This is a genomic window from Allobosea sp., from assembly GCF_051860145.1.
Classification (GTDB): domain Bacteria; phylum Pseudomonadota; class Alphaproteobacteria; order Rhizobiales; family Beijerinckiaceae; genus Allobosea.
The window spans coordinates 56,190-285,359 of record NZ_JBHYEM010000002.1; the positions used below are offsets into that span (position 1 = coordinate 56,190).

At 66.4% G+C, this 229,170-nt stretch carries 199 protein-coding genes, 2 tRNA genes and 1 pseudogene (2 of these 202 running past the window's edge); 96 read left to right on the forward strand and 106 right to left on the reverse strand.

The window, feature by feature from the left end; all coding sequences use genetic code 11:
• The 5 genes in view from ACTIF2_RS03560 to ACTIF2_RS03580 are tightly spaced (at most 18 nt apart) and all read right to left on the reverse strand, a layout consistent with a single transcriptional unit that may run on beyond the window.
• Window positions 1-1,375: the 5' portion of a dipeptide ABC transporter ATP-binding protein gene (locus ACTIF2_RS03560; protein WP_439495661.1), read on the reverse strand. Its footprint begins 245 nt before the window's first position; only the first 1,375 of its 1,620 coding nucleotides appear in the window; its start codon is at window positions 1,373-1,375; its stop codon lies beyond the left edge, outside the window.
• A gap of 7 nt (window positions 1,376-1,382) precedes the next feature.
• Window positions 1,383-2,207 (reverse strand): ABC transporter permease, encoded by an 825-nt coding sequence (locus ACTIF2_RS03565; protein WP_439495662.1) that lies wholly within the window; start codon window positions 2,205-2,207, stop codon window positions 1,383-1,385.
• Window positions 2,200-3,147, reverse strand: a complete 948-nt coding sequence (locus ACTIF2_RS03570; RefSeq protein ID WP_439495663.1) for an ABC transporter permease — start codon at window positions 3,145-3,147, stop codon at window positions 2,200-2,202. Before ACTIF2_RS03570 ends, ACTIF2_RS03565 begins: the two co-directional genes overlap by 8 nt.
• A gap of 18 nt (window positions 3,148-3,165) precedes the next feature.
• Window positions 3,166-4,719 carry an ABC transporter substrate-binding protein gene (locus tag ACTIF2_RS03575; protein WP_439495664.1) on the reverse strand — a complete coding sequence of 518 codons (1,554 nt, stop codon included), beginning with the start codon at window positions 4,717-4,719 and terminating at the stop codon, window positions 3,166-3,168.
• A 12-nt stretch (window positions 4,720-4,731) separates the two neighbouring features.
• Window positions 4,732-6,051: a M20 family metallopeptidase gene (locus tag ACTIF2_RS03580; RefSeq protein WP_439495665.1), complete on the reverse strand. Its 1,320-nt coding sequence runs from the start codon at window positions 6,049-6,051 to the stop codon at window positions 4,732-4,734.
• A gap of 129 nt (window positions 6,052-6,180) precedes the next feature.
• Here ACTIF2_RS03580 and ACTIF2_RS03585 point away from each other — a divergent pair, with 129 nt between their 5' ends.
• The gene (locus tag ACTIF2_RS03585; RefSeq protein WP_439495666.1) at window positions 6,181-6,996 is read left to right on the forward strand and encodes a GntR family transcriptional regulator; all 816 of its coding nucleotides are present in this window, start codon (window positions 6,181-6,183) and stop codon (window positions 6,994-6,996) included.
• An 86-nt stretch (window positions 6,997-7,082) separates the two neighbouring features.
• Here ACTIF2_RS03585 and ACTIF2_RS03590 read toward each other — a convergent pair whose 3' ends face one another.
• From ACTIF2_RS03590 to ACTIF2_RS03610, 5 genes are all read right to left on the reverse strand, one after another.
• Complete coding sequence (locus tag ACTIF2_RS03590) at window positions 7,083-8,405, reverse strand: MFS transporter (RefSeq protein ID WP_439495667.1); 1,323 nt, start codon at window positions 8,403-8,405, stop codon at window positions 7,083-7,085.
• A gap of 54 nt (window positions 8,406-8,459) precedes the next feature.
• Entirely contained in the window at window positions 8,460-9,527 is a 1,068-nt protein-coding gene (locus tag ACTIF2_RS03595; protein WP_439495668.1) for an Ldh family oxidoreductase, read from the reverse strand.
• 40 nt (window positions 9,528-9,567) lie between these two features.
• Entirely contained in the window at window positions 9,568-10,299 is a 732-nt protein-coding gene (locus tag ACTIF2_RS03600) for an SDR family oxidoreductase (RefSeq protein WP_439495669.1), read from the reverse strand.
• A gap of 1 nt (window position 10,300) precedes the next feature.
• Window positions 10,301-11,431, reverse strand: a complete 1,131-nt coding sequence (locus ACTIF2_RS03605; protein WP_439495670.1) for a mandelate racemase/muconate lactonizing enzyme family protein — start codon at window positions 11,429-11,431, stop codon at window positions 10,301-10,303.
• 83 nt (window positions 11,432-11,514) lie between these two features.
• Window positions 11,515-12,204: a GntR family transcriptional regulator gene (locus ACTIF2_RS03610; RefSeq protein WP_439495671.1), complete on the reverse strand. Its 690-nt coding sequence runs from the start codon at window positions 12,202-12,204 to the stop codon at window positions 11,515-11,517.
• Window positions 12,205-12,393: 189 nt separating this feature from the next.
• Here ACTIF2_RS03610 and ACTIF2_RS03615 point away from each other — a divergent pair, with 189 nt between their 5' ends.
• From ACTIF2_RS03615 to fhuF, 6 genes are all read left to right on the forward strand, one after another.
• On the forward strand, window positions 12,394-12,924 hold the full coding sequence (locus ACTIF2_RS03615; protein WP_439495672.1) for an RNA polymerase sigma factor: 531 nt from the start codon (window positions 12,394-12,396) through the stop codon (window positions 12,922-12,924).
• 104 nt (window positions 12,925-13,028) lie between these two features.
• The gene (locus ACTIF2_RS03620) at window positions 13,029-13,964 is read left to right on the forward strand and encodes a FecR family protein (RefSeq protein WP_439495673.1); all 936 of its coding nucleotides are present in this window, start codon (window positions 13,029-13,031) and stop codon (window positions 13,962-13,964) included.
• A gap of 161 nt (window positions 13,965-14,125) precedes the next feature.
• Complete coding sequence (locus ACTIF2_RS03625; RefSeq protein ID WP_439495674.1) at window positions 14,126-16,534, forward strand: TonB-dependent siderophore receptor; 2,409 nt, start codon at window positions 14,126-14,128, stop codon at window positions 16,532-16,534.
• Between the two features lie 7 nt (window positions 16,535-16,541).
• Window positions 16,542-17,429: an ABC transporter substrate-binding protein gene (locus ACTIF2_RS03630; protein WP_439495675.1), complete on the forward strand. Its 888-nt coding sequence runs from the start codon at window positions 16,542-16,544 to the stop codon at window positions 17,427-17,429.
• A complete protein-coding gene (fhuB, locus tag ACTIF2_RS03635; protein ID WP_439495676.1) occupies window positions 17,422-19,401 on the forward strand; it encodes a Fe(3+)-hydroxamate ABC transporter permease FhuB in 1,980 nt (659 codons plus the stop codon). Before ACTIF2_RS03630 ends, fhuB begins: the two co-directional genes overlap by 8 nt.
• Window positions 19,398-20,123: a siderophore-iron reductase FhuF gene (gene fhuF, locus ACTIF2_RS03640; RefSeq protein ID WP_439495677.1), complete on the forward strand. Its 726-nt coding sequence runs from the start codon at window positions 19,398-19,400 to the stop codon at window positions 20,121-20,123. Before fhuB ends, fhuF begins: the two co-directional genes overlap by 4 nt.
• A 22-nt stretch (window positions 20,124-20,145) precedes the next feature.
• Here the strand turns inward: fhuF and kdgD are convergent, their stop codons facing one another.
• Together kdgD and ACTIF2_RS03650 are read right to left on the reverse strand one after the other, a co-directional pair.
• On the reverse strand, window positions 20,146-21,096 hold the full coding sequence (kdgD, locus tag ACTIF2_RS03645; protein ID WP_439495678.1) for a 5-dehydro-4-deoxyglucarate dehydratase: 951 nt from the start codon (window positions 21,094-21,096) through the stop codon (window positions 20,146-20,148).
• 96 nt (window positions 21,097-21,192) lie between these two features.
• A complete protein-coding gene (locus ACTIF2_RS03650; protein WP_439495679.1) occupies window positions 21,193-22,098 on the reverse strand; it encodes a LysR family transcriptional regulator in 906 nt (301 codons plus the stop codon).
• Window positions 22,099-22,360: 262 nt separating this feature from the next.
• On the opposite strand from ACTIF2_RS03650, the gene ACTIF2_RS03655 reads away from it, so the two are divergent.
• From ACTIF2_RS03655 to ACTIF2_RS03665, 3 genes are read left to right on the forward strand one after another with little or no spacing between them, the layout of a single operon-like run.
• On the forward strand, window positions 22,361-23,350 hold the full coding sequence (locus ACTIF2_RS03655; RefSeq protein WP_439495680.1) for a Bug family tripartite tricarboxylate transporter substrate binding protein: 990 nt from the start codon (window positions 22,361-22,363) through the stop codon (window positions 23,348-23,350).
• A 14-nt stretch (window positions 23,351-23,364) separates the two neighbouring features.
• The gene (locus ACTIF2_RS03660) at window positions 23,365-23,814 is read left to right on the forward strand and encodes a tripartite tricarboxylate transporter TctB family protein (RefSeq protein ID WP_439495681.1); all 450 of its coding nucleotides are present in this window, start codon (window positions 23,365-23,367) and stop codon (window positions 23,812-23,814) included.
• A gap of 13 nt (window positions 23,815-23,827) precedes the next feature.
• A complete protein-coding gene (locus ACTIF2_RS03665) occupies window positions 23,828-25,333 on the forward strand; it encodes a tripartite tricarboxylate transporter permease (protein WP_439495682.1) in 1,506 nt (501 codons plus the stop codon).
• Window positions 25,334-25,382: 49 nt separating this feature from the next.
• Here the strand turns inward: ACTIF2_RS03665 and ACTIF2_RS03670 are convergent, their stop codons facing one another.
• From ACTIF2_RS03670 to ACTIF2_RS03690, 5 genes are all read right to left on the reverse strand, one after another.
• Entirely contained in the window at window positions 25,383-25,691 is a 309-nt protein-coding gene (locus ACTIF2_RS03670) for a hypothetical protein (protein WP_439495683.1), read from the reverse strand.
• 116 nt (window positions 25,692-25,807) lie between these two features.
• Window positions 25,808-26,854: a calcium-binding protein gene (locus ACTIF2_RS03675; RefSeq protein ID WP_439495684.1), complete on the reverse strand. Its 1,047-nt coding sequence runs from the start codon at window positions 26,852-26,854 to the stop codon at window positions 25,808-25,810.
• A gap of 411 nt (window positions 26,855-27,265) precedes the next feature.
• Entirely contained in the window at window positions 27,266-28,177 is a 912-nt protein-coding gene (locus ACTIF2_RS03680; protein WP_439495685.1) for an ABC transporter permease, read from the reverse strand.
• Window positions 28,174-29,142, reverse strand: coding sequence for an ABC transporter permease (locus ACTIF2_RS03685; protein WP_439495686.1), 969 nt, complete (start codon window positions 29,140-29,142; stop codon window positions 28,174-28,176). The genes ACTIF2_RS03680 and ACTIF2_RS03685 overlap by 4 nt, the downstream gene beginning before the upstream one ends.
• 83 nt (window positions 29,143-29,225) lie before the next feature.
• Entirely contained in the window at window positions 29,226-30,773 is a 1,548-nt protein-coding gene (locus ACTIF2_RS03690) for an AMP-binding protein (RefSeq protein WP_439495687.1), read from the reverse strand.
• 138 nt (window positions 30,774-30,911) lie between these two features.
• Here ACTIF2_RS03690 and ACTIF2_RS03695 point away from each other — a divergent pair, with 138 nt between their 5' ends.
• The 13 genes from ACTIF2_RS03695 to argE all read left to right on the forward strand — a co-directional run bounded on the left by ACTIF2_RS03695 (window position 30,912) and on the right by argE (window position 46,578).
• A complete protein-coding gene (locus tag ACTIF2_RS03695; protein ID WP_439495688.1) occupies window positions 30,912-31,688 on the forward strand; it encodes an enoyl-CoA hydratase/isomerase family protein in 777 nt (258 codons plus the stop codon).
• Between the two features lie 26 nt (window positions 31,689-31,714).
• Window positions 31,715-33,241 (forward strand): AMP-binding protein, encoded by a 1,527-nt coding sequence (locus ACTIF2_RS03700; RefSeq protein WP_439495689.1) that lies wholly within the window; start codon window positions 31,715-31,717, stop codon window positions 33,239-33,241.
• 56 nt (window positions 33,242-33,297) lie between these two features.
• The gene (locus ACTIF2_RS03705; RefSeq protein ID WP_439495690.1) at window positions 33,298-34,131 is read left to right on the forward strand and encodes an IclR family transcriptional regulator; all 834 of its coding nucleotides are present in this window, start codon (window positions 33,298-33,300) and stop codon (window positions 34,129-34,131) included.
• Between the two features lie 196 nt (window positions 34,132-34,327).
• Window positions 34,328-35,917, forward strand: coding sequence for an ABC transporter substrate-binding protein (locus ACTIF2_RS03710; RefSeq protein WP_439495691.1), 1,590 nt, complete (start codon window positions 34,328-34,330; stop codon window positions 35,915-35,917).
• Window positions 35,918-36,356: 439 nt separating this feature from the next.
• On the forward strand, window positions 36,357-37,130 hold the full coding sequence (locus tag ACTIF2_RS03715) for a helix-turn-helix transcriptional regulator (RefSeq protein WP_439495692.1): 774 nt from the start codon (window positions 36,357-36,359) through the stop codon (window positions 37,128-37,130).
• Window positions 37,131-37,293: 163 nt separating this feature from the next.
• Window positions 37,294-39,468 (forward strand): TonB-dependent siderophore receptor, encoded by a 2,175-nt coding sequence (locus ACTIF2_RS03720; protein ID WP_439495693.1) that lies wholly within the window; start codon window positions 37,294-37,296, stop codon window positions 39,466-39,468.
• A 19-nt stretch (window positions 39,469-39,487) separates the two neighbouring features.
• A complete protein-coding gene (locus ACTIF2_RS03725) occupies window positions 39,488-40,324 on the forward strand; it encodes an alpha/beta hydrolase (RefSeq protein ID WP_439495694.1) in 837 nt (278 codons plus the stop codon).
• Entirely contained in the window at window positions 40,321-41,454 is a 1,134-nt protein-coding gene (locus ACTIF2_RS03730; RefSeq protein ID WP_439495695.1) for an ABC transporter substrate-binding protein, read from the forward strand. The genes ACTIF2_RS03725 and ACTIF2_RS03730 overlap by 4 nt, the downstream gene beginning before the upstream one ends.
• Window positions 41,455-41,469: 15 nt before the next feature.
• On the forward strand, window positions 41,470-42,576 hold the full coding sequence (locus ACTIF2_RS03735) for a DUF2218 domain-containing protein (RefSeq protein WP_439495696.1): 1,107 nt from the start codon (window positions 41,470-41,472) through the stop codon (window positions 42,574-42,576).
• Window positions 42,577-42,782: 206 nt separating this feature from the next.
• Window positions 42,783-43,613 (forward strand): AraC family transcriptional regulator, encoded by an 831-nt coding sequence (locus ACTIF2_RS03740; protein WP_439495697.1) that lies wholly within the window; start codon window positions 42,783-42,785, stop codon window positions 43,611-43,613.
• A gap of 95 nt (window positions 43,614-43,708) precedes the next feature.
• Complete coding sequence (locus ACTIF2_RS03745) at window positions 43,709-44,434, forward strand: alanyl-tRNA editing protein (protein ID WP_439495698.1); 726 nt, start codon at window positions 43,709-43,711, stop codon at window positions 44,432-44,434.
• Between the two features lie 10 nt (window positions 44,435-44,444).
• Window positions 44,445-45,380 carry a DMT family transporter gene (locus ACTIF2_RS03750; RefSeq protein WP_439495699.1) on the forward strand — a complete coding sequence of 312 codons (936 nt, stop codon included), beginning with the start codon at window positions 44,445-44,447 and terminating at the stop codon, window positions 45,378-45,380.
• An 88-nt stretch (window positions 45,381-45,468) separates the two neighbouring features.
• On the forward strand, window positions 45,469-46,578 hold the full coding sequence (gene argE, locus ACTIF2_RS03755; RefSeq protein ID WP_439495700.1) for an acetylornithine deacetylase: 1,110 nt from the start codon (window positions 45,469-45,471) through the stop codon (window positions 46,576-46,578).
• 114 nt (window positions 46,579-46,692) lie between these two features.
• Here the strand turns inward: argE and ACTIF2_RS03760 are convergent, their stop codons facing one another.
• On the reverse strand, window positions 46,693-47,634 hold the full coding sequence (locus tag ACTIF2_RS03760) for a hydrogen peroxide-inducible genes activator (RefSeq protein ID WP_439495701.1): 942 nt from the start codon (window positions 47,632-47,634) through the stop codon (window positions 46,693-46,695).
• 98 nt (window positions 47,635-47,732) lie between these two features.
• Here ACTIF2_RS03760 and katG point away from each other — a divergent pair, with 98 nt between their 5' ends.
• Both katG and ACTIF2_RS03770 read left to right on the forward strand, forming a co-directional pair.
• Complete coding sequence (gene katG / locus ACTIF2_RS03765) at window positions 47,733-49,910, forward strand: catalase/peroxidase HPI (protein WP_439495702.1); 2,178 nt, start codon at window positions 47,733-47,735, stop codon at window positions 49,908-49,910.
• 320 nt (window positions 49,911-50,230) lie between these two features.
• Window positions 50,231-51,760, forward strand: coding sequence for a calcium-binding protein (locus tag ACTIF2_RS03770; RefSeq protein WP_439495703.1), 1,530 nt, complete (start codon window positions 50,231-50,233; stop codon window positions 51,758-51,760).
• Window positions 51,761-51,798: 38 nt separating this feature from the next.
• Here the strand turns inward: ACTIF2_RS03770 and ACTIF2_RS03775 are convergent, their stop codons facing one another.
• The 6 genes from ACTIF2_RS03775 to ACTIF2_RS03800 all read right to left on the reverse strand — a co-directional run bounded on the left by ACTIF2_RS03775 (window position 51,799) and on the right by ACTIF2_RS03800 (window position 58,968).
• Entirely contained in the window at window positions 51,799-52,764 is a 966-nt protein-coding gene (locus ACTIF2_RS03775; protein ID WP_439495704.1) for an oligopeptide/dipeptide ABC transporter ATP-binding protein, read from the reverse strand.
• Entirely contained in the window at window positions 52,761-53,780 is a 1,020-nt protein-coding gene (locus ACTIF2_RS03780; protein ID WP_439495705.1) for an ABC transporter ATP-binding protein, read from the reverse strand. Before ACTIF2_RS03780 ends, ACTIF2_RS03775 begins: the two co-directional genes overlap by 4 nt.
• Entirely contained in the window at window positions 53,777-54,655 is an 879-nt protein-coding gene (locus tag ACTIF2_RS03785) for an ABC transporter permease (RefSeq protein ID WP_439495706.1), read from the reverse strand. The genes ACTIF2_RS03780 and ACTIF2_RS03785 overlap by 4 nt, the downstream gene beginning before the upstream one ends.
• Window positions 54,652-55,569: an ABC transporter permease gene (locus ACTIF2_RS03790; RefSeq protein WP_439495707.1), complete on the reverse strand. Its 918-nt coding sequence runs from the start codon at window positions 55,567-55,569 to the stop codon at window positions 54,652-54,654. The genes ACTIF2_RS03785 and ACTIF2_RS03790 overlap by 4 nt, the downstream gene beginning before the upstream one ends.
• Window positions 55,570-55,605: 36 nt before the next feature.
• Window positions 55,606-57,159, reverse strand: coding sequence for an ABC transporter substrate-binding protein (locus ACTIF2_RS03795; protein WP_439495708.1), 1,554 nt, complete (start codon window positions 57,157-57,159; stop codon window positions 55,606-55,608).
• Between the two features lie 84 nt (window positions 57,160-57,243).
• Window positions 57,244-58,968 carry a CocE/NonD family hydrolase gene (locus tag ACTIF2_RS03800; RefSeq protein WP_439496064.1) on the reverse strand — a complete coding sequence of 575 codons (1,725 nt, stop codon included), beginning with the start codon at window positions 58,966-58,968 and terminating at the stop codon, window positions 57,244-57,246.
• 226 nt (window positions 58,969-59,194) lie between these two features.
• Here ACTIF2_RS03800 and ACTIF2_RS03805 point away from each other — a divergent pair, with 226 nt between their 5' ends.
• Window positions 59,195-60,130 (forward strand): LysR family transcriptional regulator, encoded by a 936-nt coding sequence (locus ACTIF2_RS03805; protein WP_439495709.1) that lies wholly within the window; start codon window positions 59,195-59,197, stop codon window positions 60,128-60,130.
• 135 nt (window positions 60,131-60,265) lie between these two features.
• Here the strand turns inward: ACTIF2_RS03805 and ACTIF2_RS03810 are convergent, their stop codons facing one another.
• Window positions 60,266-61,285, reverse strand: coding sequence for a GlxA family transcriptional regulator (locus ACTIF2_RS03810; RefSeq protein ID WP_439495710.1), 1,020 nt, complete (start codon window positions 61,283-61,285; stop codon window positions 60,266-60,268).
• Between the two features lie 105 nt (window positions 61,286-61,390).
• Here ACTIF2_RS03810 and ACTIF2_RS03815 point away from each other — a divergent pair, with 105 nt between their 5' ends.
• The 5 genes and pseudogenes from ACTIF2_RS03815 to ACTIF2_RS03835 all read left to right on the forward strand — a co-directional run bounded on the left by ACTIF2_RS03815 (window position 61,391) and on the right by ACTIF2_RS03835 (window position 66,184).
• On the forward strand, window positions 61,391-62,434 hold the full coding sequence (locus ACTIF2_RS03815) for an ABC transporter substrate-binding protein (RefSeq protein WP_439495711.1): 1,044 nt from the start codon (window positions 61,391-61,393) through the stop codon (window positions 62,432-62,434).
• Window positions 62,435-62,465: 31 nt separating this feature from the next.
• A pseudogene (locus tag ACTIF2_RS03820) lies at window positions 62,466-63,470 on the forward strand (ABC transporter ATP-binding protein); the annotation flags it as partial.
• Window positions 63,471-63,777: 307 nt separating this feature from the next.
• Window positions 63,778-64,350 carry an ABC transporter permease gene (locus ACTIF2_RS03825; RefSeq protein ID WP_439495712.1) on the forward strand — a complete coding sequence of 191 codons (573 nt, stop codon included), beginning with the start codon at window positions 63,778-63,780 and terminating at the stop codon, window positions 64,348-64,350.
• A gap of 1 nt (window position 64,351) precedes the next feature.
• Window positions 64,352-65,137 (forward strand): ABC transporter permease, encoded by a 786-nt coding sequence (locus ACTIF2_RS03830; protein ID WP_439495713.1) that lies wholly within the window; start codon window positions 64,352-64,354, stop codon window positions 65,135-65,137.
• Between the two features lie 33 nt (window positions 65,138-65,170).
• Window positions 65,171-66,184 (forward strand): proline racemase family protein, encoded by a 1,014-nt coding sequence (locus tag ACTIF2_RS03835; RefSeq protein WP_439495714.1) that lies wholly within the window; start codon window positions 65,171-65,173, stop codon window positions 66,182-66,184.
• A 176-nt stretch (window positions 66,185-66,360) separates the two neighbouring features.
• On the opposite strand, the gene ACTIF2_RS03840 is transcribed toward ACTIF2_RS03835, so the two are convergent.
• Window positions 66,361-71,595: an autotransporter-associated beta strand repeat-containing protein gene (locus ACTIF2_RS03840; protein WP_439495715.1), complete on the reverse strand. Its 5,235-nt coding sequence runs from the start codon at window positions 71,593-71,595 to the stop codon at window positions 66,361-66,363.
• A 479-nt stretch (window positions 71,596-72,074) separates the two neighbouring features.
• Between ACTIF2_RS03840 and ACTIF2_RS03845 the strand changes: the two genes are divergently transcribed.
• Together ACTIF2_RS03845 and ACTIF2_RS03850 are read left to right on the forward strand one after the other, a co-directional pair.
• Window positions 72,075-73,523 (forward strand): sensor histidine kinase, encoded by a 1,449-nt coding sequence (locus ACTIF2_RS03845; protein WP_439495716.1) that lies wholly within the window; start codon window positions 72,075-72,077, stop codon window positions 73,521-73,523.
• Window positions 73,520-74,215, forward strand: a complete 696-nt coding sequence (locus ACTIF2_RS03850) for a response regulator transcription factor (RefSeq protein WP_439495717.1) — start codon at window positions 73,520-73,522, stop codon at window positions 74,213-74,215. The genes ACTIF2_RS03845 and ACTIF2_RS03850 overlap by 4 nt, the downstream gene beginning before the upstream one ends.
• A gap of 70 nt (window positions 74,216-74,285) precedes the next feature.
• Here the strand turns inward: ACTIF2_RS03850 and ACTIF2_RS03855 are convergent, their stop codons facing one another.
• The 5 genes from ACTIF2_RS03855 to ACTIF2_RS03875 form a co-directional block, all read right to left on the reverse strand.
• Window positions 74,286-74,960 carry an RraA family protein gene (locus ACTIF2_RS03855; RefSeq protein WP_439495718.1) on the reverse strand — a complete coding sequence of 225 codons (675 nt, stop codon included), beginning with the start codon at window positions 74,958-74,960 and terminating at the stop codon, window positions 74,286-74,288.
• Window positions 74,961-75,042: 82 nt separating this feature from the next.
• Window positions 75,043-76,557: a tripartite tricarboxylate transporter permease gene (locus tag ACTIF2_RS03860; RefSeq protein ID WP_439495719.1), complete on the reverse strand. Its 1,515-nt coding sequence runs from the start codon at window positions 76,555-76,557 to the stop codon at window positions 75,043-75,045.
• Window positions 76,558-76,560: 3 nt separating this feature from the next.
• Entirely contained in the window at window positions 76,561-77,016 is a 456-nt protein-coding gene (locus ACTIF2_RS03865) for a tripartite tricarboxylate transporter TctB family protein (RefSeq protein ID WP_439495720.1), read from the reverse strand.
• A gap of 194 nt (window positions 77,017-77,210) precedes the next feature.
• Window positions 77,211-78,179, reverse strand: a complete 969-nt coding sequence (locus ACTIF2_RS03870; RefSeq protein WP_439495721.1) for a Bug family tripartite tricarboxylate transporter substrate binding protein — start codon at window positions 78,177-78,179, stop codon at window positions 77,211-77,213.
• Between the two features lie 50 nt (window positions 78,180-78,229).
• The gene (locus ACTIF2_RS03875; protein WP_439495722.1) at window positions 78,230-79,231 is read right to left on the reverse strand and encodes a hydroxyacid dehydrogenase; all 1,002 of its coding nucleotides are present in this window, start codon (window positions 79,229-79,231) and stop codon (window positions 78,230-78,232) included.
• 128 nt (window positions 79,232-79,359) lie between these two features.
• Here ACTIF2_RS03875 and ACTIF2_RS03880 point away from each other — a divergent pair, with 128 nt between their 5' ends.
• Window positions 79,360-80,250: a LysR family transcriptional regulator gene (locus tag ACTIF2_RS03880; RefSeq protein WP_439495723.1), complete on the forward strand. Its 891-nt coding sequence runs from the start codon at window positions 79,360-79,362 to the stop codon at window positions 80,248-80,250.
• Window positions 80,251-80,564: 314 nt separating this feature from the next.
• On the opposite strand, the gene ACTIF2_RS03885 is transcribed toward ACTIF2_RS03880, so the two are convergent.
• The 4 genes from ACTIF2_RS03885 to ACTIF2_RS03900 all read right to left on the reverse strand — a co-directional run bounded on the left by ACTIF2_RS03885 (window position 80,565) and on the right by ACTIF2_RS03900 (window position 85,062).
• A complete protein-coding gene (locus ACTIF2_RS03885) occupies window positions 80,565-81,206 on the reverse strand; it encodes a glutathione S-transferase family protein (protein WP_439495724.1) in 642 nt (213 codons plus the stop codon).
• Window positions 81,207-81,272: 66 nt separating this feature from the next.
• On the reverse strand, window positions 81,273-83,048 hold the full coding sequence (locus ACTIF2_RS03890) for a monovalent cation:proton antiporter-2 (CPA2) family protein (RefSeq protein ID WP_439495725.1): 1,776 nt from the start codon (window positions 83,046-83,048) through the stop codon (window positions 81,273-81,275).
• Complete coding sequence (locus ACTIF2_RS03895) at window positions 83,048-84,100, reverse strand: Atu2307/SP_0267 family LLM class monooxygenase (RefSeq protein WP_439495726.1); 1,053 nt, start codon at window positions 84,098-84,100, stop codon at window positions 83,048-83,050. The genes ACTIF2_RS03890 and ACTIF2_RS03895 overlap by 1 nt, the downstream gene beginning before the upstream one ends.
• Window positions 84,101-84,408: 308 nt before the next feature.
• Window positions 84,409-85,062: a hydrolase gene (locus ACTIF2_RS03900; RefSeq protein ID WP_439495727.1), complete on the reverse strand. Its 654-nt coding sequence runs from the start codon at window positions 85,060-85,062 to the stop codon at window positions 84,409-84,411.
• 142 nt (window positions 85,063-85,204) lie between these two features.
• Between ACTIF2_RS03900 and ACTIF2_RS03905 the strand changes: the two genes are divergently transcribed.
• Window positions 85,205-86,098, forward strand: a complete 894-nt coding sequence (locus ACTIF2_RS03905) for a LysR family transcriptional regulator (RefSeq protein ID WP_439495728.1) — start codon at window positions 85,205-85,207, stop codon at window positions 86,096-86,098.
• Window positions 86,099-86,423: 325 nt separating this feature from the next.
• Here the strand turns inward: ACTIF2_RS03905 and ACTIF2_RS03910 are convergent, their stop codons facing one another.
• Window positions 86,424-87,107, reverse strand: coding sequence for a Crp/Fnr family transcriptional regulator (locus ACTIF2_RS03910; protein WP_439495729.1), 684 nt, complete (start codon window positions 87,105-87,107; stop codon window positions 86,424-86,426).
• A gap of 438 nt (window positions 87,108-87,545) precedes the next feature.
• Between ACTIF2_RS03910 and ACTIF2_RS03915 the strand changes: the two genes are divergently transcribed.
• From ACTIF2_RS03915 to ACTIF2_RS03925, 3 genes are read left to right on the forward strand one after another with little or no spacing between them, the layout of a single operon-like run.
• The gene (locus ACTIF2_RS03915; RefSeq protein ID WP_439495730.1) at window positions 87,546-89,489 is read left to right on the forward strand and encodes an adenylate/guanylate cyclase domain-containing protein; all 1,944 of its coding nucleotides are present in this window, start codon (window positions 87,546-87,548) and stop codon (window positions 89,487-89,489) included.
• Between the two features lie 49 nt (window positions 89,490-89,538).
• Window positions 89,539-90,570: a phosphatase PAP2 family protein gene (locus ACTIF2_RS03920; RefSeq protein WP_439495731.1), complete on the forward strand. Its 1,032-nt coding sequence runs from the start codon at window positions 89,539-89,541 to the stop codon at window positions 90,568-90,570.
• Window positions 90,567-91,595: a G1 family glutamic endopeptidase gene (locus tag ACTIF2_RS03925; protein ID WP_439495732.1), complete on the forward strand. Its 1,029-nt coding sequence runs from the start codon at window positions 90,567-90,569 to the stop codon at window positions 91,593-91,595. The genes ACTIF2_RS03920 and ACTIF2_RS03925 overlap by 4 nt, the downstream gene beginning before the upstream one ends.
• 20 nt (window positions 91,596-91,615) lie before the next feature.
• Here the strand turns inward: ACTIF2_RS03925 and ACTIF2_RS03930 are convergent, their stop codons facing one another.
• Entirely contained in the window at window positions 91,616-94,708 is a 3,093-nt protein-coding gene (locus tag ACTIF2_RS03930; RefSeq protein WP_439495733.1) for a cyclic nucleotide-binding domain-containing protein, read from the reverse strand.
• A gap of 403 nt (window positions 94,709-95,111) precedes the next feature.
• On the opposite strand from ACTIF2_RS03930, the gene ACTIF2_RS03935 reads away from it, so the two are divergent.
• From ACTIF2_RS03935 to ACTIF2_RS03955, 5 genes are all read left to right on the forward strand, one after another.
• The gene (locus ACTIF2_RS03935) at window positions 95,112-96,707 is read left to right on the forward strand and encodes an SUMF1/EgtB/PvdO family nonheme iron enzyme (RefSeq protein ID WP_439495734.1); all 1,596 of its coding nucleotides are present in this window, start codon (window positions 95,112-95,114) and stop codon (window positions 96,705-96,707) included.
• A 12-nt stretch (window positions 96,708-96,719) separates the two neighbouring features.
• The gene (locus tag ACTIF2_RS03940) at window positions 96,720-97,229 is read left to right on the forward strand and encodes a DUF4399 domain-containing protein (protein WP_439495735.1); all 510 of its coding nucleotides are present in this window, start codon (window positions 96,720-96,722) and stop codon (window positions 97,227-97,229) included.
• A gap of 181 nt (window positions 97,230-97,410) precedes the next feature.
• On the forward strand, window positions 97,411-98,742 hold the full coding sequence (locus ACTIF2_RS03945; protein WP_439495736.1) for an extracellular solute-binding protein: 1,332 nt from the start codon (window positions 97,411-97,413) through the stop codon (window positions 98,740-98,742).
• A gap of 10 nt (window positions 98,743-98,752) precedes the next feature.
• The gene (locus ACTIF2_RS03950; protein WP_439495737.1) at window positions 98,753-99,703 is read left to right on the forward strand and encodes a carbohydrate ABC transporter permease; all 951 of its coding nucleotides are present in this window, start codon (window positions 98,753-98,755) and stop codon (window positions 99,701-99,703) included.
• Window positions 99,700-100,524, forward strand: a complete 825-nt coding sequence (locus ACTIF2_RS03955) for a carbohydrate ABC transporter permease (protein ID WP_439495738.1) — start codon at window positions 99,700-99,702, stop codon at window positions 100,522-100,524. The genes ACTIF2_RS03950 and ACTIF2_RS03955 overlap by 4 nt, the downstream gene beginning before the upstream one ends.
• Window positions 100,525-100,535: 11 nt before the next feature.
• Here the strand turns inward: ACTIF2_RS03955 and ACTIF2_RS03960 are convergent, their stop codons facing one another.
• Window positions 100,536-101,141: a hypothetical protein gene (locus ACTIF2_RS03960; RefSeq protein WP_439495739.1), complete on the reverse strand. Its 606-nt coding sequence runs from the start codon at window positions 101,139-101,141 to the stop codon at window positions 100,536-100,538.
• A 276-nt stretch (window positions 101,142-101,417) separates the two neighbouring features.
• On the opposite strand from ACTIF2_RS03960, the gene ACTIF2_RS03965 reads away from it, so the two are divergent.
• The 3 genes from ACTIF2_RS03965 to ACTIF2_RS03975 are packed head-to-tail and all read left to right on the forward strand — an operon-like array spanning window position 101,418 to window position 104,937.
• Entirely contained in the window at window positions 101,418-102,065 is a 648-nt protein-coding gene (locus ACTIF2_RS03965; RefSeq protein ID WP_439495740.1) for a cupin domain-containing protein, read from the forward strand.
• Between the two features lie 3 nt (window positions 102,066-102,068).
• Window positions 102,069-103,139 (forward strand): Gfo/Idh/MocA family protein, encoded by a 1,071-nt coding sequence (locus ACTIF2_RS03970; RefSeq protein WP_439495741.1) that lies wholly within the window; start codon window positions 102,069-102,071, stop codon window positions 103,137-103,139.
• 19 nt (window positions 103,140-103,158) lie between these two features.
• Window positions 103,159-104,937 carry a phosphoenolpyruvate hydrolase family protein gene (locus ACTIF2_RS03975; protein ID WP_439495742.1) on the forward strand — a complete coding sequence of 593 codons (1,779 nt, stop codon included), beginning with the start codon at window positions 103,159-103,161 and terminating at the stop codon, window positions 104,935-104,937.
• 98 nt (window positions 104,938-105,035) lie between these two features.
• Here ACTIF2_RS03975 and ACTIF2_RS03980 read toward each other — a convergent pair whose 3' ends face one another.
• From ACTIF2_RS03980 to ACTIF2_RS04010, 7 genes are all read right to left on the reverse strand, one after another.
• A complete protein-coding gene (locus ACTIF2_RS03980; RefSeq protein ID WP_439495743.1) occupies window positions 105,036-105,479 on the reverse strand; it encodes an SRPBCC family protein in 444 nt (147 codons plus the stop codon).
• A 21-nt stretch (window positions 105,480-105,500) separates the two neighbouring features.
• Complete coding sequence (locus ACTIF2_RS03985) at window positions 105,501-106,340, reverse strand: phosphoenolpyruvate hydrolase family protein (RefSeq protein ID WP_439495744.1); 840 nt, start codon at window positions 106,338-106,340, stop codon at window positions 105,501-105,503.
• A gap of 3 nt (window positions 106,341-106,343) precedes the next feature.
• Window positions 106,344-107,552, reverse strand: a complete 1,209-nt coding sequence (locus tag ACTIF2_RS03990; RefSeq protein WP_439495745.1) for a Tm-1-like ATP-binding domain-containing protein — start codon at window positions 107,550-107,552, stop codon at window positions 106,344-106,346.
• A gap of 10 nt (window positions 107,553-107,562) precedes the next feature.
• On the reverse strand, window positions 107,563-108,285 hold the full coding sequence (locus tag ACTIF2_RS03995) for a ThuA domain-containing protein (RefSeq protein WP_439495746.1): 723 nt from the start codon (window positions 108,283-108,285) through the stop codon (window positions 107,563-107,565).
• 31 nt (window positions 108,286-108,316) lie between these two features.
• Window positions 108,317-109,165: a carbohydrate ABC transporter permease gene (locus ACTIF2_RS04000; RefSeq protein WP_439495747.1), complete on the reverse strand. Its 849-nt coding sequence runs from the start codon at window positions 109,163-109,165 to the stop codon at window positions 108,317-108,319.
• The gene (locus tag ACTIF2_RS04005) at window positions 109,162-110,046 is read right to left on the reverse strand and encodes a carbohydrate ABC transporter permease (RefSeq protein WP_439495748.1); all 885 of its coding nucleotides are present in this window, start codon (window positions 110,044-110,046) and stop codon (window positions 109,162-109,164) included. The genes ACTIF2_RS04000 and ACTIF2_RS04005 overlap by 4 nt, the downstream gene beginning before the upstream one ends.
• 66 nt (window positions 110,047-110,112) lie before the next feature.
• Window positions 110,113-111,342 (reverse strand): ABC transporter substrate-binding protein, encoded by a 1,230-nt coding sequence (locus ACTIF2_RS04010; protein ID WP_439495749.1) that lies wholly within the window; start codon window positions 111,340-111,342, stop codon window positions 110,113-110,115.
• Window positions 111,343-111,820: 478 nt separating this feature from the next.
• Here ACTIF2_RS04010 and ACTIF2_RS04015 point away from each other — a divergent pair, with 478 nt between their 5' ends.
• From ACTIF2_RS04015 to ACTIF2_RS04030, 4 genes are all read left to right on the forward strand, one after another.
• On the forward strand, window positions 111,821-113,149 hold the full coding sequence (locus tag ACTIF2_RS04015; RefSeq protein WP_439495750.1) for an ABC transporter substrate-binding protein: 1,329 nt from the start codon (window positions 111,821-111,823) through the stop codon (window positions 113,147-113,149).
• Between the two features lie 137 nt (window positions 113,150-113,286).
• On the forward strand, window positions 113,287-114,996 hold the full coding sequence (locus ACTIF2_RS04020; RefSeq protein ID WP_439495751.1) for an ABC transporter permease: 1,710 nt from the start codon (window positions 113,287-113,289) through the stop codon (window positions 114,994-114,996).
• Window positions 114,993-116,117: an ABC transporter ATP-binding protein gene (locus tag ACTIF2_RS04025; RefSeq protein ID WP_439495752.1), complete on the forward strand. Its 1,125-nt coding sequence runs from the start codon at window positions 114,993-114,995 to the stop codon at window positions 116,115-116,117. The genes ACTIF2_RS04020 and ACTIF2_RS04025 overlap by 4 nt, the downstream gene beginning before the upstream one ends.
• A gap of 285 nt (window positions 116,118-116,402) precedes the next feature.
• Entirely contained in the window at window positions 116,403-117,350 is a 948-nt protein-coding gene (locus tag ACTIF2_RS04030; RefSeq protein WP_439495753.1) for a GlxA family transcriptional regulator, read from the forward strand.
• Here the strand turns inward: ACTIF2_RS04030 and ACTIF2_RS04035 are convergent.
• The 7 genes from ACTIF2_RS04035 to ACTIF2_RS04065 form a co-directional block, all read right to left on the reverse strand.
• A complete protein-coding gene (locus tag ACTIF2_RS04035) occupies window positions 117,298-118,740 on the reverse strand; it encodes an MmgE/PrpD family protein (RefSeq protein ID WP_439495754.1) in 1,443 nt (480 codons plus the stop codon). The two genes, ACTIF2_RS04030 and ACTIF2_RS04035, sit on opposite strands and share 53 nt — an antisense overlap.
• Before the next feature lie 13 nt (window positions 118,741-118,753).
• Complete coding sequence (locus tag ACTIF2_RS04040; protein ID WP_439495755.1) at window positions 118,754-119,689, reverse strand: glycine betaine ABC transporter substrate-binding protein; 936 nt, start codon at window positions 119,687-119,689, stop codon at window positions 118,754-118,756.
• 414 nt (window positions 119,690-120,103) lie between these two features.
• Window positions 120,104-121,612, reverse strand: coding sequence for an argininosuccinate lyase (gene argH / locus ACTIF2_RS04045; RefSeq protein WP_439495756.1), 1,509 nt, complete (start codon window positions 121,610-121,612; stop codon window positions 120,104-120,106).
• Window positions 121,609-122,730 (reverse strand): mandelate racemase/muconate lactonizing enzyme family protein, encoded by a 1,122-nt coding sequence (locus ACTIF2_RS04050; RefSeq protein WP_439495757.1) that lies wholly within the window; start codon window positions 122,728-122,730, stop codon window positions 121,609-121,611. The genes argH and ACTIF2_RS04050 overlap by 4 nt, the downstream gene beginning before the upstream one ends.
• 6 nt (window positions 122,731-122,736) lie before the next feature.
• Window positions 122,737-123,807, reverse strand: a complete 1,071-nt coding sequence (locus ACTIF2_RS04055) for an ABC transporter substrate-binding protein (RefSeq protein ID WP_439495758.1) — start codon at window positions 123,805-123,807, stop codon at window positions 122,737-122,739.
• Window positions 123,808-123,840: 33 nt separating this feature from the next.
• Window positions 123,841-125,610: an ABC transporter permease subunit gene (locus tag ACTIF2_RS04060; protein ID WP_439495759.1), complete on the reverse strand. Its 1,770-nt coding sequence runs from the start codon at window positions 125,608-125,610 to the stop codon at window positions 123,841-123,843.
• Window positions 125,607-126,716 (reverse strand): ABC transporter ATP-binding protein, encoded by a 1,110-nt coding sequence (locus tag ACTIF2_RS04065; RefSeq protein ID WP_439495760.1) that lies wholly within the window; start codon window positions 126,714-126,716, stop codon window positions 125,607-125,609. Before ACTIF2_RS04065 ends, ACTIF2_RS04060 begins: the two co-directional genes overlap by 4 nt.
• Window positions 126,717-126,774: 58 nt before the next feature.
• Here ACTIF2_RS04065 and ACTIF2_RS04070 point away from each other — a divergent pair, with 58 nt between their 5' ends.
• Window positions 126,775-127,674 carry a LysR family transcriptional regulator gene (locus ACTIF2_RS04070; RefSeq protein WP_439495761.1) on the forward strand — a complete coding sequence of 300 codons (900 nt, stop codon included), beginning with the start codon at window positions 126,775-126,777 and terminating at the stop codon, window positions 127,672-127,674.
• 120 nt (window positions 127,675-127,794) lie between these two features.
• Here the strand turns inward: ACTIF2_RS04070 and ACTIF2_RS04075 are convergent, their stop codons facing one another.
• The 12 genes from ACTIF2_RS04075 to ACTIF2_RS04130 all read right to left on the reverse strand — a co-directional run bounded on the left by ACTIF2_RS04075 (window position 127,795) and on the right by ACTIF2_RS04130 (window position 142,563).
• Window positions 127,795-128,952, reverse strand: coding sequence for an alpha-hydroxy acid oxidase (locus ACTIF2_RS04075; protein ID WP_439495762.1), 1,158 nt, complete (start codon window positions 128,950-128,952; stop codon window positions 127,795-127,797).
• Between the two features lie 106 nt (window positions 128,953-129,058).
• Complete coding sequence (locus ACTIF2_RS04080) at window positions 129,059-130,426, reverse strand: FAD-binding oxidoreductase (RefSeq protein ID WP_439495763.1); 1,368 nt, start codon at window positions 130,424-130,426, stop codon at window positions 129,059-129,061.
• 74 nt (window positions 130,427-130,500) lie between these two features.
• Window positions 130,501-131,553 (reverse strand): ABC transporter ATP-binding protein, encoded by a 1,053-nt coding sequence (locus ACTIF2_RS04085; protein ID WP_439495764.1) that lies wholly within the window; start codon window positions 131,551-131,553, stop codon window positions 130,501-130,503.
• Between the two features lie 35 nt (window positions 131,554-131,588).
• A complete protein-coding gene (locus tag ACTIF2_RS04090; protein ID WP_439495765.1) occupies window positions 131,589-132,359 on the reverse strand; it encodes an SDR family NAD(P)-dependent oxidoreductase in 771 nt (256 codons plus the stop codon).
• 13 nt (window positions 132,360-132,372) lie between these two features.
• Window positions 132,373-133,950, reverse strand: coding sequence for an AMP-binding protein (locus tag ACTIF2_RS04095; protein WP_439495766.1), 1,578 nt, complete (start codon window positions 133,948-133,950; stop codon window positions 132,373-132,375).
• A 10-nt stretch (window positions 133,951-133,960) separates the two neighbouring features.
• A complete protein-coding gene (locus ACTIF2_RS04100) occupies window positions 133,961-135,034 on the reverse strand; it encodes a hypothetical protein (protein ID WP_439495767.1) in 1,074 nt (357 codons plus the stop codon).
• A 28-nt stretch (window positions 135,035-135,062) separates the two neighbouring features.
• Window positions 135,063-135,881: an ABC transporter permease gene (locus ACTIF2_RS04105; protein WP_439495768.1), complete on the reverse strand. Its 819-nt coding sequence runs from the start codon at window positions 135,879-135,881 to the stop codon at window positions 135,063-135,065.
• A 4-nt stretch (window positions 135,882-135,885) separates the two neighbouring features.
• The gene (locus ACTIF2_RS04110; RefSeq protein ID WP_439495769.1) at window positions 135,886-136,722 is read right to left on the reverse strand and encodes an ABC transporter permease; all 837 of its coding nucleotides are present in this window, start codon (window positions 136,720-136,722) and stop codon (window positions 135,886-135,888) included.
• 40 nt (window positions 136,723-136,762) lie between these two features.
• Window positions 136,763-137,845 (reverse strand): ABC transporter substrate-binding protein, encoded by a 1,083-nt coding sequence (locus ACTIF2_RS04115; RefSeq protein WP_439495770.1) that lies wholly within the window; start codon window positions 137,843-137,845, stop codon window positions 136,763-136,765.
• 43 nt (window positions 137,846-137,888) lie between these two features.
• Entirely contained in the window at window positions 137,889-138,818 is a 930-nt protein-coding gene (dapA, locus tag ACTIF2_RS04120; RefSeq protein WP_439495771.1) for a 4-hydroxy-tetrahydrodipicolinate synthase, read from the reverse strand.
• The gene (locus ACTIF2_RS04125) at window positions 138,815-140,545 is read right to left on the reverse strand and encodes a hydantoinase B/oxoprolinase family protein (protein WP_439495772.1); all 1,731 of its coding nucleotides are present in this window, start codon (window positions 140,543-140,545) and stop codon (window positions 138,815-138,817) included. The genes dapA and ACTIF2_RS04125 overlap by 4 nt, the downstream gene beginning before the upstream one ends.
• The gene (locus ACTIF2_RS04130) at window positions 140,542-142,563 is read right to left on the reverse strand and encodes a hydantoinase/oxoprolinase family protein (RefSeq protein WP_439495773.1); all 2,022 of its coding nucleotides are present in this window, start codon (window positions 142,561-142,563) and stop codon (window positions 140,542-140,544) included. The genes ACTIF2_RS04125 and ACTIF2_RS04130 overlap by 4 nt, the downstream gene beginning before the upstream one ends.
• Before the next feature lie 102 nt (window positions 142,564-142,665).
• Between ACTIF2_RS04130 and ACTIF2_RS04135 the strand changes: the two genes are divergently transcribed.
• Entirely contained in the window at window positions 142,666-143,388 is a 723-nt protein-coding gene (locus ACTIF2_RS04135) for a GntR family transcriptional regulator (protein ID WP_439495774.1), read from the forward strand.
• A gap of 14 nt (window positions 143,389-143,402) precedes the next feature.
• Here ACTIF2_RS04135 and ACTIF2_RS04140 read toward each other — a convergent pair whose 3' ends face one another.
• The 10 genes from ACTIF2_RS04140 to ACTIF2_RS04185 form a co-directional block, all read right to left on the reverse strand.
• A complete protein-coding gene (locus ACTIF2_RS04140; RefSeq protein WP_439495775.1) occupies window positions 143,403-143,786 on the reverse strand; it encodes an MFS transporter in 384 nt (127 codons plus the stop codon).
• Window positions 143,787-143,949: 163 nt separating this feature from the next.
• The gene (locus tag ACTIF2_RS04145) at window positions 143,950-144,954 is read right to left on the reverse strand and encodes an Ldh family oxidoreductase (protein WP_439495776.1); all 1,005 of its coding nucleotides are present in this window, start codon (window positions 144,952-144,954) and stop codon (window positions 143,950-143,952) included.
• Window positions 144,951-146,702 (reverse strand): hydantoinase B/oxoprolinase family protein, encoded by a 1,752-nt coding sequence (locus tag ACTIF2_RS04150; RefSeq protein WP_439495777.1) that lies wholly within the window; start codon window positions 146,700-146,702, stop codon window positions 144,951-144,953. The genes ACTIF2_RS04145 and ACTIF2_RS04150 overlap by 4 nt, the downstream gene beginning before the upstream one ends.
• Before the next feature lie 21 nt (window positions 146,703-146,723).
• Window positions 146,724-148,814 carry a hydantoinase/oxoprolinase family protein gene (locus tag ACTIF2_RS04155; protein WP_439495778.1) on the reverse strand — a complete coding sequence of 697 codons (2,091 nt, stop codon included), beginning with the start codon at window positions 148,812-148,814 and terminating at the stop codon, window positions 146,724-146,726.
• Between the two features lie 20 nt (window positions 148,815-148,834).
• The gene (locus tag ACTIF2_RS04160; protein WP_439495779.1) at window positions 148,835-150,058 is read right to left on the reverse strand and encodes an NAD(P)/FAD-dependent oxidoreductase; all 1,224 of its coding nucleotides are present in this window, start codon (window positions 150,056-150,058) and stop codon (window positions 148,835-148,837) included.
• Window positions 150,059-150,111: 53 nt separating this feature from the next.
• Window positions 150,112-150,906 carry an ABC transporter permease gene (locus ACTIF2_RS04165; RefSeq protein ID WP_439495780.1) on the reverse strand — a complete coding sequence of 265 codons (795 nt, stop codon included), beginning with the start codon at window positions 150,904-150,906 and terminating at the stop codon, window positions 150,112-150,114.
• 9 nt (window positions 150,907-150,915) lie between these two features.
• Window positions 150,916-151,791 carry an ABC transporter permease gene (locus ACTIF2_RS04170; RefSeq protein ID WP_439495781.1) on the reverse strand — a complete coding sequence of 292 codons (876 nt, stop codon included), beginning with the start codon at window positions 151,789-151,791 and terminating at the stop codon, window positions 150,916-150,918.
• Entirely contained in the window at window positions 151,788-152,879 is a 1,092-nt protein-coding gene (locus ACTIF2_RS04175; protein WP_439495782.1) for an ABC transporter ATP-binding protein, read from the reverse strand. Before ACTIF2_RS04175 ends, ACTIF2_RS04170 begins: the two co-directional genes overlap by 4 nt.
• 27 nt (window positions 152,880-152,906) lie before the next feature.
• Window positions 152,907-153,944 carry an extracellular solute-binding protein gene (locus tag ACTIF2_RS04180; RefSeq protein WP_439495783.1) on the reverse strand — a complete coding sequence of 346 codons (1,038 nt, stop codon included), beginning with the start codon at window positions 153,942-153,944 and terminating at the stop codon, window positions 152,907-152,909.
• Between the two features lie 119 nt (window positions 153,945-154,063).
• Complete coding sequence (locus ACTIF2_RS04185; protein ID WP_439495784.1) at window positions 154,064-154,969, reverse strand: LysR family transcriptional regulator; 906 nt, start codon at window positions 154,967-154,969, stop codon at window positions 154,064-154,066.
• 514 nt (window positions 154,970-155,483) lie between these two features.
• Between ACTIF2_RS04185 and ACTIF2_RS04190 the strand changes: the two genes are divergently transcribed.
• The 9 genes from ACTIF2_RS04190 (at window position 155,484) to ACTIF2_RS04230 (ending at window position 164,083) form a co-directional block, all read left to right on the forward strand.
• Window positions 155,484-156,146, forward strand: coding sequence for a GntR family transcriptional regulator (locus ACTIF2_RS04190; RefSeq protein ID WP_439495785.1), 663 nt, complete (start codon window positions 155,484-155,486; stop codon window positions 156,144-156,146).
• A 151-nt stretch (window positions 156,147-156,297) separates the two neighbouring features.
• A complete protein-coding gene (locus ACTIF2_RS04195; RefSeq protein WP_439495786.1) occupies window positions 156,298-157,449 on the forward strand; it encodes a M24 family metallopeptidase in 1,152 nt (383 codons plus the stop codon).
• A 61-nt stretch (window positions 157,450-157,510) separates the two neighbouring features.
• A complete protein-coding gene (locus ACTIF2_RS04200; protein ID WP_439495787.1) occupies window positions 157,511-158,596 on the forward strand; it encodes an ABC transporter substrate-binding protein in 1,086 nt (361 codons plus the stop codon).
• Window positions 158,533-159,780, forward strand: coding sequence for an ABC transporter ATP-binding protein (locus tag ACTIF2_RS04205; RefSeq protein WP_439495788.1), 1,248 nt, complete (start codon window positions 158,533-158,535; stop codon window positions 159,778-159,780). The genes ACTIF2_RS04200 and ACTIF2_RS04205 overlap by 64 nt, the downstream gene beginning before the upstream one ends.
• Window positions 159,773-160,645, forward strand: a complete 873-nt coding sequence (locus ACTIF2_RS04210; RefSeq protein ID WP_439495789.1) for an ABC transporter permease — start codon at window positions 159,773-159,775, stop codon at window positions 160,643-160,645. Before ACTIF2_RS04205 ends, ACTIF2_RS04210 begins: the two co-directional genes overlap by 8 nt.
• The gene (locus ACTIF2_RS04215; protein WP_439495790.1) at window positions 160,642-161,454 is read left to right on the forward strand and encodes an ABC transporter permease; all 813 of its coding nucleotides are present in this window, start codon (window positions 160,642-160,644) and stop codon (window positions 161,452-161,454) included. The genes ACTIF2_RS04210 and ACTIF2_RS04215 overlap by 4 nt, the downstream gene beginning before the upstream one ends.
• 91 nt (window positions 161,455-161,545) lie before the next feature.
• Window positions 161,546-162,304 (forward strand): LamB/YcsF family protein, encoded by a 759-nt coding sequence (locus ACTIF2_RS04220; protein WP_439495791.1) that lies wholly within the window; start codon window positions 161,546-161,548, stop codon window positions 162,302-162,304.
• Window positions 162,305-162,356: 52 nt separating this feature from the next.
• The gene (gene pxpB / locus ACTIF2_RS04225; RefSeq protein WP_439495792.1) at window positions 162,357-163,079 is read left to right on the forward strand and encodes a 5-oxoprolinase subunit PxpB; all 723 of its coding nucleotides are present in this window, start codon (window positions 162,357-162,359) and stop codon (window positions 163,077-163,079) included.
• Entirely contained in the window at window positions 163,079-164,083 is a 1,005-nt protein-coding gene (locus ACTIF2_RS04230; RefSeq protein WP_439495793.1) for a 5-oxoprolinase subunit C family protein, read from the forward strand. Before pxpB ends, ACTIF2_RS04230 begins: the two co-directional genes overlap by 1 nt.
• 480 nt (window positions 164,084-164,563) lie before the next feature.
• Here ACTIF2_RS04230 and ACTIF2_RS04235 read toward each other — a convergent pair whose 3' ends face one another.
• From ACTIF2_RS04235 to ACTIF2_RS04280, 10 genes are all read right to left on the reverse strand, one after another.
• Window positions 164,564-164,959: a hypothetical protein gene (locus ACTIF2_RS04235; RefSeq protein ID WP_439495794.1), complete on the reverse strand. Its 396-nt coding sequence runs from the start codon at window positions 164,957-164,959 to the stop codon at window positions 164,564-164,566.
• A 2-nt stretch (window positions 164,960-164,961) separates the two neighbouring features.
• Window positions 164,962-168,297, reverse strand: a complete 3,336-nt coding sequence (locus ACTIF2_RS04240; RefSeq protein WP_439495795.1) for a DUF4781 domain-containing protein — start codon at window positions 168,295-168,297, stop codon at window positions 164,962-164,964.
• A gap of 83 nt (window positions 168,298-168,380) precedes the next feature.
• Complete coding sequence (locus ACTIF2_RS04245) at window positions 168,381-169,133, reverse strand: tetratricopeptide repeat protein (RefSeq protein ID WP_439495796.1); 753 nt, start codon at window positions 169,131-169,133, stop codon at window positions 168,381-168,383.
• A gap of 65 nt (window positions 169,134-169,198) precedes the next feature.
• Window positions 169,199-171,319: a type III secretion system export apparatus subunit SctV gene (sctV, locus tag ACTIF2_RS04250; RefSeq protein WP_439495797.1), complete on the reverse strand. Its 2,121-nt coding sequence runs from the start codon at window positions 171,317-171,319 to the stop codon at window positions 169,199-169,201.
• Window positions 171,316-171,759 (reverse strand): hypothetical protein, encoded by a 444-nt coding sequence (locus ACTIF2_RS04255; RefSeq protein WP_439495798.1) that lies wholly within the window; start codon window positions 171,757-171,759, stop codon window positions 171,316-171,318. The genes sctV and ACTIF2_RS04255 overlap by 4 nt, the downstream gene beginning before the upstream one ends.
• A 2-nt stretch (window positions 171,760-171,761) precedes the next feature.
• Window positions 171,762-172,298 (reverse strand): hypothetical protein, encoded by a 537-nt coding sequence (locus ACTIF2_RS04260; protein ID WP_439495799.1) that lies wholly within the window; start codon window positions 172,296-172,298, stop codon window positions 171,762-171,764.
• 22 nt (window positions 172,299-172,320) lie between these two features.
• Entirely contained in the window at window positions 172,321-173,217 is an 897-nt protein-coding gene (locus ACTIF2_RS04265) for a SctD/MshK family protein (protein WP_439495800.1), read from the reverse strand.
• 141 nt (window positions 173,218-173,358) lie between these two features.
• A complete protein-coding gene (locus ACTIF2_RS04270) occupies window positions 173,359-173,601 on the reverse strand; it encodes a nodulation protein NopA (RefSeq protein WP_439495801.1) in 243 nt (80 codons plus the stop codon).
• Between the two features lie 68 nt (window positions 173,602-173,669).
• Complete coding sequence (locus ACTIF2_RS04275) at window positions 173,670-173,894, reverse strand: dsRNA-binding motif domain-containing protein (RefSeq protein ID WP_439495802.1); 225 nt, start codon at window positions 173,892-173,894, stop codon at window positions 173,670-173,672.
• Between the two features lie 171 nt (window positions 173,895-174,065).
• The gene (locus ACTIF2_RS04280) at window positions 174,066-174,767 is read right to left on the reverse strand and encodes a nodulation protein NolW (protein ID WP_439495803.1); all 702 of its coding nucleotides are present in this window, start codon (window positions 174,765-174,767) and stop codon (window positions 174,066-174,068) included.
• 194 nt (window positions 174,768-174,961) lie between these two features.
• Between ACTIF2_RS04280 and ACTIF2_RS04285 the strand changes: the two genes are divergently transcribed.
• The 11 genes from ACTIF2_RS04285 to ACTIF2_RS04335 all read left to right on the forward strand — a co-directional run bounded on the left by ACTIF2_RS04285 (window position 174,962) and on the right by ACTIF2_RS04335 (window position 183,414).
• Window positions 174,962-175,456: a nodulation protein NolB gene (locus ACTIF2_RS04285; protein ID WP_439495804.1), complete on the forward strand. Its 495-nt coding sequence runs from the start codon at window positions 174,962-174,964 to the stop codon at window positions 175,454-175,456.
• Window positions 175,457-175,533: 77 nt separating this feature from the next.
• The gene (gene sctJ, locus ACTIF2_RS04290; RefSeq protein WP_439495805.1) at window positions 175,534-176,388 is read left to right on the forward strand and encodes a type III secretion system inner membrane ring lipoprotein SctJ; all 855 of its coding nucleotides are present in this window, start codon (window positions 175,534-175,536) and stop codon (window positions 176,386-176,388) included.
• A 20-nt stretch (window positions 176,389-176,408) separates the two neighbouring features.
• The gene (locus ACTIF2_RS04295) at window positions 176,409-177,017 is read left to right on the forward strand and encodes a nodulation protein NolU (RefSeq protein WP_439495806.1); all 609 of its coding nucleotides are present in this window, start codon (window positions 176,409-176,411) and stop codon (window positions 177,015-177,017) included.
• Window positions 177,014-177,631 (forward strand): type III secretion system stator protein SctL, encoded by a 618-nt coding sequence (gene sctL, locus ACTIF2_RS04300; RefSeq protein ID WP_439495807.1) that lies wholly within the window; start codon window positions 177,014-177,016, stop codon window positions 177,629-177,631. Before ACTIF2_RS04295 ends, sctL begins: the two co-directional genes overlap by 4 nt.
• Window positions 177,628-178,986 (forward strand): type III secretion system ATPase SctN, encoded by a 1,359-nt coding sequence (sctN, locus tag ACTIF2_RS04305; protein ID WP_439495808.1) that lies wholly within the window; start codon window positions 177,628-177,630, stop codon window positions 178,984-178,986. Before sctL ends, sctN begins: the two co-directional genes overlap by 4 nt.
• A gap of 29 nt (window positions 178,987-179,015) precedes the next feature.
• Window positions 179,016-179,495 carry a hypothetical protein gene (locus tag ACTIF2_RS04310; RefSeq protein WP_439495809.1) on the forward strand — a complete coding sequence of 160 codons (480 nt, stop codon included), beginning with the start codon at window positions 179,016-179,018 and terminating at the stop codon, window positions 179,493-179,495.
• Complete coding sequence (sctQ, locus tag ACTIF2_RS04315; protein ID WP_439495810.1) at window positions 179,492-180,601, forward strand: type III secretion system cytoplasmic ring protein SctQ; 1,110 nt, start codon at window positions 179,492-179,494, stop codon at window positions 180,599-180,601. Before ACTIF2_RS04310 ends, sctQ begins: the two co-directional genes overlap by 4 nt.
• Window positions 180,594-181,259, forward strand: a complete 666-nt coding sequence (gene sctR, locus ACTIF2_RS04320) for a type III secretion system export apparatus subunit SctR (protein ID WP_439495811.1) — start codon at window positions 180,594-180,596, stop codon at window positions 181,257-181,259. Before sctQ ends, sctR begins: the two co-directional genes overlap by 8 nt.
• 13 nt (window positions 181,260-181,272) lie before the next feature.
• Window positions 181,273-181,548, forward strand: a complete 276-nt coding sequence (locus ACTIF2_RS04325; protein ID WP_439495812.1) for an EscS/YscS/HrcS family type III secretion system export apparatus protein — start codon at window positions 181,273-181,275, stop codon at window positions 181,546-181,548.
• Between the two features lie 7 nt (window positions 181,549-181,555).
• Entirely contained in the window at window positions 181,556-182,377 is an 822-nt protein-coding gene (gene sctT, locus ACTIF2_RS04330) for a type III secretion system export apparatus subunit SctT (RefSeq protein ID WP_439495813.1), read from the forward strand.
• Window positions 182,374-183,414 carry an EscU/YscU/HrcU family type III secretion system export apparatus switch protein gene (locus ACTIF2_RS04335; protein ID WP_439495814.1) on the forward strand — a complete coding sequence of 347 codons (1,041 nt, stop codon included), beginning with the start codon at window positions 182,374-182,376 and terminating at the stop codon, window positions 183,412-183,414. Before sctT ends, ACTIF2_RS04335 begins: the two co-directional genes overlap by 4 nt.
• Window positions 183,415-183,417: 3 nt before the next feature.
• Here ACTIF2_RS04335 and ACTIF2_RS04340 read toward each other — a convergent pair whose 3' ends face one another.
• From ACTIF2_RS04340 to ACTIF2_RS04350, 3 genes are all read right to left on the reverse strand, one after another.
• The gene (locus tag ACTIF2_RS04340) at window positions 183,418-184,053 is read right to left on the reverse strand and encodes a CpaD family pilus assembly lipoprotein (protein WP_439495815.1); all 636 of its coding nucleotides are present in this window, start codon (window positions 184,051-184,053) and stop codon (window positions 183,418-183,420) included.
• 8 nt (window positions 184,054-184,061) lie between these two features.
• The gene (locus tag ACTIF2_RS04345) at window positions 184,062-185,483 is read right to left on the reverse strand and encodes a type II and III secretion system protein family protein (protein WP_439496065.1); all 1,422 of its coding nucleotides are present in this window, start codon (window positions 185,481-185,483) and stop codon (window positions 184,062-184,064) included.
• Between the two features lie 114 nt (window positions 185,484-185,597).
• The gene (locus ACTIF2_RS04350) at window positions 185,598-186,281 is read right to left on the reverse strand and encodes a response regulator (RefSeq protein ID WP_439495816.1); all 684 of its coding nucleotides are present in this window, start codon (window positions 186,279-186,281) and stop codon (window positions 185,598-185,600) included.
• 384 nt (window positions 186,282-186,665) lie between these two features.
• Between ACTIF2_RS04350 and ACTIF2_RS04355 the strand changes: the two genes are divergently transcribed.
• The 6 genes from ACTIF2_RS04355 to ACTIF2_RS04380 all read left to right on the forward strand — a co-directional run bounded on the left by ACTIF2_RS04355 (window position 186,666) and on the right by ACTIF2_RS04380 (window position 194,389).
• Window positions 186,666-187,763 (forward strand): DUF1521 domain-containing protein, encoded by a 1,098-nt coding sequence (locus ACTIF2_RS04355; protein WP_439495817.1) that lies wholly within the window; start codon window positions 186,666-186,668, stop codon window positions 187,761-187,763.
• Window positions 187,764-187,996: 233 nt separating this feature from the next.
• Window positions 187,997-191,134: a DUF6973 domain-containing protein gene (locus ACTIF2_RS04360; RefSeq protein ID WP_439495818.1), complete on the forward strand. Its 3,138-nt coding sequence runs from the start codon at window positions 187,997-187,999 to the stop codon at window positions 191,132-191,134.
• Between the two features lie 95 nt (window positions 191,135-191,229).
• Window positions 191,230-191,589, forward strand: a complete 360-nt coding sequence (locus ACTIF2_RS04365) for a hypothetical protein (RefSeq protein WP_439495819.1) — start codon at window positions 191,230-191,232, stop codon at window positions 191,587-191,589.
• Window positions 191,590-192,017: 428 nt separating this feature from the next.
• Entirely contained in the window at window positions 192,018-192,413 is a 396-nt protein-coding gene (locus ACTIF2_RS04370) for a DUF3489 domain-containing protein (RefSeq protein ID WP_439495820.1), read from the forward strand.
• A 1-nt stretch (window position 192,414) separates the two neighbouring features.
• On the forward strand, window positions 192,415-192,894 hold the full coding sequence (locus ACTIF2_RS04375; protein ID WP_439495821.1) for a DUF2924 domain-containing protein: 480 nt from the start codon (window positions 192,415-192,417) through the stop codon (window positions 192,892-192,894).
• Window positions 192,887-194,389 (forward strand): recombinase family protein, encoded by a 1,503-nt coding sequence (locus ACTIF2_RS04380; RefSeq protein ID WP_439495822.1) that lies wholly within the window; start codon window positions 192,887-192,889, stop codon window positions 194,387-194,389. The genes ACTIF2_RS04375 and ACTIF2_RS04380 overlap by 8 nt, the downstream gene beginning before the upstream one ends.
• A gap of 222 nt (window positions 194,390-194,611) precedes the next feature.
• On the opposite strand, the gene ACTIF2_RS04385 is transcribed toward ACTIF2_RS04380, so the two are convergent.
• Window positions 194,612-194,686: transfer RNA gene (locus tag ACTIF2_RS04385), tRNA-Gln, on the reverse strand.
• 169 nt (window positions 194,687-194,855) lie between these two features.
• Between ACTIF2_RS04385 and ACTIF2_RS04390 the strand changes: the two genes are divergently transcribed.
• Window positions 194,856-194,932 (forward strand) — tRNA-Pro (locus ACTIF2_RS04390).
• A 641-nt stretch (window positions 194,933-195,573) separates the two neighbouring features.
• Complete coding sequence (locus tag ACTIF2_RS04395) at window positions 195,574-195,711, forward strand: hypothetical protein (protein WP_439495823.1); 138 nt, start codon at window positions 195,574-195,576, stop codon at window positions 195,709-195,711.
• A gap of 85 nt (window positions 195,712-195,796) precedes the next feature.
• Here ACTIF2_RS04395 and ACTIF2_RS04400 read toward each other — a convergent pair whose 3' ends face one another.
• A complete protein-coding gene (locus ACTIF2_RS04400) occupies window positions 195,797-196,423 on the reverse strand; it encodes a biotin transporter BioY (protein WP_439495824.1) in 627 nt (208 codons plus the stop codon).
• Between the two features lie 137 nt (window positions 196,424-196,560).
• Between ACTIF2_RS04400 and ACTIF2_RS04405 the strand changes: the two genes are divergently transcribed.
• The gene (locus ACTIF2_RS04405; protein ID WP_439495825.1) at window positions 196,561-197,475 is read left to right on the forward strand and encodes an MBL fold metallo-hydrolase; all 915 of its coding nucleotides are present in this window, start codon (window positions 196,561-196,563) and stop codon (window positions 197,473-197,475) included.
• Between the two features lie 4 nt (window positions 197,476-197,479).
• Here the strand turns inward: ACTIF2_RS04405 and ACTIF2_RS04410 are convergent, their stop codons facing one another.
• Entirely contained in the window at window positions 197,480-198,256 is a 777-nt protein-coding gene (locus tag ACTIF2_RS04410; RefSeq protein ID WP_439495826.1) for a DUF1499 domain-containing protein, read from the reverse strand.
• Window positions 198,257-198,445: 189 nt separating this feature from the next.
• Complete coding sequence (locus ACTIF2_RS04415; protein WP_439495827.1) at window positions 198,446-200,077, reverse strand: long-chain-fatty-acid--CoA ligase; 1,632 nt, start codon at window positions 200,075-200,077, stop codon at window positions 198,446-198,448.
• 222 nt (window positions 200,078-200,299) lie between these two features.
• On the opposite strand from ACTIF2_RS04415, the gene ACTIF2_RS04420 reads away from it, so the two are divergent.
• From ACTIF2_RS04420 to ACTIF2_RS04435, 4 genes are all read left to right on the forward strand, one after another.
• Window positions 200,300-200,701 (forward strand): MarR family winged helix-turn-helix transcriptional regulator, encoded by a 402-nt coding sequence (locus ACTIF2_RS04420; protein WP_439496066.1) that lies wholly within the window; start codon window positions 200,300-200,302, stop codon window positions 200,699-200,701.
• A 7-nt stretch (window positions 200,702-200,708) separates the two neighbouring features.
• A complete protein-coding gene (locus ACTIF2_RS04425; protein WP_439495828.1) occupies window positions 200,709-201,560 on the forward strand; it encodes a patatin-like phospholipase family protein in 852 nt (283 codons plus the stop codon).
• Between the two features lie 37 nt (window positions 201,561-201,597).
• Window positions 201,598-203,058, forward strand: a complete 1,461-nt coding sequence (locus ACTIF2_RS04430) for an amidase family protein (RefSeq protein WP_439495829.1) — start codon at window positions 201,598-201,600, stop codon at window positions 203,056-203,058.
• A gap of 127 nt (window positions 203,059-203,185) precedes the next feature.
• Complete coding sequence (locus ACTIF2_RS04435; RefSeq protein ID WP_439495830.1) at window positions 203,186-204,565, forward strand: aspartate aminotransferase family protein; 1,380 nt, start codon at window positions 203,186-203,188, stop codon at window positions 204,563-204,565.
• Window positions 204,566-205,142: 577 nt separating this feature from the next.
• On the opposite strand, the gene ACTIF2_RS04440 is transcribed toward ACTIF2_RS04435, so the two are convergent.
• Complete coding sequence (locus ACTIF2_RS04440; protein WP_439495831.1) at window positions 205,143-205,739, reverse strand: L,D-transpeptidase; 597 nt, start codon at window positions 205,737-205,739, stop codon at window positions 205,143-205,145.
• Between the two features lie 244 nt (window positions 205,740-205,983).
• Between ACTIF2_RS04440 and ACTIF2_RS04445 the strand changes: the two genes are divergently transcribed.
• Window positions 205,984-206,913 carry a histone deacetylase family protein gene (locus ACTIF2_RS04445; protein ID WP_439495832.1) on the forward strand — a complete coding sequence of 310 codons (930 nt, stop codon included), beginning with the start codon at window positions 205,984-205,986 and terminating at the stop codon, window positions 206,911-206,913.
• Between the two features lie 97 nt (window positions 206,914-207,010).
• Here the strand turns inward: ACTIF2_RS04445 and ribB are convergent, their stop codons facing one another.
• From ribB to ACTIF2_RS04470, 5 genes are all read right to left on the reverse strand, one after another.
• Window positions 207,011-208,288, reverse strand: coding sequence for a 3,4-dihydroxy-2-butanone-4-phosphate synthase (gene ribB, locus ACTIF2_RS04450; protein WP_439495833.1), 1,278 nt, complete (start codon window positions 208,286-208,288; stop codon window positions 207,011-207,013).
• A gap of 142 nt (window positions 208,289-208,430) precedes the next feature.
• A complete protein-coding gene (gene aroC, locus ACTIF2_RS04455; RefSeq protein ID WP_439495834.1) occupies window positions 208,431-209,549 on the reverse strand; it encodes a chorismate synthase in 1,119 nt (372 codons plus the stop codon).
• A gap of 70 nt (window positions 209,550-209,619) precedes the next feature.
• Window positions 209,620-210,015, reverse strand: a complete 396-nt coding sequence (locus ACTIF2_RS04460; protein ID WP_439495835.1) for a hypothetical protein — start codon at window positions 210,013-210,015, stop codon at window positions 209,620-209,622.
• Window positions 210,016-210,098: 83 nt separating this feature from the next.
• Window positions 210,099-214,112, reverse strand: coding sequence for a Pls/PosA family non-ribosomal peptide synthetase (locus tag ACTIF2_RS04465; protein WP_439495836.1), 4,014 nt, complete (start codon window positions 214,110-214,112; stop codon window positions 210,099-210,101).
• A 234-nt stretch (window positions 214,113-214,346) separates the two neighbouring features.
• Window positions 214,347-214,943, reverse strand: coding sequence for a histidine phosphatase family protein (locus tag ACTIF2_RS04470; RefSeq protein ID WP_439495837.1), 597 nt, complete (start codon window positions 214,941-214,943; stop codon window positions 214,347-214,349).
• A 138-nt stretch (window positions 214,944-215,081) separates the two neighbouring features.
• On the opposite strand from ACTIF2_RS04470, the gene folP reads away from it, so the two are divergent.
• Genes folP through folK form a run of 3 tightly spaced genes read left to right on the forward strand, consistent with a single transcriptional unit; the run spans window position 215,082 to window position 216,794 of the window.
• Entirely contained in the window at window positions 215,082-215,912 is an 831-nt protein-coding gene (gene folP, locus ACTIF2_RS04475) for a dihydropteroate synthase (RefSeq protein WP_439495838.1), read from the forward strand.
• Window positions 215,909-216,283, forward strand: coding sequence for a dihydroneopterin aldolase (gene folB, locus ACTIF2_RS04480; RefSeq protein WP_439495839.1), 375 nt, complete (start codon window positions 215,909-215,911; stop codon window positions 216,281-216,283). Before folP ends, folB begins: the two co-directional genes overlap by 4 nt.
• Complete coding sequence (folK, locus tag ACTIF2_RS04485) at window positions 216,264-216,794, forward strand: 2-amino-4-hydroxy-6-hydroxymethyldihydropteridine diphosphokinase (RefSeq protein WP_439496067.1); 531 nt, start codon at window positions 216,264-216,266, stop codon at window positions 216,792-216,794. Before folB ends, folK begins: the two co-directional genes overlap by 20 nt.
• 28 nt (window positions 216,795-216,822) lie before the next feature.
• Here folK and fabI read toward each other — a convergent pair whose 3' ends face one another.
• From fabI to ACTIF2_RS04500, 3 genes are all read right to left on the reverse strand, one after another.
• On the reverse strand, window positions 216,823-217,662 hold the full coding sequence (gene fabI / locus ACTIF2_RS04490) for an enoyl-ACP reductase FabI (protein WP_439495840.1): 840 nt from the start codon (window positions 217,660-217,662) through the stop codon (window positions 216,823-216,825).
• A 78-nt stretch (window positions 217,663-217,740) separates the two neighbouring features.
• On the reverse strand, window positions 217,741-218,652 hold the full coding sequence (locus tag ACTIF2_RS04495) for a DnaJ C-terminal domain-containing protein (protein WP_439495841.1): 912 nt from the start codon (window positions 218,650-218,652) through the stop codon (window positions 217,741-217,743).
• A 137-nt stretch (window positions 218,653-218,789) separates the two neighbouring features.
• The gene (locus ACTIF2_RS04500) at window positions 218,790-219,254 is read right to left on the reverse strand and encodes an RT0821/Lpp0805 family surface protein (protein WP_439495842.1); all 465 of its coding nucleotides are present in this window, start codon (window positions 219,252-219,254) and stop codon (window positions 218,790-218,792) included.
• Between the two features lie 127 nt (window positions 219,255-219,381).
• Between ACTIF2_RS04500 and pdxH the strand changes: the two genes are divergently transcribed.
• The 6 genes from pdxH to ACTIF2_RS04530 all read left to right on the forward strand — a co-directional run bounded on the left by pdxH (window position 219,382) and on the right by ACTIF2_RS04530 (window position 222,865).
• Window positions 219,382-219,996 (forward strand): pyridoxamine 5'-phosphate oxidase, encoded by a 615-nt coding sequence (pdxH, locus tag ACTIF2_RS04505; protein WP_439495843.1) that lies wholly within the window; start codon window positions 219,382-219,384, stop codon window positions 219,994-219,996.
• 66 nt (window positions 219,997-220,062) lie between these two features.
• Entirely contained in the window at window positions 220,063-220,785 is a 723-nt protein-coding gene (locus ACTIF2_RS04510; protein WP_439496068.1) for an SDR family NAD(P)-dependent oxidoreductase, read from the forward strand.
• Complete coding sequence (locus ACTIF2_RS04515; RefSeq protein ID WP_439495844.1) at window positions 220,782-221,264, forward strand: NUDIX hydrolase; 483 nt, start codon at window positions 220,782-220,784, stop codon at window positions 221,262-221,264. The genes ACTIF2_RS04510 and ACTIF2_RS04515 overlap by 4 nt, the downstream gene beginning before the upstream one ends.
• Window positions 221,261-221,716 carry a TIGR02301 family protein gene (locus ACTIF2_RS04520; RefSeq protein ID WP_439495845.1) on the forward strand — a complete coding sequence of 152 codons (456 nt, stop codon included), beginning with the start codon at window positions 221,261-221,263 and terminating at the stop codon, window positions 221,714-221,716. Before ACTIF2_RS04515 ends, ACTIF2_RS04520 begins: the two co-directional genes overlap by 4 nt.
• A 185-nt stretch (window positions 221,717-221,901) precedes the next feature.
• Window positions 221,902-222,171 carry a hypothetical protein gene (locus ACTIF2_RS04525; RefSeq protein WP_439495846.1) on the forward strand — a complete coding sequence of 90 codons (270 nt, stop codon included), beginning with the start codon at window positions 221,902-221,904 and terminating at the stop codon, window positions 222,169-222,171.
• Window positions 222,172-222,184: 13 nt separating this feature from the next.
• Window positions 222,185-222,865, forward strand: a complete 681-nt coding sequence (locus tag ACTIF2_RS04530) for a hypothetical protein (RefSeq protein WP_439495847.1) — start codon at window positions 222,185-222,187, stop codon at window positions 222,863-222,865.
• Between the two features lie 9 nt (window positions 222,866-222,874).
• Here the strand turns inward: ACTIF2_RS04530 and ACTIF2_RS04535 are convergent, their stop codons facing one another.
• From ACTIF2_RS04535 to ACTIF2_RS04560, 6 genes are all read right to left on the reverse strand, one after another.
• Window positions 222,875-224,158 (reverse strand): RNA polymerase sigma factor, encoded by a 1,284-nt coding sequence (locus ACTIF2_RS04535; RefSeq protein WP_439495848.1) that lies wholly within the window; start codon window positions 224,156-224,158, stop codon window positions 222,875-222,877.
• A 65-nt stretch (window positions 224,159-224,223) separates the two neighbouring features.
• Window positions 224,224-224,649: a YciI family protein gene (locus tag ACTIF2_RS04540; RefSeq protein WP_439495849.1), complete on the reverse strand. Its 426-nt coding sequence runs from the start codon at window positions 224,647-224,649 to the stop codon at window positions 224,224-224,226.
• An 82-nt stretch (window positions 224,650-224,731) separates the two neighbouring features.
• Window positions 224,732-225,154, reverse strand: a complete 423-nt coding sequence (locus ACTIF2_RS04545; protein WP_439495850.1) for a YciI family protein — start codon at window positions 225,152-225,154, stop codon at window positions 224,732-224,734.
• Between the two features lie 110 nt (window positions 225,155-225,264).
• The gene (locus ACTIF2_RS04550) at window positions 225,265-225,927 is read right to left on the reverse strand and encodes a dihydrofolate reductase family protein (protein WP_439495851.1); all 663 of its coding nucleotides are present in this window, start codon (window positions 225,925-225,927) and stop codon (window positions 225,265-225,267) included.
• A 152-nt stretch (window positions 225,928-226,079) separates the two neighbouring features.
• Window positions 226,080-227,498: a pyridoxal phosphate-dependent decarboxylase family protein gene (locus tag ACTIF2_RS04555; protein WP_439495852.1), complete on the reverse strand. Its 1,419-nt coding sequence runs from the start codon at window positions 227,496-227,498 to the stop codon at window positions 226,080-226,082.
• 59 nt (window positions 227,499-227,557) lie between these two features.
• Window positions 227,558-228,895: a dihydroorotase gene (locus ACTIF2_RS04560; protein WP_439495853.1), complete on the reverse strand. Its 1,338-nt coding sequence runs from the start codon at window positions 228,893-228,895 to the stop codon at window positions 227,558-227,560.
• 117 nt (window positions 228,896-229,012) lie between these two features.
• On the opposite strand from ACTIF2_RS04560, the gene ygfZ reads away from it, so the two are divergent.
• A protein-coding gene (ygfZ, locus tag ACTIF2_RS04565; RefSeq protein ID WP_439495854.1) for a CAF17-like 4Fe-4S cluster assembly/insertion protein YgfZ crosses the window boundary here: on the forward strand, window positions 229,013-229,170 show its beginning. Its footprint extends 727 nt past the window's final position; 158 of the gene's 885 nt are visible here — the first part of the coding sequence; the start codon lies at window positions 229,013-229,015; the stop codon falls past the right edge of the window.

Below are 229,170 nucleotides of genomic sequence, written 5' to 3' on the forward strand. Positions count from 1 at the left end.
GGGCCGAGGTGATCTCGTCGCAGATCACGAGTTTCGGCTTCGAGGCGAAGGCGCGCGCGATCGCGACGCGCTGCTTCTCCCCGCCTGAAAGCTGGTGCGGATAGCGCTCGGCGTAAGCAGCCGGCAGGCGCACCTGCTCGAGCAGCTCTCCGATCGCCGCGGCGTCCTTGCGCGTGCCGGCCTCGCCATAGAGCTCGAGCGGGCGCGAGAGGATCTCGCGGATGCGCTGGCGCGGATTGAGCGAGGAATCCGGGTGCTGGAAGATGATCTGGACGTCGCGGCGATAGGCCCGGTCCATGTCCTTCAGGCCGGTGATCCTGCGCCCGGCGAAGCGGATCTCGCCCTCGAACGGGTTCAGCCCGGTCATCGCCCTCGCGAGGGTCGACTTGCCCGAGCCGGATTCGCCGACGATGCCAAGGATCTCGCCCGGCATGACCGAGAGGCTGACCTCGCGATTGCCGGTGAACTGCGTGTTCGCCCGCCCGAGCAGCCCGGACAGGAACGGCTTGCGGCCGTAATGCACGCTGACCTTCTCGACCTCGACCAGCGGCGCGCCCGCCTCGGGCGCGCTGCCCTCGACGAGGCGATGGTCGGGCCGGGGCACGGCCGCCAGCAGCTTCTGCGTATAGGCGTCCTGGGGCCTAGCGAAGACCTCGCCGACCGCGCCCTGCTCCACGATCCGGCCGCGATGGATCACCGCGACGCGTGAGGCGATCTGCGAGACCAGCGCGAGATCATGCGAGATATAGAGCGAGGCGACGCCGGTCTCGGCCTGGAGCTCGGCGAAGAGGTCGAGGATCTGGCGGGCCGTGATTACGTCCAGCGCCGTCGTCGGCTCGTCGAAGATGATGCATTCCGGCTGGCAGGCGAAGGCGGTGGCGATCACGACGCGCTGCTTCTCGCCGCCGGAAGCCTCATGCGGATAGCGCCGCATCATCTCGGCCGGCAGCTTCAGCCCGACGCGGGCGAGCATGGCCTCGCCCTCGGCCCAGGCCTGGCGGTGTGTCAGGCCGCGATGGCGCACCAGCACCTCCGCGAGCTGCTCGCCGAGCGGCAGCGTCGGGTTCAGCGATGTGCTCGGGTCCTGGAAGACCATGCCGATGCGCCGCCCGCGCATGGCCTCGACCTCGCCTTCGCTGGCAGTGATCAGATCCTGCCCGGTGAGCCGGATCGCGCCAGCCTCGCGCACGCTTTCCGGCAGATAGCGCATGACGGCCCAGGCCAGCGAGGTCTTGCCGGAGCCGGATTCGCCGACGAGCCCCAGCACCTCGCCCTTCGCGATCGAAAGCGTGACCTCGTCGAGCGCGCGGCTGAAGCCGGCCGGCGTCGCGTAGTCCAGGCTGTAGCCGGCAATGTCGAGGATCGGTGTCGTCATCGCTGCCTCACGTCCGCGGGTTGAGCGCATCGCGCAGGCCGTCGCCGAGCAGGTTGAAGCCGATCGCGACGAGCGCCACCGCCAGGCTCGGCCACAGGATCATCCAGGGGCTGAGATGCATGAAGCGGCGCGCTTCGGAGACCATCAGCCCCCATTCGGAGGCCGGCGGCTGCGCGCCGAGCCCGAGGAAGGAGAGCGTCGCGAACAGCATCACCGCGAAGGCGACGCGGATCGTCATCTCGACGATGATCGGGGCGATCACATTGGGCAGCATCTCGCGCCAGACGATGAAGCTCGCGCTCTCGCCGCGCGCGATCGCAGCATTGACGTAATCCTGCTTGCGCACGGCGAGCGCGACCGAGCGCGTCACCCGCGCCATGCCGGGTGCGAAGGCGATGGCGATCGCCAGCAATGCGTTGAGGCTGCTCTTGCCGAGCAGGTTCACGATCAGCAGCGCCAGCAGCAGGCTGGGAATCGACATGATCGCATCGACGGTGCGCATGATCCCTTCGTCGCTGCGGCCGCCCAGGAAGGCGGAGACCGTGCCGATCAGCGCGCCGGCGAGCGTGCCGAGCGCGGTCGCGAACACGGCCATGACGACGGTCGCGCGCGCGCCATGCAGCAGGCGGCTGAGGATGTCGCGGCCATACTGGTCGGTGCCGAGCCAGAACTGCGCGCTCGGCGGCTTGTAGCGCTGCAGCGGCGCCATCGTCTCGGGATTGAACGGCGCGAGCCAGGGCCCGATCAGGACGACGAACACGATCAGCGCGACGAGGCCCAGGCCGAGCGCGCCTTGCGGCGAGCGCAGCATCCGCTTGAGGATTTCAATCATACTGGATCCTCCGGTCGAGCCAGGCATAGGCGATGTCGGCCAGGAAGTTCGCGATGGCGTAGGTCGCGGCCATGATCAGCGCGCCGGCCTGGATCGAGGGCAGGTCGCGGCTCTGGATCGCGACGATGAGCTGGCGCCCGATCCCCGGCAGGGCAAAGATCTCCTCGACGACGATGACGCCGCCGAGCAGGTAGCCGACATCGAGCGCGACGATGGTGATGGTCGGCAGCAGCGCATTGCGCAGCGCGTGCTTGTAGAGGACCGTGCGCTTCGAGAGGCCCTTCAGACGCGCCGCCCGGATGTAGTCGGTGTGCAGCACGTCGACGAGCTCGGAGCGCACCATGCGCGAGACATGCGCGATCAGGATCACCGAGACGGTGAGGACCGGCAGGGCAAGATGCTTCAGCCCGCGCACCGGGTCTTCGGTGAGCGGGACATAGCCCGTCGCCGGCAGCCATTGCAGCCAGTCCGCCAGCACGAGCACCACCAGCGTCGCGGTGACGAATTCCGGCACCGAGACGCCGATATAGGAGATGAAGCTGACCCCGAGATCCGCCGCCCGCCCACGCCGTACGGCCGCGATGATGCCCAGCGGCACGGCGAGCGCCAGCATCAGCAGGATCGAGAACAGGGCGAGCAGGAGCGAGCGCCCGAGCGCCTCGATCATCACCGGCGCCACCGGCTGGCCGGTGCGCATCGACAGGCCGAAATCGCCCTGGACGACCCCCGCCAGCCAATGCCCGTATTGCAGCCAGATCGGGTCGTTCAGCCCCATCTTGGTCCGCAGCGCCGCCAGCGCTTCGGGCGTCGCGTTCTCGCCCAGCATCATCACCGCCGCGTCGGCGGGCAGGATCTGAGTGATCGCGAAGACGATCAGCGACACCACGAACAGGGTGTAGCCGATCAGCGCGACGCGCTTGAGGATATAGGCTGGCGACACGCTCTGGCCCGCCCGCGCTCAGCCGCGCTTCGGCGCATTGGCGCCGAGCGAGACATGATCGAGCCGGAACACCGCTCCGCGCGGATGCAGCGCATAGCCCTGCACCCATTCGCGCTGCGCGGCGAGCAGATCGAAGAAGGCCGGGATGATCGAGGGCACTTCGGCATGCATCAGCTTCTGCGCGTCGGCATAGAGCGCCCGGCGCTTCGCCTCGTCAGTCGTGGCGCGGGCCTCGAAGACGAGCTTGTCGAAGGCGGCGTTGTTCCAGCGCGTCTCGTTCCAGGCGGCGTTGGAGGTGTAGAGCAGCGAGAAGATCGCGTCCGCCGTCGCCTGCATGTTGTAGAAGCCGACATAGAACGAGCCCTTCTTCCAGACCTGATCGAGATAGGTCGCGTGCGGCATCGTCTCGACATTGATCCGGAAGCCGGCGGGCTTGGCCATCTCGCGCAGCGCCACCGCGAGCTGGGTGCGCTGGCCCGGCCGGTCGGAGGCGATCAGCGTGGCGTCGAGCCCGTTCGGATAGCCTGCTTCCGTCAGCAGGGCCTTGGCCTTGGCGATATCCGCCGCCTTCGCAGGCTGCTCCGCATAGAAGCGATAGGCCGGGTTGAGCGGCGTGTCGTTGCCCGGCGAACCGAAGCCTTCCGTCACGAAATCGACCATCGCGGCGCGGTCGACGGTCAATGCCAGGGCCTGGCGCACGCGCACATCGTTGAACGGCTTCTGGTCGCAGCCGAAATTGACGTTGCAGAACTGGCCGGAGGCGACGCGCAGCGCCTTGATGCCCGAGGCCTTCTGCAGGCGGCCGAACTCGGTCGGCGGCGTGGTCGAGATCAGGTCGGTATCGCCCGAGATCAGGGCCGAGGCTTCGGCGCTGACATCGGGGTAGACCACGACCTCGATCCTATCGAGATAGGGCCGCTCCTTGTCATAGAAGGCGTCGTTGCGGGCAACGACGATCAGCCGCTCCGGCTCGAAGGAGACGAGCTTGAACGGGCCGGTGCCGACGGCCTCGCGGTCGAGCTTGCCGAGCCCGGCCTTGATCACCGCCGCAGGGATGATCTTGGCGTTGGTATAGGCGAGCGTCACCGGCAGGTCGGCGAAGGGCGCCGACAGGGTGAAGACGACGGTGGTCTCGTCCTTGGCGGCGACCTTCGCGATCGGACCGACATTCTGCCGCGCGGGCGAAGCGGTCTTGGCGTCGAGGATGGCCTCGAAGGTGGCGACGACGTCGGCCGCCGTGCAGGGGCTGCCGTCATGGAAGCTGACGCCCTTGCGCAGCACGAAGGTCCACTCGAGCAGATCGGCCGAGTTCGTCCAGGACTCGGCGAGGTCGGGCTCCGCGCTCATATCGACCTTGAGCCGCGTCAGGCCGGAATAGAGCAGCTCCGCCACGAGATATTCGGGGTTCACCCGCGTCACCAGCGGGTTCAGCTTCGAGACGGCCTGGTCGACGCTGACCCGCAAGGTGCCGCCACGGCGGGGCGCCTGGCCGAAAGCCGGCAGGCCGGTCATGGCTAGCCCGCTCAGAGCGGCGGAGGCGGCAAGAAAATCGCGACGATGGATGGTCGGCATGGCGGCGCTCCTTCAGGTTCGGGGCGGGAGGGTTTCGGGAATGAGCTCTGGCCGGAAATCGGCGGCGAGATAGGACAGCACCGCCTGCGCCAGCGAGACGGTGTCGGGAATCGTGGTGTGTTCGCCCGGCGCATGGATGTTGCGGCTCGGCCGCCCGAGGCCGCCGAGCAGGATCTCCTGCATGCCGGTGCGCTGGACCCAGCCGAAGTCGGAGCAGCTCGCGGCGCCCCATTTGCGAAAATCGCCCAGCGCATAGCCGAAGCCCTTGCCGACGGCCGCCTGCCAGCGCGGCCAATGCGGCCCGGTCGGATCGGCTGTCGGGGCGAGATGGCCCACCAGCGCGGTCTCGACGCTGAGGCCAGGAGACAGGGAGATCGACCGGCGGACCGTCTCCTCGATTTCCGCCAGCACGGTCTCGAATTGTTCTTCCGGAGCGTAGCGGCGGTTCAGGGTGATCTCGACCAATGCCGGCACCTGCCCGCCGGCCGTCCCGCCCTGGATCGTCGCGATATTGAGCTGCGCCGCGAGCGGCGGCTTGCCCGGCGGCGGCGGAAGCGCCGAGACCCGTGTGGCGATGCGAGCCTTGAGCGCAGCCAGCGCATTCAGCAGCGGCAACGCGCCCTCGATCGCGTTGGCCCCGCTGCCCATACGATTGCCCTCGCCCGCATGCACGGCCTGGCCATGGACGCGCACGAGAAGGTTGAACAGGCCGAAGCAGCCCGCCCAGATCCGCGGCTCGGCGCTGCCGTTGAAGTTGAGGATATGGCCTTCAAGGCGTCCCTGCTCGGCGAGATAACGGATGCCCGGATAGAGGCCGCCCTCCTCGTCTGTGCAAAAGAGCAGCATCGGATCATAGGCGAGCTCGACCCCGCAGGCCTGCGCGGCCCGCAGCGCCAGGAGGATGGCGGCGATGCAGCCTTTCATGTCCGCGGCGCCCAGCCCGATCAGCCTGTCGCCCTCGCGCGTCAGGCGCAGCGGATCATGCTGCCAGCCCGGCGCGGCGGGCACGGTGTCGACATGGAAATAGAGCCCGCAGACGGGTTTGCCGCTGCGCCGCGTCGCGACGAGATTGGTGCGCCGGCCGCTGGCCGGGCCGTTCGGCACCTGCCACAAGGCGTCCGGCACCACCACGCGCTCATGCGCGAAGCCGAGGGCTGAGACCATCTCCTCCATCAGCCCGGCGAAATCATCGTAGCCGAGGCCGGGCGGGAAGGTCGTGTCGACCGAAATCATCCGGCCGAGATCGGCGACGGCCGTCTCGACCTCGCCGGCAATGAACGCCAGCGCCTGCTCGACAGGCGGCACCTGTTCGCGATGCGTGACGACGCTCATCAACCAGCCAAGACGGCGCTTGTCGCGCTGCGCCGTGATCTGCGATGGACAAGACCCGCAGGCGGGAGCGGCGTTGGCATTGCAGGCACCCCTCTTTCATATAAACTATATAGAAATAGGAATGAACATATGCCGGCTGTCAACGCCAAAAAAGCGACGCCTCCTGCCGCCAAACCCGGCACGCAGCGGAAAGATCCGCTTCCGGCCATTCCGAACCTGACAGCCAGCGACGCAGCGCCGCTCTATGAAAAGGTGAAGCGCCACATGTCGGAAGCGATCCTGGTCGGCGAATGGCAGCCCGGCATGGTGCTGCCGAACGAGACCGCGCTCGCGCAGAGCTTCGGCATCGCGGTCGGCACGATGCGGCGCGCCATGAGCGATCTCGTTGCGGAAGGTCTATTGTCGCGCCGGCGCAAGACCGGCACGGTGGTGACCGGCCGCAGCCCGCATCACAGCCTGCGTTTCTTCTTCCAGTATTTTCGGCTGCACCGGGCCGATGGCAGCCTCGTGCGCTCGCAGGTGCAGATGCTGAGCGTCGGGATCGCCCCGGCCACGGCCGAGGAAGCCGCAGCGCTGCAGATCGAGCCGGAAGCCGCCGTCATGAGGCTGCATCGGATCCGGCATGCCGATGGCCGCCCGGTGATGCATGACCGTCTCGTCATCGCGGCGGCGCGCCTGCCCGACTGGCCGCTCGATCCGGCCGCCCTGCCGGCCTTGCTCTATCTCTACCTGCTGGAGCGCTACGGCATCCGCATCTCGGCCGTGCGCGAGACGATCACCGCCGATCTCGCCAGTGATGAGGATATCGCGCTGCTCGACCTCGACGGGCGGGAAGCCGTGCTGACGATCGACGAGACCGCCTATGATCAGGCCGGAACGCCGACCATCCTTGGTTATCATCGCGCCACAACGCGCGCCCACGCCTATATCAACGAAGTCCGGTAGACCGCCCGGTTCGCGGGAGTCTACCGAACCATTGGCGCAGGACGCAGGAACGCTCCCTGGCGCTTTTCCCGATCTGGGAAGTGCCGCTAGTCGGTTCCGCGCTCGTATGACCGGGCCCGGATGGCGATGACCGCGAAGGCGGTCACCGCGCAGCAGACCATCAGATAGGCCACGACCCAGGTCGGCTTGCCGCCGCCGGCCGAGACCAGCGCGGCGGCGATGAACGGCGTCGGGCCGGCGATCAGCATGCCGTTGAGCTCACGGGTCATGGCGATGCCGGAGAAGCGGTAGCGCGTCGGGAAGAGGTTCGCCAAGAAGGCGCCCTGCGCAGCCGCGAGGCCGCCGAAGCCGATGCCGTAGCCGATGCTGAGCGCCAGCGTGGCGAGGACGACGTTCTTCGTGTCGAGCAGCGCGAACATCGGGAAGGCGTAGAGGAACACGAAGATCGCGCCGAAGAGATAGACCTTGGCGTGGCCGATGCGGTCGGCGAGAGCGCCCAGCGGCGGCGTCATGACGATGCCGGTTAGCGTCGCGATGATCACCGCCGTCAGCGAGTCGGTGCGGCTCATGCCGAGCGTGTTGGTCATGTAGCTGAGGCTGAAGGCGCTCAGGATATAGGCATTGGCGTTGTGGCCGGTGACGGACAGGAAGCCGAAGAGCAGCTCGCGGGGACTGTTGCGAACGAGTTCGCCCAGGGGGACCTTGGCTTCGACGCGCTTCTCGGCGGCACGCTCCATCGCCGCGACATATTCCGGCGTCTCGTCCAGGTTCTTGCGGATGTAGAGGGCGACGAAGAAGAGCAGCGCCGAGACCAGGAACGGCACGCGCCAGGCCCAGCCGAACAGCGTCTCCTCCGGCAGATAGGAGACGATCAGGAACATCAGCGTCGCGAGCATGATGCCGACGACCGTCGCGGCCTGGAGATAGGCCGTGTAATAGGCCTTGCGCTCGGGCGGGACATATTCGGCGACGAGCGTCACCGCCCCGGCATATTCGGCCCCGGCGCCGAAGCCTTGCAGCAGCCGCAGCAGGACGAGCAGGACGGGCGCCCAGATGCCGATCTGGTCATAGGTCGGCAGCAAGCCCATCGCGACGGTGGACGCGCCCATCAGCGCGATGGTGAAGATCAGCGCCGGCTTGCGCCCGAAGCGGTCGCCCATATGCGAGATCAGGACGCCGCCGAGCGGCCGGCTGAAGAAGCCGACCGCAAAGGTCGCGAAGGCCGCGAGCACACCCGCCGAGGCAGAGAATTGCGGAAAGAAGAGCTTGTTGATGATCAGGCCCGCCGCGGCTCCGTAAAGCGCGTAATCGAACCACTCGATGACCGTGCCGATCGTCGCGGCGCTGACGGCGCGCCGGATATTGGCCTGTTCGGCCGGTGATTTATCGATCGCAATGGATGCAGACATGGGCTTCCTCGCTGATGCTGTTCTTGTTGGTGGATGAGCGGCTTTGCCGCGGTGTCAGCAGATCGCAGGCATCGGAACGCCGAGCCGGCGGGCGTTCTCCGCCAGGCAGCCGGCGATGGCGTCCGACAGGACGACGCCGTCCCGCAGCTGCGTCTCGCGCCGCGCCAGCGCACGGGCGCCGGGAAGCTCGACCCGCTCGAAACCCCGCCGCGTCTGCGATCCCTCGCAAAGCGCGACCAGGGCCTCGACCTGCCGGCGGAAAGCCTCGGCGCCGCCAAAGGCGGCCGGGTCGATGATGAGGACGAGGACCGCGGCGCTCCAGCCGTCGCCGGCATCGGCGCGGCCGCGGCCGGTCAGGCAGCCCGTCAGCAATTCGACGATGAGGCCGAGCGAGAAGCCCTTATGCCCCGCTTCCAGCCCGCCCAGAGGCAGGATCGTGCCGGGCGGATCCGTGGCGATGATCGCGGGATCCGTCGACGGCCGGCCGAGATGGTCCATCAGGAACGGATGCGGCAGGGCCTCGCCGCGCTGGCGATAGGCTGCGACGCCGCCATTGGTCATCAGGGCGGTCGACATGTCGACCATGATCGGGCCGTTCGGCGCCGGTGCCCCGAACGCGATCGGATTCGAGGTCAGCACTGGCGTAACACCACCGAAGGGGGCGACGCTGCGATGGCCCGGATCGGTCAAGGTCAGCAGCATCATATAGCCCGCATCGACCGCGGGCTTCAGATATGCCCCAAGGCAGGCCGTGTGGTGGCTGCGCTGGATCGCGACCGCGCCCATGCCGAAGCGGCTCGCGCGGGCCATCGCCTCCTCCACCGCGCGGCGCAGCAGCCACGGGCCGGGCAGCTTGTGCCCGTCCCAGGTGAGGCAGGCGCCGAGATCGTTCACCACCTTCGGCTCGCCGGATACCGCCATGCCGCCGGCCTCGATCTCGCGCAGGTAGAGCGGAAGCAGCGTGAGACCATGCGTGGATTTGCCGAGGCAATCGCCCTCCACCAGCACCGCCGCGACATCCGCCGCCCTGTCGGGAGGCAGGCCGGCGCGCTCGAACAGGGCCCGGGCACAGGCTTCGAGATCGTCGGCGCGGTAGCGCGCGCCCGCCTCGTTGCGGCTCATGGGCATCTCCTCCCGTTGCATGGATCTCGTCGCCTCCCGGTCAGATCGCCCAGCCGCCGTCGATGACGTGGGCTTGGCCCGTGGTGTAGGTGGCGCAGGCGAGATAGACCGCGAGATCGGCGATTTCCTCGGGCGTGCCGATCCGGCCGATCGGCTGGCGCGCCACGAACGCGGCACGCGCCGTGTCGTAATCGCCCTGCGCGCTCAGGCGCTGCTGCAGCGACGGGCTTTCCACCGTCCCCGGGCAGATCGCATTGCAGCGGATGCCTTGGGCGACATAGTCGGCGGCGATCGACTTGGTCAGGCCGAGCACGGCGGCCTTGGTCACGCCATAGGCGAAGCGGTTCGGCACGCCCTTCACGCTCGACGCGACGGAGGACATGTTGATGATGCAGCCGTTCCGGCGCTCCAGCATGCCGGGCAGCACGGCCTTGATCGTGCGCACCATGGCCTTGACGTTGAGGTCGTAGGCGAAGTCGAGATCGGCCTCGCTCGCCTCCAGCACGGTGCCGCTCTGGACCACGCCGGCGCAGTTGAACAGCACGTCCACCCGGCCGATCTCGGCGAAGAAGGCAGAGACGGCGGCCGCGTCGAGCACGTCGAGCTTGCGTCGGCGTAGCTTTGAGCCCGCCTCGATCTCGGCGAGCTTCGCCTCGTTGATATCCGTCGCCCAGACCTCGGCACCCAGACTGTCGAAGGCCTCGACTGTGGCCCGGCCGATCCCCTGCGCCGCCGCCGTGATGACGACGGCTTGCCCTGCGAGCGCGCTCATCTCAGTGCCCTGCCTTCAGGGCCGGCGCGGCGCCGTGGCTGGCGCGGTGGACGATGCTGCGCTCGAGCGCGGACCAGTCCCAAGCGATGCCGAGGCCGGGTTCGTCGGACGGGATCGCCTTGCCGTTCTCGATGCGGATCGGCGAGCTCGTGACGAGGTCGAGTTGCGGGATGTATTCGAGCCAGCGGCTGTTGGGGACCGCGCAGCACAGCCCGAGATGGATCTCCATCAGGAAATGCGGGCAGACCGGCACATTGAAGGCCTCGGCCATATGGGCGACCTTGAGCCAGGGCGTGATGCCGCCGATGCGGCCGACATCGACCTGGACGATCGAGCAGGCGCCGGCCTCGAGGTAATCCTTGAACTGCGAGAGTGAGTACATCGACTCGCCGACCGCGATCGGCACCGTCGTCGATTCCGCCAGCCGCCGATGCGCGCCGACATCGTCGGCATGGATCGGCTCCTCGAACCAGGCCACGTCGAGCTTCTCGTAATGGCGCGCGCGGCGGATCGCTTCGTCCAGCGACAGCCCCTGATTGGCGTCGGTCATGATCTCCCAGCCGAAACCGACCTTGTCGCGCACCGCCGAGAGACGCCGCACGTCCTCCGCGACATGCGGCCGGCCGACCTTGATCTTGGTGCCGCCGAAGCCCGTCTCCTTGGCCTTGACCGCCTCGTCGATCAGCTCGGCATCGTCCATGTGAAGCCAGCCGCCCTCGGTGTAGTAGAGGTCGATGCCGTCCTTGGCGCCGCCGGCGAGACGGTGCAGCGGCAGGCCGGTCTTTCGGGCGCGCAGATCCCACAAAGCCGTGTCGATCGCCGCCAGCGCGATCGAGGTGATGGCGCCGACCGTGGTGGCGTGGACGCGGTAGAACAGTGCGCGCCAGATCGCCTCGATCGCCTCGGCCTCGCGGCCGATCAGGACCGGCGCCAGATGATCGTCGATCAGCTTGCAGACGGACGAGCCGCCGGTGCCGATCGTGTAGCTGTAGCCCGTGCCGGTGACGCCATCGGCATCCGTGATGCGCACCATCGGCGTTTCCTGGAGCTCGAAGCTCTGGACGGCGTCGGTGCGCTTCACCTTGGGCTTGAGGTCCGCCTGCAGGACCTCAACGGATACGATCTTGGCCATGTCATCGCTCTTCTGATGCTGAAAATGGATTGGTGTGCGCCTGCCTGGGCCCGCCATCTCGGCCGGACCCTGCGGCACGTGGTTCAGGCGGCTCCCGAGTCCGGCTCCTCGGTCCGCCAGCCGTCATAGCGCTCCCAGGAGGCGACGAGATGGGCCTCGAGAGCCGCGCCGGCAGCGTCGGGATCGCCGGCGACGATCGCATCGAGGATCGCGCGATGCTCGGCGATCAACGGCTCGATGAACTGGGGAACGCGGCTGAAGAGCCGGGCATGATGCAGATGCGGCCGCAGGCCTCGGACGCTCTGAGCGAGGATCTCGTTACCCGAGGCATCCAGCATTGCCTCGTGGAAGATCTCGTCGGCGCGGCTGAGCGGTATGAAATCGCGGGCTTGCGTACCGAAGGTCTCGCCCTCCATCGACTGCAGGCTTTCGGTCATGCGGGCGAGCGCTTCGGGCGAGCGCCGCCGCGCCAGCTCTCGCGCAGCCGCACCCTCGGCGATGATCCGGAAGTCGCGCAGCTGTTCGAACCAGTGCCGGCTCGGCACGGGGGTCACCGAAAAACCTGCGAACGACGTCGCCGTCACCAGGCCTACGGCCGACAGGCGCGTCAGAGCCTCGCGGATCGGTGACGAACTGACGCTGAACTCCCGCGAGAGCGCATCGATGTTGAGACGCTCGCCCGGCGCATAGGCGCGATCGAGAATCCGTTCCTGCAGGATGGATGTGACCTGGTCGGTCAGCGCAACGCGCGCAACCAGCGGCTTCGTGGCCATTCTTGAAACTCCCTGCCGCAACCTTGCATCGAAATCACCGAGCGTCAATCATCGATCGTGCATGATCGATGATTGTGGAAACCCGTCGATGACGCGGCTGAACAGCGCCTCATTAGAATTCATCTAAATCATTGAGATTGAAGCTCAATTTTCTTTTGGCTATAGCAGGCCGCCGCACCGATGCGGCAAGTGCTCCGGTTCGCGTTCCGCATGACCGATATCGCCTCGCCTCCCCTGTCTCGCCTGTTCGAGAGCCATTACGGCGAACTGCGCGCCTTCGCGCTGCGCAAGCTGAACGACATCGCGGCCGCCGATGACGTCGTGCAGGAAGCCTGCCTGCGGCTGGCGGGCCTCGACGGCCAGGCGATCGAGAACCCGCGCGCCTTCCTCTACCGCGTCGTCGGCAATCTCATCATCGATCACACGCGCCGCGAGCGGGTGCGGTCGCGCTATCACGACGCCGACCGGGACGGGCTCGAGGTGCGCGACGAGCGCGCCGATGCCGAGCGCCAGCTTCTCGCCAGGCAGCGGCTGCGGCTGGTCACGCAGGCGATTGCCGAGCTGCCGCCGAAATGCCGCGAGTGCTTCGTCCTGCGCCGCTTCGAAGAGCTCGACCAGAGCGAGATCGCGGAGCGCATGGGCATCAGCCGCAACATGGTCGAGAAGCACCTGCGCCACGCCGTCACCCATTGCGCCAGGCGTTTGCGGGACGGCGACTGATCGCTGCCGCGACCTCCTGTCCCTGGCTCGTCATGCGTCATATAGGTGCAGGCCGGGCGCGGAGCGATCACCGCGCCGGCAGCCTAAAGGCACTCGACGCGACGATGCAGGACGAGCGGGACACCATCCTCGACCAGGCCGCCGAATGGTATATGCGGCGCGACGCCGGCGGGTTCACCGCCGCCGAAGGCCTGCGCCTGCGAACCTGGCTCGCGGCCGATCCGCGCCACCGCGAGGCCTTCGACGAGATCGAGGTGACCTGGTCCCTGATGGGGCACGCAGCCTTCGACGATAGGCCGCGCGCCGCGCCGGCACCGCCCGCGTGGCGTCGGCAGCTGATGGTCGCAACGGCGATCGCCGCGTCGATCGTCCTCGGCATCGGCTATCTTTTCGACATCCCGACCAGGCTTCGGGCGGACGCCTATACGGCGACCGGCGAGACCCGCCTCGTCAGGCTCGATGACGGCTCGACCGTGATGCTGGACACCGCCTCGGCGATCGCCGTCGACTATACGCAGCAGGCCCGGCGCATCCGGCTGCTGGGCGGCGAAGCGGTCTTCACCGTCGCACCGGATACCGGGCGCCCCTTCCTGGTCGAGTCGCAGAATGGCGAGAGCCGGGCGCTGGGCACCGCCTTCGCCGTGCGCGACGACGGCGCGGGCGCGACCGTCACCGTGCTCGAAAGCAAGGTCGGTGTCGCGCTGCCTGATCGGCAGGCCGAGATCCGGCTCACACCGGGCCAGCAGGTCAGCTACACCAGCCTCGGCCTCGGGCCGGTCGAGCAGGTCGATGCCGACGTCGAGACGGCCTGGCGGCGCGGCAAGCTGATCTTCGTCGACAAGCCGCTCGGCAGCGTCGTCGATGCGCTCAACCGCTATCATCGCGGCCGCATCCAGATCACCGACGCGGCGATTCGCAGCCGGCCGGTCAGCGGCGTCTTCGAGATCGGCGATCCGCTGCGCGTCCTCGACGCGCTCGAAGCCTCGCTCGACCTGCGCTCGACCCGGCTGACGAGCTATCTCGTGCTGCTGCATCGCTGAAAAAACCTCCACTCGCGACCTCCTCTTTTCCGCGGCCCATCCGTCTCAGGTTCTGAAGGGCTCGCATGGCAGAGCGCATTGCGCCGCAGCGAGCCGTCTTGAACAGGCCGGGGGTTGGTATGAGCGTTGTCGCGTCAGTGAAGTGCGGCCGGGATTGGCGGGTGCGGCGGCAGGCCATGGCCCTGGCGCTGCTGGCCTCGACGGCGCTCGTAGGACCGCTTGCCGGAACCGCTTCGGCGCAGGCGCCCGCCCCGGCCGCCGCCCGCAGCTACGCCATCCCGGCCGGCTCCTTGGCGCAGGCGCTCAACCGCTTCGCCGATATCGCGCAGCTCCAACTCGTCTATGATGCCGCGACCACCCGCAACCTGCGCAGCGGCGGCCTCAACGGCTCGTTCTCGCGCGAGCAGGGGCTGGCGCGGCTGCTCGCCGGGACCGGCCTGAGCTATCGCTTCACCAACGCCTCGACCGTGACGATCAGCGCGCCGGCAGCGGCGGGCGCGAGCCCGGGCGCGCTCCCGGCCGGCGCAATCACGCTCGACACCATCGACGTCAATGGCGAGACCGCCTGGGGGCCGGTCAACGGCTATGTCGCCAGCCGCAGCGCCAGCGGCAGCAAGACCGACACGCCGCTGATCGAGACCCCGCAATCGATCTCGATCGTCACCCGCGAGCAGATCCGCAACACCGGCGCGCGATCCGTCGCGGACTCGCTGAGCTACACCTCCGGCGTCACGACGCAATCGCCGATCTTCACCCGCATCGCGGACGATTTCATGGTGCGCGGCTTCAACGTCGCCACCGGCAACACCGGCAATCTGCGCGACGGGATGAAGCTGCAGTCCAACGTCTATGATGGCGGCCAGGAGCCCTACGGGCTCGAGCGCGTCGAAGTGCTGAAGGGCGCAGCCTCGGTGCTCTACGGCCAGCTCGGCCCCGGCGGCGTCATCAACGCCGTCAGCAAGCGCCCGACGCCGACGCGCTTCGGCGAGGTCAATCTCGAATATGGCAGCTACAATCGGCGCCAGATCTCGGCCGATCTCGGCGGCCCGCTGACGGCGGACGGGCAGTTCTCCTACCGGCTCACCGGCCTGCTGCGAAAGTCGGACACGCAGGTCGACCATGTCGAGGACGACAAGATCTATATCGCACCGGCCCTGACCTGGACGCCGAGCGCGGCAACCTCGCTGACCCTGCTCGGCTATTATCAGCAGGTCCGGACGCGCTTCGCGCCGCCGATGCCCTACGCCAACACCCGCAACAATCAGATCCCGCGCAACCTTTTCATCGGCGAGCCGGCCTATGACCGCTTCGACGGCGACCAATATGCGCTCGGCTATCTGTTCGAGCATAATTTCACCGACACGCTGAAGCTCAGGCACAATCTGCGCTACTTCCACGCCGATCTGTCCTGGGACTATCTGACCTTCGGTGGTCTCGCCGCCAACGGGCGCACGCTCAATCGCGGCGTCAGCGACCGCGAAGAGACCTCGACCGGCTTCACCACCGACACCTCGCTGGAAGCCAAGTTCGACACCGGCCCGGTCAAGCACACGCTGATCGCCGGGCTGGACACCTACCGGCGTACCTACGACTCGCACAGGCGCAACGGGACCGCCGGCCCGCTGCTCGACATCTACGCGCCGGTCTACGGCACCACTTATCCGACGCTGGGCGCGGTCGACAACGGCACCGACAATCTCAGCAACCAGTACGGCATCTATCTGCAGGACCAGATCAAGATCGCCGACAAATGGGTGCTGGTGCTCGGCGGGCGGCATGACTGGGCGAGGACCAGCATCCGCAGATACGCCAATAATGCGCTGGCGAAGTTCGACGACAGCGCCTTCACCGGTCGCGCCGGCCTCGTCTACCTCTTCGACAACGGTTTTGCTCCTTATGTCAGCTACAGCCAGTCCTTCGAGCCGCAAATCCAGACCGATCGCCTCGGCAACGCCTTCAAGCCGACCGAGGGCGAGCAATACGAGGCCGGCATCCGCTACCAGCCGCCGGGCACGAACCTGCTGTTCAGCGCCGCGGTCTACGACCTCAGGCAGAAGAATGCGCTGACGCCGGATCCGGCGGCGCCGTTCGCCTTCTCGGTCCAGACAGGTGAGGTACGCTCGCGCGGCGTCGAGCTCGAGGCCAAGGCCAGCCTCGACCGGCTGAACCTCGTCGCGGCCTATTCCTACACCGACGCGCGCACGACCAAGAGCAACGATCCCTCCGCTCTCGGCCAGCGTGTCGAGCTCGTGCCTTACCATTCCGTCGCGCTCTGGGCCGATTACGATCTCTCGGATCTCGGCCTGAAGGGTCTCAGGCTCGGCGGCGGCGTGCGCTATCTGAGCGGCACGAACCTGATCGGCTTCGCCTATGACGTGCCCGGCCGCACCGTCGTCGACGCCATGATGAGCTACGATTTCGAGGCGATCACGCCGTCGCTCAAGGGCATGACCTTGCAGGTCTCGGCCAAGAACCTGCTCGACAAGCAGTACATCACCTGCGCCGGCGCGACCGGCTGCCGCTACGGCGATCCGCGCACCGTCACCGCCTCGCTCAGCTATCGCTGGTGAACGCCGCGTGCTTTCCCGGCGCGCGCTCCTGTCGGCCGGCGCGACGGCGCTCCTCCCCGCCGGCGCCTTTGCACGCGAGCGCAGTCCGCGCATCGTCTCGATGGACCTGTCCTTCACCGAGATGCTGCTCTCGCTCGGCCTGCGGCCTGCGGCCATCGCCAACGTGCCGCTCTACCAGCGGCTGGTCAGCGTCCCGCCCGCGCCGCCGGACGCGGTCGATCTCGGGCCGCTGACCGAGCCGAACCTCGAATTGCTGCAATATCTCAAGCCCGACCTCATCCTCGCCGCCTCCTGGCAGGCCTCGGCGCTGGCGCCGCTCGAACGGATCGCGCCGGTGACCTGGCTGCCGACCTTCGCGCGCGGGCAGGGGCCGCTCGACTTCACACGCGACCTCCTCGCCCGGATCGCCGGGCTCGCCCGCCGCGAAGTCGAAGCGGCGGCGCTGCAGCGCGAGGCGGATGCCGCGCTGGCCGAGGCCGCGCAGCGCCTGCGCGCGCATGCCGACCATCCGGTCTATCTCCTGCGCTTTGCCGAGGACGGGCGGCGCACCGCGATCTTCGGCGCCGCCAGCATGGTCGGCGACGTGCTCCTCAGCCTCGGTCTGCGCAACGCCTTCACCGCGCGCGCCAATATCTGGGGCACGGCTTCGATCGGGATCGAGCGGCTCGTCGAGGTGCCCGACGCGGTGATCGTCCATTTCGAGCGTGGCGCCGAGACCGCGCGCGCCATGAAGCGGCTGGCGCAGAGCCCGATCTGGAACGCCTTGCCGGCGGTGCGGGCCGGGCGCGTCCTCGGCATGCCGGTCATCTATCCCAATGGCGGCACGGTCTCGGCCACGCGCTTCGCCAGGCAGCTCGCCGATGTCCTCGCCGGCGTGGAACCGAAGCATGGCTGAGGAGATCGCGCAGAGGCGGCCGCTGCTGCTCGCGGCCGCGCTGGCCGTGCTCGCCTGCGGCCTGTTCTGGGTCTCGCTCGCCGGCGCGGTGCCGGCGGGCCAGCTCTGGACGGCGCTCTGGTCTCCAGCGCCGGAGGATCTGCGCCAGCTCTTCGTGCATCACAGCCTGCTGCCGCGCCTGGCGATCGGGCTGCTCTGCGGCGGCGCGCTCGGACTGGCCGGGACGCTGTTCCAGCAGGTGCTGCGAAATCCGCTGGCCGAGCCCGGCACGCTCGGCGTCTTTGCCGGCGCCAAGCTTGCGCTTGCCGCCGTGACGCTCTGGAGCCCCGACCTCTTCGCCTTCGGCTTCGAGGCGGTGGCGCTCGCCGGCGGCGGAGCGGCGATGCTGCTCGTGCTGATCCTCGCCTGGCGCCAGCGTTTCGACCCGCTGGCGCTGATCCTCTCCGGCCTCGTCGTCACGATCTATCTCGGCGGCATCAACGCCATGCTGGCGCTGTTCCATCAGGAGGCCTTGCGCGATCTCTTCGTCTGGCAGGCCGGCTCGCTGAATCAGAACAACTGGCTCGCGGTCCAGACGCTGTTGCCGCCGCTGACGATCGCCGCCGTTCTGGCCGCCCTGCTCGTGCGGCCGCTCGAGGTGATGGCGCTCCAGGACGATGTCGCGCGCGCCATGGGCCTGAAGCTGCCGCTGATGCGGCTTGCCGCCCTCGGGGTCGCCGTCCTGTTCTCGGCGCTCGTCGTCGCCCATATCGGCGTGGTCGGCTTCATCGGCCTTGCCGGACCGTTGCTCGCCCGTCTCGGTGGAGCGCGACGGCTGCGCAGCCGCCTTGTCTGGGGCGCCGTCCTGGGCGCGCTGCTGCTGAGCGTCGCCGATCAGGCGGTACAGGCGCTCGGCCCGACGCTGGACCTGCCGACCGGCACGCTGACCTCCCTGCTCGGCGCCGGGCTCCTGCTCTGGATGCTGCCGCGCCTGCGCGCCGGCCACGACCCGCGTGCCCGCAACGAGATCGCACCCGGGCGACTGATGCGGCCATGGCTGGTCATTCTTTGCGCGCTGCCGCTGCTGGCGCTCGCCGTCTGGATCGCGCTCTCCTTCGCGCGCGTGCCGCAGGGCTGGCATTGGAGCAGCCTCAGCGAGCTGCCGGCCTATTGGCCATGGCGCGGCGCCCGCGTCGGCGGCGCGCTTGCGGCCGGCGCGCTGTTCGGCATCGCCGGCACCTTGCTGCAGCGGCTGACAGGCAACGCCATGGCGAGCCCGGAGCTGCTCGGCATCTCGTCGGGCGCCGCGCTCGGCCTGATCGCCGTGCTGTTCGCCGCCGCGCAGCCCGGACCCCCGCTCGCGCTCACGGCAGCGACCGCGGGCGCGCTCGCAGTGCTGATGCTGATGCTCTGGCTCGGCCGGCGCTCGACGCTCTCGCCCGAACATGTCCTGCTGACCGGCGTCGCGCTGAGCACCCTGGTCTCGGCCCTGACGGCGACCCTGCTCGCGACCGGCGACCCGCGCATGATCGTGGTGCTCAACTGGATGGCCGGCTCGACCTATCGCGTCACGGCGCAGGAGGCGGCGATCGCCTGCGTGATGGCCGCGGCGCTGATCGCCGTCTCGCCCCTGATGATGCGCTGGCTGACCATCCTGCCGCTCGGGCATACAGCGTCGCGCGCTGTCGGCGTGCCGCTCGCGGCCTCGCGGCTCGCCATCCTGCTCGCGACCGCGGCAGCGACCGCCACCGGCACGCTGATCGTCGGGCCCTTGAGCTTCGTCGGGCTGATGGCGCCGCACGCCGTCCGCCTCATCGGCTTTCGCCAGGCTTTGCCGCAGCTCTGCGCGGCAGCGATCCTGGGCGCGCTACTGATGGTCCTCGCCGATCTCGCCGGGCGCATCGTCGCTTTTCCCTGGCAGATTCCGGCGGGGCTGGTGGCGACATTCCTGGGCGGCAGCTATTTCATCCTCCTCATGATGAGGCAGCGATGATTCCGGCTTTTGCGCCGCTATTCGCAGGCGAGCTCGCGATCTACGGCGATCGCTTCGTGCTGAGCGCGGACGAGCCGCCACCCTCGCCGGGCCGTGACCTCGTCGATGCCGAACGCCTGCCGCAGCTGCTCGCTGCCTTCACCGCGGCGCGCTATCCGGATGGCGATCGCCGCGCCGTCGCCTCGCTCTGGGCCAAGCATCATTTCGCGACGTTGCTGCCGCCTGCCCTGGCGCTCGCGCTCATCGCCGAGCAGGAGATCGACCTCGATTTCGACGCCATCGGCTGCACCTTCGCCGGCGATGGCATCACCACGCGGATCCACCTGCGCGACGCCGGCCGGCCGGCCGCGCCGGCAGACGCCCTTGCCCGTTTCCTGCCTCTGATCGACGGCCATCTCGAACCGCTGATCGCGGCGCTCGCAGCCGTCAGCGGCGCGAGCCGCAAGGTGCTCTGGAGCAATGCCGGCAACATGTTCGATTTCATCACCAGGCGGGTCGAGCGCGCGATCGGCCCCCGCGCGCCGGTCGGCGAGGCGCTGGCGCTGATGGCGAGCCGGCGCTTGCCCGACGGCCGGCCGAACCCGCTCTTCGACCCCGTCCGCTACCACGACCAGGCGACGGGGAGCGGGAGGCTGCGGCGCGTCTGCTGCATCCGCTACCTCATCCCCGATCTCGGCTATTGCTCGACCTGCCCCCTGCCCGCCGCCAGACCGTCGCCCTGACGCCGGGCCGGGGCCACCGCGCTCAGGCCGCCGCCAGTTCGCGCGCGGCGAATTCGCCCTGGTCGAGCCGGGCGACGAGCGCGGCGAGCTCGGCCGTCTCGCTCTCGGTCAGATCGGTCAGCGGGCTGCGCACCGGGCCGGAATCGCGGCCGATGACCTTCATTCCCGCCTTGATCATCGAGACGGCATAGCCGCGCTTGCGGTTGCGGATCGCGATCAGCGGCAGGATGAAGTCGCGCAGGCCCGCCTGCACCGTCTCCCGGTCGCGGCGGCGCACGGCGGCGTAGAACTTGGTCGAGAACTGCGGAACGAAATTGAAGACCGCCGAGGAATAGGTGGTGACGCCCATCTCGAGATAGGGCAGCGCGAAGGTTTCCGCGGTGGGCAGGCCGCCGATATAGGTCAGCCGGTCGCCCATGCGCAGATGGATGCGCGTCATCAGCTCGATATCGCCGATGCCGTCCTTGTAGCCGACGAGATTCGGGTTGCGCTCGCAGAGCCTGGCCAGCGTCTCCTCGGTGACGATGGCGTTGTCGCGGTTATAGACGATGACGCCGAGCTTCGTCGCCTTGCAGACCGCCTCGATATGGGCGGCGAGCCCGTCCTGCTCCGAGAAGACGAGATAGGGCGGCAGTAGCAGGATGCCGTCGGCGCCCGCCTGCTCGACCCCGGCCGCGAGCTCCGTCGCGATCTGCGTGCCATGGCCGACGCCCGCGAGTACCGGCACGCGGCCCTTGGTCTCGGCAACCGCCGTCGCCACGACGTTCACTACCTCCGCCGGCGAGAGCGAGAAGAACTCGCCCGTCCCGCCCGCAGCGAACAGCCCGGCGACGTCATAGCCGCAGAGCCAGTCGAGATTGGAGCGATAGCGCGTCTCGTCGAAGCCGTTGCTCGCCGTGAAGGGCGTGATGGGAAAAGACAGCAGGCCGTTGCCGATATGCCGGGCCATCTCCTGCGGGGTCATCTTGCTCATGCTCGGCTCCTTCACTGAATTCAGTCGCAGGAGTAGATCAAGAACGATGCCGATGGAGACCAATCACTGTATCGGTCGATGCATTGATTGGATCGCTCAGCCGGGTTTTGCCTGGTCCTGGGCCAGCCCCTTGGCCAGGGCGGCGACGATCGGCAGGAGCGGATTGTCGTTGTCGTCGCGGCTGACGAAGAAGAGCTCCGCCGGCCGCTGCCGCGGCAGGTCGACGGGTCGCAGCGCGACGCCGCTGAAATGCAGGTTCACCGCCGCCTCCGGAACGAGTGCGACGCCGACGCCGGAATGGACCATCGCGAGGATCGAGTGGATCTGGGCGAGATGCTGGACATAGTTCGGCACGAGACCGGCCCGGGAGAAGAGCTCGACCAGCAGATCGTGGAAATAACGCGCCTCATAGGGCGCGTACATGATGAAGGGTTCGCTCGCGAGATCCGCGATCGCGATCCTCTCGCAGCGCGCCAGCACGTGCCCGGTGTTCACCGCCGCGATCAGCGGCTCCGCGGTCACGCGAAAGGCGCTGAGGCCCGTGCGCGGAATCGGCGGCCGCAGCAGGCCGACATCGATCTCGCCCGAATCCAGCCGCTTGAGCTGATCTCCGCTGACCATTTCCTTCAGCGAGACCTCGACATCGGGCAGCTCGCGGCGACACGCCGCGACGAGTTCCGGCACATAGGAATAGGCCGAGGTCGCCGTGAAACCGATATTGATCGAGCCCGCCTTGCCGTTCGCCACGCGCTTGGCGAGCAGGGCGGCGCTCTCGGCGAGCTTCAGCAGGCGGCGGGCCTCGGCGAGGAAGCTCTGGCCGGCGGGCGTCAGCTTCACCGTGCGGTTGCTGCGCTCCAGCAGGATGACGTCGAGCACCCGCTCGAGGATCTGGATCTGCCGGCTGAGCGGCGGCTGCGTCATGTTCAGGCGCGCCGCCGCACGGCCGAAATGCAGTTCCTCCGCAACGGCGACGAAACAGCGAAGCTGGCTCAGCTCGAACATGCTCCGCTCCCCTGCGGCTGCCCGCGCCGCGTCCCGGCCCAGGCTCGTTGCCTGTTCTGGCCGCTAATCCCGGCCGTTTCAATGTGGCGGGCGCCCGTCGCGCTCGATCCAAAAATGATATCGCCCCATTGCCAATCTAACTCATTGGCGCATCGTGCCTGACTTATCCTCCGCGGGAGAAGGCAGCCTCCAAGACTGCCTGCGAGTTCGCAACCCGGCCGCCCATGCCCAGGACCGCACCCCACCCGGAGGAATCACGAGCATGTCCAGATCACCGTCCCGCCTGTCCGCCATCGCCGTGAAGGGCCTTGCCCTCGCGGCGCTCGCCGGCATCGCCTTCGCTCCCCGCCCCGCCGCGGCCCAGAATTTCGAGCGGCCCGTCCGGCTCGTCGTGCCCTTCGCGCCGGGCGGAACCTCCGACATCCTGGCGCGCCTGATCGGACCCAAGCTCTCGGCCGCCATCGGCCAGCCCGTCGTCATCGAGAACAAGCCCGGCGCCGCCGGCAATCTCGGTGCCGACACGGTCGCGAAGGCGCAGCCCGACGGCCACACCCTGCTGCTGATGGATGTCGGCTCGCTCGCGACCGCACCGAGCCTGTTCTCCGACCTGACCTACGATCCCGCCAAGGACCTGGCCCCGGTCTCGATGGTGATGTTCGGCCCCTATGTCCTGGCGGTGCATGAATCGATCCCGGCCAAGACGGCGCAGGAGCTGATCGCCTACGCCAAGGCCAATCCGAACAAGCTCGCCATCGCCAATTCCGGTGTCGGCGCGGCCAACCACATCACCGCCGTGTCGATGGCGAAGGAACTCGGCATCCAGTGGAAGAACGTGCCCTATAAGGGTGGCGCGGCCGCCTCGCGGGCCGTGGTCTCGGGCGAGAGCGGCGTCATCATCAACGGCTCGACCGCGACGCTGCCCTTCGTCGCCAACAAGCAGCTCGTCGGGCTCGCCGTCACGGGCGAGGAGCGCGTCGCCGGTCTGCCGACCTTCAAGGAGGCCGGGCTGCCCGGAGGCGACGCCGGTACCTGGCAGGGCATCCTGACCACCGCCGGCTCGCCGCCCGCCATCGTCACCCGCCTCAATGTGGAGATCGGCAAGATCCTCGAAACGCCGGAGATCAAGGCCAAGATCGCCGAGCAGGGCGGCGTCGTGCGCGCCGGCCCGCCGGCCGAGTTCGCGACCTGGCTGAAGGATGCGACCACGCGCTGGGGCGGGATCATCCGCGAAGCCGGCATCAAGGGCAGCTAGAACGGAGCCGGCCGATGACGCGCTCCCGGATCGACTGGCAGGATCTGCTCTTCGGCCTCTTCCTCGTCGCGGTCGCGGCGGCGACGCTCGTCGCGACCCGCAAGCTCAATGTCGGCAACGCCGCCGACATGGGGCCAGGCTACATGCCCCGCGTCGTCTCGTTCGGCCTGCTCGCCTTCGGCCTGTTCTTCTGCGTTCGCGGCGTTCGGCGGGCCGGCATGGCGATCGAGGCCGTGCAGATCCGCCCTCTCCTGGCCGTGCTGGGCGCCGTCGGCATCTTCGCGCTGACGGCGGAGCGGCTGGGGCTCGCGATCGCGTCGGTCGTCACCGTCATCGTCGCCGGCTTCGCCACCCGGGACGGGCGCCTTCGCGAGACGGTTCCCTTCGCGCTGGCGCTTTCGATCGCGTCCGTCCTTCTCTTCATCAAGGTCCTGGCGCTGCCGGTGCCCGTCTGGCCGCGCTGAAGGCTCTCCTCGCATGGAACTCTTCGACAACCTGCTGATGGGGCTCACGACGGCCCTTCAGCTCAACAATCTCGGCCTGTGCCTGCTCGGCGTGGTGATCGGCACCGCGATCGGCGTGCTGCCCGGCATCGGCCCGATCCCGACGGTCGCGCTGCTGTTGCCCTTCACCTTCGGGCTCTCGCCCGACGGCGCCATGATCATGCTGGCCGGCATCTTCTACGGCGCGCAATATGGCGGCTCGACCACCGCGATCCTCGTCAACGTGCCCGGCGAGACCTCTTCGGTCGTGACCTGCATCGATGGCCACGAGATGGCCAAGCAGGGCAAGGCCGGCACGGCGCTCGCGATCGCGGCGATCGCCTCCTTCTTCGCCGGCACGCTGGCGACCGTCGTCATCGCGCTGCTGAGCGTGCCGCTCTCGGTCCTGGCGCTGAAATTCACCGCGGTCGAGTATTTCAGCCTGCTCGTGCTCGGCCTGATCGCCGCCGTGGTGCTGGCGCATGGCTCCGTCGCAAAATCGCTGGCGATGGTGCTGCTCGGCCTCCTGCTCGGCCTCATCGGCATCGATGTCTCGTCCGGTGCGGCCCGCATGACCTTCGGCATCCCCGAGCTCTCGGACGGGCTCGATTTCGTGCCGGTCGCCATGGGCCTTTTCGGCCTCGGCGAGATCATCGCCAATCTGGAGCGCCCCGCCGAGCGGCGCGTGGTGAGCCAGGCGATACGCGACCTGATCCCGAGCCGGGCCGACCTGCGGGCGGCCTTCCCGGCCATGGTCCGCGGCACTGCGCTCGGCTCGGTCCTCGGCGTGCTCCCGGGCGGTGGCGCAGCGCTTCCGCCCTTCTCCTCCTACGCGCTCGAAAAGAAGATCGCCAAGGACCCTTCGCGCTTCGGCAAGGGCGCGATCGAAGGCGTGGCCGGCCCAGAAGCCGCCAACAATGCCGGCGCGCAGACCTCGTTCATCCCGCTGCTGACGCTCGGCATCCCGGCCAACGCGCTGATGGCGCTGATGATCGGCGCGCTGATGATGCAAGGCATCCAGCCCGGCCCGCAGATCATGACCGAGCAGCCCAAGCTCGTCTGGGGCGTGATCGCCTCGATGTGGGTCGGCAACCTGATGCTGCTGGTGATCAACCTGCCGCTGGTCGGCCTGTGGGTCTCGATGCTGAAGATCCCCTATCGCCTGCTGTTTCCGGCGATCGTGCTGTTCTGCTGCATCGGCACCTATGGCATCGCCAACAGCCTGTTCAATGTCTGGCTGATGCTGGGCTGCGCCGGCATCGGCTATTTCTTCATCAAGGTCGGGGTGGAGCCTGCGCCGCTGCTGCTGGGACTGGTGCTGGGGCCGCAGCTCGAGGAGAATTTCCGCCGCGCCATGCTGCTCTCGGAGGGCGACTTCTCGGTCTTCCTGTCGCGCCCGATCAGCGCCGTGCTGCTCGGCATCGTCGCCCTGCTGCTGCTGGCGCTCCTGTCGCCTACGATCCTGCGCAGCCGGAAGGCAGCGCTGGCCGAAGCAAACTGAGCGCCTTCATCGAAGCCGCTCTGCGCGCTCCGCGCCGCCGCGCCGGAGCTCATCGTTTCTGCCGCCAGGCGCGAAAGCGCGACCAGCCATCGACACAGGCATGGGCGAACCACGCCATCGGCTTCTGCAGGAATGGAATATCGGCCGCGATGAACATCAGGCCGAGCGGAAGCATCCAGAGCCCGAGGAAGGGCAGGATCGAGAACACGCCGCCAACGATCAGCAGCAGGCCGACCGGAATCCGGATCCAGCGCGACAAGGGATGACGCAGCCAGCGCATCGCCGACGCGACGCCAGCCGGCACCTCCTGCTCGATCCGCTTGAACGCCGATCGCAGCGCGCGCTTCCCCTCAGCCATCCCTCGCTCTCACCTCCAGCCTGTCCAAACGAGCAACGCGTTCAATCGTATTTCGTTCGTGCTGTGCCGAATGCAAGCGGCCGGCGCCACCCTGGCGATGGCGCCGGCTGGGTCAACTAGGCGAAGAACAGGGACGCCTGAACGTCGGCAATTTGCAGCGAGTCATAGGCCAGCACTTTGAAGGAGTAGAAGCCCGAGCCAACGGCGACATAGCCGATCACTTCTTGGTAGCTCACCTTTTCAAGATAGACCCGCCCACGATACTCCTCCGGGAGAATTATGTAGTCTCGAACCCCACCGGCATTGAACCCGCCGATAAAATCGTAATCGCCAGCATATACATCAAGACTAAGATTGAAATAGTCTAGGTCGGAGCTATCGAAATCTCCGTAAAAAGTGTCGTTACCCATATAGCCACTGAGCGCGTCGGAGCCGTTGCCCCCGTAGACAAGGTCATTCCCCAGGCCGCCAAACAGCGTATCGTTGCCGTTCCCGCCATCGATATAGTCCCTGCCGCTGCCCGTAGCGATCAGATCGTTGCCAGCGTCGCCCTTGGCACTGATCGCATTCATGAGCCCGGAGTAGATGGTGTCGTTGCCCGAGCCGGCGCTTACGGTGTCAAAACCCAGATCAGCCCAGATCAGATCGTCGCCCGCGCCACTAAAGAGTCGGTCGTTACCTTCGCCACCAACTAGCGTATCATTGCCATCCCCAGCCATTATAAAGTCGTCGCCACGCCCTCCTTCAAGGTAATCGTCGCCCATCCCGCCATCCAATTGATCATTTCCCAACCCACCGAAGAGTTGATCTTTGCCAGCTCCCCCGTACATCTCGTCGTTGCCATTCCCTCCATCAACCAAATCGTCGCCACCAAGGCCGGTGATCCAATCGTCGCCATCCTCACCGTACAAGCTGTCATTGAACACAATGGACTCAAAAAGGCCGCCAAGCTTATCGTTGCCAGCGCCGCCGTACATGTAACCGCCGCTGCCATCAGACATGAAGCGCAAGGAATCATCACCCTCGCCGCCGTACATATGCGCCGGACCGACACCTTCAAAATAGAGGTGATCATCACCATCCAGACCATATTGGATGTTGTCGAACGCAGATAACTGACCGCCGTTATCATCATTCCCAAGAGTTCCGATGAATGTGCCCAAAATTTCCTCCTCCACGTTTTCTATGCTGCGACGCACGCTGTGGGTGCGGCCTAGGCGGCATGGGATGCCCAGTCAATTCGTCGAAAGCAGTTTGCGCGTTTAGAAATGATCTCTACCCGCTCCGGTCACGCCGGTTGGGTCGCCTTGAGCTAACGGCCCCCGACAGTTCGAGTGATTGCCGAAGGTTGGCTCAAAGGGCGGGGCAACCTGCAAAACGTCCCACACATCTCTGCTGAATCATCTACCAACAAGTCTTACCCCGTTGCTTAGACGCTTCATCGAGCGGCTCGCCTGGACGACGGTTCAGCACCGAACATGTTTGCCATCCGCCTTGATTATTTCGCCGCAGCCTGCTCAAGCCAATCCGCGCTCGGCGCGCCTATTAGCGCGAAAGCCCGCTAAACACCGTCCTCAGGTCCCTCTCCGCGGGTTCAGCACATCCCGCAGCTGATCGCCGACGAGGTTGATCGCGACCACCGTGAACAGCAGGGCGAGGCCGGGATAGAAGCTGATCCAGAACTTGCCGGAGAGCATGTACTGGTAGCCGTTGGCGATCAGCATGCCGAGGCTCGGCTCGGTGACCGGAACGCCGAGCCCCAGGAAGGAAAGCGTCGCCTCCAGCGCGATGGCGCGCGCCACCTGGACGGTGGCGATCACCATCAGCGGCGTCAGGCAGTTCGGCAGCAGGTGCCGCAGCAGGATGCGCCAGGGCGAGGCGCCCATCGCCCTTGCCGCCTCGATATACTCCTTGCGGCTCTCGATCAGCGCGCTGGCGCGGGCCGTGCGCGCATAGGCCGCCCATTCGACGATGACGAGCGCGAGCACGACGTTGAGCACGCCCTTGCCGAGGAAGGCGAGGATCATCAACGCGATCAGGATCGCCGGAAAGGAGAGCTGCAGGTCGACCAGGCGCATCAGGGCGCTCTCGATCCGTCCGCCGGCGTAGGCGGCGAAGAGGCCGAGCAGGGCGCCGACCGCAGCCGCGGCAACTGCGGAGGTCACGCCGACGAATAGCGAGATACGCAGCCCGTAGAGAATGGCCGAGAGCATGTCACGGCCCTGGTCGTCTGTCCCCAGCCAGAATGTCATGCCGGTCGCTGCGGTGGAGCCGGGCGGCAGGCGCCCGTCCAGGATGTCGAGCTGGGTCAGGTCGTAGGGATTCTGCGGCGCGATCCAGGGCGCGAGCAGCGCGAGCAGGACGACCACCGCAAGCAGCGCCAGGCCGATCACGGCGGTGCGCGAGGCGGTGAAGGCTCGCGCGAAGCGGCCGAAATTCGACACGCGCGGCGGGACGGCCTGGTCGAGTGAAGCTGGCGCGTTCATCGGCTCGTCCGCACGCGCGGGTCGAGCACCGCGTAGAGGCAATCGACCACGAGGTTGATGACGACGAAGAGCAGCACGATGATCATCAGATAGGCGACGATCATCGGCCGATCGAGGACATGGATGCTGTCGATGATCAGCTTGCCCATGCCCGGCCAGGAGAAGATCGTCTCGGTGACGACGGAAAAGGCGATCACCGACCCGAATTCGAGCCCGACGATGGTGACGACCGGGATCATGATGTTCTTCAGCAGATGCCTGGTCACCACCGCGCGCTCGGAAAGCCCCTTGGCGCGGGCGGTGCGGATATAGTCCTGCGGGAGGATCTCGCGGGTCTCCGCCCGGACGAGGCGCATCACCAGCGAGATCTTGAACAGCGCCAGGTTCAGCGCCGGCAGGATCATGTGCCGAAGCCCGTCCAGGGTCAGGAACGACCACTGGATGCCGAAGAGCGCGCGCGTCTCGCCGCGCCCGCCGGAGGGCAGCCAGCCGAGCTGCACGGCAAAGACCATGATCAGCAGCAGCCCCACCCAGAACCCCGGCAGCGAGAAGCCTAGGATCGAGCCGGTCATGATCGCCTTGGAGACCAGCGAGTGCGGCTTCACCCCGGCGAAGAGGCCGAGCGGAATGCCGATCACGATCGCCAGCAGCATCGCCGCGATCGCGAGTTCGAGCGTCGCCGGCATGCGCTGCAGGATGATCTGCAGCGCGGGCTCGTTATAGACGAAGCTGCGCCCGAGATCGCCGTGGATCGCGCCGTTCAGGAAGGAGAGGTACTGGACCCAGAGCGGACGATCGAGGCCGAAGGCGGCGATGGTGCGCAGCCTCTCGCCCTGGTCGGCATCCTGCGAGATCAGCGTCTCGACCGGATCGCCGATGACGCTGACGCCGATGAAGACGATCACCGTCATGGCGATCACCACGAAGACCGCCTGGAGCACGCGTCGCAGCAGCCAGGCGCTCATGATTTGCGCTCGCCCATCTCACGCATCCCGGTCGTGCTGCCATTCATTTGATCGCGCCGTCCGCTCATCTGCAGGCTGGGCCGCTATTTGCCGATCCGGTGCCCGGAGCGCTCGAGATCGAAGGAGGCCTCGGTGCTGCGGCTGAGATCGCTCTTCTTGATCCGCTGCGTCGGCGTCTTCGGGAACTCGTCGATCCCCTCGATATAGCGCGGAATCTGGAAATACGGCATCCGGTCCTCGCACCAGCGGATCAAGGCCAGCGGATCGGGGGTTCGCCCGCCGGCCGCGCGGATGAACAGCTTGAGATCGTCGTCGCCCAATTCGCTCGGCACGCCGATCAGCGCGCATTCCTCGATGTCGTCATGGGTGAGGATGATGCGCTCGACCTCCCAGGCCGAGATGTTGACGCCGCGCCGGCGCACGCTGTCCTTCTTGCGTCCGGCATAGAACAGGAAGCCGTCCTCGTCGCGCCTTGCGAGGTCGCCGGTCGAGAACCAGCCGTCCCTGACCAGCGCGGCGCTCGCCTCCTCCATCCGGAAATAGCCCTTGAAGGCGAGTTCGGCCTCGAGCGGCCTGACGACGATCTCGCCCGCTTCGCCGACCGGCACCTCCTGCCCGTCCTCGCCGAGCAGCTTCACGTCGTAGAACGGCAGGGCGCGCCCGCAGGAACCGAGCCGGCCTTCCGGGTTGATGGTGACGAAGGTCGTCATCTCGGAGAGCCCGTAGCCCTCGCGCAGCACCACGCCGAAGCGCTCCTCAAAAGCCCGCCAGACATCGATCGGGCAGCCGCCGCCCCAGGCCATGCGGACCTTGTGCTGCCGGTCGAGGGGGCTTGCCGGCTGTTTCAGCAGCAGCGGCAGCACGCCGCCGAGATAGTGGATATGCGTGACATCGTAGCGGCGAACCTGATCCCAGAATTGGGACGCGCTGAACTTCTCGACCATGGCGAGCGTGATCGGCTCCATCAGCGCCGCGATCAGCACGGCGACGCCGGCCCCATGATGCAGCGGCTCCCAGAGCAGGAAGACGTCGCCGGCCCTGGCGCCGGTCAGCGCCAGCGTCCCCATCGGCCCGGCACGCAGGCTGCGGTCGCTCTTCAGCACGCCCTTCGGCTCGCCGGTGGTGCCCGAACTCGGCGTGATGGCGATGATGTCGTCGGCCAGGACATCGACGGCGGGCCGATCGGGCGAAGCTTCATCGATCAACCGGGAAAACGCTCCCGGCTCGTCGCCCCCGCGCCAGACCAGCGCGAGCTCCGGCAACCGCGCCGTGATCGGCGCGAGCACCTCGGCATGGCTGCGATCGGCAATGAGCGCATGCGGCGCGAAGCGATCAAAGACGAAGTCGAGCGAGGCGCCCTTGAGATGGACATTGACCGGGATGCGGACGAGCCCGGCCTTGGCCAGCGCGAAGATGGTGACGATGTGGTCGGGATGGCTCGGCAGCATCACGGCGACCCGGTCGCCCTTGCGCAAACCCGCCGCCAGCAGCGCGTTCGCCAGCCGGTTGATGCGATCATTGAGCGCGCCGACGGACCAGTCGCGCTCCCCGAAGCGGCAATAGACATGTTCGGGATCCGCGGCAGCGCGCTTGTCCCAGAGCTGCCCGATCGTGACGGCATCGGTCTGCATGGCGGATCCCGGAGTGCTCGCCCGGTCGAGCGCATGGGGCTCGGCCGAAGCGATATTGAATTACAATAACAATGATTGAATATTGATATTCGGATCGGGTATGTGTCAAGCCAGAGCGAGCGAGGCACGGAGGGGCAGATGTCCGACATCGAATTGGAGCGGCGCGGCGCGGTCGCGATCGTCGCGATCAACCGCCCGGCCAAACGCAATGCGCTGAACGGCGAAGCCTGGCGCGCGCTTGGCGCGACCTTCACCGGTCTGCAAGGCGATGATGCGCTGCGCGCGATCATCCTGACCGGCCGTGGCGGCGCATTCTGCGCCGGCGACGAGATCGGCGCCTTTGCCGCCGTGCGCGACGATCCTCAGGCGCGCCAGGTCTATTGGGACGGCATCATGGCCTGCTACGCAGCGGTGTCGGCGGCGCGCGTGCCGGTGATCGCAGCCGTCAGCGGACCCTGCGTCGGCGGCGGCTGCACGCTGGCGCTGCGCGCGGATTTCCGGATCGCCGACGCGACGGCACGTTTCGGCGTGCCTCCGGCCAAGCTCGGCCTGGTCTATCCAGCCGACAGCACGCAGCTCCTCGCAGCGTCTGCCGGCCTCTCGATGGCGCGGCACATGCTCTATACCGGCGCGCTGATCGGGGCCGAAGCGGCGCTGTCCTGCGGGCTCGTTTCGGAGGTCGTCGAGGACGGTGTCGTCGAGGCGGCGCTGCGCTTCGCCGAGCCGATGCTCGCCAATGCTCCGCTCTCGATCCGTGCCGCCAAGCTCGCCTGCGACGCGATCCAGCTCGGCCGCCTGGCCGAGGTCGCTGCCGATGTCGCGGCGCTGTCGGACGCGGCCGATCGCAGCGAGGACTATCGCGAAGGGACCCGCGCCTTCGCCGAGAAGCGCAAGCCGGTCTTCACCGGGCGCTGAACGGGCCCACCGACAGGACGACGACGATGACCGAGATCACCGTGCCAACCGATGCGAACGTGTTCGGCGCCCTGTTCGGCCGGGATCACGATCCGGGGCGTGTCTTCATGGAAACTGCCGCCGGGCGGCGGCTTCGCTTCGGTGAGGCGGCGGAGATCACCGCCCGCTACGCCGGCCTGCTGGCCGGGCTTGGCGTCACGAAAGGCCGCCTCGTTGCGGGCGTCCTGGAGAAATCGCCCGAGGGCATCCTGCTCTACCTCGCCGTTTGCAGGCTCGGAGCCGTCTATCTGCCCGTCCATATCGGCCTGACCGATGCCGAAATCGGTCATATCATTCGGGACGCCGAGCCGGCGGTGGTGGTCTGCGATCCGTCGCGGCGCGATTGCGTCAGCTCGTCCGGAACGCACCACGTGCTGACGCTCGACGCAGAGGGCGCAGGCACGCTGACCGACGAGAGCCAGGGCAGGCAGGGGCTGGACGAACTCACGGCCGTCTCGCCTTCCGACGCGAACGCCATGGTCTACACCTCGGGCACGACCGGGCGACCGAAGGGCGCGCTGCTCTCTGCCGGCAGCGTGATCTGGAACGCGCGCGCGCTCGCCGCCTGCTGGCGGATCAGTCCGGACGACACCCTGCTCCACGCCAATCCCATGGCCTATGGGCTCTTCGGCACGACGACGCCGGCGCTCGCCGGCGGCGCCGCGATGATCCTGCTGCCGAAATTCGAGACGGAGGCGGTGCTGGCCGCCCTGCCCCACGCGACGATCTTCGCCGGTGTCCCGACCTATTACAGCCGCCTCATGGCCGACCCACGCTTCGACCGGCAGCTCTGCACCGGGATGCGCCTCTTCGTCACCGGCTCAGCGCCGATGCGGGCCGATGCCTTCGAAGCCTTCGCCAGCCGCACCGGCCACCGCCTCCTCGACCGCTACGGGCTGACCGAGGCATTGATCGCCACCTCGAACCGGGTCGAGGATCATCGCCGCCCCGACACGTCGGGCCTGCCGCTGCCGGGCTCGCGGCTTCGCATCGTCGACAATGATGGGCAGGAGGTGCCGGCTGGAACGGTCGGTATGATCGAATTGCAGCAGCCTCATCCTTTCCTCGGCTATTGGCGCGACGACGCGAAGACGGCGGCCGCCTTCCGCGACGGCTGGTTCGTGACGGGCGATTTCGGCCGCATCGACGAGGCCGGCTATGTCAGCGTGCTCGGCCGGGGTGCCGATCTCATCATCACCGGCGGCCTCAACGTCTATCCCAAGGAAGTCGAGGCCGCGCTCAACGCCTTCGACGCGGTCGCCGAAAGCGCGGTGATCGGCGTTTCGCATCCCGATTTCGGCGAGGCCGTCGTCGCCGTGGTGCAGCTGGCGAAAGGCCACGCGGCCTTCGATCCGCAGGAAGCGATCGCGGCGCTCCGGTCCTCGCTGGCCGGCTACAAGGTGCCCAAGCGCATCGAGCTGGTCGACGAGATGCCGCGCAATACCCTCGGCAAGATCCAGAAGAACCTCCTCAAGCAGCGCTTCGCCACGGCGTTCGACCCGGGCACGGGTTGAGGCGCCGAACGAAGCTGCTACAGCTGGATCAGCCCTGCGAAAGGTCTCCACACGCCATGGTGTCGTCGACGTCGAAATCCGCGCCAGCCCCGTCCCTCGCCGACCGCGGCGAAGCGGCGCCGGAGATCGACGAGCGCCTCTTCGTCGCCTCCGTAGCCAAGGCGATGAAGGTCCTGGAGGCCTTCGACAAGACGGCCGCGACCCTGAGCCTCTCGGACATCGCGATCCGCACCGGACTCGGCCGCAGCGCCTCGCAGCGCTTCATCTATACGCTCGAGCGTCTCGGCTATCTTGATCGCGACGCCCAGACGAAGCGCTATGGCCTGTCGCGAAAAGTCTTCCGTTTCGCGCAGAACGCCACCTCGTCGAACCAGGGCCTTGAGGCGGCCTATCCGCAAATGCGCATCCTGAGCGAGAAGACCCGGGAAACGATCTCCTGGGTCGAGGTCGACGGGGCGGACATCGTCATCATCGCGACGGTGCCGAGCACACATATCTCGTCGGTCAACCTCCCCATCGGCACCCGGTTTCCGGCGCTCTCATCCTCGTCGGGCCAGATGCTCCTGGCCCATTCCGCGCCGAGCCATGTCGAGAAGGTCTGGAAGGCATCCGCCCCCTCCGTCTCCCAGCGCACCAGGGCGCGCGACGCTGCCGAGATGATGCGCATTCTCGAAGCGGCGAAGGCGGTCGGCTTCTCGGTCACCGAGAAGAACATGGAACAGGGCAGCATCTCGGTCTCCGCGCCGGTTCATGACCGCGCCGGCCGCGCGATCGGCTCGATCAACCTATCAACCCTGACGACGCGCTACAGCCGCGAGACCGCGATCGCGGAACTCGCGCCGCTCGTGCTCGAAGCCGCGACGAGAGCGACGGAAACGCTCGTCTCCTGAGTCGAGGCCATCGCCGCCCTTCATCCATAGAATGCGCTGACAGCCCGGAAACGGGCCGTTTCCGTCTGAAAGCAGCAAGCTCCGGAGCCCTTGACGCCGGCCCATCACCCGCGCCGATCGCCTCCGCTCGCTTGACAGCCCTACGAAATCGTCTTCAAATATCAGTTATTATATACCAATAATAAGGGGATCGGATATGACTGCCACCCTCACCTCGCCGGTAAAGCGCCTCGCGCTCGCATCGACCTTCCTTCTCTGCCTGGGCGCCTCGCCCGCCTTCGCCGAAAAGCTGGCCATGGGGATCGGCGGAGCGGTCAATTCGCTCGACCCGCATTTCTACAGCACGACGCCCAACAACCTGGTCGCCTTCCACATGTTCGACCGGCTGGTGCATCGCAGCCCGGAGGGCAAGCTCACGCCCGGCCTCGCCACGGAATGGCGCGCGATCTCGCCAACGGTGTGGGAGTTCAAGCTGCGCGAAGGCGTGACCTGGCATGACGGCAAGCCCTTCACGGCCGATGACGTCGCCTTCACCCTGAAGCGCGCCATCGACGTCCCGAACAATCTCGGCGGCTTCGCCGGCATCATCCGGCCGATCAAGAATGCCGAGGTCGTCAGCCCGAGCGTGATCCGCCTCACCACCGCGACGCCGGTGCCGAACCTGCCGAGCGACCTCACCCGCCTCGCCATCGTCTCCCGCCATGCCGGGGCGGATGCGACCACGGCCGACTATAACAGCGGCAAGGCGGCGATCGGCACCGGCCCGTTCAAGCTGGTGAGCTATACGCCCGGCGAGCGCGTCGAATTCGCCCGCAACGACAGCTGGTGGGGCGAGAAGCCGGCCTGGACGAGCCTGACGATCCGGCTGATCCCGAACACCGCCGCACGCACGGCGGCCCTGCTGTCCGGCGATCTCGACCTGATCGACACGCCATCCGCCAGCGATCTGCCGCGGCTCGAGAAATCGAAGGACATCCGCGTCGCCTCGGTCGCCGGCATGCGCGTCAACTACGTCGTCCCGATGATCAAGCCGGCCGAGGATGCGCCGCCGATAACGGACAAGAAGGGCGCTAAGCTCGATCCGTCGCCGCTGACCAGCCAGAAGGTCCGCGAGGCGCTCTCGGTCGCGATCAACCGCACCGGCATCACCGAGCGGATCATGCTGGGCACCGCCAATCCCACCGGCCAATGGCTGCCGCCCGGCATCATGGGATATGACCCCAAGACCCCGGTCCCGGCCTATGATCCGGAGAAGGCCAAGCGCCTTCTGGCCGCGGCCGGCTTCCCCAACGGCTTCAAGATCACGCTCTCGACCTCGAACGACCGGGTGCCCTACAGCGTCGAGGTCGCGCAGGCGATCGCGCAGATGTGGAGCCGGATCGGCGTCGACACCGCGATCGACGCCATCCCTTTCAGCGTCTACTCGTCGCGGGGCGCCAAGAGCCAGTTCACCGCCTATCTCGGGAGCTGGAGCAACAACTCCATGGAAGGCACCGGCCTGCTCCGGGATCTCGTCGGCACGCGCAACAAGGAGACCGGCTGGGGCCTCTATAACTGGGCGCAGTACTCCAATCCGAAGCTCGACGCGGTCAATGCCGCCGCGATCGCCGAGATCGACGACGCCAAGCGCGAGGCGCTCGTGCTCGATGCGGTCAAGCTGGTCTCCACCGACGTCGCCATCATCCCGCTCTACCACTTCAAGAACATCTGGGCGACGCGCGGCAAGATGCTCTATCAGCCACGCATCGACGAGCTCACATTGGCGGTCGATGTGCATCCGAAATAGCGCTTTTCGGCCTGCACCGGGGCGAAACCGGGCATGCGGACGGAAGGCGCATGCCCGATTATCTATGCTCCGATCCGGGATCGGGAATTATCTACCGCCCTAACAAGCTGACAGGTTTGCAAGTCGGCATCGATTGCGACGGACCCGGCCTCATTTTGAGTAAATAGAGCAATCAAATCACTATCTCATCGCCGCTTTCCGAGGATTTATTCTTTTAACAACTGAGGTCAAATACCTAATCGCACGCCACTTGACTGAGCAGCGCTGTTTAGAATTGGTATAAAACTCCCTGCGTATGGTGTATTGGCCAGAAACAGGATAATTTGCATCGTTTTCATTTGAGGACTCGATGCAGGCTCAAACGGCCACGCCCTATTCTCCGGTCACCGGGCTGGATCTGTTTTCGCGCCAGCTCTCGCTGTCCGCGGGGCGTTTCCGCGTGACGGAGGGCGAGCGCATCGTGGGGCCGATGCGGCGCGGTTTGAAGATCGCCGTCATGTTCGATGGACGGCAAATGCTCGAACTGGACGACCGGCCGGCCGTCATGATCGGCGGGCCTGCTCTCCTGGTAGCCGCCAATCTGGGGGACCATGTCCAGCAGCGAACCGGCATCGCCGGAGGAAGTGTCCGCTGCACGCTGATGCAGTTCGATCTCGACTTCGTCGAGCGGGAATTCACCGCCCCGATCGAAGCGCTTCTCTCCCTTGCCGGGACAGCCGATGCCGGTATCTGGGTGCGCCCCGCGGACGCGAACCTGCGCGCGCTTGCGACCCAGATCGCCGAATGCCCCGTGGCGGAGCCGCTCCGGCGGCTCTATCTCAGCGGCAAGGCGCTCGAACTTGCCGCCGTCGCGCTGAACGAGATCATCGGCGTCACGCCGTTGCGGCCTCCGCGTCTTCCAGCCCGAACACGTGAACAGGTTCGTGCGGCGCGGGACATGCTGCTCGAGGCGATGCATGACCCGCCCAGCCTTGCAGAGCTTGCGCGCCTGACCGGGCTCAACGCGACCAAGCTCACCTCCGCTTTCCGGGCGGAATTCGGGGCCAGCGTCTTCGCCTACCTGCAGGAACATCGCCTGCAACTGGCCCACAGGCTGATCGACAGCGGCGAGACGACAGTGGCCGAGGCGGCATATCGCGTGGGCTACACGCCGGCCCATTTCTCCGGCCTGTTCCGCAAGCGCTTCGGTATCTCACCCAGCGCCCTGAGGTGAATTCGGCTTGTTTTCGGAAGACTTGCCCGCATTCGACGCATTTGAAACTGCAACGAAAGAAATACTGCCGCGATCAAAAGCCGACATCGTTGCCCGGACGAGCACGTTCTTGAAAGAACCTGACCGACAGGTCGCGGCAGGCGACCGCTGGGGTCGAGGGGCCATGAACGAGATCGGTATCGGCAGTCGCCTGGCCCATATGGCAGGTGTGGCGGTTGGAGCGCTCGCCTGCGCCTGGGCCGGAAGCGCCTCGGCGCAGGATGCCGGCGCGATCAAGCTCGACACGATCCAGGTCGAGGGCGAGCGTGCAGGCGGCCCGGTCAACGGCTATGTGGCGCGGCGAAGCGACTCTGCAACCAAGACCGACACGCCCCTGATCGAGACCCCGCAATCGGTGACGGTCATCACCCGCGACCAGATGGACGACCAGGGAGCCCAGAGCGTCAGCCAGGCCTTGCGCTACACCGCCGGTGTCCTGGCCGAGACGCGGCTTTCGGCCGGGCGCTACGACAGCGCCTTCGTTCGCGGCTTCGGCGGGAGCGGCGGAAACGCCGGTTTCATCAACTATCTCGACGGCCTGCGCTATCAGCGCGGCGTCAATTTCCTGGTGCCGTCCTACGAGCCCTGGGGGCTGGAGCGCGTCGAAGTGCTGCGCGGACCCGCCTCGGTCATTTTCGGGCAGGTCAAGCCGGGCGGCATCGTCAACATGGTCAGCAAGCGGCCCAGGGACGAGCGCCACGGCGAGGTCCAGCTCCAGTTCGGCAGCTTCGAACGCGCCCAGATGGCCTTCGATTTCGGCGGCCCCGTCGACCCGGAGAAGACCTGGCTCTATCGCGTCGTCGGGCTGGGCCGGGCAGCGGATACGCAGGTCGACTACACCCGCGAGGAGCGCATCTTCATCGCGCCCTCCGTCACCTACCAGCCCAACGGCGCGACGAGTTTCACGCTGATGGCGTCCTTCCAGCGCGATCCGGAAACGGGCTTCTACGGCTTCATCCCCGCGATCGGCACGGCCCTGCCGAGCCGCAACGGGCGCATCCGCAGCAATTTCTTCCCCGGCGAGCCGAATTTCGAGGGCTATAGCCGCAACCAAGCGAATCTGGGATACGCCTTCGAGCACCGCTTCAACGACGTCTTCACCGTCCGCCAGAACGTTCGCCTCTCGGACCTCGAGTCACGGTTCCGCACCGTCGCCGTCGGCAGCATTGCCGCCGATCAGAAGACGCTGATGCGCCGGGTGACCATGTCGAACGAGAAGGCCCGCACGGCCGGCATCGACAACCAGCTTCAGGCGGATTTCCGCACCGGGCCGCTGACGCACAAGCTGCTCTTCGGCGTCGACGGCTACTGGACGGACGGCACCGCCTTTACCGGCGCCGGCGGCACCGTTCAGCCGCTCGACTACACCAACCCGGTCTATGGGCGCCTGCCCTTCGCGCTGCCGGCCTTGCCCGGCGTGAAGCAGGCGACGGCGCAATACGGCATCTATGCTCAGGACCAGATCAAGCTCGACCGCCTGTCGCTGCTGGTCGGCGGCCGGTTCGACCGGGCCGAGGCCCGCACCCGGGCACTGACCAACGGCGTGCTCACCAAGCAGGACGACACCGCACGCACCGGCCGCGTCGCGCTCATGTACAATTTCGACAATGGTTTTGCGCCCTATGCGAGCTACTCCACCTCGTTCGAGCCGCAGGCCGGCACTGCGTTCGGCGGCGCGCCGTTCAAGCCGACCGAAGGGGAGCAATACGAAGCAGGCTTCAAGTACGAGCCGCCCGGCTACAACGCGTTCCTGCAGGCGGCGGTCTATCAGCTGACGCAGAGCAACGTTCCGACGGCCGATCCGAACAATGTCGGCTTCCAGATCCAGACGGGCGAGGTTCGCGCCCGCGGCGTCGAGATCGAAGCCCGCGCCACGGTCTTCGACAGCCTCGATCTCATCGCGGCCTATGCCTATACCGATGCCGAGGTGACGAAGAGCAACGGCGCCGACCTCCACAAGCGGCCGACCGTGGTGCCGCGCCATATCGCTTCGCTCTGGGCGCATTATACCTTCAAGACCGGCCTGTTCTCCGGGTTCGGCCTCGGAGCGGGCGTCCGCTATGTCGGCAAGGGCGCGGGCGACCCGGGCAACACCTTCTTCACCTCGGACTACACGCTCGTCGATGCCGCGATCAGCTATGATTTCGGCATGGCGAACGCCTCGTTAAAGGGCTGGAAGCTGCAGGTGAACGCCCAGAACCTCTTCGACAAGGAATACATTGCCGGCTGCTATGCCGCGACCCAGTGCTCCTTCGGCCTGCGCCGCACGGTCCTCGCGACCCTGTCCTATCGCTGGTGAGATGACCGGATTGAACGCAATGAGCTCGGATTCCGTGGCGCCCGGGGCCCCATTGCCGGGCTTGCCTCGGGCCGGTCAGTTCGACTTCGCCGCACGCGATGGCCAGACCTATCGGCTGCTCGTGGACATTCCCGATGCGCAGCCGCCGGCCTGTGGCTTTCCGCTGGTGGTCCTGCTCGACGGGCACGCGCTTTTCGCCACGGCGGCCATGGCGGTTCGGCTGCAGGCGGGCCGCCCGGAGGTGACGGGTGTCGGGCCTGCCGTCGTCCTTGGCATCGGCTACCTGTCCGAGGCGCCCTTCGACGCCGAGCGGCGCCAGCAGGATCTCCTGCCTGTCGCAGGACGATCCGCGCGGTTTCTCGATACCATCGCCGACGAGATCCTTCCCGCCATCGAACGGCTGGCTCCGCTCGATCCCGCGCGCCGCACGCTGATCGGCCACTCCTATGGCGGGCTCTTCGTCCTCCACGCGCTCTTCACGCGCGCCGGCCTGTTCCAGGCCCATGTCGCCAGCAGCCCGTCGATCTGGTGGGACGACCGCGCCATCCTCGGGGCCGAGGAGGCCTTTCGGAACGGCGCCGGCGATTCTGCGGCGCGCCTGCTGATCACGGTCGGCGCACAGGAGCAGGACGGAGCGGTCCGGGCGAGCCCATGGCGTGCCGAGCGGCTTGCAATGGCACGGATGCGCGACAATGCGGCCGAGATGGCGGGGCGCCTCTCGGCGTCGGGCCGGGTCTCCTGCACCTTCACCGTCTTCCCGGACGAGAACCACGTTTCCGTCATTCCGCCGATGCTGTCGCGCGCCGTTTCCTTCGGGCTTGCCGGGACCGCCGCGCAAGGGACAGCGACGGCATGAACGCGTCTGCACTCAAGCATGTGATCGTGGTCGCACTGGTGGCGGTGGCATGGCTTGGCCTTGCCACCGTGGCGAGCGCCGAATCCGTGACAGTGACGGACGTCCTCGGCCGCAGCGTCTCCCTGCCTGCACCGGCCAGGCGGATCGTGCTGGCGCAAGGGCGCCAGCTCAATGCGCTCGGCTTCATCCATCCCGATCCCGTCAGCATCCTGGCCGGCTGGGGAGCGGACCAGAAGCGGCAGAGCCCCGACACCTATGCCCGCTACCGCGCCCGCTTCCCGACCATCGAGGCCGTGCCGACGGTCGGTGACGGCGCGACGCCGGAGGGCTTTTCCTTCGAGCAGGCGGTGGCGCTTGCGCCCGATCTCGTCATCTTGAGCCGCTCGCTCGCGGGCGCGCGCCGGGGACCGGGCGACCTCGTCGAGCGCTTCGAGAGCGCCGGAATTCCGGTCGCGGTCGTCGATTTCTTTCTGAGCCCGCTCTCGGACACGGTGCCGAGCCTGCGCGCGCTCGGCCGCCTGCTCGGCCGCTCGGACGAAGCAGAGCGCTTCATCGCGTTTTACGAGCAACATCTGCGACGCGTCGCGAGCCGGGTGCAGGGTGCGCAGCGCCCGAACGTGTTCATCCACGCCCATGCCGGCGGCTTCGCCTGTTGCATGACGCCCGGGAAGGGCACGTTCAACGATTTCATCACGGCCGCCGGCGGGCGCAACATCGCGGCGGCGCTGCTTCCGGGCGAAACCGGCCAGATCAGCCTCGAGCAGCTGATCGGCAGCGATCCGGATGTCTATATCGCGACAGGCGGGACGCATCTGGCAAGGAACGGCGGCCTCGTGCTGGGACTTGGCGTCGATCGACAGGTCGCGTCCGACAGCTTCGCCCGCCTTCGGACCGTGCCCGGGCTCGCGGAGCTGACCGCCCTGCGACAGGGGCGCGCCTTCGGCCTCTGGCACCTGTTCAACGACACGCCGCTGCATGTCGTCGCGATCGAGCGGATCGCCAAATGGCTTCATCCCGAGCGCTTCGCGGATATCGACCCCGCCGCCACCCTGGTGGAGGCCGCCCGATTCTCGGCCATCCCGCTGGATGGCACGCTCTGGATCGAGCCCGCCGACCGCAGCACTCCCTGAACTCAGGACATCCTCATGTTCTCGACCTCCCTGCGGCTGACGCTCGCCCGGCCCGAAGATGCGCTCGGCCTGCTCTGCAGCCATCTCGCCGAACATGAAGCGGTCGTGACCCGGCTGGACGACCGGACGCGGATCTCCCTTGGCAAGAGCGAAGCCTGGTTGACGGTACGGGACGAGACGGTCGACATCGTCATCGAGGCGCCGGGTCTCGCCGAACTGAAAGAGATGAAATGGGCCATTGCCAGTCATCTCGCCGAATTCGCGCCGCCGGGCGCGACAACCGGCCTGCGCTGGAGCGGTGACGCCAGCGGGCCGTCGCTGCCGCCCGATTTCCGCGTTCTGACCGTTATCGGCACGGAGCAGATCACCCCGCATATGCGGCGCATCCGCTTCCGTGGCGAGGATCTGGCGCGCTTCGACACCATGGAGGCGCTGCATGTGCGCCTCTTCATTCCGCCGGCCGGCCTCGCCGATCCGGCCTGGCCGCTGCTCGGCGATGACGGAATCCTCCGGCAACCGCCGCCGGAACGGCGCCCGGCGATCCGCAAATACACGATCCGCGAGATCGATGCCGCGGCCGGGACGCTGGCGATCGATTTCGTGGTGCATGACGATGCCGGACCGGGCTCGGCCTTCGCCCTCCGCGCCGGCACCGGCGACGTCCTCGGCATGGCGGGTCCCGGCGGCCGGGGCCTGAAGCAGGCCGACCGCTACCTCTTCCTGGCAGACGAAACCGGGCTTCCGGCGGTCGCGCGCATGCTGGAAAGCCTGCCGCGAACCGCCCGCGGCCTCGCCATCATCGAGATCGCCGATCCAGGCGAGCAGCAACCTTTGGACGCGCCCGACGGAGTTGCCATCCGCTGGCTCCACCGCGACGGGGCGGCGCCTGGCGGCGCGACGCTGTTGCCGGATGCGTTCGCCGCGCTCGACTGGCCGCCAGAGGGCGAGCGGCTCTATCTCTGGGCGGCGCTGGAATATGCGGCGTTCCGCCAGATACGCTCTGCCGCGCGCGAGCGTTTGCGCCCCGGGCAGGACGAGCATCTGATCGTCAGCTACTGGCGTTCCGGCATGGCCGAAGAACAGCATGCCGCCCAAAAGAAGCTGGCAGCGGGGGCGACGTGACTGCGCGCGAGAGGCGCATTCATGTGGGCGCTCCCCATTGACCGCGCCATAGGATCGCTGTGGAGTCTCGCCGCTGATCCTGTCGAATATGATATCGACATCCGGCACCTCCTGGGCGAATCCCGCCGTCTCGAAAACTGGCCGCACGGTTGCGATCTTGCTGCTGTCGACGCACGATTGCGGTTGCCCTGACTACGGATCGCAACTTGGCTCGCGTCGATCTCCGCAACTCCTCTCGCTACTGGCGCGACCCTTGGGTTCCGGGCCTGAGCTGTCTCGTCGCCGATTTCACCAGCCATGATTATGCGCCCCACAGCCACGAGGCCTTCGTCGTCGCCGTCACCGAAGCTGGCGGCGCGGAATTCAAGAGCCGGGGGCGGACCGACGAGGCCAAGACCTCGACCTTGCTGGTGTTCAATCCCGACGAGCCCCATTCGGGGCGGATGGGCTGGAGCCGGCGCTGGCTCTACCGTGGGCTCTATCTGACCTCGCCGGCCATCGAGACGCTGAAGACCGCGCTCGGCCTCGAAACGACGGCCTATTTCACGCGCAACAGCTTCCACGATCCCGATCTGATCGACGCCTTCCTCGGCCTGCACCGCATTCTCGACGAAGGGAACGACCCTCTCGAGGAGCGCGAGCTTCTCTTGCGCAGCTTCGGAACACTGATCCGGCGCCATGCCGCCGGCGAACCAGGTCTTGCTCAGCCGCGGCGCGACCAGGCCAAGGCGGCCCGCATCCGCGAGATCATGCGGGAGCGTCACGCGGAGGAGCTCACGCTGGAGCAAATGGGGGCGGAAGTCGGGCTGACACCGTTCCAGCTGATCGCCCTGTTCAAGCGCAGCACGGGGCTCACCCCGCATGCCTATCTCACGCAACTGCGCCTCAGGGCGGCGATCGCGGCGCTCGGCCGCGGCGCGACGATCGCCACTGCGGCGCTCGATGCCGGCTTCTACGACCAGAGCGCGCTGACGCGGCATTTCAAGCGCGCCTATGGCATCACGCCGCTGCAATGGGTCCGCGCCGCGGCCGGCTGACCGCATTCTCAATTTCCGCCAATAGCCGCGCGCCGCGCCGCGCCAGACTCGCCTGCACGCACGTGCCCCGCCGGGGCTGTAGCAAGGTGAGATGCATGTCCCGTTATTTCTGCCTCGACCATCCGGACGTCCTGACGCTGGCGACTGAGGTTGTGGAGGCGCGGCCGGGCCGGGTCGTTCTCGCCGAAAGCCCGTTCTATCCCGGCGGCGGCGGCCAGTTGCCCGATCGCGGCACGCTGGCCTGGGCCGGCGGCGAAGTCGCGGTCTCCGGCTTTGAAAGCGAGGGCGGCCGCCTCTGGCATCTGCTCGCCGAACCGCTCGAACTGCCGCCGGCTCCCGTCGAGGCGCGGGTCGATGGCGCATTCCGGCGGCTGATGCGCGCGCTGCATACCGATCTGCACATCGTCAACGCCGTGGTCTTCCAGGACTTCGACGGCGCGCTCGTCACCGGCGTGCAGATGAACGAGGACGGCACCGCGCGCATCGATTTCGACCTGCCCGACGCGGATAACGAGCGCCTGCGCGCGATCGAAGGCACGGTCAACGATCTGATCCGGCAGGATCTGGCGGTGTGCCAGAGCCATGTTCCGGAGGCCGCGGTCTTCGCCGAGCCGGGGTTGGTCCGCTCGCGCTCCGTCACCCCGCCGCCGACCTCGGACGGCCAGGTCCGTATCGTCGAGATCGTCGGGCTCGATCGGCAGGCCTGCGGCGGCACGCATCTCGCCTCGACAGGGGCCTCGCCACCGATCCGCATCCTCAAGATCGACAACAAGGGCCGGCACAATCGCCGGCTGCGCATCGGCCTCGCCGGCGGCATGTGAGGTCGCAGCGATGGTCATCTTCAGGCGCCTCTGGGCGCAGCCATTGCTGCTCCTGCCGCTGCCGCCGTTGTTCTGGGCCGGCAATCTCGTGCTCGGCCGGGCTCTCGCCGGCTCCTTTCCCCCGGTTTCGCTTGCGGTCGGCCGCTGGGTCATCGCGCTCGCTTGCCTGCTTCCCTTCGTTCTCGGGGGCATCGTCGCGCAGCGACAGGCGCTGATCCGCGCCCGCGGTCTCATCTTCGCATGCGGCGCCTTCGGCATCGCCGGCTACAATGCGCTGGGCTATCTGGCCCTGCAGAGCGCGCCGGCGGCGAGCGTCGCCTTCCTCAATTCGACCCTGCCGCTGATGGTGCCGCTCGCCGCCTTCGCGCTCGGCGTCGAGCGTGTCTCGGCCCGCACCCTTCTCGGCATCGCCATCTCCTTCGTCGGCGTGACCTGGATCGTCGCGCGCGGCGAGCTGTCGACGCTGTCGCAGTTGAGCATCTCCGGCGGCGAGCCGCTGGTGCTGATCGCGGTCGCGAACTACGCGCTCTATTCGGTGCTGCTGCGCCGCAAGCCCGCCGATCTCGATCCGCTCGTCTTCCTCGCCGCGACGATGGCGGCGGGACTGCTGGTGCTGTTGCCGTTCTGGGTCTGGGAGCTCGCGCGCGGCGCGACGATCCCGACCTCGCCCGGCCCGATCGCGGCGGTGCTCTATATCGGCGTCTTCGCCTCGCTGCTCGCCTTCATCATCTGGAATCGCTGCGTCAGCGCGCTCGGGCCGAGCGTGACGGGCGCCTCCTTCCATCTCGTCGCCCTGTTCACCGCCGCGCTCGCCTTCCTGCTCCTCGGCGAACCCGTGCGGCCGTTCCACATCCTCGGCGCAGCGCTGATTCTCGGCGGCTTCGGCCTCGCCGCGGCCGGCGGCCCTGCCTCCCCGTCGCGACTGCCCGGAGAAGCCAGATCATGACCATGTTTTCGCGGGAGGCCTCAGCCCATCGCGAGCAGCCGATGTCGGTCTCGGATGAGCCAGCGGGGCACATGCGGCGTGAGCGGCGATGAGCACGACAATCGCCCTGCTCGAGGAACTCGTCGGTTTCGACACGACCTCGAGCCAGTCGAACCTGGCGCTCGTCGAACGCGTCGCCGACCGGCTCGAGGGCCTCGGCGCCCGCGTCCGGCTGAGTCATGACGACGGCCGGAGCAAGGCCAATATCCTCGCCAGTTTCGGGCCGCAGGCGCCAGGCGGCGTCATCCTCTCGGGTCATACCGATGTCGTGCCGGTCGACGATCAGAACTGGTCGTCCGACCCGTTCCGCCTGACCGAGCGCGATGGCAAGCTCTACGGTCGCGGCGCCGTCGATATGAAGGGCTTCGTCGCGGCCTGCCTCGCCGCCGCGAACGGCTTTGCCGTCGCGGACCTTGTCCGACCGATCCACATCGCCCTGTCCTATGACGAGGAGGTCGGCTGCCTCGGCGTGCCGCGCCTGATCGACGATCTGCTCGCGCATGAGGAGAAGCCGGCCCTCGCCATCATCGGCGAGCCGACCGGGATGCGTCTTGGCGACCGCCATCGCGGCTTTCTCGGCTTTCGCACGCGCTTCGAGGGCAAGGCCGCGCATTCGAGCGATCCGAGCGCCGGCGCGAGCGCGATCTATCCCGCCGCTGATTTCGTGGGCTTCCTGAAATCGGTCGGGCACCGCGCCGGAGCCGGGATTGACCAGGCGACGGTCAATATCGGCCGGATCGAGGGCGGCTCGGCGATCAACATCGTGCCGTCTGCCTGCGAGGTGCTGTGGGAGTTTCGGCCGGTGACGCCGCAGGATGCCGACGAGACGGAGCTATTGATCGCTGCCTATCTGGCCCGCGCAATGCCGCCGGAGGTCCGCCAGTCGACGCGGCGGCATGTCCATGTTCCGCCTCTGTCGGCCACCGGCGAGGAGCCGGCGCTGGTCCTGGCCGCCGCACTTGGCGGCATCGGCCCGCCTTTCGCGATGCCCTTCGGCACGGAGGCGGGCTTCTTCCAGGCAGCCGGCATGTCAGCGGTGGTGTGCGGGCCGGGATCGATTGCGCAGGCGCACCTGCCCGACGAATGGATCGAGCGCTCCCAACTCGACGCCGCCGACGCCTTCCTCGCCCGCCTCGCGGGCTGGGCGAGCCGCCGATAATCCTGAAAGGCGACGGCCTGGCAGGGTGGGAGAGCCGTCGACTTCGCCTTCAGGCGATGCCGGGCCGGACTGTCCGCAGGCCCATCCCGCTCGCGGTATCGGCCAGAGACTTCGTCAGGTCCGCAAGCTCCGCCTGGAGGTCGATATACGAGTCTGCCGCAACACGCCGGCTGACTGGCGAACCACCTCGGATATCTGAAGCAGTTGCTTGGCCAGCGGGCTCGTCTTGCGCCAGACCATGCCGATGGTTCGTGACGGTTCAGGCGCCCTGAAGCGCGCGACGGAGACCGAGGCCGACCGTGTCTCGACCGCCACTGCCATTTCTGGAATCAGGGTGACGCCGAGGCCGGCATCGACCATCTGGACCAGCGTGGAGAGGGAGCTCGCATCCAACAGGTCGCGCGGCTGCATGGCGCGCTGTTTCGTATTGCAGAACGAGAGGGCTTGATCGCGAAAGCAGTGGCCCTCCTCCAGAAGCAGCAACCGCATTTCGCGAAGCGCCTCGCGATCGGGGACCGGCTTTCCCTCGTCCTCACGCGGCCGGACGAGAACGAAGCTTTCCGTGAAGAGGGTGACTTCGTTCAACGAAGGCTCCGAGACCGGCAAGGCGACGATCGCCATGTCGAGGCGCCCTTCGTTCAGCTCCTGAACCAGCTTCGGCGTCAGCGTCTCGCGCACATGCAGGTCGAGGCCGCCATGCAGCCGGGTCAGCTCGCCGATGAGGCCGGGCAAGAGATAGGGCGCGATCGTCGGAATCACGCCGACGCGCAGCCGCGAGACCAGCCCGCCTTGCGAGGCGCGCGCATAACCTTCCAGCTCGTCGAGCGAGCGCAGGATGTCCCTGGCTCGTTGCGCAATCTCCTCGCCGAAGCTGGTGAGGCGGACCTGACGCCTGTCCCTCTCGAACAGCTCGGCGCCGAGCTCCTCCTCGAAGGCCTTGATCTGCATCGACAAGGCCGGCTGCGAGATCGAGCAGGCCTCGGCCGCGCGGCCGAAATGACCATGCCGGGCCAGAGCCTCGAAATAGCGGAGCTGTTTGAAGGTCAGGTTTGTCATCAGCTCAGCTTATCGTTGCGATCAGAAAATCGGAATTAATATAATGAAAGGCCTTTGCTAAGAGCACAGGATCAGCCCAGCCAAGCTCGGAGAGAACCATGAACGCGAAGACTGAGGACAGCACGGGCAAATGCCCCGTCGCCCATGGCGGTGGCGCCCGGCAGAATCGCGACTGGTGGCCGAGCCAGCTACCTGTCGACCTCCTGAACCAGCATTCGGCCAAGTCCGATCCGCTCGGCCAGACCTTCAGCTATCGCAAGGCGTTCGAGAAGCTCCACTACGAGGCGCTGAAGAACGATCTGCGCAAGCTGATGACCGATTCGCAGGACTGGTGGCCGGCCGATTTCGGCCATTACGGCCCGCAATTCGTCCGCATGTCCTGGCACGCGGCCGGCACCTATCGCCTTGCTGACGGACGCGGCGGCGGCGGACGTGGCCAGCAGCGCTTCGCTCCGCTCAACAGCTGGCCGGACAATGTCAACATCGACAAGTCGCGGCGCCTGCTCTGGCCGATCAAGCAGAAATACGGACAGCAGATCTCCTGGGCCGACCTCTTGATCCTCACCGGCAACGTCGCCCTGGAAACCATGGGCTTCAGGACCTTCGGCTTTGCCGGTGGCCGCGAGGATAGCTGGGAGCCCGATCACGATGTGAGTTGGGGCACCGAGACCGCCTGGCTGACCCACCGCCCGCTCGACAAGTTCGACGCGCCGCTGAGCGCCACCGAGATGGGCCTGATCTATGTCAATCCGGAAGGGCCCGGCGCCAATGGCGATCCGCTCTCGGCCGCGCATTTCATCCGCGAGACCTTCGCCCGCATGGCGATGAACGATGAGGAGACCGTCGCGTTGATCGGCGGCGGCCACACCTTCGGCAAGACCCATGGCGCTGCGCCCGAATCCCACAAGGGGGCGGATCCGGAGGCAGCCGAACTGGAGGCGCAGGGCCTTGGCTGGGCCAGCAATTTCGGCACTGGCCACGGTGCCGACGCGGTCGGCAGCGGCATCGAGGTCACCTGGACGCAGACGCCGGTGCAGTGGAGCAACTTCTTCTTCGAGAACCTGTTCAAGTTCGAATGGGTGCAGACCCGCAGCCCGGGCGGCGCGATCCAGTGGGAGGCGAAGGACGCCGAGGCCGTCATTCCCGACGCCTTCGATCCGTCGAAGAAGCGCAAGCCGACCATGCTGACGACCGATCTGTCGCTGCGCGTCGACCCCGCCTACGAGAAAATCTCGCGTCGCTTCCTCGAGAACCCGCAGGCCTTTGCCGAAGCCTTCGCGCGCGCCTGGTTCAAGCTGACGCATCGCGATCTCGGCCCGCGCTCCCGCTATCTCGGCCCGGAAGTGCCGAAGGAGGAGCTGATCTGGCAGGACGTGGTGCCGGCCGTCGACCATCCGTTGGTCAATGAAGCGGACATCGCTGTGCTCAAGGAGAAGATCAGGGCCTCTGGCCTGACCGTCTCCGAATTGGTCGGCACCGCCTGGGCCTCCGCCTCGACCTTCCGCGGCGGCGACAAGCGCGGCGGCGCCAATGGCGCGCGCATCCGCCTTAGCCCCCAGAAGGACTGGGCGATCAACCAGCCTGCCCAGCTCGCCAGGGTGATCGAGGTCCTCGACGGCATCCGGCGCCAGTTCAACAAGGAAGCGGACGGCGACCAGAAGGTCTCGCTGGCCGACCTCATCGTGCTGGCCGGCAATGTCGGCGTCGAGCAGGCGGCGAAGGCTGCCGGCCATGACGTCAGCGTGCCGTTCACGCCGGGCCGCACCGACGCCAGGCAGGAGCAGACCGACATCCACTCCTTCGACGTGATGGAGCCGGTCGTCGACGGCTTCCGCAACTACCAGAAGGCCGGCGCCAAGGTACCGGCCGAGGTGGCCCTGATCGACAAGGCGCAGTTGCTGACCCTGACCGCGCCCGAGCTGACGGTGCTGGTCGGCGGCCTGCGCGCGATCGACATCAACGCCGACGGCTCGACCCACGGCATCCTCACCAACCGGCCGGGCGTGCTGACGAACGACTATTTCGTCAACCTGCTCGACATGGGCACGCAGTGGAAGGCAGCCTCCGAGGCCAAGGACGTCTTCGAGGGAACGGATCGCAAGACCGGCGCGCAGAAATGGACCGGCACGCGTGCCGACCTCGTCTTCGGCTCGAACTCGATCCTGCGCGCTCTCGCCGAGGTTTATGCCAGCGCGGATGCGAAGGAGAAGTTCGTGAAGGACTTCGTCGCGGCCTGGACCAAGGTGACCAACCTCGATCGCTTCGACCTCGTCTGATCCGGATAAAGAACGCTCGGCCGCCACCCCGGTGCCGGCCGAGCGCCAAATCCGGACTTTGAACGCCTGCCGGAAAGCCGATACCCGCCGGGCCTCCGCCACTTTGGCCGGCCGCCCAGCTGCGCTCTTCAGTAGCAACAGGCGCCTTTTTTGTTCGATAAATGTTTCAATTATCGAGCCATTTTAAATATAAACTTCCCCTCCGCCAAAGCGATGATTGTCACAAAGCACGTAAAGAACCGTGCTATTCGTCAATCTTGTCTAGAGAAACCTAGATTATCTATCGCGATGCCTCGGTTTTAGCCGGAGAGGACGGGTTCATGGCCACGATCGTCGGGACGGATGGATCTGATACGCTGCGCGGGACGGACGAGGCGGACCGCATCTTGGGCCTTGCCGGGGATGACGATATCGACGGCGGCGCCGGGGACGACATCGTCGATGCCGGAGCGGGCAACGACATCGTCAGAAGCACAAGCGGCTATGACCATCTCGATGGCGGCGATGGTTTCGACCGGCTGATCCTCGTCGGGACGGGCGGAGAGGTTTCGGGCGGTGCCTTGTATGACGGGCTCATTGTCGATCTCTCCTCGACGACGGAGGACGTGACCTTCGACGGTGCGAGCGGCCATGGCATGATCGGCACTGACCCCGCGACCGCTCAGCACATCGTCTTCAGGGAGATCGAGTGGGTCGATCTCACGACCGGCAGCGGCAACGATACGGTGATCGCCGGCGACCTCAATCCTCTCATTGCCAGAACCGGCGCGGGCGACGATCGCATCGAGGGCGGGGCCAACACCGATTACGTGGAGGCCGGTGCCGGCGACGACCATGTGCAGGGCGGGGCCGGCAGCAATACCCTCAGCGGCGGAGCCGGCAACGACTGGATCCTGGGCGGCGCCGACTATGACATCATCACGGGCGACGACGGCGACGACATGCTGTTCGGCGGCGACGGCTTCGACTCCGTCCAGGGAGGGGCCGGCAACGACCTCCTGGATGGCGGCGCCGGCAACGACACGATGGACGGCGGCGCGGGCGACGATGTCATCAGGGGCGGAGCCGGCGACGACACCATCGCAAGCTGGGAGGGCCGCGACGTCATCAACGGCGGCGCCGGCAACGACCGGATCACGCACCTCACGATCTACGCTGAGGATCCCGGGGCTGCGACGATCAATGGCGGCGCGGGGGATGACTGGATTCGGGCGGATGCCATGGATACCGTCAATGGCGGGGAAGGCAACGACCGCCTCCTGTTCGGCATATACGACCTGCCCAGCCCGCTCGAGTTCGACGCGGCACAGGGCTTTATCCCGGGCGGACCGGCTTACGTCAGCATCGAGAGCTTCGAGCTGCAGGGCAGCGCCTATGACGACACCCTGCGCGGCGGTGAGGGCAATGATCGGTTCTCCGTTTCCGGCGGCAACGATCTCGCGGAAGGACGGGGAGGCGACGACGAATTGTTCGGCGGCGCAGGCGACGACCGCCTGCTCGGCGGCGCGGGAAGCGACCGGCTGGAAGGCCAGGACGGAGCCGATTATCTGAGCGGCGGCGATGGCGCCGACATCTTCCATTGGTCCGTCAACTATGTCAGCAGCGACAGCGTCGACCGCATCGCCGATTTCGACGCCGCGGGAGGCGATGTCATCAGCTTCCTGATCGACGCCAATGGCGATCTCGCCTCGATCCGCGATTACGGGGATTTCCTGGCAGCGTCGCAGGACACCGAGGCAGGCGTCACGGTCACGCTCGAGGGGTTCGGCCATGCGGGCGTCCTGATCGAGGGCGTTTCCCTCGCTGATTTCTCGGCTGCCAACCTGTCCTTCGCAGCCATCGACTTCTGAAACGCGCGGCGTGGCTCGGTCTCTGAAGTCATCCGGCTCTAGCTGCCTTCGCCTCCCAGCGGATGATGACAGCGATACGTGCTGCGGTTGCGACCGGTAGTCTCCGGCATTTCCGCAAGACAGATATCGCTGGCGCGTGGGCAGCGCGGATGGAACGGGCACCCCGGCGGCGGCTCCACCGGGTTCGGCGGCTCGGCGATCGCTTCGGACCAGGACGGACGGCGCCCCGGCGTCGGCGGCAGCACGGCGTCGAGCAGCGAGCGCGTGTAGGGATGGCGCGGATTGTCGAAGATGTCCTCGGTCGAGCCGGTTTCGACGATGGTGCCGAGATACATGACCGCGACCCGCTCTGCCATATGGTAGACGACCGCGAGGTTGTGGCTGATCAGCACGACGGTGAGCCCGAGCTTCTTCTGCAGGGCGCCGATCAGATTGATGATCTGCGATTGCACCGAGACGTCGAGCGCCGAGGTCGGCTCGTCGCAAATGAGGATCCGCGGCTGCGCGATCAGGGCGCGCGCGATCGCGACGCGCTGGCGCTGCCCGCCCGAGATCTGGCTCGGATAGGCGTTGACCAGATGCGCAGGCAGGCCGACCGCCTGCATCATCTCCACGACCGCAGCCTGCCGGCTGCGACCGTTGCCCTCGCCACGCACCGCGAGCGGGGCTGCGATGATGCTGCCTAGCGTCTGGCGCGGATTGAGCGAGGAGTACGGATCCTGGAAGACGGGCTGGATCAGCCCGGCGCGCGCTATGCGCCCGTAAGCGGTGATCGGCTTGCCGGCGATGGCGACGGTGCCGCTCGTCGGCTCCTCGATGCCGAGCATCAGCCGCGACAGCGTGGTCTTGCCGCAGCCGGATTCGCCCACGATCGCCACGACCTCGCCCTGCCCGACCTCGAGATCGATGCCGCGCAGCGCCCGCAGCGTGCGCCGCTCGCCATGCACGGCGACGGCATAATCGCGCGTCGCGCCGACGATGCTGAGGGCTGGTTGCGTGCTCACGACAGCACCTCGCTCAGCGCCTCATAGCCGGGCTCCGCCGCCCGCTCCGCGAGCGGCCGGACGCAGCGCATCGCTCGGCCGCCCGCCAGCGGCACGAGCGGCACCGGGACGGCGCAGGCGGGGCGGGCATAGGGGCAGCGCTCCATGAACAGGCAGGTCTCCACCGTTCCGGTCGGAGGCGGCACGATGCCGGGGATCGAGCCGAGGAGTGCGCCGCGCGCGGTGCGTCCCGGCGTCGGGATCGCCTGCAGCAGGCCCTCGGTATAGGGGTGCGCCGGCGCGGTGAGCACCGAGGCGGTGTCCCCGGCCTCGACCACCTGGCCCGCATACATCACGGCGACGCGGTGGGCCATGGTCGCGACGACGCCGAGATCATGCGTGATCAGGATGATGCCGACCCCGGTCTCGTCCTGCAGGCGCGCGAGCAGGCCGAGTATCTGTGCCTGCGTCGTCACGTCGAGGGCTGTCGTCGGCTCGTCGGCGATGATCAGGTCGGGATCGCAGGAGAGCGCCATCGCGATCATCACGCGCTGGCGCAGCCCGCCCGAGAGCTGGTGCGGATAATGCTCGAGCCGCGCCGCCGGCGACGGGATGCCGACCCGCGCGAGCAGCGACACCGCCCGCTCCCGCGCCTGCCGGCCGGTGATGCTCAGATGCGTGCGCATCACCTCCGTCATCTGGCTGCCGATCGTGTAGCAGGGGTCGAGCGAGGTCATCGGATCCTGGAAGATCATCGCGATGCGCGGCCCGCGCAACTGCCGCCACTCGGCTTCGCTCAGGTCGATCAGCGAGCGCTCGGCGAAGGCCAGCCGCTTGGCGCTGACCTTGCCGGGCTTCGGCACGAGGCCCATCAGCGAGAGCGCGGTCAGGCTCTTGCCGCAGCCGGATTCGCCGACGATCGCCAGGGTCTCGCCGCGCGCGACCGAGAGGTCGATGCCGCGCACCGGCTGGAGCACGCGCCCCTGCGCCGTCGGGATCGTGATCCTGAGGTCCTGGAGCTCGATCAACGCGCTCATGCCCGGCCCTCCGGCGCGACGATGTCGCGCAGCGCGTCACCGAGCAGGTTGATCGCCAGCACGAGCGTCACCAGCGCGACGCCCGGGATCGCGATCAGCCAGGGCCGGAACAGCAGCTGGTTCTTCGTCTCCGCCACCATCAGCCCCCAGGAGGCCAGCGGCGGCTTCACGCCGAGGCCGAGGAAGGAGAGCGCCGCCTCGAGCAGCACCGCATGCGCGACCTCGACCGTCGCGACGACGATCAGCGGCCCGATGATGTTGGGCAGGATCTCGACCAGGAGGATGCGCGGCGTCGAGGAGCCGATCGCCCGCGCCGCGATGACGAAGTCGCTATGGGCGAGCCGCTGCGTCGCGCTGCGGGTCACGACCGCGAACCTGTCCCAGAGCAGGAGGCCGATCACCAGGACCAGGATCGTCAGCGAGCTGCCGACGACGGCGACCACGACGAGGGCGACGAGGACGACCGGCAGCGTCAGCCGGATCGTGATCAGGAAGTTGATGACGAGATCGACCCTCCCGCCGAAATAGCCGGCGACCATGCCCATCGCCGTGCCGATCAGGCCGGAGACGATGACGGTGGCGAAGCCGATGAAGAGCGAGACGCGGGCCCCGTCGACGAGGCGCGCCAAGAGGTCGCGCCCGAGCTGGTCGGTGCCGAGCGGATGCAGCCAGCTGCCGCGCGCGTCCCAGACCGGCGGCACGAGCCGGTTGCCGAGGTTCTGCGCGACCGGGTCGTGCGTGAAGAGCGGCCCGAGCAGGGCAAAGAGCAGGATCAGCAGGATCGCTCCGCCGCCGAACCAGAAGCTGCCATGCCTGAGGAGGCGCCGCATGGCGAGCCGGCGCGGGCTCATCGGGATGAGGGCGGCCGCCGTCATGAGATCCGGATCCTCGGGTCGATCAGGGCGTTCAGCAGGTCGGCGAGCAGCGTCAGCAGCGCGTAGATCAGCGCGATCAGCAGCAGGATCGATTGGATCACCTCGATGTCGGAGCGCTGGATCGACTGCCAGGCGAGGAGCCCCAGGCCCTTCAGCGAGAACACGCTCTCGACGACGATCGAGCCGCCGAGCATGAAGCCGAGCTGGACGGCGGCCAGCGAGACGACGGGAATGATGGCGCTGCGCAGCGCATGGCGCAGCACGACCCGCCAGGCCGCGAGCCCGTAGGCGCGGGCCGTGCGCACATGGTCGGATTGCATGACGTCGATCATGCCCGAGCGCGTCAACCGCATCAGGGCCGGCGCGGCGTAGTAGCCGAGCGTCACCGCCGGCAGCACGAAATGCAGCCAGGTCGTCGAGCCGGAAATCGGCAGCCAGCGCAGCTGCACGCCGAAGATGTAGACGAGCAGCAGCGCGAACAGGAAGGAGGGCAGCGCCTGACCTGCGACCGCGAGACCGAGCGCGAAGCGGTCGAGCGCCGTGTCGCGATAGAGGCCGGCGAGGATGCCGAGCGGGATCGAGAGCAGAAGCGCGAAGGCGAGCGCCGAGAGGCCGAGCGTCGCCGTCACCGGCGCATGCTCCGCCAGCACCGTGACGACGCTCTGGCGCAGGTAGAACGAGCGGCCGAACTCGCCCGACAGGATCTTGCCGAGCCAGGCGAAGTACTGGACATGGAGCGGCTGGTCGAAGCCGTAGAGCCGGCGGATCGATTCCACATCCGCCGGGGTCGCCCCCTCGCCCGCCATCGCCGCGGCGGGATCGCCGGAGAGATGGACGAGCGAGAAGGCGAGCACCGAGGTGCAGGCGATCACCAGCAGGGTGACGAGCAGTCGCCGCGCGAGAAAGCGTAACATTGTCTTCGTTTCAGGCTGCGGCGACCGCGTTCATGCTCACTTCTTCCAGCGCGCCAGATAGAAGTGGGCGAGCTCGTCCGGCGTCACCGGCATGTCGAGCTCGGCGTTGAAGGCATAGGTGCGGCCGTAGCTGAACAGCGGCACCATATAGGCCTGCTCGTTGATGCGGGCGAGCGCCTTGCCGTAGAGTTCCTTGCGCTTCTCGGGATCGACCGAGCTGTCAGCCTGCTGCAGCCAGTCGCGCACCTGCTCGTCGCGGGCATAGTCGTCGATGCTGAACTTGAAGTAGTTGCTGACCGAGGCCGAGGCATCGAGCACGCCCTGGGAGCCCCAGCTCAGATGCGCGAGCTCGGCCTTACCCTCCTGCAGGACGGGCCGCAGCGCGCGCCATTGCAGGTAGCGCAGGTCGGTGCGGATGCCGACGGCGCGCAGATAGTTCATCACCGCTTCGGTATAGGGGCGATCGCGATAGGCGTAGATCGCGATCTCGAAGCCGTTGGAATGCCCGGCCTCCTTCAGCAGCGCCTTGGCCTTCGCCGGGTCATAAGCGTATTCGTCGATCTTGGCGTCGCAGCCGAACTGGCGCGAGTCGCACATCAGGCGCAGCACTTCCGAGCCCTCGCCGACGAGGTCGCGCGAGAGCGCCGCGCGGTCGATGGCGTGGAACATCGCGCGGCGCACCCGCACGTCCTTCATCGGGTTGTCGCCTGAGCGGCCGGCGGCATCGAGCGAGAGGAAGGACATGCGCGTCGTCGGCGCGGCCTTCACCGTCACGTTCGGCATCGTGGCGAGCTGTTTGGCGTTCTCGGACGGCACGCCCCAGATCCAGTCGAGCCCGCCGGTGACGAGCTCGGCGAGCTGGGTGTCGGCGTCGGAGACGGTCTTGAAGACCAGCGTCTTGATCGACGGCTTGCCCTTCGGGCTCTCGGCGAAATAGGCGTCGTTCCGGACCAGCGTCACCGACTGGCCGGACTTGAACTCCTTGAGGTTGTAGGGGCCGATGCAGACCGGCTGGACGGCGCCCCAGTCGCGGCGCGGCTTGCCGCCGGTGGTGACGGTCGGCGCCTTGTCGTAATGCCCTTCCGGATAGACCGGGGTGATGCCCGAGAAGTACTCGATCGCGGCCGGGGTCGGCGCCTTGCCCTTGAAGATCACGGTCTCGGCGTCCGGCGCCTCGACATTCTCGATCCAGTCGACCAGCAGCCGCGTGACGACGCCGCTGTCGGGCTGGCGCGCATGGTTGTAGGTGTAGGCGACGTCGGCCGCCGTCAGCTCCTTGCCGTTGCTGAACTTCAGGCCCTTGCGCAGCTTGAACTCGAGCGTCTTGTCGTCGATCCAGCGATAGCCGGTGCTGAGCAGCGGCTTGTACTCGCCCGAGACCGGATTGCGCCACATCAGCGTGTCGCACATCTGCTGCGCGATGATCACGACCTCGCGCAGGTTCTGGTAGTAGAGATCGACGGTGTCGACCTCGCTCGTCGATGCGAAGACCAGCGTGTCGTCGGCCTTGCCGGCCTGGGCGGCGCCTGCCCCCAGACCGAAGCTCGCCGCGACGGTGAGGACCGCCGCGAGCCCGCGAGATTTCAACATTCTTCCCCTCCCCTTATTCCCAAAGCATTGCTCGGCGGCGGCCGGGCTTCTCCTTCGCCCGCCGTCGCCGTCTCGAACGGGCGCTCAGCCGGCAGCCCGAACAGGCAGCCTGATCGCGGAGGCCAGCCCCTCCCCGCGATGCAGGGTCAGCAGCGGCGGGCGGCCATGCGGGACCTGCCCGCAATGGTCGACATCCGCGCCGGCGATGGCAAGGCGGACGCGGCTGCCCGCCTTGAAGGTCCACGAGGTTGGCAGCATAGCGAAATGCAGGCGCTGCGGCTCGCCGATCGGCATCGGCGCGGCATCGGCCCGCGTGAAGGTCCGGAACGGCCATGTCGTGCGGTGCTCGGGCGGGCAGGCGCTCTCCTTGCGGTGCAGGGCTCGCAGCAGCCCCTCGGTGACGTAGCGCACGGTGCCGTCGGCCTCGACCTCCGAGAGATAGACGAAGATCGCCGCATCCGGCTCGCTCGAGGCGACATGCAGGTCGGCGATCACGTGGCCGGAGACCTGCCAGTCGCGGTCGAGCGGGCCTGAGTCGTAGCGTAGCATGGCTTCGTCGCGGCCCTGCCAGTCGACATAGTAGTCGCGGCTGTCGATCGCCGCGATGCGCTCGTAGCGGGTCTGGCCGCCGGTGCCCTTGCTGAAATCGACCTGGTAGTCGTCCGCCCCCGCACTCCCCGCCTCCGGCGACAGCCGCGATCCGGCATCGAGATAAAGCGCCTCGCCCGACTCAACCGGCGGCCATGACGCGGCCTCCTGCCACGCTTCCTCGTGCATGGTGTAATAGTGGACCGGGGCCTCCCTTCGCAGGCCGGTGTCCCGCCCCATCAGGTATTCGTCGAAGAAGCGCAGCACCTCGCCGACGATCGGGAAGTCCGGCTCCTCCTTCGGCCGCCAGGGCGAGCAGTCGATGCGGGCACCGTGATCCCACGGGCCGAGCAGGAGATGGCGCTTCTCGTTCGGCAGCGTCAGGAAGCGGCTGATCGAGCCGTTGGCGTAGCCGGCGCCGTCCATCCAGCCGGAGACGGAATAGACCGCAACGTCCGGGTCGATGCCTTCGTAATAGCCATAGGGGCTGAACTTCGCCGAGGTGAATCCGGGATCATAGGGCAGCGTGTCGCCCTTGAATTTGAACTCGGTGATGAAGTCCGGCATGTGGAAATTGCCGATATGCTCGCTGATCGCCTGCCGGCAGAGCGAGCCGTCCGCGTCCTCGTCGACGGGCTGCGGCCCGGCATAGTTCGGATTGGCGTAATAGGAGACGTTCTTCAGGAGGTCGCGGCGATCGTGGTCCATCGCGATCATCAGGTCGTCATAGACCCGCGCCAGCTCCTTCAGCAGGATGCCGCCAGGATAATAGTGATCCGAATAGGTGTCCCAGACCGCGAAGAGCGGTGCGATCGCCTTGACCGCCTTGTGCCCGGTGCTCGCCAGGAAATCGGAGGCCGCGCCGAGATAGGAGACGCCGGTGGCACCGATCGTCCCGTTCGACCACGGCTGCGCCACGATCCAGTCGGCGATGGCGCGGCAGTCCTCGCGCTCGCGGGGCGAGCGGAAGCTGTCGCGCGTGCCGAAGCTCGCGCCGGTGCCGCGCACGTCAATGACGACGAGCGCGTAACCGGCGGGCACGAAGCTGTCACGGTAGCGGAAGGACCCCGGCGTCACCTCGTCGGGCTTCGTCGCATCGGCGAGCGCGAAGCGACGGTAATAGGGCGTGAAGATCGTGATCGCCGGAAAGGGTCCTTCGGCGTCACCGTCGAGCCCCTGCGGGAGATACACGTCGACCGCCAACCGGCAGCCGTCGGGCATTGTCACATAATGTGATCTCGGCTTCTTCGAAACGCTGAAAGGCCGATCGCGGCCTCTCAGATACTCCTGCGGCGAAACCCTCCAGGCCGCGCTTTCCGTACCCGCCACGCTTCTGCGCCCCCACGCCGTCGATCATTCCCTAGCGAAACGGTCGCAAGGCTCGACATATGCGTCAAATGCGTAATAATGACAAAATCATGCCTTTCTCGCATATGACATAATTCCAGTGCCGACCCTGCGAGGACTGGAGGCGCTGCGCGCCTTCGTCGAGACCGGTACCGTCTCGCGCGCGGCACAGCGCCTCGGACGGACCCAGCCGCAGGTCGGGCGGCTGCTCACGGCGCTGGAGGACGAGCTCGGCTTCCAGCTCTTCGATCGGCAGCACAAGCGATTGAGCCTGACGGCGGAAGGACGTGAATTCTACAAGCATGGCGAACGCTTGCTGCAAGGGCATGACGGACTCGAGCGTTTCGCCGCCCAATTGCGCCGTGGCGACCGGCATCATGTCCGGGTCTTCGCCGCCCCCCATGTAACCCAGGCGATCGTCATTGATGCTGTCTCCGATCTCTCCCGACGCCATCCAAGCTTCGCGGCGAGTGTCAATTCGCGCGTGCGTATCGATATCGACAGCTGGCTTGGCCAGGAGCATTTCGACCTCGGCATCACCGTGCTGCCCGTGAGCCATGCCGGTTTCGAAACCGAGGAATTCATCCGTGTCGAGGCGGTGGCCGCCATGGCTCCCGACCACCCGCTGGCCGTACGGGAGGTGGTCACCGTAAAAGATCTCGCTGCAACGAGCTTCATTGCAACGCACCGGCGCTCCCTCGTGCAGCAGCAGATTGAGCGGCAGGCGGTCGAGGCAGGCGTAGTGCTTTCATCGCGTTTCGAAACGCAGAGCGGCATGATCGCTTGCCAGCTTGCCGAGCGAGGACTGGGCTGCTGCGTGGCGGACCCGTTCGTCGCACGTTCCAGCGGCACGCCCGCCCTGGTGTTCCGCCCCTTCAAACCGGCGATCGATCTGCCTTACGCCTTCGTCTTTCCAGCCTGGCAGAGCCGATCGCGGCTCACGCGCGAGCTGGCCGCCGAGATCAGCGGTTGCGCGCGGACGCTCTGGAGCGTGATCGCTCGATCTTTCGGAGAGCCCGGCTCCACGATCCCGTAAGAGCGCAGAGCAGGCGAGACATTGACTTCAATTGGAATCGCTTTGCGGTTCCGATGAAGTCTCAATCCGTCTCGCATCACTACGTTAGAGCCGGACCGATGCGAAAAACCGGTTCCCACTGTTTCGCATCCGGCTCTAAGCATTCTGGCGCAAAGATCGCGGCGTTTCTCCGAATGCCGCCTTGAAGTCCCGCGACAGGTGGGCGCTGTCGGCAAAACCCGCACCCATGGCGATATCGGTGAGCGAGCTTTTGCTGTTCAGGATCAGCCACCTTGCATATTCCAGCCGGAGCTTGCGCTGGAACGCCGCCGGGCTCTGGCCGAGTGAGGCGCCGAACAGGCGCTCGAGCTGGCGTGGGCTGACGCCGACATAGCGCGCGATGGCGGCGATTGGCGGTGGATTGTCGAGCCGCTGCTCGATGAACTGCGCCGCCTGCTGCACCCGGATGTCGAGATGGGGGCTGATCTCGGCATAGAAATGCGGCTGTGGCATCTCGGCCGGCCGCATGTCCTGCAGCATCATGTGGCGCATCGCCTGCTGGGCCTTGTCCCGGCCGCAATGCCGCGCGACGAGATAAAGGCCGAGATCGATCGCGGCCGTCGATCCGGCGCAGGTGATCAGGTCGCCCTCGTCGATGAAGAGCCGCTCGACGCCCGCCGAAACCTTGGGAAACCGCTCCTTGAAGGCGTCGAGCACGTTCCAATGCACGCAGACCCGGCGCGGGCCGACCAGACCTGCCCTGGCGATCGCGAAGGTGCCTGTGCAGATGCCGAGCAGGCGCACATTGGAGGCTGCTGCGCGCCGCAGATAGCCGAGCAGGGTCTCCGGCAGGGCGTCGTTGAGATAGTCGTTGCCGCCGCAGACGGCGACATAGTCGAAGCCGGCCGGATCGAGCAGGGCCGCGTTCGGCGAGACCGATACACCGCAGCTCGAACGCCGCGGCGCTCCGTCGAGGCTCATCACGGTCCAGCTCGCATGCAGCTGGCGACTGCGCCCGCCATGGTCCGCCGCCAGCCGCAGCACGTCGATCAATCCGGAGAAGGCGGCGAGCGTGAACTGGTCGAGCAGGACAAAGCCGATCCGCAGTCGCGGAACGGGAACTGACGCGGAATGCGGCCGATCGCCTGCTGATTGATGCAACTGCGCGGTGCTCATGTCGTGATTATTCAAATTTTGGGCCGGCGAATTCTAGTGGCTTTGGTATGCCGCCGGCAACATGTTCGCAGAAGCGCGAAGACGCCCATGCAGAGGAGAACGACGATGAACCGAACCGCCCGGCTGGCCACGGCCATGCTCGCCACCACCCTGCTCACCGCCCCAGTGCTGGCCCAGCAACCCTCGTCGATCACGGTCGCCTGGTATGGCGGCAACTGGGGCGACGCCTTCAAAGCCTGCGTCGCCGAACCTTTCACCAAGGCGACCGGCATTGCAGTGAATGCCGAGATCGGCACTTCGACCGTCACTCTGGCGAAGCTGCAGCAGCAGAAGGCCAATCCCACCATCGACGTCGCCTGGATGGATGGCGGCATCAGCGAGCTCGCGCTCGCCGCGGAGGTGACCGACAATCTCGACGCGGCTGCGATCCCGAATCTCGCCAACACGCTGCCGGAGGCGGTCTACAAGAGCGGCGCGACGACCTATGCGGTCGGCACCGGCTACTACTCGCTCGGGCTCACCTACAACACGCAGAAGGTCAAGACGGCTCCGACATCCTGGAACGACCTCTGGAAGGAGGAGTTCGAGGACGCCGTCACCATCCCCTCGCCGTCGAATTCCTCCGGCGTACCCTTCGTCATGTTCCTGTCGAAGATCTGGGGCGGGCCGGCGGGCGACCTCGCCCCGACCTTCAAGAAGATCAAGGAGCTGAAGGCCGCCCTGTTCTTCGATTCCTCCGGCGCCGCGACCAATGCCTATCAGAGCGGCGAGGCGATCATCGGCGCGCATTTCAACGTCGGCGCCTGGGACCTCGCCGACAAGGGCCTGCCGATCGGCTTCGTCGTGCCCAAGGAAGGCGCCTGGGCCACCGACGCCCGGCTCCATCTGGTGAAGGGCACGCCGAAGAAGGGGGCCGCAGCCAAGTTCATCAACCAGGCGCTGACGCCGGAAGCGTCCGGCTGCCTGGCCGAGAAGCTCTATCTCGGTCCCTCGGTGAAGAACGTCGCGGTCAAGCCCGAGACCGCGCGCAAGCTGCCCTGGGGCGAGACCGGCTCGGTCAAGAACCTGCAGCTCTTCGACTGGGCGGAGATCAACGCGCTGCGCTCGCAGGTCGTCGACGCCTGGAACCGCGAGATCGCCCGCAAGTGAGCGAACGGCCACGAGCATCGCGAGCCGCCCGATGAGCACCCCCATCCTCGCCATTGACGGCCTGTCCAAGCATTTCGGCGGACAGGCGGCCCTCACGGCGATCGACCTCGCCGTCGAGCAGGGCGAGTTCATCGCTCTGCTGGGACCATCGGGCTGCGGCAAGACCACGCTGCTGCGCTGCATCGCCGGCTTCCTGACGCCGGAGACCGGCACGGTCAGGCTCGCGGGCGAGGATGTGACGCGGCTGCCGCCCTATCGGCGCCCGCTCAACACGGTGTTCCAGAACTACGCCCTCTTCCCACATATGAGCGTGGCGGAGAACGTGGCCTATGGGCCGCGCCGGCAGGGCACGCCAAAGGACGAGGCAGCGAAGCGCGCGGGCGAGGCTCTGGAGCTCGTCGGCCTCTCCGGCCTCAGTGAGCGTCTGCCGGCCCAGCTTTCCGGCGGCCAGCAGCAGCGCGTGGCGCTGGCGCGGGCCATCGTCAACCGGCCAAAGCTGCTGCTGCTCGACGAGCCGTTGAGCGCGCTCGACCTCAAGCTGCGCCGGAAGGTCCAGGGCGAGCTCAAGCAAATCCAGCACCGGCTCGGCATCGCCTTCCTGTTCGTGACGCACGACCAGGACGAGGCGATGAGCATGGCGGACCGGATCGTGCTGATGAACCGCGGCCGCATCGAGCAGATCGGCCGTGGCCAGGACATCTATGCCCGCCCAGTGACCCGCTTCGCCGCCGACTTCATCGGCGACGCCAACCTGCTCGAGGTCGAGCGGCGCAGCGACGGAAGCCTGTCCCTGCTGGACGGCGCGATCGTCCTTCCCACCTCGGCCGCGCCGCAAGGCGCGCTCACCGGCGTGCTGCGGCCCGAGGACATCCTCGTTGCGCCGGAGCCCGTCGCCGACCGCCTGGCCCTGCCGGCCGTCCTCTCCGACATCGTCCATGTCGGCAGCCACGCCCACGTCACGCTGACTGCCGGCGGCACCGTCCTGACGGCGCGGCTCGCGCCGTCAGGACTGGCGGGCCTGACAACCGGTCAGAGCGTCTTCGCGAACATCGCCGTCGCGAATCTGCGCCGGAGGCCGCGCCGTGAACCGGACCTGGCGCCCCGTCCTGATGCTGTGCGGGCTGCCGGCCGCGTTCTTCGCCGCCTTCTTCCTGGCGCCGATGCTCGTGGTGCTGATCGCGAGCCTGACCACGCCCGACGGCAGCCCGACATTCGCTCATTACCTGCGCATCCTGGCGGACAGCTATCACTGGGACGTGCTGTGGGTGACGTTCCGGATCGGTGCGCTGACCACGCTCGTCTCCGTCCTGATCGGCTATCCGCTCGCCTGGTATCTCGTCCGCATGGTGCGCTGGCGGCCGTGGCGCCGGTTCTGCGTGATCCTGCTCGTCGTGCCGCTCTTCACCAGCAATATCGTGCGCTCCTTCGGCTGGATGGTGCTGCTCGGCCGCAACGGCCTCGTCAATGACGGCCTGATCGGGCTCGGCCTGATCGAGCGGCCGATGCGCTTCCTCGGCACCGAGCTCGGCATCCTGATCGGGCTGGTCTATATCCTCCTGCCCTTCATCGTGCTGGCGGTCGGCAATGCGCTCGCCAAGGTCGACCCGGCGCTCGAGCATGCCTCCGCCGATCTCGGCGCGACGCCTGCCGGCACCTTCTGGACGATCATCTTCCCGCTCAGCCTGCCCGGGCTGATGGCCGGCGCCGTGATGGTCTTCATGCTGGCGGTCAGCGCCTATGTCACGCCGGCGCTCTTGAGCGGCGGGCGGATCACTGTCTTCTCGATGCTGATCTTCCAGCAATACAGCTCGGTCTTCGATTTCCATTATGGCGGCGCGCTCAGCATCACCATGCTGGTGCTGACGCTGGCGCTCGTGGTCGCGGCCGGGCGCCTCAGTGAGCCGAGGAGAGCCTGACATGGTCTCAGCTCTCGTCAGGATCGTCTCCTTCGCGGCGCTCGCCTATCTCGCGCTGCCGCTCGTCGTGCTTATCGGCGCCTCGCTGACCACGACCGCCTTCCTCGCCTTCCCGCCACAGGGGATCACGCTCGCCTGGTACGGCAAGATGCTGGGCGATCCGTCCTATGTCTCCGCCTTCATGACCAGCACCCTGCTTGCGGTCGCAGCGACCGTCGTCGCGGTGGTGCTGGCGGTGCCGGCGGCGATCGCGATCGCCCGCTATCGCTTCGCCGGCAGACGTCTGCTGTCCGAGACGCTGATGTCGCCGCTGATCCTGCCGCATGTCGTGCTCGGCGCGGCGCTGCTGCAATATGGTAGCGCGATCGGCCTCGTGCGCAGCTTTCCGGCGCTGCTCGTCGGGCATGTCGTGATCATCATGCCCTTCGTCCTGCGCGCCGTGCTGCCGCAATTGACCGATGAGCAGCGCAGCCTCGAGGACGCGTCAGCCGATCTCGGGGCGAGGCCGCTGACGACCTTCTTCCTGGTGACGCTGCCGCAGATCCGCAGCGGGCTCGTCAGCGGCGCGATCTTCGCCTTCATCGCCTCCTGGATCAATGTCGAGCTCAGCATCTTCAACACCACGGCCGAGCTGACCACCATCCCGGTCAAACTGTTCAACTACGTCCAGTACACGATCGACCCGACCATCGCTGCGGTCTCCGGGCTGACGATCATCGTCGCCGCCGTCGTGATCGTCCTGCTCGACCTCACCATCGGCCTCGATGTGCTCTCCGAGCGCCGCTGAACCTCTCTCAATCGTTGTCCCAAGGAGCCGCACATGCGCCAGCAGAATGTCTTCGACGTCGTCTACACCCATACCGAGGGCGAGCCCCTCTGCATCATCCATAGCGGGATTCCGTACCCGGCCGGCTCCAGCATCCTGGAGAAGCGCCGCTTCCTCGAGGAGAACTACGACTGGCTGCGCTGCGCGCTGATGCGCGAGCCGCGCGGGCACAAGGACATGTTCGGCGTGTTCCTGACACCGCCGTCGAGCCCGGACTACGATGCCGGCCTGATCTATATCGACGGCACGCAGTATTCCCATATGTGCGGCCACGGCACGATCGCGGTCGGCATGGCGATGGTCGCGCTCGGGCTCGTCCGGCGCGGCGCGAACGGCCGCACCACGATCCGCTTCGAGACCACTGCCGGCCTGGTCACGGCCGAGGTCGCCAATGACGGTCCCGAGGTGCTCTGGACCCGCTTCGAGAACGTGCCGGCCTATGTCGCGGCGCAGAACGTGCCCTTCGACCTGCCGGGTATCGGCTCGCTCAAGGCCGACATCGTCTGGGGCGGCAACTATTTCGGGATCATCGACCTGCGCGGCACCTCGCTCCGGATTTCGCCGGAGAACGGCTCGGAGCTCTCCCGGCTCGGCATCATCGCTCGCGAGCAGCTCCGCCAGAAGGTCGCGATCCAGCACCCGGCTTCGGCGCATATCAACAACTTCAACTTCGTCACCTTCTGGCACGAGCCGACGATCGAGGGCGCCTTCTACAAGAACGTCCACGTCTTCTCGGCCGGCCAGCTCGACCGCTCGCCCGGCGGCACCGGCACCAGCGCGATGATGGCGATGTACGAGGCGCGCGGCCTGATGAAGCTGCAGCAGCCGATCCGCTCCGAGGGCCTGCTCGGCTCCGGCACCTTCGAGGGCTGCCTGATCGGCGAGACGAGCTTGAACGGCACCCGCGCGGTGCGCCCGACCGTGAAGGGCACTGCGGGCCTGCTCGGCACGGCGCGCTGGACGATCAACCGCGACGATCCGGTCGACGCCGGCTTCCTGGTTGCCTGATCGATGACAATGCCGGGCAGCCACGCTGGCTGGCCCGGCACTCGCATCGTCGCTGGCCCAAGCGACGTCGGCCTCCAACGTCCTGAGGTCGACATATTGCCGCCCCATGCGCCGATTGCGGCCGCCCAGGGCCGGGGCAACTATCCCGCGCCTTTGCTGCGGGTCACCGTCCACTTTCAGAAGCTGACCCTGAGCTGGGCTGACCCACCGAGGCGGCTGCTGTTGGCGGAGATCTCGCCGTCGAGGTTGAGGCCGAGCGAGACGCGCTCGCTGAGCCTGGCCATGACGCCTGCACTGAGAAGCGCGCTGTTGCGGTCTACCTCGGCGCCGGTCGCGGTGAACCTTGCGCCTGGTAGCCCGACCAGGCTCGCGGTGAGATCGCTGTCACGCCGGAAATAATGCGCCCAGGCCGCCCGGACATAGCCCGTGACCGGTACGCCGCCGAGCAAGGTGTCCGCATCGAGCTGCAGGCCGAGCTCGCTGCGGGCGGTGATGTCGCTGCGCTTGTTGAGCGCGAGCGCCCCGGCATTGGCGCCCGCCCAGTTCGCCTCGATCACGGCCGGGCTGCGCGCCCGCGTCGCCTGGACCGCCGCCAGCGGCGACACCGTCAGCCCGTTCCAGTCGAGCAGCGCCGCGCTCGCCTGCAGCCGCCCGCTCCAGGCCGTCGTCGCATATGAGGAGGACAGGCTCGAGCCCAGAGCCGGAATGCCGCGGCTGACATCGTTCTCCAGCCGCGCATAGCTCACCGCCCCGCTGAGTTTGACCGGCCCGAACTGCGTCACCCCGTAGAGGCCGGCCTGGAGCACGTCGGCATCGATCTTGCCGAGCAGGCCCGGCAGCGAGGCCCGAGACCGGCCGCCCGAGACCGCCACACCTGCTACCGTCCCCGGCAGCAACCGGAGATCGATGCCCGTCGCCAGATGCGCGTCGTCGATCGTGCGCTTGGCCGAGCCGATATGGCCATTGCCGTCGGTGCGGCCATAGGAGCCATAGGCCGAGCCCCAGACCGAATAGAACGGCATGTCGAGACGCGAGGGGGCGACGGGCTCACCGGAGCCCTTGCGCACGAGGCCGGAAAAGGCGGCCGTGCCCGGCCCGGCGGCACCGGCGCCGAGCCGCCCGGCAGCCGTCGGATCCAGCATCGTGCGCAGGAACTGGTCGGAGGCGACATTCGCCATCGCCGGCGCAGCGGTATGGACCTCGCCCGAGAGGCTGTTCACCGCAGCCGGGATCGAGGCTGCCGGCAGGTTGTAGATCCCGAACAGCGAGGACGGATCGCCGCCATTCTCCACGGCCCGGTCGATGGCCCTGCCGATGACATAGGCATTGCGCGGGGAGGTCACGCCAAGCTCGGGCGAGCCGGGCGGCTTGGGGTCTACGGGGGGTGTCAGCGGCTTTGGCGTCAGCGTCAGCAGCACGTCGTTGGCCGTGTAGCTCACCGTCGTGGTCACGCCGTCGCCGAAGGTCCCGGCCGGGTCGATCGAGCCGAATGTGCCTGACCGCCCGCCCTGCGCCGAGAGCAGCGTATAGGCGCTGTTGAAGCCATAGGCGCCCCCCAGCGGCAGGAGCCGCAGCGTCCCGGCGAGCGCGGCCGTTCCGGTGACGTTGACCCGGTCCGCATTCCCACCCTGCACCTCGGCGAGATAGGTCGAGCCGGAGTTGAAGGTCAGGGTGCCGTTGACCGTGAGCGTGCCCGGCGAGTTGCCGGGCGAGAGCGTGCCGTTCACCGTGGTCGAGGGCAGCTGGCCGGAGCCGGCCAGGGTCGCGCCGGCAGCGACCGTCAGGCCGGAGGAGGATGCGATCGAGCCGTCGACGATCAGCGCGCCGGCGTTCAGCTGCGTCGCGCCGGTATAGCGGCTGACCCCTGAGAGCACGAGCGTTCCGGCGCCGACCTTGGTCAGGCCGGTGCCGGCGCCGTCGATCAGGGCCGAGCCGATCGTCGTGGTGACGCCGGCTGAGGTGTTGATCGTGCCGCCGCCGGCGACGCCGAAGCGCAGCGCGTCGCCGCTCAGTACATAGCCGTCGCTGTTGAACTGCAGCGTGTCGAAATCCTGCGTGCCCGCGACCGTGACCGGTCCCGCCATGCCCTGGAAGACGCCGACCGAGCCGAGCCAGGGCGCGTTGATCCCGGCGTTGCCGGGAACCCCCGTCCAGTTGGTGTTGCCGGCATTCCAGGTCCCGGCCCCGCCATCGACCGTGCCGTTGCCGGCCAGGTCGGCGCCGTCCCAGAAATGCAGGCTCTGGCCCGCGCCGACGACGGCAAGGTTGACCTGCGTCGGTGTGCCGGAGGGAGCATTGTAGACCTTGCCGGTCGCGCCGGTGACGGACGGCGCCGACAGCGCCAGCATGTCGAAGCTGCCGCTGATCGTGCCACCGCGGGTGACGTCGAACAGCCGGTAATAGCCTGCGGAGGCGACATTCGCGGTCAACGTGCCGCCGAGCTGCAGGTTGCCGGCCGGGCCTGCGCCATTGACGATGATGCGGTCGTTCGTGGCGCCGCCGACCACGCCCGGCGTATTCAGCTCGAACACCGTGTTCGAGCCGCTGTTCAGCGTTAGCGACCCGACCGTCAGCGTGCCGGGGCTGTTGCCGGCCGAGAGAGTGCCGCCCGAGCCAACCGTCACCGCCCCGGCGATCGTGCCGGAGCCACCGAGCGTCGCGCCGCTGCCGACCGAGACCGTGGAGGAGGCGATCGAGCCGTTCACGATCAGCGAGCCGGCCTTGACCAGCGTCGCGCCCGAATAGGTGTTGGTGCCCGACAGCGCCAGGGTCCCCGCGCCGGTCTTGATCAAGGAGCCGCCGGCTCCGCTGATGACGCCACTGACCTCGGTCGACAGGCCGTTGCTGCCCACCGTCAACTCTAAGCTGCGGAGACTGTAGGAGCCTGCTCCCTCGATCGAGCCCGCCGAGACCCGGCCGTCCCCGAGCGGCCCCGTGCCGTTGAACGAGGTTGAACCAGCAGCCGCGGTGATCAGCCGCGCGTCGCCGGCCGTGCTGGTGCCGTAAAAATCCAGAGATGCATTGTTGATGATCGTGGCGCTGCCGGCCGTGCTGAGGTCGAGGAAGTTCACGCTTGAACCGGCATTATTGGTGATCATGGCGCTGCCGGCCGTGCTGGTGCCGGCAAAATTTACAGATGCATTGTTGGTGATCGTGGCGCTGCCGGCCGTGCTGCCGTCGAGGAAAGCCAGGCCGGCATTGTTGTTGATCGCGGCGCTGCCGGCCGTGCTGCTGTCGAAGAAACGCAGGAATGAACCGGCATTGTTGATGAGCGTGGCGTGGCCCGCGGTGCTGCTGTCGCTGAAGTGCGTGGCACTTCCTGCGTTGGTGATGACGGCATGACCTGCCGTCGCATTGTGCCCGAAATAAATCTGGCGGCCATTGGCAATCCTGGCATTGCCTGCATTTGAATCGTCATTGAAAGAGACCACACCGCTATTGTCGATCGTCGCGTCGCCGGCGGATGAGCCGTCGGCAAAGGTCAGATAGCTGTTCGCATTGGCAATTCTGATCGACGATGTCCCGGCGCTGGCCGAAGTCCCAAAAATCATGCTGGCAGAGCCGGCGCCGGCGGCATCGATGGTGACCGGCCCCGCGCCGAGCGCACCCGTGGCCGAGACGACCAAAGCCCCCTCCGAAACCGTCGTGCCGCCGCTGTAGTCGTTGACGTGATTCAGGCTCAGAGCGCCGACGCCGGTCTTGCTCAGGCGGCCGGGCCCCGTGACGCGTTCCGTGAGGATGAACACGCCGTCGGCGGCGGCGATATCGAAGCCACCGCCGCCAACGCCCAGGACGATGTTGCGTGTCGTGAATGCCCCTGCCGCGGTCACCTGCAGCGTGCCGCCGTTGAGAGTAAGCGTGCCCGCCCTGTCACCGAGGCTGGCGTCGGACGACACCGACAGCGTGCCCTGGGTCACGGTCCAGGGCGTCGTCGCCGTTGTGCTGCCGCTCAGCACCCATGTGCCCGCGCCCGTCTTCTCGAAAGCCGTGAAACCGGTATAGGTCGAGGTTAGATCGACGACGTTGAAGCTGTTGGAACCGGTGCCTCCGAGCGCGAACACATTGTTCGTGCCGCCCGCCGCGACGACGACATTGCCGATGATGTTCGATCCGGCCTGCACCTCGAAGCGGTTGTCGCTGCCGAAGAGCTCGACCGCATTGGCGCGCACGCCGTCGCCGGAAAGCCCACCCGAGATCGATCCGGAATTGATGATCGATATGCCGCCGCTCGCCGCGCCGACGATGCCGACGCCGCCGGGACCAAAATTGCTGCCGACTGCGACCGTGCCGCCAGTACCGCCTGAAATCGTCCCGGCATTGTCCAGGCTCGCGGTCTGGCCATCCCGGAACACCACGCCGGCGCCACCGACGCCTGCAGCATAAACCGGGTTGGTCGATGTCTGGTTGCCGCCAGCGCCGCCCGAGATGACGCCGGTCGTTGTGTTGGCAACAGTCCCGCCCCAGGCTACCAGGCCCGCCCCGCCCGATCTTCGACCGGCCACTGTATAGCCCGCATTTGCGTCGCCGCTGCTGCCGCCGGTGATCGTGGCCCGGTTGTCGATGGCGCCCTGATTGCTCAGAACGCCTGCACCGCCATGGCCGGTAAACTGGCCCGACCCGCCGGCCCCGCCCGTGATGGTGCCGGCCTGATGGGACAAAGTGCCGCCATTGTACAGGAACAGCCCGGCGGCGCCGTTCCCGGCAAAGGTGCCACCACCACCGCCCTGCCCGCCGGTAATGGCGCTGACGCCACCCGCTCCGGGTCCGACGGTGACCGTGCCGCCGTCGAGCAGCACCAGTCCGGCGCCGCCGCCACCGCCGCCCGCGCCGCCCGCGCCGCCCGTGATGGCGAACCCGTTCGTGTCCAGCATGACGCCGGCGCCTGTCAGGACAAGGCCGCCAGCACCGCCGCCGGCACTGCCATCCCCGGCCAGGCTGCCAACCGGACGGTTCCCGCCAGCCATTCCAACTCCGCCGGCAAAACCCGAGCCAAGCTGGAAGGGAGATGTCGTGTTGAGGACAGTGCCGACGCCTCCGGCTCCGCCCGCTCCGCCATCGCCGGGGAACGCGTTGTCGGGGCTGCCCTCGCCACCGCCACCGCCACCGCCAGCCGCGAGATCATTGGGCGTTCCGGGTGCCCCCCCCGCGCCGCCAACTCCCCCAATGCCATTGGGTCCCGCTTCGCCCGCAGAGGCTGAGCCGCCGGGAACCTGTGCGGCCGAGCCGCCATTCGCGTCCCACGCAGCTGCGCCGCCGCCGCCTGCGATCCCGCCACCGCCACCGCCCAGTGCGGTGCCACCACCAGTGCCGCCACCCTGAGTGATCTGCTGCGCAGCAGCCGGGTGGGGCAACAGCAACAGCCCCGCGCCAAGCGACAATCCGAGCGAAAGGCAGGTCCAGGAGGTCGTCATGCGCAGGTTTTTCCGCCGCCGCGAAACGGGACTGGCATATGTGCCGATGTCTCCACCGGCGTCGGCCAGGACGGCGTTCGATCCCGCCTGGGACGCCATCGGCGCCGTGGCGCAGCGAGATGCAAGCGGGCGCGTCAGCGAACCGCGGCTGCAAACCGTCATCAAAACCCCCTCATGCCGCGCAAGCGGGTCAAGACCCGTTTGCCCCCCATCTCGCGACATTTTCCGCGACGTCGCGTCCCGCGCTGCGCGCCCGGCGCTGCAGGGCTCTTTTCATCATCCGCCCCGGCAAATAGCGAAGCAGACTCGTTTCAGATTAGAATCACGATTCCGGCAAGGCCACCGTTGAATTCAACTCAATTCTGACGGAATCTATCAAAAATAAGTCCACCCTCGCGGTGGCGAAGTCCTGGAAAAGCATAAGTTTTTAGATATCGTCGAGTATTGGCAAGGGGAGCGATTCATGGGCCCGCGTCGAGGTGCTTGATCTCAAGACGGTTCTGGTTGTCGCGCTGGCGACGGCCAGTTTGCAGGCTGTCGCCTGGATCTTTGTGTGGCGGGCGTGGCGCAACCTCTACGAGCTCAAATTCCTTGCCGCAGGCTTCGGGGCCATTGCCGCGGGCCTTCTCCTGATGATCGTTCGCGGTGCGGAGCCGGCGGCTTCGGCCATCGTGTTGCACAACACGGTCATCAAGCTGGGGCTCGTCCTGCTCGCCGAGGGGCTCGCGCGCTTCCTCGGGCAGCCGCGCTACACATGGATCGGTGTCTCGCTCCTCGTCTTCCAGATCGTCGTCTGGAGCGCGGCCGTCGCGATCGACCCCGACAACATCGCGATCCGCATTCACAGCTCGACCGTCTTCACCGTAATCATGATGTCGGTGATGTGCCTGGGCCTCGCGCGCGACAGGACGCAGCCGCCGCTGCTGCGCTGGATCACCATCGGCCTTCTCGCCGAGTATATGGCGGCCAGCATCCTGCAGAGCGCGATCGAGTATCGGCTGCCGGCCGATTTCGACAGCGGCCCGATCCTGGCCGACCGCAACGCCTGGTACCTGTTGCAGGGCACGCTTTTCCTGATCGCGTTCTTCGCCTGCCTCCTCTTCATGGTCAGTTCGCGGCTCTCGGCCGACCTGCGCAGGAAGCACGATGCCCTGTTGCGGGAAGTGGAGGAGCGGCGAAAGCTCGAAAGCCGGCTGAATGCCAGCCTCGAGGCCGAGCGCGCCTTGCGTGACGAGCAGGCGGACTTCATGCGCGTCGTCAGCCACGAGTTCCGCACGCCGCTCGCGATCATCCGCAACGCCGCCGACATGATCGGCCTCGTCGGCGACACCTCCCCCGCCGCGACCCGGGAGCGGCTCTCCGGCATCGGCGAGGCGCTCAACCGCCTCTTCTCCCTCATCGACCGGTTCATGGCGGATGATCGGGAGAACGGCTTTCAGCCCGAGCCGATACAGCTCGGCGCCCTGATCGGGGATGCGCGGCTGCATTTCGAGATGACGACGCGTGGCGACCGTCTGCATTTCAGCGTGGCGGACGAAGCGGTCTCTCTCCATGCCGATCCGGAAATGCTCGGAACGGTCATCATCAACCTGATCGACAACGCCCTGAAATACGCGCCGAACGACCGGTCGATCCGCATCGAAGCATGGGCGGAAGACGGCTCCGTGGTGATCCAGGTCCGCGATCGGGGCATCGGCATTCCCGGCGCCGAACTGAGCAAGATCGGGCGCCGGTTCTTTCGAGCCTCCAATGCCAAGGCGAGCACGGGGACCGGCCTCGGGCTCTACGCGGCGCGGAAGTTTCTGGCTTATCACGGCGGAACATTGCGGCTCGTTCCCAATGACGCAGAGGGGACGACGGCCATCCTGCGCCTGCCTTCGTCGCGTGAGGCATCCGGCGCCGATGTGCCAGAGGAGGCGACGACGTGACTCACGTTCTGATCGTCGAGGACGAAACCAGGCTGCGCAAGGATCTGGTCGATTTTCTGGGCTTGTGCGGATTCACGGCCAGCGGGGTCGCAACGGCGCACGAGCTGCGTCAGGCGCTCGCGGACGGCAGTTCGCCTGACGTCGTCATCCTCGATGTCGGCCTGCCGGACGGCAATGGCTTCGAGCTCGCGAGCCGGATTCGCGAAACCCGCCACTGCGGCATCATCATGCTGACGGCGCTCGGCGACAGCGACGACCGCATCCGGGGCTTCGAGAGCGGGGCCGACATCTATCTCGTCAAGCACAGCACGCTGCGCGAGATCGAAGCGGCGATCCGCAGCCTGCTGCGGCGAAACGGAGCCCTGCCCGGCACCACGAACGGCAACGGCGATCAATGGGTGCTGGATGGCACGAACTGGCTGCTGATCGCGCCCAATCATCGCTCGATCAAGCTGACCGCGACCGAGTTCGCCTTCATGAGCGTGCTGTGCGGACGCGGCGGTGACATCTGTCAACGCGAGGACCTGATGGAGACGCTCGCCCGGCCCCGAGCAAATTTCGGCAACCGCCACCTCGATGCCATCGTCAGCCGGCTGCGTCGGAAAATCGAGGAGCGCACCAGCCTGCCGGCGCCTATCAAGGTCGTCTACGGCGTCGGCTACACCTTTACGGCTACCGCTGCCGTGCAATGAGCATCCGGTGACCAACCACATAGGCCAGGGCAGGCGTTGAACGATTCGAGACCACCGGTCACGGGGCCCGTCATGCTTCGATGGCGCATCCCAGGCGCGCGAGCGTGGCATCGACCCAACTGCGGTCGTCCCGGCCTTCGTTGATCGCCTGCATCTTCTTTTCCTCGGCGGCCTGCTTCTTGTGCGCGGCGGCATAGATGGCTTCGGCGTGCTCGAAGGGAACGCAGAGAACGCCATCGTCATCGCCGATGACCAGATCGCCCGGCTCGATCACCATGCCCTGGATCGAGACCGGAACGTTGATCTCGCCGGGCCCATCCTTGTAGGGACCGCGATGGCTGATGCCTGCCGCATAGATCGGCAGGTCGTTCTCGCGGATCCAGACGGAGTCGCGCACCGCCCCGTGGAGGACGATCCCGGCGATGCCGCGCCTCCGGGCATGGGCGATCATGAGTTCTCCGATCAGCGAATTGGTGAGGTCGCCGCCGCCGTCTACGACGACGACATCACCGGGAACGGCGAGGTCGAGCGCCTTGTGGATCATCAGGTTGTCGCCCGGGCGCGTCTTCACTGTCAGCGCCGCGCCGGCCATCACGCCGCCGCGGTGAAGCGGCCGGAGCGAGGCGCCGCCGGCCGTCATGCGCGACATCGAATCGCTGACATTGGCGACCGGAAGCGTGCGGAAGCGCTCGACAAGGTCGGAGTCGACCCGGCGGCGCCGCTTGAGAATGCGAAAACCGATCATGGGATATCCTTTGGTGGCTGTGCCCGGCTGATGAAACGGGGCCGCGGCACAGGAGCTGAGAGAGTGCTTCGGAGCGGGGGCGTCAGGTCGCGCTCGCTTCCTCCTGATCGACGCGGGACTTGCCGCGTCGGATGGCAGGCAGGGCCATGCTGATCAGGAGCAGTAGCGAGATGGTCAGGAAGGTCAGGCTGATCGGGCTGCGCACGAAGATCGTGAGATCGCCTTCCGACAGGAGGAGCGCCCGGCGGACGTTCTCCTCCATCATCGGGCCCAGCACATAGCCGAGCACCAGCGGCGCGGGCGGGCATTTGAGCTTCGCCAGCACATAGCCGAGCAGGCCGATCGCCGCGCACAGATAGACGTCGATCGCGCTGTTGTTGAGGCTGTAGTTTCCGAGCGCGCAGAACATGACGATCGCCGGAAACAGCCAGCGATAGGGTATGCTGAGCAGGCGCACCCACAAGCCGACGAGCGGCAGGTTCAGCGCGACGAGCAGGGCGTTGCCGATGAACATGCTGGCGATGACGCCCCAGAACAGCTCGGGATTGCGTGTCATCACCGAGGGGCCGGGCTGCACGCCGTTCATGATGAGCGCACCGAGGATCAGGGCCATGGTCGCGCTGCCGGGAATGCCGAGCGTCAGGGTCGGGATGAAGGCCGTCTGCGCAGCCGCGTTGTTGGCCGCCTCGGGCGCGGCGACGCCTTCTATCGCACCCTGGCCGAAGCGGGACGGATCCTTGGCGAGCTTCTTCTCGAGCATGTAGGACGAGAAGGACGAGATCGACGGGCCGGTGCCCGGCAGGATACCGAAAAAGGAGCCGATGGCCGTACCGCGCAGCGTCGGCAGGAACGAGGCTTTCAGGTCGCTCCAGCTCGGCATCAGGCCGCCGACGTTCCTGGTGAAGACCTCGCGCGTTTCCTTCTGCTCCAGATTGAGGACGACCTCGGAGATCGCGAAGACGCCAACGGCGAGCACGGTGAAGCCGATGCCGTCCGCGAGCTCGGGCAAGCCGAAGGTGTAGCGTTCGGCACCCGAGTTCACGTCGGTGCCGACCAGGCCGATCAGCAGGCCGACCACGACCATGGCGAGCGCTTTGACCATGTCGCCATGGCTCAGCACCGAGGCCGCGACCAAACCGAGCACCATCAGGGCGAAATAGTCCTCGGCGCCGAAGCGCAACGCCCAGCCGGCGAGCGGCACACCGAGCGCGACGATCAACAAGGTGCCGATGCAGCCTGCGACGAAGGAGGAGAGCGCGGCGATCGCGAGTGCGGCTCCGGCCCGGCCCTGACGCGCCATCTGGTAGCCGTCCAGACAGGTGACTGCGGACGAGGTCTCGCCGGGCAGGTTGACGAGGATCGCCGTGGTCGAACCGCCATATTGCGCGCCGTAATAGATGCCGGAGAGCATGATGACGGCAGAGACCGGTGGGAGCCCGAAGGTCATCGGGAGCAGCATCGATATCGTCACCAGCGGGCCGACGCCCGGCAACACGCCGATCAGCGTGCCCAGCAGCACGCCGAGGAAGCAATAGGCGAGGTTCTGCAGCGACATCGCGACGCCGAAGCCCAACGCGAAATGATCGAGGATCTCCATGGCTCAGAGGTTCCACGCGAAGAGGCTGTAGGGCAGCTTCAGGCCCCAGACGAAGACTGCGGCGGCGAAGACCGACATCACCGCGGTCAGGATGAGCACCTCCAACGCCTTGAACTCATGGCCGGCGCGCGCCGAGACGAAGAACAGGGCGGCGAGCGCCGGCACGAGGCCGAGCCGCTCGATCAGGAAGCCGAAAAGCAGGAGCGAGGCGGTCAGCAGGGCGAGCGGCAGCCAGGCCCATCCGCCATCGACAGGCGCGCAGCTGCGCAGCCCCTTGATGAAGGTGAGGATGCCGAACCCGATCAGGACGAGGCTGAGGATGCGCGGGAAATAGCCCGGCCCCATATCGATGGTGGTGCCGAACTTGTAGCCGAGCGCGATCGTGAAGCCGAGCGCGCCAAGTCCCATGAACAGCAGGCCGGCCAAGACGTCCTGGTTATTGAAGATGCTGGTTCTCATGGCAGATGTCCAAAGTGATGTCGGGCGGCGCAGCGTGGCTTCCGTCCAGGAACAACGTCTCAGGATTGATGGGCGCACTGTGCCGGCGGCTGCAATCAGGCGGTTCGGCACAGCTTCGCGAGCCTCTTGCGAGGCGATCGCCGAGCCGGGACGCTTCCGCACACGGCCTCGGCATCCCGGCAGACGTCATCGACTCAGTCGGCGACCTTCACATCGGCCGCCTTGATGACCTGCGTCCATTTCGGCACGTCGGACTTGATCAGCGCGCCGAATTGCTCGCTGCTCCCGCCGAGTGCCTCGGCGCCGGCTGCGCGCAGCTTGCCCTGGGTGTCCGGCATCTTCAGCACGTTGTTGAGCTCGGTGTTGAGGCGCGCGACGACCGGCGCCGGCGTGCCCGCGGGCGCCGCCAAACCCCACCAGGTCACGGCCTCGGAATTCTTGACGCCCTTCTCCTCGAAGGTCGGAACGTCCGGCAGGTCGGCATCGCGCTTGGTCGCGAACACAGCGATCGGGCGCAGCGTGCCCTCCTTGATCTGCGCCATGGCGGACGGCACCGACGAGATGTAGATCTCGACGCGCCCGCCCAGCAGATCCGGCAGGGCCTGCGCCGCGCCCTTGTAGGGGACGTGCCGGAACTTGACGCCGGCGAGTTGCTGCAGGAGTTCGCCGGCCAGATGCGAGCTCGTCCCGACGCCGGGCGAGGCGAAGGTCAGCTTGCCGTCCTTGGCCTTCGCGGCGGCGACGAGATCCTCGACCGTCTTAAGGGGCGAGTCCTTGGCGACGACGAGGACCTGCGGCGCGGAAGCGACGAGACCGATCGGCGCGAAATCCTTGATCGGATCGTAGTTGGCCTTGCCGAGGATCGGGTTGATGACGAGGTTGGCATTTTGCGCCAGGACGATCGTGTAACCGTCCGCGGGCGCCTTGCCGGCGAGGCTCAGGCCGACGCTGCCGCCGCTGCCCGGCTTGTTGTCGACCACCAGGGTCCAGCCGGTGGCCTCGCCGAGCTTCTGGGCGATGACGCGTGCGACGACGTCGGTCCCGCCGCCCGGCGGAAACGGCACGACCAGGCGGATCGGCTTCTCAGGATATTGCTGCGCCTGCGCCACCGTTGCGAGCGCTGACAAAGCCAGCGCCGCGAGCGTCTTGTAGACAGTCCTCATGATCTCTCCTCCCGTTTGTTTATGGTTGTCCGGCTTATGGCCCGGATCATTCATGCGGCGAGTTCGGCTAACCTCGCGAGGCTGCCCGCATCTGGCTCGGCGCCGTCCAGCACCGCAATGACATGCCGGGCGGCGATCTCGGCCATCGCTTTGGCCGATCCCGCAGTCACCCCTGCGATATGCGGGGTCCCGATCAGATTGGGCAGCGCCCAGAGGGGGCTGCCCTGGGCTGGTGGCTCGACCGCAAAGCTGTCGAGGGCAGCTCCCGCGATCTGACCCTCCAGCAGTGCGGCGCACAGGGCCGCCTCATTGATCAGGGCGCCCCGCGCCGTGTTGACGACGAAGGAGGTCGGCTTCATCAGGCCGAAGCGGCGCGCATCCAGGAGATCGCGCGTGGCGTTGGTCAGCGGGCAATGCAGGCTGACGATGTCGGCCTCCCCGATCAGGCGATCGAGGTCGCGTTCGCAGCCCTCCCCGAACTGCGCGATCGCCTCGCGGGCATGGGGGTCGTGCATGATGACGGACATGCCGAGCCCGCTCGCCATCCGGGCAACATGCTGACCGATCGAGCCGAAGCCGACGAGGCCGATCACCGTGCCGGCGATGTCACGCCCGATGAAGCTCGGCTTTGGCCAGGTGCCAGCCTTCACCGCACCGTCGAGGCGGGGTATTTCCTTCAGCAGCGTCAGGGCCAGCGCGATCGTGTGTTCGGCGACGGCGCGCGAATTCGAGCCCATGGCGCGGATGACGGGGATGTTGCGCGAGGCAGCCGCCTGCAGGTCGATGTTGTCGACACCGACACCGTGCTTGGCAATGACCCGCAGATGAGGCGAGGCCGCGATGATCGCCTCGTCCACACGCCCCTGGCGGACGATCAATGCATCGACCTGCAGTTCGGCAGCGCGTTGCGCCACCTGCTCGCAGGGAGCGTAGGCCGGAGAGAAGAAGACATCCACGTCATGGGCGTTGAGCAGATGGATGGCGCTTTCAGCCAGCCGGTCATGCGTGACGAGCACGCGCCTGCCACGAGTGGCGGCACTGGTATCGGTCATCGGTGCGTTTCCTTACGGCAGCTTCACATCCCGCCTTGCAGCGGGTCGGGCGCCTTTCGGGAACACTATTGACCAACGAGGCGTCGCTCGTATGCTGAAATAATGGCATATATCAATGATCATTTATCATGAAGCATCCGATCGATGGCATCGAGGCGTTCATCCAGATCGCGGAGCTCGGGAGCTTCAACAAGGCGGCGGAAAAGCTGCACGTCACGCAGACAGGGTTGACGCGGCGGATTCAGCGGCTCGAAGCCCATGTCGGCCTCAGGCTGATCGACCGCACCACCCGCACCGTCGCGCTGACGAGCATCGGTCGCGAATTCCTGCCGGAGGCCAAGCGCATGGTCGACGCCGTCGACCGTTCATTTGAGCGGCTGAAGACCATGTCGCGCTTCTCGACCGGCGACATCACGATCGCTTCGGTCCCGTCACTGATGTACGGACGCCTGCCCCGCATCCTGCGGAGCTATGCCACGCAGCATCCGAGCAACCGTGTCGAGATTCTCGACCGGACCAGCATGCTCGTCATCGAAGCGGTGCGTCGGCGTCAGGCCGAGTTCGGACTGCACGTCCAGCCTCCCAACCAGCCGGACCTTCACAACGAGATCATGGTCCGCGATCCCTTCGTCGTCTACTGCCGGAACGATCACCCGCTTGCGGGGCGCCCGGCCATCGCCTGGGCGGATCTGGCCGGCCATGACCTGATCACGCTGGGCGGCAGCAGCGGCAACCGGCTGCTCATGGAAGCGCAATTGTCGCGCTCTGGGATCGAGGTCAAAACCAAGTTTGTGGTCGAGTATTTTTCGAGCGCCATTGGGCTGGCCTCCGAAGGGTTGGGCATCGCTATCCTCGTGGCCTCCCTCGTCGAGAACCTGCGTCCCGACCTCGCCCAGATTCCGCTGGTGGACCCAATCGTCGATCGCCCCGTCTCGCTGATCCGCCGGCGTGGCGAAACACTGACCCCTGCCGCCCAGGCGCTTTACAACCTGATCGCGCGTGATCTCGGTCCATTGTGACGTGCATGAGGGTGCCCGGAAGCGGGCGTTCTCGGCGTCAGGAAAGGGCCAAAATTTGTCGACTTGGTCCCCGACAAAATGCTCCGGGGCTCGCGTGCTCGCCACGAAGACAGGTGACGAGTTTCGCACCGTCGACGCCAGGAACCGGAACGAGGACGGACGGGCCCGGCCGTGAGGCGCAGGCCGCCAGGGCGAGCACCAGCGCTGCGATCAGCGCCGCCGCCATGTACCGCACGGATTGCTGTCGATCCGTCATCGTCGTCGCTCCCCGTCCCGGCGATCAGCGTCCCTGGCGCACCATGAACCAGCGATCGTCAGTCCCCTCGCTTCTCGTGGCCAGCGGCTTGCTCGCGCGCCAGCACTCTCTGTACCGCCGGATCGGCTGCGATCCTGTCAAGCAAAGCCTGGACGTTGGGGTACTCGTTCAGCCGGTTGGGCAGCAGCTTCGTTGCCCACCGCATCATTGGAAACGCATACGCATCGATGACCGAGCGTCCGCCCTCTAGGATGTATTCGCGTCCATCGAGATGCCGGTCCAGGATGGCAAATTGCTTCGCCACCAGTTCCTGCCCCGCTTCCGTCACGGCCTTGCGCGCGACATCGCTCGTCTCGGTCGTGTAACGGGAGGGCATGAAGATCGGCCAGAAGGCGGCGTGAACGTCCGACGTGAAGAAAGCGGACCAGCGATGCGCTTCGGCTTTGGCGCGCAGCCCGTTGCCGCCCGCAAGCATGGCCTCGGGGTGTTTGTGCGCCAGATAGTCCAGGATGGCGCCGGCTTGCGTCAGAAGCCAGCCGTCATCCTCGCGAAGGGTCGGCACTGCGCCAGCGGGGTTCACCGCAAGCAGTTCCTGGGAGCCGTATTGCACCCTGACCGCTTCATACGGCCTACCGATCCATTCGAGTGTGATGTGAGGAGCCAGCGAGCAGGCACCGAGTGCATAGTAAAGCGTAGGCATTGATGTTGTTGATCTCCTTGCTCTTGCTGCGAGCGCCGTCAGCGCCATGGCGGGCCGACACGTTCCTTAGCTGTGAGGGCCACTCTGACCCGGCGTTCCACTCAGCGTTTCCGGGAGGGGCTGGAGGAGCAACCTGTCGCGGCCCGACATGGCGTCTCCCTGCACCTGTTCGGCGAGCCGCTCGGTGTCGCGCCGGCGGATGTCCTCGGCGGCTTCCTCGATGTCGACATCGGCAAAGCCCAGCGCCCGCAGGCCCTCCGCCCCCATCAGATAGGCGGATTCGACCGTCTCGCGGATCTGATAGTCGACACCGGCGCGGATCAGATCCACGGCATGTCCGCGGTCATAGCTTCGCACCAGGAGCCTGGCCTGAGGAAACTCGTGCTGCGCCAGTTCCACGATCTGCAGCGCGGCCTTGGGATCGTCGACGCAGATCATGATCGCATCGGCCACTCCGGCGCCGGAGTGGCGCAGGACGTCGAGCCGGGCGCCGTCGCCGAAATAGACCTTGAAGCCATATCGTTCCGCATCGCGGATCCGGTCGGGCTCGTTGTCGATCACGGACAGGTCGACGCCTTTCGACAGCAGCGCCTGCGAGGCGATCTGGCCGAAGCGGCCGAAGCCGATGAGGAGGATCCGGCCCTTCAGATCGTGGGCGGGATCGACGCCGTCCATCGATGCGTCCGCACGAAGCAGCTTGTTCGTCGCGATCATGAGCAGCGGGGTCAGGGCCATGGACAGGATCACGACGGTGGAGAACAGCGCGTTCTCCCGCGCATCGATCACGCCGCCCGACGTCGCCGCGGCGTAGAGCACGAAGGCGAACTCGCCGCCCTGCAGGAACATCGAGGTTCGGTGCAATGCCCGGTGGTTGGAGCCGCCGAACAGCCGGGCGACCGCATAGACCACGACGCCCTTCGCGACCGTGAAGGCGGCCAGCATGGCCAGTAGAAGCCGCCATTCGGCCGCGACGACGGAAAGGTCGAGCGACATGCCCACGGCCAGGAAGAACAGCCCCATGAGCAGGCCACGAAACGGCTCGATGTCGCTCTCGATCTGGTGCCGGTAGCTCGAACTCGACAGCATCACCCCGGCGAGGAAAGCGCCCATCGCCATCGACAGCCCGGCGACCTCCATGAGCAGAGCCGTGCCGAGGACCACCAGCAGCGCGCCCGCCGTCAGGACCTCGCGCGTCCGCGCCCGCGCCAGCAGGGCGAAGAGCGGGTTCAGAGCCCAGCGCGACACCGCCAGGAGCACAGACAGGGCTGCCGCCGCCGCCAGAATGCCGGTCCATCCCGCCTCTCCTTGCGAGAGAGGCGACAGAAGGGCGACCACCGCCAGAAGCGGCACGATCATCAGATCCTCGAACAGGAGGATCGCGACCGACTTCTGCCCCTCCGCGCTCGAGATCTCGCCGCGGTCCTGCAGCACCGACATGATGACGGCGGTCGAGGACAGGACGAAGCCCGCCCCGGCGATGAAAGCGACCGGACCGGACAGCCCGAATACCGCCGCGCCCGTCAGCGAAAGCGCAGCGATCGCCCCGGCGACCTGGGCAAGGCCCAGCCCGAAGATCTGGCCGCGCATCGCCCAGAGCTTGGGCGGGCGCAGTTCCAGTCCGATCACGAACAGGAACATCACCACGCCCAGCTCCGAGAAATGCAGGATGGACTGGGCGTCGGTGAACAGGCCGAGCACCGATGGCCCCACCAGCATACCGGCGGCGAAGTAACCGAGGACCGAGCCGAGGCCGAGCCGCCGGAACAGTGGCACTGCAACTACCGCCGCTCCCATGAGAACGATCGCAGGAGCGATCGTCTGCCCCAAACCAGCTTCAGCCATCAGGTCGCCTTTTCGGTTTCGTGGGTGGCCGCCCTGACGATCGGCGCGACCTCGGTGCCGAGAAGTTCGATCGAACGCTTCATCGCGGCCGTTTCGAGCGAGGCGGTGCTCATCTGGAAGGTGATGCGCGAGACGCCGCCGAGTGTCTCGCTCGCCTGAAGCATCTTCGCCGCGACCGTCGCCGGATCGCCGATCAGGAACGCGCCTTCCGGGCTGGCCATTGCGTCGAACTGCTGGCGCGACGGCGGCGGCCAGCCGCGCTCGCGGCCGATCTTTTCCGTCAGATGCGCCCAGCCGGGGAAGAATGCCTCCCGGGCCGCCATGTCGGTCTCGCCGACGAAGCCCATCGCGTGGACGCCCACCTTGAGCGTTTCGAGGCTGTGCCCGGCGCTCAGGCCGGTTTCCCGATAGAGATCGACGAGCGGACGGAAGCGCTCGAAGGTGCCACCGATGATCGCCACCATCAGCGGCACGCCGAGCGTGCCGGCGCGCGCGAAGGATTGCGGCGTGCCGCCAACGCCGATCCAGAGCGGCAGGCGCGGCTGATGCGGACGCGGATAGACACCCTGACCTTCCAGCGCCGCGCGGAAGCGCCCCTTCCAGATCGGATAGGTCGTCTCGTTCAGCTTCAGGAGCAGGCCGAGCTTCTCGGCGAAGAGCTCGTCATAGTCCCGGGGGTCCATACCGAACAGCGGATAGGCTTCGCCGAACGAGCCACGGCCGACGATGATCTCGACCCGCCCCCTGGCGATCAGGTCCAGCGTCGCGAACTCCTGAAAGATCCGTACCGGGTCGGCGGCGCTCAGCACCGTCACCGCGCTCGTCAGTCGGATCTGGCTGGTGCGGGCCGCAGCTGCGGCCAGAATGATCGCCGGCGCGGAATCGAGAAACTCGGCGCGATGGTGCTCTCCGATGCCAAAGACATCGAGCCCGGCCCGGTCGGCGACCTCGACCTCTTCGAGGAGATCGGCCATGCGATCGGTTGCGGAGGGAAGCTTGCCCGTCGCCGGATCGGGGAGGATCGCTGCAAAACTGTCGATACCGATTTCCATGAATGGTCCTTGCAAATTCGTGTGGCGGCGCGGGAGGAGAGCGGCGATCCGGGCAACCGCTTCTGCAGCCAGGGTAACGCTCGATCGTCAGGGTCGGCGCGCGCCCGATATCCGTGGCGAGCTGGGCTTCTGCTGGAACAGGTAGCGCTGCCGCCACGAAAGCGATGGTCCACTTCCGCGCCGACAGATGTCGCAGGCGTCCGCGAAAGCAGGGGCTCGACGGCGGCGCCTGCAAAGGGGATGGCGAGCCGCGACACCAGGTCCGTCGTCTCGCAACGCATCTCGCCGCGTCTCGCCATCCGGCCTGGTCAGCCAGCGGCGCTCGGGGCCGGCGTGTTGAGCAGCTGCTGCTCCCACAGGTACGCCATGCCGCTACCGGCCATGTGATCCTTGAGGAGCTCGACCAATGCAGGGAGGGTCTCTGCCCTCGTGTAGTCGCGCTGCCATTCGCACGCGAGCGCCATCCACGTCATCATGTTGCAGCCCGCCGCGATCATGCGCTGGATCGCCACCTCATGGGCTTCAACGGACACGCCGCCGCAGGCGTCCGTAATGACTGTCACGTCCCAGCCTTCGCCGGCAGCCTGAATCGCCGGCATTGCCACGCAGATCTCCGTGAACAGACCGGCGATGATCAGCTGCTTGCGACCGGTCTTCTTGACCGCGTCGACGACCTTCTGGTCTTCCCAGGTGTTGATGAGCATCCGGTCGATCACTTCCTGGCCGGGGAAGACATCGGTGATCTGCGGGAAGATGAGACCGCCCCGGTCGGCCAGCACGCTCGTGAGGATGGTCGGGACGCTGAATGCCTTGGCGGCTTTCGCCAGGCCCGTAGCATTGTTGACCGCCATATGCGGGTCGTGACTGTTCAGGTTGGTGAGCTGATAGGGCTGATGGTCGATCAGAACGAGAACCGAATCCTCAGGACGAAGGAGCGACTTCAGGCCGTTGCGAAAGGTCATGGCTATCCTTTTCTGATGTCGTCAGTGAACGTGAGCGTGTTCCGAGGTGATCCCGGGCACGCCGCCTTGTTCTGACGTTCCTTTAAACGTTACGATAGTGCCGCCGGGCGCGAAGCTGTGTCGCGCAATGGGGAACGCCGACGTGGAAATCGAGGATCTGCAGACATTCGTCGAGGTCGCGGACGCTGGGGGCGTTTCGGCTGCCGCGCGCCGGCTTGGCATCTCCAAATCCATCGTCAGCCGACGGCTGATCCGCCTGGAAGCAGATGTCGGCGTGCAGCTTGTCGCGCGAACCACCCGCGGCGCCGCGCTGACGGAAGCCGGGGCGTTGTTCCGAGACTATGCAGCCAGAGCTTGCCTCGAGATCGACATGGCCAGGGAAACGATCGTGCCGGACGGCGACCTCCGCGGCCGTCTGCGGATCGCAATGCCGCTCACATTCGGCCCGACGCATTTTACGCCCATGCTCGCGGAGATGTCGCGACGGCACCCGCAACTCCACATCCATGCTTCCTATAGCGATCGCTTCGTCGATCTCGTCGCCGAGGGCTTCGATTGCGCGATCCGGGTCGGCACCCTTCGGGATTCCAATCTGGTCGCCAGGCGCGTCGGGCCGATCCTGGGAACGCTGGTCGCGAGCCCGGACTATATCAAGGCCCATGGCTCACCTGAGAAGCCGGAGGACCTCCTTTCCCATCAGGTCCTTATGCAAGGAACCGAAAGCTGGCGGTTCATGGACGGCGACGAGATCGTCACGGTGCAGCCCCGAGGACATTTCAAGGCCGATAACGGCACGGCGCTCGCCGTCGCCGCTGCGGCGGGACTAGGCATCGCCCGCCTTCCCGACTGCATCATCCACGAGCATGTGGCCTCCGGTGCGCTTGTTCCGGTCATGCCTCGCTATCCACTGCCCCAGGCAGGCGCGTATGTCGTGCGCCCGCCGGGCCAGCATCCCGAACGGAAGATCCGGGTCCTCACCGAGTTGCTGATCGAGTTATTCGAACACGATCCGCGCTTTGGGGGAGTGCGTCGCTAGAGCAGGATGCGAAAAAGTGGGAACCGGCTTTTCGCATCGATCCTGCTCTAACTTGTTGGTGAGAGACGGATTCAGCTTTCAGGTGGGATCGCTGCGCGATTCCATCTGAAAGCATCCGGCTCTAGCAGGTAAACCGCGGAGAACCCGCAAAGGTCCGCCTGTACGCGTCGGTCGTGCTGCAGCCGTGTCCTGATCGCCCAGATGTGGCGCGGCTTCAGGGGAGGCTTGGGGCCTATGATACGCCCGGCATTCCAGGCCGGACGTGGGCGTCGCCGCGGCTCGAAGCCTGTTTCAAGCCCCGGCACGGCGCTTTTGCGCGTGCCATTCAGCTTCTCCCGATCTTTGCCAGTCGCCGGAAACCGTCCATGTCATGAATGACCAGGCGCCCGCGCCCGAGGGACAGAACCCCGGTGCGCTTCCAGCTTTGAAGCTGACGGTTCACCGTTTCCCGCGTGACGCCTGCGAGCGACGCCAACTCCTCCTGCGACGCGTGCACCTCGGTCCCATAATCGATGGCCAGCATCAGGATGCGCCTTGCCAACCGCGTCGGCGCGGGCAGGAACTTCGTCTCCTCCATGCGATCGATGACGTCGCGCAGCCGGGAGCAAAGAAGCTCGATCAGTTGCAGCGCGATCGAAGGCTCGCATGCGAGCAGGCCAAGGAAGTCGCGCCGCGGCAGGAAGAAGAGGTCGGTGTCCTCCATCGCAACCGCGTCTGCCGTTCGCGAGCGGCCGTCGAGCAGAGCGATCTCGCCGAAAACGTCACCGCCTCCGAGGACGTTCATCGTCATTTGCTGCCCGAGTTCGTCGGTCGTTCCAATCCGGATCAGCCCGCGCCGGATGGCATAAAGCCCGTCGCTCGGATCCCCTTTCAGGAACAGGACGTCTCGCGCGGCAAGGTGCTGCTGCCGGCAGATGCCCGCGATCTTGTCCAGGGTGCCCTGGACCAACCCTGAAAAGAACGGGTTCGCCGACAGGAGGCTCGCAATGCGATGAGGGTCCTCGTTCATTCCGAGACCTCGACGACCGGCTCTGCGACGCAGCCAGAGCTTATGTGATCCAGCGCACAGAACGCGAGGCGGGAACGGCTCAGAAATTCGTCCCGATCAGCCGCCGCGACCGCCACCCGCGGTCATGGCGGGAACCGATCCAGGAGGGGAGTTCATCGTGTACAACGCTTTTGACCATCATCACGCGCCGTTGAACCTAGCATCTCTGGAGCCGCTGCGCGACACGTCGCAGGCCGTCCGGACGCCGGGATGCCCATTCCTCGGGCGGCTGTCACGCCAAAGTCGGCGCCTATGGCGGTGGCTGATGCCGGCCCGCGACAATCGCCCGACAGGCATCCATCCGGGACATCTCGACGATCATACCTTGAGCGACATCGGGCTGACGCGCATCGACATAATCTATCGGAGCCCAAGATAGCCGGCCGGAGCTATCCCGGCTTGTCTCGGCGCGCAGGCGCCGGGCAAACCGGGACCGGGATTGGCCGGAGCAGCCTGCGTTTCCGCGCCAAGGTCCAGCCACAGCGCATAGAGGTGGACCGAGCACAGCTCTCATGTCAGCATTCGACGAAGCTTGACTCATCGCTGGCAGTCCCGGCCGCCACGGATCGGTCCGGACGTGAGAGCTTCGTAGCGAAGATGCAACGTCATCTGACCGCCATCCTCTCGGCCGACGTCGTCGGCTACATGCGCATGAGCGAGACGGCCGAGGAAGCGACGCATAGTCGCCTGATGAGTCTGCGCGCCAGCCTGATCGACCCCTGCGTGCGCGAGCATGGCGGGCGCATCGTCAAGAACATGGGCGATGGGTTTCTGGCCACATTCGACAATGCGCCCGCGGCAACGAATTGCGCTCTTTCGCTGCAGCGCGCCCTTGCGACAGCCACGGCGGACCAGCCCACGGCCCTCCGTATCGCGTTTCGCATGGGCATTCACCTCGCCAGCGTCATTCTCGAGAACGACGATATCTTCGGCGACGGCGTCAATATCGCCGCCCGGCTTCAATCCTATGCCGAGCAGGGGAGCGTCATCATATCCCAGGCGGTCTTCGAGACGCTCGACGACGCAACAAAGGCGCTGGGCTTCGATCTGGGCGAGATATTCCTGCGAAATCACGAAAGCCCGGTGCGCGTGTTTGACCTTCGACCCGCCCCAGGGGTCAAGCAGACGCGCAAGATCGGCGAAAGCCCGATCGGCATCGACGAAAGAGCGTCGATCGCCGTCCTTCCTTTCCGCATGAACAGCCCGAAATCCTACCTCGCGGACGGCGTCGTCGACTCGATCATACAGTCGCTGTCTGGGCTCAAGGAGCTCTTCGTCATCTCGCGCGGATCGACCTTGGAATACGGCCGGCGGCGGGTCGACCCGGTGGCGATCGGGCGCAAGCTCGGCGTTCGCTACGTGATGGATGGCGCGGTCGCGCTCTCCGAGGGGCATGTCCGCATCAGCACCGAGCTCATCGCCAACGAAAACGGTGCGGTCGTCAGTGCCGACCATTATGACGGCAAGATGGGTGAGCTGTTCGAGTTGCAAGACCGCATCTCCCTGAAGCTCGTCAGGACGATCGCGCCCCATATCCGCGAACGGGAGCTGCGGCGGGCTTTGCGCAAGCACCCCCAGAACATGACGAGCTATGACCTGCTGCTCCAGGCCCTCGACCTGCTCTACAAAATGGATGCCGATAGTTTCGCCCGCGCCAGGGGGCTTCTCCAGCAAGCGATGGTGCTGGATCCGTCCTATGCGCCCCCCTTCACCTATGCCGCGCTGTGGCACGTCTTCCGCGTCGGCGAGCTCGGATCGCCCGACCCGGATGCCGATGGCCAGGCCGCGGCCGACTGCGCGCTGGCGGCGATCGAGCGCGATGGCAACGACGCCCTGGCTCTCGCGATCTACGGCCACGTCCAGGCCTTCCTGCTGCATGATCCCGTCACCGCGCAGCGCTTCCTCGATCGGGCGATCGAAGCCGGGCCAAGCGTCGCCATGGCCTGGACGATGAGCAGCGCGACGCGTGGTTTCGTCGGCAACGGTCCCTTGGCGGTGCTGCATGGCGACAAGGGGCAGCGCCTGGCGCCGGCCGACCCCTACCGGTTCTGGCATGAGGGCATCCTGGCCCAGGCACATTACATCGATGGCGACTACGATCAGGCTGTCGGCTGGGCCCGCAGCGCAGTCGCCCATAACCCTTCAATTCGCTTTACATTGCGGACGCTTGCCGCCAGCCTTGCCGCTGCAGGGCAACTGACGGCGGCTGCGAGCGCGGCCGACCGCCTCCTGCTGGTCCAGCCGGACTTCCGGCTGACCTCCTACGCGCCGCGCTGCCCGTTCGTGCCGCCAATCCTGGAGCAATGGATCGGGCACCTGCGGAAGGCGGGACTGCCTGACTGAGCCGAGGCCTGACGACTTTGCCGTAGCAGCAACTGTGCGGGGGCGAACCATGACCGGCAACACGGGAAACACCGGAAATACCGGCAACACTGGAAACGCGGGCATCAGCGGAGACGTGGGAGGCGGCTGGTTCGTGCCGGACAGGGCCGATTTCCCTTTTGTCACGGAGACCTATCCCATCGGCCCGAATGCGGTGGGGCGCCTCAGCGGTCTATCTCGGACGGTGCATATCCGCGATGAATCCACCGGCTCCAGTCGAAGGATCAGATTCCGGAGCGCCGATGATGACGATGCTCCATCGGTCGAGTTCGACGACAACAACTGGGCCGCCCGCTGGTATGCATTCCAGATTCTGGCCCGCTTCGCCAAGAATTGGGAGCCTAGCGCGGTCCGTGACGACCTTGCCGATATCCTCCTCGATCTCAACAAATACGCCGACCCCAACGACCCGAGCTCGGGAACGAAGCAAGCGCTCGAGATCGATATCCTCTGCGCGATGGCCCGGGATGAGCGAGCATCCGCGCTCGGCGAGATCCTGAGCCAGGATGTCGAGTTCATCACGACATTCATGGAATTGCTGGCCATGACGCCCGGCTCGCACCCGCGCACCTTCCGCGTCCTGCACATCGCCAGCCTGGTCGGCTCCTTCGCCGCATTGCATTTCAAGCATGAGTTCAACCGGCCGCGCCCATCCTGGCAGTGTCCGGCACTCTTGCCGCCGGTGCCGGTTCCCGGCCACTCGGCCTATCCGAGCGGGCACGCGACCCAGGCTCATCTGATCGCGTTGTGCATGCGGCACGTGCTGACGCTGGTCGATCCTCCCCTGCCCCAGGACGATACCGACGCCCTGGGGGAGGCAATGAGCGCCCTGGCGCGCCGCGTCGCGCGCAATCGTGAAATCGCGGGCCTTCACTACCCGAGCGATTCCGCTGCAGGAGAAGTCCTGGCGAGCGCTGTTTTCGACATCTTGGCCGAGTCCGATTCACAAAACCCGGGCGGCTATGTGATCAGGCCGTTCGGGCGCGCTGTCATCGCCGCAGCAAAAAGGGAATGGACGCCCGACAGGGTTTTCCCGCTATGACCGGCTTCGGCAAGACCCAAGGCGGCGATAGGGAGACGCAAAGACAAAGGCGGATCCAGGCCTTTGGCCTCCCGCCCGACGATTTCGACCCTTCGGCCGCGTCCGAGAGCGAGCTGATCAGATTCGGCCTGCCCACCCTCGACGCGAGGACCTCCAACCCGCTGGCCACCGCCTTTCGCCACACGTTCCTGCAACAGCCGGCCGATGGTCGTCGGCTACGCTTCATATCGGCTCTGCCGGCGGCCGGCGTCGCGCCGGTGGCCCCGCTGATCCCGCTCGCGGCGATCGCGGCCCAGCCGGTGCAGAAGAGCGTCAACTGGTCCGGCGGCTATGTCGCATCGCGCGGCGGCCACAGCTTCGTCTCGGTCATGGCGAACTGGACGGTTCCCTCGGTATCGATTCCTCCCGGCGGAACCGAGCCGGACTATCGCAGCTCGACCTGGATCGGGCTCGATGGCCAGAAATTCTATCTGGACTCCTCGCTGCCGCAGATCGGCACGAGCCAGCGCTGCAGGCCCGGCGCCGCCGGAGGGGCGGAGTACGCTGCCTGGTTCCAGTGGTGGGCTCGCGACCGGGGGACGCAGGAGGAGAGCCTGCTTTTGCCGGTTTCTCCCGGCGACGAGATAAGCGCCATCATCAGGGCATCGGGCGAGACCGCGGTCATCTGCAACATGAAGAATGTGACCAAGGGCATCATGCTGGAGGCCTTCACGGCTTTTGCGCCAGGGCCCTGTCGCATCAGCGGTGCCACGGCCGAATGGATCATGGAGCGGCCCAGCCCGCCTGAATCAGACGGGTGGAAGGCCTATGATCTTCCCGCCTACGCGTCTTTCGCGTTTACCGATTGCATTGCCGAGGCGCGCGGCGCCGCAAGCCCGGAGCTGTATGATCACGGCCTGGAGACGGCGCGGCTGATCCGGATGTATGAGATCACCGCCAGCCCGAGGCGCGTCCGCACGATCTCCACCGCTCGCCGCATCCTTGATCCTGCGAAGAAGCTGGAACTGGCCTATGTCGCGCCATGACCCGACCGAGCCGGTTCCGGTCAAGGCACGGGGGCGCCGCCATCCCGGTCACGCTGGCTTGCCGCCGCCGCGTTGTCCTGAAGGCGCTTGACCATCAGGCGCGTGACCGACAGTGCCATCTGCGGGAATTCTGCGAGAAGCGCCAGGAAGACGTCCTTGCGCAGCTTCAGCGCCTCGACCGCGGAGGTTGCGACGATCGTTGCCGAGCGGGGATCGCCGGTGACGAGGCCCATTTCGCCAACGATTGAATTCTGGCCGACGCCCGACATCCGCATGGGGCCATGCTCGTCGGTCTCGACCATCACATCGGCCGTGCCCGAGAGCAGCACATAGGCCGCATCCGATTCATCGCCCTGTCGGAACAGCACGTCGCCTTCGGCGAAGACAATGCGTTCGCTGGTGAAGGCGAGGAGCTTGAGGCGAACCATATCGAGATCGCCGAAGATGGGCACTGACCGGAGGATCCGGATTTCATTGCTGTCGGTCGCCGCGCGGTCCGCCTCGGGCTCGATCGGCGCAGCCGGGTCCGGCGTCATTGCGGCGCCCCCCTTGTCCCGCGAAGCGGCCCGCCTGGCCCCGTCGAAGGCAATGTGCAGATCATAGCCGTCGTCGGGGCGGAGGTCGCGCCCTGCGACGATCAGTGTCCTGCCATTCATCGCGGCTCGGATGCGAGCCAGGATCTGCCGCGCCTCGGTCTGGCCGAAGGCGCCGAACGCATTGTTGAGAACGAGCAGTTGCGGCTGCTTGATGAGGCAACGCGCAAGCGCGATCTGAGCCTTCATGGCGGGGAAAAGCAGCCGCCCCGCATAGCCGACAGGCTGTTCGAGACCCAGCCGATAGACGGCGTCATCCAGGCCAAGCTCCGTCAGCGTTTCGCGAATGAGCTCGTCGGCGGCGCCATGCAGCACCAGCCCGAACAGGAGATTGTCACGCAGTGGCGCCGCCGGGCAGTAACGCTGCGGGTCGTAGAACGCGAACGAGTGCGCTGGATCCGACGAGGCGTGTTCACGAAACGCGGATCGGGCCGCCAGGATGCGCGCCTCGACATCCTTGTCCAGCAACCCGAGGCGGTGTCGGGGCTCGGCATAGAGAAGCGCCAGCCCGACGAGCCGCGTGTGGTCGGCCTCATTATCCGTGCCGGCCTCCACCCGGCCAAGCAGCTCCCGGTAGGTCTGGAAGCTCTCGGCAGCCATGAAGGAATACTGCTCGAAAAGCACATGGCCAGGGGGGAGATCGTGGAAGATTTCCAGCATCGTCGCGGCGATCCGCCGCCCGATCTCGACGAGAGTTCCGGTCAGGGCGAGTTCGGCGAGAACGCGCCGGATCAGGACATGGCTGGCCAGCTGCTCGCCGGCCAATGCGCGCCCGACCGGCACACCGAAGATGATATTCTCGCCGATCGTGGCGTTATGCGCGTAACGACTCGGATCGTAGGATTCGATCATGGCCCCGGCACTGCGTTCGGCAAGCCTGGCACGGACCCGGGCGCGAATATCCGAGATCCGCCGCACGATATCGGATGAGCTTTCAGGGTCGAGCTTGCCGGAAAGCCCGAACCGGAACACCGGGTCGGCAAGCCCTGCAACATGCAGCACGTCGACCAGCTTCAGTTCGAGTTCGGCCTCGTCCGCGGCGTGCGCCAGGCGATGGTCGATCGTCCAGCCGGCCGGGTTTATGTCGCCGGGCTCTATCCGGCGCAGGCCGTAAAGAATGTTGTCGCGCAGGGACCCATCGAGAAGCACGGGCTCGGGGCCGACATAGCCAATCGCACGAGCACGCTCTTCGGGCGGCAGCGCTGATATGGGCAGATCAGCGATGGTCAGCGAACCATCACTGGCGCTGAGTCCGCCGCCCAGCAATTGCGCCAGGACACCCGCACCCTCGCTTGCCCCACCCGACAGCGCGATGTGCCGTTGCAGCGGCAGCGACACCGAGACCTCGTCGAGAACGCGATCCCCGGCCGGATTCACGACCGTCAGCCTGCGCGCCACGATCTGGCCTATGACGGGCAAACCCGTCGCGTCGCCCGGTCGTCCGGCGACCGAGTTTTCGGCAGAACCATCGATGTTCAACCCGAAATGCTCGACCACCTGCTGGAACTTGGTCTCGACATCCAGCCGCTGCTGATCCCAATCGATCAGCTCTTTCACCGGAGATGGCAGATCGCGATAGGCGGCGATGACGGCAACCAGCTGGCCGAGCTCGAGACGGCCCGTGAGAGCGAAATAGCCTCCGATGGTGTAGAACAGGAACGGCGTGGTCTGCGCCAGCATGTTGTTCAGCATCTTGACCGCAAACTTGCGTTCGTAGAGCCGGTAGCGAATGCCGAAGAGCAGCTCCAGCCGCTGGGCGACCTGGCTCTTCTCGACGGCGTATGTCGCATGGTTGGAGATTTCGGCGATGGTCTCGACCGCCTCTCCGACCTTGCCGGCGAAAGCGCGCGACGCGATCTGGCGCTCCTTGCCGAGCCGGATCTGCTCACGCCGCAAGCGTGGGATGACGGCGCCCTGGATCAGGATCATCCCCAGCGCGATCAGGCCGAGCAGGAGGTTCTGCACGAGAATGTAGACCAGGGCGGTCAGCGCCTGGCCGGCAAGAAAAATCGGCTGCACAAAGGCATCGCCGACGAAGCCGCCAATCGGCTCGACCTCATCCTTGATCATCGTCGCGGCCTCGGACGGCTTGAGCCGCTGGAGCGCTTCGGGCTTCGCGCTCAGCACCGCCGAGAACAGGTTGAGGCGCAGGCGTTGCAGCAATCGTTCGCCCAACGCCCCCTTGCGCATGTTGATGACGTATTTGAATCCGCCATTGATGATGACGAGCAGTAGAAAGAGCCCGGACAGCGCAAATAGATAAGCCAGCCTGTCGAGCCATACCCCGTCGAACGCGATATACGTGCCGCCAAATCGTTCCGGCAGGTTCAGTGCAATGTGAAATATCCTGGCGGTCTCCCGACCTTCCGCGAAGGCTCGCCCTTGGAGGGCGTCCGAGATGATGTATCGCGGCAAGTCGAGCGAAAAATAGTAAAATGGAAACGATAGTATAGCTACGCAGATAATCTTGATCTGCTCGCCCCGGCTGTATCTCCAGACATAATCGAAGAAGCCGGTCATCGCCGCCGCTGCTTTGAAAATTTACGGAATTCGGTGAAAAAGCCGATTCTGTAGCACTATGCGCTTCAGCCGCCCTGTTCATGCCCCCACGTACATTCATTCGTCCCGGTCACGAATGCTGCGAGAACGCGCCGCGATTTCGTAGGCAATTCTGCGCGATCCTTAACGGCTCCATGATATCAGATCGGAAAGGCACGCGTCAGCGGCGATCGCGAAAGCGCCGGCCAGCATCGCGACAATGTGCAGGCTGGACCGATCCGGACCGCATGAGAGGCCACTTTCTCCAGGTACGTGAAGCGCCGGTACCGGAACTTGTGCTCGCGGATCAGCGGAAAATTCGACGCTTCGAGCGCTAGCTGATATAAAATCGGCTGGGCTGACTGAACATCTATTGGTGGTTGTGATGCGCGAAGAGTTTTCAACTCATCCGCACGCTCATCGTAAGCTCGCGGCTATCCTCGCAGCGGACATTGCTGGCTACAGCCAGATGATGGGTCGCGACGAGGAAGGAACAGTTCGTCGGCTGAAGCACGTTCGCCGCGAGATCGTCGACCCCACACTTGAAGAGCACTATGGCAGGCTCATAAAGAACACTGGCGATGGCTTCGTCGCCATGTTCGATAGTCCGCTCGAAGCTGTAAGATGCGCGATCGTCATTCAGCAATCTGTTGCGGCAAGAAACACCGGTCTTCCGCTGGACTACTGGCTGCAATACCGGATCGGGGTCAATCTAGGTGACGTGATCGTCGAGCAGGACGATGTATTTGGCGATGGCGTCAACGTTGCCGCCCGCCTGGAGGCTCTGGCAACACCCGGCGGGGTCTATATTTCAGGCGGCGTTTACGAACAGATCAAGAACAAACTGGTCTGCGGATATCAGTCGCTCGGCGACGAAAAGCTGAAGAACATCACCGATCCTGTTCGCATCTATCGTGTGCTTCCTGATCCGGCTTCAGTCACTCATGCGACGCGAAAGAGACCGCGTTTTCTGGTCCCAGCGGGGATCGCAGCAGCTTTTGCGCTGGCTGCCGCCGGCCTCTACTCCATCGGGCCCTGGCCGGACGGCGGAGCGCCGGGGCTGGTATCTGTCGAACGGCTCCGGCAATGGGTGCCCGCCGCGTTTACTTCAGTGGCGAACCGTCCTGCGCCTGCTCCGCGAATTGAACCGCCAGCAAGCAGCAACGCGGACACGGTCAAGTCTTTCGCACCGTCGGCCGATACCGCAACGGGTGTCGCGGCTTCGGGCGCACAGGTCGCGATTTCCACTCCGAACCCTCCTGCCACAGGGACGATCCAAACCACCTCCGGCTTCCGCGATTGCGAGACCTGCCCCGAGATGATCCGCATACCCGGCGGGGCTTTTCGGATGGGCAGCGACGAAGACGCCTCCGAGCAACCGATCCGGACCGTGACCGTCGCACCGTTCGCGATCGGCTTGTCCCCCGTCTCCGTCGCCGAGTGGAACCGATGCGCCGCGGCAAAGGGCTGTAACGTGACGCTCGAGGGAAGCGACACAGCCCCAGCCCGCAATCTGAGCTGGCTCGATGCCAAGCAATATGTGGACTGGCTCGCGCAGGCGACCGGCAAACCTTACCGTTTGCCGAGCGAAGCGGAGTGGGAATACGCCGCCAGAGCGGGGACTTCGACCCGCTTCTGGTGGGGGCGCGAGCTCGAGCCCGGCAAGGCCAATTGCAAGGACTGCGGCCTAACCCAGGACCCGAAAGCTCCGATGCCCGTCGGCAGTTTTGCACGCAATGCATTCGGTGGCGCGGATTTCGGAGGCGGGGTCGCGCAGTGGGTCGCCGATTGCTGGCTGCCCAACTACCGCGATGCGCCGCTGGATGGCTCCCCTCGAACGGCTGAAAATTGCCGTTCGAACGTGTTGAGAGGTGGCTCCTGGCGAAGCAACGCCGCCGCCATCAGGCCAGCGAGCCGGACCCATTACGATACGGGCGTCCGTTACCCGGCACACGGATTCAGGATTGCTCGCTCGCTCTGACAGGAGAGTGCCATGGTCCGACCAGCCAGCTGCACCTTGTTTGCCTTTGCCGTAGTCAGCCTTTCCCCTCCAGTAGCCTTAGCGCAGACAGCGCCAGCCCCAAGACCTTCCGCATCGCAACGAGCACCTGCTCCGGATGCGCGCCTGTACATCATCTACCCTTGGAACGGAGCGCAGATCCGCGGCGAATTCTGGGTGCGGTTCGGCCTGCGAAACATGGGCGTGACGCAGGCCGGCAGCTCCGCACCGAATGCCGGACATCATCATCTCCTGGTCGATGTCACGGACGCGATCGATCCCGAAGAGCCGATTCCGACGGACAACAAGCATCTTCACTTCGGTGCGGGTCAGACGGAGGCGAGGCTCGAGCTGCCGCCTGGAAAACACACCCTCCAATTGGTGCTCGGTGACTCAGAACACAGGCCATTCAAGCCGATGCTCATCTCCAACAAGGTGACCATCACTGTGTTGCCAGCGGCGCCGGCGAAAACCTCGAAGAAAAGCAGGGGGAGGAGTGGTTAGGGCGAATGGCCCGCGCCGAGGCGCCACGACGGCCCCCGAACACTGTTTGAAAGCAAACTTGCTCTTTGGCGGCGGGCCGGAGCGATCTGTCCGAAGTTACCCACAATTACTCAGCGTGCCCCGACAAGCCGATTGAGGCCCCATAGTCGATCTGCTGTCCTGCTCCCAACAAAGAAAACACATGGGAGGATCGACAATGATGGGGCTTTCGCGCCGCCAGTTCACGCTGGGCGCTCTCGCCGCCGGCGCCTCGCACACCGCGCTCGTGCAACACTGTGCCGCTCAGGCCGCGGCTGCCGCAGCGACCCGCAACCTGCCCAGGACCCATGCCGGCAAGACGGTGAAGGTGGTCTGGGGCAACACGCCGGCCTATGTCGCGTCTGCCGAGGTGGCGAAGGAATTCACGGCCGCCAGCGGCATCCAGGTCGAGTTCTCGGCCCTGCCGACGGCTGAGCGCTACCAGAAGATGGTGCTGGACACGACGACCAACACCAACTCCTTCGATGTCTACCTCGTCGCCTATCAGTGGAAGGAGCAGGTCGCGCCATTCGTGATCGACCATGCCGACCTCGACAAGGACGTCGCCGGCATTCCCGCGATGAACTGGGACGACTATGCCCCGCGCGCGCTCGCGGCCTATTCCAAGGTCGGCGACAAGCTCGCGACCATCCCGATCAACGGCGACACCTCCTTCACGGTCTGGAACAAGGATGCCTTCACCAAGGCCGGGCTCGACCCGGAGCAGGGGCCGGCGACCTGGAAGCAGCTCGTCGAGAACGGCGTCAAGCTGAAGCAGGGCGACCAGTACGGCTACAACATGCCGGCCGGCAAGACGATCCAGACCGGCTGCGTCTGGATCACGCTGTTCCACAGCTTCGGCGGACAGTATTTCGATGCCGCCGGCAAGCCGCTGCTCGACAGCAAGGCGAGCGTCGAGGCCTTCCGGTTCATGAAGGAGCAACTCGGTCCGGTCAGCCCTCCCGGCAACCTGACCTGGGATTTCCCCGAGATGATCGCGAGCGTCTCCTCGGCGCAGGCGGCGCAGGGCTATATGTGGGCCGGCGGCGTCGGCTCGCTCTACGATCCGACCAAGTCGAAGATCGCCAAGTCGATCGGCTACGCGCCGACGCCCGAGACCGTGCTGCTCGGCGGCTGGGGCCTCTCGGTCGGCGCGAAGTCGCGCAATCTCGATGCGGCGAAGCTCTTCGTCGGCTGGTTCACCTCGCCCGAAATCGTCAAGCAGACCGCTTTGGTCGGCCTCTCGCCGACGCGTCGCTCGGCCCTGCTCGATCCTGAGACCAATGCCCGCTACCCGTTCTTCCCCACGGTGCTCAAGGCGATGGAGGGCAATGTCGCGACCTATGCGCCGATCAAGGATGCCGAGCAGGTCAACATCCAGATCTATGACGAGGCCAATGCCGTCTGCTCGGGCACCAAGACCCCGGAACAGGGTGCCGCCGCCCTGCAGGAGCGCGTGACCACATTGCTCAAGCGCCGTGGCTACATCCAGTGAGCGGCAGGCCGTGACCAGCTCGCACGTGCTGGCGGCCGGACAGCAGAACGCGCCGGCCGCAATCCGCAAGACGCAGACCCATCGCCGGGCAACGGTGCCGCTCGAGCCCTACTGGTTCATGGCGCCGGCGGTGATCATGCTTGCGACCGTCTATCTCGGGCCGATGATCTACGCGGTCATGACCAGCACGACCCATTGGGTGCTGACCGAGCCCGGCAGCGAGACCATCCGCGCCGGGCTGGAGAACTACAAGGACGTGCTCGGGGCCCCATCCTTCTGGCAGGCCGTCAAGATCACGCTGCTTTACACGCTGACCTCGGTCACGCTCAGCCTGACGCTCGGAACGCTGCTGGCCTTGCTGCTCGACAACGAGCTGCATTTCGCCTCGTTCTTCCGCTCGATCATGCTGATCCCGATGGTGATCACGCCAGCGGTGATCGCGATCTTCTGGAAGCTGCTCTACGAGCAGGAACAGGGCGTGCTCAACTCGCTGCTGGTTGCCATGGGCTTCGCAAAGGTCGCCTGGCTCGGGCTCGACCATGCCTTCTTCGCCATGGTGATCATGGATTCCTGGCAGAACACGCCGTTCTTCATGCTGGTGATCCTGGCCGGACTGCAATCGGTCGACAGCAATTTGATGGATGCGGCGCGCGTCGACGGCGCCAACGTCTTCCAGCGCTTCCGCTATGTCACCCTGCCCCATCTCGTGCCGTACATGCTGATCGCGGCGGCCTTCCGCGGCATCGCCACGATGAACGATTTCGACAAGATCTGGCTGCTGACCCAGGGCGGGCCGGGCGAGGCGACGACGACGATCACCGTCTACACCTACAAGATCGCCTTCTCCTCCTTCGACATGGGCCGCACCACCGCGATCGCCATGATCTTCGTCGTCATCGTGCTGGTCGCCAGTTCGCCGCTGCTGCGGCACCTGTTCCGGACGGCGCGGAGGCCGGCATGACGCTCACGCTCTCCCATTCCACGAAGCGCTTGCTGCTCAGCCTGCTCTGCCTTTGCCTCGGCATCATCTACCTCTTCCCCTATGCCTGGATGGTGCTGACCGGCTTCCGCTCGGCCGTCGACACGCTGTCGCTGCGCTTCATCTTCGAGCCGACGCTGGAAGGCTTCCGCAGCGTGCTCGGCGACAGCATCTTCCGCGCCTACATGCTGAACAGCATCATCGTCTCGACGCTGACGACAGCGGTGGTGCTGACCGTCGCGGCACCGGCCGCCTTCGCGCTGGCGCATCTGCCGATCCGGGGCACCGGCTTCCTGCTCTTCGTGCTGATCGTGCGCATGGTGCCGGGCATCGCCATCCTGATCCCGATCTATCTTGTCGCCTCGCGGTTGGGCGTGCTCGACACCCATGGCGTGCTGATCGTGCTTTACGCCACCTTCAACCTTCCCTTCGCGATCTGGCTGCTGCGCGGCTTCTTCTGCGACGTGCCGGGCGAGATCCGCGAGGCGGCGATCATCGACGGCTGCTCGGAGCGCCAGGTCTTCCTCAAGATCATGCTGCCCCTGACCTCGAGCGGCATCGTCGCGACCGGCGTCTTCGTCTTCATCGCCGCCTGGAACGAGTTCCTGTTCGCCCTGGCGCTGACCAACAGCTTCGCCTCGACGGCGCCGCTCGCCATGGTCGCCTTCCGCAGCGAATACGGCGTGCAATGGCCCTCGATCGGCGCCGCCGCCTTCATCATCTCGACACCGGTCGTGCTGTTCGCGGTGGTGATGCAGCGTTTCCTGGTGCGCGGGCTGACCATGGGCTCGGTCAAGGGCTGAAGCCCAGGCTGTCAGGCCTCGTCGATCACCAGCGGCTGGCCCGGCCCCTGATGGCGCAGGATGAAATCGAACGGTGCTGTCTTCTCGGGTGCCAGGTCGATCTCCGAACGGGCGCAGAGCGCCGTGCCGAAACCGGCACTTCGCGCCTGCGCCAGGAAGGCGATCTCGCTCTCCAGGGTGAAGGAGAGCCGGCCGAAGGTCAGCGCGGTCGCGCCATCGAAGAAGCTGATGCTGGGCAGGTTGATCAGCCTGCTGACGCCCTTGTCGCGCAGGGGGCCGAATATCTGCGGGCCGGAGCGCAACCGATCGAGCGCGAAGACGCCGACATAGCAGCGCTCGCGCTGATCCGCCGGAGCCTTGAGTGCCCAGTCGCCGTCGACAAAGGCGTTGCAGTCATGGATCGGCAGCGCCGACAGCCACAGGCCAGCCGCAGGGTCGAGCCCCGCCAGCCAGGGACAGACCAGGACCAGCTCGTCCGCTGCAACGCCCTCCCAGTCCCGCTCCGAGCCTGTGACGATGCGGAACGGTCGCGACGGCTCTCCCGCCCCGATCGGTAGCCCCACCGTGCCCGGCACGCGCCGAAGCGATTGCGGCTTTGCATAGGTTGAATCGATCACGGCGCTCCTCCTTGGCGAAGGTTGCAGGCTCGCCTGCCCCGCGCCAGTCCCGGATGTCCTTGCCGGCTCCCGGCTTTCCCAATTCTACCCACCATTCCCGGTTTTATCCTATCCGCCCGATGGCGGCTCGGTCATTCTAGCCATGAAGATTCACTTCGGCCGCTCAAGGCTGCAGGCAGGGTCTTCGCCGGGAGGTTGCCAGGACGGGCTTGCGCGAGCGCGGCGATTTGCTGCCCTGCACCTCCGGTCGTCGTTTTTTTTCATGCCCAGTCCGAGGTGCCGATCTTGTCGCTCTTCCGCAGCCTTGAAGCGCCACCGGCCTGGTGTACGCTTCGCTCCTTCGAAATCATCGACCTTCCCGAGAACCAGACGACCTCCCGAAATCGGACGACCGCCAAGGAGCGCCTGCTCTGCACCGGCGGTACTGCTCAGATCATGGGGCCGGATGGCTCCGTCATCCTGAAGGAAGGTCAGTTTCTCGATATCCATGACAAGCCCGACTTCGGCGCCTGGAGCGTGACCGGCCATGGCGCCAAGACGCAGCTCGTGCGGCTGTGCGGCAGCTGGGGCAAGGATATCTCCGGCTGCGGCATCTTTCGTGTCGCCGACGAGCCGGAAGCGACCAATAACGGCGACCCGGTCTCCTACCCAAAGGCGACCCGCGTCGATTCGCACTACCATGATTGCGACGAGTACTGGCTCGTCCTCGAAGGCCGCGGCACCGTCGTCGTCGGCGACCGCTTCTTCGACAGCGGCCCCGGCGACTGCGTCGCTCTCGGCATGGGCCACCATCACGACATGGCGAGCGTCTCGGAGCCGGTGAAGGCCGTCTATTTCGAGACCTCGCTCGAGGGCCGCAAACGCGTCGGCCATCTCTGGAACCATACCCACGGCCCCGCCCAGCCCCAGCCCGAGAGAATCTGAACCATGACGAAAAAGGTCATCCATGTCGGCGTCGGCACCTTCGGCCGGCGCTGGTGCACCGAGTTCCTCGCCTCCAACATCGCCGACGGCACGATCGAGGTGGTGGCGCTGGTCGATATCGATCCGAAGGCACTCGAATTCGGCCGCAAGGCGCTGAAGCTGCCGGAAGCCGCCTGCTATACCGATCCCAAGGCCGCCTTCGCCGCCCACAAGGTCGATTTCTGCACGATCGTGGTGCCGCCGGGCTATCATGAGGCGGTGATCGACGTCGCTCTGGCGCATAATGTCGACATCCTCTGCGAGAAGCCGATCGCCGACACGATGGCCGCCAGCGCCCGCATCGCCCGCAAGGTCCGCGCCGCCGGGCGCAAGATGGCGGTGACGATGAGCCACCGCTTCGACCAGGACAAGACGACGCTGCGCCAGGTCATCCGCTCGGGCCAGCTCGGCCGGGTCAACAATGTCAGCTGCCGCTACTTCGCCGACATGCGCGAGCATCTCGCCTGGGGCGCCCTTTTCCGCCACACCATGCAGGACCCGCTGATGATCGAGGGCGCGGTCCACCATCTCGACCTCGTCGCCGATTTCGCCGGCGCGCAGTGCCAGACGCTGACCGCCTCGACCTGGAAGCCCGACTGGGCGAAATATGCCGGCGACACCGACGGCATCGTCATGATGACCTTCCAGAACGGCGTGCGCGGCCTCTACGAGGGCTCGTCTTCGGCTGCCGTCGGCCTCAACGATTGGATGAAGGAATATGTCCGGGTCGATTGCGAGTTCGGCACGGCGATCCTGAACAACCGCGAGATCGAGATCTTCTCGCGCAGCCAGCTCGTGCGCCAGCGCTGCCGCGAGGGCCAGGGCCAGAAGATCCAGCTCATCACTCAGCCGAAATGGCTGAACAACTGGCTGATCGAGAAATTCTGCACCTGGCTTGACGGCGGCGCCGAGATGGAGACCCATGTCGAGGCGAACCTCCACGCGGCAGCTCTGATCTTCGCGGGGATCGAGAGCGCGCGCAGCGGCAAGACCATCGATGTCCAGGACTATATCCGCTCCTTCGACGGATCGTAACGCCGGGGCCCCGGCTCGGATGGGGCCGGATATTTCAGGTGCCCAGCGGGAGCAGCCGCGCTTCATGGTCGGTGCCGCGATCGGCACCGGCATGGCGGCCCAGTCGGCGACGCGCGGCGGCGCCGATTTCCTGATCGCGCTCAGCGCCGGCAGGATGCGCTGCATCGGCGAGCCTTCGGTCGCCGCCATGCTGCCCTTGCGCGACAGCAACGAGTTCGTGCTGAGCTTCGCGCGCTCCGAGATCCTGCCGCGCGCCACCGTGCCGGTCTATTTCGGCGCGGCGAGCTTCGATCCGCGGCTCGACCTTGCCGAACTCGTCGAGCGCATCGCCAAGGCCGGCTTCGCCGGCATCGCCAATTTTCCGACCTCGATCCTGATCGACGGCCAGTATCGGGCCTTCCTGGAGCGCAGCGGCGTCGGCTTCGGCCGCGAGCTCGAATTGCTGCAGGTGGCGCGCGAGCACGGGCTCTCGACGCTTGCCTATACCCACACCGCTGAAGAGGCGGCGGAAGCCGCCAGGCAAGGCGCCGACATCGTCAATATCGATCTCGGCTGGAATGTCGGCGGCGTGCTCGGCGCAGTCTCGCATCTGCGCGTCGAGGATGCCGGCCTCATGGCCAATGCCATCGCCCAGCAGGTCCGCGCCGTCTCGCGCAAGGCGCGCTGCCTGGTCGAAGGCGGGCCGATCGTCAGCCCGAAGCAGCTGGAGGAGCTCTGCCAGATCGCCCGGGTCGACGGCTATATCGGCGGCTCGACCATCGACCGGGTGCCTTCGGAAAGCGCCATCGAGGTCGTCACCGCGGCCTTCAAGGCGATCGGCATGGCGCGCCAGCAGCCCGATGGGCTCGACAGCCGCTTCAACCCGCGGCGCTTCCCGCGCCCACTCTGGGGTCATTCGCAAGCGGCCGAGACCGCGCGCGCCCTGTTCAACCGGCTGGCCGCGACCGACGACCCCGTCGTCATCGCCGGTGAGGCCGGCACCGGCCGGCGCGAGATCGCCCGCGCCCTGCATCGCTTCGGGCCGCGCCAGGCGCGCGACATGGTCAGCCTGCCCTGCGCCAACCAAGGCGCCGAGCGGCTCAAGCTCGACCTGTTCGGCTGCATGGCCGGGATGCACCCGAGCGCCGTCAAGCACCGGCTCGGCTGGCTCGAGATCGTCCATTCCTCCTCGCTGCTCCTCGACGATGCCGACGAGATGCCGCTCGAGGTCCAGCGGTCACTGTTGGACGCGGTCGAGGCCGGCTCGTTCTGGCGCCATGGCAGCGAGACGCCGTCGCCGCTCAACGTCCGCCTCCTCGCGATTGCCGGCGAGGACCTGCGCCATCTGCCGGCCGACAGGATCGATCCGCGCTTCGCCGAATGGCTCGGCTGCTTCACCATCGTGCTGCCGCCGCTGCGCGAGCGCAGCGAGGACCTGCCCTCGCTGATCGACGAATCGCTGCGCATGATCGGATTGCGCCGGCAGAACGAGCCCAAAAGCCTCGACCCCGCAGCCTTCCGCGCGCTTGCCGCCCATCACTGGCCCGGCAACCTGCGCGAGCTCGATTCGGTCCTGGAGCAGGCCGTGCTGGCCTGTTCCGGCGGCGTCATCCTGGAGCAGCATTTGCCGCCGCTTGGGGCCGAGGCCGCTTCCTCGCCGCGGAATTTCAGTTCGGAGAAGGAGTGGATCTTGCACGGGCTGAAGCGCAACCGCTTCCGCCGCAGCCAGACGGCCGACTACCTCGGCATCTCGCGCAAGACCCTCTACAACAAGATGCGCATCTACGGGCTGCAATCGGCGGCCGGGCCGGAGGAATAGCCTTGGGTCATGGGCTCGCGCAACGTCGCCGTCATCCCGGAGCTACGCGGCTAGCGCCGCTTGTCCGGGATGACGGCACTTAAATTGGCTGCGCGGGATCACCCCCGCGCCTTCACTGCCTTCTCGAGCGCGATGATACCCTCGGCGAAGGTGTTGCGGCCGACCTTCTCCTTGATGTCCGCCTCGTCCGCCGCCGAAACGTCGAACTCCGCCATCCACTCGACGAATGTCCGGTTGCCCTCGGTGACCGGCTTGACACCGAAGGTCGCGACATAGTTCTCGATCGGCATCGGCGAGACGAGGATATTGTAGGTGAAACGGCGCTCCAGATCGCTGAAGGAGAGCAGCCGCTCGCGCAGATGCCCGCCATTGGTCAGCGTGAAATTGCGCACGCAGCCGACCCGGTCGCTCGGCAGACCGTCCTCGACATCGCTCTGGGCGATCAGCGGATGCCACTCGCCATGGCCGTTGAAATCGCGGGCATAGGCCCAGACCTTGTCGACCGGCGCATCGATGATCCCGCTGACATAGACTTTCGCCATTTCCATTTCCTCCTGTCGTCTCTATTCGGCGGCCTTCGCGATCGCCTTGAAGCTGCGGGTCTGGGCCGTCAGCGAGGCTTCTGTCGGCAGCCGCTCCATCGAGCTGGCGCCGTAGAAGCCATGGCAGTGACGGCATTGCGAAAGGATGTAGCGCGCGTCGTCGGGCGAGGAGATCGGCCCGCCATGGCAGAGGATGATGATGTCCTCGCGCACGGCGCGCGCCGCCGCCGCGATGGCGTCGATCCTCGGCACGCAATCGGCGAGGCTGAAAGCCGTCTCGGCCCCGATCGAGCCACCCACGGTCAGGCCCATATGGGCGACGAGAATATCGGCCCCGGCCTGGGTCATCGCGGCCGCCTCGGCTTCGTTGAAGACATAGGGCGTGGTCAGCATATCCTTCGAGTGCGCCAGGCGGATCAATTCGACCTCGTGCGCGTAGCCCATGCCGGTCTCCTCCAGATTGGCCCGGAAGACGCCGTCGATCAGCCCGACCGTCGGAAAATTCTGCACGCCGGAGAAGCCCATGCGCTTCAGTTCGTCGAGGAAGCTGTCGAACAGGCAGAACGGGTCGGTGCCGTTCACCCCGGCCAGGACCGGTGTGCGCTTCACCACCGGCAGCACCTCGCGCGCCATGTCGACGACGATCTCGTTGGCATTGCCATAGGCGAGCACGCCGGCGAGAGAGCCCCTGCCCGCCATGCGGTAGCGGCCGGAATTGTAGATGACGATGAGGTCGATTCCGCCCTCCTCCTCGCACTTGGCCGAAAGCCCGGTGCCGGCGCCGCCGCCGACGATCTTCTCGCCGCGGCGAACCATGTCTTGGAAGCGGTCGACCAGTTGCTGTCTCTGGAATGGGGGCATGGCTCAGGCCTCTGCTAGGGCTTCGTGCATCTGGGCGACGAGGGCGTCGGCGAATGCAGGGTCGTTGATGGCGTAAGGCAGGCGCAGCAGCGTGCGGCGCGGGCCCGGTTTGAGCGTGCGCTCCAATGCGTCGAACAATGCCGCATCGGCGGCTGGATCGTGGAAGGCCTGCCCCGGCAGATCGAGCAGCGAGACGCCGCCCTCCGGGATCAGGAAGCGCACCGGACCGTTGCAGCGATTGAGCCGCTCACCAAGCCAAGCGCCCATGCGGGCATTCTCCTCAGCCGTGGTCCGCATCAGCGTCACTTGCGGGTTGTGACGGTAGAACAGGCGGCCGGCATAGCGCGTGGGCACAGTCTCCGGCGGCCCGAAATTGACCATGTCGAGCGCCCCGCAACTGCCGACATAGGGTGTGCCCGTGCGGGCGAAGGCGCCGAGACGGTCCTCCGTGCAGGGGAAGATCCCACCCATCAGCAGGTCGCAGAGCTCGGTCGTGGTCGCATCGATCGCAGCATGGATCAGGCCGGAATCGACGAGCTTCTCCAGCGACTGGCCGCCTGTGCCGGTGGCATGGAAGACCAAGCATTCGAACCTGTCGGAGAGCTTGGCCACCGTTTGGTTCACGCAGGGCGTGGTGACGCCGAACATGGTGAGGCCGATCGAGGGCTTGTCGTCTGCCGCAGGGGCGATCGTCGCGGCACCTTTCACCATGCCGGCGACGGCATGCGCGGCATTGGCGATGACCAGCCGCGAGATCCGGTTCAGCCCGGCGATGTCGGTGACCGAATACATCATCGCGATATCGGTTGGTCCGACATAGCCGGCGACATTGCCGGAGCCGACCGTCGAGACCAGCAGCTTCGGCACGCCGACCGGCAGCGCCCGCATCGCCGGCGCGACCAGCGCCGTGCCGCCCGAGCCGCCGAGCCCGAGCACGCCGGCAACGTCATCCTGTGCCGCAAGGAAGCAGGCGAAGGCCTCGGTCATCGCCGCGATCGCCGTACCGCGGTCACCGGTGAAGACAGCCTTCTCGCCATCGGGGTGATGCACGGCAACTTCGGTGGCAGCGATATCGGCGGCATGGCCATGCGGCTGCGTCGAGAGATCGACGATCACAGCCTGCTCGCCCATGGCGCGGATCGCGTCGCGGGCATAGGCCAGCTCGGTGCTCTTGGTGTCGAGCGTGCCGGCGATATAGATGCGCTTGCCCATCGCACTGCCCTCAGATCGGCTCGAGCGACGGCATGATGCGCCGGTTCTGGAAGGGTTCGGCCTCCATCGCCACCGGCGCCGCCCAGCGCGCGGCGTTGGCTATGACCTTGCGGATCGTCGCGTCGTGATAGGTCGGGAAGGTTTCGTGGCCGGGGCGGAAATAGAAGATCCGGCCGCGTCCGCGCCGATAGCCACAGCCGCTGCGGAAGACCTCGCCGCCCTTGAACCAGCTCAGGAAGACGAGCTCGTCCGGCGGCGGCACCTCGAAGGGCTCGCCATACATCTCCTCGCGCCCGAGCTCGAAGAAGGGCGGGATGCCGGCGGCGACGGGATGGGCGGGATCGACCACCCAGAGCCGTTCCAGCTCGCCCTCGGCGCGCCAGCGCAAGGTGCAGGGCGTGCCCATCAGCCGCTTGAACACTTTTGAGAAATGCCCGGAATGCAGCACGACGAGCCCCATCCCGGCATTGACGCGCTCGCAGACCGCTTCGGCCAGCGCATCCGAGACCTCGTCATGATGGCGATGGCCCCACCAGACCAGCACATCGGTCTCGGCCAGACGCTTGGGGGAAAGCCCCTGCTCCGGCTCGTCCAGCGTCGCAGTCCGCACCCCTGCGATGCCGTTCTCGGCAAGACCGGCAGCGATCGCGCCATGAATGCCGTCTGGATAGATCTCGGCGACGGCCGGGTTCGATCTCTCGTGCCGGAACTCGTTCCACACCGTCACGCGCATCGTTCGAGCCTCCCAAACACATCTGCCCGGATCATTTGAGAGCTCCCGCCGTAAGGCCGGAGACGATGCGGCGCTGCATGGCAAGGAAGATCGCCAGAATCGGCAGGACGAAGATCGAGGAGAAGGCCATGACCCGGTGCCAGTCGGCATATTCGGCGCCGACGAAGCTGTAGATCCCGACGGTCGCCGGCTGCAGCTCCTGCTGGCTGAGCAGGGTCAGGCCGTAGACGAACTGGCCATAGGCCTGGACGAAGCAGAGCGTGCCGACGACGATCAGCGGCACCCGCATCAGCGGCAGCACGACGAGCCGGAATGTCTGCAGCCTGGTGCAGCCATCGACGAAGGAGGCCTCCTCCAGCTCGAAGGGCACCTGCCGGAACATCGGCCGCAGGATCACAAGCGCGAAAGCGAGCGTCTTCGAGGTCGTCGCCAGGATCACGGCGGCGAAGGTGTTGAGCAGGTCGAGCGAGCGGAAGATGATGAACATCGGCGTCGCCAGCAGCGCCTCCGGGAAGACCTGGAGCAGCAGCACGACCACGATCGCGACGTCGACCAGGCGGTTGCGCAGCCGGCTCATCGCATAGGCGCCCATCGCGCCGAGAATGAGCGTCAGCACGGTCACCGGGACCGCGATGGTCAGGCTGTTGCGCAGGTAGCGCAGCACGTTCTCGCGGACGAAGACGTATTCGAAGGCGGCGAGCGACGGCGCCCGCGGCACGAAGGTCGGCGGGTTGGCGAAGATCTCGGCCGAGTCCTTCAGGCCGGAGATCAGCATCCAGTAGATCGGGAACAGGTAGACGCAGACGCCGAGCGCGGCGACGGCCGTGACCGGCCAGCCACCGAAGGGCAGCACGCCGAGCTGGCGGAGCCTGACGCTCACGACGCCGTCTCCTGCTTCAGCGTGCGGACGTAAAGCAGCGCCACGCCGAAGACGATCAGGAAGGCGAAGGAGCCCATGGCCGAGCCGGTGCCGAAATCGAACTGCTTGAACGAGAACTGATACGAGAGCAGCGGCAGCACGTTCGAGGCGTCGAGCGGCCCGCCTTGTGTCATCGCGAAGATCAGGTCGAAGGCCCGCATCGTATAGATCGTCACCAGGCAGGCGACGGCGAGCAGCGCCGGCTTCAGCGCCGGCAAGGTGATGTACCAGAAGCGCGCCGCGCTGCCGGCGCCGTCGAGCGAGGCGGCCTCGTAGTGCTCCTTCGGGATCGTGGTCAGCGCAGCGGCGATCAGGATCATGCTGAAGGGCATGCCGAACCAGATATTGGCGAGGGTCACCGAGGTCAGCGCCACCGCCGGGTCGGAAAGCCAATGGATCGGCGAGCCGATCAGATGCAGGGCCGAGAGCACGGAGTTGGCGACGCCGTACTCGGTTGCGAAGATCCATTTCCAGAGCGCGCCGACAACCAGCGCCGGCAGCATCCAGGAGCAGAGCAGAAGGCCGCGCATAAAACCCGCTCCCGGAAAATCCTGGGCAAAGAACAGCGCCACGGCGAGACCGATCCCGACCTGGGCCACGACGTTGCAGCCGACGAAAAGCAAGGTGTTGACCAGCACCTTCCGGAACGACTCGTCGGCGATGACGGCGCGGTAATTGTCGAGCCCGACGAAGGGGCGGATGAATTCGGTGATGTTGCCGAGATTCACCTCCTGCACGCTCATCATCAGGTTGTAGGCGATCGGGAAACCGACGAAGCCGATGAGATAGAGGATCGGCAGCGCCAGGAAGACATAGAGCAGCGCTGAGGGAGATCCCGGCATGGGCTGTTTTCGCTCCGAACTCGGCTTGGACAGGCGGGAGCGGCACCGGCCGCTCCCCGTTCTCGATCACAACGGCGTTTTGGCCAGGATCGGCTTGATCTTCCGCGCCGCGTCGGCAAGCGCGGCTGCCGCGGGCTTGGTGCCGGTCACAGCCTCCTGCATCGCGATCTGGATCGCGCGCGAGATCTCCGGCCATTGCGGATGCGGACCACGGGCGCGGGCGCTCTCGAGCTGCTTGCGGTAGATGCCATAGGCCTGCGGCCAGAGCGGGTCGGAGACGGTGACGTCGGTGCGCGGCGCCAGCCGGCCGGTCTTCCAGCCCTCGTTCAGGATCTTCGGATCCGACATGAACTCGATGAAGCGGAAGGCCCCGTCGGCCTGCTTCGCGCCCTTGGGCACGACCCAGTCATAGCCGCCGAGCGCCGAAGCGGCGATGTCCTTGCCGGCCTTCATCGGCAGCAGCGCCAGGCGCCACTCGAACTTCGCCTCCTTCTGCAGGCGCGGCAGCTCCCATGGCCCGCACATCACCATCGCGGCGTTGCCGGCCATGAAGGTGTTGGTCACCTCGTATTGGCGCTGGTTGATGACATCGCGCGAGGCGATGCCGTCCTTGACCATGTTCGCCCAGAATTCGAGCGCCTCGGTCGCCTCCGGCGCATCGAGCTTGTCGACGGCGCCGCCGGCCTGGTGCAGGAAGGGCAGGAACTGGAACACGCCCTCCTCGGCCTGGACAGCGCTGAAGCCGAAGCCGTAGACGTTCTTGGCCGGGTCCTTCAGCGCCTTGGCGGCATCGAGCAATTCGGTCCAGGTCTTGGGCGGCTTGTCCGGATCGAGCCCTTTCGCCTTGAACATGTCGGCATTGTAGCAGAGCGCCAGGGTGTTGGCGTCGCGCGGCACGGCGAAGACGCGCTGCTTCCAGAGGCCCGAGGCCCATGGTCCCTTGAAATAGAGATCCGGCTTGACGATCGCGGATTTCGCCACGCGATCGGTCAGGTCGGTCAAAGTGCCCTGCGCCGAGAAACTGACGACCACCGGGTTGTCGAGCGTCACCAGATCAGGCACCGAGCCCGAGGCGATCGCCTTGATGAGCTCGGAATCCATTTGCGGCCCGGGCACGATGCGCGGGTCGATGCGGTATTCGCTCTGCGACTCGTTGAAGGCCTTGATGCCGCCATAGATCATGTCGGTCTCAAGGGTGAACGGGTGCCACAGGCTGATCGTCTTCGGTTGGGCGATCGCCGAACCGGTGAGAGCGCAGAAGATCGCGGCGACGAATAATCCTGACCTTGTCAGCACGATATCCTCCCTGGAGAGCTTTTCTGATTTTTGCGCTTGGGACGACTTCACCGGGGCGGGTCGGCTGGCGCAATCCCGTCCACTTCAGCCAATGTGTAAAACTGGGCAACGAGAAGGATCCTCGTTGTCAGCTTCAAATGGCAGGCCGATCGCCATCGCCGGCCACGCGCGTTATGCGATCTGTATCTCGTCACGTCCCCGGGGAGCTTGATGTCATCGCTGCGAGTGGTGCCGAGGTGAAGCGACCTGATCAGGCGTCATTCCCAATCGCACCTCACGGCGGATGCCAATCCGGACTGACATTAGCCGGCTGTCCGGAGGCAGACATCTGAGCCTACGGCCGCTGCCCGCGGCAAAGAGCGGGATGACATGCCTGCGCTTTTTGTGACAGTTTTGCGACGACGGCAATCCGGATTCCCGGCCTTGCCCTCTGCTGACCTCGACGTCGGCGGGTGAAGAACCATCAAGGGAGGACTGAATGTTTACACGCAGGATCGCGCTCGTCTCGGCGCTGGGGTTGGCCCTGGCGGCCTCGGCCGTTCACGCACAAGCGCCGTCGGGCAAGGTCACGGTCGTGACCTCGTTCTCGAAGGATGTCACCGACCCGATCAAGAAGGCCTTCGAGAAGGCCGTGCCGGGCGTGACGCTGGAGGTCCAGAACCGCAACACAAATGCCGGCGTGAAATATCTCGAGGAGACCAAGGCCAATAACCAGGTCGACCTGTTCTGGGCCTCGGCGCCCGACGCCTTCGAGGTGCTGAAGGGCAAGAAGCTGCTCTTAGCCTACAAGACGAAGGCGACCGGCATCCCGGACAAGATCGGCTCCTACCCGATCAACGATCCCGACGGCTTCTATTTCGGCTTCGCCGCCTCGGGCTACGGCATCATGTGGAACGAGCGCTACGCCAAGGCCAACAAGCTTCCCGATCCGAAGGACTGGCAGGACCTCGCCAAGCCGATCTTCTACGACCATGTCTCGATCGCCTCGCCCGCCCGCTCCGGCACGACGCATCTGACCATCGAGACCATCCTGCAGGGCGAGGGCTGGGAGAAGGGCTGGCGCACCATCAAGGAGATGGCCGGCAATTTCCGCTCGATCACCGAGCGCTCCTTCGGCGTGCCGGAGGCTGTGAATTCCGGCCAGGTCGGCGTCGGCATCGTCATCGACTTCTTCGCCTTCTCGGCCCAGGCCTCGGGCTTCCCGGTCAAGTTCGTCTATCCGACCGTGACCACCGTCGTGCCGGCCAATGTCGGCATCATCGCCAATGCCCCGAACAAGGCGGCGGCCGAGGCCTTCATCGAGTTCCTGCTTTCGCCGACCGGCCAGGAGGTGCTGCTCGATCCCGGCATCCGCCGCCTGCCGGTCAATCCGGCCGTCTATGCCAAGGCCGGCGCCGACTATCCCAACCCCTTCACCGATCCGCGCTTCCAGAAGATGATCGGCTTCGACGTCGACAAGTCGGAGACCCGCACCTCGGTCGTCGACACGCTGTTCGACCAGCTGATCTCCTTCCAGCTCGACGCGCTGAAGGGCGTCACCAAGACCTTGCACGAGGTCGATGCGGCGCTGGCCAAGAAGCCCAACGCCCAAGCCAAGGCGCTCGCCGACGAAGCCCGCACCCTGATCGCCGCCCTGCCGGTGACCGAAGCGCAGGCCGCGAGCCCCGAACTCCGCGGCGCCTTCACCGGCGGCAAGGAGAAGGGCGCGCGCCAGGCCGAGCTCGAGAGCCAGTGGGCGAGCTTCGCTCGCGACAACTACGCCAAGGCCAAGGCCAAGGCGGAAGAGGCGCTGAAGGCGGCGAAGTAGCAGAGGCGTCATTCTCGGGCGGCGCACATGCGCCGACCCGGGAATCTCATGCCGGATATGGCTCCATTGAAGCAACGCCACCCGTCCGGAGATGCCCGGGTCAAGCCCGGGCATGACGCCCTTTCGCAAGGCTCATCATGACCGCCGTCCCCACCACCCCGTCCCGTGCCCGCGCGCTCGTAGCCACGCCCGGCCAGATCGCGCTGGCGCTCGCCATCGCCGCCTTCCTTTTCGTCTTCCTGGTGCTGCCGGTGGCGACGGTGATCTATGTCGCCTTCACCGAGAAGGGCACCTCGACCTTCACCCTGGTCAACTTCTACGACTTCTTCCGCACCGAGCTGTTCATGCGCTCGCTGTGGAACTCCTTCTACGTCTCGGCGATGTCGGTGGTCTGGGCCTCGGTCTTCGCCCTGCCGCTGGCCTATCTCACCACGCGCTTCGTCTTTCGCGGTGCGGCGGTGGTCCAGACGCTGGGCTTCCTGCCGCTCATCATGCCGCCCTTCGTCGGCGCGGTCGCGATGCAGCTCTTCTTCGGCCGCAATGGCTCGGTCAACCTGCTGCTCGACGAGTGGTTCGGCTTCAAGATCGACTTCATGGAGGGGCTGAACGGCGTCATCTTCGTCCAGTCGGTCCACTACTTCCCCTTCATCCTGATCAACCTCTCGGCGGCTTTGCGCAATATCGACCGCGCCATGGAAGAGGCCGCGCAGAATCTCGGCTCATCCGGCTTCCGGCTGTTCCGGCGCATCGTCTTCCCGCTCGCCATGCCGGGTTATCTCGCCGGCGCCTCGCTCGTCTTCGTCAAGGTCTTCGACGATCTCGCGACGCCGCTCCTGCTCAACGTCAAGGACATGCTGGCGCCGCAGGCCTATCTGCGGGTGACCTCGATCGGCATCGCCGACCCGATGGGCTATGTCATCTCGGTCGTGCTGATCATCGCCTCCGTGGCGGCGATGTGGCTCTCGGCCCTGGCGCTGAAGGGCCGCGACTACGCCACCACACAGCGCGGCGGCGGCGGGCTCGCCCGGCGCGTCATGCGCCCGCACGAGGCGGTGCTGGGCTACGGCGTCGTCATCCTGATCCTGGCGCTGGTGCTCGCCCCGCATCTGGGCCTGCTGCTGCTCTCCTTCGCGACGATCTGGTCGTTCTCGCCCCTGCCCGACGCCTACACGGTCGCGCATTATGCCCGCGTCTTCGGCGAGAGCTCGCTCTACATCAAGAACACCTTGATCTACGCCACCATCGCCGGCGGCATCGACGTCGTGCTCGGCGTCGCCATCGCCTATCTCGTGCTGCGCACCAAGCTCATCGGGCGCGAATGGCTCGACTGGATGGCGTCGGCTGCGCTCGCCATTCCCGGCGTCGTGCTCGGCATCGGCTATCTCAGGACCTTCTACGGCATCACCTTGCCGGACGGGACGCCGCTCGCCGCGCTCTGGATCACCATCGTGCTGGCGCTGGCGATCCGCCGTCTGCCCTATGCCTTGCGCGCCTGCTATGCGGCGCTCCAGCAAATCTCGGTCTCGCTCGAGGAGGCGGCCGAAAACCTCGGCGCCACCAAGGCCCGGACCGTGCGCCGCATCGTCGTGCCGCTGATGGCAGGCGGCATCCTCGCCGGCTTCGTCACTTCGTTCGCCACTGCGGCGGTCGAGCTCTCGGCGACGCTGATGCTGGTGCAGTCGAACTCCGACGCACCGCTGGCCTACGGGCTCTACGTCTTCATGCAGTCCGCCGCCGGGAGGGGGCCGGGCGCGGCGCTCGGTGTCGTCGCCGTGCTGCTCGTCGCCGCCTGCACCTTTCTCTCGCACGTCATCATCGAACGCAGCCAGAAGGCCAAGGGCGTATGAACACGCAAATTCAGTCTGCGACCGTGGCCGCCCCAGTTCCGCTCGCCACGCCGGCCGTCTCGGTCGCCATCGAGAGCGTCAACCTCTCCTACGGCGACAACCACGTGCTCAAGAACGTGAACCTCGCCATCGAGCCCGGCGAGTTCTTCGCCTTCCTCGGGCCCTCGGGCTGCGGCAAGACCACGCTGCTCAGGCTGATCGCCGGCTTCAACCAGGCCGATACGGGCCGCGTGCTGATCGGCGGCAAGGACATCTCGGCGCTGCCGCCCTGGAAGCGCGATGTCGGCATGGTCTTCCAGTCCTACGCGCTCTGGCCGCATATGACGGTTCGCAAGAACGTCGCCTTCGGCCTCGAGGAGCGCGGCGTGGCGCGTGCCGAAATCGAGCGGCGCGTCGGCGTCGCGCTCGATCTCGTCGGGCTCGGCCATCTCGGCGACCGGCGGCCCTCGCAGCTTTCCGGCGGACAGCAGCAGCGCGTCGCAGTGGCGCGCACTGTCGCGGTCGAACCCAAGGTCCTGCTCCTCGACGAGCCGCTCTCCAATCTCGACGCCAAGCTGCGCGTCCAGGTCCGGCGCGAATTGCGCGACCTGCAGCAGCGGCTGGGCCTGACCACGATCTTCGTCACCCATGACCAGGAAGAGGCGAACACGATCTGCGACCGTATCGCCGTGATGAACGAAGGCATCGTCCAGCAGGTCGGCACGCCGATGGAGCTCTATGAGCGCCCGGCCAACCTCTTCGTCGCGAATTTCCTCGGCACCGCCAATATCCTGGCCGGCGAAGTCATAGGCTCGGGTTCGGAACGCCATTTCGCCATCGACGGCGGGATCAGGGTGCCGATAGCACCCGGTGCGACCATCCCTGCTGGCGCAAGGCTGGTCTTTCGCCCGCAGCATGCAGGGTTGACCGGCCCGGAAGCCTCTTCAGCCGACGGCCTGGCTTTGCCTTGCATCATCGCTCATCGCGAGTTCCTGGGAGCGAGCGTCCGCTATGGCGTGCGATTCGGCACGACGGAGATCGGCGTCGATGTACCCTTCCAATCCGGCGCGGAACTCTTCGAGATCGGGGACCATGCGAAGCTCACCTTGCCGGAACGCTTGCTGCTCTGGCTTGCCGCTTAATCGACCTGCCAGTAGCAGACCTTGGCGAGCCCCCAAAAGACCCCGAATAGGCCTCGAACGCTCGACTGCATTGCGCCAAGAGCAGACTCTGGGCGATCGCCCGAAAGCGGACCTCCAGGCACCGCAGCGGCACGGGTTACCGCCATCGCGGAAGCGGCCGCGGCTACCGACCTCGTCTGCTTTCATTTCGGCAGCCGCCATCGAATCGCGGTATCGCGTCACAGCTGGGTCCCAGGCTGAAGGCATCGCGCCTTGATCGAATGTTCAAGACCTGACGAGGCGAACGTGGATACGCTCCGCTTCGGCTTCCTGCTGGCTCCTCGGTTCTCGATGATGAGCCTCAGTTCGGCCATCGAGCCGATCCGTGTGGCGAACCGGCTTTTGTCCCGCCGCGGGTTCGACTGGCGGACCTGCAGCACGGATGGCAAGCCCGTCGCCGCCTCGAACGACCTCGTCATAGAGGCCGAGCCGGTCGCGAGCGTGATCGAGCAGGTCGACGCGCTGGTTCTTTGTGCGGGCACGCACCTCGATGCGTCGTCCGAGGCTCCGCTCATCCGCGCCGTGAGATCCGCGGCGAGGCGGAAGCGGACGATCGGCGGACTCTCCACCGCAACGCACATCCTGGCCCGCGCCGGGGTCCTCGGCGGCTATCGTTGCACGATCCATTGGGAAAACCTGCCCGCGCTGCGCGAGGAGTTTCCCGATCTCCTGGTGACCGAAGCCCTCTACGAGATCGATCGCGACCGTTTCACCTCATCCGGGGGGACGACCGCTCTCGACATGATGCTTCACATCATCGGGTTGCGGCACGGAGCCGACATCGCCCACGAGGTCGCGGCACAGTTCCAGCACGGCAAGATCCGAGCCCATGACGAACGACAGAGCGGCTGGCAGCAGCGCAACGTCGCATTGCTGCCGCCCATCCTGCGGCGGGCCACGTCGATTATGCAGTCCAACATCGAGGAGCCCATCGCCATCCGTGACATCGCGGTGCGCGTCGGCATCAGCCAGCGGCAAATGGAGCGGCTTTTCGCAAACCAGTTCTCACTGCATCCCAAGCAATATTATCTCATGCTGCAGGCGGAGCGGGGCCGGGAGCTGTTGACCTATACCGAGAAGACGATGATCGAGATCGCCGTCGCGACGGGGTTCGGATCGGTGTCTCAGTTCTCGAAATGGTTCAAGCACTTCCACGGGCAGCTGCCGTCCCGCTACCGCAACGGGCGGACGTGACCCTGGAAGCCGAGGCGGCCCGAGCCGCGACCGGATCGGCGCGTATCGACGCGAGTAGGTCCGCGACCGTGGCGCCGTTCTCGCCGAATTCGGAAAGGAACTCGAAGCAGGCACGACTCCGCTGCTCGCCCCATGAGGGAGACACGTAGAGCAGGAATTTGCGTTGGAGCTCGGCTTCCGAAAGAGGGCATTCGGGGTTTCCCCGCGGCTCTCTCGGAGCTGACGAGAAGGACGAACCATCCCGCATGCGGATTTCGACGCGGGCAAATCGACGGGCTGGAAACGCCTTCGAATACTCGACATCCTCGACATATCGAACGCGCTCGGTCAGCCGCTGAACGACTGGATTGCCGAGCGCCCGATCGGCGATGTGCTCCGGCAGCACATCGCCATGGGCGAGTGCAACAGCCGTCGGGAATGACGTGCCGTATTGCGCCTCGTCGGTCGTCCTGGGCACGCCCTGGAAGAGCCGCGTCGCTTCGTGGAAGGTATGTACGATCACGTTTTCGACGTCATCGATCCGGATCTCGTGTCGAGCCTGCAATTCCCGGACACCATCGATCCCCGGATGCGCCCAGCGGCAGACGGGATAGGGTTTCGTGTATTGCTCGAAGATCCGCCAGTGCTCACCGAGATCGCTCCAGACCTCATCAAGCTCGGCCGATACGATCGAGAGCGCAGGTGCGCCGGAAAAACCGGCCGCCGCCAGATAGGCGGCGGAGACGCCTGCCATGGCCCCCCATCCGGAACCGTCCTTGACCATCGTCGGATAATCGACGTCCCGCATCAGCTGGCTGCGCGGGCCATGATACTCGGCGATGCCGAGAGCGTGGCGGAAGCGCTCCGTATCGAGGCCCAGGAGGTGGCCAGTGAGGGCAGCGCAGGTCAGAGCGTTCCACGCGCCGGAGGAGTGATACTCCGCGGCACTCCGATGCAGCGCGATGCCTGCTCTGGTGCCGATCTCGTAGCCGGCGACGAGAAGGCGAAGGAGAAGCGACCCCTCGCAATCCGGCCTTGTCGCCTCCGTGACGGCAAGCAGCGTCGGAAGCACGGCGCACCCGACATGGCCTTTGGTGAGCGAGTGACCGTCATGGGAATCGACCGAGTCGATGATCATTCCGCCTGCGAGCGCGGCGCCCACCGGGTTTGTGACGGATCCGCCCGTGATGGGACGGCATGCGGGACCATCCGGGACTCGGGCAGCGTGGAAGTCGTGGACATAGTCGTTGAGAATGCCGGCGAGTGGCGTCTGCGATCCCGCAACGGCCGTGGCGACCAGGTCGATGAGACACCAGCGCGCCTTTGCCATGAGGTCGGGGGAAAGCTCAGTTCTCGCGATCTCCTCGATGAACGACCGGATATCCGTGTCTCGGCCCGTCAGCCTAGCCATGGCCTGCCTCCCGTCACCGCACGAGGCCTGACGACTTCAGGAACTCGCTGGCGACGGCTGGGATGGTCTTCTTGTCGACGTCGACCATCGCGTTCAGCTTCGCCATTCCAGCCTCGTCCAGCCGGCTCGAAATGTCCTTGAGCAGGGCCCTGATCTGCGGGTGCGCCGCCAGGATCTCCTTCGTGACGACGGGCGTCATCACCTGTGGGATGTGATATTGCCGGTCGTCCTCCAGAAGCACGAAATCGAAGGCGGGAATACGTCCGTCGGTGGAGAAGACGAGGCCGACATCCACCTGGCCGTCGCGCACCGCCTGGTAGATGAGGCCTGAGTCCATGCGTACGATGTCCTCGCGCGGGAAGGCGAAGCCATACGCCTCCTGCATCGGCATCAGGCCGTCCTTGCGACTGTAGAATTCGGCGTTGCAGCCGAACGTGACCTTCTTGCCGGCTTTGATCGCTGCGGCGAGGTCGCTCGTGGTGCGAAGCCCCATCGACTTGGCCGTCTCGCGGCGCATCGCAAGAGCATAGGTGTCGTTGACGTCCGAGCTATCGAGCCAAACCAGCCCATTCGGACCGTCGAGCTCGTTGAGCTTGGCGAGCATTCCTGCGCGCGGGATGCCCGGGGTCTTGTGGAAATTCACCAGCGCGGGGCCGGTATACTCCCAATAGAGGTCGATCTGCCGCGAGACGATCGCCTGGCGGACGACGCTGCTTCCCATTCCCGAGGTGAGCTTGGCCGGTATGCCCTTCGCGTCGAGATATTGTTGCGTAATCTCGCCGATCAAAATATTCTCGGTGAACCCCTTGGATCCAACCTTTACGTCCGCACCGGCAGCGGGGAACGCAAATAGCGCCAGCGCAGAGGCGAATGCAATTGTACGGCGTAAAAACATCAAGGCCCCCTTGGTCTTCTTTCGCGATGCAATACCTTCGGCCGTGATCTCCACCTTTTGCTGGAAGGCAAAGTATCAGCAGCGGCTCCGGCAGAACTTCTACGTATCAGCGTAAATCCAATCGCCTGCGATCCTGACCGAGAAAATCGTCATCAAGAGTCAGGAAATCGACAACGCCGCTTGCCGCGCCAGCCGCCGTCAAATGCCCTCATTCGAGGCTGCCCTAGGCTAGGGGCTCCGGGATTCGGCCCACGGTCAAAACCTGCAAATCTGCAGCGCTGTGTGAGTCAGCTTGTGATGGGCGCCAAGCCCGGCCTGGCCTTGTTACTGTCAGGCACAATGCGCTTCGCCAGCCCTGCACTGGCGGGGCTTTCAAGGAGCTTCATCGCCCCCTCAAGGGCCGATGAAGCCAGATTGCATGTTCAAAAGCCGGCCGCCTGAGCTGATCGGCAGCTGGCGAGTTCGGGACTACAACCAAGCGGCTTCCGCCTCGGAAAGAACCTCCGAGGCCCGCTCGACTATCGCTCGGCGCGCCTTCTGCTCCCCGAGAAGGGCGGTGTTTTTTTCCCGAGCTGCGAACGCAAGTCCTTCGACCTCGCTCGCTGCGGTGCCGCCGAGTGACGTCCGCGATGCAACGAACCCGCGCGCCTCCAGCACCCCTCGAATGATGCCATCAGACAGGCCCACCGGTTCAAGGTGCACGTTTCGGCAGGCGACATCGAGCATTTCGCCCGTAACGCCGGCGGTGGAGATGCCGTCTTCCAGCGCATTGCGCACGAGACGGGCCACCACATGGTGAGCCTGCCTGAACGACAACTCCGTGCGCGCTACGATTTCATCCGCGAGACCCGTCGCCGTCGCCCAGCTGTTGGAGGCGACGTGCTCCATCCGGGCGGTATGAACCGCCAAGCTGGAGATTACGCCGGTCATCAGCTCGAGGGAGCCTCGTGTGGCCTTGAATGCAGCATCGAGCTGAGGGACTTCTCTCATCACGACATCGCCGGTGCCCTCCGAGCGAAAGGTCGCGAGCGCGCTCGAAAGCCATATCACCGCCTCGCCGGCCGCAAACTTCACGGCCTCCAATGCGGTCGGATTCTTCTTCTGGGGGAAAATGCTGCTCGTACCGCAGAACTCGTCCGCGCACTCTACGAAGCCGAATTCGGCCGATGACCAGATATGGAGATCGGTCGCCAGATCGTTCAACGTGGCCATCACGAACGACAGGCCGCCAATGAGGTCGGCGGCATAATAGGCCTCCCGCGCCAGCTTCGCATTCACCAGGACATCGCTGAAACCGAGCAGTTCCGCAACGCGGTGCCGGTCGATCGGCCAGCTCGTGCCTGCAAGGCCCGCCGCGCCGAGCGGGCAACGGTCCAGGCGGCGATAGGCATCCTCGAGGCGTTCGAAATCGTCCTGAAGCTTCGCGACGAAGGACAGCAGGTAATGCCCGAACACCGTCGGGTGAGCGTGTTGGAGACAGGTATAGCCCGGCATGACGCTCAGTTGATGCCGCGACGCCAAACTCGCCAAGGCGTCCGCCAAGGACAGGATGCCATCGAAGACGTCCAGCAGCTGACGGCGCTTGTAAAGGCGTCGCACGGTAGGGCCCTGGTCCAGGCGGCTGCGACCCGTATGCAGCCGCCCCGCGAAATCCTCACCTATGCGGGCCGCGAGAAAATGCTCGATCTGAAACACGAAGCCGCCGCGGGCCACGTCGAACGGCAAGGCATCCGGCCCCAGGCGCTCGATCTCGATGAGCGAGGACAGGATGGCGGAGGCCGCCTTCGGAGATAGAATTCCCTGCTCGGCGAGCATGACGGCATGCGCTCGATCAACCCGAAGATACTCGGCGAATTGGCGTTTCTCGCGCTCGAGATGCGGAGCTTCGTAGATCGCCATCAGGGCTTGGGCCGGAGCCGCGCTGAGCCGTGCGTCGGCAGGTCCGGCAGCCGCTTCGATCGATGTGACCTTGGTCATTGCCAGCCCTCGATCGCATAGGCCTCGACCACCGCGGGGTCGAATTCGAGGCCGAGCCCCGGGGTCTCGGGCGCCGTCAGAATCCCGTCCCTCGGCTCAGGCCGGTTGCGATACAGGTTGGCCCAGATCGGATCCCTATTGGGGTCGGGATAGCATTCGACGAAGGTTCGGTTCGGGATCGCCGCCATCATGTGCAGGCTGATATGCGGCTCTCCAACCTGCGCCATGCGGACATCCGAGAAGGCGGCCATGGCGGCAAGCTTGATCCAGCCGGTGATGCCGCCGCCGCGGTTGTAAGTGACGTTGAGAACGTCGACCGCGCGCTCTTCGATGAGCCGGACAGCATCGAAAATCGACGGTTCAGATTGTCCTGCACCGGTGTTGATGCCGGTCTTCAGGCGCACATCCGACAGGCCGCGGGCCACGTTGCGCGGATGGACCGGCTCCTCCAGCCAGGCCGGTTCATAAGGTACGATCAAACGCGCAAACCTGACCGCGTCCTCGGTCGTCCAGGCCATGTTCGAGTCGACGACGATGGCAAAACCCCTACCCGCCGCCTCGCGGGCCACGCGGACGCGCTCGACGTCCTCCTCGATCGACAGGGCGCCGACCTTGAACTTGATGCCGGCCAGCCCGCGCTCACGATAGAACGCGATTTCCCTGCGAATGCCGTCGGCGTCGCGGCTTGTCTCGTAATAGCCGCCAATGCCGATCATCGGTACATGCGGATCATATCCCCCGAGCAGCTTCCAGACCGGGACACCGAGCAACTTGCCCCTGAGATCCCACAGGGCAGCATCCACGGTCGCGATCGCGAGCATCAGCGACGGCCGGTCGATATAGGCCTTGTCGAACGCAACCATGCCCCGCCACAGCTGCTCACCACGCAACGGGTCGGCGCCGATCAGCAGCTCTCTGAAGGGGCCGAGCACCGTCTGCTTGAGATAGTCGGAATAGTGCGATTCGTTTCCGACGCAGGCTTCCCCGATCGTCCCGTCATCGGCCTTGATCCGACACAGGAGAGCCGTTCGCGAATCGAGCTGGTAGGTGCCGCCGCTGAACGTCGAGGGAAGCTGCGCCGAGATCTGGCGCAGCTCCAGGGAGGTGATGGAAGCCATAAAGGTTCAGCCTTGCAGGAGCCATTCGTTGAAACGGCGATCGGACATCGCCTTGTTCTTCCCCCAGAAGGCGTCGTCGATCCGGGCGGTCTGGCGCAGGTTCTCCGGGAAGGTCGGAAGCTTCTCGGCCACTGCCTTGTCGATGAACTTGTAGGCCTCGGGATTGGTCGGCCCGTTCGGCAGCAGCCGGGTGACCGCCGCTTGCCGGTCCGGCCGGGCGCAGAAGCTGACGAACTGCCGGGCGAGGTCGCCCTTCGGCGTGCCCTTGGGAATGGCCCAGCCGGACAGACTGTAAAAGCCGCCGTTCCAGTTGATCGCCACCGGCGCGCCGGCATCGGCTGCGGTCTGGGCGCGGGCGTTGAAGGTCGGACAGATGTCGACCTCGCCGGACTGAAGGAGCTGGGTGCTCTGCGGCGAGGAATCCCACCAGACCTGCACCTGCTTCTTCACCTCGTCGAGCTTCGCGAAGGCTCGATCCCAGCCACCCGGAGCCTCGAGGGCACGATAGATCTCGGGACCGCCGGGCACGCCGGCGGCGCGCATCGCGATCTCGACCATGTCGCGAGCGAGCTTGCGCATGCCGCGCCGCCCCGGGAAACCCGAGACGTCCCAGATATCGGCGAAGGAATTCAGGCCTTTGGGGAACCTGTCGGTCCTGTAGGCCAGTACGAAGGTCACCACGTTGTCGGCCATGTAGAACGTGTTCTTCATGTCGGCGGGGATAGCCGCCATGGCGTCGCCGGACAGATCCAGAGGGTCGAGCAGGGATTGCTTTTCGAGCAGTTCGGCGACGTCCGAGGTGATGCCGCCGCTGATGTCCCATGAATAGTTGCGGGTATCGACCTGAGCCTTGAACTCGGCAGCCGGGTTCGAGCGCCTGACCACGGAGGTCACCGCGATCCCCGTCTCCTGGGTGAACGGGCGGTAATAGGCTTCCGCGAAAGCCGTCGAATAGACGCCGCCGGGATCGGAGACCACGAGGGAGCGCGACTGGCCGCGGGCGATGTTCGGTGCGGCCAGAAGCGCCGCAGTGCCGGCGAGGACAGATCGGCGGGTGGGACTGACGAAATCACGCATGGCACGCTCCACGGCTGAGGTTATCGAGGCGGATCAGATCGCCTTCCGGCGCCGGGAAAGCATTTCCCCGAGCAGGATGACGCCGACGACGAAGACGAGCATCACGGTCGAGACGGCTGCCAAGGTCGGGCTGACATTGAGGAGCGCATCCGCCCACATCTGACGCGGCAAAGTGGTGGACACGCCGCTGCTGATGAAGAGCGCGACCGTCAGCTCATCGAAGGATTTGACGAAAGCGAACAGGAAGGCGGTCATCATGCCGGTCCGGATGATGGGGTAGGTAATCCGCCGGAAGGCCGTGAACTTGCTTGCGCCGAGCGTCCATGCGGCCTGGTCGAGCCGGACGTCATAGTTGCGCAGCACCGCCATCACGGTGATCACGACATAGGGCAGCGAGAACACCGTATGGCCGAGCACGAGGCCGAATGACGTGCCGACGAGGCCGATCCGCGAGAAGGCGTAGTACAAGGCGAGCGCGACGATGATGTGCGGCATCACCATCGGCAGGAGCAGGAAAGCCATCACGGCCGTCTTGGCCGGCAGCGGGCGACGAGCGAGGACGAACGCCGCAGGAGTGCCGAGCGCCACCGACAGGACCGCGGTCGCCAGCCCCACCGCGATCGAGCGCCAGGTCGCGGCCTGCCACAGCGGCGATTCCAGATAGGCCTGATACCATTGCAGCGAGAAGCCGCGCGGCGGCCACTCGAAGAAGGAGCTGCCCGAAAACGAGATCGGAACCAACACGAACGAGGGCGCCGCCAGGAAGAAGATGACGGCGAGGCCGACGAACCAGAGAACGGGGCGGCCCGCCGAACGCGGTGGTCCCTCACGGTGCGGACGCAGGCGGTCGAGGGCCTCGCCCGCGAATGCGCAGGTCCAGCTCACAACCGCGAGCGCCTTGCGGCCGATCGCTCCCGCGACGCGCGCCAGGCCGCCGCGTCCGTTGTCTCGCGCGCCACCGACCTCGCCCGTGAGGACCGACATGCCGAGCACGCGGTCGAAGAGCCAGAACACGGCGATCGATGCCACCAGCAGGAGCACCGCCACCGCGCCGGCGAAGCCCCAGTCCAGCGCTTCGTCGATCTGAGTGATGATGATCTGGGCGATCATCGTCTCGCGCCGACTGCCCAGCAGCGTGGGCGTGACGAAGAAACCGAGCGCGGTGATGAAGACCAGCAGCCCGGCGGCGGCGACCCCCGGCAGCGACTGCGGGAAATAGATGCGCCAGAAGACGTGCGAACCCCGGGCGCCAAGTGTCGCCGCGGCCCGGCTGGTGTTGGGCTCGATGTTCTGCATCACCGAGAGCATCGTGAGAACCGCGAGCGGCATCAGCGCGTGGGCCATGCCGACGATGACGCTGCTGAAATTGTAGATCAGCTCGAGCGGCGGCAGGCCGAGGGCATCGAGCCCCTGATTGATCATGCCGCGCCGCCCGAGGATGACCATGAAGGCGAAGGCCCGGACCAGGACGCTGGTCCAGAACGGCATGAGCACGCAGATCAGCAGCAGCGAGCGGGTGGAGGATTTCGACGTGGCGAGCAGATAGGCCACCGGATAGCCGGCGATCAGGCAGGCGACGGTCGTCCAGGCGGCGATCCTGAAGGTATTGCCGAGCACCTGCAGGTAGAGCGCGCTTTCGCCGAGGCGAGCGTAGTGCTCGAAGGAGGGCTGGCCCTGTCCGTCCAGGCCGCTGAGCCAGAGCAGCTGGGTGACCGGCAGCAGGAAGACGAGGCCGAGCAGCAGGAGCGCCGGGGCCAGCGGCCAGAAGCTCGGCCCGAAGAGCCGTGTCGACAGCGCCTTCATGCCGCACCGCCCAGCAGGACGGTCCGCTCCGCGGACCAGCCGAGGCGGATGCAATCGCCCACGCGGGCAGTGGGCGGCCCGTCGGTGAGGCGCGTCGCGACGATCGTCTGGCCGTCCGCCAAGGCCGCGTGGTAGCGCGTCACTGCACCGCTCATGACGACATGCTCCAGCACGGCGGAAACCGAATTGTCGCTCGTTTCCTGCGCCTTCAGAGGACGCAGGTGCTCGGGGCGGACCATGAAATGGCCGGCCGCGGTCGAGGCGGCTTCGGTCGCGCGGTAGTGCAACGGTGCGCCATCCGGGCAGCAAGGCGTCCCGTCGCCGCCTCGCTTCAGCGCGAAGACATTGGCTCCGCCGAGGAAATCGGCCGCGAAGACTGTTCGCGGCTCGAAATAGAGCTCGGCTGGGGTGCCGAGCTGCTCGATGCCGCCGTCGTGCATCAGGCAGATGCGATCGGACATGGCCATCGCCTCCTCCTGGTCATGGGTGACGTAGAGGATGGTGGTTCCCAATTCCGAATGCAGGCGCTTGATTTCGACCTGCATCTGGTCCCGCAACTTCTTGTCGAGCGCGCCCAGCGGCTCGTCCATCAGGATCACCGAAGGCTGGTAGACGGCGCAGCGTGCCAGTGCGATGCGCTGCTGCTGGCCGCCGGACAGTTCGCGGGGCAGGCGCTCCGCCACATGCGGCAGGCGGACGATCTCGAGCATGCGCGCGACGCGTGTGGAGATCTCCCGTTCGGGAACGCGCCGCATCCGCAGCGGAAAGGCGATGTTCTCGAAGACGCTGAGATGCGGAAACAGCGCATAGTTCTGGAAGACCAGGCCAATGTCGCGCTTATGCACGGGAGCATAGGTCTGGTTGACGCCACCAAACGAAATCTCGCCGGCATCGGGCACGACCAGACCGGCCAGAATCGTCAACAGAGTGGTCTTGCCCGAGCCGGACGGGCCTAGGAGCGTGAGGAACTCTCCGCTCTCGACGTCGAGAGACGTCTCGCGCAGCGCGTGCACTGGACCATATGATTTGCGAACCCGGTCGATGACGAGTTTGGCGGCCGGCAATGCTCTGCTCCCCTTGTTTGGGCAGATACTGTTAGTCGGCATCACTCATGTCCAATTAAATCGATATTCACATAGTGATAAGTCATGCTAATGAGGCAGCATGGATTTAAGGCAGTTCGAGACCTTCGTTTCCATCGCCACGCTGCGGAGTTTCCGGGCCGCGGCGAACCGGCTCAATGTGACGCAACCCGCTGTTTCGCTGAGGCTATCGGCGCTGGAGCAGGAACTCGGCGTCAAGCTCATCGAGCGCAGCGGCTCGACGGTCCGTCCGACGGCGAAGGGCCTCGAGCTTCTGGCCTATGCCGAGCAGGTTCTCGACGGCGTCAACCGCTTCAAGTCGACGGCGAAGTCGTCGGGGGAACCGCAAACGGTACGGCTGGGAGCCACAAGCACGATCGTTCACGCCTGGCTGACCGATCTTCTGCGGCTGCTTCGGGCGGAATTCCCGAACCTCGTCGTCGAGATGACCATCGATACGTCGCCGCGATTGAGGGCAAGCCTCGTCGGCGGAGAACTGGACGTCGCGATCCTGATGGGCGCGGTCCATGAAGCGGGCGTCAGGCAAGTCCCCCTTGGGACCTATCGAACCGCGTGGATAGCGAATCGCGAACTCGCGGCCCAAGTCGCTGGGCGCGATCTGGTCCTGCGGGAGATCGCCCAGCACTGGGTGGTCACGCACGCTCGCGATTCCGCGACATATGCGTCGATAGAAGAGTTGTTCCGCACTAACGGGCTGTATCGCAAGCAGATCAGTTCAAGCAATTCCGTCGAGGCGATCATCAGGCTGGCTCGAAGCGGTCTGGCGATAGGCGCACTCAGCGAAGCATGCATCAGCCCCGATGACCCCGAGCTCCAGCTCCTCCCCTGCGAGTTCGAGCTGCCGAGCTACGAATTTTCAGCGTCTTATCATCTCGATACGATGAGTCGAATGGGGATGATCGTCGCTGAGCTCTCGCGACAATGCGCTGCTGCTCATGTTGCTGGATTGAAACGCGCTTGAGCAACGAGCTCATCAGATCTGCTTGTATGGTGGCGCCATCGTCAAGGCAGTCCAGCGCCACGAGAGGCGACATCGGCCAGCTGCCAGAAGCGGCGCCAGCAGCATGGGCTCGCTGACGCGCTAGTCGCTTGAATCAATCCATTGCGCCTCACGCAAGGCTGCAAGATTGCGCATGCCCGCGAAAGCCATAAACGTCCGCAATTCGTCGATCAGCAGCTTGGCCGCACGAGGAACGCCGGCTTCGCCCGATGTTGCCAGCGCCCACAGGAAAGCCCTGCCGGCCAGCACGGCGTCCGCCCCTGCCCCGATGAGCTTGGCGATATCGCTGCCGTGCCTGATCCCGCTGTCGGCCAGGACAAGGGCCCTGCCCCCGATCGCGCTGCGAATAGCCGGCAACACCGAAAGCGGATGCGCGAGACTGTCCAGATTGCGGCCGCCATGCGAGGAGATCACCACGCCTTGCGCGCCCAGGGATACGGCAAGCTCGGCGTCGTCGGGATGCTGGATGCCCTTGACGATCAGATGGCCTGGCCAGCGGTCCCGGATGGCCGATATCAGATCGCGTTCGAAATTGGTCGTGAGCGCGAAACGTGGATCGCTGACCGAACGCGTGATCGCGGTTCGAACCTCGCCCGGATAGTTGTCGAAAGAGGGCAAGCCGCGCGTTATCCAATAGCGCCCCATGACGCCGAGGCTCCAGCCCGGATGGCGCATCAGGTCCAGGCCGAGCCTGAGGCTGGGCTTCAGTGGGATCGTGAAACCGTTGCGCTGGTTGTGGACCTTCTTTGGCGAGCCGGGCGTATCGACCGTGACCAGCAACGTTCCAATGCCGAGAGCGCGGACCCGGTCGATCAGACGAAGCGTTTCCGTGCGATCGCGCCAAGGATAGAGCTGGAACCAGAGTTCGGTCTGCGGCGATCTCGCGACGATCTCCTCGATCCGCGTCGATGCCTGCGTCGCCGCGCAGTACGGCAGCCCGGCCTGTGCGGCTCCGCGCGCGATCTCGATTTCGCCGTCATAGCGAACCAGCCCGGCGAGAGCCGTCGGCGCGATGATGAGCGGGTGCGCGCGGCGCGTCCCCACTATGTCGACGCCGAGGTCCGGATTCGACACGTCGCAAAGCGCCCTTTGCACGATCCTGCGCCGATCGAAGGCCTTTCTCAGGCCGACGATCGCCGTCTCGGCCTCGGTGCCGCGATCGATGTAGTCGAAGATAGCACGCGGCAGGCGGCGGCGCGCCGAAGCACGCATTTCGGAGAAGTCGAGAAAGTCGCTCATCGGTCGATCCGGCGGGTCTGCACCCAATGGCGGCATGTCGGAGCGGCTCCCGCGCGAGCCCGGATGAAGGCCCGTCCTGCCGCCGGCTCGCGAAGACCCGCCACGGTCAAGCGGCGGCGGGTGGCGCAGGCGGCAGGACCCGGCCCGGGTTCATGATCCCGAGCGGATCGAGCGTCCGTTTCATAGCCTGCATCAGCGCGAGCTCCGACGGCGGCTTGTAGCGCTCCATCTCGGCGATATGGATCGAGCCGATGCCGTGCTCGGCGCTGAAGGTGCCGCCCAGTTCGGCGGCGATGTCGTAGATCAGGTGATTGACGGCAGCTGTGCAAGCCGGCTTGTCGGCGGTCGCGGCCCAGTCGCCATGGCTGAACATCGCGATGTAATGCAGGTTTCCATCGCCGAGATGCCCGACGACGACCGGTGTCGCATTGACAAACCGGGTTGCGAGCGCAGCCTCCGCGAGCCTGACGAATTGCGGAATGCGCGCCGGCGGCACGGCGATGTCGTGCGTGATGCCCATCCCTTCCTTGACGTTGGCTTCGGTCACGTGGTGGCGAATGTGCCAGAGTTGCTGCCGCTGCCGCTCGCTCGTCGCGATGGTGGCGTCCAGGACCCTTCCGGCGGCCAGCGGAGCCTCCAGCAGGTCGGTGAGGCGGTCGGACATCGCGGCCGCATCGTCCGCGCCGGCCATCTCCGTCAGAACGTACCACGGCGCCTGTGTCGGCAGCGGCCTCGCGGTATCGGGAATATGCCGGATCACCAGCTCCAGTTCGCTGGACGAGATGAGCTCCATGGCCGAGACCAAGCCCGGAAACCCGCTTTGCAGGTCCGAGGCGAGGCTCGCCGCATCCTCGATGCTCGGTACCGCGATGAGCGCCGTGACGTTGTGCTGCGGCAGCGGGAAAAGCTTCAGCACGGCTGCGGTGATGATCCCCAGAGTGCCTTCCGATCCGATGAACAGGTTCTTCAGATCATAGCCGCTGTTGTTCTTCCGCAGCGCGCGCAGTCCGTTCCAGATGGTGCCGTCGGGCATGACGGCTTCGATGCCGAGAACGAGGTCGCGCATGTTCCCGTAGCGCAGGACGGCGGTGCCCCCGGCATTGGTCGCGAGATTGCCGCCGATCTGGCAAGAGCCTTCTGCCCCGAGGCTCATGGGAAAGAGCCGGTCTACCGCCCGCGCGGCCTCCTGCACCTGGGCCAGCACGCAGCCGGCCTCGACGAGCATTGAGTTGTCGCGGGCGTCGACCGAGAGGATGCGGTTCATCCGGCGCAGGTTGAGCACGATCCCGCCGCCGGCGGCGTCGGGCACGGAGCCGCCGCAGACGCTGGTGTTGCCCCCCTGCGGGTAGATTGGCACGCGGTGGTGCGCGCAAAGCTTGACGATCTGCGCGACCGCCGCCGTCGACGCGGGAAACGCGACGGCGAGCGCCTTGCCGAAATGTCGTTTGCGCCAATCGACGAGATGCGCCTCCATCTCGGCCGGCACGTCCGTGATCGCCGTATCTGGAACGGTGCGCAGCTCGCTCAGGAACGTCTCGGACATCGCGCTCAACCGTTCAGCATGATCACGTCACCGGCATCCCAGGTGACATGCAGCCGGTCGCCCGGCTTGACGCGCAGCGCTGCGCGTTCCGAAATGCTCTTGGCGACAAAGCTTGTTCCGCCGGCGGTGCGGACGCTCACGCGCGTCATGCCGCCGACGAAGGAGACATGGTCGATCTCGCCCGACAGCACGTTGACCCGGTCGGGTGGCAGTTGCCCCTCATCGACGATCCGCAGCTTCTCCGGCCTGACCAGAACCTTGCTGCCCGGGCCGGCATCGGCGCCCGGCCAGAACAGCGTTCCGTCCGAGGCCCGAAGGACCCCGCCCTCTCCCCGCACGACGTCGAACAGGTTGGATTCGCCGATGAATTGTGCCGCGAACATGTTGGCCGGCGCGAAATAGAGCTCTTCCGGCGAGCCGGTTTGCGAGACGTTGCCGGTCTCCATGAGGCAGACCGTGTCGGAGAGGTTGAGCGCTTCCTCCTGATCATGCGTCACGTAGACGATGGTCGTGCCGAGCTCGGTATGGAGGCGCTTGATCTCCTCCTGCATCTGGTCGCGCATGTTCTTGTCGAGCGCGCCGAGCGGTTCGTCCATCAGGATGATCTTCGGTGAGTAGACGATGCAGCGGGCAATGCCGACACGCTGCTGCTGGCCGCCGGACAGCTGGCGCGGCTTGCGCGCCTCGAAGCCGGTCAGGCCGACCCGGGCCAGCACGTCCCGGACCTTCTCGGCGATCTGCGCTTTCGGCAGCCCCCTGATCTTCAGCGGATAGGCGACGTTGTCGAAGACGCTCATGTGGGGCATCAGCGCATAGTTCTGAAAGACCATGCCGATGCCGCGCTCGCGGGCTGGAACGTCGGTGACGTCCCGGCCGTCGATGTCGATCCGACCCGACGTCGCCGCGACGGCGCCGGAGATCAGGTTGAGGATCGTGCTCTTGCCCGATCCGCTGGGGCCGAGAAGCGTCAGGAACTCGCCGCGGCGCACGGAAAGGTCCGTGCGATGCAGGGCCGTGAAGCCGCCATAGATCTTGCCGACGCCTTCGAGGCGGATCATCGGGGTCGCATTGGACTCTTGCGAGGTCCCGGCCGTCATGCCGACACCGGCACGGTATAGGCCAGCGGCAGCCGCCCGCCATCGGCATAGATGGTCTGTCCGGTCATGTAGCTCGACGCATCGCTCGCCAGGAACACCGCTATCCTGGCGATCTCGTCGGGCTGGCCGAGGCGCCCCATCGGCGTGCGCGAGAGGATGTTCTTCAGCGCGCCGGGATCGGTGTTGACGATCTGGGCAAGCAGCTCGGTCTCGACGCTGCCGGGACCGATGCCATTGACGCGGATGCCGTGCTTGGCGAGGCCGAGTGCCATGACTGCGGTCAATTGGTTCAGCCCGCCCTTGCTGACGGCATAGGGCACGATATGGGGGCTGCAGACCACCGCATTGATCGAGCTCATATTGATGATCACGCCCTTGCGGCCCTGTGCCACCATCTTGCGTGCCGTAGCCTGCCCGACCAGGAAGCCACCCTTGAGGTTGACCCGCAGCACGCGGTCGAAATCCTCCTCGGTGATGTCGAGGATCTCGGCGTTCTGGTTGATGCCGGCATTGCTGACGGCGATGTCGATGCCGCCGAACCAGTCGCAGGCCGTTTCGACCAGCCGCGTGACATGCTCCGCGTTGCCGACATCGCAGTGGCTGTAGCGGCAGCGCTCGCCCAGTTCCGCGGCGAGCTGGGCGCCACGCTGGTCCTGTACATCGGCAATGACCACATTGGCGCCCTGCGCGATGAATTCCCGCGCGATCGCGGCGCCGATGCCCTGGGCGGCGCCTGTGACGATCGCTGTCTTGCTGTTGAGCTGCATCTTGTCCTCGGCTTCAAACTTTCGCGACAGCGCGCTCGCGGTCGAAGCAGCCGTCGTCGATCGCCTTCGACAGGAACTGCTTCTGGATGCGCTGGGTCGGCGTCTTGCGGAACTCGTCGACGAAGGCGACGAAACGCGGAATCTGGAAGGCCGCCATCCTGGGCTCGCACCAACGCAACAGCTCCGCCGCATCGAGCCGCTCATCGGGCTTGAGCTTGACGAAGAGCTTCAGATCCTCGTCGGCGAATTCGTTGGTCACGCCGATCAGGGCGCTCTCCTCGACCGCCGGATGGTCGTTGATCACCCGCTCGACCTCCCAGGCGGAGATGTTCTCGCCGCGACGGCGCAGGCTGTCCTTCTTGCGCCCCAGGAAGAAGATGAAGCCGTCCTCGTCACGCCAGGCGAGGTCGCCGGTGTAGAGCCAGCCGTCGCGGATCGTCTTGGCCGTGGTCTCGGGATCCTTGTGGTAGCGGGCGACCATGGTGCCGCGCTCATTCTCGGCGACGCGGATCTCGCCGACGTCGCGCGGCGCGGTGACATTACCGCTGTCGTCGACGATCTCGACCTCGAAGAAGTCGACAGCCTTGCCGATCGAACCCAGCTTGCCCTCGGTGTTGATCACGCTGAAGCTCGAGGTCTCGGTCATGCCGTAGCCCTCGCGGATCTCGACGCCGAAGCGCTCCTCGAATTCGCGCCAGATGCCAACCGGGCAGCCGCCGCCCCAGGCGATCTTCGCACCGTGATTGCGGTCGTCCGGCGAAGGCGGCTGCTTCAGCAGAAGCTGCAGCACGCCGCCGACGAAATGGATATGGGTCGCGCCATAGGCGCGCACCTCGCCCCAGAAACGCGTCGCGCTGAAGCGCGGGACGAAGCCGAGCGTCACCGGCACCATCAGCGAGAGCACCAGCACCTCGCTGCCGAAGACATGATAGATCGGGTCCCAGAAGTGAAGGATGCTGCCAGGCTGGATGTTGCCGATCCAGATCGAGCCGAGCGCCGAGGCCCGCAGCATCCGGTCTGTCATCTCGACGCCCTTGGCTGGGCCGGTCGTGCCCGAGGTGTAGAGGATGATGCGCAGGTCGTCGTCGCGAAGCGGCACGACGGGGTCGCTGTCGACCGGATGGGACAGGACGCTCTCGATCGGGGTCGAGCTGCGCCCATCCTGCGGCGCGCGACCCCGCCAGACCTGGCGGATCGAGCCCCGCTCGGCAAGGATCGGATCGAGCGCCTCGGCGAAGTCGGCGTCGGCCACGATCAGGCTCGGAGCGGAATGGTCGATGATGTAGGCCAGCCCCTGGCCCTTGAGATTGACGTTGATCGGCACCTGGACCGCGCCGAGCTTCATCAGGGCGAAGAAGATCGCGACATAGTCGAGATGGTGGCCGAGCATGACCGCGGCATGGGTGCCCTTGCCGACCCCGAGCGCCGCCAGCCCATGGGCTGCGCGATTGACGCGGGCGTTCAGCGCCGCGCAAGTGATCTCGGTGTCATCCTGACGGCAGAAGACATGGTCGGGCCGCTCGCGCGCGCAGCGTTCGAGGAGGAGCGGGACGGTCTCCTCGTCGGAGAACCAGTTGGTCTGCTTGCGCATCGTTATCGCCTCACCAGAGCCAGCGCTTCTCGTCCGACAGCGTCCAGCTTTCCGTCTGGCTGGCGGGGTCGAAGCTGCGGGCGATCGCAACATGGCCGTTGCGCAGGCGCGTCATCATCGCGAACAGCGCGAAAACTGACTGCCGCAACCCGTCATCCGCCTCATGCGCGAAGGGCAGGAAGCCGCGCAGGCGCAGGACCGTGCGGTTGGCACCCGACGTCTCGACCGCACATTCGTTGCGGAACGCGCGCAGGATCGCGGCGAAGCTGCGGGCGATCGCTTCGGGCGTCGAGCCTTCCTCGCCGCTCGCCTTGGCAAGATCGGGGCCGAACTGCACCGCGAGCAGCCGCATCCCGGCCGCGACGAGGCCTTGCGCCGCAGGGGCGCCGAACAGCCGGTGCATGATCTCGATCACGTGCTGGACGTAATCGACGCCGTAGCTGTAGCTGCCCTTCAGCCAGCGCGCCTCCGGCCAGATCGCGGGATCGAGCTTCGGAGCCTTGTCGGCGTCGAATTCGGGCGTCGTCTCGACATGCTCGACCCGGAACCGTTCCTCCGGCGCGAGGTCGTGGTCGTATTCCTGGAAATAGCCTTCGTCGTAGGGATGCCCTTCGGCGACGAATTTGGTGGCGACCCAGCCGAGACGCGGACAGCCGAGAAGCTGACCGTTGCGCGGATGCCAGGTCGAAAGGATCGTGCGGCGCACCGAGGTCGGGACCGTCAACGCAGCGATGCCCGGATAGGTGCCCCAGGGCGAGAGATAGCGGATCCAGACCTTCTTCGGGCTTTCCTCGATCAGCTGCATGTTCAGCCCGCCGATCGAATTGGAGAAGTAGTGATACTTCGCCGCCGCCAAAGCCGGCGGATCGTTCTCGATGCCAAGCTTGACCAGCGCCGCGCGGAAGCGGACCTTCTGCTCGGACGAGAGCAGCGCGGCCCAGATGTCGTTCAGGGCCTTCTCGCCGCGCTCGCGATAGCAGATCGCCGTCAGGCCGGAGACGACGATCCAGGCGAATTTGTTGGCGAGCGCCACGCGGGCGCGCAGCGCCGCGATGTCTTCCTCGCCGCGAGACGATACTGTCATGGAATGGTCCTCGATGGGCATGGCGCGCTCAGCGCCCGGGCTCGTCGCGGCGATGCAGCGCCGCAGTCAGCATGCAAACGACGAAGGAGAGTGCCGTCAGCATGGTCGAGACGGCGGCGATGACGGGCGATATCTCCCATTGGATGCTGGAATACATCTTCACAGGCAGGGTCGTGGTCGTGGCCGAAACCAGGAACCAGGAGATGACGACCTCGTCGAAGGAGATGAGGAAGGCGAAGAGCCCGCCCGCCAGGATCGAGGGCATCAGCTGCGGCAGCACCACGGTCGCGAACATGCGGTAGCGGCCGGCGCCCATCAGCGTGGCGCCGAATTCGAGATTGGGGTCGAGCTTCTGCACGCCGGCCGCGACCATCACGATCACGAAGGGCGTGACGTAGATCGTGTGGCCGAGCACGAGCGCCAGCGTCGTGCCGGTGACGCGCAGATAGGAGAAGTAAAGATAGAGGCCGAGCGCCATCACGATCGCGGGGATGACGAGAGGGCTCATCATCAGCAGCGTGATCACCTTCTTGCCCGGGAACTCGTAGCGCACGATGCCGTAGGCCGCCGGCACGGCCGTCACCAGGGCGAGGACCGTGGTCATCAGCGCGATCTTGGCGCTCTGGAGCAGTGGCCCCGTCCAGGCGGAGGTCGAGAAGAAGATCTGGTACAGCTCGAACGAGAATTCGCGCGGCGGAAAGCGGAGCTCGTGCTGCGTCCCGAACGAGACCGGGATGACGATCAGGCTCGGCAGCAGCAGGAAGGCGTAGACCAGCACGGCCAGGAGCGTGCCGAAGCGGCGATAGCGGCGCTTCAACGGGTCCTTGAGGTCGAAGGCGTCCGACATCGCGTCACACCTTTCCGGCGAGCTGGTTGCGCCGCATCCACAGCGCGGGCCCCGAGAGCAGCACGACCATGCCGAGCAGCAGCACGCCGATCGCGGCAGCCATGTTCCAGTCCAGCGTCTCGCGTGTGTAGAAATCGACGAGGTTGGCCAGCATCACATCCTGCCGGCCACCGAGCAGGGCGGGAATGACGAAGAAGCCGAGCGACATCACCGCCACGCTGGAGACGCCGGCGATCACGCCCGGCAGGCTGAGCGGCAGGGTGATGGTGAAGAACACCCGCATCGGGCGGGCGCTCATGATGTCGGCAGCGCGGTAAAGCGCGGGATCGATCGCCAGCAGGCTCGCCAGCACCGGGAACACGATGAAGGGCGTGAGATAATTCGTCATGCCGACCATGACGCCGACCCGGTTCAGGATCATCGGCAGCGCCACCTGCGTCCCTGAAATCCAGCTCAGCGCCAGGTTGATGACCCCCTCTCGCCCGAGGATCACGGTGAAGGCGTAACTCTTGACGAGAATGCTCGTCCAGAACGGCAGCAGGACCAGCACCATGTAGACGGCGCGGCGGCGCGGCGGCTGGCGTGCCAGGTGCAGGGCCACGACATAGCCCAGCACCAGACTGATCAGCGACGCGAAGATGCTGATCTCGAGCGTCGTGTAGAGCGAGCGCTGGAACAGGCGGCTCGTCAGCAGGTTCTCGAACGCCTCCAGGGAGAGCCTGGCGCCACCCAGGCTCGTCCAGAGGATGAACAGGAGCGGCACGGCCGCGATCGCCAGCGACACGATGGCCGCCGGCAGCACGAAGGTGGCCGCCCCCCTGGAGGCATCCGAATGCGTCATCAGCTTCGATCCGCTGCTCTATTCGACACGGTGCGCGTGCTCAGGTGAGCACCCACTCCTTGAAACGGCGGCTCAGCTTCTCGAAGTTCTCCGACCACCACTGCTCGTTCATGACGAGGTTCTGGTCGGATTCCATGTTCGGCAGCCATTTGCGCGTCTCGGACGAGAGCATCGGCAGCGCCTTCTTGCTGACCGGCGTATTGCCGAGCAGCTCCATCACCGCGGCCTGCGCCTTCGGCTGCAGGGCGTAGGAGACGAACTTCAGCGCGTTTTCCTTGTTCGGCGCATTCTTGAGCACGGCGAGATATTCGAGCCCGTTCAAGGTCTGCGCGAAGGAGAAGGCCATGCCGGCACCGGTCGCGCCGGTGGTCTTCACGCGCGAGGCATAGGAGTAGCTGAAGTCGACCTCGTTGGTCTGCAGCAGCGTGATCGTCTGCGGCGTCGAGTCGACCCATTTCGCGACGCTGGACTTGATCCGGTCGAGCGCCTTGAAGGCACGCTCGACGTCGAGCGGATAAAGCTGGGAGGGCGGCACGCCGTCTGCGAGTAGCGCCGCTTCCAGCGTCTCGCTCGGCCGGTTGCGGAAGGTGCGGCGGCCGGGGAAGGCCTTCGCATCGAAATACTCGGCGAAGTTCTTCGGATATTTGCCTTCGGGGTGGCGCTTGGGATCGTAAGCGATGCCGCCGGCGAAGGTATAGAACGGCACGAGGTCCTTCGTCGCAGGGATCGAGAGGTCGGAGGCATCGAAGAGCGAGGCCGGCAATGGCTCCCAATAGCCCTCGCGCGCGCCGCCGGTGCCAAGCGCACCGGGCGCGTCGAACACGTCCCACTCGACATTGCCGGTCGTGACCTGCGCCTTGACCTTGGCGAGATCGGGCGTGTCGATCACCGTGACCTTGATGCCGGTCTCGGCCATAAAGGGCTTGATCAGCCCTTCCTCGACCGAGCTGCGATAGGTACCGCCCCAGGTCACGAAGACGAGGTTCTTCGACTGCGCTTCGGCGCGGCCGTTGCGCAGCACGAACGGTGCGGCGACGCTGAGCGCCGCACCGCCGCCGAGCGTGGTCAGCAGCTTGCGCCGGGTTGGGCGGAGCAGGTTGGACTTGCTTTCGAATTCAGACATGACGACATCCCCTCTTTATGGCGCCCACTCTTCTGGGTGGGCGTTAGGCTGCGTTGGAGTTCGGCTTCGACAGGCTTCGCTCGCGCTCGAAGGTCGCGGGAAGGGCTTGGGCGACGAGCTGGCGTGTCTCCTCGCTGATCGGCAGGAGCGGCGCGATCACCTCCCCGGACGGAAAGCCGGACATGGTCAGCGCCGCCTTGATCGGTCCCGGATTATGCTCGCGATAGAGCGTGTTCACGGTCGGCATGATCTCGGCGTGGAGCACCTTCGCCTCCTCCAGTCGTCCGCTGGATGCCAGCCGATGGAGTTCCGCCCAGATCCGCGGGAACAGGCAGGAGGTGGCGAGCAGGCCGCCCCGCGCGCCCATCGCGACATGAAGGGGAAAGACGTTCTCCTCGCCGGTCAGGATCGAGATCTCGGCGCCTGCGAGTTCCATCGCGCGGAGCTGGACCGAGAGATCCTGATTGCAGGCCTTCATTGCGACGATGCGGGTCTGGCGCGCCAGGGCATCGACCGTTTCCGGCCGCAGGGCGATGCCGGTGCGATACGGGATCTCGTAGAGCATGAGATCGGCATCGACGGCGTCCGACAGCTTCTTGAAATAGTCGACGATGCCTTCCTGGGTCGGCCGCGCGTAATAGGGCGTCACGACCAGAAGCGCGCTGGCGCCGGCGGCAGCGAATTCCCGGCTCGTCTCGAGGCATTCGCCGAAGCCTGCCGACAACACGCCCGGGATCACCGGTACGCGCCCGGCTACGGCATCCAATGTCGCATCCAGCATTTGCCGGCGCTGGCGAGGCGTCAGCGATACGTATTCGCCGGTCCCTCCGACCGGACACAGCCCGTCGGCGCCTTCCGCCACGAGATGCGCCGCGAGTTTGCGGACGGCGGCCACCTCGACATTGCCGGAGGCATCCAGCGGCGTCGGCGTTGCCGAAATGATGCCCTGATAGGCCTTGCTTGCGGTCTTCACGCCGTCACCTCCAGATCGCTCGCTCGCGAAGGCGTTTCCGTCGCCGGCTGCACGGAACGCGGATAATGCGTCGCGACGAAGTCGGCAGAGCATTTGCCGGACGCGAGGTCCTGTCCGATCAGCTCCGGCAGACGCCCGGCCGCCGGGCCGTAACCGCCCGCCCCAGGCGTCTCGACCGAGACCGCGACGTCGGCCGACAGTTTCATGCCGGTCAGCTTGCTCGGCAAAGGCTCGGCGCTGCCGTCGGCGCGATGCAGCCGGAACCGCCCGGGCCGCCCCGCCTCGCCGCCGAAGATGCCGCCCGGCGCGTGCCGGAAACGCTCGCCGACGCCCGAGAATTCGCAAACATGCCCGACGGGCCGGACCACGCGCCTGAGGCCGAGGCCACCGCGATAGGTGCCGGCGCCGCCTGAATCGGCAACCAGCGCATATTCCTCGACGCGCAGGGGATATTCCATCTCGATCGCCTCGACGGGGAGATTCGAGGTGTTGGTGATGTGGACCTGGACGCCGTCCTTGCCGTCCCGGTCGTTGCGTGCGCCCATCCCGCCGCCCAGCGTTTCGAGATAGACATAGGGCTGGCCCGAATGCGGATCCGTGCCGGCGAACACCATGCTGGTATTGGCGCCGTTGGCGCAGCCGATCGCCCGCTCGGGCAGCACGGCCGCCAATGCGCCAAGAACCACGTCGATCACGCGCTGGCAGGTATTGGCACGCAGCGCGACCGCGGCCGGCGCGACGCAGTTCACGATCGTGCCCTGCGGCGCGACGATCTCGAAAGCCTGCACCACGCCCTCGTTGTTGGGCATGGAGGGGTCGAGCAAAGCCTTGAGCGCGTAGCAGACCGAGGAGCGCACCGCGTTCAGGGTGAGGTTGATATTGCCCGCAACCTGCGGCGCCGAGCCGGTGAAGTCGAAAACCGCGTCGCTGCCTCGCTTGCGCACCGTCAGAGCGATCACGACGTCGCTCTGCCCCATCCCATCGTCATCCATCATGTCCGAATGCGACCATTCGCCGTCGGGCAGCCCCGCGATCGCCTCCCGCATCCGGCCGCGGCTGCGCTCGATGATCTCGTCGAAGGTCTGCTCGACCCGGGCCAGCCCGTTGCGGCTGCAAAGGTCGACGATGCGATCGACACCGAGGCGGCACGCCGCGATCTGCGCGTTGAGATCGCCCTTGCGCTCCGTCGGCAAGCGCATGTTGAGCAGAAGCAGGTCGAGGATGTCGCGTACGGGTTGGCCATCGCGGAAGAGCCGCACGACCGGAATGCGCAGTCCTTCCTGATAGATTTCGGTCAGGCCGCCCGACATCGATCCCCGCGCCGCGCCGCCGACATCGGCATGGTGGGCGATATTGCAGACGAAGGCGGCGAGCTTGTCGTCGACGAAAACGGGCGCTGCCAGGTTGATGTCCGGAAGATGGGTGCCGCCGGCGACATGCGGGTCGTTGCCGACGAAGATGTCGCCCGGCTGGATGTCCCCGGCAAAGCGCTCCTGCAGGATCTCGACGAGACCGCTCATCGAGGCCAGATGGATCGGCAGCGCGTTCTCGGCCTGGACGACGAGCCGGCCCGATGCATCCAGCACCGCGACCGAATGATCGTGGCGCTCCTTGATATTGGTGGAGAAGGCGGAGCGCTGGATCGTCAGGAAACATTCATCCGTCGCGGAGCGCAGCCCGTTCCACAGGATTTCCAGCGTGATGGGGTCGAGAGCGGCTTGGCTCACGGCTGGTGCTCCATGATGATGTTCAGCGCTTCGTCGACGCGTGCAGACCAGTTCGGCGGAACCACCGTCGTCGAGTCGAACTGGGTGATGATCGCCGGCCCCTGCAACACGGCGCCGGGCTCGAGCGTGCCCCGGTCGACGATCAGCGTTGCGTCCGGCGCAGCGGCGCGAAACCACGCGCTCGCCGTCGATCGCGCAGAGCCGGCATCCTGCCGGCGCAGGCGGGGCGCAACACCATGCGCCTGCGGCAGGTGCGCCTTGAGCCTGACATTGACGAATTCGATCGCGGCAGCGGCGTCGGCATGCCCGTATTTCGAGCTGTGCGTCGCCAGGTAGCGCTCGCGCAGCTCGTTGGCGGCAAGCAGCGTCATGCCGTCATCGAGCGGAATGGAAAGCTCGTAGTTCTGGCCCACGTAGCGCATGTCCAGCGAGGCGCTGATGACCAGGCCGGCAGCGCCGTCGCTCCAGCGCCGCGCCTGATTGGAGAGACCCGCGATGGCCGCCCCGATTGGCGAGAGATCGTCACCGAGCTCGACGCGGCAGGTGGCGACGAAGCTTTCCTGGATGTCTGACATCGCCACGCCCTCCGCGCAGAGAATGCCCGGCGAGAGCGGCACCAGGATCCTGCGGATGGCCAGTTCTTCGGCGACATCGGCCGCATGCAGGCCTCCGGCGCCTCCGAATGGCATCAGCGTGAAATTGCGGGGATCGTAGCCGCGCTCGACCGAGATCGCGCGGATCGCGCGAACCATGTTCGAGACGCAGATGCGGATGATGCCGAGCGCGGTCTCGGCCAGCGGCAGGCCGAGACGCGCGGCCAAAGGCGCGATCGCGCGTTCGGCTGCCTGGCGGTCGAGCGTCATCCCTCCGCCGACGAGCGTCGCCGGCAGGCGGCCCAGAAACGCATTCGCATCCGAAACCGTGGGCAAGGCGCCACCGCGCCCGTAGCAGGCCGGACCGGGAACGGCGCCGGCGCTCTCCGGGCCGACTTTCATCAGGCCGTCGCGGCCGACATGGGCAATGGAGCCGCCGCCGGCACCGACGGTGTTGATATCGATGGACGGCAGCCGGACCGGGAAATCGGCGATGTCGCGACCATAGGTCATGGCCGCCGCGCCGTCCTCGATCAGGCAGACATCGGTGCTGGTGCCGCCGATATCGAGCGTGATCAAATTTCCCTCGCCGGAGCGCGCGGCCACGGCCACGGCGCCGACCACGCCCGCCGCCGGGCCAGACAATGCGGTGCGGATCGGCAGCCGTCCGGCGCGCTCGACTGCCATCAGGCCGCCGGCAGACTGGCTGATGCCGATCGCGACGCCGGTGGCGTGGCTTTCGAGAGTTTCGCGCAGCCGCGCCATGTAACGGGTCACCTTGGGCTGAAGATACGCGTTCAGCACGGTGGTGGAGAACCGCTCATACTCCCGGAACTCGGGCTGAACGTCGCTCGACAGCGACACGTGCAGGTTCGGCAATCGCGCGCGCAGCGCGGCGCCGATCTTCCGCTCGTGCTCCGGATTGAGGAACGCAAACAGCAGGCAGACCGCGCAGCAATCGGCGCCGCTGCCAGCGACCGCCGCGACCACCGTCTCGATCTCCGCATCCGACAGGGCCGTCACGACCTCGCCGCGCGGGCCGATGCGCTCCGCGATCTCGAAGCGGCGCTGCCGTGGAACGACCGGAGCTGGCGCATCGGCCTTGAGGTCGTAGATCTTCGGGCGTACCTGCCGGCCGATTTCCAGCAGATCCCGGAAGCCCCTGGTCGTGATCATCGCGACCTTGCCGCCGCTGCGCTCGATCAGCGCGTTGGTCGCGACGGTGGTGCCATGCGCGAGCCTGACGATCGCGCCGGTCTCCACGCCTGAGCTCTCCGCCACCTCGGCGAGGCCGGCAAGGATGGCGCGGGACGGGTCCTCGGGCGTCGAGGGCCGTTTATGGACGATGACCTCCTGCGTGGCGCCGTTCACGACGTAAAAATCCGTGAACGTGCCGCCGACATCCACCCCGACCGTCCAGCTCATTACCCTCTCCGCTTGTTGGATACATTGAATATCCAATTAGGACACATTGTCAATCCAAACAGTATTCCGCTATGAGCAAGTCGGGCAAATTGGAGGGCGGAGATGAGTCTTGCGCTGGGTTCGGACTCGTCCGTGCGCAATGGAGACCGGGTCTACGAGGATTTGCGCCAGCGGATCCTGTCGCTTGATCTCGTACCCGGTTCCGTATTCGACGAAGCGCGGATCGTCAGTGAGCTCGGCGTGTCGCGAACGCCCGTGCGGGAGGCCGTAATCCGTCTCGTGTCGGAGGGATTACTGCAGCGGGACGGGCGGCAGATCCGGGTATCGTCGTTCGAAGTCGGCCAATTGCGGCCGTTCTTCGAGGCCAACCGGCTGCTGTCGCGATCCCTGCACAGGCTTGCCGCGATCAGGCGAAGCCCCGCTCAGCTCGAGAGGATCCGCGGCGAGATGCTCGCCTTCGAAAAGAGCCTTCGAGACGGCAATGACGCCTTCATGAACGAGGCGAATTTCCGGTTTCACAAGGAGATCGCGCTCGCCGCCGATTCCTCGTTCCTCGAGCAGACCTATTCGGAATTGCAGCTCGAGGCGATGCGGCTGTCGCGGCAGTGTTTCGAAGTCGGCGACAATACGACCGATCAGTTCGAGGCCCACATCGCGCAGATCGTCACCGATCACCGCGACCTGTTCAAGGCCATCGAGCAGCGTAACCCTGACGACGCGGATACGATCGCATCGCGGCATTCCGACCTGTTCAGGGAAAGGGTCGCGCGCCAGCTCCTCGGCTCGCCGAGTCCATCGGCAACCGTTGTGCTGACGGACTACTGAAGCGCGCCGCGACCTCACGGAATCAAACCTCCGTCATCCCAGGCGAGCGGCCTTGGCCGCGCGATCCAGGGATCCATGCCGAGCATGAGCCCGACCGGACCCGCCATAGCCAACATAGTCGTGAGCAGTGAAAATACCCTGCCCTGCAGAGAGCTCGGCATGATGGTCTGAAGGAGCGCCGTCATCGGGGTGCTGCCGAGGATGTAGAGCAGGCCGCTCAAGGACCAACACGCCGCGCCAAGCCAGAGCATCCCCGCCGGCGCGAGGCCCGTCATCGCGAGAGCGAAGCAGGAGGTCGCAAAGCTACCGAGGATCCACACGATCTTTCGCCGTGGGCGGAGGGCTGTTGCCATCAACCCTCCCAGGATCACGCCCGCGCCAGCGAGGCCCTCCATCATGGCGACCTCGGGCGAACTGCGTCAGGGCCGACCTGATGAGCGAGAGCGCCTGCCCGCCGAAGATAGACCAGTATCTGTCCAGCGCCGGTTGAACAGCGATCCGGCCCAATCAGCGCTGCGTAACCTCCGATGACCAAGCCAAAAGAGACACGGCCGACTCACCTCAGCCGGCGAGAGCCAAGAGGCGCTGGTGGAGCACGCTGTCGATCGAGATTCCGTTTCGTTCTGCTTCGCGAGCGCAGGTTATGCGGCGCGAACCTGGTACGCGCGCGCCCTCCTGAGCCGCAAGAGCTCCTACGAGTGCTGCAACGCTGTCAGCGAAGGCGCCTTGCGAAGTAGCTTCGGGGTAGACGGCCAGAAAGAACTGCCCAGTCCGTGGCGGGCCGCCAGCCGTTCCAGAGAATGGCGAGGCCGAAATGCCCAACGTCGCGCCGGTCAGGCAGGCGGCGAACAATTCGACGAGAAGCCCCGAACCAAAACCCTTATAGCCGCCGGAAGGCGCCATCGTCCCCTTGAGGGCCTCGCCGGCATCGGTGGTCGGGCGCCCAGCCGAATCCAGCGCCCAGCCGAGTGGGATGGGCTGGTTGGTCCGAGCATGGCGCATCACCTCGCTCTTGGCGATGACGCTCGCACTCTGGTCGATCAGGAGGCCAACGCCGCCCCTGCCATCCGGCACGGCAACCGACCAGGGATTGGTGCCGACGACCGGGCGCGTGCCGCCGACGGGGGCGATCGACGCGGGGGCATTGGTGAATCCGAGGCCAACGAGGCCTGCCCGGGCAAGCGCGTCGGTGTGGTGGCCGAGCACGCCGCAGTTGTACGAGTTCCGGACGACGAGAATGGCCGCGCCGAGCTCTTTGGCCAGAGGCACGAGTCTGGTGAAGCCGAGCGCGATAGCCGGATGCGCGAAGCCGGAAGCGGCATCGACGCTCACGACCGAGCCGCGGGTTTCGGCGATCGGTACGGCCGCCCTGTCGACCTTCCCGCAGACCAGATGCTCACAATAGGTCGGTACATAGGCGAGGCCGTGCGAGGCGACCCCGTCCCGTTCGGCCGCCATCACCGCGCACGCGAGCGGGCGGGCGGCATCGGACGCAGCGCCAGCGGCCATCAACGCGTCGAAGGCGATACGCTCGACCTCGTCGAGGCTCAGGACGATCAGGCTCATAGACGAGCCTCCGCCCGGCGCCTGTCGGCGCGCAAGGATGCGGTCGCGTCCGCATCCAGCGTGGCATGCCGGCCTGCGCCGATGATGGCGACCCCGTAGGCCTCGCGCGCATGGCCTGGCGTGACCTTGTCCTCCCGGACATCGTCGAGGACCATGCCGGGCTCGCGCAGGAGCGGGTCGCCGTAGCCGCCGCCGCTGCTCATGATTTGCTGGAAGAGGTCGCCCTCCTGCAGCTGTGCCACCTCCGTCATCAGCACCGGCAGAACCTGCCTGTTCCGGTCGGGATTGATCAGGTTCCAGGAGGAGGAGCCAGGCTTGCCGCCGAAGAGACCGTGCGGAGGGAAATCACGCTTGTCGGAGCGGACGTTGAGGATCGCCTCGCCATCGAGCACGCGGTAGGACCGCGTCAAAGCCAGCCCGCCGCGATGCGTACCGGGGCCGCCAGTGTCGGGAACGAGGCCGTATTGCTCGATGCGGATCGGATACTCCATCTCGATCATCTCGATCGGGACGTTCGACTGGTTGGCGCCCATATGGGGCAGGCCGTTCTGTCCGTCATGGCCGGCCGCGCCGCCCCATGTCCCCATGAAGGTCTCGCAGAAGACGTAGGGCTTGCCCTCGCGATACCCTGCGATGGTCGGGATGCTGGCGCCGCCGCTGGTATCGGCCGTGACGCGTTCCGGCACCGCCTGAGCCATGGCGCCGAGGATGCAGTCGATCATGCGATAGCCGGAAATACCGCGCGCACCGCAGGGAGCCGGGAAGTTCGGATTCATGATCGAGCCGAGCGGCGCCCTGATCTCAAGCTGGCGGGTAAAGCCGTGCGTATTCGGAACATCGGCCTTCATCAGCGACCGAAAGGCTGCATAGGCCGAGGATTTGGTAAAGGGGAAGCTCGGATTGATGCCGCCCCTCACCTGCTTCGATGAGCCCTCCCAATCGACGATGGCGCGGCCATCCTTGATCGTGATCGTCACGTTGAAGATCACCGGCTCCGGCTTTTCGCCGAGTCCGTCGATATGATCGGTGAACCGGTACGTGCCCTCCGGGATGTCGAGCAGCTCGGCCCGTGTCAGTGCCTGGGTGTAGTCCTGCAGGTGGTCGGCATAGTCCAGGATCGTGTCCACGCCGTAGCGTTCGACGAGATTCAGAAACTCGCGCTCGCCGCTGAGGCAGGAGGAGATCTGGGCCTGAAGGTCGCCCATCACCTTGTCGGGCGTCCGCACGTTGATCGCGATCATGTCCCAGAGCGCCTGGTTGCGGACGCCGCGCTCGATGAACTTCAGGATGGGGATCCGGAGGCCCTCCTGGAAAATCTCGTAGGCGCCGAGCGCATTGCTGCCGGCCACGATGCCGCCGACATCAGAATGGTGGGCGAGCGCGACCGCCCAGGCGACGAGGCGGCCGGCGTGGAAAACGGGCTTGGCGATATAGATGTCGGGCAGATGCTGTCCGGCGGCCTCGTAGGGGTCATTCTGGATGAAGATGTCGCCCTCGTAGATGCGGCCATCGTATATCTCGAGCAGCTTGCGCATGGCGTCGTAGAAGCTGCCGAGATGCATCGGCGTGCAGACACCCTGCGCCAGCGTCTCGCCCTTCGCGTCGCAGAGCGAGGTCGAGAAATCGAGCGAATCACGCACGATTCCCGAGTGCGCCGTGCGCATCAACGTGAGGGCCATGTCCTCGGCGATGCTGTCGAAGCTGGCCCGAATGATCTCGAGCTGGAACGGATCGATTTGCATTTTCATCATCGTCTCCAGGATCACAGACTAGGGAAGGGTCACGACGATGTTGCCGGACTGGTCGAGGCGGACTTGGCAATCTGGGGGAACGACGGCTGTGCCCTCGTATTCCTCGACGATGAACGGCCCCCGGCGCGGCGTCTCGCAAAGTCCGGCGCGCGTGATGATCGGCGTCTCGACCCGCCCGTGATCGGGGCCGAAATAGACCTGGCGCCGCGAAATCTCTCCGCTTTGCACGGCGCGGGCCGAAGTCGCACCGCAAGACCGGATTTCGGTCGGGATCGTGCCAATCAGGCGGAGATTGACGATCTCCACCGGAAAGTCGCCACCGAAATCATGGCCGTAGCGCGCGATATGTTCCTCGCGGAATGCCGTGGCCAGCGCCGCGAAGACCTCGGCGCCGCAACCATCGGCAAGAACGGCCCGGTCAACCGGAACTGTCAGCTCGAAGGCTTGCCCCTTGAAACGGGCATCGGCCTGCGGCTGGAAGCAGGTCGCCTTGTCGGCCTGGCCGAGCACCTGCGAAATCCGGGCTTCCAGCTCGCGGTAGATGCCTTGGGCCTCGGCGACCGAGGCCTGATCGGTCAGGCGGGTGAAGGGCGCGACCTCGTTGAGTTCGAGATCGGAGAACAGGAGACCGACCGCGCTGAACACACCGGCGCCGAGGGGAATGATCACCTCCTTGATCTTCAGCGAACGGGCAAGATCCACCGAGTGGATGCCGCCATTGCCGCCGAAGGCGATCATGTTGAAGGAGCGGGGATCGCGCCCCCGATAGGTGGTCACGGCCTTCACGGCCCGCATCATGTTGGCATTCGCCACAAGGTGGATGCCGTACGCCGTCTCGGTGACGTCGCGGCCCATCGGACGTGCGATCTTCTCCTCGATCGCGCGATGGGACAGAGCCGCGTCGATCGACACCGTGCCGCCGGCGAGTGCGGTCGGATTGAGGTAGCCCAGGACGACATTGGCGTCGGTCACGGTCGGTGCGTCGCTGTTGCCATAGCAGGCCGGCCCGGGCACGGCGCCCGCGCTTTCGGGACCGACCTTCATTGCCCCGGCCTTGTCGAGCCAGACGATGCTGCCGCCGCCAGCACCGACCTCGGAAATGTCGATCACGGGCAGCTTCAGCGCATGGCCGGCGCCGCCGCCGAGCGCGCTGCTGGAGGAGAGGCCCGAGCCGACCTCGTATTCAGCGGCCATCGAGAGCTGGCCCTTCTCGATGATCGAGGCCTTCGCGGTCGTGCCGCCCATGTCGAAAGAGATCAGGTCGCTGTATCCGCTTAGCGAGCCCACCTGGCGAGCCCCGATGACTCCGGCAGCCGGACCGCATTCGACGATCTGGGCAGGCCGCCGGATGACGGAATCCGCGTCGATGATGCCGCCGGATGACTGCATCACCATGAGCCGCCCGCCGATGCCCGCCTCCCCGAGCTTGTCGACCATCGCCTTCATATAGGAGGCGACCGGTGGGCCGACATAGGAATTGACGACCGTCGTGCTGGTGCGCTCGTACTCGCGCATCTGCGGCAGGACATCGACGGAGAGCGACAGGAACACGCCCGGCATGGCGGCTGCGATCATCGCGCCGATGCGGCGCTCGTGATCGGGGTTGACGAAGGAATGCAAGAGGCAGACCGCGACGGCCTCCACCTCCTCGTCGCGCATCACGTCGATCGCGGCTTGAACGTCCGCTTCTTCGAGCGCGAGATGGACGGAACCATTCGCGTTCAGCCGCTCGGTCACCTCGAGGCGGAGCCGCCGCGGCACGAGTGGGACCGGCTTCTGGTACAGCGGCTTGTACAGCATGGGCATGCGTACACGCTGCAATTCGAGCACGTCGCGAAAGCCGCGTGTCGTGATCAGCGCGGTCTTGGCGCCCTTGTATTCGAGGATCGCATTGGTCGCTATGGTGCAGCCATGGAGCACCTGTTCGACGTCGCCGAGCGGCGCATCGAGTTCCTCGAGGAGCTTCGTCACCCCGCTGACCACGGCGTCGGCGAAGTTCGGCGGGGTCGAGGGGAGCTTCCAGGTCGCGAGCTGGCCGGTCGCCGTCAGGACCGCGATATCGGTGAAGGTGCCGCCGATATCGGCCGCAATGCGGGTGATTGCAGGCATGGACGTATCCTTTGATCAGCTCAGAAGCGAGTGGCCCGGAACGGTGCCGGGTCGAAGAGAGGGGCACGGCCGGCGGCCAGATCGGCAACTGTTCGTCCAGTGATCGCTGCCGATGTCAGCCCGAGATGGCCGTGGCCGAAATTGAAGAAGACGTTCGCGAGCCCGGGCGCGGGGCCAACCACCGGCATGGAATCCGGCATTGAGGGCCGATGTCCCATCCAGCGGGTCTGCGTATCCGAGGTGAGATCGGGAAAGACCCGTCGGGCGTTCTCAACCAGCGCATCGTGGCGCTTTGGGTTCGGCGCAGCCCCGAGGCCGGCGAATTCGATCGTGCCGGCGATCCGGAGCCCCATCGACATCGGCGTCACGGCGAAACGAATGTCGCCGATCATCATCGGCATGTCGACGTCGACGCCCGGCTCGGCGATCGTGACGTGATAACCGCGCTCCGTCTCGAGCGGAAGGCGCACGCCGAGCAGCGCAGCCAGCGGTTTCGACCAGATGCCGGCCGAGAGCACGACGAGGTCGGCTTGTTCCGGCCCGGCGCTGGTCTCGACCGCCATGACACGGTCGCCGCTCCGCCGGAACCCCGTAGCGCGCGCCTGTTTCAGGACACCGCCGGCCCGCTCGAATTGCCGGAACAGCGCTCTCGCGAACGCCAGCGGATCGTCGACGTGACCCGCGGCGGTGTAGTGCACGCCATATTGGTAGCGCGGCGCCAGATTGGGGACGAGGCTCCGTACCGCATTGTGGCCGAGCGTCTCGAAAGGCACGCCGTTGCGGCGCTGCATCGCAAAAATCGGCTCGTTGGCCGCAAGATAGGTCTCGTCGGGATAGACGACGAGAACGCCCTTGCGTTTGAACAACCCGTTCGCCGCCGGGTCTTCGAGGAAGGGCGCGAAGGCGGCTTCGGCATGCCGCAATTCGTCGCCCAAAGCGTTGGCGATGCGCTCGACCTCCGAGGGCACGGTGGCGCGGATCAGCCGCAGCAGCCAGGGCAGCAGGGTCGGCAGATAGCGCCAGCGGATGGCGAGTGGCGCCATCTCGTCCAGCAGCATCTTCGGTATCTTCGGCAGGATGCTTGCGGTCGCGATCGGCTGGACGATATGGGTCGCGATAAGACCCGCATTGCCGAAGGAGGCGCCTTGTTCGGCTGGAGGCGCGGGGTCGATCAGCGTGACGCGGTAGCCGTCGCGCTGAAGGTACAGCGCAGTCGAAATCCCGACGATGCCTGCGCCAATCACGGCGGCGCTGCGGCCGGCTCCATTAGACGGAGAAGAGATCATCGTCCGACGTCCTACTTCGCGAAGGTTCGGGCGAGACCGGCCGTCCGGTCCACGACGACGACGACGACGAGCGTGATGCCGACGAGCAGCACGGAGAGAGCCGCGATCAGCGGGTCGGTCCTGGTCTCGACATAGTGGAACATCTCGACCGGCAGCGTCGAAACCCGAGGGCCGCTCAGGAACAGCGACAGCACGACCTCGTCGAAGGAGACGAGGAAGCACAGCGCGGCCGTCGCGGCGATGCCGGGCGTCATAAGGGGCAAGGTGACGCGCCAGAAGACCATGAGCGGCGACGCGCCGAGCGTCGAAGCGGCCTCTTCACAGGCGATCGGCAGGCCGCTGAACGTCGTCGAGAGTACCCGCACGGCATAGGGGAGCGTCACGATCAGGTGTCCGGCGAGAAGGCCTGGAAAGGTGCCGAGCAGGCCCAGCGAGGCGAAGACGACCAGGATCGCGATCGCGAGCACGATCGAAGGCAGCAGCAGCGGCGCTGTGAAGAGGCTCATCATGAATTCGGAGCCCGGAACCTTGAGCCTGACGAGCGCGTAGGCTGCGGGCAGCCCGATCAGGATCGAAAGCGTCATCGTGAGGAAGGCCAGCCCAAGGCTCGTCAGGAAGGCATCCTTGATCTTCGGCTCGACGAGGAGTTGCGAATACCAGCGCGTGCTCCAGCTAGTCGGCGGAAATGCCAGGATCGCCTCGCCGCTGAACGAGAGCGGCAGGACGACGAAGACCGGTGCCAGCAGGAACAGGAACATGATGGCCGCGAGCAGAGCCAATCCGGGGGACGCGCGACGTTCATCCATGGTGGTTTCTCATGCGATCCTCGCCAGAAGGCGCGTATAGGCGACGAGGGCGGCGCCGAAGAGGAGGAGGATGACCCCTGAAAGGGTCGCCGCCACCGGCCAGTTGAGGCTGACGATCGCCTGGTCGTAGATCTCGGTCGCGAGGAGGAACACGCGGCCGCCCCCCAGTAGCTTCGGGGTGATGAAGGCGCTGATCGCGAGCACGAAACAAAGCAGGCAACCGAGCGCGATGCCGGGCAGAGACAGCGGAAGGATGACCCGGCGGAAGACCGTGAAGGGCGAGGCCCCAAGCGTCGCCGCTGCCTCTTCGGCCCGCGGGTCGAGTCGGCCGAAACCGGCCAGCAGGGCCAGGATCATGTAAGGCATCAAGATCTCGGTGAGCCCGATGACGACGCCCTGGAGATTGAACACCAGTCGGATCGGCGACCAGAGACCGGTCGCGACGATGAGCCGGTTGATGAGCCCCTGTTCCGACAGGATCGCGATCCAGCCATAGGTCCGCACGACGGCCGACAGCAGCAGTGGGGAGATCACGAACACGAGCAGGACCGTGCGCCGGAGCCCCCGCGCCCGATGCAGGTACAGCGCGATCGGGTAGGACGCGAACAGCGTCAGGACCGTGATGAGCAGGCTCGTCGTGACACTGTTGACGACGAGGTCGAGGTAGAAGCGATCCGTCAGGACCGCGGACCAGGTATCGAGCGAGAAGCCGCCGAGCAACGCGCCCGTTCCTTCCGCCTTCTGGAAGGACAGAACGAGCAGGTTCGCGACCGGCGCCACGAACCCGACCAGGCTGATGATCGTGATCGGGATCAGCAAAGCGGGCGCGACGAGTCGAGACGCTCCGTTTGGCCTGATTGGTGCCGTGGCGATCAGTGTCGTCACGACGCGAACGGATAGCAGAGGATGTCCCGTGCAAGGACCGACACGATGGCGGAACTGCCGACACCCGGGAGCGCCACGCCGGTGCGGTTCGAACTTTCGACCGCCAGAACCTGCCCGGCAATCTCGACATCGGTCTGGATCAGGTCTCCGGCATAGACCGAACGGACGACTCGGCCCTCGAGCCGATTGACCGGACCGGACCCCGTCGGCTCGAAACCGGCTTCGTCGAACCGGATGTGATGCGGCCGGATCATGACCTCGACCGGCCCGTCATGAGCGGACCCCGTCAAAAGGCTCCATCCCCGGCCCTCGACCCGCCCGCCCTTGGCCCGACCAGGGAGCCGGTTCGTGCGTCCGACGAAACTCGCCACGAAGGCGGTGGCTGGTCGCTCGTATAGATCCTGCGGCGTCCCGAGCTGTTCGAGCCGACCGCTATTCATGACGGCGATCCTGTCGCACATCGTGAGCGCCTCGACCTGGTCGTGCGTCACGAAGATCGACGTGATCCCGAGGCGTTTCTGGATATCCCGGATCTCCGTCCGCATCTCGTCACGCAGCTTCGCATCGAGATTGGAGAGCGGCTCGTCGAAGAGCAGGATGGACGGCCGGGTGACGAGGGCGCGCGCAAGCGCGACACGCTGCTGCTGGCCGCCGGACAACTCGGATGGCCGGCGCCCCTCGCGCCCCGATAGGCGCACTAGGGCTATAGCCTCAGTCACGCGCCTGGCGATCTCCGCCTTCGGAACCCTTCGCATTTCGAGCCCGAAGGCAACATTCCGGGCGACGTCGAGATGCGGAAAAAGCGCGTAGCTCTGGAACACGAGCCCGATATCGCGCCGATGAGGCGGCGCCTGCGTGACGTCGCGTCCGCCAATCACGATCCGCCCGGAGGTCACCGGGGTCAGGCCCGCGATCATCCGCAGCGACGTCGTCTTCCCGCAGCCTGAAGGACCGAGGAACGCGACGAGCTCGCCCTTGCCGATGCTCAGGCTCAACTCATCAACCGCCGTGAAGCCCAGATAAGTCTTGCGGAGATTCCACAATTCGAGATCGACGTCGGCAGCATTCATCGGGCTCGGTCTGGTCATCTGACGTCCTCGCGTTCTGGCTGATGATCAGCGGCTCAGGGGCACGACCTCCCGGCGCCATTTGTCCATCAGGGAATCGCGCATCTTGGCAACGGCGAGCCAGTCCACCGGAATGACCTTGTCCATCTGGGTGAGCGCAGTCCGCGAGGCCGTCTCGGTATCGACCTGCACCTTGGAGTTGGTCGGTGCGTAATACATGTCCTCGGTGAAACGCTTCTGCGTTTCGGCCGAAAGCGCATAGTTGATGAATGTCTTCGCGGCCTCGATGTTCGGCGCCTTGTTGACCAGGTTGATCGTGTTGATTTGAAAGATCGTGCCCTCGCTCGGCAGGACCACCTTCAACTTGCCGCTCGAATTCTTCGCGTTCAGCTGCGCGCGCGCGTTCCAACCGAGGCCGGTGGCGGCCTGTCCGCTGATGACGACCGGATAGATCTCGGGTTGCGGCTCCCAAGTAAGGATATTGGGGGCGACCTTGGTCATGAAGGCATAGCCCTTCTCGTAGCGGCCTGAGAGACCCGGACCGCCTTCGAGCTTGTCCATTACGGCGATCGCCGAGAGGCCGATGATGTCCGGCATGCCCGAGAAGGCGACCTTGCCCTTGAGATCGACGGACGTGAGGTCCTTCAGACCGGTTGGCGCGGTCTTCACGAGCTCCGAATTGTAGATGAGCGAGAAGCTGTCGAAAGTGACGCCGACGCCCGCGACGCCTGGCACGCGGGCCTCGGGGCGCAGTTCTGCGACGTTCGGGACCGAAGTCTCATCGATCGGCGCGAAGACGTTCTCGTCCGTGCCGGCCTTGGAGACCGTAATGTCGAGGATTGCGACATCGGCTTGCGGAGCCGCCTTCTGCGCCCGGAGGGTCCCCAGCATCTGGCCGGAGGTCGGGAGCCCAAAGTAGTTCACCTTGATCTCGGGAAAGGCCTTCTGGAACGGCTCGATCACAGTCTTGGTGTAGCGCTCCTGAAAAAGGCCGCCATAGGCGATCACGGTCAGCGATTGCTGCGCGTTCGCAGTCGTCGTCACAATCCCTGCGGCGCAGACGGCCGCGAGCCAGGCACCCTTCATGTCGAACTCCCTGAGGGAGCCGGCCGAGACCGGGAGACCTCTCTCCCGTGATCCAACTGCTCCTCACAGAACAGTAGGATGGCAAAAATCAAAGATAAAACGGGGAATTTTGATCAAACTCAATAAAGGATTTTTATGCCTTCGGATGCTGGGCGTGATTTCAGGAAGTCGAACGCGAGCTGCGCGATCGTCTGGCCAACATAAACATCTGGCCCGTCCGGGTATGTCGCCGAGAAATAGAGACTGTCGAACTCGAATTCGGATTCGAGAAGCACGAGCCGGCCCTCCGCGACTTCCTGCTCGACGACGCAAAGAGGAACGGCCCCGATGCCGAGACCCTTCACAGTCAGTAGGATGATCGTCTGGAGCGAGCTGATCGGCGCGAGCCGGAGGCGGATATCGGCCTGCCGCATCTTTCGCGACAAGTCCTGGTGGGGTTGGGTCATGCGCTCGAAAGTGAATATCTCGAGTAGCTCTAGGTCCGCGCCCGAGAGGAGCCGCCCGTGTAGCCCGAGCTTAGGCGCAGCCGCAAAGACCATCGGGCACTCGCAGATCATGCGACTGATCAGCTCCGGAGCGGAGGACGGTCCGACGATGAACCCGACATCGAGCTGTCGCCGCGACAATTCCTCCCGCAGCCGGAAGCTCGGTCCGATATGCAGCTCAATCGAGGCTTCGGGGTGCAGGCGCTTGAGCTCGGCCAGGAAATCGGGGAACCACGTGATGGCCATCGTGTCTGCCGCGCCGATCCGAATGGTGCCGGTCAGCTTGCCTTTTCCGAAGCTGAGGAGCGCTTGGGCCTGGACCTCGAGCAATTTCTCGGCGAAGCGCAAGAACGACCGACCCTCTGGTGTAAGAGCCACGCGATGGCCGGTGCGATCGAAGAGTTTTGTCCCGAGTTGCTGTTCGAGGGCGGCGATCCGGCTGGAAATCGCTGGTTGGGTTGCATTCAGCCGCTTGGCCGCAAGCGCAAAGGTGCCGAGGGTGGCCGCGAGGTAAAAGCTCTTGAGCTGCGCGAAGGTCATCGTCGCCTCTTGAATGCGGCACGCTCTTGCATCCTGCGGCCGTGGTGGACCACAGAGAGACGCGAAAGTCGACACATCCTCTTCCACGCCGGCGAAACCGACGAGCATTCGCCCGGCGTGGGTGTCCGCTTTCGGCTCTTCCGTGTGGTTGGCTTTCCAACCAAGCCGGCCATTCTGACTGTGGAACGCTCGAGTCCGCGCTGCGCCATGAGCGGAAGTTGGGCCGGGCCCGGAGAGCTGAGATTGATCACCAGGTGATCGTCATCTGTCCCGATAGCGGCTTCACTCCTTAGGGATTTGAGGCTCATTTCGATCATCGCAAGTCGACATCTCTCGGAAGACGTCAGATCAATCCGGCGCGGCGAGCTCCGTCGATGAGTCTTTGGGCGCCATCGGCGCAATTTTAGCCAACACCGCCATTGACTTTTACGTGGTATACCAAAAGTATTCCGATATGCGAACCTCACAGACCCCTTCCGCGCCTTCTAACGACGCGTCGCTGGCGGATCGTGCGATGTCCGAAATCCGTCGGATGATTTTTGCCGGCGAATTGCCTGGCGGTACGGTGGTTCAGGACCGCAAGCTTGCCGAGCAGCTCGGCTTGTCGAGAACACCTGTCCGCGAGGCTCTCGGTCGCCTGGCGGGAGAAGGTTATCTGCGCAGGGACAAGCGACTGCTCACCGTCCACGCCGTTTCGGTTGAGGATGTGATGGAGCTTCTTGCGACGCGTCGCCTCATCGAGGGGGAAACGGCGTGGCTTGCCGCGGGGCGGATCACGCCCGACCGGCTGGCTGACATGCGGGCCGCAATCGACAGCATGATTGATCCTCGAGAGATCTCCCACGATCGCCATTGGTCAGTCGACGATCTCATTCATCTTTCCATCGCCGAAGCCAGCGGCAATCGTGTGATGGCGCGATTGGTCAAGGATCTGCGCGAGCGGACTCGGATGTTCGGATTATCGCGTATTCCGCGCCGGTTCGAACCGGGAAAAGACGAACATCTCGCTATCATAGCGGCAATCGAGCAAGGCGACGGCGACGGCGCCGCACGGGCGATGCAACTCCATATCGACAATGCCCGGCAGGGCATCCTGGATCTGCTCGCCGGCACGCTGGTGCGCGAACCGATGGCGGATTCGCGTGAACACCGGAAGCCCGGGGAATCGACCTCATGAACGGCCGCCTCCTCTTTCTCCAGAATAGCCCCCGAGCGGAGTCGGCGAAGAAAGTTGAGCGCGCACATAGCCAACGCGATCGCTCGGACCGGTTAGCGCGTACCGGGCACTTAAGAACGATGCGCTCCATAAAAATAGCGGAAGAATGGAAATGAAGCGGGCATTCGATCGCGCGGAATATCAGCGTCGTCTCGATCAACTCCATGAACGGATGGCCGAGCTGAAGCTCGATGCGATCATCCTCAGCGCGCCGGAAAATATCTACTACATCAGCGGCTACCTCACGAAAGCGGTCTTCACGTTCCAGTTTCTGATCGTTCGACGCTCAGGCTTGCCGTTCCTCGTCACCCGGCAGATGGAAATTGCCAATGCGGATCGGGCACTGCGAGACGGCCTGCTCGAATCCTACGCAGTCTATCAGGACGATGACGACCCACTCGCCGTCGGCGCCGCGCTGATCGGCAAGCGCGTTGAGGCCGGCGCCAAAGTCGGTATCGAGCTGGGCAGTTGGTCCATGCCCGCTCTGCGCGCACGGCGCCTCATGGAGGACTGCGACGGGCTCGCCTGGGAGGACGCGACCGCCGTGGTGGACCGGATGCGCCTCATCAAGTCGCCAGCCGAACTCGACATCCTGAAGGAAGCGTCCGCGATCACGAACAGGATTGCCGACAAGGCGGTCGCCGCCGTTGAGCCCGGGCGGACCGAGAACGATGTCACGCAAGTCGTCATGAGCGAGATGGTCGCATCGGGCTCAGAATATCCCGGCAGCTGGCCGAACGTCATGGCCGGCCTCAGGACCGGCCTTATTCACGCAGCCTGGGAAGGCGAGCCGATCGTCGAGAACGATCACGTCACGATGGAGATCACGGGGGTCACCCATAGGTATCACGCGCCGTGCCTGCGTTCGGTTTTCGTCGATGAGCCGCGCGCCGAAATCCGGAAGGCCGCGACGGCGATGACGGAAGCCCATGCGGCGGCGGTCGCCGCTATGGCTCCCGGCCGCCCGATGAGCGTCATCAATGACGCCGCCCAGGCCGTACTCTCACGGCACGAGCTGTCCTGTCAGATCGCCCGGCGTTCCGGCTACTCGCTCGGGATCGGCTTTCCGCCATCCTGGGGGGCCCAATGGCAGATCGGCCTCAATTCGGTCGTCAGCGATCCCTTGGTCGTGGGGATGACGTTCCATGTCGTGCTCGTCGGCCATTTCTCGGATGGGCGTGCCATCGGCTTTGGCGAAACGGTCGCTCTGCTGGAAAGCGGACCGGCCAGCTGGACAAGGGGCGGCTTCTTCGACGTGCGCTAGATCGCCTTCATCAGGGCAGTTCTGCACCAATCCACGATCATCATGAGCCGGGAGAAAAGTGATGAATAAGTCGAGCAATGGTTGGGCCGCACAGGCACATTTCAACAGGCGAGCCGTGCTCTGTGGAGCCGCGATCGCGACCTTCGCGATCGGCGGGCGGGCGCGCGCGGCCGAGCAGAAGATCGTCGTGCGGACGACCTCCGGCGGCAGCTATGGCGAGGCTATGGAGAAGGCAATCTTCGCCCCGTTCTCGCAGGCGACGGGCATCGCCGTCGAGAAGACGCCGTCGGCGATGGCGCCCTTGATCGCCTCGGTACAGCAGGGGCAGCCGCTCGTCGATGTGGTCGATACCAGCGAAGGACTTCTCGAGACCCTCGCCGCGAACCAGGCCGTGGCCACAATCGACTACGATCGCTTCAAGAGCTTCACCATCGCGGATATCGGGAAGGAGTCCGCGAAGCCCGGCATCGTGCGACGCATGGTCTATGCGCGCGTCCTCGGCTATCGCAAGTCGACCTTCAAAGGGCCGGCGCCGACGAGCTGGGCCGATTTCTGGGACGTCAAGAAGTTCCCGGCCGCGCGCGCGATCTCAGGACTTGGGCTCAACGCTCCGGACCTGGAATTCGCTCTTATCGCCGACGGTGTTCCCGCGGCCAACCTCTACCCGCTCGATGTTCCGCGCGCCTTGGCGTCTCTGACGAAGATCCGGGCAAGCATCCAGTCGTTTTACGGCACGGACGCCATCTCGGAGAACCTTCTCTCAACCGGCGAGGTCGACCTCGAAGCCATCGCGAACGGCCGCATCCAGGGGCTGATCGACAATGGCGGCGAATTCGCGATCGAATGGAACCAGCACATGAAGGTTCCCAGCGGCTATTCCATTCTGAAGGGCGCCAAGAACCTGGAGAACGCGTACCGCTTCCTCGACTACGCGATGTCGCCGGAGACCCAGGCCCGCTTCGCGACGCTGATCCCGTATGGCCCGATCAACACCAAGTCTTTCGCGATCATTCCGGAGGAACATGCCGCGAAGCTGCCGACCAATCCGAAGTGGACGGAGAAGGGCTTCACGCAGGATGCGAAATGGTGGGGCGACAACCTGCCGTCGGTCACGACAGCCTGGAACGCATGGGCTGCGGCCAAGTAAACGAGGTCTCGGCGTTCATGCCAATCGGACAGGGGCATCAGGCGAACCGTGGCGGAGCATCCGCCGCGGTCCAAATCGAGGACGTTTGGAAGACGCTGGGAGGCACGCGCGTGCTCGCGGGTGTCGATCTGCATGTCGCTGCGGGCGAGTTCGTCACGCTGCTGGGTCCGTCCGGATCGGGCAAGACGTCCACGCTGATGGCCGTCGCCGGCTTCATCGTGCCTGATCGCGGGCGGATCGTCGTCGGCGCGCGCGATGTCACGCACGTTCCTCCAGGCAGGCAGCGGGACATGGGCATCGTCTTCCAGAACTACGCGCTCTTTCCGCATATGAGCGTCGCGAAAAACATCGCCTATCCCCTGGCTGTTCGAGGTCTTCCCCGACGGGAGATCGACGAAAGGGTCGCAAAAGCGCTCTCGCTCGTACAGCTCGACGGGTTGGCGGATCGCAAACCCGCCCGGCTGTCAGGAGGCCAGCAACAACGCGTCGCACTGGCGCGCGCACTCGTATTCGAACCGTCGGTCCTCCTGATGGACGAGCCGATGGGAGCACTCGACGTCCGCCTCAAGCAGGAACTGCAGTGGGAAATCCGTCGCCTCCAGCGATCGCTCGGAGCAACGGTGATCTATGTAACTCACGACCAAGACGAGGCCATGGTCCTTTCGGACCGGATCGCCCTCATGCGAGACGGACGCCTGGAACAGTTCGGATCGCCGCAGGAACTCTATCGGACGCCGAGTTCTATCTTCGGGGCCCGGTTTCTCGGTGAATCCAATCTCATCAGGGGCAACTATCGCCCCGGCCCGCCCTCCACGCTGCGCGTCGCCGCTACGAGCGCCGAGCTTCCACTCGCAGAAAACCTGCCACGCTTCGCGGACCACCAGCGTTGTGCCGCGCTGCTACGGCCGGAAGCACTTTCCGTGACACGCTCAGATGGGCGCGCCGCGGCCGCAGAAAGCCAATCCGAAGACGGCGTCATCGTCATGGCCGGGACAATCCTGGAGGCGGTCTTCATCGGCCAAGCCATGCGATATCAGGTCCACGTTCAGCGCCTCGGCGAACAACTCACGGTGGAGCAGGCTGTCCGCGCGGGAATTGCACAGCTCCAGCCCGGCGAAGGCGCTCTCGTGCAGTGGCATGCCGCCGACATGCATCTTGTGCCGGACGACGAGCCCGATGCCTGATCAACAATCCTCTGCCCGGCCGCGCTGGCTCGCGGCGGCAAGCCGCGAACATCTCGGCCTTTGGCTGGTGCTGGGCTTCCTCGGGCTGTTCTTCCTCTATCCGCTCGCTCGGATCCTCATGCTGAGTCTGACCGAAGGGGGAAGTCCGTCGCTCGGTATCTTCAGCCGCCTCCTCAGCGAGTCGAGCACACGCCAGGTGCTGTTTCAGACTATTCAGACCTCGCTGACCGTATCTTTGATCTGTCTCGTCGTTGCCTATCCGGCCGCTGCCCGCCTTGCCAGCCTGGACGGCTGGAAGGCGACATTGTGCAATGTCCTGATCCTGTTCCCGTTCTTGACGAGTAGCCTCGTGCGGACCTTCGTCTTCATCGTGCTGCTGGGCCGGCGAGGTGTCGTCAATCAGGCGCTCGAATATCTCGGCGTGCCGGGCGTGCCGTTCAAGCTGCTGTTCAACCAGATCGGGGTGGTGATCGGCATGAGCTACGTGCTTCTTCCTTACATGCTGCTGTCCCTGGTCGGGAGCATGAAGCGGATCGATCCCGCTCTTCTGAGAGCGGCCCGCAGCCTGGGCGCCTCGCCGTTCACGGTCTTCACCACCGTCTATCTGCCGCTCACCTTGCCGGGCGTGGCGGCCGGATTCGTGATCACCACGATTCTGGGCTTCGGCTATTTCGTCACCCCGGCCTTGATGGGCGGGCCAGGGGATATGATGATCGCACAGCTCGTCGAGCAGCAGATTTCCGTGACGTATAACCTCGGCACCGCCGCGGCACTCGCGGTCGTCATGATCGTCGTCGTCGCCGGGTCCTATGCGATGGCTAGCCGCTGGCTTGGCCTTTCGCGCCTGATGAGGCCCGACTCATGATCGAAAGCGAAGGCCGCGGGTTCCGCGGCGCCCAGAACAGTTATCTCTTCTTCGTGCTCGCACTCCTGATCCTGCCGCTGATAGCGTTGGTGCCGATGTCGTTCAGCCCGAGCGCCACGGTCGTGGCCTGGCCGACACCGTGGTCGGCAAAATGGTATCATGATGTCGTAAGCTCGCCCGAGTGGCGCCGTGCCCTGGGTTGGAGCGCGCTGACCGCGACCTTCGCCAGTCTGCTTGCGACGACGACCGGCTATTTCGGAGCCGCGGCCATTGTCCGGGCGGGAGCGCGCGGCAGCGCCGCCCTCCAACTGCTCGTATTGTCGCCGATGATGGTTCCGCAAGTGGTCGTCGCCCTGTCGACCTATGTGCTGGCGACCTCGCTGGGGCTGCAGGGGCACTGGCTGATGCTCGCCATCGGGCAATCGCTGCTCGGCCTGCCTGTGGCGGCGATGATCATCGCCGCCAGCCTGCGCGGCATTCATGAGACCGTGCTTAGAGCCGGCATCAGCCTAGGCGGATCAAGGTCCCAGGTGTTCTGGCGCATCGTCTTTCCGATGTCGCTGCACGGCATTCTGTCCGCGGCCGCCCTGAGCTTCCTGATCGCATTCGATGAGCTATTGATCGCCGTCTTCCTCGCGACGCCAAGCCTCCAGACGCTTCCAGTTCGCATCTATGAATCGGTGCATTACGAGCTCACGCCTGCTGTCGCAGTCATCAGCGTGCTTCTGACGGCTTTGCTGTGTGTCGCGGTCATCTTGAACCAGTTGTTCCGATGGGCCGCGGTGCGCTTGGGCAGGACGGCTAGCTGAGCCTCGATGCATCGGAGCGTGAATGTATGCATCACCTTGGCAAGCAGCGGTTCGACGCGCTTACCCCCGCCCCTTTTCGGAGCAGGCCACGATGAAAATTGATCTCAACGCCGATGTCGGCGAAAGCTTCGGCGCCTGGACCATGGGCGATGATGCCGCGATGTTCGACATCATTACGACGGCGAACGTCGCTTGCGGCTTCCATGCGGGCGACCCGCAGGTCATGCGCCGTACAGCCGAGCTGGCACGGCTCAAGGGCGTCGCCATCGGTGCGCATCCGGGTTTTCCCGATCTCGCCAATTTCGGGCGCCGCCGCGTGCCCGGCTTGACGACGCGCGAACTCGAAAATCTCGTCGCCTATCAGGTCGGGGCCTTTGCCGCGATGGCGGAGCTCGGCGGGCATCGCATGACGCATGTGAAGACACATGGAGCGCTCGGCAACATGTGCAACGAAGACGAGGAGCTCGCTCTGGCCGTCGGGCGCGGCATCAAGGCGGCGGCACCTTCGGCTCTTTTCCTCGTCATGCCGGGCATGCCGACCGAAAAAGCCGCCGAGCGGCTCGGGCTCGCCTATTTCCGAGAAATCTATGCAGACCGGACCTATGACGACAGTTTCAACCTGACGGATCGGTCGAAGCCAGGCGCGGTGATTCACGATCCTCGGATGGCGACAGATCATGTCATGCGCATGCTTGACGCGGGCGCGGTCATTTCCGTTTCTGGCAAGACGCTTTCGGTCGGGATCGACTCTATCTGCCTGCATGGCGACAACCCGAATGCAGTGGCGGCGGCCAGAACACTAAGGGCGGCGCTGGAAGCTGCCGGCATCACGGTCGCCGGCTATCGGTGAACCGGTTGCGTTTGCGCGGACCACGGGCACGGGCTATCGACGAGGCGAGGCGATGACGACGGCTCCGGTGCGATTGCTGCCTTGTGGCGATACTGCCCTGACGGTCGAGTTCGGCTCGGTCATCGATGCTCAGTTGAATGCGCGCGTGCTCGCTCTCGACGCCGCACTGGTCCGGGAGGCTCTACCCGGTTTGCGGGAAACGGTGCCGACATACCGTTCGTTGCTGGTGCATTTTGATCCCGTTGGCACCGACCTGCCGGCGCTCAAGGCACGCATTGTCGAGCTTGCCGCGCAAGCGACTGATGTCGACCGTCGTACACGACGTTGGCGCGTACCCATCGTCTATGGTGGCGAACATGGCATGGATCTGGAGGGCACGGCGGCCATCCATGGGCTCACTCCCGAGGCGTTGATCGAGCGGCACCTGGCCGCAACCTACACCGTCGCGATGATCGGCTTCATGCCGGGCTTTGCCTATCTCAGCGGCCTTGCCCAGGAACTGGCGACACCGCGACGTCCGGAACCCCGCCAGAAAGTGCCGGCCCAATCGATTTCGATCGGCGGGGCTCAATGCGCTATCTCGACCGTCGAAGGCCCGAGCGGCTGGCATATGATTGGGCGCACGCCCGCACGTGGCTTCATGCTCCAGCGTGACCCCGTGTTCCTCTACGAACCAGGCGATGAGATCCGCTTCGAGCGCATTGGCGCGGAGAAATGGCACGACCTGGATGAACGCGCCGTCGTGGGCGAACTGATCGCGATCCGGGAAAGCTGATGGGAGCGCTGCGGATCAGGGCTTGCGGGCCAGCCATTTCCATCCAGGATCTCGGCCGCCACGGTTACCAGCGCTTCGGCGTTTCGCCCGCCGGCGCCATGGACCCGTTATCGCTGGCGGCTGCTAATTTGCTGGTCGGCAATACGCCGGACACAGCGGCGATCGAACTCGGACCGGGAATGGCTCACTTCGTGTCGGAGGGCAACGTGGTCGTCGCCCTCGCCGGCCCCGATTGCCTGCTTGAGGTCGAGGGTCACCGGGTGCCGATCTTGACAAGCGTCGGCGTCGCGGACGGCCAAACAATCACGGCACGATTGGGCGCAGCAGGCGTCTATGCCTACCTGGCGCTGTCGGGCGGTGTCGCGGGCGTCGCCGAGATGGGGAGCCGTTCGCAACATCGTCGCTCGGCGATCGGCGGCCCGGCGCTCGGGCTGGGCATGAGCATCCAGGCCTGCGGCAGAGACGGTCAGCCCCTACAGCGGCTGGAGAAGCCGCCGTCTCTCGAAACCATGCCGATCCGGATCGTTCCGGGGCCGCAGGACGATTACTTCGACCCGATCATGCTTGAGCGCCTGTGTGGCGACGGATATCGCATCAGCTCGATGCTGGACCGGATGGGATTGCGTCTCGACGGCCCTGCCCTGAACCATCGGGGCGACTACAACATCGTCTCAGATGGTATTGTCGAGGGAGCGATCCAAGTGCCAGGCAACGGCCAGCCGATCGTGCTCCTGCGCGATCGGCAAACGACAGGCGGCTACCCCAAGATTGCGACGATCATCAGTGCAGATCTAGGTCGATTTGCGCAGCTTCCTGCTGGAGCTCCCGTCCGCTTCGTCCGTGTGTCGGTCGAGGAAGCGATCGAGGCTGCGCGGCAGATGCGCAAGCGCATTGTGGAGCTACGGAACAACCTGGCCCCCCGGCAGCCAGAACTGACCAGCGAGCGGCTGCTCAGCCTCAACCTGATCGATGGCGTCGTCAGTGCCGAGGGCCCACGTGGCTAGTCGCTTTGCAAGGCGTTGCTGGAACTCGAACCGATGCGCCAGCACAAGGACCTGCTCGATCCAGGAGTGTCAGTTGGGCGCAAGCTGAAGTGAATTTCGATCAATCTGGGCCAGCAAGGCCGAGGATGCAACCGCGAAGCTATACAACCATTCTCGCAGCGCGCGCATAACACCCCACCCAACGTCCGGTTCACCCGAGAACTAACCATAATCTGCGCAGAAATATGCCAACTGGAAAAGGCGGGATCGAACTGTCGGCGGGTGCGGAATTCGCGGAGTTAGCCGATTAGGTTCGCTCAGAACGTGGAGCGCCACGTCCGGACATTGGGCAATCGCCCGGAAGCGGACTCAGCTACTCGGCCGAGGGAGCGATGTGGCCTAATCGGCTGACGGCTCAGTTCTTCGACTTGGCTCAGGCCGGTATCGTTCGGCACGACGATTCTGCCCGAGCCCGACTGAGCATGACGGAGGGGCCGGCGCTCACGCCGGCCGCATCGTTTCAGGCAAGGTGGCGAGATTGGAAGGGCCCACCTTCCAGCGCAGGGGATCGGCATATTCGTAATCGATCGTGATTTTTCCCGTATCGCGACGGATTTTCACGAGCGCGGTCTTCCAACGGTCGCCATCGGGCTTCTGCATGGCCTTGCAGAGCTCCTCGAACTTGTCGGCGAGCGCGCCGGAACCGATCCGGCCGGGCCGCGGCTTCTTGCCGTCCTCGTAGCTATAGCCGCTGATCTGCACCGAGTTTCCGGCGATGATGGCCGTGACCGCGAGGCTGTCCCAGGCGTCGTCCTGGCTGGTCTGCTCGTTGATGATCTGGGCGCCGATCTCGTGCACGAGCTCGGTGGCACGGTCGTAGTCGGTCTCCATCGGCATGCTCACTGCTCCAGAAGCCGCCGCATCTCGGCGGGAACATCGATCTTGCCCCTGCGGGTCCGGGCCACATCCGGGTTGGCGCCCACGGCCTCCTCGAAACCGCTGAAGCTCTGCTCCTGCTCGTTCCTGAACCGGGCGAAATTACGATACACCATCTCTCCGGTATCGGGATTGACCACCTCATAGGTGACCTCGACATTGTCGGGCCGGCTGCCGCCCCATTGCAACCCGCCATCCGCGCCGCGTGTGCCGATCTCGACCGTGACGCGGACCTCGCCGCCGGCCTCGACCCATTGCCGCATCTCGGTTTCGAACTGCGTGTAGACGTGCTGGTTGAACTGCGAATTCTGCGGGAACATGTTGACCAGCCCCTGATCGTGCAGGAACTGGTAGCCGATGATGTGGCCGCCATTGTCGTTGGCCGGGAACTCGCCGGTGCGGCCGCCTTCGTGGCCGACATTGGCGGTAAGCTCGTTCTCCTCGCTGGGGCGCTCCTTCTTCGGCGGGATATGGCGAATGGTGGCGTCGGCACGAACGGTCTCGTGGTCGCCGTTGACCGTCCAGGTGACCTCGTTCTGCGTGGCCGGATCGTCGCCGACGGTCCGCGTCGTCGCTCCAACCGGCAGCTGCTGGCGTTCGGCGGCCGTGTCGCGCTCGGCGAACTGGGTGTTGCGCGCGGCGATATTGGCATGGGCCGGGTCGCGCACCATCGATTCGACATCGGCCGCGAGCTCGTCGAGATGCTGGCGATCGATCTCGTTGGCCTGGTTCAGCTCGGCCCGGCGCGCAGCCGACAGGTTCGTATCATTCAGTTCGGCGGCGCGCTGACCCATGCGCTCGCGGACCTTGCCGATATCGATTTGTGCGGCCCAGCCGAGCGTGCCCGGCGGCGGCTCGCCATGATCCGCAGCGAAGGCGGCAAGCTGACCCTCGAGCGTCAGGCTGCGCTGGATGTTCTGGGCAGTCGCGACATGCAGGTCGATATCCGCCTGCGTCGCCTGCGGCCCGTGGCGGATGCCCTGCACGACACCGGTATCGGGATCGTAGTCGATCCGGACTTCGTTGCCGGGCAGGGTCGCGTCGGGTCTCACGCCAGGAGGCAGCGAGCGCAGCACGTTGTCGCGAATCGTGACCGGGTTGAACATGTCGCCAGGCCGCGAGCCGGTGGCGCGCGCGCCGGCGACGGTCGCCGTCGCCCAGAAGCCCATTGAGAGCAGCGCCGTGGCGCGCTCGCCGCCCGACATCTCGTTCCAGTTGCGGGCGAGATCGACGCCCTGGTTGGCGATGGCGGCGGTGTCGACGATGGCGGCGCTGGCCTGGAGATAGCCATGGGCCGAGGCTTCGAGCGGTGCGATCGCACGCCCGGCCTGGCCGAGCTGGGCCAGGCGCGCGGCGCTGCCGAAGGCGCCGACCGAGAGCGCGCTGGCGCCGAGATTGAGCCAGAGATTGCGCGCCTGCGCATCCTCGAGCGGATTGAGCGACTGGCCGTGCTGCGAGCGATCGACGAGCTCGCTGCCGCTGCGATAGGCGCCCCAGGCGCCGGCCCCGACCGCCACCGCGCCGGCGCCGACCACGACCGGAGTCGCAAGCCCGCCCGAACCGACGATCAGCACGCCGCCGGCGATGACGCCGCCGACCAGGGCTGCGGTGTCGAGCGCGCTCGACAGATGCTCGCCGAACGTGTCGACGGTCTCAGGCGTGTTGCCTTCGCCGAGCCTGACCGCGCCGCTCTCATCGGCGGTCAGGTGCCCGCCCTCGGGATAGGTCATATGGCCGGGCGGCAGCTTGTTGTTCTCGCGCCAATCCTGGAAGCTGTCATAGCGGCGGCCGGTATTGTCGACGAAGCGCTCGGTGCCCGAGGCATCCGCAACCCGGAAGAGCGGCAATTGCACAGGTCCGGTCTCGCCGCTTGAATAGGTTACCGGCAGCACCGTGACATTGGGGGCGTCATTGCCGGCGACCGCGCGGATCTGGTCGGTGACGGCGCGGACCGTGGCGGCATTGTCGCCGCTGCCATAATAGGAGAACTGGCCGCGCGCCGCGCCCGCCTCGGCATCGGCCGGGCTCGTGCCATCCGGCACGGCCGGCGGCAGGCCCATGGCGAAGCCGACCGTGTTGTCGAGGTCGCTGCCGGAAAGCCGTTGCGGCGCGTCACCGCGTCCGGTGAGGTATTGCCGCGCGATGTCCTGCGCCTCGGGGCGCACGATAGCCGGATTGGTCCAGGGATCGTCGGTCGCCTTGAGCGTGTCGGCCGTGATGCCCGGGTCCAGGCGGAGGCGGGCCAGCGCATTGACGCGCGCCTCCAGCGGCACGGTCTCGCTGGCGGCGAAGAGCTGGCGGCCCTGGCTGGTGTTGAGAATATCGGTCAGGCGCCCGGCCTCGGCGTCCCGGAGCGCGGCGTCATCGGGGTGCCATTCGCGCGCCAACGCCCGCCCGAGTTGCTGCGGCAGGTCGCCCGACATCTGGCCGTAATCGGTGAGGCTCGCGGCAGCGAAGGCGTTCTGCACGAAGGCGCTGGTGGCTTCGGTGGCCGGCCCTTCGTTCAGCGCCTGCAGCGTCTGCGAGAGCATCGGCGAGCCGCCCATGGCGGGCGCATTCGGATCGGTCGCGAGCGCGCGGGCGAAATCACCGGCGGCCTGCGGTGGTAGGCCGGTCACCATCTCGCGCAGGGGCCCGAGATCCTGTGGCTCGTCATAGGCGGGCCCGGACAGGGTGGTGACAGCGCTGTCGGCCAGGGCGTTGGCCTGCGCCCGCTCGCGCCAGCTCTCGTCGGGATTCCGGTTCGCGACGGCACGGTTCATCTCGCCGGCGCGAAGCGCGAAACGCTCGGCCACGACGCCGCGCAGCTCCGGCCTGTCGCCAAGATTGGTGGCGAGGTTATAGGCGCCGCCCGGGCCGTCGCCGCGGCCCTCGGCCCAGCGATCGAGCATGCGGTCGACCAGATAGGCCTGCTCGGGACGATCGACCGGGCCGAGCGTGCTCTCGCCGCCGAGGGCGCCGACGACCTTGTCGCGGCTGTCAGTGCCGCCGAAACCGAGGAAGCCGCCACTATGGTCGGAATCGTTCTCGACCCAGGCGTCGATCTCGCGCCGGCGCGCCTCGCCCGGCGCCGCCTCGGGCGCTGGCGTCTCGGCCGCCTGGCCGGTGGCCTGGTCGACCTCCCGCACTGAGGCAGGTTGCGCGGACGGCGTATCCGGGCCGAGCGCGGCGTCGGTGACGGCGCGATCAAAGGCGGCGGCATCGCGGGTCGCAGCCGCGTCGCCCGATGCCGTCTCGCCGCCCCCCGCCGAGGGGCGGGCGCGTTCGGTATCGGCTGCAGCGGCGGCGGAAGCGGTCATGGCCGTGATCCTTGCGGGCTGTTCGGCGGGACCACGCGAGGTTAGGCAAACGACCTGATCACAACCTGACCCGCGGAGCGGGCTCAGGTCCCCGGCGCGCGCCGGGGCTCCATCGCCAGCGCCAGGCTCTCCTTGGCGGCGGGAGGCGCATCCGGCTCGCGCGCGAGCGGCCGCAGGATCGCCAGGGCCTCTTCCTTCTGGCCGTCCAGCGCGAGCGACCGGCCGAGATTGTTGCGCAGCATCTGGTTGCGGGGCGCGCCCTCGAGGGCCTGCCGATACAGGGGCTGCGCCTCCTTGTGCCGCCCGCTCCTGTCGAGGATGACCCCCTTGGCGTTGAGCAGCCGCAACTCGCCCGGCGCGGCGGCGAGCCCCTGGTCCAGCGCCGCGATGGTCTCGGGCGTGCGCCGGCGCGCCATCTCGATCTGGGCGAGGCCGATCCAGGCGTCGATATTGCGGGGCTCGAGGCCGAGCGCCTCGCGGAAAGCGCTCTCGGCGCCGTCGAAGTCACGCTTGCGCGTCAGGGTGCGGCCGAGCGCGACGCGTGGTTCTGCGGCAGTGGGCCGGCTGCGCGCGAGCTCGCGATAGCTGCTCTCGGAACTGGCGTCGTCAGGCCCGTGCCCCACTGCCCGCGCGATGCGCTGCAGCATCGCATCGTCGATATCCTTGCCGCCCAGCAGATCGGGAGCGGGCGTCTCGGCCACCGAGAGCTGCGGCTTGCTGTCGGAGGTGCCGACGCAGCCGCCGAGCGTGGCCGTCAGAGCAACGCAGGCAAGGATGCGGGGAAAGAGGCTGGCGCGAGATGGAGCTCGCTCCGATTTGACTGTTCCTTCAGCCAATACACCCAGTCCTTCCATCCCGCCGGCGGATCGCGCCGACGACATCCTCGTTCCCGGCCCCCTTGTCAGCCCGCTGCTGCAAGGGCGCTGCGCGCGTCCTTCGGCGGCAAGGCCGGAGCCTGTTCCCTGGTCGCGGTCAGCTTGACCGATCCGACCGGCTGGATCGTGAAATCGGAGGCGAGGTCCTGATAGGACAAGACTGCGAGATCGATCCCATTGCGCGTCAGAAACCCGCGCACGAAACGCCGGATATCCATCGAAGCTAGGATGACCGGAGGCGTCTGACCCGGTTTTATGGTCGCATGGATTTGACGCATATGTGACAGAAGCTTCTCGCTCTGCCGGTCGTCGAGCACCAGATAGGGCCCGACTGCGGTGTCGCGCACGGCGCCGCGCACGATATCCTCGGTCTCGCGCTCGATGATGTAGGCCGGCACGACGCGGTGCGCATTGGCATAGCGGTGGCAGATCTGCCGCTTCAGCCCGGCGCGGACATATTCGGTCAGGAGCACGACGTTCTGCTCGCGCTCGCTCCATTCGGCCAGAGCTTCGAGCACGAGGCGGGTGTTGCGGATCGGGATGCCTTCGTCGAGCAGGCGACGCAGCACGTCGGCGATGCGCGGGATCGGCGTGGTCCGCAGCACCTCCTTCACCAGGTCGGCATATTCCTGCTCCATGCGGCCGAGCAGCAGGCGCGTCTCCTGGATGCCGACGAAGCGCTGCGCATAGCGGGTCAGGGCCGAATGGACGCGCATGGCGAGGATCTCGCCGGCATCGTGATGGCCGATGCCGGCTGCTCTGAGCGCCGAGGCATGGCGCTGCTCGATCCAGACCTTGTCGGTCTCCGGGTCGTGGCGGAACGGGATGCCGCTCAGCTCCATGTTGGCGAGATCGTCGGTGAGCAGGAGCTGGGCCGGGTCGACCGTGTCCTGCTCGACCGGAACGCCTTCGACGTCGATGCGGAACTGCGAAGCCGGCAGCCGCTGGTCGGGCTGTACCGGGATGCGCGGGATCATGATGCCGAGATCGGCCGAAACCAGGTTCGAGACGCGGCCGATATGGCGCTGCAGGTTCTCCCTGTCGATGGCACGCAGCAAATCCGGCGCCAGGAACAGGACGATCGGCAAGGCTTCGGCCGGCACCGGCGACTTGCCGCGCTGGGCATTCGGCGCCGCTGCCGACGCCGCGGCCGCAGCTGCATCGGCCTTCGCCTGCTTCGACCTGCCGCTGATGAAGCTCGCCGCTGCGAAGATCGCAGCGAGCACGAGGAAGACCGGAGCCGGAAAGCCGGGAATGAGGCCCATCGCCACGAGCACGCAGGCCGCGAGGCGCAGCGCGCGCGGCGAGGCGGTGAGCTGGCTCGCGATGTCGGCGCCGAGATTGAGCCTGGCCGAGCCGCTGACACGGGTGACGATCGTCGCTGCGGTGATTGAAAGCAGCAGTGCCGGAATCTGCGCGATCAGCGCGTCGCCGATCGTCAGCAGCGTGTAGTGATGCAGCGCCGTATCGAAGGACATGCCCTTCGACAGCATGCCGATGGTGATGCCGCCGAGCATGTTGATGACGATGACCACTAGGCTGGCGATGGCGTCGCCCTTCACGAACTTCATCGCGCCGTCCATGGCCCCGTAGAGCTGGCTTTCGCTTTCCAGCGTCGAGCGCTTGGAGCGGGCCTCAGCCTGCTCGATGTCGCCGTTGCGGAGCTCGGCATCGATCGCCATCTGCTTGCCCGGCAAGGCATCGAGCGTGAAACGCGCCGCGACCTCGGCGACGCGTTCCGCGCCCTTGGCGATGACGATGAACTGCACCAGCGTCACGATCAGGAAGATGACGATGCCGACGACGATGTTGCCGGCAATGACGAAGTCGCCAAAGGTGTGGATGATGCTGCCGGCGTCGCCCTCCGAGAGGATCAGGCGCGTCGTCGCGATGGTGAGCGACAGACGGAACACCGTCGAGATCAGGATGACGCCCGGCAGCGAGGAGAACTCCATCGGGCTCGATATGTAGAGCGCGACCATCAGCAGCAGGATGGCGAAGCCGAGGTTGAAGCCGATCAGCGCGTCGATGAACATGACCGGGATCGGCATGATCATCATGGCGATGGCGAGCAGCAGCAGCAGCGCGACCATCAGGTCGGGATTGGCCGGAGCCCTGGCGATCAGGCTGCGCAAGCTTGCGATCATCGGCGGCTCCCGGACAAGGCGTCTCGCTGGCTGGCGCTGGCCCGCAGCGCGACATAGTCGCGGAACGCCAGTTTCGCCTCTTCCATCCGGCCGGCGCGACGCAGCGCATGGCTGCGCAGCAAGGTCAGCGGCAGGCGCGCTCCGGGCTGGTCGTCGAGCCCCTCGAGCCGGTCGAGCACGGCGAGAGCCTCTTCTCCGGCCCCGTCCGAGACGAGCCCATAGGCGAGAATCCGCAACAGGCCGATATCGCGCGTCTGCTCGTGGTCCAGCAGCCGCAGCAAAGCGAGGCCCTGGGCATGCTGGCCGCAAGCGAGATGCACGTAGGAGAGTGCGCAAAGCAGATCGCGTTCCTGGCCCGAGACCGGCACGACCTGACCGGTCAGCGCGCGCACCGAGGCGGCGGGGCCATCTCCGAGCGACGGAAGCTGCGGCCCGGCCATGCTCAACCCTCGATCAGGCTGTTGCGGTGCTGCCGCAGCAGGGCGAGCCGCTTCAGCTCCTGCTGGATCACGAAGGCGCCTTCGCTCACGACCGAATCGTCGGACGAGGCCGAGAACGTCCCGGCCAGGCGCTCAAGCAGCGCGTTGTGGTTCTCGGCGAGCAGCACCTCGGGATGGCGCAGGCGCGGCATCACGAAGGAGAGCAGGCCGGCGGCGAGGTTTCGTCCGTAGAGAGAGGCGAGCACCGCGCGCGGATCGATATGGGCGAGCGAGGCGCGCATCTCGTCGAGGCTCACCCGCGTGACGGAATCGACATCCCGCGCCGCCAGGGCCGCCTCGATGGCAAGGTCGAGCGGCAGCTCCTGGTTGTCCGCCTCCCAGACCTGCGAGCGGCCCTTGTCGCCGCCGCCGGGCCGAACGCCGGTGACATTGGTGCCGTCGCCACGCGACGGCGCGGTATCGGAGCGCGGCGTGTGATCGTCGAGGCCCTGGCGTTGCGGGCTGTCGGTTCTGACCGGGCGGCGAGGCAGCTTGACCATCGTTGTCGGGTCCCTCCGCCGCTCAGTAGCGGACGGCGGCGAGCCGCCCGTCCCTGCTCAGCAGAACCCGATCTCCCTCGATCCGGTGGATGGTCCAGCCGTCGTCCAGCATGGCGCCAACAAAATACTTCTGGCCCCGCACGAGGAGATGTGGCTGGGTGCCCTGCCAGACCGCCTCGACGGCGATCGAGGACGGCAGCTTCTCCTCCTTGAGGATGACGCCATTCACCAATGTCAGCCCGCCGGTATAGCGATGGTCGAACCATTGCTGGAGCTTCTGCCAATCAGGCATCAGGGAGGGCTCGACCGTACCTTCGGCCGCGACGACGCCGGGCCCCGAGCTGACCTTGATGTTGAGCAGTCCAAGCTTCTCGATCTCGGCTTGCAGCGCCGAAGCCGCGGCCTTGGTCCCGGCCTCGTCGGGGCGGCCCGCAGTGAATTTCCGGACCGGGGCCGCCTCGCCGGCGAGGCTCGCCGCAACGACCGGCGCGTCGGCGCTCGCATCATAGATGAAAGTCGTGAGACCGGTCAGGACGAGCAGCGCGAAGGCCGCAGCCGCGACTGTCTTCGCCGACAGGCGCGGCGAGCCCGCCAGCCCAGCGTGAACCTGCGTCTCCTCCGACCAGCGAATCGACAGGCCGCCGACATGGACCAGCGCCGGCAAGGCAGTCTCGACCTGGCTGCCGGGCGCGATCTCGCCGACGCCGTCGAGGACGACACCCGGCGCCAGCGCTTCGATCGCGATCGCGCCATCCGCAAGCGCCACCCGCAGATGATGCGGTTCGAGATTCTGCTGGATGAAGACAAGATCGGCGTCGAGCCCGCTGCCGATCGTCCGGGCGCCGGCGCTCATGCGGTCGCTCAGGCCGGCATAGAGGCCCGATTGTACTTCGAATCGAAAGGGCGCGGTCTCGCTCACGGCACTCTCCTCAACGGCAACGGGAGCACGTACAGAGGCTGTACGGCTCGCCTGGAATTCGCGGGACTGCTGGCGCTACGGCGCGGCAAGGCGTCGGGACGTCATGGAGAGCGGGGCGGCCGAAGCCGCCCCGCTTCAGGATCACTGCACGCGCTCGTCGGAAACCTTCTTGTCCGAGGCGAGCTGGGTCGAGACCATGCGCATCTGGATGCTCTTGGCCTGGGCCTCTTCGCTGACACGCTTCAGCTCGGCGATCTGGGACTGGAAATCGCCAGCGCCGCCGGCACCACCAGCGCCGCCGGTGCCACCGGTCTGGCCACCGCCATTGCCGCCGACCAAGCCGTTGAGAGCGCCGCCGACGAGACCACCAATGTTGAAAGACATATCATTCTCCTGGGGTTTGAGTTCGATCTTGCCGCCTGAAGCGGTCACAATGACGCCGAGTGGACGCGTCAGGCGTCCTCTTCCGTCTCGGCCATCACCTCGTCGAAATCGGCCATCCCGTCGTTCGCGATCTGCATCGCGAAGGACCTGAGGGCCGATTCGAACGCCTCGGCCTTGGCCGAGTCCTGCGAATTGCCGCCGCCTTCCAGCGCGCCGCCAACCGCACCGCCGAGGGCCGATCCAATCGGGCCGCCGAAAATGCCGCCGACCACGCTTCCGATTGCTCCCAGCATCGGGCGCTCCTTCGTTCGCTGTTTCATGCGAGCCACAGGATGGCAGCTGCGCATTCCTCTTGGTCACGACGCGATGCTAGGAAGGCCAGCTTTCCAGAACCTGACGAGCCGCGGGATAATTCATTTCGCCAGCTAACCGGCGGTCGTCGACATCTCGCCGGGGCGATGAATTCAGCGCGGCTCGAGCGCCGGCGCGCGCACGATGCCTTCGGGACGGGGCGCATCGGCGGAATACTGGCCTTCGAGCCGGCCGTTGCGGATGACGGCGGCGGAGGTGCCGCGAAACAGCATCAGGACCGTGTCCCGTGGCGGACGCTGCACATCGATGGCGCGCGGCCGGGCCTGGGCCTCGGCGACAAGGCCGCTCAATATCTGCTCTGCGAGAGTGATGAAGCGCGGCGGCCCCGAGGTCAGCACCAGGCCATTGCCCGGCGCCGGGCGCACGACGAAGCGCTCGTCAGAGATATTGAGCGCATCGAGCGTATCCCTGAAAGCAACGAAGCTGATCGGCGCCAGTACGAGCAGGCGACTCTGCGCCTCCTTGGCGGCGGTGACATAGAGAACCAGCCCGTCGAAATACCATTGCAGGTTGTATAGCTTGGCCAGATGGTCGAGAAATTCGCGCGGCCGCAGTTCAGGCATTCGCCCCCGGATGCGTCCCTTCACCTCGCTGCTGACATTGACTTTCAGGTTGAGATTGCTGCCGAACTCCTGAAGAGCGTTGGGAAGTTCCTGATCGAGAACTGTGTAATTATACGGCGTATCAGGCAGCGGCAACGGAGCTGCAATCGAAGTAATACTTGTCGATACAAAGAGTATTCCGGAAAAAATACCGGATTTCGCAGATTTCATCATACTCGATTTCAGACGCATTTCGCAATCCGACCCGGATTAGATTTCGCATAGCTCCGCTACGAGGATGGGTCGCGTTTGTGATCTTTGGATGACAGTGCGGAAACCGGGCATTCGTCAGCTTCCCGTCAGCTAGCGTCCCTAGTGTCCAATTCGTTAACGGGAGGCGCCCACCGCGCTCTCGGCCTAACCCAAGAGAGCAAAAGGGTTCCCATATGCTCGTTGGCGCTCCGGGACTGACCGGCCTCATCGACAATGTACAACAGATCGCTCCGGCCGCCGGAGACCGGCTCCAGTTCCAGAACGATCTCGTTCAGACGGCTGCGGCGGGCGACGCCACCAAGCAGCCGCCAGCAAGCTTCTCCGCGCCTGCTCAGGCGACGACGGAAGTCTCGCGCGCCACGACTCACACTGCATCTATCGGCGAGCGGATCCTGCAGAATCTGTCGGCGGTTCATCGCGGCAGTGCGGCGCCGGGCGCCGGCAATGCCGAGCCGGCTTTGAAAGCCTCGCAGCCTGGCCCGGCCGAGCAATCGCTGACGCAGCCAAACGCAGCTAGACTGCCGGGGCTGGCGCCGGGCGCCGACAATTTCGACGCGATGATCGCGTCGCTGCAGAGCGTCTACAACAACGTCATCCAGGTCTCTCTCGTCTCCAAAAGCACCGGCAGCTTCAGCTCGTCGGTGAACAAGCTGATGTCGGCGAGTTGAGCCCAGCCATGCGATTGCGTCGGATCACGCCGACTGAGAGCAGCGCTACCGGGCCTGGACCCGCCCGAGCCCGGGGCTTGCGGGCGGGCACCCTCGTCGCCCTGACCGCCGCGCTGGTCCTGGCGGGCTGCAAGGCGGATCTCTACACCAAGCTCCAGGAACGCGAAGCCAACGAGATGCTGGCCCTGCTGCTCAACCATGGCATCGATGCCGGGCGCGTCGCCGCGAAGGACGGCACCAGCACGATCCAGGTCGAGGAAAAGCAGCTAGCTGTGGCGATCGACCTGCTCAAGGCCGAAGGCTTCCCGCGCCAGAATTTCAAGAACCTCGGAGAGGTCTTCAAGGGCTCCGGCCTGATCGCCTCGCCCACCGAGGAACGCGCTCGCTACGTCTATGCGCTCAGCGAGGAACTGTCGCGCACGATCAGCGATATCGACGGGGTGCTCTCCGCACGGATCCATGTCGTGCTGCCGAAGAACGACCTGCTGCGGCAGGACACGACGCCGTCTTCGGCGTCGGTGTTCATCCGCCACGACTCGGACGCGCAGCTGAACGCGCTGCTGCCGCAGATCAAGATGCTGGTCGCTAACAGCATCGAGGGCCTGTCCTACGACAAGGTCGCCGTGGTCTTCGTCCCGGTCGAGCGCCCGGCCGCCGCAACGGCTGCGGAACAACGCACAGCCGCTGCGGCGGCCGGCGCAGCACCATCGCGCATGCTGGGTCCGATCCCGATGAACTGGGCCGCCATCGGCGGGGGGCTGACCGGCGCCGGCATCGCAATCGGCGCGCTGATCTATGTCCTGCTCGGCAACCGTCGCCCGACCAGGACACGGCCGGAGTCGCGCGCGCTCACCACCACCGACGAACGGGGCCGGCTGGGGATCTCCGGTTTCGACGCGGAACGGAAAACCGCCATCCGCGAGGCGGCGTAGTCCTGGGACAGAGCGTGACCATGCCGGCTCTTTTGGACAGTGCGAGCCATTGCGAAGCCGCTCCAGCAGATCTGGCGGCATTCGTGTCGTCGATTCATCCTGCCCGCCTGGCCCTCAGCCTCGACGCGGCGCTGTCGGTCGCGACGCTGGCGCGGCTCCAGAACAGCAGCCGGATGCGGGACGGGCTGGCGCGCCTGGTGCTTGGCGACGCGGATGTGGCCGGGCCCGCGCCGCTCTTCGGCCAGCCCGCCCGTCGCGCCGCATTGTTCGCCGGCAGCATCTGGCATGCGCGCTCTCTGCTGAAGCTGATCTCGGGCCAGGATCTCGGCGTTTTCGTCGACAAGCTCGGGGCCGAGTTCCAACCCTTTGGCGTGCGGCATATCGGGCTGGCGGTTTCGACCGCGCTGATCGTCGACCCGGAACAGCTGTCCGAGGCCGTCGAGCAGGATGGCCTCGGCTGCCTCGGCGGCTGGCTCGCGACCCTTCCGGAACGGGAACGCCAGCGCGTACTGCTGTCCCTCCCCCCCGGCAGCGCAGCAGAGCAGCCGAGCGCGGCGCATCGCGCGGCCGCCGATGCGATCTTCGCGGTCGTATTGACGCAACTTGCATTGCAGGTTCCGCAGCCGTGACACTCGGAGCCCCTCCCGCGGCCCCTGCCCTGCGCCCCCTCGGGCCACTCGTTCGCGCCGAGGAGGCAGGTCTGTGGCACGATGCGGCAGAGGCGCGCGCGATGGCGGAGCGCCATCTGCAGCGGGTCCGCAGCTGGGCTCGGGCCGCCTATGAGCGGGAGCGCGCACGGGGCTATGCCGAAGGCCAGCAGGCCGGTGCCCAGGAAGGCGCGAGGTTGATGGCGGCGGCCGCGGCGGAAGCCGCGCGCCAAAAGGCCGTGCTCGAGCGGGAATTGCCGCATCTCGTGATGGGCATCGTCCGCGACCTGATCGGCGCCTTCGATCCAGGCGAGATGCTGCTGCGCACGGTCCGGCATGCGATCGAGCAGAAACATGGCGGGGGCGAGGTGCGATTGCGCGCAGCGCCGCTCCATGCCGACACGCTGGCGCGCGAATTTGCCGCCTGCGACGGCAAGGAAGGCCGGCCGCTCGTGCGAATCGAGGCCGATCCGGCGCTGTCGCCGCGGCAATGCGTGCTCTGGAGCGAATTCGGCAATATCGACCTCGGCCTCGAAGCCCAGCTGCGCGCATTGCGGCTCGGCTTCGGCCTGCCATCCGGCGAGGACGGCACATGAATGTCCCGCTCCCGGCCAGCAGCAGCGCGGGTACGGATCGAGCGCTGGAAACCGCGCTCACGCGCCTGCGCAGCACGGCTCAGCACATCGACACCCGCGCGGTCCGGGGCCGGATCACGCGTGCAGTCGGCACGCTGATCCACGCGGTGGTGCCGGATGTGCGCATCGGCGAGCTCTGCCTGCTGCAGGACCCGCGCACCGGCTGGTCGCTCGAAGCTGAGGTCGTCGGCCTGTCGCAGGACGGCGTGCTGCTGACGCCGATCGGCGAATTGCAAGGCCTCTCGAGCCGGACGGAGGTGGTCTCGACCGGGCGCATGCTCGAAGTGCCGGTGGGCCGAGCGCTGCTCGGGCGCGTCGTCGACAGCTTCGGCCGGCCCCTCGACGGCGGGCCGCCGCTGGCAGCGCTGGAAACCAGACCGCTGCGACAGGCTGCACCCAATCCGATGACCCGCCGGCTGATCGGCCAGCCGCTTTCGCTCGGGCTGCGGGCAATGGATGGGCTTCTGACCTGCGGCGAAGGACAGCGCATCGGCATCTATGGCGAGCCGGGCGGCGGCAAGTCGACCCTGCTGTCGCAGATCGTCAAGGGCGCGGATGCCGATGTCGCGGTGGTCGCGCTGATCGGCGAGCGCGGCCGCGAGGTTCGTGAGTTCATCGAGCGCCATCTCGGCGAAGCGGGCTTGCGCCGAACGGTTGTGGTCGTGGCGACCTCCGACCGCTCGGCAATGGAGCGCGCGCAATGCGCACATATGGCGACCGCTGCGGCCGAGCATTTTCGCGAGCAGGGCCTGCGCGTCGTTTTGATGATGGATTCGCTGACGCGCTTCGCCCGGGCGATGCGCGAGATCGGCCTCGCCGCCGGCGAGCCGCCGACCCGGCGCGGCTTTCCGCCCTCGGTCTTCGCCATGCTGCCCGGCCTGCTGGAGCGGGCGGGAATGGGCGAGAGAGGCTCGATCACGGCCTTCTACACCGTCCTGGTCGAAGGCGACGGCACCGGCGATCCGATCGCCGAGGAGACGCGCGGCATCCTCGACGGACATATCATCCTCTCGCGCCAGCTTGCAGCGCAAGGGCATTTCCCCGCGATCGACGTGCTCGCCAGCCGCAGCCGGGTGATGGACGCGGTGGTGTCGCCGGCCCAGCGCAAGGCGGCCGGCTTCATGCGCGAGCTGCTCTCGCGCCATGCCGATGCCGAGTTCCTGGTCCGGGTCGGAGAATACAAGCAGGGCAGCGATCCACTGACCGATCGCGCCATCGCCAGCATCGACGACCTGCGCCGCTTCCTGCGCCAGGGCGAGGACGAGCATTCGAGTTTCGAGGACACGGTGGCATGGCTCTCGCGTCTGACCGCATAGACCCGGCGCATGTCTCGGCGTTGCGGCACGTGAAGGAACTGCGCGAGCGCCGCGCCCTTGCCGACTGGCACGCCATGGAGGCGCAACGTCGGCTGGCTGCCCAGGCGGAGGTCGAGGCGGGCAAGGATCTGCGCAAGACGCACGAAATGCGGGTGGTGCAAGAGCGCGAGATTTATAGCCGGCTTATCGAATCCGGGGCGACGGCAATCGGCGAGCTCGAACGCTGCCGGATGATTCTGGAGGCGCTGGCGAGCGAGGTGGAGCGAAAGCGCAAGCGGCTCGAGGAAACCAAGGCCGCGCACGGGACGGCTGAGGCTGCGGCCACTGCGAGCCGGGCGGTCTGGGCCAGGAGTTCGGTCTCGGTGCGCAAATGGGGGTTGATCGAGACCGATCTCGGCACGCTGAGGCGCACACGCCAGGATTTCCGCACCGAGATCGAGACCGAAGACGATATCGCGCTTCGTCGCGTCGGCAGCCGTGCCGCGGCAGATGGCGGCAAGGGTCGATGATGTCCGTCTCGATCCTGCCGGCGCGACATGAGCGCATCATTGGTTTTTCGCCCGGCACCCCGCCGAAGCATCCCAGATTCGAGCCGCAGCCCGTCCTTTCGCGTGCGGTCGTCGCCTGGATCAATGCGGTCGTCGTCCCGAGGGCGCCCTGGACCGGCCGGCTCGGCGATCGCGCGGTCTCGCTCGGGATCGGGAGCGTGAACTGGGACTGGGCGCCGGCGCCCGGCCCGATGCTCGACTTCGTCTGGGAGGCCGGCGGCACGTCGCAGGTCCTCTCGCTTTCCAGACCTATCGCGGACGGCCTGCTGGAGGCTGTCCAGCCCGGCCTCGCCCTGCCGTCGGAACCGAGCCGCTCGCTGGTGCTCGAGCTCGCGCTCGAGCCGTTGCTGGCCCGTTTCGAGACGCAGGCCGGGCAGGAGCTGCGCCTCGTCGAGGTCCGTGACGCCGTCATGTCGGGCCCCTATCTCGCGCTCGAGCTAGCTTTTGGCCAGCTCAACGGTCAGGCCCGGCTCTTCCTGCCCACGCAGCTCGATTGCGCCCTGCCTACGCTGTTCGACGGGCTCGCGGCCCTGGCGGCGCGCCAGCCGGAGCGGAAGCGCGAGCTTTCCGCCGATTTTCCCATGATCGTCGCCACCGAGATCGGCTCGCTGCGCATCGGCTCGCGGCTGCTGCACGAAGCGCGCCCCGGCGACGTGCTACTTCCCGAAGATTGTCCGTTGCTACGCGGCGAGGTCACCCTCGCCGCGGGCGGGCTCTGGGCGCCGGCCGAACAGGCGGGCAATCAGCTCCGCCTGCGGGGCCGCTTCCGCCCGCGATCAATTCCCCCGGAGTCCGCCCGCATGAGCCAACCCCCCGAGCCGGCGCAGCCGCCGAATGCCAGCCTCGACGAGGTCGAGGTCACGCTCGTCTTCGAATGCGGGCGCTGGCCGATCACGCTCGGCGCGCTGCGCAGCGCCGGCGACGGCCATGTCTTCGACCTCGGCCGCCCGCTCGACGGGCCGGTCGACATCCTCGCGAATGGCCGCCGGATCGGCCGCGGCGACATCGTGCGCGTGGGAGACACGCTCGGCGTGCGGCTGCTCGGCGGGCTCGCCGGCAATGACTGAGATCCAGCCGGGGGTCCTGGCGCTTCTCGCGGTCACGCTCGGTCTCGGCCTGCTCGCCTTCGCGGTCGTCACCACCACCGCCTTCATGAAGGTCTCCATCGTGCTCTTCCTGGTGCGCAATGCGCTGGGGGCGCAGCAGGTGCCGCCGAACATCGTGCTCTACGGCGCCGCCCTGATCCTGACCGTGTTCATCAGCGCGCCTGTGGCCGAACAGACCTATACGCGCCTGACCGACACCCAACTGCGCTACCAGAGCTTCGACGACTGGCTGCTTGCGGCGAAACAGGGCCAGGAGCCGCTGCGCGAGCATCTCAAGCGCTTCACCAGCGAGGAGCAGCGCCGCTTCTTCCTGTCCTCGACCGAGCAGGTCTGGCCGCCGGAGATGCGCGGCCGGGCCAATGCCGACGACCTCGTCATCCTGGTGCCGTCCTTCCTGATCTCCGAGCTGAAGCGCGCCTTCGAGATCGGCTTCCTGCTCTACCTGCCCTTCATCACCATCGACCTCGTGGTGACGACCATCCTGATGGCGATGGGCATGTCGATGGTCTCGCCGACGGTGATCTCGATCCCGTTCAAGCTCTTCTTGTTCGTCGCGATCGACGGCTGGTCGCGGCTGATGCACGGGCTGGTGCTGAGCTACACCGTGCCGGGCGGCTGAAAGGGCAGCGATCATGGATGAATCCAGCATTCTTACCCATATGAGCCACTCGCTCGTGATCTTCATGATCTGGGTGCTGCCGCCGCTCGTCGCCGCGCTCGTCGTCGGGTTGCTAATCGGCATCATCCAGGCCGCGACGCAGATCCAGGACCAGACGCTGCCGCTGACGGTGAAGCTGCTCGTCGTGGTGGCGGTGCTCGGCCTGTTCTCGCCGCTGCTGAGCGCGCCGCTGCTGGAGCACAGCAAGCAGATCTTCACCGAGTTCCCGGCGCTCACGGCGCGACGCTAGCTCGGCCATGCCCAACCTGTCGCCGGAGGAGCTGCAGAAACTGATCCTCGCGGCGATCGAGCTCGTCGTCGCGGCCGGGCTCGGCTCGGCGCGCGCCATCGGCATCATGCTGGTCCTGCCGGTCTTCACCCGGCCGCAAATAGGCGGGCTGGTGCGCGGCGCGCTCGCCATCGCGATCACCCTGCCCATGCTCCAGCACGTCGCAGACGCGGTGGCGACGCTCGATGGCGGCACGCGCATGGTCAAGGTGGCGCTGCTCGGGCTGAAGGAGGTCTTCGTCGGCCTGCTGCTCGGCACGCTGCTCAGCATTCCGCTGTGGAGCATCCAGGCGGTGGGCGAGATCGTCGACACCCAGCGCGGCATCACCAGCGAGACCGCGCCGGTCGATCCTGCGACCCGCAGCCAGGCCTCGGCGACCGGGCTCCTGCTCGGCATCACCGCGATCACGATCTTCGTCGTCAGCGGCGGCCTGCAGACGATGGTGGACGGCCTCTACAAGAGCTACCTGATCTGGCCGGTGGTGAATTTCATGCCGAGCCTCTCGACACAAGGGGCGATGGAGCTCGTCAGCCTGCTCGATCACATCATGCGGACCATGCTGCTGATCGCCGGGCCGGTGCTGATCTTCCTGCTGCTGATCGACATCTCGGTGATGCTGCTCGGTCGCTTCGCCCCGCAATTCAAGCCGAACGACCTCGCGCCGACGCTGAAGAACATCGGCTTCGCGATCTTCATGGTCGTCTATGCGGTCTATCTGATGGAGTACATGAAAGCGGAGATCACCCAGACGCAGGGCGTGCTCGAGCAGTTCCGCAAGGTGCTGAAGTGAGCGATTCGGGAGAGGAGAAAAAACTCCCGCCCTCGTCCAAGAAACTCAACGACGCGCGCAAGAAAGGGCAGGTGCCGCGCAGCAGCGATTTCACAACGGCGGCCAGCACCTGCGCCGGCATCGCCTGGCTCTGGTCGGAAGCGGGCGGCATCGAGGACAAATGGCGCGAGGCCCTGCTGCTGGCCGACAAGCTGCAGCCCCTGCCCTTCGATACCGGCGTCCGGCAGGCGCTCGGCATCCTGGCCGAGCTGAGCATGGCCACGGTGCTGCCGCTCCTCGGCGTCATGGTCGGCGCCGGCATCTTCGCGAGCTTCCTCGCCAATCACGGGCTGGTGTTCTCGCTCGAACTGGTCACGCCGAAATTCGAGAACATCAACCCGATCGAGGGCATGAAGCGGATCTTCAGCCTGCGCTCCCTGATCGAACTGGCGAAGACGCTGTTCAAGGCCGTCTTCCTCGGCGCCACCTTCCTGTTCGTCATCATGGGAATGTGGAAGACGCTGGTATATCTGCCGATCTGCGGCATGGGCTGCATCGGGTTCGTCGTCGGGACCGAGACCAAGCTGCTGATGGGCATCGCCGCGGGCGCGTTCCTGGCTGCGGGCACGCTCGACCTCCTGACCCAGCGCTGGCTGTTCATGCGCGAGATGCGCATGACCGAGACCGAGGCCAAGCGCGAGTTCAAGGAGCAGGAAGGCAACCCCCAGCTGAAGGGTGAGCACCGCCGGCTGCGCCAGGAGGCCTCGAACCTGCCGCCGCTCGGCATGCGCCGCGCCACCCTGGTGCTGCGCGGGCGCGACGCCCTGATCGGCCTGCGCTATGTGCGCGGCGAGACCGGCGTGCCGATCGTGGTGTGCCGGGGCAAGGGCGCGAGCGTAGACAGACTGCTGGCGGAGGCCCGCGACCTACGCGTGAACGTGGTCGAGGACGACGCCCTGGTCCGCCGGCTCCTGCGCAAGGCCAAGCTCGGCGACGCCATCCCGTCCCAGTATTTCCAGCTGGTGGCGAAGGCGCTCTACACGGCCGGTCAGGTCTGAAGCCTATTGGACCGCCGCGCTGCCGGCGCCGATCTGGGGCGTGGCCCGCCGGTTGCCCGCGGTTCCGGTGGCGAAGGCGCGGTAATTCTCGACCGGTATCGCAGCCCGGTCGCCCCGGCTCGCGATCACGGCGCCGTTGCCGAGCAGATGGCTCGGGTCGGCAACCGTCAGCGCCAGATTCGTGCGGACGGAGCAGCCCAGCGTCTGGTCGAAGGAATTGTCCTCGACCGAGGGGCCGACGATCGAGAGCGACGGGCAGACGGGCGGGATCGCGGTATAGGCGACCACCATGACGCGGGCCCGGAAGCGTCCAAGCGGGTCGGCGGGGCCGACGAACTGGCGGATATTGTAAGGGTCGACGCCCAGCCGCCGCGCCAGCTTGACCACGCCCGCACGCAGCGCAGGGCTGGAACTGGTGATCTCGAGATGGACACCGTCGCGGGCGTCGCGCCGCGTCGTGGCGATCAGGTCGGCAAGCCGCCGTCCTTCGCTGCTGCCGAGCGAACTGAGCAGCAGGACATGGTTCTGGGGATCGACGAGGATCGCCTGCGCCGTCGGCTCGACATAGATCGGGGCGGTGTTGCAGCCGCCGAGCGCAGCGCCCCCGAGCAGCGCGCAGAGAAGATATCGGAAGGCCATCGCTGTCCTCATTCGATGATGAAGCCGGTGTCACCGGTGGCGCCCGGAACGCTGGTCGCGGGTGCGCGGCGTCCCTTCGGCGGCTTCGCCAGGGTATTGGCAAGCGCCCGCCCCGAATCGGACGGCGGCGCGACCCGGTCGGTCGGCGCGCTGAGCGCGTTGGGACCGGTCGCCGGCCGCACGATATAGGGCGTGACGATGATGATGAGCTCCGTCTCCTCCTTCTGGAAGGAGGATGAGCGGAACAGCACGCCTAGCACCGGCAGGTCGCCGAGCCAGGGAAAGGCTGAGATATTGGTGCTGAAATTGCGGCGAATCAGCCCGCCGATGGCGAAGCTCTGGCCGCTGCCCAGCTCCACCACGGTATCGGCACGCCGGGTCGACAGCGCCGGCACGGAGATGCCGTTGATGGTCACCGCGCCCTGCGCCGAGAGCTCGCTGACCTCAGGCTTGACCCTGACATTGATCAGATTGTTGCTGAGCACGGTCGGCACGAATTCGAGGCTGACGCCGAAGCGGCGGAACTCGACCGTGACCTGCTGATTGCCTTGCGAGACCGGGATCGGGAACTCGCCGCCGGCGAGGAAGCTCGCCGATTCGCCGGAGATCGCAGTGAGGTTTGGCTCGGCCAGCACCGAGACCAGCCGCTCGCTGGCGAGCGCATCGAGAACGGCGCTGATATTGGTGTTTCCGGCGCTGAAGCCGAGGCCCACCGTGCCGCCGCCCTGGCCGGCGCCGGTACCTCCGCCGCTGCCGCGCAGCACGCCGAAGCTGAAATTGCCGCTTTGCCCGAAAGCCGAAAGATTGATGCCGAGCGCCTTCATCGCGCTGCGCGAAATCTCGGCGACGCGGACATTGAGATTGACCTGGAGCGAGCCGGCAACCTGGATCTTGTTGACGATGACCGAGCCGGCGCCGAGGAACTGCTCGGTCACCGATTTGGCGGTGTCGACGATCTCGGCATTGGGCGCCATGCCGCTGAGGACGGCGCCACGTGGCGTGTAGCTGACGCGAATCGGGTACTCGCCGACCTGCGCCTTCAGCAAGGCGCGCAGATCCTCGATCGGCTGGGTGACGACGACCTGGAATTCCGCGAGCGCCTGGCCGCTGTCGTTCAGCGCGAACAGGCTCGTGCGTCCCGATTTCTTGCCGAAGACGAAGATCGTCTTGTTCGAGGGGGCCTGGAAGTCGGCGATCGTCGGGTCGGCGACGAAGATGCTGGCAGCCGCCTGCGGCAGCTGGATCGTCTCGCCGCGCGAGGATGTCAGGTTCAGGGTTCCGCGCTGGCTCTGCGGCGCAGGCTGGGGCGCGGATTGGGGCGGCGGAGACGCTTCGCGCCGGGTCTTCTGCGCCGAACTGGCGGTAGGAAACAGCAACGCCACCGCGCAGAGCACGCCAGCGACCAAGCTCGGCAGGCGCGATCTTACGATGGGTGTTTCGGTGCAGGCTCGTTCGCGGTCGCCGGCGTTTTGTTCGCTCGTCAAGGTTCTCGGTTCTCTATTGTCAGGCGGGCGCCGATGTCGTCGTGACGCCGGCCGGTGGCGTCACGAGGCTGCCTCGCTGGATTCGAGCACATAGCCGATGCCGCGTGCGGTGCGGATGCGCAGTGTCGCGCCCGATTGGCTGAGATGCGAGCGCAGCCGGTACACCCCCACTTCGAGCGCATTGGTCGAGACCTCGTCGTCGAACGTGTAGAGGCTGTCCTCGAGCGAGGCGCGCGGCACGATCCGCCCGACGCGGCCCAACAGAAATTCCAGGATGCAGAGTTCGCGCCGCGCGATCTTCATCGGCGCTCCGGCAACCCAGGCCTGCCGACCGACCGGGTCGAAGCTCAGGTTGCCGACGGAAATGACCGGGTCTGTCATGTGATTCGACCGCCGCAAAACGGCCCGCATGCGGGCGATGAGTTCGTCTGTGGAGAGCGGCTTGGGCAGGAAATCATCCGCACCGCCGTTGAAGATTTCGATCCGCTTGCTGAGATCGTTATGGCCGCTCATGATCATGGCGGGGGTCGAGTGGCCGTTGCGCCGCAACTGCTTGAGCCAGCCGAGCCCGTCGCCGTCGGGCAAGGCGAGATCGAGCAGCAGGATGTCGTAGCTGGCGCAGCCGAAAGCGGCGGACGCCTCATCCAGGGTGTAGGTCACATCGACGGCAAAGCCGTTATCCGATAGCGCGCCCCGCACCGCAAAAGCCAAATCCTCGTGATCCTCAACCAGTAAAGTGCGCATTCCCTCGCCTCTTGTTAAGTATTGTGAGGAAAGACCTGTATCGCACGGGCCATGTGACAGTTTTTTGAATAAGCGATTGCTTGGCTGACTAACATTTCGCTGAGGATTTTCTTTCAAGGAGAAAACCGGCAATTTCTATGGAACAATTTTGATCTTCTGAATGTTGATGGATTCTGCCGTTGGGTCACGTATTGAAGAGACTGGCTTTTCCATCTGCGAAAGCCATGAGCGACGGCAGAACCCTCAGCGGAAAAAGCCCGTCCGCGCCGTCAGCTTCCTGAAAGCTGGGCCGCCTAAGGTCACGGTGTGGTTGGCGGCGCGATGCTCTGGGTGGGACCCGAGCATGCTCTGTCCGCAAGGTTTCGAAGCAACAGGAGCACGACGATGAACACCATTCCTGGCTGGGGCTTCATCCCCGTCGCCATCCCCTTCCCCGGCCTCGTCAACGGCGCCTCTGCCGGCCAGCCCACGCCCGACGTCTTCCCCGGCGCGCAGCAGCCAGGCGGCGGCGACTTCCTCGGCAGCGTCCGCTCGGCCGCGACCTCGGGCGAGAAGCGCGACCTGATCGACGCCTACGCCGCGGGCTTCATCGCGGCGAGCCGCGGCGCCGGCAACAACGGCGCACCGTCGGCTCCGACCTATATGCCCAGCGCCCCGACGCCGGGCCTCCCGGCGCTTCCGACGAGCCAGACCAGCCCCGTCGCCGGTGTCCCGACCCTGGACCGCATCGAGCAGTCGCGTCGCGAGGCCTTTGCCGGCGTGATGGAGGGCTTCCAGCACTTCGCCGGGCTGATCGAGGAATCCAACATCCCCGAGCAGACCAAGAACACCATGCTCGACGGGCTCGCCGGCCTGATGTCGCAATTCGCCGGGCTCGCCAATATCGGCGCCGGCAATAGCGGCCAGCTGCCGCAGCTGCCGCCGCCGAACCTGCCGGCTCCGGGTGGCCCCGGCCAGAGCGGCTCGGGTGCCTCGGACGTCTGGACACACGAGAAGAAGGATGACGGCACCGCCGAGATCCGCCTCGGCGACAAATATACGATCAACCTGAAGGAAGGCGACCAGTCCTTCACCGTCCGCAACAACGAAACCGGCGCCGAGACCCGCGTCTGGGGCGACCCCCATGTCGACAAGGACGCGGATGGCAAGACCGATTTCGACTTCAAGGACAACCTGAGCTTCCAGCTCGACGACGGCACCAAGATCACCGTCAACACCGTCGATGCCGGCAATGGCACGACCTTCTCCTCGGGCCTGACCATCACCAACGGCAACAACGCCATCCAGGTGACCGGTCTGGCCGGCGACAAGGACGGCAAGAACAATCTCGAGGTCGTCCAGTCGAATGCCGGCACGACGCTCGACCAGCTCACCGCCGACGGCGCGCAGATCCTCTACGAGCGCGGCAAGGACTGGGTCGGCGCCAACGGCCAGAGCATCGATCAGGCCGCGATCAACGCTGCCGAGCAACGCTACGCCTGAAGCTTCGATTACGACAAGTTTTCGTCTTCTCCAGAAACGATGCGGGCGCTTCATGCGCCCGCATTTTGCGTTTTACGGATGCTTTTTATTTTATCTCAGTGATTGGCATGCCCTGATCGCTGTAGAATTATTACTTCCCTCCGTCAGGTTGCTATCAGCTTCAGCCCCCATCCTGCCGCTAGCGTTATCGATGCGTCGCCCAGGGCGGCGCGTGGCGGAAGAGGAGCGGCGAGATGGCCCAGGCTGCAGCGAGCGTTTCCGGAGCGAGCGAAGCGACGGCGCGTCGGCCCGAGACCGACAGCGCCCAGAGCGCCTCCGGCTCGAATGCCGACTCGGGCGGCGCCGACGCCTCCTCCACGCAGGACTTCAACGCGGAGGTCGCCCGGGCGCAGGCCACGGAAGAGGAGCGGCGCGCGACAAAGCCCGCTTCGACCTCGACCAGCAGCGCAGCGCAGAACGACAATGCGCCGGTGCCCGCCTCGTCCTCCTCCGGGAGCGGTTCGACCCCTCCCGCCAATGGCGCGCCGAGCACGTCCGGGGTCGAGACCGGCATTGGCGATGCCGGCAACACGCTGGTCAATCCGCGCGACGAGATCGGCAAGCTCAACAGCGACGGCGACCAGGTGGTCATGAACGTGACCGCCGAGGCCAAGGCGCAGGTGCCGCTCGCCCGCATTCCGGTCGGTGCCGGCGTCAAGGGCCAGTATGGCTACGACATCACCGTGGCCCAGCGCGGTGACGGCGGCGAAGGCCAGCCGGCCCCGACCTACGACGTCACCTTCGATAAGCGGCTGCAGGGCGGGCTGACCGGAGAGCTTGCCGTGCCGGGCGTCGATCCGGCCGCCGAGTTCAACCTCGGCACCTCCGATTCGGTGACGATGAACTTCGCCTCGCAGGACGATGCGACGCGCGCCGTGCAGGTTCTCCAGAGGCTCGGTGCCTCGGAAGCGGTGCGCGATGCGATCAACGCGCCGATCCCGGGAGTTGGAACGCTCGGCGCGGCCTCCAATCCGGTGCCGGCGGATGATGGTAGCCTGAGTGACACGCATTCCTGGCCGACGCCCGGCAACCTTGCGGCAGCGCCGCTGCGTCCGTCCGAAGAGGACATGGCGTTCCTGCGCGACAACATCACCAGCTACTCGCAGGAGCTCAATGCGCAAGAGCGGCTCAAGCTCGGCGCGAAGGCGGCCAATCTCGGCATCGAGACGCGGCTCGACCAGAACCAGCGCATGATCCGCACCATCGAGGTGCCACGTAATGGCGAGCCGGGCCGGCTGACCTATACGCTCGCGGGCGACCTCGATTCGAGCACCAAGGAGAAGCTCACGATCGGCCAGCAGCAGTTCGACCAGTTCGAGCTGGGCTATATCCCGCAGAACATCGTCGACCATGGCACGCTGCGCGGCGAAGTGAGCATGTCCTGGGATATCCCGGCCGACCAGTCGCTCAGCGAGGTCGCCGGCCGGCCGATACCGGAGGTCGACGGGCTCGGCGCGCCGGACGAGGTCTCTGCGCGGGTCGAGCTGACCTATCAGGACCAGTCGCTGGCCGATCTCAGCCGGACCGACCAGCGCCGCGTCTCGATCGAGGCGACGACGCGTAATCCCGCGGAGCACGCCGGACCGGTGATCTCGTCCTTGCTGCAAGGCGAGTTCCGAGCCGCTGCGGCGGGGATGGGCGAGGATTTCAGCGTCACCACCCAGGACGAGCGCATCGCGCGCACCGGCGTCAACCAGCAGCACGAACTCGGGCTCACCGTCGCCGATGTCGGCAAGTTCGGTGTCTCGCTGATCGGCAATGTCGGGCGCGACGACATCACCGACAGGCGCACGCGCACCCTCACGGGCGCGGATCTGGCGCGGACCCCGGCCCAGGTCGAGCAGCCGCAGCCCGAGCAGTTCGTGGTCGTACCCCATGACGGGCTCAACCTGCGCTCGGGCCCCGCGACCGAGGCCGAGAAGCTCTCCGTCCTGCGCAACGGAACCTTCGTGGACGGAACCGGACAGCGGCGGATCGACGCCCATGGCGACGAGTGGCTCGAGGTCAGCGGACGCGGCATCGACGGCCGCGAGGCGACCGGCTGGGTCAATGGCCGCTATCTGCAGCGCAACGAGATCGGCGAGATGGGCCCGGGCGGCCGTATCAATCCCGGTCTGGAGAGCCAGGGCTATCGGGCCGTCGCCGTCACCGAGGACGGTACCGTCTGGGACATCGCCGAGCGCAACGGCGTCGACCCGCGCGAGACGGTGCGGCTGAACAGCGGCCATCTGGTCGATCCGAACCTGGTCTTCGCCGGCGACAAGGTCTACGTGCCCGGCACGGCGACCCCGGCAGCCCCCCCGCCGGTCGAGCCCCCGCCGACCGAGTCGCCGGCTCCTGCCCCGGCGCCCTCGACCGAATCGGGCGCGCCGAGCGGTGACAGCGGTTCCTCCAGCGCACCATCCACTTCAGGAAGCGGCGAGGCGCCGAGCACGAGCGGCAGCAATCCGGCGCCGACGCAGCCTGCACCGGGAAGCCCGTCGAGCGGCAGCACGTCTCAACCCGGCGGCGAGCAGCCCGCGCCTCCACCGGGGAGCTCTTCCGGCGAGCCGTCATCGGGTAGCGGCTCGACCTCGGGCGACGACCCGGTGCCGACGCCCGCCACCGACACGGACGGCACGGCACCGATCGAGCCGCAACCCGGCGCCGACGAGCCCGCGGCACGCGACGCCGAGCTCGACCGCATCCTGCGCGACTACCAGATCGAGGAGGATCCGCGCGGCACCGTGATGTGGAGCCCGGGCGGCCTGGCGGGGATCTTCACCGACGAGAAGCGCAAGCTGACCGCGACGGAAGCCGACCTGATGGACAGCCTGAGCGTGTTCGGGCTCAGGGACATGAAGGACATCAAGGGCAAGGCGGAAACGGTCTCGCTCGAACGCTATCCCAAACCCGAGGACATGCGCGCCGGCTTCCCGCAGAACCCCGAAGTGACCGAGGATTTCGACACCTGGGCCCAGAATGACGGGCATGCCGATGCCTTCCGCCACGCCTACTGGAACGCGCTGATGACCAAGCAGTTCGGCAAGGATTTCACCGAGCGCTTCACCTCGGCGCATGAGGGCGTCGAGAACCCGGCCGATCGCGAGGCGATGGATCTCTACAACAACGAGGTCGGGCGCCGCATCGCCGAGCAGAACCCCGATGCCTCCGATGGCGAGCTGGCCGACCTCGTGCAGCGCGCGATCCAGGACGGCGAGATGGTGGTGATCGATCGCGACGGCGAGCTCGCCTGGAGCGACGATGTCGCCTACGGCCAGCATGGCGAGGCCAACGCGGCTCCGGTGCCGGGCGTCAGGCAGACGCCCGAGGCTCATGGCAGCACGTCATAGTTCTGTAGCAGAGCCGGGGTTTGGTTAGCCCCCGCCTGGTCTCGGAATGAAAGACAGGGCGCGCCCTGGGGATCGCGCGCCGCCAGAGGTGGATAGTGAAGACGATCATTCTCGTGATTCTCGGCATCGCCGTGCTCGCCGGCGCGGCGCTGGGCGCGCGAAAGCTCCTCGCGCCCGATCCGGCGGTGTTCGACAAGGGCCGATGGGCCGCAGAAGCACGTGCCAAGCCGGGCGACAACAAGCGCTCGCTGATGACCGACGATCTCGAGAAGCGCCTGCGCCCGGGCATGTCCGAAACCGAGATCGTCGAGTTGATGGGCCAGCCGGACGGCCGGCGCGAACAACGCTTCATCTACAATCTCGGCACGCCTGGATTCGGCGTCGACTACGACCATTACGTCGTCGAGTTCGACGCTGCCCGCAAGGTCACGCGCTACTATACCGACAGAGGCTGAAGCCCCTCCGTCCGCTCGGAAATACTGTCCGAATGTCTCCGCCTCGCAGATGGGGAGCAGGACGATTGGCAGTTGCTTAGAGCCGGGCGCTCTCAGATGAAATTGTGCAGCGATCTCATCTGAGAGCTGAATCCATTTCTCACCAAGAAGTTAGAGCAGGATCGATGCGACAGGCCGGTTCCCCACTTTTTCGCATCCTGCTCTAGGTTGCCTGGAAACAGACGTTCTCGACTTCGGCTTTGGGCCACGAGCCGACATGGCTTCTTGCGCATGACGGACTGGACTTCCTTTATCGTTCGAGCATTGGTGTGAGCGTCATAGGTGCCGGGCTCGAGACACCAAACTCCTGAGCAACCCTGCCGGCAGCGCGCCATGGCGGGGTCGCGCTGGTGGCGGACGACGGTCCGTCTGAACCTCAGGAGAGTGAGATGATCAGCAAGACGAAGACGGCGAAGAACACAAGCCGGAAGTCTCCGCGGGCGGCAAAGCCGACGCCAGACGCTGCCGTGACAACTGCGAAAGCCTCGCCCACCAACGACGATGAGACTCAGGCGGCAACGGCGAGCTCGCCGATGATCATTTCGCAAGCCCCTAGGTCTCAAACGTCGCGTCCGAAGGCAAGCAGCAAACTCGGGATCGTCCTTGGGCTTCTGGAAGACCCAGCGGGGGCCTCACTGCGCAAGCTCGTCGAAGTCACCGGCTGGCTGCCGCATACGACGCGAGCGGCCTTGACCGGCCTGCGCAAGCGGGGCTTTCCGGTTGTGCTGGACGCTGAAAGCAAGGGCGGAAGCTCGGTCTACCGCGTCCACACGGATGCCGCCTGAGATGGCAAGAGCGTCGCAAGAGCGCCCGGCGGTTCCCGCCGCCGGGAGCGGGCTCGCGCAGGCCCTTGCCGATCTGCAATTGGCAAGCATCACTGACCTGTGCGCGCGATTTCGTCAGCTCTACCGCCGCGCAGCGCCGGATGGGATGTCGCGCGATCTGGTCGCACGTCTCGTCGCGCATCGCTTGCAGGAGCAAAGACTGGGTGGCCTCGATCGCGACCTCGCCGCCCAGCTCGACCGTCTTGCGCGCGGACGACCGGCGGGGCGGCGTCTCAAGCCGGGCACCGTGTTGGTGCGGGAGTATGAGGGGGTCACGCACGAGGTCGTCACTGTGCACCGTGGCTTCGTTTGGAACGGCGAGACCTTCACGAGCCTCTCGACCATCGCCAAGAGGGTTACCGGCACGAGTTGGAATGGCCCACGCTTTTTCGGACTGAGGTCGAACCGCTCGAACACAGCAGAAGGCGGTTCGTATGCGTGAGTCTGTGGCCAGGCCGCAGCGCTGCGCGATCTACACACGTAAATCGACCGAGCATAATCTCGATCTCGCCTTCAACTCGCTCCATGCCCAGCGCGAGGCTTGCGAAGCCTATATCAAGAGCCAGGCGCATGAGGGCTGGCGCCTGCTGCCGGGGCTTTATGACGATGGCGGTCTATCCGGCGCCTCGCTAGAGCGCCCTGCCCTGCAGCAGCTGCTTGAAGTGGTGAAGCAAGGCGGCATCGACATCATCGTCGTCTACAAGGTCGATCGGCTGACCCGCTCGCTCGCCGACTTCGCCAAGCTCGTCGAGCTGTTCGACGAGCACGGGGTATCCTTCGTCTCGGTGACGCAAAGCTTCAACACCACGAGTTCGATGGGGCGGCTGACACTGAACGTGCTGCTCTCCTTTGCGCAGTTCGAACGCGAGGTTATTGGTGAGCGCGTCCGCGACAAGATCTCGGCTTCGAAGCAAAAGGGGCTCTGGGTCGGGGGGCCAGTGCCGCTCGGCTATCGTAGCGAGAGCAAGCGACTGCTCGTCGACGACAACGAAGCTAATCTGGTCCGGTTCATCTTCACGCTCTACCGGGACCTCGGCTCAATCCGAGCCGTGGTCGAGCAGCTTGATCGGGATGGTACCCGCACGCGCAAGGGCTATCGCTTCGGTCCTGGGCCGATCGCAGCGATGCTGAAGAATCGCTTCTATCTCAGCGAGATCGTCTGGCAGGGGCAAATCCATCGCGGCGAGCACCCCGCCATCGTCGATCGCGAGCTGTTCGAGGCTGTGCAGGCCCAACTCGCGAGCGCGGCCGTCGAGCGGCAAGGCAGAGCGCGCAACAGCGCCTTCATCCTGGCTGGACTGCTGTACGACGATGCCGGCAACCGGATGAGCCCGAGCCATACCCGCAAGGATGGGGTGCGATATCGCTACTACGTCTCGCAGGCGCTGCTGCAGCATCGCAAGGCCAGGGCCGGCAGCGTCGCGCGGATCTCGGCACCGGAGGTAGAGGCGGCGGTAACCGCGGCGCTTACGACAGGTGAGACCAACCTTCGCGACCAGGTCGTCAAGGTCACGCTGTATTGCGATAGGCTGGAGATCTCGCTGACGGCAATCGAAACCGATGCATCACGACCCACCATCTCAGTCCCGTTCGCGTGGCAACCTCAGGGGCGACGCAAAGGCATCATCCATGAGCCGTCACAGCAGCGCCAAATCGATCCTGCTGCGGCTGGAGGTCTCCTAACAGCCATCGCCAAGGCGCGCCGCTGGATGGACGAGGTCATCGACGGTGCCATCGCGTCCACTGGCGCCATTGCCGAGCGCGAGCAGATGGGTGAGCGCAACGTTCGCAAGCTTCTGCCGCTGGCGTGTCTCTTGCCAGCGGTCATTCGCGCCATCGCCGATGGCACTGCGCCAGCCGGCCTGACCGTCAGACGCCTGACCGCGGCTCTGCCGCATGAGTGGGCTCGACAGGAGCAACAGCTCCTGATCGGCTGAGCCGATCGGCGCAAACACCGCGCTCCGGCCAACTTCAGCTGGCTCCATAGAATAGCGCCCGGAATCACGAAAAGGCCTCCGTCAGACCGGGTCCAGAAATCCGCCCGCCCAGCGTCTCATGAGACGACCTGACGGTCTGAGCGGCGACAAGCATTCCGCTAACCCTCGACACCGTCGCAGGTTTTGCACAGACGGTCGAAAATCTCGTTTCTGCGGACTGCATGGCTGGGGCGGGAGGATTCGAACCTCCGAATGGCGGTACCAAAAACCGCTGCCTTACCACTTGGCGACGCCCCAATGCGCCGCAGCGTTCTAGTGCGCGCCGCGGCGGCGCGCAACCATCCACCGCCGCTTCGCACGGGCCCTTTTGCCCACGACGAAGCGCATCGACAAAATTCCGCGCCGGAAGCGCCTCGCGCTGTTGCGCCCTCGCCCGGTGCTGGCTATAAGCCGCCCACCAGTTGATCGGAGTGTAGCGCAGTCTGGTAGCGCACCACGTTCGGGACGTGGGGGTCGCAGGTTCAAATCCTGCCACTCCGACCATTCTTTACCTTCGATATATTTGAGGCGGCCGCGAGCGCGCTCGGTTCCGCCTGCGCCTCGGTAGAGCCAGGCAGTTGTCGCCGCAGGCTCCGTCGATGCCCCCCGAGCAGCCCGTAGCCGATCGCGGGGCAGGCATTGCGCCGCCCAGCCACGCCGAACTTGGTCGTGCGCTCGCTGACGATGCCCGCGAGAACCATTTCTATCAGTCATATCCTCTTCAGTTCCTCCAAGATGCCGGCTTGGCCCGCGGTTTGCGCCTTTCTCGATCATCGAGCCTTGGACGTTCGAGATCGAGACAAGTCGTTTCAAAACCGCACGAGAGGCCCTTCATGTCATCGCGCCTGCGCTCACTTCGCCTAGCCAGCGTCCTCGCCCGCGTGAACAAGCGCAAACGCGAAGCCAAGAAGGCGGAGGCGGCAAGCACTGCTCAACCTCAGGAGAAGCCAGCGCTGCGGCTGGTGTCCTCCTCCGGCCAGGAGGATGGCGAAACTGCCCCGAAGCGGAAGGGATGAGCCGCCGCCAGATCGGGGAACGAGCGAACTCGTGACGGCACGGCGGCTCCTCCGGGATTGGTTCCCGTCGAGGCATCCTTCCGGTAGACTGGCCCGGCGCGAGATGGCGCGGGCTGGGTGGTGCAAGGCATGAAGCGCATCACGAAAATGATCGGAATCATCAGCCTCGCGGCCCTGCTCGCCGGCTGCGACAAATGCGGCGACCTGCTGAAGCTCGACCTTTTCGGCCAGCCCAAGACCTGCTCGGGCGCCAATCCGCGCGGCTGACTCCCGTAGCCACATCCCTCTGCGCAAACTCAAAGAAAAAGCCGGGGCATGCCCCGGCTTTCTTATTTCATCGCCTGCAGGCGTTTCAGCCGCGCCGGTGCAGGACCGACCAGCTCGCGCCGACCAGGCTGGCGGCGAGCGCCACCTTGAGCGCATCGCCCAGCAGGAAGGGCTGCACGCCGAAGGCAAAGGCCTTGGCGAAGCCCACGCCGGTCACGCCGCTCGTCATCTGCGCGCCAAGCGCGAGCCAGAGGCAGCCCAGGCCGAGAATCAGCGCGTCCGCCACGATCAGCCCGGCGACGAGCCGCAGAACCGACGCGCCGCGCTCCGCGGCCCAGCCGGCAACCGCCGCGGCCAGCACGAAACCGGCGAGGAAGCCGCCGGTCGGCCCGGCGAGATAGAGCAGGCCCGCCGCGACCGGCGGGGTATTGGTGAAGACCGGCAGGCCGGCGAGGCCATAGGCGATATAGAGCACGACCGTCGCCGCGCCGAGACGCGAGCCATAGGCGGCGCCGAGGCCGAGCACGGCGAGCGTCTGCAGCGTCATCGGCACCGGCCAGAACGGCACCTTGACCTTGGCGGCCAGCACCAGCAGCAGGCTGCCGGCAACGGCGAGCGCGATGTTGCGCGCCAGCGTGGCGCGACGGCCAGAGACCGACGGCAGGATCGCGTTGACCAGCGTCGGAGCAGGAAGGGGGAGCATATCGGCCATGCGCATCAATCCGTTTTTGAGGCCGCGCCGCGCAGCCGGTTTCCCGTCTATAGAAAATGCGGCAAGGCCCTACAAGCGGCGCGGCGGTGCGCGAACGGGCGGCGCGGAAGCGGCTTCCACGAGGACGAAGGCATCCGATGAGCGACGAGATCGAATTCGACCGCAGCGCTACGACGCCGCCAGGCGAGGTCGCGGAGCTCTCGCCGCTGGTCCGGCGCGTCATCGCCGGCAATGGCGGCCCGATGACCTTCACCGGCACCTGCACCTACATTATCGGGCGCGGCACCGTCGCGGTGCTCGATCCGGGACCTGACGATCCGGCCCATGTCGCGCGCGTGCTCGCCGCAATCGCCGGCGAGACGGTGAGCCATATCCTGGTCACCCACACCCACCGCGACCATTCGCCTGCGGTCCCTGCCCTCAAGGCGGCGACCGGCGCGCGCGTTGCGGGCTGCTTGCCGCATCGGCCGGCGCGCGAGCTCGCGCTCGGCGAGATCAACCCGCTCGACGCCGCCGCCGACCGCGATTATGCGCCGGAGCTGCCGATGCATGACGGCGACACCGTCTCGGGGCCTGGCTGGACGCTCCGTGCCGTCGAGACGCCGGGCCACACGGCCAACCACCTCGCCTTCGCGCTGGCAGAGGAGCAAAGCCTGTTCTCGGGCGACCATGTCATGGCCTGGTCGACCAGCATCGTCGCCCCGCCCGACGGCTCGATGGCTGCCTATATGGCCTCGATCGAGAAGCTGCGCGGCATGGAGCATCGGCTCTACTGGCCGGGCCATGGCGGGCCGGTCACCGAGCCGCAGCGCTTCCTGCGCGGCCTCGTCCAGCATCGCCGGCAGCGCGAGGCGGCGATCCTCAACCGGCTCAAGGCCGGCGACGAGCGCATCGCCGAGATGGTGCCGCCCATCTATCAGGGCCTGCCCGCCGCCCTGCACGGCGCGGCCTCGCTCTCGGTCCTGGCCCAGCTCGAGGATCTAGTGCTGCGCGGCATCGTGCTTTGCGACGAGGTCCTGCCGATGCTGGGGAGCCGCTATCGCCTGGCCTAAAGCCTCAGCGCGCCTCGACCAGAAGCTCGATCTCGGCCGCGAAGGCCGCTATCCGCGCCGCGTTGGTGCCGAAATCATGCCCCCCGATCCGCGACGCCGAGCGCATGTCGATGCGGCTGCCATCGGCGCGCGGTCGCACGCGGATCGTGATGTCGTCGGCGAAGCGCAGGACGCGGGTCCGTGCCACCGCCTCGATGCGCCCCGCGCCGGTGCGCCCGCCCGGCCGCGAGGATTCCAGCACGGTCCAGCCGAGGCCCATGGCGGCGCGGCGCGCAATCTCGAAAGCCACCTCCGCCGGCAGCTCCAGCACGATCGGCAGGGCCTTCGGATAGGCCTGGCGCTGGACGCGCCGCCGCTCGGCCGGGACATCGGGCGGCACGCGGCCGTCGCGGGCGGCGAGCGCGACCTGCGAGCGGCTGAAGGTCGGGGCATCGTCGATATCGGTCGAGATGTCGTTCAGCGCCGGCAGGGTCGCCAGCTTGAAGCCGCCATAGGCGGCAGGCGCCAGCATCAGCAGCGTCAGCACGAAGGCCTGCGCCGCCATGCCGACACCGCGATGGCCGGCCTGCCAGATCCGGACGAAGGCGACGATCGCCATCAGCAGGGCGAGCAGCACGAGCCCATAGGCGCCGACGATCGGCGCCAGGCCCTGTTCGGACGGCCCGTTCATGCGGAAGGCGAGGATCGCCAGGATCAGCACCGCGAGCCCGAACCAGGCCAGCCGCCGGCTCCAGCGCGCGGCGCGCGAGACGGGCTCCTCGAAGACGATGCGGCGATGCATGATCGTTACGCCCGATACCCCACAGCCCTCATCCTGAGGAGCGATCTGAAGGATCGCGTCTCGAAGGATGTTTCAGAGAGCACTGGACCATCCTTCGAGACGCCGCTACGCGGCTCCTCAGGATGAGGGCTGTGTCTCCTCTCCGCTCCTTAAGTGGCGGAGACCAGCCAGGCAGACAAGCCTTGCGCTTCAAGCCGTCGGCAGCCGGTAATCCTTGAACTGCTCGCGCAGCACCGTTTTCTGGATCTTGCCGGTCGCGGTGTGCGGGATGGCCTCGACCAGCACGACATCGTCCGGCAGCCACCATTTCGCGATCTTGCCGGTCATATAGGCCAGCATCTCGTCGCGCCCCGGCGAGCGCCCGGGCTTGGGCACGATCACCAGCAGCGGCCGCTCGTCCCATTTCGGATGGGCGACGCCGATCACCGCCGCCTCGGCGACATCGGGATGGCCGACCGCGAGGTTTTCCAGATCGATCGAGGAGATCCATTCGCCACCCGACTTGATCACGTCCTTGGAGCGGTCGGTGATCTGCAGATAGCCGGCGGCATCGAGCGTGCCGACATCGCCGGTGTCGAAGAAGCCGTGCTCGTCGAGTATGTCCTCGTCCTCGCGCCGGAAATAGGCGCCAGCGACCGCCGGACCCTTGACCTTGAGCCGGCCGAAGGTCGCGCCGTCCCAGGGCAGGTCCTCGCCGGCATCGTCGGTGAGGCGGAACTCGACGGTGAAGGGCGGATGACCCTGCTTCACCTTGAGGTCGAGCAGCGCCTCGCCGTCGAGCGCGGCATAGGCGGGCTTCACCGAGCAGAATGAGCCGAGCGGGCTCATCTCGGTCATGCCCCAGGCATGGGCGACATTGACGCCGTATTTGCGCTCGAAGGCCTCGGTCATCGCGCGCGGGCAGGCCGAGCCGCCGATCACCACCCGCTTGAGGGTCGAGAGCTTGCCGCCGCTCGCCTCGAGATGCTGGAGCAGCCCGAGCCAGACCGTCGGCACCGCCGCCGTCATGGTGACGCCCTCGCCTTCCAGCAAGTCCAGCAGCGAGGCCCCGTCGAGCTTGGCGCCGGGCAGGACGAGCTTGGCGCCGGTCATGGGCGCGGAATAGGCCAGCGACCAGCTATTGGCATGGAACAGCGGCACGACCGGCAGGACGACGTCGCGCGAGGACAGGCCCATGAAATCCGGCGCGGCGCAGGCCATGGCATGCAGCACGTTCGACCGGTGCGAATAGAGCACGCCCTTTGGGCCGCCGGTGGTGCCGGAGGTGTAGCAGAGGCCGGACGCGGTATTCTCGTCGAAGCTCGCCCAAGCGAAATCCTCGTCCGCCTCGGCCAGCCACTCCTCGAACGCCACGGCGCCCTTCAGCGAGGTCTCGGGCATATGGGCTGCGTCGGTCAGGACCACGTAGCGCTCGACGCTCGGCAGCTTGGCCTGGATCTGCTCGACCAGCGGCACGAAGGTCAGGTCGAGGAACAGCATCCGGTCGCCGGCGTGATCGACGATCCAGGCGATCTGCTCCGGGAACAGCCGCGGATTGACCGTGTGCGTGATCGCGCCGATGCCGCTGATGCCGTACCAGAGCTCGAGATGGCGGTCGCTGTTCCAGGCGAGCGTCGCCAGCCGGTCGCCGAGCTTCATGCCCTCCCTCTGCAGCCGCTTGGCCACGCGCATCGCCCGGCTGCGGATCTGCGCATAGGTCGTTCGCCGCAGCGAGCCGTCCTCCACGGCGCGGCTGACGACCTCGCGCGTGCCATGCTGGATCGCCGCGTGATCGATGATCCGGTGCAGCAGCAGCGGCCAGTCCTGCATCAAGCCGAGCATAGGCGTCTCTCCCCGGTATCTTATCGGTGTTGCCGGCAGCATAGACAGCCGGCGCGCGAACAGGAAAGCCGGCCAGTCTCGGCAATTCGCATGAAAGGCTCGCATGCGGAGGCGCGATGGTTTAGGTCGGAACCGACCCGCCATTCAGAGCTGGAACCCGTGACCGCGCCCGACGCCCCACGCCACGAACCTGTCGATCCGGACCGCGTCTGGTTCCGGTTCATGCGGCTGCATCAGCGCATGCTCGGCCAGATGACGGCGCGCATCCGCGAGCTCGGGCTCTCGATCCCGCAATTCGACCTGCTCTCGACGCTGACCGAGCGCGAAGGCATCAGCCAGAGCGAATTGGCCGAGCGGCTTTACGTGACCAAAGGCAATGTCTCGGGGCTGGTCGACCGCCTGGTCCAGGCCGGCCTCGTCGAGCGCCGCGCCATCGCCGGCGACCGGCGCTCCTATGCGATGCACCTGACGCCGGAAGGCCGCAGGCTGGCGGAGGCCGGCATCGCGACGCAGCGCGAATTCGTCGCCGGCACGCTCGGCAAGCTCGCCGCGCCCGATCTGGCGGAGCTGGACCGCCTCGTCCTCGCCTGGCGCGACCTCGCCCGCGCCGCCGACGCCGAATAGCGCCGCCATGTTCGCCGGGCTCGCCTTCGCCGGCGGCGGCAATCGCTGCTATTGGCAAGGCGGCTTCTACGAGACCGTGGCCCCACGCATCGGGCTCGCCCCCAGGCGCGTCGTCGGCGCCAGCGCCGGCGCTTTCGCGATGCTCTATACCGCGCTCGGCCTCGGCCCCACCGTCAGGGAACGCGTTCGCGAAGGCTGCCTTGGCCGCACCTCCGAGATGGACTGGCGCGGCTTCCGTCAGGGCGGCCGGCTGTTTCCCGTCGGCGAGATGTACCGGACCCTCCTGACCGAGCTGTTCACGCCGGAGAACCTCGCGGCCCTGCAGGCGCAAGGTGATTTCCTGATCGCGATCTCGCGCCCGCCGCGGTTCTGGCCCCTGCCGGTCGCAGCCGCGCTCGGCATCGGCGCCTATCAGCTCGAGAAGCGCTTGCGCCGGCCGGTCCATCCCACCGCGGGCCGGCGGCTCGGCTTCGTGCCCGATTTGATTCGTCTCGCTGATTGCACCACGCCCGAGGAGCTCATCGCTGCCCTGATGGCGAGCGCGGCGGTTCCGCCCTTCATGCCGGCCGGTCTGGTCGACCGCCGCGCCGCGCTCGACGGCGGGCTCGTCGACAGCGCCCCCGCCTGGGCGCTGACCGAACTCGAACAGGCCGGCGAGCCGACCCTCGTGCTGCTGACCCGCCCCTTCGCCGAAGTCCCCAGCGTACCGGGCCGAACCTATGCGCGCCCGTCGCAGACGATACCGGTCTCGCAATTCACCATCCGGAACTGGGAGGGCATCCGCTTCGCCTATGAGCTGGGGATTCGGGACGGCGAGGACTTCCTGCGCCGGATGGAAGTCGCGACCCGAACCGGCTAGGCAGAAGGTAGGTTCCCGCCAACCGCCGGACATGCCAATGCCTGCGATAGACCTCACCGCCTCAGCCACGTCCTTGCGCGAGGCCCTTCTGGCCAGGCGCTTCAGCGCGAGCGAATTGCTCGAGGCGACATTTGCTCGCATCGATGCGCTCAACCCCGCGCTCAACGCGGTGATCGCGCAGGACCGCGACGCCGCGCGCGCCATGGCTGCCGAAGCGGACGCGCGCCTCGCGAATGGTACGGCGCGGCCGCTGGAAGGCCTGCCGATCACCATCAAGGACGCCTTCGACGTCGCCGGCCTCCCCTCCTCCGGCGGCCTGCCGGCCTACAAGGACCGCGTCCCGGCCGAAGACGCCGCGCCGGTCGCCAGGTTGCGCGCAGCCGGCGCCGTCATCCTCGGCAAGAGCAATGTCCCGGTCTTTTCCGGCGACTTCCAGAGCTACAACCCGGTCCATGGCGTCACCAACAATCCCTGGAGCGCCGCGCATTCCCCCGGTGGCTCGTCCGGCGGCGCGGCGACCGCCGTCGCGACCGGCATGAGCGCCTTCGAGCTCGGCTCCGACCTCGGCGGCTCGGCGCGCTGGCCGGCCCATGCCTGCGGCGTCTACGGCCTGAAGACGAGCTGGGGCCTGGTCTCGACCTGGGGTCACCTGCCGCCGCCGCCCGAGCGGCGCACCCCGCGCAATGCCGACCTGCTGGTCGCCGGCCCGATCACCAGGGCGCCAGAGGACCTGGCGCTCATCCTCCCCGTTCTGGCGGGGCCGCGCGACGCCTCCGTTGCGCCATCGCCCTTGGCACCGCCACGCCGGACGGAGGCGCGCGGCCTGCGTGTCGCACTCTGGGCCGAAGACCCGTTCGCGCCGGCCGACCGGGAGGTGTCCGAGGCTGTGCGCAAGGCCGCCGGCCTGCTCGCCGCACAAGGCGCCATCATCGACGAGGCGGCGCGGCCCGCGATCCGCTTCGCCGAGGCTTTCGAGGTCTACGCCCTGCTCAACCACGCCGTCGTCGCCTATGGCTTGCCGCCGAAAGTGCGCGCCCGCATCCAGGCACTCGCCGCGAAATTCAGCCCGAACGACCTTTCGCACCAGGCCCTGCAGGCGCGCGGCGCGCGCATGACGCCGGGCCTCTACCAGCAGATCGCGCAGCGGCGGCTGGCGCTGAAGCGGCAATGGGCCCGCTTCTTCGGGAGCTGGGACGTCGTGCTCTGCCCGCCCGCCCCGGTCGCCGCGATCCCACATGATCATCTGCCGGACATCCATGCCCGCCGGCTCGACGTGAACGGCGAGCCCCGGCCCTATCTCGATTTCCTGCACTGGGCCGCGCTCGCGACCGGCGCCGACCTGCCCGCCCTGGTCGCCCCCGTCACCCGTTCGGCCGCCGCCTTGCCGCTCGGCGTGCAGATCATCGCGGCCGCCGGCGAGGACCTGACGGCGGTCGCTGTCGGCGGGATGCTGGCGCAGGCCGGTGCAGGTTATCGCGTGCCGCCGGGCATCGCCTGAAATTCCTGAGCCGGCGTGGCCGTTGTGCGCCAGAGTCTGCGTCGATCTGCGTGAAAATCGCTCAGTGCTTGCGCTGGTCCCGGTCTATGCTCGCATAAAGGCCGCATAAAACCCTGGAGCCCGCGCCATGCTGTCCAACCTCGCCGTCCGCGATATCGAGACCCTGGTCCATCCCTATACCAACCTCGCGACCCATCGCGAGACCGGTCCGCTGGTGCTGGAGAGCGGCAAGGGCATCTTCGTCTATGACAGCAACGGCAAGGAATATATCGAGGGCATGGCCGGGCTCTGGTGCACGGCGCTCGGTTATTCCAACCAGGAGCTGGTCGAGACCGCCGCCGAGCAGATGAGGAAGCTGCCCTTCACCCATCTCTTCGGCGGGCGCAGCCATGACCCGGCGATCGAGCTGGCCGAGAAGCTCAAGGAGATCGCTCCCGTCCCGATCTCGAAGGTGTTCTACGGCGCCTCCGGCTCCGACGCCAACGACACCCAGGTCAAGATCGTCTGGTACATGAACAACGCGCTCGGCCGGCCGCAGAAGAAGAAGATCATCTCGCGGCTCAAGGGCTATCACGGCGTCACCGTGGCCTCGGCCTCGCTCACCGGCCTGCCCAACAACCATATCGATTTCGACCTGCCGCTGCCCGGCATCCTGCACACCTCCTGCCCGCATCACTATCGCTTCGCCGAGCCCGGCGAGAGCGAGCAGGACTTCTCGTCGCGCATGGCGGCCGAGCTGGAGGAGATGATCCTGCGCGAGGGGCCCGATACCGTCGCCGCCTTCATCGCCGAGCCGGTGATGGGCGCGGGCGGCGCGATCATCCCGCCCGACGGCTATTTCGAGAAGATCAACGCCGTCCTCGCCAAATACGACATTCTCTTCATCTCCGATGAGGTCATCACCGGCTTCGGCCGCACCGGCAACATGTTCGGCACCACGACCTATGGCATGAAGGTCGACTCGCTTTCGCTCGCCAAGCAGATCACCTCGGCCTATTTCCCGCTCAGCGCGGTGATGCTGAACGACAAGATCTATGACGTCCTCGTCGACCAGAGCCGCAAGATCGGCACCTTCGGCCACGGCAACACCTATGCCGGCCACCCGGTCGGCTGCGCCATCGCGGTCAAGACGCTGGAGATCTATCAGCGCGAGAAGATCGTCGACCATGTCCGCAAGGTCTCCCCGACCTTCGTCCGGCGGCTCGAGAAGCTCGCCGAGCATCCGCTGATCGGCGAGGCGCGCGGCGTCGGCCTGATCGGCGGCGTCGAGCTCGTCAAGGACAAGGCGACCAAGGCCCCGTTCGAGACCAAGAAGGGCGTCGGCCCGAAATCGGTCGTCTTCGCCCAGGAAGAGGGCCTGATCACCCGCGCCATGGGCGACCGCGTCGCCTTCTGCCCGCCGTTGGTGATCACCGAGGCCGAGATCGAGGAGATGTTCGACCGCTACGAGCGCGCGCTGAACAAGACCCTGAACTGGGCCAAGGCCGAGGGCCTGCTCGCCGCCTAAGGTGCGGCGTGCTTAACGTCCGCTTAACCGAAACGGCACCATGATTGCGAATTGGCCTGAAAAGCCATGAATAAATCATGATCGCGCCGTTTGCTGGTCCCGATCGGACACGACACTCCCGATTGTCGGCGGCCAGGAACTGTCGGCATGTGCAACCAGTGAAGTCAGGATCCATGTCCTCCTCCACACCGCGTCCGACGACGCAACGCAGCGCGAGCTTCCATGACGCTTCGGCGAAGGCAGCTTACGCATCCCGCTTCCGCCCGATCGCGTTTCCCGCGGTTGCCGCGGGAACAAGACGTGCCACTCCCGCGTTGGACAGGACAGCAGAGAAGAAACCGGACGATCTCCCGGCCATTCTCCGCAACGGTTTTGACGACTGATTGAGACGTTTAGACCTTTCGAGACCCTCCATGCTTGACCGGCGCAGAGTTCAAACTCTCGCCGGTCTTTTTTTGCGCATGGAGAGGCATTGCCGGAACGCCCGGGATGACAGCCACGTGGCCCGCTGAAAGAAAAAAGGCTGGCCTCGTCGAGGCCAGCCGAAATCGTCAAGCGATGGCAGAGATGGTGGCGCTCAGACCACGATCACCTTGGAGCCGACCGTGACCCGGTTGAACAGGTCGATCACGTCGATATTGCGCATGCGGATGCAGCCCGACGAGGCCGACCGCCCGATCGTCTCGGGCTCGTTCGTGCCGTGGATGCGGTAAAGCGTGTCCTTGCCGTTCTGGTAGAGATAGAGCGCGCGGGCGCCGAGCGGGTTGTCCGGACCGCCTTCCATGCCGCCGGCGCGCGGCGCCAGATGCGGCCAGCGCTTGATCATCTCGGCCGGAGGCGTCCAGCGCGGCCACTCTGCCTTGCGCTGCATCGTCGCCTCGCCGGTCCAGCCGAAGGCCTCGTCGCCGGTCGCGACGGCGTAGCGGATCGCCTTCTTGTTGGGGAGCACGTAGTAGAGATATTTCTCGACCGTATCGACCTTGATGCTGCCCGGGGGCAGCCCGGTCGGATCGGCGATCTCATAAGGCAGCTGGGTGATATGGTGCTCGAATTTCGGCACGAGCGCGATGTACTCGGCGTCGCGTTCCGACAGCGTCGGCGCATGCACGGTCTTGTATTGGCAGGCGGCCAACGACGTCGACAGCGCCAGAGCAACGATCACAGTTCGGTTCATGACTTTCCACCAGCGACGCCTCACGGGGCGACATTTATGATGAATACAAAGTTAAGGTTTTATATCCGCCCGGCATTTGCCGCCGCGTCTAGCCATGAGGCACCTCTAGGCCCGAAACAAACGTGGCGCAACGAAGTTCCGATTAAGACGCCCAATTCCACCTCTTCAGAGATGACCGTGGCAATATCGCCACGAATCGGGGGGTAGAACATCGGTTCGGCCCTGCTCCGTAGAAAGGTTACCTGTGACGACGCTTCTGATCACCCACCCGGCCAGCGCGCAGCATGCCACGCCGGCCGGCCATCCCGAGCGCGCCGAGCGCATCCGCGCCGTCGAGCAGGTGCTGGAGGCGGAGCGCTTCTCCGATCTCGTGCGAATCGCGGCGCCTCGCGGCGGGCTCGATCTCGTCACGCTCTGCCACCCCGCCGAATTCGCCGAGGCGATCATTGCCGCCGCCCCTGCTTCCGGGCTGGTCCAGATCGATGCCGACACCCTGATGTCGCCGGGCACCGTCGAGGCGGCGCTGCGCGGCGTCGGCGCCGCCGCGCTCGCCGTCGACGAGGTCATGACCGGCAAGGCCACGAATGCCTTCTGCGCGATGCGCCCGCCCGGCCACCATGCCGAGAGCGTCAAGGCGATGGGCTTCTGCTTCTTCAACAATGCCGCCATCGCCGCCCGGCACGCGCAAAAGGCGCACGGCGCCGAGCGCGTCGCGATCGTCGACTGGGACGTGCATCACGGCAACGGCACGCAGGAGATCTTCTGGGACGACGGCAGCGTGCTCTACGCCTCGACCCATGAGATGCCGCTCTACCCCGGCACCGGCGCCCTCTCCGATCGCGGCACGCAGGGCACGATCGTCAATGCGCCGCTCAGTGCCGGCGACGGTTCCGACGCGTTCAGGGACGCCTTCGAGAGCGCGCTTCTGCCGCGCATCGACGATTTCGCGCCGGACCTCATCATCATCTCGGCCGGGTTCGACGCGCATTGGCGCGACCCGCTCGCCAATATCAACCTCGTCGAGGAGGATTTCGCCTGGGCGACGCGCAAGCTGATGGCGATCGCCGAGCGCCGCAGCAAGGGCCGTCTCGTCTCGATCCTGGAAGGCGGCTACGATCTCGAGGCACTGTCGAAATCGACAGCCGTGCATGTCGCGGCGCTGATGGGAGGGTAACTCCCGTCATTGCGAGCGCAGCGAAGCAATCCAGGGGCGTCGCGCGAGACGGCTGGATTGCTTCGTCGCTGCGCTCCTCGCAATGACGACAACCCCTTCATTCCAGCGGCTCGCTTCCCGCGATCTCGATGCCGAACCCGCTCAAGCCCACGAAGGAGCGTGGCGAGGAGGCGAGGTTGACGATCGAAGCGACGCCGAGATCGCGCAGAATCTGGGCGCCGAGGCCCACCTCGCGCCATTGCTGCGAGCGAGCTGCGTCCGAGCCGTCCTCGACGCTCTTGATCGGCACGCCGGCGGAGCCGTCGCGCAAATAGATCAGCACGCCGCGCCCGTCCTGCTGGAAGCGCCGGAGCGCGCACTGGATCGCCTGTGCGCCGCCGAGCACATCGGCCACGACATTGGCCCGGTGCAGCCGGGCCGGCACCTTCTCGCCGTCGCCGAGCTTGCCCATCACGAAGGCGAAATGCTGCGTGTCCTCGAAGGGCGTGATGTAGACATGTCCGGTCATCTCGCCGAATTCGGTCTTGACCGGGAAGGAATGCACGCGCTCGACCAGCTTCTCGCGCGCCTGGCGGTAGGCGATGAGATCGGCGACCGTGATCTGCTGCAGCCCATGCGTCTTGGCGAAGGCCGTGATCTGCGGCCCCTTCATCACGGTGCCATCGTCATTGGCGAGCTCGCAGATGACGCCGACCGGCGGCAGGCTGGCGAGCCGGCACAGATCGACCGCCGCCTCGGTATGGCCCGAGCGCATCAGCACGCCGCCATCCTTGGCGATCAGCGGGAAGACATGGCCCGGGCGCACGAAATCGGTCGCGCCCATATTGCCATTGGCGAGGGCGCGCACCGTATTGGTGCGCTGCTCGGCCGAGATGCCCGTGGTCAGCCCGTGCTTGACGTCGACCGTCACGGTGAAGGCCGTGCCGAGCGGCGCGTCATTGGAGGAGACCATCGGGTCGAGCCGCAGCCGCCGCGCCTCCTCCGTCGTCAGTGGCGCGCAGACGATGCCGCAGGTGTTGCGGATGATGAAGGCCATCTTCTCCGGCGTGCAGAGCGAGGCTGCGATGATCAGGTCGCCTTCGTTCTCGCGGTCGTCGTCATCGGTGACGATCACGATCTCGCCGCGCGCGAAGGCCTCGATGGCCTGAGTGACGTTCTGCGGCATGGCAGCCTCCCGGGGCCCTTGCAGGCCGAGAAAATCATTGGGGGTGACGGCGGCGCCTGTGGCGGCGGCGATGCGCTCGGCGCTCTCGCGCGAGATCCAGGCGCCGGGATCGTTGCAGAGCGCCGTGACGCTGGCCGGCGACAGGCCGGCCTGCTTGGCGAAGACGCTGCGGGCGATGCCCTGCTGCTGGAGCCAGGTTTCGAGCTTCATCCCAGCAAGCTAATACGCGCCCGCTTCACTTGCAATGAAATCGAGAAAGAATTTCAGTAATACTGAAAGGCATCATTCCCCAGCCGAGATGGTCCTGAGATTCTCGGGACTGCGCTTCGCTCCGCCCGAGAATGACGCGCGCTCACCGCTCAAACGGCCAGCGCGGCTCGACCACACCGACCTGCGCCCGATGGCGCAGGAACTGGTCCGCCAGCACGCAGGCCACCATCGCCTCGCCGACCGGCACGGCGCGGATGCCGACGCAGGGGTCGTGCCGGCCCTTGGTGAACATCTCCGCCTCGCCGCCGGTCCGTGTCACCGTCGCGCGCGGGCTGAGGATCGACGATGTCGGCTTCACGGCGAAACGGGCGACGATCGCCTGCCCGGTCGAGATGCCGCCCAGGATGCCGCCGGCATGGTTGGAGAGGAATAGCGGCCTGCCGTCATTGCCGGCGCGCATCTCGTCGGCGTTCTCCTCCCCGGAGAGCTCGGCCGCTCCAAAACCTTCGCCGATCTCGACGCCCTTGACCGCGTTGATGCTCATCAGCGCCGCGGCCAGCTCGGCGTCGAGCTTGCCGTAGATCGGCGCGCCCAGGCCGGCCGGAACGCCCTCGGCGACGATCTCGAGCACGGCGCCGATCGAGGAACCGGATTTGCGGATGCCGTCGAGATAGCCCTCGAAGAACGCCGCCGCCTTGGCGTCGGGGCAGAAGAACGGGTTGTTGCCGATCTCGTCCCAGTCCCAGTTGGCGCGGTCGATCTTGTGCGGACCCATCTGCACCAGCGCGCCGCGCACGACCATGCCGGGCACGACCTTGCGCGCGATCGCGCCGGCAGCCACCCGCATCGCCGTCTCGCGCGCCGAGGAGCGTCCGCCGCCGCGGTAGTCGCGGATGCCGTATTTCACGTCATAGGTGAAATCGGCATGGCCGGGCCGGTACTTGTCCTTGATCTCGGAATAGTCCTTCGAGCGCTGGTCGACATTGTCGATCATCAGCCCGATCGAGGTACCGGTCGTCACCTGCGCGCCGCCGGCCTCCTGCGCGAAGACGCCGGAGACGATGCGGACCTGGTCCGGCTCCTGGCGCTGCGTGGTGAAGCGCGACTGGCCTGGCCGCCTGCGATCGAGCTCGCGCTGGATATCGGCCTCGGTCAGCGGGATGAGCGGCGGGCAGCCATCGACGACACAGCCGATCGCCGGCCCGTGGCTCTCGCCGAAGGTGGTGACGCGGAAGAGATGGCCGAAACTGTTATGGGACATGAGAGCCTGACGCGTTGCTGCGTCAGGCTCTTAGTCGGATTTGCGCCGCGGTGGAACCCGGGAGACCAAGTCACTTCACATCGACGACGAAGGTCTGCCTTTGCGCTCCGCGTCCGCCAGCATCATTGGTGATGAACTCATAGCCTACGCTGAAACGATCCTGGCCACGGAAGCCTGATTTCGGAATGTATGTGATCATGCGGCGATCAATGACCTTGCCTTCGCAATGATGCCCTTTGTCGACGATCGGATATTTGATCAGTTGCGAAGTAACACGCCCGTTAGCCGGCTGCTCTGTCACCGTCGCCTCAGGCGGCTCCCAGCTTGTACAGTCGGCTTGCGCATACATTCCTAAAGCATGCACGACGACCGGCGTATTCGCTTTTGTCGTGAAGGTTGTCGTATTGCAGCCGCCAGCGAGCAGCGCCAGCCCGGCGCCGCAGATCCATTGTTTCGAAATCATCATGCCCCCCGCCCGAAATGAGCGTCTGACAGTCAGCATGACGCAGGTGGAGATGCAATTGGCAGTTGTAACGGGTCGGCTGCGACTTAATGCCCGGCCGCCTGCGCCGGCACGGCGGGCGCGCCCTCCCAGCGGGTATGCGCCGGGATGTTCTCGCCCTTCATGATCACGGTGAGCAGGCCGATCTGGGCATAGTCGCCGACATGGGTGTCGTAGAGCACGGTTGCGCCGGCGCCGACGCAGACGCCCTTGCCGAGCGTGACGCGGCCGACCTTCATGACGCGGTCCTCATAGAGATGCGTCTGCAGGGCGGAATGCGCGTTGACTGTGCAATAGTCGCCGACCTTGATGCAGTCGAACTCGGTGATGTCGGTCGAATCCAGCCAGACGCCCTTGCCGTATTTCGCGCCGAACAGCATCAGGAACCAGGGCAGGAACGGCGTGCCGCGCAAATAGTCGAACAGCACCTTGCCGCCCAGGCCCCAGTAGAGCACCGCGACAGCCTCGGTCCGCATCGCCCACCAGGACCACATCGGCTTCATCACCGGCTTGTAGACGCCCATCAGCAGCCATTTCATCGCGGCGCAGATCAGCGCCTGCGCGATGGCGATCAGCATCGCGCAGCCCATGAAGCCGAGCACGAGCCCGCTCCAGTTGCCCTCGAAGATCTTCTGCTGCAGCACGAGATCGACCGCGATCGTGCCGAAGGTGATGAAGAGCATCGCCGGGAAGGAGGTGTGCAGCGCCTCGAAACCGGCCCGCGCCAGCTTCTTGCCGAGCGAGGGCTTGTAGGTCCAGTCGGCGCCGAGATCGACCTTCTGGCGCGTCGGCAGGCGGATCGGCGGCGAGCCGAACCAGGTGTCCCCGGCCTGCATCTGGTCGTTGGTCGGCGGCTTCGACTTGATGCCGATCAGAACCTTGTCGGGCACCACGGCTCCCGGCGGCACGACCGCGTCATTGCCGATGAAGACCTGCTCGCCGGTGCGCGTCATGTCGAGGCGCATATAGCCGCGCCGCATGTCCTCGTCGCCGAACACGACCTCGTCGGCGATGAAGTTGCCGGCGCCGATCTCGGTCAGGTCGTAGCGCCCGGACAGGTTGGTCGAGATCTCGGCGCCCTTGCCGATGCCGGCGCCCATCAGCCGGTACCAGAAGCGCATGTAGATCGTCGCGAACAGCGAGGACAGCGTCTCCAGGGTCACCTCGGTCGCCAGCGCCACGGTCCATTTGCGGGCATAGAAGCCGGAATGGATCGACCAGGAGCCGGAGGTCACGCGCGGCAGGATCGCCCAGCGCAGGCCCGCCATCAGCAGCACCGTGAAGGCGATCAGCCCCATCGCCGTCGGCCAGGTCAGGATCGGCAGGTACCAGAGATAGCTGACCTCCGACCAGGTCGCGATCCAGTCGTCGATCTGGTCGAAGAGCCAGAAGGCCGGGAAGATCGGCAGCAGGCTGATCGGCGGCAGCACGATCAGCATCAGGACGTAGAAGGCGGTCATCAGGGCGCGACGGCGCGGGCTCGCCTCGGCCTGTGGCGGCAGCGAGGCGAGATCGACCATGCCGATTTTGCGGCCCGGTGTGCCGTCCCAGATCTCGCCCTCGCCGAGGGTGGCCCCGGGCGGGATCGCGGTCAGGTCGCCGATCTCGACATGGTCGCCGACCACGCTGCCATGGCCGAAGACGACAGAGGCGCCGGCGCTGACATCGGCGCCGATCCTGATGCGGCCGAGGATGAGCTTATCGCCGATCGCCTCGCCATTGGCGAAGGTGGTCTTCGAGCCGAAGGTGGTGCCGTCGCCGATCTCGATCAGGTCGACGGCGCCGGCCTCGTAGTCGGAGATGATGACGTCGCGGCCGACCTTGGCGCCGAGCAGGCGCCAGTAGAAGCGCATCACCGGCGTGCCCTGCAGCCATTTGATATGGACGAGGCCGGCGACGCGCGCCGCGAACCACCAGCGGAAATAATAGACGCCCCAGAGCGGGTAGACGCCTGGCTTCGTCCGGCCGAGCACCAGCCATTTCAGCGCGATCGAGATCAGGCCGGTGACGATGGTGATCGCGACATAGACGCCGAGCAGGCTGAACACCTGCGCCGGCAGCGACAGATCCTCGCCGGAGATCAGCAGATAGGTGACGAAGATGCCGAGCCACTGCGCCGTCGCCAGCCCGATGATGACCGGCAGCACGGCGGCCTGCGCCAGGCCGCAGAGGAAGCGCCTCTGGAAGGATGGCGGCGTGAAGGAGAGGTCCTGCGCCTCGGCGATGCCGCGCCCGTCGAGCAGGGCCGCCATCCCGCGTAGCGTGCGGGCGCCGTAGACGTCCTGCAAGGTGATGCCGGCATAGGCCGGCGTCTCGCGCACGATCGAGATGAAGCGGGCCGCCAGCAGCGAATGGCCGCCGAGATCGACGAAGAAGTCGGCTTCCAGCGGCAGTGCCTGCGCGCCGAGCACGCGCTTGGCGGCTTCGAGCAAAGCTGCCTCGGTGGCGTTGCGCGGCGGCTCCTGCTCGCCCTCGGCCGCCGGCGCGGTCAGCGGCGCGGCCCTGAGCATCTTGCGGTCGACCTTGCCGGAAACCATGCGCGGCAGCGAGCCCACCGCCTCGAAATGCGCCGGCACCATATAGGGCGGCAGTTTCTCGCGCAGCGCCGCACGCAGCACCGCCGCATCGAGCGCGACGCCCGGCTCGCCGACGACGAAGGCGACGAGCCGCTCGATGCCGTCATCCTCGCGCAGCACCACCGCCGCCTGGTTGATCCCCGGTTCGCCGCTGAGCTTCGTCTCGATCTCGCCGAGCTCGACCCGGAAGCCGCGGATCTTGATCTGATCGTCGATGCGCCCGTGGAAGACGATGTTGCCGGCGCCATCGAGGCTGACGGCGTCGCCCGAGCGGTACAGCACCGGGTCGTCGCCGGCGCCGCCGAAGGGATTGACGATGAATTTCTCGGCTGTCAGCTCGGGGCGGCCGTGATAGCCGCTGGCGACGCCCGGCCCGCCGATCAGGAGCTCGCCCTGCTCGCCGGGCGGCAGCAGTTTCAGGTCTTCGCTGACGACATAGGCGGTGTAGTTCGGGATCGGCCGGCCGATCGTCACCGTCTCGCCCGGCTTCACGTCGGTCGCGGTCGCGACCACCGTCGCTTCGGTCGGCCCATAGGTGTTGAGGATGCGCCGGCCGGGCCTGGCCCATTTCTGCACGATCGAGGGCGGCAGCGCCTCGCCGCCGAGCAGGATCAGCCGGAGCGAGGGCACGTCGGCCGGCAGGATGCCGAGCAATGTCGGCACCGTGTCGATCACCGTGACGCCGGCCTCGCCGAGGATGGCCGGCAGCTTCTCGGCATCGCCCATCATTTCGGGCGAGGCGACGAACAGCGTCGCGCCGACGAGATAGGGCGTCCAGATCTCCTCCATCGACAGATCGAAGGCGACTGAGGCGCCTTGGAAGACGATATCGTCCGCTCCCATGCCGTAGAAGGCGTTTCCGGAGCGCAGGAAATGGCAGATGTTGCGGTGGCTGATGACGATCGCCTTGGGCGTGCCCGTCGAGCCCGAGGTGTAGATCAGATAGGCCGGGTGGTCCTTGCTCAGCCCGACGGCACGGGCCGGCACCTGCGCGCCGTCGTCGCGCGCCGCGAGATCGGCGGGTGACCAGACCGTGCGGCCGGTCGCCGCCGCCCTGGCCTGCCAGGCCGGGCAGGTCACCAGGCCCTTGGCCTCGGCGTCGTTCAGGCAGGTCGCGATCCGGTCGACCGGAGCCTCGGCATCAAACGGCACCCAGGCCGCGCCGCTCAGCGTGATCGCGATCTGGGCCACGAGCAGGTCGATGCCGCGCGGCATCCACAGGCCGACCATGTCACCGGGCCCGACGCCCGCGAGCGCGAGACCGCGCGCCTGGCCGCGCGCCGCCGCCCAGACCTCGTCATAGCTGAGACGACGCTCCACGTCCGTCAGGGCCGGATGGGGACCGCGCGCCGCGACGCTGGCCGCGAAAATCTCGCCCAGGACCTCGTCACGGATCAGGTCCGGCCGCTTCTCGCCAGCGATCATCGCGAGCGGATTCGCGCCTCGGACGGCATCCTCCGCCGACAGAATGCTGATATCGTTCATTGTGCCCCGCTGCGGTTCGCCGGAGAGGGGTCTGGGGGGCTCGGCCTCGCCGTCGCTTCCCAAGGCCCCGCGGTGGACCGCACCTTCAAAACGCCCGGAACGCCGTATCGATCACGGCGGATTCCGGCTCTTCCCCCGGCCAAGCATGTCTCTGCTGCGCCCAGCCCTGCTAGCATAACACTCCTTAACGAGCACCCCTGAACCCGCGATGAATGGCAACGCCGGACGCCAGTGCTACACCCAGGACACACGCCCCGAGGCGACCATCAGGATCTTGCCCTGCCAGATATCGACCATCGCTGCCTCGCCGGGCGCCACCGCCCCGACGAGCGCCAGCACGGCACGGGCGACCCCGCCATGGCTGACCATGACCGTCTCGCGCTCCAGCCCCTCGAGAACCGGCCTGATCCGCTCGGCCAGCATGCGGTAGCTCTCGCCGCCAGGCGGCACGAAGCTCCATTTGTCGCGCTCGCGGGCGAGCGCCAGCTCGCGCTCCGCTTTGCGGATGTCGCGCCAGGTGAAGCCTTCCCACTCGCCGAAGGTCAGCTCGCGCAGGCGCTCGTCCGTGCGATACCCCGCCACCGGCAGCCCAAGCTGATGCCGCAGGATCTCCATGGTCTCACGGGCGCGCTGCATCGGCGAGGCGACGAAATCGAGCCCGTCATAGCCCCTGACCAGATCGCGCAGCCGCCCGGCCGCCTCCGCCGCCTGTTCGCGCCCGACCGCGTTCAGTGGAATGTCCTGCCCGCCCTGGAGGCGACCCTCCCGGTTCCAGTCGGTTTCGCCATGACGGACGAGGAAAAGGCGGTGGGGAATCGTGAGCGGCAGCATGCCCGGCTCATGCACGCTCGGCCCCCTTGCGTCAAAGCGTCAGAGAAGCACAGGGCCATGCATGGCGCTCGGCAGCGCTTTCTGTTGGCCGAGCGGGCCTGCGCTGTATATAGGCGGCACTCCGCTTCGGATGGATCCATGTCCCCGGCTCTCACCTTGCCAGACGGTCGCAGGCTCGCGCTCAACGCAGCCCCCCTGTTGATGGGCGTCGTCAACGTCACGCCCGATTCGTTTTCGGACGGCGGCATGCTGAAAAGTGCCGAGGACGCGATCGTCCATGGCGAGCGCCTGGCGGCAGAAGGCGCCGACATCGTCGATATCGGCGGCGAATCGACCAGGCCCGGCCATGCCACCATCGACGCGGCGACTGAGCTCGCCCGCGTGCTTCCGGTGATTGCGGGCGTCGCGGCGCGGACCAACGTTCCGATCTCGATCGACAGTTACAAGGCCGAGGTCGCCGAGGCGGCACTCCGCGCCGGAGCCAGCATCGTCAACGATGTCTGGGGCTGCCAGCGCGACCCGGCCATCGCAGGCGTCGCCGCCCGCCTCGGCGCGCCGCTGATCCTGATGCACAACCGCGATACGATCGACCCGGAGATCGACATCTTCGACGACACGCTACGCTTCCTGGAGCGGTCAATCGCGATCGCCACCGCTGCCGGCGTGCCCCGCTCCCAGCTCGTGGTCGATCCCGGCATCGGCTTCGGCAAGACGCCGGAGCAGAACCTCGCCTTGATTCGCGATCTCGGCCGGCTCGCCGAACTCGGCTGCCCGATCCTGCTTGGCGCCTCGCGCAAATCCACGATCGGCCTGGTGACCGGGCGGACAATTCCGGCCGAGCGGCTGGCCGGCAGCATCGCCGCGCATCTCTATGGCATCATGCGGGGCGCCGCCATCATCCGGGCCCACGACGTCGCGCCCCATGTCGACGCCATCAAGATCTGGACGAGGATCGGAGCGACATCATGAGCCGGACCGGACAGATCATCATCGAGGAGCTCGACCTCTACGCCTATCACGGCCATTTCGCCGAGGAAGAGCGGCTGGGTCAGCGCTTCGTCATGGACCTCGTGCTCGACTGCGACCTGCGCGCCTCCTCGCTCAGCGACAGCCTGGCGGATACGGTGGATTACGGCGCCGTCGTCGCGCTGGTGACCAAGACCTTCTCGGCGCGCCGCTTCAAGCTGCTCGAAGCGGCGGCGCGGGCGCTGGCTGAGGCCATCTTCGCCGGCTATCCCGCCGTCACCGGCATCAGCGTCACCTTGCGCAAGCCTGCCCCGCCGATCCCGGGCCGGATGGCGTCGGTCGGCATCAAGCTGGATTTCCGGCGTGACGACTGACGCCACCCTCGGCTTCGGCGGCAATCTCGGCGATCCCGTGGTGGCTTTCGCCGCAGCGCTGGCACGGCTCGGCAATCATCCCGGGATCGCCGTTACGGCTTTCTCCTCGGTCTGGCGCACCGCGCCCTGGGGCAAGCTCGACCAGCCGGAATTCCTCAACATGGCCGTGCGTCTCGAAACCGGGCTCGGCCCGGAGGCCCTGCTGGAGCTCTGCCTCGCGATCGAGCGGGAGAGCGGCCGCGAGCGCCGCGAGCGCTGGGGCCCGCGCACGCTCGACATCGACATCCTGACCTATGGCGGGCAGGCGATCGATCGGCCGGGGCTCCAGGTCCCGCACCCGCGCATCGCGGAACGTGGCTTCGTGCTGGCGCCGCTGGCAGAGATCGCGCCGGAGCTGTTGATCCGCGGCAAGAGCGTCAAGGAGCTTCGCGACGCGATGGCCGGCGAGGCGATCAGGCGCGACGACCTCGAAACCGCGAGGCTGCGGGCGATGCTCGACCCGGACGCCTGACGCGCCCGAAAGCCGGCCGCCGCTCCGCTCATTCCGCCTTGTCGAGCGTGATGTCGGGCGCCGACGGCACCTTCATGCCGACGACATGGTAGCCGGCATCGACATGCATGATCTCGCCGGTGATGCCGCGCGACATGTCGGAGACCAGGAACACGGCGGTCTCGCCGACCTCCTCGATCGTCACCGTGCGCCGCAGAGGCGAGTTGTATTCGTTCCAGCGCAGGATGTAGCGGAAATCGCCGATACCCGACGCCGCCAGCGTCTTGATCGGCCCGGCCGAGATCGCGTTGACGCGGATCTTCGAGGGGCCGAGATCGGCGGCGAGATATTGCACGCTCGATTCCAGCGCCGCCTTGGCAACGCCCATGACGTTGTAATGCGGCATCCATTTCTCGGCGCCGTAATAGGTCAGGGTCAGCATCGCGCCGCCATCGGTCATCAGCTTCTCCGCCCGCTGCGTGACGGCAGTGAAGGAGTAGCAGGAGATCAGCAGCGACTTGGTGAAATTCGCTTCGCTCGTCTCGACATAGCGGCCGGTCAGCTCGTCCTTGTCGGAGAAGGCGATGCAATGGACGACGAAATCGAGCTTGCCCCAGAGCTCTTCGACCTGCGCGAAGACGGCGTCGATCGTGCTGGAATCGGTGACGTCGCAATGGCCGACGACATGGCCGCCCAGTTCCTTCGCCAACGGCTCGACGCGCTTCTTGAGGGCGTCGCCCTGATAGGTGAAGGCGAGCTCGGCCCCGGCATCGGCGGCGGCCTTGGCGATGCCCCAGGCGATCGAGCGATTGTTCGCGACACCCATGATGAGGCCGCGCTTGCCCTTCAGGACATGGGCGGTCGAGGAGGCAGCGCTGGATTCGGGCATCGGAGACCTGCGAACTGGACGAAGCGGAGGGTCTCTTAGCCGAGCCAGAGCGTCAGCGAAAGGCTGCTCTTGCTTCGGTTACTCCGTCCGGGCCTTCATCAGGGCCGTCAGCTCCGCATCCGTCCCGGGCATCTCGATGTCGATCGCGACGAAGAGATCACCGACATGGCCCTTCTCGCCCTTCAGCCCCTTGCCGCGCAGGCGGAACTGCTTGGTCGTGCCGGTCAGCGGCGGAATCCGCATCTCCACAGTGCCGGTCAGCGTCGGCACATGCAGCGGCCCGCCGAGCACGGCCTGCGCCAGCGGCACCGCGACGCGCGTGCGCAGGTCGTTGCCCTCGATGGTGAAGCGCGGGTCGGGCTTGACCTTGATCGTCATCAGCAGATCGCCGGCCTCGCCCGAGAACGGGTCCACCTGGCCGAGGCCGCGCAGCCGCATGACCTTGCCGTCCGCCACCCCTTCCGGGATCGTGACCTCGACCTCGCGGCCATGCGGGAGCTTGACCCGGCGGCTCGCCCCGGTCGCCGCCTCGACGAGCGAGACGCTCAGCGTGAAGCTCTGCTCGGGCGGCTTCTGTGCCTCGGCCCGCGCCCGGCCGCCGCGCCGCGCCGCATCGCCGAAGAGCGAGCCGAAGATGTCGGCGGGATCGAAGCCTTGCTCGCCGCCGCCGCGGCCGGAGGGCGAGCCGCCCTGGCCGAAATGATATTCGAAGCCGCCGGAGCGCCCGCCGCGGCCGGTGCCCATGCCCTCGAAGCCCTGGAATTTCGGCTTGCCGTCGGCGTCGATCTCGCCGCGGTCGAACTGCTTGCGCTTGGTGTCGTCGCCGAGGATCTCATAGGCGCTGTTGAGCTCGGAGAACCGGTCCTGCGCCTTGGGATCGTCCCGGTTGCGGTCGGGATGCAGATCCTTGGCGCGCTTGCGATAGGCCTTCTTGATCTCCGCCTCGCTCGCGGCGCGAGCGACGCCCAGGACCTGATACGGATCGCGCATGCATGAACCCCAATCTCTACGAGACGCCGACCGCTTGCCCATTTCGGCGCATCGGGACGGCTCCGCCCGCTATGTGGGGTGACTGTGGCGGAAAAGCAACGTTCCCGGCGGGCAAAGATGCCCTGGCCGGGAGGCGCCTAGCTCAGGCCCTTCCAGGGCTGCGTTTCCGTGACCGCCCATTCCCCGCCGGACGGGCGGCAGGCCGTGCCTTGCAGCCGCGTCGGGCTGTTCTGCGTCTGGACGCTGGCGATGAAGGCGCGGCAGACCTCGTCCGAGCGCAGGAAGGGGCCGCCGACCGGCGTGAACGAGCCTTTCATGCCGCTTTGCGGGTTGTCCCATGCCACCGGCGCGCCATTGCCCTGGGGGTCGAGCGCCAGCGCCATCGCGCCATCGGCGCGGCGCAGGTCCTCGGGGCCCAGTTCGCTCGAAAGCACCGACAGGGCGCTCGGCTTCAGCGAACCGCGCGCCGGCAAAGTCGATGAGGTCGTCATCGCCAGCTCATCTTCCGCCTTGCTCGACAGGCCGAGAATCGGGAAGGAAATCGAACAGCCGGCGCTCGACAGGGCAAGCAGCAGCACCGTCGCGACCGTAGCGGGGCGCATGGACGCAGCGCGCCGATGAAGGCTTTGGTTCGCCCTCCGGGCTGGCCTATATAAGCTTGCAGTCCGACACCAGATCACAGATTGCGCTCGCCCGACGCTTAACCAGAATTCGCCGAGGATTAGACACGTGGAACGGTTAACGCCGGGTGACTTCACCCAAGCTGAAGAGCCCTTCGCTCTGTTCTCGGACTGGCTCGAAGAGGCCGGGCGCTCCGAGCCGAACGACCCAACCGGAATGGCCCTTTCGACGGTCGACGCCGAAGGCCTGCCCAATGTCCGCATGGTGCTGCTGAAGGGCTACGACCGCGACGGCTTCGTCTTCTACACCAACACCGAGAGCCAGAAGGGCCAGGAGCTGCTCGGCCAGGGCAAGGCGGCCGCCTTGTTCCACTGGAAGAGCCTGCGCCGGCAGGTGCGCATCCGCGGCCCGGTCTCGCTCATCAGCGACGCCGAGGCCGACGACTATTTCCGGTCGCGCGCCCGTGACAGCCGCATCGGCGCCTGGGCCTCCCAGCAGTCGCGCCCGCTGGAAAGCCGCTTCGCGCTCGAGAAGGCCGTCGCCGGCTACGCCGCGAAATTCGGCCTCGGCGAGATACCCCGTCCGCCGCACTGGACCGGGTTCCGGATCGCGCCGGTCTATATCGAGTTCTGGCGCGACGGCGCCTTCCGGCTGCATGACCGCGTCGTCTTCCGCCGCGCTTCGGCCGCCGAGCCCTGGACCAAGACGCGTCTCTACCCCTGAGGATCCTCCCGCATGGCGATGCCGAAATTCGACTTCCCCAAGACCGAGGCCGGCAAGCGCCCGGTCATGCTGCTGACCGGCGCGAGCCGCGGCATCGGCCATGCCACGGTGATGCAGTTCGCCATGGCGGGCTGGCGCATCCTGTCCTGCTCGCGCCAGGCCTTCTCCGACAAATGCCCCTGGCCGTCCGGCGCCGACGACCATGTCCAGATCGATCTCGGCGACCCCGAGGACACGATGCGCGGCATTGCCGAGATCAAGAAGCGGCTGGCCGCGGAAGGCGGCAAGCTCAACGCGCTGGTCAACAATGCCGGCATTTCGCCGAAGGGACCGAAAGGCGGCCGGCTTGGCGCCGCGACGACCTCCTTCAACGACTGGCATCAGGTCTTCCAGGTCAATTTCTTCGCGCCGATCATGCTGGCGCGCGGCCTGCTCGACGAGCTCATCGCCGCCAAGGGCGCCATCGTCAACGTCACCTCGATCGCCGGCTCGCGCGTCCATCCCTTCGCCGGCGCAGCCTACGCGACCTCGAAGGCGGCGCTCGCCAGCCTGACGCGCGAGATGGCCGCCGATTTCGGGCCGCTCGGCATCCGGGTGAACTCGATCTCGCCCGGCGAGATCGACACCGCCATCCTCTCGCCCGGCACCGAGAAGATCGTCGCGACCTTGCCGCTCGGGCGGCTCGGCCGGACCGAGGAGGTGGCGAAGGCGATCCATTTCCTCTGCACCGACGCCTCGTCCTATGTCACCGGCGCCGAGCTCCACATCAATGGCGGACAGCACGTGTGAGCGGCGATAGCGGGCAGGTCATCCGGTTTCCCAACCCCGCCAAGGCGGCGGCGCGCCCGGTGCTCGCGGCCTCGATCGCCGTCTTCCGCGATGGCAAGGTCCTGCTCGCGACCCGGACGAAGCCGCCTGCCGACCAGCTCTGGTCCTTGCCGGGCGGCAAGGTCGAGGCCGGCGAGACGCTCGAGGAAGCCGCCCTTCGCGAGCTCGAGGAGGAGGTCGGCGTCAAGGCGGTCATCCTCGGCTTCAACCGACATGTCGAGATTTTCGGGCGCGATGCGGCCGGCGCGGTGACGCATCACTTCGTCATTGCCTCCTTCGTCGGGGACTGGCTCTCGGGCGAACCGAAGCCGGGTCCCGAGGCCGGCGCGGTGATGTGGGCCGACCCGCTCAGGCTCGGCGGGCTGGTGACGACGCGCGAACTCGGCGACGTGGTCCGTGACGCCCATGCGATCCTGCAGAACGGCGGCCGCGCGCCGTGACCGCGACGCGGCATTGGGTGCTTGCCGGCCTCCTCGCCTGCACGCTGGCGATGCTGCCGCTCCTCGCCGCAGCGCAGAGCCAGGGCCAACGCCGCCCGCCCGCGCCGCCGCAGCCGCAGACACCGCCGGCTCCCGCTCCGGAGCCGCCTCCGCCGCCCTATGAGCCGCAATTGCTCGCGCTCTCCGAGATCATGGGCTCGCTCGCCTATTTGCGGACGCTGTGCGGCGGCAAGGAGGCCGAGGGCTGGCGCGAGCGCATGGCCGCACTGATCGAGAGCGAGGGGCGCAGCCCGGAGCGGCGCGAGCGGCTGACCGGCGCCTATAATCGCGGCTTTCGCGCCTATTCGCTGACGCATCGGCTTTGCACGCCCGGCAGCCGGGAGGCGGCGGCAAGGCTGGCGGCCGATGGCGAGCGCCTCGCTCGCGCGCTGGCCGGCCGCTATGGCGGATAGGTCACATCGGGACGAAACTGTGTCTTTCTCAAAACTCTCGCGGTGAAATTAACCTTTCTTAAAGGGCGGGGTAGCAACCGCCCGCCGCCATGCGTATGAATCTGGGGCAGTCGATCGCCCCGGCGCTGGCTCGATTCTGGAGCGCGCGCCGGCACCATGTGACCAAGCCGCAGAGTCCGCATTCCATGTCCATCCGTCCTGACGATCTGCCGCTCGATCCTTCACTGGCCGAAGACAATGGCGATGCCCGCCGTGTCGCCTATGGCTATGTCGAGGACGCTTTCACCGAGGCGCAGCAGGACGGCCTCGACAGCGACGCGCTGGCCCATGCCGCGCTCTTCGCCGCCTTCCGCACCTTGGTCGAGACCTATGGCGAGGAGGCGACCGCCGTCTTTGCCGAGGCCCTGCCCGAGAAGGTGCGCAGCGGCTCCTTTACCAGCGGCACACGGCACTGAGGCTGCCGCGGCGATGCCGTTGCATGCGCTCGGTACCGCCTCTCTCCTTCGCCTGACCGGCGCGCTCGCCGGCCTGTGGCTCGCCAGCCCGGTTTCGGTGGCCCCGGCACAGGACGTGCCGCAAGTGCTGGGCTGCGAGGGACCGTTCCGCCGCGACGCCAGCCAGGCCTCCCTCGCCAAGGCCTTCGGCGCGCGCAATCTCTCGACCCGGTCCATCGCGCTCGGCGAGGGCGAGACCGAGACCGGGACGGTGCTCTTCGCCACCGATCCGACGCGTCGCATCGAGATCCTCTGGACCGATCGCAAGAAGCGCAGCCGGCCGCGCCATGTCACCTTCCGCACCGACCCGCTGAAGCCGGCGGCGCGCGACGCCTATCGCTGGCGCATCGCCGTGCCGGGTGGCGCGGCCTCCCTGCGCCTCGGCCAGCCGCTCGTCGAGGTCGAGGCCGCGAACGGCCGACCCTTCGAGCTCACCGGCTTCGACTGGGATTATTCCGGCACGGTCACCGAGTGGCGCGGCGGCGTCCTGGAAACGCCGCCCGGCGGCTGCCGCATCCTGGTCCGGCTCGACCCGGAAGTCGAAACCGGCGCGGAACGGCAAGCGCTCGTCGGCGACCAGGTCTTCGGCTCGGACCTGCCGGCCATGCGCACCGTCCGGCCACGGATCTACGAGATGCGGCTGGACTGGGACTGACGGCTGATCTTAGCTGGCTTGGGTCGCCCTCGCCGCTTGCAGCGAGCGCTCGGCCCGGGCCAGGAGCAAGATGCGCTCCTGCACATTCCTGGTCATGGCCGCCGCCCGCTCGAACTCGGCCTGCGCCTCGCCATGGCGGCCGAGCTTCGACAGGAAATCGCCGCGCACGCTCGGCAGCAGGTGATAGGTCCTGAGCGCGGGCTCCGACACCAACTCGTCGACGATGGCGAGGCCGGCGGCCGGCCCCTCCGCCATGCTCACCGCCACGGCGCGGTTGAGCTCGACCACGGGCGACGGCGTGAGCGTGCCCAGCACACCGTAAAGTGCGGCGATCCGGCCCCAATCTGTCTCCTCCCCCGTCCGCGCCCTGGCATGGCAGGCCGCGAGCTCGGCCTGCAGGACATAGCGGCCCGGCGCGCCTCCGAGCGCCCGCGCCCGTTCGATCGCCCGGAGGCCGCGGCCGATCAGCAGATGGTCCCAGCGGGCGCGGTTCTGGTCGAGCAGCAGCACCGGTTCACCGGACGGCCCGACGCGCGCCCGCAGCCGCGAGGCCTGGATCTCCATCAGCGCCACGAGCCCATGCACCTCTGGCTCCTGCGGCGCGAGCTCGGCCAGGATGCGCCCGAGCCGCAGCGCCTCGTCGCACAGGCCGGGGCGCACCCAGTCCTCGCCCGCGGTCGCAGCATAGCCTTCGTTGAAGATGAGATAGACGACCTCCAGCACCGATTCGAGGCGCGCCGCCAGCTCGGCGCCATGCGGCACCTCGAACGGCACCTTCGCCTCGGCCAGGGTCTTCTTCGCCCTGACGATGCGCTGCGCCATGGTCGGTTCCGGGACGAGGAAGGCGCGCGCGATCTCCTCGGTGGTCAGGCCGCCGAGCAGCCTGAGCGTCAGCGCCAGCCGCGCCTCGGTCGGCAGCACCGGATGGCAGGCGGTGAAGAGCAGGCGCAGGAGGTCGTCGCCGAGCTCGTCGTCGAGCGCCTCCTCGATCTGGCTCGTCGGATCGGCGTCCTCATCGAGGTCGCGGCCGATCTCGTCATGCTTGCGCTTCAGCATCTTGGCGCGCCTGAGGTCGTCGAGTGCGCGGTGCTTGGCGACCTGCATCAGCCAGGCGCCAGGATTGCGCGGCACGCCCTCGTCCGGCCATTGCTGGAGCGCGGCGACGAGCGCGTCCTGCGCCAGCTCCTCGGCCCGGCCGACATCACGCGTGACGCGGGCGAGGCCCGCGATCAGTTTCGGGGCCTCGATCCGCCAGACCGTCTCGATGGTGCGGTGTGCATCGCTTGCCGACATCGGCTGCGATACACACCATCAGCGGCCTCCCTGGCAAGCGGCGTCAGCCGCCCGCAGGTAATGGTTCAGTTCTTGTCGCCGATCTCTGTCTTGAGGCGATCCCACTGCGCCGCGGTCTCCGGGGTCACGACCTCGCCGAAATCGGCCAGGTCATAGAACGGGCGGATCTCGATCTCGGACGGACCGGGCATCGGATTCGGGCAGCGCTTGACCCATGCGATCGCCTCGTCGAGCGACTTGCACTCCCAGAGCCAATAGCCAGCGACCAGTTCCTTGGTCTCGGCGAAGGGCCCGTCGACGACGGCCCGCTTGGCGCCGTCGAACTGCACGCGCACGCCCTTCGAGCTCGGCTGCAGGCCGTCGCCGCCCTTCATGATGCCGGCTTTCACCAGCTCCTCGTTATAGGCCATCATCGCGTCGAGCAGCTCCTGGGTCGGCATCACGCCGGCTTCGCTGTCCTTGGTCGCCTTGACCATCACCATGAATCGCATCGGTCTTCTCCTTTTGGGGCGGAAGCTCTGGAGGCGATGCCTCGCAGCTTCCAGGTTGAATGGATTTTGGAACGTCGCCGGCTCAGCCGGCGCGCTTCGTCGTCTCGGTGCGCAAGCGCTCTTCCTGCTCGCGCAGCTCGGGCGTCAGCGCCTCACCGAAATCCTCCATCTCGAAGATCGGGCGCAGCTCGATCTCGGTGCCGTCGTCGAAGGGCGCGCGCTTCAGCCACGCGACCGCCTCGTCGAAGGAGCGGACCTGCCAGATCCAGAAGCCGCACAGCAGCTCCTTGGTCTCGGCAAAGGGGCCATCGATGACCGTCCGCTCCGCGCCAGAGAAGCGCATGCGCAGGCCTTTCGAGCTCGGGTGCAACCCATCGCCCGCCAGCATCACGCCGGCCTTCACCAGCTCCTCGTTATAGGCGCCCATCTGGGTGAGGGCGCCCTCGCTCGGCATCACGCCGGCTTCGGTGTCTGCACTGGCCTTGACCAGAACCATCACGCGCATCGGTCTTCTCCTGTCCTTGAGGTTCGTTTCGCTACGGGGCGGGAGAATTTCCGCCCTCTGTCTTCACGTCGAACGAGGCAGGCCCCGATCGACAGGCTCGCGATAATTTTTCAGCCCTCGGCCGCAAATTTCTCGCGGCGCGCGATCTCGGCTGCGCTCGGCTCCTCCTGCGCGAAGGAGCCGGTCCTGATCTCGCCCTCGCGGCGATAGCGGCTCATCACCACGCCGGTCGACGAGGCCTTGCTGTCGACGAGCTTCAGCGCCGCCGGCATTGCGCCCTCCCCGAACATGCGCTTGCCCTTGCCCAGGACGAGCGGGAAGACGAGCAGGTCGATCTCGTCGATCAGGTCGTGCTTCAGCAGCGTCTGGATCAGCACGCTGCTGCCCTGGATCAGGAGCTTCGGCCCGTCCTGCTTCTTCAGCCTGGCGACATCGGCAGCGACGTCATGCAGGGCGACCGAGTTCTGCCAGGTCAGCGGCGCATCCGACGAGGTCGCGACATATTTCGTCGTGGCGTTGAACGCCTTGGCGATCGGGTCCTCATCGCCGTAATACGGCCAATGGGCGGCGAAGATCTCGTACGTCCTGCGCCCAAGCAGCAGGTCGAAGGGCTCATCGAAGAGCTTGCCCATGAGCCCGCCCATCGCCTCGTCCCAATAGTGGAAGGTCCAGCCGCCATGGCTGAACCCGCCCTGCCTGTCCTCTTCCGGCCCACCCGGAGCCTGCATCACGCCGTCGAGCGACAGGAAGGTTGCGGCAACGATCTTTCTCATCTCGTCTCTCCCAGATGCGAGCCGCAGCGCGACCCGTGGTGCGAAAAGAGCTCCGGCAGCTGCGGGCGAACCCGCTCATGCTGCTGCTCCTTGCCGACACGTCGAACGGCAAAACGCGAAATCGACAGCGCGCGAGAAAAAGATTCGGCCCCTCAGCCGACGCGGCATATGCGCCACGCCGCGATGATCGCCTCGGCCGATTGCGCCACATCCTCGGCTTCCGTCGGCCAGGAGATCACGGAGAGCCGCATGATCCAGCGGTCGCGCCATTTCGCGCCGCCGGCGAAGCAGACCCCGTCGGCCTGCACCCGCGCGATCACGGCCAGAGTCAGCCTGTCGCCCTCCTCCGGCGGACGGTCCGCCCCGAAGCGCACGACGACCTGGTTGAGATCGACTGCATTGACGATCGCGATCCCCGGCTCGGCCCGCAGCAGGTCGGCCATCTGGCAGGCCAGGCGGCAATGGCGCTCGACCATCCCGGCGATGCCGCTGCGCCCGAGATGCCGGATCATCGCGAAGGTCGCGAAGCCGCGCGCCCGCCGCGACAGCTCCGGCACGAAATGCGACGGATCGCGCTCGCCCTCCGCGACCTCGGGCAGATAGCTCGCCAGAGCCGTCATCGCGCGTCGATGGGCATGGCTGTCGCGGATGATCGCGAAGCCGCAATCATAGGGGGTCTGCAGCCATTTATGGCCGTCGGTCGCCCAGGAATCGGCACCCTCCGCACCCGTTGCGAGATGCGCCCTGTCGCGGCTGGCGCGCGCCCACAGGCCGAAGGCGCCGTCGACATGCACCCAGGCAGCCTTGCGACGCGCGATCGCGATCGCTTCGCGGAAGGGATCGAAGGCGCCGGTGTTGATCTGGCCGGCCTGGAGGGCGACGATGACGGGCTCCGGACTGGCCTCGATCGCCTGCGCGAGCGCCTCGGGCCTCACCCTGCCCTCGCTGTCGGTCGCGATGCGCCTGACGCGATCATGGCCCAGGCCGAGCAATTGCAGCGCCGAAAACACCGTCGTATGCGCATCATTGCCGATCAGCACCGTGATCTCCGGTGCGCCGAACAGCCCATTGGCCTCGACATCCCAGCCGGCGCGCCGCAGCACCTCTCCCCGCGCTGCCGCGAGGCAGACGAGATTGGCGACCGTCGCGCCCGTGACGAAGCCGACCGACGCCTCCTCGGGAAGCGCCAGCAGATCGAGCAGCCATGCAGCCGTGACCGCCTCGACGGCGGCGCCGGCCGGCGCGGCCTGATGGTTCCCGCAGTTCTGCCCCCAGGCGCTGGTCAGCCAGTCCGCTGCGACGCCGACCGGATGCGACGCGCCGATGACCCAACCGAAGAACCGGGCGCCGGCCATGGCGTGCAGGCCCGGTTCCATGTCGCTTGCGAGTTCCGCGATGACGCGCTCCGCCGCCGTCCCGCTCTCCGGCGTCGGCCCGGCGAGCCGGGCCAGCATCGCGGCATAGCCTTGCTCAGGCCGTTGCAGACGGCCGGACAACCCTCGACGGAAGGCCGTGGCGCGGGCGGCGGCGTCCTGAAACAGCGCGGCCGGATCGAAATGCGGGTTCGACATGACACCTCCTGCTCGAAGCGCGCCTGCGTCGCTTCATAATGGCAGGAAGCGCCGGCTTGTCAGCCGCGCGGCAGCGCCTCCAGGAAGCGCGCCGGCTCGCCCTGGGACGGAGTGACCAACTCGCGCTCCCACATCACCTTGCGGCCGCGGACATAGGTGCCGACCGGCCAGCCGGTGACGGTAACGCCGTCATAGGGCGTCCAGCCGCATTTCGAGGCGATCCAGTCGTTGGTGATCGTCTCGCGCCGCTTCAGGTCGACGATGGTCAGGTCGGCGTCGTAGCCGGCGGCGATCCGGCCCTTGCCCTCGAGCCCGAAGATGCGCTGGGGGCCGGCGCTGCTCAGATCGACGAAACGCTCCAGCGAGAGCCGCCCCGCATTGACGTGGTCGAGCATGATCGGCACCAGCGTCTGCACGCCCGGCATGCCGGAATGGCTCGCCGGATAGGCATGATGCTTCTCCTCATGCATATGCGGCGCATGATCGGAGCCGAGCACGTCGACAATGCCCTGCTCCAGCCCCCACCAGATTCGCCGGCGATGGCTCTCGTCGCGGATCGGCGGGTTCATCTGGGCATAGGTGCCGAGCCGTTCGTAGCAATCCGGCGCGACCAGCGTCAGGTGGTTCGGCAGCACCTCGACGGTCGCGACATCCTTGTGGTCCTTCAGGAAGACCATCTCCTCGCCGGTCGAGATATGCAGGATATGGACGCGCGCCCCTAGCTCGCGCGCGATGCGCACCAGCCGCTTCGTGCAGGTCAGCGCCACCTCCGGCGAGCGCCAGACCGGATGGCTCGACGGGTCGCCCTCGACGCGCAAGTTCATGCGCTCGCGCAGCATCGTCTCGTCCTCGGAATGGAAGGCGGCGCGCCGGCGCGTGCGCTTCAGGATCTCGGCAACGCCGGCATCGTCCTCGACCAGCAAATCGCCGGTCGAGGAGCCCATGAACACCTTGATCCCGGCTGCGCCCGGCAGGCGCTCCAGCTCGGCGACGTCCTTGGCGTTCTCATGCGTGCCGCCGACCCAGAAGGCGAAATCGCAATGCATGCGATGCCGGCCGCGCCTGATCTTGTCGGCGAGCGCCTCGGGCGTCGTGGTTTGCGGGATCGTGTTCGGCATCTCGAAGACGCAGGTCACCCCGCCGAGCGCGGCCGCGCGCGAGCCGGCCTCCAGATCCTCCTTGTGGTCGAGCCCCGGCTCGCGGAAATGCACCTGCGAATCGATCACGCCGGGCAGGATGTGCAGGCCGCGGCAATCGACGGTCTCGCCGGCCGAGGCCTGCGAGAGATCGCCCAGCGCCACGATCTTGCCGCCGCTGATACCGAGGTCGCGCTCGCCGCGCCCGTCATGGTTCACGACGGTGCCGCCCTTCAGAATGACATCGTAGCTCTGCGGCATCGTCGGTCTCCGGGAGTTGAGCAGTGGGTCAAGGCCGCCTAACTATCGGCCACGATCCCGTTTGCAAAACGCAAACCGTCATGCCCCGCCATGACATGGAGCGGAAGAGAGGACGCCATGCCTGCAACCCGACTGGTCGATCGCGGCGTCATCCGCGTCAGCGGCGAGGACGCGCGCGACTTCCTGCAGAACATCGTCACCAACGAGATGGACGCGGTGACGCCGAGCCATGCCGGCTATGGCGCGCTCCTGACACCGCAGGGCAAGATCATCAG

Bases quoted from the DNA above. Each gene is read 5' to 3' on its own strand.
- kdgD (WP_439495678.1), bottom strand. From the start codon at position 21,096: ATGAGCAAGATGACCCCGCAGGAGATGGCCCGGCATATCGGCAACGGC.
- ACTIF2_RS03660 (WP_439495681.1), top strand. From the start codon at position 23,365: ATGACGCGCTCCCGGATCGACTGGCAGGATCTGCTCTTCGGCCTCTTC.
- ACTIF2_RS03870 (WP_439495721.1), bottom strand. From the start codon at position 78,179: ATGAGGACTGTCTACAAGACGCTCGCGGCGCTGGCTTTGTCAGCGCTC.
- katG (WP_439495702.1), top strand. From the start codon at position 47,733: ATGAACGCGAAGACTGAGGACAGCACGGGCAAATGCCCCGTCGCCCAT.
- ACTIF2_RS04280 (WP_439495803.1), bottom strand. From the start codon at position 174,767: ATGCGTCTGAAATCGAGTATGATGAAATCTGCGAAATCCGGTATTTTT.
- ACTIF2_RS04415 (WP_439495827.1), bottom strand. From the start codon at position 200,077: ATGCTCGGCTTGATGCAGGACTGGCCGCTGCTGCTGCACCGGATCATC.
- ACTIF2_RS04395 (WP_439495823.1), top strand. From the start codon at position 195,574: ATGAAGCGCATCACGAAAATGATCGGAATCATCAGCCTCGCGGCCCTG.
- ACTIF2_RS04325 (WP_439495812.1), top strand. From the start codon at position 181,273: ATGGATGAATCCAGCATTCTTACCCATATGAGCCACTCGCTCGTGATC.
- ACTIF2_RS03670 (WP_439495683.1), bottom strand. From the start codon at position 25,691: ATGGCTGAGGGGAAGCGCGCGCTGCGATCGGCGTTCAAGCGGATCGAG.
- ACTIF2_RS04235 (WP_439495794.1), bottom strand. From the start codon at position 164,959: ATGCCGATGGAGACCGACTACGACCGTGCCACCGAGCTCGTGCACGAG.
- ACTIF2_RS03720 (WP_439495693.1), top strand. From the start codon at position 37,294: ATGAACGAGATCGGTATCGGCAGTCGCCTGGCCCATATGGCAGGTGTG.
- ACTIF2_RS03785 (WP_439495706.1), bottom strand. From the start codon at position 54,655: ATGACGGCGGCCGCCCTCATCCCGATGAGCCCGCGCCGGCTCGCCATG.
- ACTIF2_RS04350 (WP_439495816.1), bottom strand. From the start codon at position 186,281: ATGCGCACTTTACTGGTTGAGGATCACGAGGATTTGGCTTTTGCGGTG.
- ACTIF2_RS04545 (WP_439495850.1), bottom strand. From the start codon at position 225,154: ATGCGCGTGATGGTTCTGGTCAAGGCCAGTGCAGACACCGAAGCCGGC.
- sctN (WP_439495808.1), top strand. From the start codon at position 177,628: ATGAATGTCCCGCTCCCGGCCAGCAGCAGCGCGGGTACGGATCGAGCG.
- ACTIF2_RS04550 (WP_439495851.1), bottom strand. From the start codon at position 225,927: ATGAGAAAGATCGTTGCCGCAACCTTCCTGTCGCTCGACGGCGTGATG.
- ACTIF2_RS04425 (WP_439495828.1), top strand. From the start codon at position 200,709: ATGTTCGCCGGGCTCGCCTTCGCCGGCGGCGGCAATCGCTGCTATTGG.
- ACTIF2_RS04135 (WP_439495774.1), top strand. From the start codon at position 142,666: ATGAGTCTTGCGCTGGGTTCGGACTCGTCCGTGCGCAATGGAGACCGG.
- ACTIF2_RS04530 (WP_439495847.1), top strand. From the start codon at position 222,185: ATGCCGTTGCATGCGCTCGGTACCGCCTCTCTCCTTCGCCTGACCGGC.
- ACTIF2_RS04535 (WP_439495848.1), bottom strand. From the start codon at position 224,158: ATGTCGGCAAGCGATGCACACCGCACCATCGAGACGGTCTGGCGGATC.
- ACTIF2_RS03565 (WP_439495662.1), bottom strand. From the start codon at position 2,207: ATGATTGAAATCCTCAAGCGGATGCTGCGCTCGCCGCAAGGCGCGCTC.
- ACTIF2_RS04240 (WP_439495795.1), bottom strand. From the start codon at position 168,297: ATGACCGCTTCCGCCGCCGCTGCAGCCGATACCGAACGCGCCCGCCCC.
- ACTIF2_RS04105 (WP_439495768.1), bottom strand. From the start codon at position 135,881: ATGTCGGACGCCTTCGACCTCAAGGACCCGTTGAAGCGCCGCTATCGC.
- ACTIF2_RS03665 (WP_439495682.1), top strand. From the start codon at position 23,828: ATGGAACTCTTCGACAACCTGCTGATGGGGCTCACGACGGCCCTTCAG.
- ACTIF2_RS04465 (WP_439495836.1), bottom strand. From the start codon at position 214,112: ATGAACGATATCAGCATTCTGTCGGCGGAGGATGCCGTCCGAGGCGCG.
- ACTIF2_RS03580 (WP_439495665.1), bottom strand. From the start codon at position 6,051: ATGAGCGTCGTCACGCATCGCGAACAGGTGCCGCCTGTCGAGCAGGCG.
- ACTIF2_RS03685 (WP_439495686.1), bottom strand. From the start codon at position 29,142: ATGAGCGCCTGGCTGCTGCGACGCGTGCTCCAGGCGGTCTTCGTGGTG.
- sctQ (WP_439495810.1), top strand. From the start codon at position 179,492: ATGATGTCCGTCTCGATCCTGCCGGCGCGACATGAGCGCATCATTGGT.
- ACTIF2_RS03955 (WP_439495738.1), top strand. From the start codon at position 99,700: ATGACGCTCACGCTCTCCCATTCCACGAAGCGCTTGCTGCTCAGCCTG.
- ACTIF2_RS04295 (WP_439495806.1), top strand. From the start codon at position 176,409: ATGCCGGCTCTTTTGGACAGTGCGAGCCATTGCGAAGCCGCTCCAGCA.
- ACTIF2_RS04200 (WP_439495787.1), top strand. From the start codon at position 157,511: ATGAATAAGTCGAGCAATGGTTGGGCCGCACAGGCACATTTCAACAGG.
- ACTIF2_RS03925 (WP_439495732.1), top strand. From the start codon at position 90,567: ATGACCGGCTTCGGCAAGACCCAAGGCGGCGATAGGGAGACGCAAAGA.
- ACTIF2_RS04270 (WP_439495801.1), bottom strand. From the start codon at position 173,601: ATGTCTTTCAACATTGGTGGTCTCGTCGGCGGCGCTCTCAACGGCTTG.
- sctV (WP_439495797.1), bottom strand. From the start codon at position 171,319: ATGATCGCAAGCTTGCGCAGCCTGATCGCCAGGGCTCCGGCCAATCCC.
- ACTIF2_RS03745 (WP_439495698.1), top strand. From the start codon at position 43,709: ATGTCCCGTTATTTCTGCCTCGACCATCCGGACGTCCTGACGCTGGCG.
- ACTIF2_RS03800 (WP_439496064.1), bottom strand. From the start codon at position 58,968: ATGCCCGACGGCTGCCGGTTGGCGGTCGACGTGTATCTCCCGCAGGGG.
- ACTIF2_RS04115 (WP_439495770.1), bottom strand. From the start codon at position 137,845: ATGTCTGAATTCGAAAGCAAGTCCAACCTGCTCCGCCCAACCCGGCGC.
- ACTIF2_RS04005 (WP_439495748.1), bottom strand. From the start codon at position 110,046: ATGCCGGGATCTCCCTCAGCGCTGCTCTATGTCTTCCTGGCGCTGCCG.
- aroC (WP_439495834.1), bottom strand. From the start codon at position 209,549: ATGTCCCATAACAGTTTCGGCCATCTCTTCCGCGTCACCACCTTCGGC.
- ACTIF2_RS03995 (WP_439495746.1), bottom strand. From the start codon at position 108,285: ATGCGCGTGACGGTGTGGAACGAGTTCCGGCACGAGAGATCGAACCCG.
- ACTIF2_RS04380 (WP_439495822.1), top strand. From the start codon at position 192,887: ATGCGTGAGTCTGTGGCCAGGCCGCAGCGCTGCGCGATCTACACACGT.
- ACTIF2_RS04065 (WP_439495760.1), bottom strand. From the start codon at position 126,716: ATGCCGACTAACAGTATCTGCCCAAACAAGGGGAGCAGAGCATTGCCG.
- sctR (WP_439495811.1), top strand. From the start codon at position 180,594: ATGACTGAGATCCAGCCGGGGGTCCTGGCGCTTCTCGCGGTCACGCTC.
- ACTIF2_RS03610 (WP_439495671.1), bottom strand. From the start codon at position 12,204: ATGGCCACGAAGCCGCTGGTTGCGCGCGTTGCGCTGACCGACCAGGTC.
- ACTIF2_RS04355 (WP_439495817.1), top strand. From the start codon at position 186,666: ATGAACACCATTCCTGGCTGGGGCTTCATCCCCGTCGCCATCCCCTTC.
- ACTIF2_RS04095 (WP_439495766.1), bottom strand. From the start codon at position 133,950: ATGCGCAAGCAGACCAACTGGTTCTCCGACGAGGAGACCGTCCCGCTC.
- ACTIF2_RS04460 (WP_439495835.1), bottom strand. From the start codon at position 210,015: ATGATGATTTCGAAACAATGGATCTGCGGCGCCGGGCTGGCGCTGCTC.
- ACTIF2_RS03700 (WP_439495689.1), top strand. From the start codon at position 31,715: ATGACCGAGATCACCGTGCCAACCGATGCGAACGTGTTCGGCGCCCTG.
- ACTIF2_RS04140 (WP_439495775.1), bottom strand. From the start codon at position 143,786: ATGATGGAGGGCCTCGCTGGCGCGGGCGTGATCCTGGGAGGGTTGATG.
- ACTIF2_RS04555 (WP_439495852.1), bottom strand. From the start codon at position 227,498: ATGTCGAACCCGCATTTCGATCCGGCCGCGCTGTTTCAGGACGCCGCC.
- ACTIF2_RS03655 (WP_439495680.1), top strand. From the start codon at position 22,361: ATGTCCAGATCACCGTCCCGCCTGTCCGCCATCGCCGTGAAGGGCCTT.
- ACTIF2_RS03945 (WP_439495736.1), top strand. From the start codon at position 97,411: ATGGGAGGATCGACAATGATGGGGCTTTCGCGCCGCCAGTTCACGCTG.
- ACTIF2_RS04205 (WP_439495788.1), top strand. From the start codon at position 158,533: ATGGTGGGGCGACAACCTGCCGTCGGTCACGACAGCCTGGAACGCATG.
- ACTIF2_RS04180 (WP_439495783.1), bottom strand. From the start codon at position 153,944: ATGAAGGGTGCCTGGCTCGCGGCCGTCTGCGCCGCAGGGATTGTGACG.
- ACTIF2_RS04430 (WP_439495829.1), top strand. From the start codon at position 201,598: ATGCCTGCGATAGACCTCACCGCCTCAGCCACGTCCTTGCGCGAGGCC.
- fhuF (WP_439495677.1), top strand. From the start codon at position 19,398: ATGATTCCGGCTTTTGCGCCGCTATTCGCAGGCGAGCTCGCGATCTAC.
- ACTIF2_RS03830 (WP_439495713.1), top strand. From the start codon at position 64,352: ATGGTCTCAGCTCTCGTCAGGATCGTCTCCTTCGCGGCGCTCGCCTAT.
- ACTIF2_RS04110 (WP_439495769.1), bottom strand. From the start codon at position 136,722: ATGACGCATTCGGATGCCTCCAGGGGGGCGGCCACCTTCGTGCTGCCG.
- ACTIF2_RS04510 (WP_439496068.1), top strand. From the start codon at position 220,063: ATGCTGCTGACCGGCGCGAGCCGCGGCATCGGCCATGCCACGGTGATG.
- ACTIF2_RS03710 (WP_439495691.1), top strand. From the start codon at position 34,328: ATGACTGCCACCCTCACCTCGCCGGTAAAGCGCCTCGCGCTCGCATCG.
- folP (WP_439495838.1), top strand. From the start codon at position 215,082: ATGTCCCCGGCTCTCACCTTGCCAGACGGTCGCAGGCTCGCGCTCAAC.
- ACTIF2_RS04540 (WP_439495849.1), bottom strand. From the start codon at position 224,649: ATGCGATTCATGGTGATGGTCAAGGCGACCAAGGACAGCGAAGCCGGC.
- pxpB (WP_439495792.1), top strand. From the start codon at position 162,357: ATGACGACGGCTCCGGTGCGATTGCTGCCTTGTGGCGATACTGCCCTG.
- ACTIF2_RS03795 (WP_439495708.1), bottom strand. From the start codon at position 57,159: ATGTTGAAATCTCGCGGGCTCGCGGCGGTCCTCACCGTCGCGGCGAGC.
- fhuB (WP_439495676.1), top strand. From the start codon at position 17,422: ATGGCTGAGGAGATCGCGCAGAGGCGGCCGCTGCTGCTCGCGGCCGCG.
- ACTIF2_RS04025 (WP_439495752.1), top strand. From the start codon at position 114,993: ATGAACACGCAAATTCAGTCTGCGACCGTGGCCGCCCCAGTTCCGCTC.
- ACTIF2_RS03750 (WP_439495699.1), top strand. From the start codon at position 44,445: ATGGTCATCTTCAGGCGCCTCTGGGCGCAGCCATTGCTGCTCCTGCCG.
- ACTIF2_RS04100 (WP_439495767.1), bottom strand. From the start codon at position 135,034: ATGACAGTATCGTCTCGCGGCGAGGAAGACATCGCGGCGCTGCGCGCC.
- ACTIF2_RS03940 (WP_439495735.1), top strand. From the start codon at position 96,720: ATGGTCCGACCAGCCAGCTGCACCTTGTTTGCCTTTGCCGTAGTCAGC.
- sctT (WP_439495813.1), top strand. From the start codon at position 181,556: ATGCCCAACCTGTCGCCGGAGGAGCTGCAGAAACTGATCCTCGCGGCG.
- ACTIF2_RS04175 (WP_439495782.1), bottom strand. From the start codon at position 152,879: ATGACCAGACCGAGCCCGATGAATGCTGCCGACGTCGATCTCGAATTG.
- folB (WP_439495839.1), top strand. From the start codon at position 215,909: ATGAGCCGGACCGGACAGATCATCATCGAGGAGCTCGACCTCTACGCC.
- ACTIF2_RS04500 (WP_439495842.1), bottom strand. From the start codon at position 219,254: ATGCGCCCCGCTACGGTCGCGACGGTGCTGCTGCTTGCCCTGTCGAGC.
- ACTIF2_RS03875 (WP_439495722.1), bottom strand. From the start codon at position 79,231: ATGACCGATACCAGTGCCGCCACTCGTGGCAGGCGCGTGCTCGTCACG.
- ACTIF2_RS03910 (WP_439495729.1), bottom strand. From the start codon at position 87,107: ATGAACGAGGACCCTCATCGCATTGCGAGCCTCCTGTCGGCGAACCCG.
- ACTIF2_RS04525 (WP_439495846.1), top strand. From the start codon at position 221,902: ATGTCCATCCGTCCTGACGATCTGCCGCTCGATCCTTCACTGGCCGAA.
- ACTIF2_RS04285 (WP_439495804.1), top strand. From the start codon at position 174,962: ATGCTCGTTGGCGCTCCGGGACTGACCGGCCTCATCGACAATGTACAA.
- ACTIF2_RS04060 (WP_439495759.1), bottom strand. From the start codon at position 125,610: ATGAAGGCGCTGTCGACACGGCTCTTCGGGCCGAGCTTCTGGCCGCTG.
- ACTIF2_RS04435 (WP_439495830.1), top strand. From the start codon at position 203,186: ATGCTGTCCAACCTCGCCGTCCGCGATATCGAGACCCTGGTCCATCCC.
- ACTIF2_RS04130 (WP_439495773.1), bottom strand. From the start codon at position 142,563: ATGAGCTGGACGGTCGGGGTGGATGTCGGCGGCACGTTCACGGATTTT.
- ACTIF2_RS03725 (WP_439495694.1), top strand. From the start codon at position 39,488: ATGAGCTCGGATTCCGTGGCGCCCGGGGCCCCATTGCCGGGCTTGCCT.
- ACTIF2_RS03825 (WP_439495712.1), top strand. From the start codon at position 63,778: ATGGTGCGCTGGCGGCCGTGGCGCCGGTTCTGCGTGATCCTGCTCGTC.
- ACTIF2_RS04440 (WP_439495831.1), bottom strand. From the start codon at position 205,739: ATGAACCGAACTGTGATCGTTGCTCTGGCGCTGTCGACGTCGTTGGCC.
- ACTIF2_RS03835 (WP_439495714.1), top strand. From the start codon at position 65,171: ATGCGCCAGCAGAATGTCTTCGACGTCGTCTACACCCATACCGAGGGC.
- ACTIF2_RS03900 (WP_439495727.1), bottom strand. From the start codon at position 85,062: ATGACCTTTCGCAACGGCCTGAAGTCGCTCCTTCGTCCTGAGGATTCG.
- ACTIF2_RS03770 (WP_439495703.1), top strand. From the start codon at position 50,231: ATGGCCACGATCGTCGGGACGGATGGATCTGATACGCTGCGCGGGACG.
- ACTIF2_RS04145 (WP_439495776.1), bottom strand. From the start codon at position 144,954: ATGAGCCTGATCGTCCTGAGCCTCGACGAGGTCGAGCGTATCGCCTTC.
- ACTIF2_RS04220 (WP_439495791.1), top strand. From the start codon at position 161,546: ATGAAAATTGATCTCAACGCCGATGTCGGCGAAAGCTTCGGCGCCTGG.
- ACTIF2_RS03855 (WP_439495718.1), bottom strand. From the start codon at position 74,960: ATGATCGGTTTTCGCATTCTCAAGCGGCGCCGCCGGGTCGACTCCGAC.
- ACTIF2_RS03935 (WP_439495734.1), top strand. From the start codon at position 95,112: ATGCGCGAAGAGTTTTCAACTCATCCGCACGCTCATCGTAAGCTCGCG.
- ACTIF2_RS03650 (WP_439495679.1), bottom strand. From the start codon at position 22,098: ATGTTCGAGCTGAGCCAGCTTCGCTGTTTCGTCGCCGTTGCGGAGGAA.
- ACTIF2_RS03705 (WP_439495690.1), top strand. From the start codon at position 33,298: ATGGTGTCGTCGACGTCGAAATCCGCGCCAGCCCCGTCCCTCGCCGAC.
- ACTIF2_RS03695 (WP_439495688.1), top strand. From the start codon at position 30,912: ATGTCCGACATCGAATTGGAGCGGCGCGGCGCGGTCGCGATCGTCGCG.
- argE (WP_439495700.1), top strand. From the start codon at position 45,469: ATGAGCACGACAATCGCCCTGCTCGAGGAACTCGTCGGTTTCGACACG.
- ACTIF2_RS04360 (WP_439495818.1), top strand. From the start codon at position 187,997: ATGGCCCAGGCTGCAGCGAGCGTTTCCGGAGCGAGCGAAGCGACGGCG.
- ACTIF2_RS03590 (WP_439495667.1), bottom strand. From the start codon at position 8,405: ATGTCTGCATCCATTGCGATCGATAAATCACCGGCCGAACAGGCCAAT.
- ACTIF2_RS03790 (WP_439495707.1), bottom strand. From the start codon at position 55,569: ATGTTACGCTTTCTCGCGCGGCGACTGCTCGTCACCCTGCTGGTGATC.
- ACTIF2_RS03885 (WP_439495724.1), bottom strand. From the start codon at position 81,206: ATGCCTACGCTTTACTATGCACTCGGTGCCTGCTCGCTGGCTCCTCAC.
- ACTIF2_RS03860 (WP_439495719.1), bottom strand. From the start codon at position 76,557: ATGGAGATCCTCGATCATTTCGCGTTGGGCTTCGGCGTCGCGATGTCG.
- ACTIF2_RS03680 (WP_439495685.1), bottom strand. From the start codon at position 28,177: ATGAACGCGCCAGCTTCACTCGACCAGGCCGTCCCGCCGCGCGTGTCG.
- ACTIF2_RS04420 (WP_439496066.1), top strand. From the start codon at position 200,300: ATGCGGCTGCATCAGCGCATGCTCGGCCAGATGACGGCGCGCATCCGC.
- ACTIF2_RS04075 (WP_439495762.1), bottom strand. From the start codon at position 128,952: ATGAGCGACTTTCTCGACTTCTCCGAAATGCGTGCTTCGGCGCGCCGC.
- ACTIF2_RS04230 (WP_439495793.1), top strand. From the start codon at position 163,079: ATGGGAGCGCTGCGGATCAGGGCTTGCGGGCCAGCCATTTCCATCCAG.
- ACTIF2_RS03760 (WP_439495701.1), bottom strand. From the start codon at position 47,634: ATGACAAACCTGACCTTCAAACAGCTCCGCTATTTCGAGGCTCTGGCC.
- ACTIF2_RS03780 (WP_439495705.1), bottom strand. From the start codon at position 53,780: ATGAGCGCGTTGATCGAGCTCCAGGACCTCAGGATCACGATCCCGACG.
- ACTIF2_RS04260 (WP_439495799.1), bottom strand. From the start codon at position 172,298: ATGGTCAAGCTGCCTCGCCGCCCGGTCAGAACCGACAGCCCGCAACGC.
- ACTIF2_RS04020 (WP_439495751.1), top strand. From the start codon at position 113,287: ATGACCGCCGTCCCCACCACCCCGTCCCGTGCCCGCGCGCTCGTAGCC.
- ACTIF2_RS03585 (WP_439495666.1), top strand. From the start codon at position 6,181: ATGCCGGCTGTCAACGCCAAAAAAGCGACGCCTCCTGCCGCCAAACCC.
- ACTIF2_RS04055 (WP_439495758.1), bottom strand. From the start codon at position 123,807: ATGCGTGATTTCGTCAGTCCCACCCGCCGATCTGTCCTCGCCGGCACT.
- ACTIF2_RS04560 (WP_439495853.1), bottom strand. From the start codon at position 228,895: ATGCCGCAGAGCTACGATGTCATTCTGAAGGGCGGCACCGTCGTGAAC.
- ACTIF2_RS04255 (WP_439495798.1), bottom strand. From the start codon at position 171,759: ATGGCCGGGCCGCAGCTTCCGTCGCTCGGAGATGGCCCCGCCGCCTCG.
- ACTIF2_RS04015 (WP_439495750.1), top strand. From the start codon at position 111,821: ATGTTTACACGCAGGATCGCGCTCGTCTCGGCGCTGGGGTTGGCCCTG.
- ACTIF2_RS04405 (WP_439495825.1), top strand. From the start codon at position 196,561: ATGAGCGACGAGATCGAATTCGACCGCAGCGCTACGACGCCGCCAGGC.
- ACTIF2_RS04090 (WP_439495765.1), bottom strand. From the start codon at position 132,359: ATGCAGCTCAACAGCAAGACAGCGATCGTCACAGGCGCCGCCCAGGGC.
- ACTIF2_RS04085 (WP_439495764.1), bottom strand. From the start codon at position 131,553: ATGATCCGCCTCGAAGGCGTCGGCAAGATCTATGGCGGCTTCACGGCC.
- ACTIF2_RS04165 (WP_439495780.1), bottom strand. From the start codon at position 150,906: ATGGATGAACGTCGCGCGTCCCCCGGATTGGCTCTGCTCGCGGCCATC.
- ACTIF2_RS03930 (WP_439495733.1), bottom strand. From the start codon at position 94,708: ATGACCGGCTTCTTCGATTATGTCTGGAGATACAGCCGGGGCGAGCAG.
- ACTIF2_RS04370 (WP_439495820.1), top strand. From the start codon at position 192,018: ATGATCAGCAAGACGAAGACGGCGAAGAACACAAGCCGGAAGTCTCCG.
- ACTIF2_RS04495 (WP_439495841.1), bottom strand. From the start codon at position 218,652: ATGCGCGATCCGTATCAGGTCCTGGGCGTCGCTCGCGCCGCGAGCGAG.
- ACTIF2_RS03840 (WP_439495715.1), bottom strand. From the start codon at position 71,595: ATGACGACCTCCTGGACCTGCCTTTCGCTCGGATTGTCGCTTGGCGCG.
- ACTIF2_RS04185 (WP_439495784.1), bottom strand. From the start codon at position 154,969: ATGACCTTCGCGCAGCTCAAGAGCTTTTACCTCGCGGCCACCCTCGGC.
- fabI (WP_439495840.1), bottom strand. From the start codon at position 217,662: ATGCCCGAATCCAGCGCTGCCTCCTCGACCGCCCATGTCCTGAAGGGC.
- ACTIF2_RS03920 (WP_439495731.1), top strand. From the start codon at position 89,539: ATGACCGGCAACACGGGAAACACCGGAAATACCGGCAACACTGGAAAC.
- ACTIF2_RS04190 (WP_439495785.1), top strand. From the start codon at position 155,484: ATGTCCGAAATCCGTCGGATGATTTTTGCCGGCGAATTGCCTGGCGGT.
- ACTIF2_RS03690 (WP_439495687.1), bottom strand. From the start codon at position 30,773: ATGCAGACCGATGCCGTCACGATCGGGCAGCTCTGGGACAAGCGCGCT.
- ACTIF2_RS04080 (WP_439495763.1), bottom strand. From the start codon at position 130,426: ATGGAGGCGCATCTCGTCGATTGGCGCAAACGACATTTCGGCAAGGCG.
- ACTIF2_RS04375 (WP_439495821.1), top strand. From the start codon at position 192,415: ATGGCAAGAGCGTCGCAAGAGCGCCCGGCGGTTCCCGCCGCCGGGAGC.
- ACTIF2_RS04050 (WP_439495757.1), bottom strand. From the start codon at position 122,730: ATGGCTTCCATCACCTCCCTGGAGCTGCGCCAGATCTCGGCGCAGCTT.
- ACTIF2_RS03880 (WP_439495723.1), top strand. From the start codon at position 79,360: ATGAAGCATCCGATCGATGGCATCGAGGCGTTCATCCAGATCGCGGAG.
- ACTIF2_RS03735 (WP_439495696.1), top strand. From the start codon at position 41,470: ATGTTCTCGACCTCCCTGCGGCTGACGCTCGCCCGGCCCGAAGATGCG.
- ACTIF2_RS04340 (WP_439495815.1), bottom strand. From the start codon at position 184,053: ATGGCCTTCCGATATCTTCTCTGCGCGCTGCTCGGGGGCGCTGCGCTC.
- ACTIF2_RS04275 (WP_439495802.1), bottom strand. From the start codon at position 173,894: ATGCTGGGAGCAATCGGAAGCGTGGTCGGCGGCATTTTCGGCGGCCCG.
- argH (WP_439495756.1), bottom strand. From the start codon at position 121,612: ATGACCAAGGTCACATCGATCGAAGCGGCTGCCGGACCTGCCGACGCA.
- ribB (WP_439495833.1), bottom strand. From the start codon at position 208,288: ATGAAGCTCGAAACCTGGCTCCAGCAGCAGGGCATCGCCCGCAGCGTC.
- ACTIF2_RS03730 (WP_439495695.1), top strand. From the start codon at position 40,321: ATGAACGCGTCTGCACTCAAGCATGTGATCGTGGTCGCACTGGTGGCG.
- ACTIF2_RS03985 (WP_439495744.1), bottom strand. From the start codon at position 106,340: ATGCCCCCATTCCAGAGACAGCAACTGGTCGACCGCTTCCAAGACATG.
- ACTIF2_RS04150 (WP_439495777.1), bottom strand. From the start codon at position 146,702: ATGAAAATGCAAATCGATCCGTTCCAGCTCGAGATCATTCGGGCCAGC.
- ACTIF2_RS03600 (WP_439495669.1), bottom strand. From the start codon at position 10,299: ATGAGCGCGCTCGCAGGGCAAGCCGTCGTCATCACGGCGGCGGCGCAG.
- ACTIF2_RS04400 (WP_439495824.1), bottom strand. From the start codon at position 196,423: ATGGCCGATATGCTCCCCCTTCCTGCTCCGACGCTGGTCAACGCGATC.
- ACTIF2_RS04470 (WP_439495837.1), bottom strand. From the start codon at position 214,943: ATGCTGCCGCTCACGATTCCCCACCGCCTTTTCCTCGTCCGTCATGGC.
- ACTIF2_RS03810 (WP_439495710.1), bottom strand. From the start codon at position 61,285: ATGAGCACCGCGCAGTTGCATCAATCAGCAGGCGATCGGCCGCATTCC.
- ACTIF2_RS04210 (WP_439495789.1), top strand. From the start codon at position 159,773: ATGCCTGATCAACAATCCTCTGCCCGGCCGCGCTGGCTCGCGGCGGCA.
- ACTIF2_RS04070 (WP_439495761.1), top strand. From the start codon at position 126,775: ATGGATTTAAGGCAGTTCGAGACCTTCGTTTCCATCGCCACGCTGCGG.
- ACTIF2_RS04215 (WP_439495790.1), top strand. From the start codon at position 160,642: ATGATCGAAAGCGAAGGCCGCGGGTTCCGCGGCGCCCAGAACAGTTAT.
- ACTIF2_RS03980 (WP_439495743.1), bottom strand. From the start codon at position 105,479: ATGGCGAAAGTCTATGTCAGCGGGATCATCGATGCGCCGGTCGACAAG.
- ACTIF2_RS03970 (WP_439495741.1), top strand. From the start codon at position 102,069: ATGACGAAAAAGGTCATCCATGTCGGCGTCGGCACCTTCGGCCGGCGC.
- ACTIF2_RS03865 (WP_439495720.1), bottom strand. From the start codon at position 77,016: ATGAGAACCAGCATCTTCAATAACCAGGACGTCTTGGCCGGCCTGCTG.
- ACTIF2_RS04195 (WP_439495786.1), top strand. From the start codon at position 156,298: ATGAAGCGGGCATTCGATCGCGCGGAATATCAGCGTCGTCTCGATCAA.
- ACTIF2_RS03890 (WP_439495725.1), bottom strand. From the start codon at position 83,048: ATGGCTGAAGCTGGTTTGGGGCAGACGATCGCTCCTGCGATCGTTCTC.
- ACTIF2_RS04155 (WP_439495778.1), bottom strand. From the start codon at position 148,814: ATGCCTGCAATCACCCGCATTGCGGCCGATATCGGCGGCACCTTCACC.
- ACTIF2_RS03895 (WP_439495726.1), bottom strand. From the start codon at position 84,100: ATGGAAATCGGTATCGACAGTTTTGCAGCGATCCTCCCCGATCCGGCG.
- ACTIF2_RS03975 (WP_439495742.1), top strand. From the start codon at position 103,159: ATGGGGCCGGATATTTCAGGTGCCCAGCGGGAGCAGCCGCGCTTCATG.
- ACTIF2_RS03990 (WP_439495745.1), bottom strand. From the start codon at position 107,552: ATGGGCAAGCGCATCTATATCGCCGGCACGCTCGACACCAAGAGCACC.
- ACTIF2_RS03575 (WP_439495664.1), bottom strand. From the start codon at position 4,719: ATGCCGACCATCCATCGTCGCGATTTTCTTGCCGCCTCCGCCGCTCTG.
- ACTIF2_RS04410 (WP_439495826.1), bottom strand. From the start codon at position 198,256: ATGCATCGCCGCATCGTCTTCGAGGAGCCCGTCTCGCGCGCCGCGCGC.
- ACTIF2_RS04035 (WP_439495754.1), bottom strand. From the start codon at position 118,740: ATGGCTAGGCTGACGGGCCGAGACACGGATATCCGGTCGTTCATCGAG.
- ACTIF2_RS03605 (WP_439495670.1), bottom strand. From the start codon at position 11,431: ATGGCCAAGATCGTATCCGTTGAGGTCCTGCAGGCGGACCTCAAGCCC.
- ACTIF2_RS03620 (WP_439495673.1), top strand. From the start codon at position 13,029: ATGCAGGACGAGCGGGACACCATCCTCGACCAGGCCGCCGAATGGTAT.
- ACTIF2_RS03595 (WP_439495668.1), bottom strand. From the start codon at position 9,527: ATGAGCCGCAACGAGGCGGGCGCGCGCTACCGCGCCGACGATCTCGAA.
- ACTIF2_RS03815 (WP_439495711.1), top strand. From the start codon at position 61,391: ATGAACCGAACCGCCCGGCTGGCCACGGCCATGCTCGCCACCACCCTG.